Source organism: Terasakiella sp., from assembly GCF_048267425.1.
Classification (GTDB): Bacteria; Pseudomonadota; Alphaproteobacteria; order Rhodospirillales; family Terasakiellaceae; genus Terasakiella.
On record NZ_JBLWXN010000001.1, the window covers coordinates 52,403 to 283,088 of the forward strand.

At 48.7% G+C, this 230,686-nt stretch carries 212 protein-coding genes, 2 tRNA genes and 1 other RNA gene; 102 read left to right on the forward strand and 113 right to left on the reverse strand.

The annotated features are described in order from the left end of the window. The 4 genes from ACN0VA_RS00245 to ACN0VA_RS00260 form a co-directional block, all read left to right on the forward strand. The coding region (locus tag ACN0VA_RS00245) for a hypothetical protein (protein ID WP_417819195.1) at nt 1–596 on the forward strand (596 nt) is incomplete at its 5' end. Then, nucleotides 593–1,702 (forward strand): bifunctional folylpolyglutamate synthase/dihydrofolate synthase, encoded by a 1,110-nt coding sequence (locus tag ACN0VA_RS00250; RefSeq protein WP_417819196.1) that lies wholly within the window; start codon nt 593–595, stop codon nt 1,700–1,702. The genes ACN0VA_RS00245 and ACN0VA_RS00250, both read left to right, overlap by 4 nt. Nucleotides 1,703–1,753: 51 nt before the next feature. Continuing rightward, nucleotides 1,754–2,440, forward strand: coding sequence for a DUF1223 domain-containing protein (locus ACN0VA_RS00255; RefSeq protein ID WP_417819197.1), 687 nt, complete (start codon nt 1,754–1,756; stop codon nt 2,438–2,440). 80 nt (nt 2,441–2,520) lie between these two features. Continuing rightward, on the forward strand, nt 2,521–2,733 hold the full coding sequence (locus tag ACN0VA_RS00260) for a hypothetical protein (RefSeq protein ID WP_188663518.1): 213 nt from the start codon (nt 2,521–2,523) through the stop codon (nt 2,731–2,733). 103 nt (nt 2,734–2,836) lie between these two features. Here the strand turns inward: ACN0VA_RS00260 and htpG are convergent, their stop codons facing one another. After that, on the reverse strand, nt 2,837–4,699 hold the full coding sequence (htpG, locus tag ACN0VA_RS00265) for a molecular chaperone HtpG (RefSeq protein ID WP_417819198.1): 1,863 nt from the start codon (nt 4,697–4,699) through the stop codon (nt 2,837–2,839). Between the two features lie 223 nt (nt 4,700–4,922). Here htpG and ACN0VA_RS00270 point away from each other — a divergent pair, with 223 nt between their 5' ends. Continuing rightward, entirely contained in the window at nt 4,923–5,288 is a 366-nt protein-coding gene (locus tag ACN0VA_RS00270; RefSeq protein WP_417819199.1) for an HPF/RaiA family ribosome-associated protein, read from the forward strand. Nucleotides 5,289–5,346: 58 nt separating this feature from the next. Here ACN0VA_RS00270 and ACN0VA_RS00275 read toward each other — a convergent pair whose 3' ends face one another. Both ACN0VA_RS00275 and ACN0VA_RS00280 read right to left on the reverse strand, forming a co-directional pair. After that, the gene (locus ACN0VA_RS00275) at nt 5,347–5,778 is read right to left on the reverse strand and encodes a hypothetical protein (RefSeq protein ID WP_417819200.1); all 432 of its coding nucleotides are present in this window, start codon (nt 5,776–5,778) and stop codon (nt 5,347–5,349) included. A 27-nt stretch (nt 5,779–5,805) separates the two neighbouring features. Beyond that, nucleotides 5,806–6,228, reverse strand: a complete 423-nt coding sequence (locus tag ACN0VA_RS00280; RefSeq protein WP_417819201.1) for a hypothetical protein — start codon at nt 6,226–6,228, stop codon at nt 5,806–5,808. Nucleotides 6,229–6,642: 414 nt separating this feature from the next. On the opposite strand from ACN0VA_RS00280, the gene ACN0VA_RS00285 reads away from it, so the two are divergent. From ACN0VA_RS00285 to ACN0VA_RS00315, 7 genes are all read left to right on the forward strand, one after another. Further along, nucleotides 6,643–7,416 (forward strand): ferredoxin--NADP reductase, encoded by a 774-nt coding sequence (locus tag ACN0VA_RS00285; protein WP_417819202.1) that lies wholly within the window; start codon nt 6,643–6,645, stop codon nt 7,414–7,416. A gap of 158 nt (nt 7,417–7,574) precedes the next feature. Then, complete coding sequence (locus ACN0VA_RS00290; RefSeq protein WP_417819203.1) at nt 7,575–7,979, forward strand: hypothetical protein; 405 nt, start codon at nt 7,575–7,577, stop codon at nt 7,977–7,979. Nucleotides 7,980–8,024: 45 nt separating this feature from the next. Next, complete coding sequence (locus ACN0VA_RS00295; RefSeq protein WP_417819204.1) at nt 8,025–10,082, forward strand: TonB-dependent receptor domain-containing protein; 2,058 nt, start codon at nt 8,025–8,027, stop codon at nt 10,080–10,082. After that, complete coding sequence (locus tag ACN0VA_RS00300) at nt 10,069–10,866, forward strand: energy transducer TonB (RefSeq protein WP_417819205.1); 798 nt, start codon at nt 10,069–10,071, stop codon at nt 10,864–10,866. The genes ACN0VA_RS00295 and ACN0VA_RS00300 overlap by 14 nt, the downstream gene beginning before the upstream one ends. A gap of 112 nt (nt 10,867–10,978) precedes the next feature. Continuing rightward, on the forward strand, nt 10,979–11,377 hold the full coding sequence (locus ACN0VA_RS00305) for a DUF2946 domain-containing protein (RefSeq protein WP_417819206.1): 399 nt from the start codon (nt 10,979–10,981) through the stop codon (nt 11,375–11,377). A gap of 150 nt (nt 11,378–11,527) precedes the next feature. Then, the gene (locus ACN0VA_RS00310; protein ID WP_417819207.1) at nt 11,528–14,032 is read left to right on the forward strand and encodes a helicase-related protein; all 2,505 of its coding nucleotides are present in this window, start codon (nt 11,528–11,530) and stop codon (nt 14,030–14,032) included. After that, complete coding sequence (locus tag ACN0VA_RS00315) at nt 14,029–14,409, forward strand: RNA-binding S4 domain-containing protein (RefSeq protein ID WP_417819208.1); 381 nt, start codon at nt 14,029–14,031, stop codon at nt 14,407–14,409. The genes ACN0VA_RS00310 and ACN0VA_RS00315 overlap by 4 nt, the downstream gene beginning before the upstream one ends. A 21-nt stretch (nt 14,410–14,430) precedes the next feature. Here ACN0VA_RS00315 and ACN0VA_RS00320 read toward each other — a convergent pair whose 3' ends face one another. Beyond that, a complete protein-coding gene (locus tag ACN0VA_RS00320; protein ID WP_417819209.1) occupies nt 14,431–14,637 on the reverse strand; it encodes a hypothetical protein in 207 nt (68 codons plus the stop codon). A 15-nt stretch (nt 14,638–14,652) separates the two neighbouring features. After that, on the reverse strand, nt 14,653–15,255 hold the full coding sequence (locus ACN0VA_RS00325; RefSeq protein ID WP_417819210.1) for a DUF938 domain-containing protein: 603 nt from the start codon (nt 15,253–15,255) through the stop codon (nt 14,653–14,655). A gap of 273 nt (nt 15,256–15,528) precedes the next feature. Between ACN0VA_RS00325 and fdxA the strand changes: the two genes are divergently transcribed. The 3 genes from fdxA to ACN0VA_RS00340 all read left to right on the forward strand — a co-directional run bounded on the left by fdxA (nt 15,529) and on the right by ACN0VA_RS00340 (nt 17,599). Next, entirely contained in the window at nt 15,529–15,864 is a 336-nt protein-coding gene (gene fdxA, locus ACN0VA_RS00330) for a ferredoxin FdxA (protein ID WP_417819211.1), read from the forward strand. Between the two features lie 345 nt (nt 15,865–16,209). Next, nucleotides 16,210–16,716, forward strand: a complete 507-nt coding sequence (locus ACN0VA_RS00335; protein ID WP_188663543.1) for a CarD family transcriptional regulator — start codon at nt 16,210–16,212, stop codon at nt 16,714–16,716. Nucleotides 16,717–16,798: 82 nt separating this feature from the next. Next, nucleotides 16,799–17,599 (forward strand): hypothetical protein, encoded by an 801-nt coding sequence (locus ACN0VA_RS00340; RefSeq protein WP_417819212.1) that lies wholly within the window; start codon nt 16,799–16,801, stop codon nt 17,597–17,599. Here ACN0VA_RS00340 and ACN0VA_RS00345 read toward each other — a convergent pair. After that, nucleotides 17,596–19,395: an ATP-binding cassette domain-containing protein gene (locus tag ACN0VA_RS00345; RefSeq protein WP_417819213.1), complete on the reverse strand. Its 1,800-nt coding sequence runs from the start codon at nt 19,393–19,395 to the stop codon at nt 17,596–17,598. The two genes, ACN0VA_RS00340 and ACN0VA_RS00345, sit on opposite strands and share 4 nt — an antisense overlap. A 90-nt stretch (nt 19,396–19,485) precedes the next feature. Continuing rightward, on the reverse strand, nt 19,486–20,229 hold the full coding sequence (locus tag ACN0VA_RS00350; RefSeq protein WP_188663555.1) for an MBL fold metallo-hydrolase: 744 nt from the start codon (nt 20,227–20,229) through the stop codon (nt 19,486–19,488). 100 nt (nt 20,230–20,329) lie between these two features. On the opposite strand from ACN0VA_RS00350, the gene ACN0VA_RS00355 reads away from it, so the two are divergent. Continuing rightward, entirely contained in the window at nt 20,330–21,769 is a 1,440-nt protein-coding gene (locus ACN0VA_RS00355; protein ID WP_417819214.1) for an FAD-binding oxidoreductase, read from the forward strand. Here the strand turns inward: ACN0VA_RS00355 and ACN0VA_RS00360 are convergent. From ACN0VA_RS00360 to ACN0VA_RS00370, 3 genes are all read right to left on the reverse strand, one after another. Continuing rightward, on the reverse strand, nt 21,738–22,640 hold the full coding sequence (locus ACN0VA_RS00360; RefSeq protein WP_417819215.1) for a type IV pili methyl-accepting chemotaxis transducer N-terminal domain-containing protein: 903 nt from the start codon (nt 22,638–22,640) through the stop codon (nt 21,738–21,740). The two genes, ACN0VA_RS00355 and ACN0VA_RS00360, sit on opposite strands and share 32 nt — an antisense overlap. Nucleotides 22,641–22,739: 99 nt before the next feature. Then, nucleotides 22,740–23,639, reverse strand: a complete 900-nt coding sequence (locus tag ACN0VA_RS00365) for a type IV pili methyl-accepting chemotaxis transducer N-terminal domain-containing protein (RefSeq protein ID WP_417819216.1) — start codon at nt 23,637–23,639, stop codon at nt 22,740–22,742. Between the two features lie 178 nt (nt 23,640–23,817). Beyond that, nucleotides 23,818–25,140 carry an acetyl-CoA hydrolase/transferase family protein gene (locus tag ACN0VA_RS00370; protein ID WP_417819217.1) on the reverse strand — a complete coding sequence of 441 codons (1,323 nt, stop codon included), beginning with the start codon at nt 25,138–25,140 and terminating at the stop codon, nt 23,818–23,820. A gap of 228 nt (nt 25,141–25,368) precedes the next feature. Here ACN0VA_RS00370 and ACN0VA_RS00375 point away from each other — a divergent pair, with 228 nt between their 5' ends. Then, nucleotides 25,369–28,392 (forward strand): EAL domain-containing protein, encoded by a 3,024-nt coding sequence (locus ACN0VA_RS00375; RefSeq protein WP_417819218.1) that lies wholly within the window; start codon nt 25,369–25,371, stop codon nt 28,390–28,392. After that, nucleotides 28,385–29,014, forward strand: a complete 630-nt coding sequence (locus tag ACN0VA_RS00380; protein WP_417819219.1) for a class I SAM-dependent methyltransferase — start codon at nt 28,385–28,387, stop codon at nt 29,012–29,014. The genes ACN0VA_RS00375 and ACN0VA_RS00380 overlap by 8 nt, the downstream gene beginning before the upstream one ends. Nucleotides 29,015–29,036: 22 nt before the next feature. Here ACN0VA_RS00380 and ACN0VA_RS00385 read toward each other — a convergent pair whose 3' ends face one another. Next, nucleotides 29,037–29,321, reverse strand: a complete 285-nt coding sequence (locus ACN0VA_RS00385; protein ID WP_417819220.1) for a DUF1330 domain-containing protein — start codon at nt 29,319–29,321, stop codon at nt 29,037–29,039. A gap of 88 nt (nt 29,322–29,409) precedes the next feature. Here ACN0VA_RS00385 and ACN0VA_RS00390 point away from each other — a divergent pair, with 88 nt between their 5' ends. After that, the gene (locus ACN0VA_RS00390; protein ID WP_417819221.1) at nt 29,410–30,306 is read left to right on the forward strand and encodes a LysR family transcriptional regulator; all 897 of its coding nucleotides are present in this window, start codon (nt 29,410–29,412) and stop codon (nt 30,304–30,306) included. A gap of 53 nt (nt 30,307–30,359) precedes the next feature. Here the strand turns inward: ACN0VA_RS00390 and ACN0VA_RS00395 are convergent, their stop codons facing one another. Together ACN0VA_RS00395 and ACN0VA_RS00400 are read right to left on the reverse strand one after the other, a co-directional pair. Next, nucleotides 30,360–31,196 (reverse strand): mechanosensitive ion channel family protein, encoded by an 837-nt coding sequence (locus tag ACN0VA_RS00395; RefSeq protein ID WP_417819222.1) that lies wholly within the window; start codon nt 31,194–31,196, stop codon nt 30,360–30,362. A 124-nt stretch (nt 31,197–31,320) separates the two neighbouring features. Continuing rightward, a complete protein-coding gene (locus tag ACN0VA_RS00400) occupies nt 31,321–32,088 on the reverse strand; it encodes an FKBP-type peptidyl-prolyl cis-trans isomerase (protein ID WP_417819223.1) in 768 nt (255 codons plus the stop codon). A 203-nt stretch (nt 32,089–32,291) separates the two neighbouring features. Between ACN0VA_RS00400 and ACN0VA_RS00405 the strand changes: the two genes are divergently transcribed. Beyond that, nucleotides 32,292–33,290: a hypothetical protein gene (locus tag ACN0VA_RS00405; protein ID WP_417819224.1), complete on the forward strand. Its 999-nt coding sequence runs from the start codon at nt 32,292–32,294 to the stop codon at nt 33,288–33,290. 322 nt (nt 33,291–33,612) lie between these two features. Here the strand turns inward: ACN0VA_RS00405 and ACN0VA_RS00410 are convergent, their stop codons facing one another. Continuing rightward, entirely contained in the window at nt 33,613–34,104 is a 492-nt protein-coding gene (locus ACN0VA_RS00410; protein ID WP_417819225.1) for a hypothetical protein, read from the reverse strand. A gap of 135 nt (nt 34,105–34,239) precedes the next feature. On the opposite strand from ACN0VA_RS00410, the gene ACN0VA_RS00415 reads away from it, so the two are divergent. After that, entirely contained in the window at nt 34,240–34,968 is a 729-nt protein-coding gene (locus tag ACN0VA_RS00415) for an SDR family oxidoreductase (protein WP_417819226.1), read from the forward strand. Nucleotides 34,969–35,031: 63 nt separating this feature from the next. On the opposite strand, the gene ACN0VA_RS00420 is transcribed toward ACN0VA_RS00415, so the two are convergent. The 6 genes from ACN0VA_RS00420 to ACN0VA_RS00445 all read right to left on the reverse strand — a co-directional run bounded on the left by ACN0VA_RS00420 (nt 35,032) and on the right by ACN0VA_RS00445 (nt 42,545). Further along, nucleotides 35,032–36,060 (reverse strand): substrate-binding domain-containing protein, encoded by a 1,029-nt coding sequence (locus ACN0VA_RS00420; RefSeq protein ID WP_417819227.1) that lies wholly within the window; start codon nt 36,058–36,060, stop codon nt 35,032–35,034. Between the two features lie 52 nt (nt 36,061–36,112). Beyond that, nucleotides 36,113–37,186: an HD domain-containing phosphohydrolase gene (locus tag ACN0VA_RS00425; RefSeq protein WP_417819228.1), complete on the reverse strand. Its 1,074-nt coding sequence runs from the start codon at nt 37,184–37,186 to the stop codon at nt 36,113–36,115. Then, nucleotides 37,179–39,074, reverse strand: coding sequence for a PAS domain S-box protein (locus ACN0VA_RS00430; RefSeq protein ID WP_417819229.1), 1,896 nt, complete (start codon nt 39,072–39,074; stop codon nt 37,179–37,181). Before ACN0VA_RS00430 ends, ACN0VA_RS00425 begins: the two co-directional genes overlap by 8 nt. A 100-nt stretch (nt 39,075–39,174) precedes the next feature. Then, entirely contained in the window at nt 39,175–39,711 is a 537-nt protein-coding gene (gene moaB / locus ACN0VA_RS00435) for a molybdenum cofactor biosynthesis protein B (protein ID WP_417819230.1), read from the reverse strand. 17 nt (nt 39,712–39,728) lie between these two features. Then, nucleotides 39,729–41,528, reverse strand: coding sequence for a lytic transglycosylase domain-containing protein (locus tag ACN0VA_RS00440; protein ID WP_417819231.1), 1,800 nt, complete (start codon nt 41,526–41,528; stop codon nt 39,729–39,731). Between the two features lie 150 nt (nt 41,529–41,678). After that, nucleotides 41,679–42,545, reverse strand: a complete 867-nt coding sequence (locus tag ACN0VA_RS00445; protein ID WP_417819232.1) for a uracil-DNA glycosylase — start codon at nt 42,543–42,545, stop codon at nt 41,679–41,681. A 147-nt stretch (nt 42,546–42,692) separates the two neighbouring features. Here ACN0VA_RS00445 and ACN0VA_RS00450 point away from each other — a divergent pair, with 147 nt between their 5' ends. After that, complete coding sequence (locus ACN0VA_RS00450) at nt 42,693–44,342, forward strand: electron transfer flavoprotein-ubiquinone oxidoreductase (RefSeq protein WP_417819233.1); 1,650 nt, start codon at nt 42,693–42,695, stop codon at nt 44,340–44,342. Between the two features lie 64 nt (nt 44,343–44,406). Here the strand turns inward: ACN0VA_RS00450 and ACN0VA_RS00455 are convergent, their stop codons facing one another. The 5 genes from ACN0VA_RS00455 to ACN0VA_RS00475 all read right to left on the reverse strand — a co-directional run bounded on the left by ACN0VA_RS00455 (nt 44,407) and on the right by ACN0VA_RS00475 (nt 48,676). Beyond that, entirely contained in the window at nt 44,407–45,537 is a 1,131-nt protein-coding gene (locus ACN0VA_RS00455) for an ABC transporter permease (RefSeq protein ID WP_417819234.1), read from the reverse strand. Next, nucleotides 45,537–46,484: an ABC transporter ATP-binding protein gene (locus ACN0VA_RS00460; protein ID WP_417819235.1), complete on the reverse strand. Its 948-nt coding sequence runs from the start codon at nt 46,482–46,484 to the stop codon at nt 45,537–45,539. Before ACN0VA_RS00460 ends, ACN0VA_RS00455 begins: the two co-directional genes overlap by 1 nt. After that, on the reverse strand, nt 46,481–47,431 hold the full coding sequence (locus ACN0VA_RS00465) for an HlyD family secretion protein (protein ID WP_417819236.1): 951 nt from the start codon (nt 47,429–47,431) through the stop codon (nt 46,481–46,483). The genes ACN0VA_RS00460 and ACN0VA_RS00465 overlap by 4 nt, the downstream gene beginning before the upstream one ends. Beyond that, entirely contained in the window at nt 47,428–48,093 is a 666-nt protein-coding gene (locus ACN0VA_RS00470; protein WP_417819237.1) for a CerR family C-terminal domain-containing protein, read from the reverse strand. The genes ACN0VA_RS00465 and ACN0VA_RS00470 overlap by 4 nt, the downstream gene beginning before the upstream one ends. A 118-nt stretch (nt 48,094–48,211) precedes the next feature. Continuing rightward, on the reverse strand, nt 48,212–48,676 hold the full coding sequence (locus ACN0VA_RS00475; RefSeq protein ID WP_417819238.1) for an Lrp/AsnC family transcriptional regulator: 465 nt from the start codon (nt 48,674–48,676) through the stop codon (nt 48,212–48,214). Between the two features lie 129 nt (nt 48,677–48,805). Between ACN0VA_RS00475 and ACN0VA_RS00480 the strand changes: the two genes are divergently transcribed. Both ACN0VA_RS00480 and ACN0VA_RS00485 read left to right on the forward strand, forming a co-directional pair. Beyond that, on the forward strand, nt 48,806–49,993 hold the full coding sequence (locus tag ACN0VA_RS00480; protein ID WP_417819239.1) for a methionine gamma-lyase: 1,188 nt from the start codon (nt 48,806–48,808) through the stop codon (nt 49,991–49,993). Between the two features lie 26 nt (nt 49,994–50,019). Beyond that, nucleotides 50,020–52,374: a transketolase gene (locus tag ACN0VA_RS00485; RefSeq protein ID WP_417819240.1), complete on the forward strand. Its 2,355-nt coding sequence runs from the start codon at nt 50,020–50,022 to the stop codon at nt 52,372–52,374. An 86-nt stretch (nt 52,375–52,460) separates the two neighbouring features. Here ACN0VA_RS00485 and ACN0VA_RS00490 read toward each other — a convergent pair whose 3' ends face one another. After that, nucleotides 52,461–53,276 carry a universal stress protein gene (locus ACN0VA_RS00490; protein WP_417819241.1) on the reverse strand — a complete coding sequence of 272 codons (816 nt, stop codon included), beginning with the start codon at nt 53,274–53,276 and terminating at the stop codon, nt 52,461–52,463. Nucleotides 53,277–53,485: 209 nt separating this feature from the next. Between ACN0VA_RS00490 and ACN0VA_RS00495 the strand changes: the two genes are divergently transcribed. From ACN0VA_RS00495 to acnB, 8 genes are all read left to right on the forward strand, one after another. After that, complete coding sequence (locus ACN0VA_RS00495; protein WP_417819242.1) at nt 53,486–53,920, forward strand: NUDIX domain-containing protein; 435 nt, start codon at nt 53,486–53,488, stop codon at nt 53,918–53,920. Nucleotides 53,921–53,951: 31 nt separating this feature from the next. Then, on the forward strand, nt 53,952–54,464 hold the full coding sequence (locus tag ACN0VA_RS00500; RefSeq protein ID WP_417819243.1) for a CYTH domain-containing protein: 513 nt from the start codon (nt 53,952–53,954) through the stop codon (nt 54,462–54,464). A gap of 108 nt (nt 54,465–54,572) precedes the next feature. After that, nucleotides 54,573–56,930 (forward strand): DNA translocase FtsK, encoded by a 2,358-nt coding sequence (locus ACN0VA_RS00505; RefSeq protein WP_417819244.1) that lies wholly within the window; start codon nt 54,573–54,575, stop codon nt 56,928–56,930. A 140-nt stretch (nt 56,931–57,070) separates the two neighbouring features. Continuing rightward, entirely contained in the window at nt 57,071–57,691 is a 621-nt protein-coding gene (locus ACN0VA_RS00510) for a 50S ribosomal protein L25/general stress protein Ctc (RefSeq protein WP_417819245.1), read from the forward strand. An 11-nt stretch (nt 57,692–57,702) separates the two neighbouring features. Beyond that, a complete protein-coding gene (gene pth / locus ACN0VA_RS00515; protein WP_417819246.1) occupies nt 57,703–58,392 on the forward strand; it encodes an aminoacyl-tRNA hydrolase in 690 nt (229 codons plus the stop codon). Nucleotides 58,393–58,508: 116 nt separating this feature from the next. Further along, nucleotides 58,509–59,612, forward strand: coding sequence for a redox-regulated ATPase YchF (gene ychF, locus ACN0VA_RS00520; RefSeq protein ID WP_417819247.1), 1,104 nt, complete (start codon nt 58,509–58,511; stop codon nt 59,610–59,612). Nucleotides 59,613–59,685: 73 nt separating this feature from the next. Further along, nucleotides 59,686–60,261, forward strand: a complete 576-nt coding sequence (locus ACN0VA_RS00525) for a hypothetical protein (RefSeq protein ID WP_417819248.1) — start codon at nt 59,686–59,688, stop codon at nt 60,259–60,261. Nucleotides 60,262–60,647: 386 nt separating this feature from the next. After that, a complete protein-coding gene (gene acnB, locus ACN0VA_RS00530) occupies nt 60,648–63,233 on the forward strand; it encodes a bifunctional aconitate hydratase 2/2-methylisocitrate dehydratase (protein ID WP_417819249.1) in 2,586 nt (861 codons plus the stop codon). Nucleotides 63,234–63,298: 65 nt separating this feature from the next. Here the strand turns inward: acnB and ACN0VA_RS00535 are convergent, their stop codons facing one another. Continuing rightward, on the reverse strand, nt 63,299–63,910 hold the full coding sequence (locus ACN0VA_RS00535) for a tetratricopeptide repeat protein (protein WP_417819250.1): 612 nt from the start codon (nt 63,908–63,910) through the stop codon (nt 63,299–63,301). A gap of 83 nt (nt 63,911–63,993) precedes the next feature. On the opposite strand from ACN0VA_RS00535, the gene ACN0VA_RS00540 reads away from it, so the two are divergent. Both ACN0VA_RS00540 and ACN0VA_RS00545 read left to right on the forward strand, forming a co-directional pair. Further along, complete coding sequence (locus ACN0VA_RS00540) at nt 63,994–65,829, forward strand: extracellular solute-binding protein (RefSeq protein WP_417819251.1); 1,836 nt, start codon at nt 63,994–63,996, stop codon at nt 65,827–65,829. Nucleotides 65,830–65,919: 90 nt separating this feature from the next. Beyond that, nucleotides 65,920–67,536 (forward strand): CHAD domain-containing protein, encoded by a 1,617-nt coding sequence (locus ACN0VA_RS00545; RefSeq protein WP_417819252.1) that lies wholly within the window; start codon nt 65,920–65,922, stop codon nt 67,534–67,536. Here the strand turns inward: ACN0VA_RS00545 and ACN0VA_RS00550 are convergent. Together ACN0VA_RS00550 and ACN0VA_RS00555 are read right to left on the reverse strand one after the other, a co-directional pair. After that, the gene (locus tag ACN0VA_RS00550) at nt 67,533–69,065 is read right to left on the reverse strand and encodes a glycosyltransferase family 9 protein (RefSeq protein WP_417819253.1); all 1,533 of its coding nucleotides are present in this window, start codon (nt 69,063–69,065) and stop codon (nt 67,533–67,535) included. The genes ACN0VA_RS00545 and ACN0VA_RS00550 overlap by 4 nt on opposite strands. A gap of 83 nt (nt 69,066–69,148) precedes the next feature. After that, the gene (locus tag ACN0VA_RS00555; protein ID WP_188663623.1) at nt 69,149–70,030 is read right to left on the reverse strand and encodes an HpcH/HpaI aldolase/citrate lyase family protein; all 882 of its coding nucleotides are present in this window, start codon (nt 70,028–70,030) and stop codon (nt 69,149–69,151) included. 132 nt (nt 70,031–70,162) lie between these two features. On the opposite strand from ACN0VA_RS00555, the gene pdxY reads away from it, so the two are divergent. The 4 genes from pdxY (at nt 70,163) to ACN0VA_RS00575 (ending at nt 73,489) form a co-directional block, all read left to right on the forward strand. Further along, a complete protein-coding gene (gene pdxY, locus ACN0VA_RS00560; protein WP_417819254.1) occupies nt 70,163–71,014 on the forward strand; it encodes a pyridoxal kinase PdxY in 852 nt (283 codons plus the stop codon). Next, nucleotides 71,015–71,509 carry a bifunctional adenosylcobinamide kinase/adenosylcobinamide-phosphate guanylyltransferase gene (cobU, locus tag ACN0VA_RS00565; RefSeq protein WP_417819255.1) on the forward strand — a complete coding sequence of 165 codons (495 nt, stop codon included), beginning with the start codon at nt 71,015–71,017 and terminating at the stop codon, nt 71,507–71,509. A 3-nt stretch (nt 71,510–71,512) separates the two neighbouring features. Further along, nucleotides 71,513–72,580, forward strand: a complete 1,068-nt coding sequence (gene cobW / locus ACN0VA_RS00570) for a cobalamin biosynthesis protein CobW (RefSeq protein WP_417819256.1) — start codon at nt 71,513–71,515, stop codon at nt 72,578–72,580. Between the two features lie 141 nt (nt 72,581–72,721). Beyond that, complete coding sequence (locus ACN0VA_RS00575; RefSeq protein ID WP_417819257.1) at nt 72,722–73,489, forward strand: substrate-binding periplasmic protein; 768 nt, start codon at nt 72,722–72,724, stop codon at nt 73,487–73,489. Here the strand turns inward: ACN0VA_RS00575 and ACN0VA_RS00580 are convergent. Next, the gene (locus ACN0VA_RS00580) at nt 73,447–74,463 is read right to left on the reverse strand and encodes an NAD(P)/FAD-dependent oxidoreductase (RefSeq protein ID WP_417819258.1); all 1,017 of its coding nucleotides are present in this window, start codon (nt 74,461–74,463) and stop codon (nt 73,447–73,449) included. The genes ACN0VA_RS00575 and ACN0VA_RS00580 overlap by 43 nt on opposite strands. 83 nt (nt 74,464–74,546) lie before the next feature. On the opposite strand from ACN0VA_RS00580, the gene tsaE reads away from it, so the two are divergent. From tsaE to ACN0VA_RS00665, 17 genes are all read left to right on the forward strand, one after another. After that, on the forward strand, nt 74,547–75,008 hold the full coding sequence (tsaE, locus tag ACN0VA_RS00585; RefSeq protein WP_417819259.1) for a tRNA (adenosine(37)-N6)-threonylcarbamoyltransferase complex ATPase subunit type 1 TsaE: 462 nt from the start codon (nt 74,547–74,549) through the stop codon (nt 75,006–75,008). Then, nucleotides 75,001–76,008, forward strand: a complete 1,008-nt coding sequence (locus ACN0VA_RS00590; protein WP_417819260.1) for an aminoglycoside phosphotransferase family protein — start codon at nt 75,001–75,003, stop codon at nt 76,006–76,008. Before tsaE ends, ACN0VA_RS00590 begins: the two co-directional genes overlap by 8 nt. Continuing rightward, the gene (locus ACN0VA_RS00595; RefSeq protein ID WP_417819261.1) at nt 75,993–76,709 is read left to right on the forward strand and encodes a nucleotidyltransferase family protein; all 717 of its coding nucleotides are present in this window, start codon (nt 75,993–75,995) and stop codon (nt 76,707–76,709) included. The genes ACN0VA_RS00590 and ACN0VA_RS00595 overlap by 16 nt, the downstream gene beginning before the upstream one ends. Continuing rightward, a complete protein-coding gene (lnt, locus tag ACN0VA_RS00600) occupies nt 76,651–78,252 on the forward strand; it encodes an apolipoprotein N-acyltransferase (protein WP_417819262.1) in 1,602 nt (533 codons plus the stop codon). Before ACN0VA_RS00595 ends, lnt begins: the two co-directional genes overlap by 59 nt. Before the next feature lie 136 nt (nt 78,253–78,388). Continuing rightward, nucleotides 78,389–78,862, forward strand: a complete 474-nt coding sequence (locus ACN0VA_RS00605) for a helix-turn-helix domain-containing protein (RefSeq protein ID WP_417819263.1) — start codon at nt 78,389–78,391, stop codon at nt 78,860–78,862. A 173-nt stretch (nt 78,863–79,035) separates the two neighbouring features. After that, nucleotides 79,036–80,208, forward strand: a complete 1,173-nt coding sequence (gene metK, locus ACN0VA_RS00610; RefSeq protein WP_417819264.1) for a methionine adenosyltransferase — start codon at nt 79,036–79,038, stop codon at nt 80,206–80,208. Between the two features lie 89 nt (nt 80,209–80,297). Further along, nucleotides 80,298–81,005 carry a tRNA (guanine(46)-N(7))-methyltransferase TrmB gene (gene trmB, locus ACN0VA_RS00615; protein ID WP_417819265.1) on the forward strand — a complete coding sequence of 236 codons (708 nt, stop codon included), beginning with the start codon at nt 80,298–80,300 and terminating at the stop codon, nt 81,003–81,005. Between the two features lie 86 nt (nt 81,006–81,091). Beyond that, nucleotides 81,092–81,877: a hypothetical protein gene (locus ACN0VA_RS00620; RefSeq protein WP_417819266.1), complete on the forward strand. Its 786-nt coding sequence runs from the start codon at nt 81,092–81,094 to the stop codon at nt 81,875–81,877. 175 nt (nt 81,878–82,052) lie between these two features. Further along, on the forward strand, nt 82,053–82,547 hold the full coding sequence (gene rimP / locus ACN0VA_RS00625) for a ribosome maturation factor RimP (protein WP_188663653.1): 495 nt from the start codon (nt 82,053–82,055) through the stop codon (nt 82,545–82,547). Between the two features lie 6 nt (nt 82,548–82,553). Then, nucleotides 82,554–84,065, forward strand: coding sequence for a transcription termination factor NusA (gene nusA, locus ACN0VA_RS00630; RefSeq protein WP_417819267.1), 1,512 nt, complete (start codon nt 82,554–82,556; stop codon nt 84,063–84,065). Next, nucleotides 84,055–84,630 carry an RNA-binding protein gene (locus tag ACN0VA_RS00635; protein WP_417819268.1) on the forward strand — a complete coding sequence of 192 codons (576 nt, stop codon included), beginning with the start codon at nt 84,055–84,057 and terminating at the stop codon, nt 84,628–84,630. Before nusA ends, ACN0VA_RS00635 begins: the two co-directional genes overlap by 11 nt. Nucleotides 84,631–84,711: 81 nt before the next feature. Beyond that, nucleotides 84,712–87,255, forward strand: coding sequence for a translation initiation factor IF-2 (gene infB, locus ACN0VA_RS00640; protein WP_417819269.1), 2,544 nt, complete (start codon nt 84,712–84,714; stop codon nt 87,253–87,255). 90 nt (nt 87,256–87,345) lie between these two features. Beyond that, complete coding sequence (gene rbfA, locus ACN0VA_RS00645; RefSeq protein WP_417819270.1) at nt 87,346–87,762, forward strand: 30S ribosome-binding factor RbfA; 417 nt, start codon at nt 87,346–87,348, stop codon at nt 87,760–87,762. A 25-nt stretch (nt 87,763–87,787) separates the two neighbouring features. Continuing rightward, nucleotides 87,788–88,684, forward strand: coding sequence for a tRNA pseudouridine(55) synthase TruB (gene truB, locus ACN0VA_RS00650; RefSeq protein ID WP_417819271.1), 897 nt, complete (start codon nt 87,788–87,790; stop codon nt 88,682–88,684). Between the two features lie 21 nt (nt 88,685–88,705). Further along, nucleotides 88,706–88,975 carry a 30S ribosomal protein S15 gene (gene rpsO / locus ACN0VA_RS00655; protein ID WP_188663665.1) on the forward strand — a complete coding sequence of 90 codons (270 nt, stop codon included), beginning with the start codon at nt 88,706–88,708 and terminating at the stop codon, nt 88,973–88,975. A 248-nt stretch (nt 88,976–89,223) separates the two neighbouring features. Further along, a complete protein-coding gene (pnp, locus tag ACN0VA_RS00660; RefSeq protein ID WP_417819272.1) occupies nt 89,224–91,437 on the forward strand; it encodes a polyribonucleotide nucleotidyltransferase in 2,214 nt (737 codons plus the stop codon). A gap of 163 nt (nt 91,438–91,600) precedes the next feature. Then, complete coding sequence (locus tag ACN0VA_RS00665; protein WP_417819273.1) at nt 91,601–93,136, forward strand: YifB family Mg chelatase-like AAA ATPase; 1,536 nt, start codon at nt 91,601–91,603, stop codon at nt 93,134–93,136. A 57-nt stretch (nt 93,137–93,193) separates the two neighbouring features. Here ACN0VA_RS00665 and ACN0VA_RS00670 read toward each other — a convergent pair whose 3' ends face one another. The 7 genes from ACN0VA_RS00670 to ftsE form a co-directional block, all read right to left on the reverse strand. Next, a complete protein-coding gene (locus ACN0VA_RS00670) occupies nt 93,194–94,639 on the reverse strand; it encodes a DEAD/DEAH box helicase (protein ID WP_417819274.1) in 1,446 nt (481 codons plus the stop codon). A 296-nt stretch (nt 94,640–94,935) separates the two neighbouring features. Then, complete coding sequence (locus ACN0VA_RS00675; RefSeq protein WP_417819275.1) at nt 94,936–95,439, reverse strand: phasin family protein; 504 nt, start codon at nt 95,437–95,439, stop codon at nt 94,936–94,938. 217 nt (nt 95,440–95,656) lie between these two features. After that, entirely contained in the window at nt 95,657–96,463 is an 807-nt protein-coding gene (gene proC / locus ACN0VA_RS00680; protein WP_417819276.1) for a pyrroline-5-carboxylate reductase, read from the reverse strand. A 1-nt stretch (nt 96,464) separates the two neighbouring features. Beyond that, nucleotides 96,465–97,193, reverse strand: a complete 729-nt coding sequence (locus ACN0VA_RS00685) for a lysophospholipid acyltransferase family protein (protein ID WP_417819277.1) — start codon at nt 97,191–97,193, stop codon at nt 96,465–96,467. Beyond that, the gene (locus tag ACN0VA_RS00690; RefSeq protein WP_417819278.1) at nt 97,190–97,822 is read right to left on the reverse strand and encodes a YdcF family protein; all 633 of its coding nucleotides are present in this window, start codon (nt 97,820–97,822) and stop codon (nt 97,190–97,192) included. The genes ACN0VA_RS00685 and ACN0VA_RS00690 overlap by 4 nt, the downstream gene beginning before the upstream one ends. 2 nt (nt 97,823–97,824) lie before the next feature. Then, nucleotides 97,825–98,718, reverse strand: a complete 894-nt coding sequence (locus ACN0VA_RS00695) for a cell division protein FtsX (protein ID WP_417819279.1) — start codon at nt 98,716–98,718, stop codon at nt 97,825–97,827. Beyond that, nucleotides 98,715–99,428, reverse strand: a complete 714-nt coding sequence (ftsE, locus tag ACN0VA_RS00700; RefSeq protein ID WP_417819737.1) for a cell division ATP-binding protein FtsE — start codon at nt 99,426–99,428, stop codon at nt 98,715–98,717. The genes ACN0VA_RS00695 and ftsE overlap by 4 nt, the downstream gene beginning before the upstream one ends. A 193-nt stretch (nt 99,429–99,621) precedes the next feature. On the opposite strand from ftsE, the gene ACN0VA_RS00705 reads away from it, so the two are divergent. The 3 genes from ACN0VA_RS00705 (at nt 99,622) to ACN0VA_RS00715 (ending at nt 102,175) form a co-directional block, all read left to right on the forward strand. Next, nucleotides 99,622–100,599 (forward strand): DUF3426 domain-containing protein, encoded by a 978-nt coding sequence (locus ACN0VA_RS00705; protein ID WP_417819280.1) that lies wholly within the window; start codon nt 99,622–99,624, stop codon nt 100,597–100,599. A 124-nt stretch (nt 100,600–100,723) separates the two neighbouring features. After that, nucleotides 100,724–101,317 carry a TetR/AcrR family transcriptional regulator gene (locus tag ACN0VA_RS00710; RefSeq protein ID WP_417819281.1) on the forward strand — a complete coding sequence of 198 codons (594 nt, stop codon included), beginning with the start codon at nt 100,724–100,726 and terminating at the stop codon, nt 101,315–101,317. Nucleotides 101,318–101,326: 9 nt separating this feature from the next. Then, the gene (locus tag ACN0VA_RS00715; protein WP_417819282.1) at nt 101,327–102,175 is read left to right on the forward strand and encodes a DUF6920 family protein; all 849 of its coding nucleotides are present in this window, start codon (nt 101,327–101,329) and stop codon (nt 102,173–102,175) included. A 70-nt stretch (nt 102,176–102,245) separates the two neighbouring features. On the opposite strand, the gene ACN0VA_RS00720 is transcribed toward ACN0VA_RS00715, so the two are convergent. The 4 genes from ACN0VA_RS00720 to ACN0VA_RS00735 all read right to left on the reverse strand — a co-directional run bounded on the left by ACN0VA_RS00720 (nt 102,246) and on the right by ACN0VA_RS00735 (nt 105,824). After that, a complete protein-coding gene (locus tag ACN0VA_RS00720; protein WP_417819283.1) occupies nt 102,246–103,271 on the reverse strand; it encodes an aspartate-semialdehyde dehydrogenase in 1,026 nt (341 codons plus the stop codon). A 363-nt stretch (nt 103,272–103,634) separates the two neighbouring features. Beyond that, nucleotides 103,635–104,267: a cation diffusion facilitator family transporter gene (locus tag ACN0VA_RS00725; protein WP_417819284.1), complete on the reverse strand. Its 633-nt coding sequence runs from the start codon at nt 104,265–104,267 to the stop codon at nt 103,635–103,637. After that, on the reverse strand, nt 104,264–104,563 hold the full coding sequence (locus ACN0VA_RS00730; protein WP_417819285.1) for an ArsR/SmtB family transcription factor: 300 nt from the start codon (nt 104,561–104,563) through the stop codon (nt 104,264–104,266). The genes ACN0VA_RS00725 and ACN0VA_RS00730 overlap by 4 nt, the downstream gene beginning before the upstream one ends. A 91-nt stretch (nt 104,564–104,654) precedes the next feature. Then, complete coding sequence (locus ACN0VA_RS00735; RefSeq protein WP_417819286.1) at nt 104,655–105,824, reverse strand: DNA recombination protein RmuC; 1,170 nt, start codon at nt 105,822–105,824, stop codon at nt 104,655–104,657. A 128-nt stretch (nt 105,825–105,952) separates the two neighbouring features. Here ACN0VA_RS00735 and ACN0VA_RS00740 point away from each other — a divergent pair, with 128 nt between their 5' ends. Beyond that, nucleotides 105,953–107,362, forward strand: coding sequence for a DUF4139 domain-containing protein (locus ACN0VA_RS00740; RefSeq protein WP_417819287.1), 1,410 nt, complete (start codon nt 105,953–105,955; stop codon nt 107,360–107,362). Here ACN0VA_RS00740 and ACN0VA_RS00745 read toward each other — a convergent pair. Then, nucleotides 107,359–108,669 (reverse strand): DUF2336 domain-containing protein, encoded by a 1,311-nt coding sequence (locus ACN0VA_RS00745; RefSeq protein ID WP_417819288.1) that lies wholly within the window; start codon nt 108,667–108,669, stop codon nt 107,359–107,361. The genes ACN0VA_RS00740 and ACN0VA_RS00745 overlap by 4 nt on opposite strands. A gap of 31 nt (nt 108,670–108,700) precedes the next feature. Next, complete coding sequence (locus ACN0VA_RS00750) at nt 108,701–110,347, reverse strand: diguanylate cyclase domain-containing protein (protein ID WP_417819289.1); 1,647 nt, start codon at nt 110,345–110,347, stop codon at nt 108,701–108,703. 349 nt (nt 110,348–110,696) lie between these two features. Here ACN0VA_RS00750 and ACN0VA_RS00755 point away from each other — a divergent pair, with 349 nt between their 5' ends. Beyond that, nucleotides 110,697–111,710: a glucosaminidase domain-containing protein gene (locus ACN0VA_RS00755; protein WP_417819290.1), complete on the forward strand. Its 1,014-nt coding sequence runs from the start codon at nt 110,697–110,699 to the stop codon at nt 111,708–111,710. A 37-nt stretch (nt 111,711–111,747) separates the two neighbouring features. Here the strand turns inward: ACN0VA_RS00755 and mutS are convergent, their stop codons facing one another. Beyond that, nucleotides 111,748–114,357: a DNA mismatch repair protein MutS gene (mutS, locus tag ACN0VA_RS00760; RefSeq protein ID WP_417819738.1), complete on the reverse strand. Its 2,610-nt coding sequence runs from the start codon at nt 114,355–114,357 to the stop codon at nt 111,748–111,750. Between the two features lie 364 nt (nt 114,358–114,721). On the opposite strand from mutS, the gene ACN0VA_RS00765 reads away from it, so the two are divergent. Both ACN0VA_RS00765 and ACN0VA_RS00770 read left to right on the forward strand, forming a co-directional pair. Further along, nucleotides 114,722–115,213, forward strand: a complete 492-nt coding sequence (locus ACN0VA_RS00765) for a hypothetical protein (RefSeq protein WP_188660480.1) — start codon at nt 114,722–114,724, stop codon at nt 115,211–115,213. 51 nt (nt 115,214–115,264) lie between these two features. After that, nucleotides 115,265–117,541: an NADP-dependent malic enzyme gene (locus ACN0VA_RS00770; RefSeq protein ID WP_417819291.1), complete on the forward strand. Its 2,277-nt coding sequence runs from the start codon at nt 115,265–115,267 to the stop codon at nt 117,539–117,541. A 63-nt stretch (nt 117,542–117,604) separates the two neighbouring features. Here the strand turns inward: ACN0VA_RS00770 and ACN0VA_RS00775 are convergent, their stop codons facing one another. Beyond that, a complete protein-coding gene (locus ACN0VA_RS00775) occupies nt 117,605–119,170 on the reverse strand; it encodes a methyl-accepting chemotaxis protein (RefSeq protein WP_417819292.1) in 1,566 nt (521 codons plus the stop codon). A gap of 344 nt (nt 119,171–119,514) precedes the next feature. On the opposite strand from ACN0VA_RS00775, the gene ACN0VA_RS00780 reads away from it, so the two are divergent. Then, nucleotides 119,515–120,135: a hypothetical protein gene (locus ACN0VA_RS00780; RefSeq protein WP_417819293.1), complete on the forward strand. Its 621-nt coding sequence runs from the start codon at nt 119,515–119,517 to the stop codon at nt 120,133–120,135. 25 nt (nt 120,136–120,160) lie between these two features. Next, the gene (locus ACN0VA_RS00785) at nt 120,161–121,066 is read left to right on the forward strand and encodes an OmpA family protein (RefSeq protein WP_417819294.1); all 906 of its coding nucleotides are present in this window, start codon (nt 120,161–120,163) and stop codon (nt 121,064–121,066) included. 90 nt (nt 121,067–121,156) lie between these two features. Here ACN0VA_RS00785 and ACN0VA_RS00790 read toward each other — a convergent pair whose 3' ends face one another. Next, nucleotides 121,157–121,585, reverse strand: coding sequence for a MarR family winged helix-turn-helix transcriptional regulator (locus ACN0VA_RS00790; RefSeq protein WP_417819295.1), 429 nt, complete (start codon nt 121,583–121,585; stop codon nt 121,157–121,159). Between the two features lie 288 nt (nt 121,586–121,873). On the opposite strand from ACN0VA_RS00790, the gene ACN0VA_RS00795 reads away from it, so the two are divergent. Together ACN0VA_RS00795 and ACN0VA_RS00800 are read left to right on the forward strand one after the other, a co-directional pair. Then, on the forward strand, nt 121,874–123,583 hold the full coding sequence (locus ACN0VA_RS00795; RefSeq protein WP_417819296.1) for a SulP family inorganic anion transporter: 1,710 nt from the start codon (nt 121,874–121,876) through the stop codon (nt 123,581–123,583). Nucleotides 123,584–123,600: 17 nt separating this feature from the next. Then, nucleotides 123,601–123,888, forward strand: a complete 288-nt coding sequence (locus ACN0VA_RS00800) for a hypothetical protein (RefSeq protein WP_417819297.1) — start codon at nt 123,601–123,603, stop codon at nt 123,886–123,888. Nucleotides 123,889–123,916: 28 nt separating this feature from the next. Here the strand turns inward: ACN0VA_RS00800 and ccmI are convergent, their stop codons facing one another. The 9 genes from ccmI to ACN0VA_RS00845 form a co-directional block, all read right to left on the reverse strand. Further along, nucleotides 123,917–125,098: a c-type cytochrome biogenesis protein CcmI gene (gene ccmI, locus ACN0VA_RS00805; protein WP_417819298.1), complete on the reverse strand. Its 1,182-nt coding sequence runs from the start codon at nt 125,096–125,098 to the stop codon at nt 123,917–123,919. Then, the gene (locus tag ACN0VA_RS00810) at nt 125,095–125,580 is read right to left on the reverse strand and encodes a cytochrome c-type biogenesis protein CcmH (protein WP_417819299.1); all 486 of its coding nucleotides are present in this window, start codon (nt 125,578–125,580) and stop codon (nt 125,095–125,097) included. The genes ccmI and ACN0VA_RS00810 overlap by 4 nt, the downstream gene beginning before the upstream one ends. Continuing rightward, nucleotides 125,577–126,119, reverse strand: a complete 543-nt coding sequence (locus ACN0VA_RS00815; RefSeq protein WP_417819300.1) for a DsbE family thiol:disulfide interchange protein — start codon at nt 126,117–126,119, stop codon at nt 125,577–125,579. The genes ACN0VA_RS00810 and ACN0VA_RS00815 overlap by 4 nt, the downstream gene beginning before the upstream one ends. Next, nucleotides 126,116–128,104 (reverse strand): heme lyase CcmF/NrfE family subunit, encoded by a 1,989-nt coding sequence (locus ACN0VA_RS00820; protein ID WP_417819301.1) that lies wholly within the window; start codon nt 128,102–128,104, stop codon nt 126,116–126,118. The genes ACN0VA_RS00815 and ACN0VA_RS00820 overlap by 4 nt, the downstream gene beginning before the upstream one ends. Before the next feature lies 1 nt (nt 128,105). Then, a complete protein-coding gene (gene ccmE / locus ACN0VA_RS00825; protein ID WP_417819302.1) occupies nt 128,106–128,600 on the reverse strand; it encodes a cytochrome c maturation protein CcmE in 495 nt (164 codons plus the stop codon). After that, a complete protein-coding gene (gene ccmD, locus ACN0VA_RS00830; protein WP_417819303.1) occupies nt 128,597–128,767 on the reverse strand; it encodes a heme exporter protein CcmD in 171 nt (56 codons plus the stop codon). The genes ccmE and ccmD overlap by 4 nt, the downstream gene beginning before the upstream one ends. A gap of 18 nt (nt 128,768–128,785) precedes the next feature. Further along, complete coding sequence (locus ACN0VA_RS00835) at nt 128,786–129,517, reverse strand: heme ABC transporter permease (RefSeq protein WP_417819304.1); 732 nt, start codon at nt 129,515–129,517, stop codon at nt 128,786–128,788. A 189-nt stretch (nt 129,518–129,706) separates the two neighbouring features. Further along, nucleotides 129,707–130,501, reverse strand: a complete 795-nt coding sequence (locus ACN0VA_RS00840; RefSeq protein WP_417819739.1) for an enoyl-CoA hydratase-related protein — start codon at nt 130,499–130,501, stop codon at nt 129,707–129,709. Between the two features lie 177 nt (nt 130,502–130,678). Continuing rightward, on the reverse strand, nt 130,679–131,419 hold the full coding sequence (locus ACN0VA_RS00845) for an SDR family oxidoreductase (protein ID WP_417819305.1): 741 nt from the start codon (nt 131,417–131,419) through the stop codon (nt 130,679–130,681). Nucleotides 131,420–131,546: 127 nt separating this feature from the next. Between ACN0VA_RS00845 and ACN0VA_RS00850 the strand changes: the two genes are divergently transcribed. Next, nucleotides 131,547–132,149, forward strand: a complete 603-nt coding sequence (locus ACN0VA_RS00850; protein ID WP_417819306.1) for a TetR/AcrR family transcriptional regulator — start codon at nt 131,547–131,549, stop codon at nt 132,147–132,149. Nucleotides 132,150–132,218: 69 nt separating this feature from the next. After that, the gene (locus ACN0VA_RS00855; RefSeq protein ID WP_417819307.1) at nt 132,219–132,803 is read left to right on the forward strand and encodes a hypothetical protein; all 585 of its coding nucleotides are present in this window, start codon (nt 132,219–132,221) and stop codon (nt 132,801–132,803) included. On the opposite strand, the gene ACN0VA_RS00860 is transcribed toward ACN0VA_RS00855, so the two are convergent. From ACN0VA_RS00860 to ACN0VA_RS00870, 3 genes are all read right to left on the reverse strand, one after another. Beyond that, nucleotides 132,800–133,468 carry a glutathione S-transferase family protein gene (locus tag ACN0VA_RS00860; protein WP_417819308.1) on the reverse strand — a complete coding sequence of 223 codons (669 nt, stop codon included), beginning with the start codon at nt 133,466–133,468 and terminating at the stop codon, nt 132,800–132,802. The genes ACN0VA_RS00855 and ACN0VA_RS00860 overlap by 4 nt on opposite strands. 377 nt (nt 133,469–133,845) lie before the next feature. Then, nucleotides 133,846–138,363, reverse strand: a complete 4,518-nt coding sequence (gene gltB / locus ACN0VA_RS00865; protein ID WP_417819309.1) for a glutamate synthase large subunit — start codon at nt 138,361–138,363, stop codon at nt 133,846–133,848. 21 nt (nt 138,364–138,384) lie between these two features. Next, entirely contained in the window at nt 138,385–139,821 is a 1,437-nt protein-coding gene (locus ACN0VA_RS00870; RefSeq protein ID WP_417819310.1) for an NAD(P)-dependent oxidoreductase, read from the reverse strand. 336 nt (nt 139,822–140,157) lie between these two features. On the opposite strand from ACN0VA_RS00870, the gene ACN0VA_RS00875 reads away from it, so the two are divergent. After that, nucleotides 140,158–140,958 carry an undecaprenyl-diphosphate phosphatase gene (locus tag ACN0VA_RS00875; RefSeq protein WP_417819311.1) on the forward strand — a complete coding sequence of 267 codons (801 nt, stop codon included), beginning with the start codon at nt 140,158–140,160 and terminating at the stop codon, nt 140,956–140,958. Nucleotides 140,959–141,000: 42 nt separating this feature from the next. On the opposite strand, the gene ffs is transcribed toward ACN0VA_RS00875, so the two are convergent. Further along, nucleotides 141,001–141,100: signal recognition particle sRNA small type (ffs, locus tag ACN0VA_RS00880), an RNA gene on the reverse strand. Between the two features lie 88 nt (nt 141,101–141,188). On the opposite strand from ffs, the gene ACN0VA_RS00885 reads away from it, so the two are divergent. Together ACN0VA_RS00885 and nudC are read left to right on the forward strand one after the other, a co-directional pair. Continuing rightward, nucleotides 141,189–141,524 carry a hypothetical protein gene (locus ACN0VA_RS00885; RefSeq protein ID WP_417819312.1) on the forward strand — a complete coding sequence of 112 codons (336 nt, stop codon included), beginning with the start codon at nt 141,189–141,191 and terminating at the stop codon, nt 141,522–141,524. A gap of 25 nt (nt 141,525–141,549) precedes the next feature. Beyond that, nucleotides 141,550–142,473, forward strand: coding sequence for an NAD(+) diphosphatase (gene nudC / locus ACN0VA_RS00890; RefSeq protein ID WP_417819313.1), 924 nt, complete (start codon nt 141,550–141,552; stop codon nt 142,471–142,473). A 2-nt stretch (nt 142,474–142,475) separates the two neighbouring features. Here nudC and ACN0VA_RS00895 read toward each other — a convergent pair whose 3' ends face one another. Continuing rightward, entirely contained in the window at nt 142,476–143,390 is a 915-nt protein-coding gene (locus ACN0VA_RS00895; RefSeq protein WP_417819314.1) for a LysR family transcriptional regulator, read from the reverse strand. Between the two features lie 123 nt (nt 143,391–143,513). On the opposite strand from ACN0VA_RS00895, the gene ACN0VA_RS00900 reads away from it, so the two are divergent. Beyond that, the gene (locus ACN0VA_RS00900; protein WP_417819315.1) at nt 143,514–144,449 is read left to right on the forward strand and encodes a DMT family transporter; all 936 of its coding nucleotides are present in this window, start codon (nt 143,514–143,516) and stop codon (nt 144,447–144,449) included. 75 nt (nt 144,450–144,524) lie between these two features. On the opposite strand, the gene ACN0VA_RS00905 is transcribed toward ACN0VA_RS00900, so the two are convergent. The 7 genes from ACN0VA_RS00905 to ACN0VA_RS00935 all read right to left on the reverse strand — a co-directional run bounded on the left by ACN0VA_RS00905 (nt 144,525) and on the right by ACN0VA_RS00935 (nt 151,149). Further along, entirely contained in the window at nt 144,525–144,878 is a 354-nt protein-coding gene (locus ACN0VA_RS00905; protein ID WP_417819316.1) for a YdbL family protein, read from the reverse strand. Next, entirely contained in the window at nt 144,878–145,099 is a 222-nt protein-coding gene (locus tag ACN0VA_RS00910; protein ID WP_229734204.1) for a YnbE family lipoprotein, read from the reverse strand. Before ACN0VA_RS00910 ends, ACN0VA_RS00905 begins: the two co-directional genes overlap by 1 nt. After that, nucleotides 145,096–147,255 carry an intermembrane phospholipid transport protein YdbH family protein gene (locus ACN0VA_RS00915; protein WP_417819317.1) on the reverse strand — a complete coding sequence of 720 codons (2,160 nt, stop codon included), beginning with the start codon at nt 147,253–147,255 and terminating at the stop codon, nt 145,096–145,098. The genes ACN0VA_RS00910 and ACN0VA_RS00915 overlap by 4 nt, the downstream gene beginning before the upstream one ends. Continuing rightward, nucleotides 147,255–147,926 carry a nucleotidyltransferase family protein gene (locus ACN0VA_RS00920; protein WP_417819318.1) on the reverse strand — a complete coding sequence of 224 codons (672 nt, stop codon included), beginning with the start codon at nt 147,924–147,926 and terminating at the stop codon, nt 147,255–147,257. Before ACN0VA_RS00920 ends, ACN0VA_RS00915 begins: the two co-directional genes overlap by 1 nt. 51 nt (nt 147,927–147,977) lie before the next feature. After that, a complete protein-coding gene (locus ACN0VA_RS00925; protein WP_417819319.1) occupies nt 147,978–148,865 on the reverse strand; it encodes a DMT family transporter in 888 nt (295 codons plus the stop codon). A gap of 70 nt (nt 148,866–148,935) precedes the next feature. Beyond that, nucleotides 148,936–150,300, reverse strand: a complete 1,365-nt coding sequence (locus ACN0VA_RS00930) for a TrpB-like pyridoxal phosphate-dependent enzyme (RefSeq protein ID WP_417819320.1) — start codon at nt 150,298–150,300, stop codon at nt 148,936–148,938. A 93-nt stretch (nt 150,301–150,393) separates the two neighbouring features. Then, complete coding sequence (locus tag ACN0VA_RS00935) at nt 150,394–151,149, reverse strand: substrate-binding periplasmic protein (protein WP_417819321.1); 756 nt, start codon at nt 151,147–151,149, stop codon at nt 150,394–150,396. Nucleotides 151,150–151,414: 265 nt separating this feature from the next. Between ACN0VA_RS00935 and ACN0VA_RS00940 the strand changes: the two genes are divergently transcribed. Together ACN0VA_RS00940 and ACN0VA_RS00945 are read left to right on the forward strand one after the other, a co-directional pair. Further along, entirely contained in the window at nt 151,415–152,140 is a 726-nt protein-coding gene (locus ACN0VA_RS00940) for a Crp/Fnr family transcriptional regulator (protein ID WP_417819322.1), read from the forward strand. A gap of 29 nt (nt 152,141–152,169) precedes the next feature. After that, on the forward strand, nt 152,170–153,567 hold the full coding sequence (locus tag ACN0VA_RS00945) for an ankyrin repeat domain-containing protein (protein WP_417819323.1): 1,398 nt from the start codon (nt 152,170–152,172) through the stop codon (nt 153,565–153,567). Here the strand turns inward: ACN0VA_RS00945 and ACN0VA_RS00950 are convergent. The 6 genes from ACN0VA_RS00950 to hflK form a co-directional block, all read right to left on the reverse strand. Next, nucleotides 153,551–155,356 (reverse strand): ATP-binding protein, encoded by a 1,806-nt coding sequence (locus tag ACN0VA_RS00950; protein WP_417819324.1) that lies wholly within the window; start codon nt 155,354–155,356, stop codon nt 153,551–153,553. The two genes, ACN0VA_RS00945 and ACN0VA_RS00950, sit on opposite strands and share 17 nt — an antisense overlap. A 129-nt stretch (nt 155,357–155,485) precedes the next feature. Next, nucleotides 155,486–157,285, reverse strand: coding sequence for a response regulator (locus ACN0VA_RS00955; RefSeq protein WP_417819325.1), 1,800 nt, complete (start codon nt 157,283–157,285; stop codon nt 155,486–155,488). Nucleotides 157,286–157,429: 144 nt separating this feature from the next. Next, the gene (locus ACN0VA_RS00960; protein ID WP_417819326.1) at nt 157,430–158,908 is read right to left on the reverse strand and encodes a DegQ family serine endoprotease; all 1,479 of its coding nucleotides are present in this window, start codon (nt 158,906–158,908) and stop codon (nt 157,430–157,432) included. A gap of 157 nt (nt 158,909–159,065) precedes the next feature. Beyond that, on the reverse strand, nt 159,066–159,251 hold the full coding sequence (locus ACN0VA_RS00965) for a DUF2065 domain-containing protein (RefSeq protein ID WP_417819327.1): 186 nt from the start codon (nt 159,249–159,251) through the stop codon (nt 159,066–159,068). 103 nt (nt 159,252–159,354) lie between these two features. After that, the gene (gene hflC, locus ACN0VA_RS00970; RefSeq protein ID WP_417819328.1) at nt 159,355–160,212 is read right to left on the reverse strand and encodes a protease modulator HflC; all 858 of its coding nucleotides are present in this window, start codon (nt 160,210–160,212) and stop codon (nt 159,355–159,357) included. After that, complete coding sequence (hflK, locus tag ACN0VA_RS00975) at nt 160,212–161,315, reverse strand: FtsH protease activity modulator HflK (protein ID WP_417819329.1); 1,104 nt, start codon at nt 161,313–161,315, stop codon at nt 160,212–160,214. Before hflK ends, hflC begins: the two co-directional genes overlap by 1 nt. 175 nt (nt 161,316–161,490) lie before the next feature. Between hflK and apbC the strand changes: the two genes are divergently transcribed. Then, nucleotides 161,491–162,597, forward strand: a complete 1,107-nt coding sequence (apbC, locus tag ACN0VA_RS00980) for an iron-sulfur cluster carrier protein ApbC (protein ID WP_417819330.1) — start codon at nt 161,491–161,493, stop codon at nt 162,595–162,597. A gap of 11 nt (nt 162,598–162,608) precedes the next feature. Here the strand turns inward: apbC and ACN0VA_RS00985 are convergent, their stop codons facing one another. Next, the gene (locus ACN0VA_RS00985; protein WP_417819331.1) at nt 162,609–163,295 is read right to left on the reverse strand and encodes a substrate-binding periplasmic protein; all 687 of its coding nucleotides are present in this window, start codon (nt 163,293–163,295) and stop codon (nt 162,609–162,611) included. A gap of 111 nt (nt 163,296–163,406) precedes the next feature. Here ACN0VA_RS00985 and ACN0VA_RS00990 point away from each other — a divergent pair, with 111 nt between their 5' ends. From ACN0VA_RS00990 to ACN0VA_RS01005, 4 genes are all read left to right on the forward strand, one after another. Further along, entirely contained in the window at nt 163,407–164,666 is a 1,260-nt protein-coding gene (locus ACN0VA_RS00990) for an MFS transporter (RefSeq protein ID WP_417819332.1), read from the forward strand. Nucleotides 164,667–164,686: 20 nt separating this feature from the next. Next, nucleotides 164,687–165,886 carry an aminotransferase class I/II-fold pyridoxal phosphate-dependent enzyme gene (locus ACN0VA_RS00995; protein WP_417819333.1) on the forward strand — a complete coding sequence of 400 codons (1,200 nt, stop codon included), beginning with the start codon at nt 164,687–164,689 and terminating at the stop codon, nt 165,884–165,886. A 96-nt stretch (nt 165,887–165,982) separates the two neighbouring features. Further along, nucleotides 165,983–166,870 (forward strand): DMT family transporter, encoded by an 888-nt coding sequence (locus tag ACN0VA_RS01000; RefSeq protein ID WP_417819334.1) that lies wholly within the window; start codon nt 165,983–165,985, stop codon nt 166,868–166,870. A gap of 65 nt (nt 166,871–166,935) precedes the next feature. Next, nucleotides 166,936–167,061 carry a hypothetical protein gene (locus tag ACN0VA_RS01005; RefSeq protein ID WP_268233794.1) on the forward strand — a complete coding sequence of 42 codons (126 nt, stop codon included), beginning with the start codon at nt 166,936–166,938 and terminating at the stop codon, nt 167,059–167,061. 65 nt (nt 167,062–167,126) lie between these two features. Here the strand turns inward: ACN0VA_RS01005 and trpS are convergent, their stop codons facing one another. From trpS to murJ, 3 genes are all read right to left on the reverse strand, one after another. Then, a complete protein-coding gene (gene trpS / locus ACN0VA_RS01010) occupies nt 167,127–168,125 on the reverse strand; it encodes a tryptophan--tRNA ligase (protein ID WP_417819335.1) in 999 nt (332 codons plus the stop codon). 110 nt (nt 168,126–168,235) lie between these two features. Continuing rightward, entirely contained in the window at nt 168,236–170,635 is a 2,400-nt protein-coding gene (locus tag ACN0VA_RS01015; protein ID WP_417819336.1) for a methyl-accepting chemotaxis protein, read from the reverse strand. A gap of 177 nt (nt 170,636–170,812) precedes the next feature. Then, complete coding sequence (gene murJ, locus ACN0VA_RS01020) at nt 170,813–172,360, reverse strand: murein biosynthesis integral membrane protein MurJ (protein ID WP_417819337.1); 1,548 nt, start codon at nt 172,358–172,360, stop codon at nt 170,813–170,815. 160 nt (nt 172,361–172,520) lie between these two features. On the opposite strand from murJ, the gene ACN0VA_RS01025 reads away from it, so the two are divergent. From ACN0VA_RS01025 to ACN0VA_RS01040, 4 genes are all read left to right on the forward strand, one after another. Continuing rightward, nucleotides 172,521–173,060 (forward strand): aspartate 1-decarboxylase, encoded by a 540-nt coding sequence (locus ACN0VA_RS01025; protein WP_417819338.1) that lies wholly within the window; start codon nt 172,521–172,523, stop codon nt 173,058–173,060. Between the two features lie 145 nt (nt 173,061–173,205). Beyond that, nucleotides 173,206–173,796, forward strand: a complete 591-nt coding sequence (locus tag ACN0VA_RS01030) for a hypothetical protein (protein ID WP_417819339.1) — start codon at nt 173,206–173,208, stop codon at nt 173,794–173,796. A 104-nt stretch (nt 173,797–173,900) separates the two neighbouring features. Beyond that, nucleotides 173,901–175,148 (forward strand): response regulator, encoded by a 1,248-nt coding sequence (locus tag ACN0VA_RS01035; protein ID WP_417819340.1) that lies wholly within the window; start codon nt 173,901–173,903, stop codon nt 175,146–175,148. A gap of 17 nt (nt 175,149–175,165) precedes the next feature. Further along, on the forward strand, nt 175,166–176,431 hold the full coding sequence (locus ACN0VA_RS01040) for a diguanylate cyclase (RefSeq protein ID WP_417819341.1): 1,266 nt from the start codon (nt 175,166–175,168) through the stop codon (nt 176,429–176,431). A 4-nt stretch (nt 176,432–176,435) separates the two neighbouring features. On the opposite strand, the gene ACN0VA_RS01045 is transcribed toward ACN0VA_RS01040, so the two are convergent. Continuing rightward, complete coding sequence (locus ACN0VA_RS01045; protein ID WP_417819342.1) at nt 176,436–177,134, reverse strand: helix-turn-helix transcriptional regulator; 699 nt, start codon at nt 177,132–177,134, stop codon at nt 176,436–176,438. A gap of 92 nt (nt 177,135–177,226) precedes the next feature. On the opposite strand from ACN0VA_RS01045, the gene ACN0VA_RS01050 reads away from it, so the two are divergent. Beyond that, the gene (locus ACN0VA_RS01050; RefSeq protein ID WP_417819343.1) at nt 177,227–177,619 is read left to right on the forward strand and encodes a hypothetical protein; all 393 of its coding nucleotides are present in this window, start codon (nt 177,227–177,229) and stop codon (nt 177,617–177,619) included. Between the two features lie 63 nt (nt 177,620–177,682). Here ACN0VA_RS01050 and lpdA read toward each other — a convergent pair whose 3' ends face one another. The 8 genes from lpdA to ACN0VA_RS01090 form a co-directional block, all read right to left on the reverse strand. Then, complete coding sequence (gene lpdA / locus ACN0VA_RS01055) at nt 177,683–179,086, reverse strand: dihydrolipoyl dehydrogenase (RefSeq protein ID WP_417819344.1); 1,404 nt, start codon at nt 179,084–179,086, stop codon at nt 177,683–177,685. Nucleotides 179,087–179,168: 82 nt separating this feature from the next. Further along, complete coding sequence (odhB, locus tag ACN0VA_RS01060; protein ID WP_417819345.1) at nt 179,169–180,782, reverse strand: 2-oxoglutarate dehydrogenase complex dihydrolipoyllysine-residue succinyltransferase; 1,614 nt, start codon at nt 180,780–180,782, stop codon at nt 179,169–179,171. A 17-nt stretch (nt 180,783–180,799) separates the two neighbouring features. Then, entirely contained in the window at nt 180,800–183,739 is a 2,940-nt protein-coding gene (locus ACN0VA_RS01065) for a 2-oxoglutarate dehydrogenase E1 component (protein ID WP_417819346.1), read from the reverse strand. A gap of 104 nt (nt 183,740–183,843) precedes the next feature. Then, nucleotides 183,844–184,719, reverse strand: coding sequence for a succinate--CoA ligase subunit alpha (gene sucD, locus ACN0VA_RS01070; protein WP_188660624.1), 876 nt, complete (start codon nt 184,717–184,719; stop codon nt 183,844–183,846). Nucleotide 184,720: 1 nt separating this feature from the next. Next, entirely contained in the window at nt 184,721–185,920 is a 1,200-nt protein-coding gene (sucC, locus tag ACN0VA_RS01075) for an ADP-forming succinate--CoA ligase subunit beta (RefSeq protein ID WP_417819347.1), read from the reverse strand. A 110-nt stretch (nt 185,921–186,030) separates the two neighbouring features. Then, a complete protein-coding gene (gene mdh / locus ACN0VA_RS01080; protein ID WP_417819348.1) occupies nt 186,031–186,996 on the reverse strand; it encodes a malate dehydrogenase in 966 nt (321 codons plus the stop codon). 421 nt (nt 186,997–187,417) lie between these two features. Next, entirely contained in the window at nt 187,418–188,539 is a 1,122-nt protein-coding gene (gene zapE, locus ACN0VA_RS01085) for a cell division protein ZapE (protein WP_417819349.1), read from the reverse strand. A gap of 263 nt (nt 188,540–188,802) precedes the next feature. Continuing rightward, nucleotides 188,803–190,242 carry a methyl-accepting chemotaxis protein gene (locus ACN0VA_RS01090; RefSeq protein WP_417819350.1) on the reverse strand — a complete coding sequence of 480 codons (1,440 nt, stop codon included), beginning with the start codon at nt 190,240–190,242 and terminating at the stop codon, nt 188,803–188,805. A gap of 282 nt (nt 190,243–190,524) precedes the next feature. Here ACN0VA_RS01090 and lepA point away from each other — a divergent pair, with 282 nt between their 5' ends. Next, entirely contained in the window at nt 190,525–192,327 is a 1,803-nt protein-coding gene (lepA, locus tag ACN0VA_RS01095; protein WP_417819351.1) for a translation elongation factor 4, read from the forward strand. A 76-nt stretch (nt 192,328–192,403) separates the two neighbouring features. Here lepA and ACN0VA_RS01100 read toward each other — a convergent pair whose 3' ends face one another. The 4 genes from ACN0VA_RS01100 to ACN0VA_RS01115 all read right to left on the reverse strand — a co-directional run bounded on the left by ACN0VA_RS01100 (nt 192,404) and on the right by ACN0VA_RS01115 (nt 194,757). Beyond that, entirely contained in the window at nt 192,404–192,655 is a 252-nt protein-coding gene (locus ACN0VA_RS01100) for a hypothetical protein (RefSeq protein WP_417819352.1), read from the reverse strand. Between the two features lie 189 nt (nt 192,656–192,844). Continuing rightward, nucleotides 192,845–193,087 (reverse strand): hypothetical protein, encoded by a 243-nt coding sequence (locus ACN0VA_RS01105; RefSeq protein ID WP_417819353.1) that lies wholly within the window; start codon nt 193,085–193,087, stop codon nt 192,845–192,847. A 131-nt stretch (nt 193,088–193,218) separates the two neighbouring features. After that, entirely contained in the window at nt 193,219–194,232 is a 1,014-nt protein-coding gene (locus ACN0VA_RS01110) for a class 1 fructose-bisphosphatase (protein WP_417819354.1), read from the reverse strand. Nucleotides 194,233–194,319: 87 nt separating this feature from the next. Continuing rightward, nucleotides 194,320–194,757, reverse strand: a complete 438-nt coding sequence (locus tag ACN0VA_RS01115; protein ID WP_417819355.1) for a nucleoside deaminase — start codon at nt 194,755–194,757, stop codon at nt 194,320–194,322. 44 nt (nt 194,758–194,801) lie between these two features. On the opposite strand from ACN0VA_RS01115, the gene ACN0VA_RS01120 reads away from it, so the two are divergent. Genes ACN0VA_RS01120 through rsmD form a run of 3 tightly spaced genes read left to right on the forward strand, consistent with a single transcriptional unit; the run spans nt 194,802 to nt 196,973 of the window. Continuing rightward, nucleotides 194,802–195,521, forward strand: a complete 720-nt coding sequence (locus ACN0VA_RS01120) for a gamma-glutamyl-gamma-aminobutyrate hydrolase family protein (RefSeq protein WP_417819356.1) — start codon at nt 194,802–194,804, stop codon at nt 195,519–195,521. Continuing rightward, complete coding sequence (locus tag ACN0VA_RS01125) at nt 195,518–196,432, forward strand: pseudouridine synthase (RefSeq protein WP_417819357.1); 915 nt, start codon at nt 195,518–195,520, stop codon at nt 196,430–196,432. Before ACN0VA_RS01120 ends, ACN0VA_RS01125 begins: the two co-directional genes overlap by 4 nt. Beyond that, a complete protein-coding gene (gene rsmD / locus ACN0VA_RS01130) occupies nt 196,413–196,973 on the forward strand; it encodes a 16S rRNA (guanine(966)-N(2))-methyltransferase RsmD (protein ID WP_417819358.1) in 561 nt (186 codons plus the stop codon). The genes ACN0VA_RS01125 and rsmD overlap by 20 nt, the downstream gene beginning before the upstream one ends. On the opposite strand, the gene ACN0VA_RS01135 is transcribed toward rsmD, so the two are convergent. Beyond that, nucleotides 196,958–197,608 (reverse strand): pyrimidine 5'-nucleotidase, encoded by a 651-nt coding sequence (locus tag ACN0VA_RS01135; protein ID WP_417819359.1) that lies wholly within the window; start codon nt 197,606–197,608, stop codon nt 196,958–196,960. The two genes, rsmD and ACN0VA_RS01135, sit on opposite strands and share 16 nt — an antisense overlap. 100 nt (nt 197,609–197,708) lie before the next feature. On the opposite strand from ACN0VA_RS01135, the gene ACN0VA_RS01140 reads away from it, so the two are divergent. Then, nucleotides 197,709–199,415: an EAL domain-containing protein gene (locus tag ACN0VA_RS01140; RefSeq protein ID WP_417819360.1), complete on the forward strand. Its 1,707-nt coding sequence runs from the start codon at nt 197,709–197,711 to the stop codon at nt 199,413–199,415. Between the two features lie 61 nt (nt 199,416–199,476). Here the strand turns inward: ACN0VA_RS01140 and ACN0VA_RS01145 are convergent, their stop codons facing one another. The 3 genes from ACN0VA_RS01145 to ACN0VA_RS01155 form a co-directional block, all read right to left on the reverse strand. After that, nucleotides 199,477–200,025: a NifU family protein gene (locus tag ACN0VA_RS01145; RefSeq protein WP_417819361.1), complete on the reverse strand. Its 549-nt coding sequence runs from the start codon at nt 200,023–200,025 to the stop codon at nt 199,477–199,479. 110 nt (nt 200,026–200,135) lie between these two features. Continuing rightward, a complete protein-coding gene (locus ACN0VA_RS01150; RefSeq protein WP_417819362.1) occupies nt 200,136–200,618 on the reverse strand; it encodes a universal stress protein in 483 nt (160 codons plus the stop codon). Between the two features lie 26 nt (nt 200,619–200,644). Beyond that, the gene (locus ACN0VA_RS01155; RefSeq protein ID WP_417819363.1) at nt 200,645–201,550 is read right to left on the reverse strand and encodes a DUF2333 family protein; all 906 of its coding nucleotides are present in this window, start codon (nt 201,548–201,550) and stop codon (nt 200,645–200,647) included. A gap of 226 nt (nt 201,551–201,776) precedes the next feature. Here ACN0VA_RS01155 and ACN0VA_RS01160 point away from each other — a divergent pair, with 226 nt between their 5' ends. Beyond that, nucleotides 201,777–204,308 (forward strand): ATP-binding protein, encoded by a 2,532-nt coding sequence (locus ACN0VA_RS01160; protein ID WP_417819364.1) that lies wholly within the window; start codon nt 201,777–201,779, stop codon nt 204,306–204,308. 63 nt (nt 204,309–204,371) lie between these two features. Here ACN0VA_RS01160 and ACN0VA_RS01165 read toward each other — a convergent pair whose 3' ends face one another. From ACN0VA_RS01165 to ACN0VA_RS01185, 5 genes are all read right to left on the reverse strand, one after another. Continuing rightward, nucleotides 204,372–204,746 carry a gamma-butyrobetaine hydroxylase-like domain-containing protein gene (locus ACN0VA_RS01165; RefSeq protein WP_417819365.1) on the reverse strand — a complete coding sequence of 125 codons (375 nt, stop codon included), beginning with the start codon at nt 204,744–204,746 and terminating at the stop codon, nt 204,372–204,374. Then, entirely contained in the window at nt 204,746–204,934 is a 189-nt protein-coding gene (locus ACN0VA_RS01170) for a Trm112 family protein (protein ID WP_188660677.1), read from the reverse strand. The genes ACN0VA_RS01165 and ACN0VA_RS01170 overlap by 1 nt, the downstream gene beginning before the upstream one ends. A gap of 20 nt (nt 204,935–204,954) precedes the next feature. After that, nucleotides 204,955–205,617, reverse strand: coding sequence for an LON peptidase substrate-binding domain-containing protein (locus ACN0VA_RS01175; protein WP_417819366.1), 663 nt, complete (start codon nt 205,615–205,617; stop codon nt 204,955–204,957). After that, nucleotides 205,617–206,507: a tetratricopeptide repeat protein gene (locus tag ACN0VA_RS01180; RefSeq protein ID WP_417819367.1), complete on the reverse strand. Its 891-nt coding sequence runs from the start codon at nt 206,505–206,507 to the stop codon at nt 205,617–205,619. The genes ACN0VA_RS01175 and ACN0VA_RS01180 overlap by 1 nt, the downstream gene beginning before the upstream one ends. 93 nt (nt 206,508–206,600) lie before the next feature. Beyond that, a complete protein-coding gene (locus ACN0VA_RS01185) occupies nt 206,601–207,089 on the reverse strand; it encodes a prolyl-tRNA synthetase associated domain-containing protein (RefSeq protein WP_417819368.1) in 489 nt (162 codons plus the stop codon). 197 nt (nt 207,090–207,286) lie between these two features. Between ACN0VA_RS01185 and ACN0VA_RS01190 the strand changes: the two genes are divergently transcribed. After that, nucleotides 207,287–207,361, forward strand: a tRNA-Gly gene (locus ACN0VA_RS01190). Between the two features lie 31 nt (nt 207,362–207,392). After that, nucleotides 207,393–207,467 (forward strand) — tRNA-Gly (locus ACN0VA_RS01195). Nucleotides 207,468–207,516: 49 nt separating this feature from the next. Here the strand turns inward: ACN0VA_RS01195 and ACN0VA_RS01200 are convergent. Beyond that, on the reverse strand, nt 207,517–208,677 hold the full coding sequence (locus ACN0VA_RS01200) for a benzoate/H(+) symporter BenE family transporter (RefSeq protein WP_417819369.1): 1,161 nt from the start codon (nt 208,675–208,677) through the stop codon (nt 207,517–207,519). A gap of 102 nt (nt 208,678–208,779) precedes the next feature. Between ACN0VA_RS01200 and ACN0VA_RS01205 the strand changes: the two genes are divergently transcribed. Next, complete coding sequence (locus tag ACN0VA_RS01205; protein WP_417819370.1) at nt 208,780–209,346, forward strand: helix-turn-helix domain-containing protein; 567 nt, start codon at nt 208,780–208,782, stop codon at nt 209,344–209,346. Here the strand turns inward: ACN0VA_RS01205 and ACN0VA_RS01210 are convergent, their stop codons facing one another. The 3 genes from ACN0VA_RS01210 to ACN0VA_RS01220 all read right to left on the reverse strand — a co-directional run bounded on the left by ACN0VA_RS01210 (nt 209,347) and on the right by ACN0VA_RS01220 (nt 211,178). Continuing rightward, complete coding sequence (locus ACN0VA_RS01210) at nt 209,347–210,147, reverse strand: EAL domain-containing protein (RefSeq protein ID WP_417819371.1); 801 nt, start codon at nt 210,145–210,147, stop codon at nt 209,347–209,349. A 10-nt stretch (nt 210,148–210,157) separates the two neighbouring features. Beyond that, nucleotides 210,158–210,577, reverse strand: coding sequence for a hemerythrin domain-containing protein (locus ACN0VA_RS01215; RefSeq protein ID WP_417819372.1), 420 nt, complete (start codon nt 210,575–210,577; stop codon nt 210,158–210,160). 172 nt (nt 210,578–210,749) lie between these two features. Next, nucleotides 210,750–211,178: an FKBP-type peptidyl-prolyl cis-trans isomerase gene (locus ACN0VA_RS01220; RefSeq protein ID WP_417819373.1), complete on the reverse strand. Its 429-nt coding sequence runs from the start codon at nt 211,176–211,178 to the stop codon at nt 210,750–210,752. A gap of 220 nt (nt 211,179–211,398) precedes the next feature. Here ACN0VA_RS01220 and dapD point away from each other — a divergent pair, with 220 nt between their 5' ends. The 3 genes from dapD to ACN0VA_RS01235 all read left to right on the forward strand — a co-directional run bounded on the left by dapD (nt 211,399) and on the right by ACN0VA_RS01235 (nt 214,092). After that, a complete protein-coding gene (dapD, locus tag ACN0VA_RS01225; protein ID WP_417819374.1) occupies nt 211,399–212,244 on the forward strand; it encodes a 2,3,4,5-tetrahydropyridine-2,6-dicarboxylate N-succinyltransferase in 846 nt (281 codons plus the stop codon). A gap of 109 nt (nt 212,245–212,353) precedes the next feature. Continuing rightward, a complete protein-coding gene (gene dapE / locus ACN0VA_RS01230) occupies nt 212,354–213,505 on the forward strand; it encodes a succinyl-diaminopimelate desuccinylase (RefSeq protein ID WP_417819375.1) in 1,152 nt (383 codons plus the stop codon). Then, a complete protein-coding gene (locus ACN0VA_RS01235) occupies nt 213,502–214,092 on the forward strand; it encodes a hypothetical protein (protein ID WP_417819376.1) in 591 nt (196 codons plus the stop codon). The genes dapE and ACN0VA_RS01235 overlap by 4 nt, the downstream gene beginning before the upstream one ends. A 23-nt stretch (nt 214,093–214,115) precedes the next feature. Here the strand turns inward: ACN0VA_RS01235 and ACN0VA_RS01240 are convergent, their stop codons facing one another. Both ACN0VA_RS01240 and ACN0VA_RS01245 read right to left on the reverse strand, forming a co-directional pair. Beyond that, nucleotides 214,116–214,556: a YcgN family cysteine cluster protein gene (locus ACN0VA_RS01240; protein WP_188660714.1), complete on the reverse strand. Its 441-nt coding sequence runs from the start codon at nt 214,554–214,556 to the stop codon at nt 214,116–214,118. A gap of 85 nt (nt 214,557–214,641) precedes the next feature. After that, complete coding sequence (locus ACN0VA_RS01245) at nt 214,642–215,874, reverse strand: polyhydroxyalkanoate depolymerase (RefSeq protein WP_417819377.1); 1,233 nt, start codon at nt 215,872–215,874, stop codon at nt 214,642–214,644. 427 nt (nt 215,875–216,301) lie between these two features. On the opposite strand from ACN0VA_RS01245, the gene rpmH reads away from it, so the two are divergent. From rpmH to argB, 6 genes are all read left to right on the forward strand, one after another. After that, on the forward strand, nt 216,302–216,436 hold the full coding sequence (gene rpmH / locus ACN0VA_RS01250) for a 50S ribosomal protein L34 (protein WP_188660720.1): 135 nt from the start codon (nt 216,302–216,304) through the stop codon (nt 216,434–216,436). Nucleotides 216,437–216,474: 38 nt separating this feature from the next. After that, the gene (gene rnpA, locus ACN0VA_RS01255; protein WP_188660723.1) at nt 216,475–216,906 is read left to right on the forward strand and encodes a ribonuclease P protein component; all 432 of its coding nucleotides are present in this window, start codon (nt 216,475–216,477) and stop codon (nt 216,904–216,906) included. Further along, on the forward strand, nt 216,903–217,166 hold the full coding sequence (gene yidD / locus ACN0VA_RS01260; protein ID WP_417819378.1) for a membrane protein insertion efficiency factor YidD: 264 nt from the start codon (nt 216,903–216,905) through the stop codon (nt 217,164–217,166). Before rnpA ends, yidD begins: the two co-directional genes overlap by 4 nt. 92 nt (nt 217,167–217,258) lie before the next feature. Beyond that, on the forward strand, nt 217,259–218,998 hold the full coding sequence (yidC, locus tag ACN0VA_RS01265) for a membrane protein insertase YidC (protein ID WP_417819379.1): 1,740 nt from the start codon (nt 217,259–217,261) through the stop codon (nt 218,996–218,998). Nucleotides 218,999–219,073: 75 nt separating this feature from the next. Next, nucleotides 219,074–219,736, forward strand: coding sequence for a ribosome biogenesis GTP-binding protein YihA/YsxC (gene yihA / locus ACN0VA_RS01270; protein WP_417819380.1), 663 nt, complete (start codon nt 219,074–219,076; stop codon nt 219,734–219,736). A gap of 29 nt (nt 219,737–219,765) precedes the next feature. Then, nucleotides 219,766–220,698, forward strand: coding sequence for an acetylglutamate kinase (gene argB, locus ACN0VA_RS01275; protein ID WP_417819381.1), 933 nt, complete (start codon nt 219,766–219,768; stop codon nt 220,696–220,698). 9 nt (nt 220,699–220,707) lie between these two features. Here argB and ACN0VA_RS01280 read toward each other — a convergent pair whose 3' ends face one another. The 8 genes from ACN0VA_RS01280 to ACN0VA_RS01315 all read right to left on the reverse strand — a co-directional run bounded on the left by ACN0VA_RS01280 (nt 220,708) and on the right by ACN0VA_RS01315 (nt 230,432). Beyond that, nucleotides 220,708–222,483 carry an aminopeptidase P family protein gene (locus ACN0VA_RS01280; protein WP_417819382.1) on the reverse strand — a complete coding sequence of 592 codons (1,776 nt, stop codon included), beginning with the start codon at nt 222,481–222,483 and terminating at the stop codon, nt 220,708–220,710. Nucleotides 222,484–222,502: 19 nt separating this feature from the next. Next, a complete protein-coding gene (locus ACN0VA_RS01285; protein WP_417819383.1) occupies nt 222,503–224,923 on the reverse strand; it encodes a DUF4175 domain-containing protein in 2,421 nt (806 codons plus the stop codon). Nucleotides 224,924–225,001: 78 nt separating this feature from the next. Then, nucleotides 225,002–225,874 carry a DMT family transporter gene (locus tag ACN0VA_RS01290; protein ID WP_417819384.1) on the reverse strand — a complete coding sequence of 291 codons (873 nt, stop codon included), beginning with the start codon at nt 225,872–225,874 and terminating at the stop codon, nt 225,002–225,004. A 67-nt stretch (nt 225,875–225,941) separates the two neighbouring features. Beyond that, nucleotides 225,942–226,691, reverse strand: a complete 750-nt coding sequence (locus ACN0VA_RS01295) for a helix-turn-helix domain-containing protein (protein WP_417819385.1) — start codon at nt 226,689–226,691, stop codon at nt 225,942–225,944. Between the two features lie 45 nt (nt 226,692–226,736). Then, nucleotides 226,737–227,999 (reverse strand): diaminopimelate decarboxylase, encoded by a 1,263-nt coding sequence (gene lysA, locus ACN0VA_RS01300; protein WP_417819386.1) that lies wholly within the window; start codon nt 227,997–227,999, stop codon nt 226,737–226,739. A gap of 13 nt (nt 228,000–228,012) precedes the next feature. After that, complete coding sequence (locus tag ACN0VA_RS01305; protein WP_417819387.1) at nt 228,013–228,174, reverse strand: hypothetical protein; 162 nt, start codon at nt 228,172–228,174, stop codon at nt 228,013–228,015. 14 nt (nt 228,175–228,188) lie between these two features. Then, the gene (gene argH / locus ACN0VA_RS01310) at nt 228,189–229,583 is read right to left on the reverse strand and encodes an argininosuccinate lyase (RefSeq protein WP_417819388.1); all 1,395 of its coding nucleotides are present in this window, start codon (nt 229,581–229,583) and stop codon (nt 228,189–228,191) included. A gap of 132 nt (nt 229,584–229,715) precedes the next feature. After that, nucleotides 229,716–230,432, reverse strand: a complete 717-nt coding sequence (locus ACN0VA_RS01315) for a hypothetical protein (protein WP_417819389.1) — start codon at nt 230,430–230,432, stop codon at nt 229,716–229,718. Nucleotides 230,433–230,686: the final 254 nt, after the last annotated feature.

The window sequence follows — 230,686 nt, forward strand, 5'->3', positions numbered from 1 at the left end:
ATTATCTGGGACCAACACTGGATGATATACGCGCCGATAAACTTTCCATTTCAGAAACTTGTGACCATCTGGTCATAGGTGCACGTGACACAAAGACACCCAACCTTGCCTATCCACATTGGTATGATCTCGCCCGCCAAAGTGCCACCGAAGCGTTACGCGCCTTTCGTGGGCGCGCCATTGATATTATCGATGTCCCTTGTGCCTCTTTCGCCACACGACAGGATGCCAACCGGACCTTGATGTACGAAGGTATGATCGCGCGTGATAGTGCAGACGAAACCTTTCTGCGTCAACTTATGCAAGATCATAACGGACAGGTGCATTTTTATCTGTCGCTGCCCGATGATAAAGATTTCGATGGTATTATGGATCTGTTGCAAAAGACGGGTGCAACAATCTCCCAAATCATCCTGACCGGGGAACGTGGCTTTCTGTCATATGAAAAGGCAAAACAACATCAGATCGCCTATCAAGGGGATTTCAACGATGTTTGTGCCCTAAAATCCGGTCTTGATTTACCCCAAACGGGATTGATCTATTTTATCGGTACGCAAACCTATCTGCGCTTGATTAAACGGGCTTATTTCACATGACGGCTATAGATCGCCTGCTTCAACATCCCCGTTTCGGTCCACCCGGTGTCAATGAACGCATGGCCCAACTTTGCCAAGGGCTGAACATGATCCCCAGCATCAAAATTGTCGGATCAAACGGCAAAGGCACCACCGCACACCTGATGGCCCGAATGGCACAGGGATTGGGAAAGTCTGTCGGGCTTTATACCTCCCCCCATTTATTGCATGTCAACGAACGCATCCAGATCAATGGGCGTATGATCACAGATGAAGACCTCGATGCTTGCCTGACACAGGCCTTAATGCGGGCCGCCCCTCTTCCACAAAGTGGGCGATTTGAAATCCTGACCCTTGCCGCCCTAATTTTTTTTGCCGAACAAAACGTCGATCTCGCCATTATGGAAATCGGATTGGGCGGTCGATTCGACCCGGTTCGTATTGCACCGGGCACAATTTCGGTTTTGACTTCAATCGATCTGGAACATACCGCCATTCTGGGAAAAACCCTTCACGCCATTGCAAGCGAAAAAGCAGCTGTTTGTAAAGCAGGTGACACACTCCTCAGCGCCGTTGGTGGTCTTGAAGACTGCATACCCGATGGTGTGACCTATATTGATCTCTCCTGCCCGCCCCTTGATCCCTTGCAAAGCAATGCCCGGCTTGCCGCCCATGCCTTAAAACAGCATTTTGCGCTGGATACCTTACCCGAAACATATGGTGTTCAGGTGCCGGGACGGTTGCAAAAACTGTCCACCCATCCACCGATCTATGTAGATGTGGCCCATAACGCCCAAAGCGTTGCAACGGCTGTTTCAGCTTTTCCTGAGCGTCCCATCAGTCTGATTTGTGCCTTTAAAAACGATAAAGACCTCACCGCAATAAAAGGGACATTTCATCATGTGGTCGCCCTTCAATTTGATGTCGACATGCATACCCCGGATCATATCCTCACCCACTTGAACGCCACATATAAAGACACCGCACACGATATCGATAGTGCCATTACGTTCGCAAAAGACAAACGACCTGAGGATGGCGTTATTCTCTGCCTCGGCGGCTTTGGTATGGCAGGACGGGTCTTGGCTTATATGCAGGGTGCTCACTATGATGTGATTGGCTTGTGAAGGGCACAATACCTATTCTTGAGGGGTGATCCATAATGAAAGCCCCTACAGATGAAAAAAGCAACGTTTCTGACCCTCAGCCTTCTTCTCGGTTTCAGCTTTCCGGTGAATGCCAGCCAGCCGGTGGCCCTTGTTGAACTTTTTACCTCACAAGGGTGTTCAAGCTGTCCACCTGCCGACGCATTTTTAGGGAAGCTTGCCATGCGCCCGGATGTGCTTGCCTTGGCCTATCATGTGGATTATTGGGATTATATTGGCTGGAAAGATGTCCATGCCAAAGCAGCCTTTACCCAGCGCCAGCGCGATTATGCGCACAGCTTTAACTTACGTTATGTCTACACACCTCAAATGGTGGTCTCCGGTCGATATCAAGAAAGCGGCAATCAACAAGATCGTATCTTAAAAGCAATCACACGTGAGCTTGCCAACCAAACGGATATTACCCTTGAATACAAATCAGACGGTTTATCCCTCAGCGGACCGAAGCAAGAAAGTCCACTCAATGCATATCTGATCAATTACCTGAAAGAAAACACAACCGAAGTCCGCCGTGGGGAAAATCGCGGGCGTAGCCTGACCAATTATCATATTGTCCAATCCTTGCAAAAGGTTGGTTCCTGGTCGGGTGGACAAAGCCACTTTGACCTATCCGATCAAAAGACCAAAAATATCGGACAAGGATTTTTCTTACAACATCCTGAAACTCTTGAGATCGTAGCTGCCTTTAAACTGGATTAGCCTCTTTCAACCAAAGCATTCCTTGAAATCAACCTCCTGCAAACTATATCGGTTCTAGTCACATCGTGAAGGAGGAAGCTATGCTATTAGGCCTGAATATCCTGAAATCCCCGAAGGAAAAGGTCGAGCTTCCCGTTATCGGACCCTACGGTAGCGGTGGGCAAGAACCCAAATTAAAAGAACTTCTGGACGACCCGATTATCCATTTAATCGCAAAATCCGACAAAATTGCACCTCACGAACTCGCCGGTTGCGTCGAACAAATGCGCAAAAAAATCGGTTCCAAACATTAAGGCACACAGACTTCTAGGCGCTTAGAAGATATCGATAAATAAACAAAAAACGGGCCGCGAAAGAAATCCCCTTTCGCGACCCGTTTTCACTTTTATCCCGGTATTAAACCAAGCCTTTTTCCATTGCCGATGTCATGCGACGGGCAAAAGCCGTCATATCGGGAATGGTTTCGCCTTCGATAATACGGGCCTGATCCAGCAAAAGATGGGCTGCATCATCAATCGTCGGCGTGGTGCCGTCTGCAGACAGGTCAACCAGCTTTTTAATCAGGCTGTGTGTTGGGTTCAACTCCAGAATTGGGGCATCGTCCGGTACGGCCTGACCATGTTGTTTCAACATGCGTTGCAAGTTGCGATCCATCGCCCCTTCGCCAGCAACCAGACAAACGGCGCTATCGGTCAAACGGTCCGTGGAACGAACTTCTTGAACAGTGTCGCCCAAGACGACTTTGAAGGCAGCACATAAACGGTCCACACCGTCTTTATCTGCACTCTCTTCTTTGGCGTCCTCGTCGCTTTCCCCGTCCTTTTTAATCTTGGACAGGTCAGCCCCGCCTTTGGTGATCGACTGGAATTGCTTTTCTTCAAAAGCACCGACACCGGGGATCCAGAATTCATCGATCGGGTCGGTCATAAACAGAACCTCAACCCCTTTGGCCTTAAAGCCTTCCAATTGCGGAGATTTCTTCAAGGCATCGATATCATCACCGGAAATATAGAAAATCTGGTCCTGACCTTCCTTCATGCGTTCGACATATTGCGCCAAGGAAACCCAATCATCATCCTGTGTTGATTTGAAACGAGCCAAGGCCAGACAGTCTTGTTTATGGGCAAAATCTTCGTAGATGCCTTCTTTCATCACCGCGCCAAAGTTTTCCCAAAATGTGACATAGCCTTCGGTGTCTTTTTCAGCCTTTTTCTTCAGCTCGCCCAAAATTTTCTTGGTGAGACCGGCTTTGATTTTCGCCAGAACCGGATTGTGTTGCAGCATTTCGCGTGACACATTCAACGGCAAATCCCCACTATCGACAACACCGCGTACAAAACGCAGGTATTGCGGGATAACTTCATCACAATCATCGGTGATAAACACACGATTGACGTATAGCTTCAGGTGGTTTTTACGTTCCGGTGTGAACAAATCCATCGGGCGTGAACCGGGAATGAACAGCAAGTTGGTATATTCAATCACCCCTTCAACCCGGTTATGTAAAGTCAGCCACGGTTCATCAAAGGCATGGGCCACATGGTGATAGAACTCTTTATACTGTTCTTCACTGACATCGCTTTGCGAACGTGTCCAGATGGCAGAGGCAGAATTCAGCGTTTCGTCTTCTTCGCCTTTGAGCTCAATCGGAATACTGATGTGGTCGGAATAGGTTTTGACGATATGGCGCAGGCGATGATCTTCTAAAAATTCGCTTTGATCTTCGCGCATCTTCAATTGAATGGTTGTGCCGTGGCCGTCGCGTGTCGCATCCCCGATCACATAATCGCCTTCACCATTGCTGGTCCAGGACCAGGCCTTGTCTTCGCCCGCCTTACGGGTGGTCACCACCACTTCTTCGGCCACCATGAAGGAGGAATAGAACCCGACCCCAAATTGGCCGATCAAGTTCACATCCGACTTACCGGATTCTTCTGCCGCCTTTAAAAAGGCTTCGGTGCCGGATTTGGCAATCGTACCCAGATTATTAATCAGGTCGTCATGGTTCATACCGATACCGTTATCGGCAATCGTTAAGATTTTGGCCTCTTTATCAAGCGACAACGAGATTTTAAAATCTGAATCACCATCAAGAAGAGACGAATCGGTTTGCGCTTCATAACGCAATTTATCGCACGCATCCGATGCGTTAGAGATCAGTTCCCTGAGGAAAATCTCTTTATTGCTGTACAACGAGTGGGTGACAATATGCAGAAGTTTGCTGACTTCTGCCTGAAACGATAGTTTTTCTTCGGTCATGGCTAAAATTAAATATCCCTATATTGAAAATGGATGTGGTGGATATGTCTAAAAAAACACCCGTATGCAACCCTTCTTGTATAAAGAATCTGCAAAACTTGCATCTCTTATGTTGCGTAATTAAAAATAAGCAGGTAAGAGAGTGAGAAATTCACTGATCATTGCGCCGTTTTCCGGCACGCAAGGTCGCAATCTGTAAAGTTTTTTTTAGGGCACGAGATAAATGCAGTCTCCTTTGCAAATCGTTTTTCGCGATGTTGACCACTCCGACGCTGTCGAAGCGCGTATCCGCGAAAAAGTAGAAATGTTGGAAAAACATTCTGACAAAATCGTTAGCTGCCGCGTCACCGTAAGCACGCCGCACAAAAGCCAGACTAAAGGCAAACTGTATGACATCCGTCTCGACATCAGCATGCCGGGCGAAGAAATCGTTGTGAACAAAAACCACAAAGATGACCACGCACACGAAGACGTCTATGTCACAATCCGTGATGCCTTTGATGCTGCACGTCGCCAAATCAAAGAATGGGTTCAACGTAACCGTGGCGAAGTAAAACAGCACGAAGACGAAGAAGCTGTTGCTGGCTAAACGCTGACACAATCAATAAAAAAAGCCCGCTGATCCTGAACAGGACAGCGGGCTTTTTTTATACCGCCTCGTTTGTTTGTAACGCGTCCCTTTTTGGGGGATAGATACAGAACAACAAGACAATCCCCAATGCCGCCACAAACCCAACCAAGGGAGAAAGGGCGCCAAAGACCACCACGACACCTGCGCACAAAACCAGGTTAATCAGATAATATCGTCCAACCGGGCGCAAGGCCGTTGAACGGATACGACCGATCATTGACACATACATAAATGTGGAACTGGCAAAGGTCAGAAGATAATTCACAACAATAATTTCCATACCTGCCAAGGCTTCTTCCATAATCATACTGGCAATAATGTTAAATGCCATGACCGCCACAAAACGAACAACGAATTCCCCTCGTGAAATCACGGTTTGAAATTTTACGTCATATAAAAAGGCTAAAATAGGGGGCGCGATGATTGAAAAGATTAAAACGGCTTGCATAAATAATCCTGTTAATTGGGACGAGCACTAAACTCCAGATGCCTCAGATACTATATCATTATTATCTTGCAATATTTGATCTTGGTTTTGACCGGGTTTAAACAGAAGAAACAAGCTGAAAATAATATTGGCAATCGGAATAAGTGCGATCCACACCATGTTTTTCGACCAACCGATATTTCGAATACGTTGTAAAGCCCAACGATACCCAAAAATTGACAAAGGAAAGCTAATCACGGCGAGAAGAATATCGGACATTATTACATCCATGCCAGAAAGGCCTAAAATAAAGCCAACCAATAAAGAGACCGCAAAAATTCCAAGACTACGCCCAAAAAACGGCAATATCAAAAGTTCCACATCACTTTCACGTTCCAAATACATCGCAATTAAAATTGGCACTACCGTCAAAAAAACCGCAGCGACAAGGAGCCCTACCACAAAATCCACAATTACCTCACAAGACTTAATAGATACAAATATCTTAAGAAATGTAATTTAAGTCATTTACAACCTCTGGCAAGCTTTAAACAACTCCTGTCCAGCCAAAGACAAATATTTTACTCCAGCACTCCCCCTTCCAATTAGTCAGAACCGTTCTTATATTCACTTTACTTAACCCAACTAAAATAGTAGGAATAGGCCAAATTCGCCGTTCACACGTTGATGTGGGTGCGAATTTTATACATTTTCTATTTAACTAAAATTATTTGTAATTGACAAATAATTAACACTGCGTATTGTGCATTTAATTTCAGGACACAACATTCGACCGTTCCTGTAATATTGAGATTAGACCCCCTATGTATGGACAGGCGTGATTTGCCCACGACCCCGACCATCGCGAACACGAAGAGAGTAAAAATGGCTTTTTACCAAGAGGACGTATTAGAAGTAAAACACTGGAACGACAGCCTGTTCAGCTTTAAAACCTCGCGTCCAGACGCATTGAGATTCCATAATGGCCACTTTGTTATGATCGGTCTGGAAGTTAACGGTAAACCGCTAACGCGTGCCTACAGCATCGCCAGCGCCAACTACGAAGAACATCTGGAATTTTTGAGCATTAAAGTTCAGGACGGGCCTTTGACCTCACGCCTGCAACACTTGAAAAAAGATGACAAAATCCTGATCAGCAAAAAACCGGTAGGTACATTGGTTGTTGATGATCTGACACCCGCGAAAAACCTGTTCCTGTTTGCCACCGGAACCGGCCTCGCCCCATTTATGAGCATCATTCGTGATTTTGAAACCTATGACCGTTTTGACAAAGTCATTCTGGTTCATGGTGTGCGCCATGTCAGCGAATTGGCCTATCAGGATTACATCCACGAAGAACTGCCCAATCACGAGTACCTCGGCGAAATGATCGCAGAAAAACTGGTTTATTATCCAACCGTGACACGCGAACCTTTCCGTAATCAGGGCCGTCTGACCGATTTGATCCTCAACGGTAAACTGTGTCAGGACCTTGGCTTGCCGCAATTAAATCCGGAAACGGACCGCGCCATGATCTGCGGCAGCCCGAGCATGCTGGAAGATACCTGCAAAATTTTGGATGATCTCGGTTTCCGTGCCTCTGCCCACACAGGCGATGCAGCCGATTACGTGATTGAACGCGCGTTCGTCGAACGTTAAATCTGGATTGAAGGATCCCGAACTTTTGCCCCCCACCCTTGTTCGGGTTACTTTTAAAACGCCCTGTCTTGACCAAAGACAGGGCGTTTTTATTTGTAATTTAGGAAAATTGATATATAAGAAAAGCCTTAAGATTACATTTACTAGAATGTTTCTAAATGATTGATTTATTAAAACGTTTTCAAAAAGCAGGAAGGGCTGATATTTCGGCCTTGCTTCTGATCGCGTTTCTTTTTCAATTGTTTACGCCCATTTATCTTTTTGCGGCAGAACATAGCGAACAGGGCGAATACGAAGCCGCCCTTCGCAATAGCATTTGTCAGGTCATGCTGGCAGAACAGCAAGACGATTCCCTCCCGACCGAACAAACAGACGGTTTTGTTTGTGACTGGTGTTTGCGCGGCACATTTTTACCTGTTGTACAACTCAAAGACCCTGCCCTTAGCGTTATCCTTACAAACCCACGCATAACAAAGATTACCTACAAGGATACGCCTCTCGTCCTGGATGCCCAAGTTTGGGGCAATATTGCATCCTCACGGGCCCCTCCCTTTTCTTCTTAAAGATCCGTTTCACACATCCATTTATCTTTAAGAAGAGACTTAATTATGAAACAGCAATTATTGCTGGGCGCCGCTTTATGTGCGTTCCTGCCTTTGTCCGCCCACGCCGGTGATCCTGTTAAGCTTCCGGAAGTTCTGGCCGAAGACCAAATCGAAACACCACAGCGTATTATCCTGAATTTTGAAGAAGACAGCACCTTCCCAGCGGCTGACGGCGGTGATTATTTACAATCTGTCCCCGGTGTTTCTGGTAGCCGTATGGGCAGCCACGGTATCGACCCCTTTATCCGTGGTCAAAAACAAACCCAGTTAAATATCGTGGATGATGGCGTGTTTGTTCAAGGCGGCTGTCCCAACCGTATGGATCCGCCTGCCTCCTTCCTATCCATTGATGGCAACGACGAATTGATCGTGGAAAAAGGTTATACTTCGGTCCAACATGGCAGCGGTGGTTCCGGCGGGACGGTCAAAACCAAACGCAACGCCCCGACCTTTACAGAAGGCAAATCGGCAAACATCAATATTTCAGGTGGCATCGACAGCAACGGCAACACCCGTGACGTTGCAATCAAAGGATCCTTTGATCTTGGCGATGGTCACTATGTACGTGCCAATATCGAAAAATCTGCTGCCAACAGCTACGAAGATGGTAATGGTAAAAAAGTCCGTTCCGGCTTTGACCAACATGGCGGGCGACTGGATGTCGGTGTTCAAGCCACTGCAGATACAAAAATCACTTTTGGTGCACAATTAGATGATACCAGCGATGCCCTTTATGCTGGTGCCGGTATGGATGCGCCAGAAGCCAAAATGATGGCTTTGCGCAGCTCCCTGACCCATAAAGGCGACTTTGGCCTGTTCAATCAAATGAACGCCTCGGCCTATATCAGTCAGGTTGATCACATTATGGATAACTTCAGCCTGCGCAGCCGTGCCGGTATGGGGATGTTGACCGAATCGGATACTCAAATTTATGGCGGGACGCTCTCGTTGGAAAATAACGATCTCGTCGTTGGGGCCGATTTAAAAGTTTCCTATCAGGATGCGTTACGTTACATGGGCGCACAAACCAACATTTATGCCAGCGGGAATGAACAAGCCTATATGTGGCCGGGCATGAGCACCGATCAAATCGGTCTGTTTGGCGAAAAAACTTATCAAGTTTCCTCAGCCGGCAAAGTTAAAGTTGGCCTGCGTTATGACTACGTCGGTGTGGATGCGAACAAAGTAAACACCGTTTCTGCACGTACCGGGCGGACAGCCAATCAGCTGTACCAGATGTATTACGGCAAACAGTGGGACGACCAAAGCGAACATAACATCGGTGGTCTGTTACGTTATGATCACGAACTGGATCAAAACATCGCCTTCTACGGCAGCTTGTCACGCGTTGTGCGCACCGCAGATGCCACAGAACGCGGTATGGCCGGTGATCATGCAACAGCCGGTTTGCGTTGGATCGGCAATCCGGATATCGACCCGGAACAACATCATCAAGTTGAACTGGGCGCCAGTGCCGCCTATGACGGTTGGAACGTAGGCGGTTCTGTGTATTACAACAAAGTCAGCGATTATATCCTGCGCGATAACGCCACAGGTCAGGATGGTATTCTGCTGGCTGACAACGCCGATATTTATCGCAACATTGATGCAACCTTGATGGGCTTTGAACTGTCTGGTGGAATCGATTTAATGGAAGGTTTGAACCTTGCCTTGAACGTGGCGTACACCTACGGTGAAAACGACGAAGATAACCGTCCTCTGGCTCAAATTGCACCGCTGGAAGTCGGCGCAGCACTTGAATACAGCACCGCCGACTGGATGAGCGGTTTGCGTATGCGCGCAGCCGCCAAACAAAACCGCGCCGACATCGGGGCTGTAACCAGTGGTCAGGACATCGAAAAAACCGGCGGTTACGCTGTCTTTGATGTTTATGGAAAAATCTGGGCATTTAAACCGTTTGATCTGGCCCTCGGCGTGACTAACGTGTTGGACAAAACCTATTCCAACCATTTGAACCGCGGCAGTTCTTTTGACAACACGGTTGCAAAGGTGAATGAACCGGGACGTTCATTCTTCCTGCGGGTCAATGCTGATTTCTAATCAATATAGGCTGGACGAAAGCACCGGGCGGGTTGTCGTTGACACCCCGCTCGGGGCACGCCTGTTGCCCATCGGGGCCGCGGGTTTTTTGCATGTCCTGCTGTTTACCGGCTTGTTCCTGATCGGACATGCCAGCGGGGAGCTAAATATCCCCAAAGACGATGCCCCCCAAGAAGTCGCTTTTATGGTGGAAACTTTCGTCGAACCTGTTATCGAACCCGAAGAGGTCATCGAAGAAACACCTCTTGAAGAAATCATTGAAGAAGAACCGGTGATCGAAGAAGAAGAAATCGCCGAAATCATCGAAGAAGCGATTGAACCACCCAAAGAAGAAGAAAAGATAGAAAAACCCAAACCGCGAATCGTCCCCAAACAGGTTGAGGTAAAACCGCCTGTCAAACCCGTATCGCCACCAAAAAAAGTACAGCCTCGACCAAAAGTTCAGACTGTCGCCCAAGCTTTTACAACCGCGCCCGTTAAAAAGACTCGCCCCAAAACGGGTTTTATTAAACCGGTTTATCCGGCCTATTTGCGCAATCCCGCCCCGCCTTATCCCAAATCGGCCAAACGTCGCCGTCTGGAAGGGGTTGTGGAATTAAAAGTTTTGGTAAGTGCTGAAGGCAAAGTCCTTGATCTCAGTATCTTTAAATCCTGTGGTCATAGCGCATTGGATCGATCTGCCTTACAGACCGTGAGAAACTGGCGTTTTCTACCCGCTAAACGCAACGGGACAGCCGTCAACAGTGATGTCATCGTTCCCATACGTTTTCAACTGCGGACCTGATTTTTTACTCTTTGCCCTATTTCAGCCGTAATGGTTTGAATAATACGAATTGTATTCGTCCTATTTTTTTGATAGGTATATTAAAGTTTATAGTAGCTGGAATGTTTAGTCTATGAGTCGCAAGCTGACAAAACTGATGAACGCGTTGCGTGTCGATATCTCGGCACTGCTGCTGATTGCGTTCGTCTTTCAGTTTGTCACGCCTGTTGTTGTTCTTGCCAGTGAATCGCCTGCAATGGCAGAATTCGAATCGGCAATGCGAACCAGTATTTGCCGTGTTAACCTGAACAACGACCCGGACTCGCCCAGCCATACAGACAGTTTTGTCTGTGATTATTGCGTCCTATGCCACCAGGATGCCACCCGGGATTTTGACCTCATTCTTCCCGAAGTCGTACACTTCGACTTCCATATAGGTCCCCCCCAACTCAGCGAAGCAGTCGCATTCGGGCACCAAGCACTTTCGCATTACGCCCGCACGAAATCGCCACGCGCCCCTCCGCAAATATAAGGTTTTTCGCCCTCCCATAGGTGGGAGGCCCTTATTTTTGCCACCTCAAAGGTACTTTCACCTATGTGATTTGTAAGAGAGAGGGGTCTGATACCAACATTCCCCTCTTTTCTTGCCTCTTTTTGCAAACTGGTCCATTGTGCGCCCGTTATGCAAATTGATACTTCTTCAAACGCCCGTATTTCTGCGGTGCTCGGCCCTACAAATACCGGAAAAACCTATCTCGCCCTGGAACGTATGATGGCCCACGGCACCGGTATGATCGGCTTCCCCTTACGCCTTCTGGCGCGTGAAAACTATGATCGGGTCGTCAAAATAAAAGGGCCTGATCAAGTCGCCCTGATTACCGGCGAAGAAAAAATACTTCCTCCACATGCCCGTTATTTTTTATGCACCGTCGAATCCATGCCTGTGGACCATACGGTTGATTTCCTCGCCATTGATGAAATTCAATTATGTGCAGACCCGGAACGCGGTCACATTTTCACTGATCGCCTGATTAATGCCCATGGCCAAGCCGAAACCATGTTTATGGGCTCACAATCCATCGCCCCCTTGATCCGTCGTTTAATCCCGGATGTACAGTTTGACCAACGCCCCCGTTTTTCAAAACTGACCTATACCGGGTCAAAGAAAATTACCCGCCTGCCCAATCGTTCTGCCATTGTGGCGTTTTCGGCCTCCGAAGTGTACGCCATTGCCGAATTGATCAAACGTCAAAAAGGCGGGGCGGCTGTTGTCCTTGGCGCCCTCAGTCCCCGCACCCGTAACGCACAAGTCGGATTGTATCAGGCTGGCGAGGTTGATTATATAATCGCCACAGACGCCATCGGTATGGGGTTGAACATGGATGTGGATCATGTCGCCTTTGCAGCCCTGTCCAAATTTGACGGACACCAGATGCGTAGACTGCAGGCCCCCGAACTGGCCCAAATCGCAGGACGGGCCGGACGTTACATGACAGACGGTACCTTCGGGGTGACGGCAGACTGCCCGCCCCTTGATCCCGAAATCATTGATCGACTCGAATCCCATGAATTTGACAATATCGAACAGATTTACTGGCGAAATTCCCGCCTGCGTTTTACCTCGGTTGACACCTTGCAGATGGATTTGCGCCGCGCCCCACAAACACACGGATTAATCCGTCCGCGTATTCCCGAAGATGAAATCACATTAGATTTTCTGTCCAAAAACCCGGATGTCATCAAATACGCCAACCATCCCAAGGCCGTTAAACTTCTTTGGGATGTCTGCCAGATCCCGGATTTTGCCAAGACGATGTCCGATAGCCATCCCCGCCTGTTGGGACAGATTTATCAACATCTTTCCACCCACAAGAATATGTTGCCAACCGATTGGGTTGCCGGACATGTCCAACGTCTGGACCGTACAGACGGTGACATCGATACATTGACGCAACGCCTCGCCGGGATTCGAACCTGGACATATATTTCTCAGCGCAGCAAATGGCTGGTGGATCCACTTCATTGGCAAGATATCACCCGCCAAATTGAAGATAAAATCTCGGATGCGCTGCATGAACAGCTGACCAAACGGTTTGTTGATCGTCGGACCTCGGCCTTAATGAAGAAACTGAAAGACAAAGACGACTTGTTAGCAGCGGTGACCAAATCCGGCGACGTACTGGTCGAAGGTCATTTCGTGGGTCGCCTTGAAGGGTTTCATTTCGCCGCCGATGAAACAGACAACCCACATGCCAAACGCGCTGTTAATGCCGCCGCCCTCAAAGCCTTACGTCAGGAAATGGACCGCCGGGTTGCAGCATTTGAAGATGAAAAGGACGAGGCCTTCAATCTGCGCGATGACGCTTATATTCTGTGGCGGGGCACACCTTGTGCCCGTCTTTATAAAGGCAACGATGCCTTAAGCCCGCGTTTGGAAACCTTGGCATTCGATCTGATCGAAGACGGTTTGCGCGATCGTGTAAAGGCCCGCCTGAGCAAATGGCTGGATCACTATATCCGGCACACCTTGAAACCGCTATTCGATTTGGAAACAGCCAAGCTGAACGGACCAGCACGCGGTGTTATCTTTCAACTGCGCGAAGGTCTGGGCACCTTGGCACGTAAACAGGCCCTTGACCTGATCCGTGACATCGAAAGCAAAGACCGGAAAACCCTGCGCAAATACGGTGTTATTATCGCCCGGCACAGTATCTATTGCCCAAAACTGTTAAAGGCCGCTGCTGTGCGATTACGCGCAGATTTATGGACACTCTATCACCAACCCGACATTGCCCCGGTTTATCCCGCCAGCGGCCTGATGTCCTTTGTGGCTCAACCCGATACCCCGCGCCTGTTTTATGAACAGATCGGTTATCAAATGTATGGCAATCGGTGCCTGCGCGTCGATATGGCCGAACGTATTGCCGAACTGGCATGGGAGAAAACAAAAAAACGACCCGCGGATATCAATGCTGATTTCACAAGTTTGGCCGGCTGTTCCGTCACTGTTATGGCCGATATTTTACGGCGTATGGGATATCATATTGAAAAATCCGCTGACACCCTTAAAGTCCAGCGAAAGAAAGCCCATATAAAGAAAAAGAAAAAGGCAAACCCCACACGTCAAAGACCCGTTCGGATTGACCCGGATTCGCCTTTTGCTCAACTCAAAGACTGGAAGAAATGACCGAAACGCTACGTGTTGATAAATGGCTTTGGCAGGCGCGTTTTTTCAAAAGCCGCACCTTGGCCGCGAAATTTGTGTCCGGCAATAAATTGCGCGTCAACGGCACCGCAATTTCCAAAGCTCACTATATGTTAAAACCCGATGATGTGCTTACGTTCCCGCTGGGCCCTTATATTCGGTTGATTAAAGTCGTCAAAATGGGGGAACGACGTGGCCCGGCACCCGAGGCCCGCACCCTTTACGAAGACCTGGACCCGCCCCAACCCAAACCAAAAATCGACAAACCCGCCAAGGTTGGTGAACGCGAGGCTGGCGCCGGTCGTCCAACCAAACGCGAACGTCGCCAGATGGATAAGTGGTTAACCGAAGCGGAATAGTCCTATAACGCGAGGCTGGCGCTATTTCCTGTCTTCTTCTTCATTCTTTGTTTTAATGCGAAAATAAATCGCCCCGACAATCACAAGCACCCACAGGCTTATGCCGAACAGGCCAAGGCGCGCGTCGGGGTCTTTTTCCAATACAAACATGGAAAAAACCACACCTAACAAAAAGATGATCAGCGCAAAAACCGCCAAATCTGCTTTAAAATTCGGATTTCGTCTCATGGGTCCGGTATAACTTTACTGACGCTGAAAAACCAATGAAAAATTATTTGCAGGCATCTCAACGACCTCTTGCAACGCAAGACCGTTTTTACGGGCCTCGGCGTCAACCTCGCTAATATCGCGCACTGCGAAACGGGGGTCTTTTTCTTTCAACCAATATTCAAATTCAATATTGCTCGGTGCCGTATGTTCCCCATTTTGCCGATAAGGGCCATACAGATACAGAAAGCCGTCTTGTCCGATTAACTGCCCGGCTTTTTTCATTAAACCGGTTGTCGCCTCCCACGGACTGATATGCACCATATTGATACATATCAGTGCATCCAATTCATTTTGGGACCAATTGTCCTCTATTGTGGTATCCAACGACAAAGGGGGAAGAATATTTTCAAGTGCGTGATGATCCACCCAGCCCTGAATGCTTTTCAGACAAGCCGGATCAAGATCACTGGGTTGCCAAACCAACCCCGGATAATGTTGTGCAAAATGAACAACATGTTCGCCACTGCCGCTTGCAATCTCCAAAACACGTCCCTTGTCGGGTAAAAACCGTTTTAGGACGGCTAAGATCGGATCACGATTACGTGCAGTTGCGGGATAATTCAAACGGTGTGGCATTGGGGGAAGCTCCTTCTTTTTCAATAAGGTAGGGTCTTTTACTTGGAGATGCAATGTTGTGATTGATTTTCACTCACACTCCCGATGTAAAAAAACGGGTATCCACAATATTCATATGGTTGCTGTCTCCAAAGGATTGTGCTACCTCAATTCAACTATTTTGGGGTATGAGCCGATCATGTCCTTTGGGGAAGAAGATATTAACGATTCGCTTTGTCCGCACAATTCGACGAACGGTTAAACCGGCCAAGCGATCAAAAAACGGAGATTCAAATGACCTACGTTGTCGTGGAAAACTGTATTAAATGTAAATACACCGACTGTGTCGAGGTCTGCCCGGTTGACTGTTTCTACGAAGGTGAAAACACCTTGGTAATCAACCCGGACGAATGTATTGATTGCGGCGTATGCGAACCGGAATGTCCGGCAGAAGCTATCCTGCCCGATACCGAAGACGGCATTGAAGAATGGCTGGAAATTAACCAGAAATTCTCTGAAACCTGGCCGAACATCACAGCCAAAAAAGATCCGATGGAAAATGCGGATGCCGAAAACGGTCGCGCCGGTAAGAAAGCTGAGCTTAGCGAAAAACCGGGTGCAGGCGACTGAGCCAAGCCTCTGTAATATTTTACAGTTTCAGATTTCAAAGACCTGCTTCTTCAAACAAGAAGCGGGTTTTTGTCATGTTTTTGTAACTTAGGTCTGTTTTTTTGGCCAATCTTGTGGTATAACCATTGCTAACAGCCGGTTCCGTGCGGAGCCGGTTTTTGACCGTCCAGAGTCTTATATCCCTGTCAAACTTTATGATGCTCAGGGCGGCCAGCCAACCAAATATAGACAACCCGTTGTCATGTCGGCCCCTTCTGCTTAACCAAGCGGACGGTTTTTTTTGTCGCCGAATTTGGGCTCCCCCACCTGACGGGCTGTCTGTGTAAAGAGTAAGAGAGATAAGAAATGGCTCAAAACCTACCGTTCGATTCTGGCGATTTTGTCGTATATCCGACTCATGGCGTTGGCCGCGTTGTGGGCGTTGAAACTCAGGAAATCGGTGGTCACGAACTCCAGTTATTTGTGATTACATTTGAACATGAACGCATGACATTACGCGTCCCTGTAGGCAAAATCAAAGCAGCGGGCTTACGTAAACTCAGCTCCGGCAAAATCATGGAAACGGCAATGACTACGCTGAAAGGCAAAGCCAAAGTCAAACGCACCATGTGGAGCCGCCGTGCACAGGAATATGAAGCAAAAATCAACTCTGGCGATCCGGTTTTGATTGCAGAAGTGGTTCGCGATCTGTATCGCAACGTCGGTCAACCTGACCAGTCTTTCTCCGAGCGCCAAATTTATGAAGCTGCGTTGGAGCGATTGGCCCACGAAGTTGCAGCCGTTGAAAACATCGACAAAGATGCGGCAACCGAAAAATTGGAAGACGTTCTTCAAAAAGAAAAAGCCGCTTAAGCTTTACTTGCATATGACTTTATGAAAAGGCAGGATAGATTTTAAATCTTCCTGCCTTTTCCTATAGATAAAAGGGACGTGTATGTCGCAAGACGGTAAATTTGCGAAGCTGACAGGTAAAAAACGGATTTGGGCTGTTGGCGCCATTCATGGCGAAGCCGACAAACTGAAAGCGCTTCATGGTCAATTGGCCAACCATTTCCTGCCCGGCGATGCCCTGATTTATTGTGGTAACATCTTGGGCCGCGGTCCCGATGTTGCCGGAACACTGAATGAAGTTTTAAATTTCCGCCGTCTTGTTATTTTACAAGAAGGTGCTGAAACCGATGACGTTATTTTCCTGCGCGGTTGTCAGGAAGAAATGCTTTATAAAATGCGCCAGCTTCCCTTTGCACGGGAGCCGGAAGAAGTCTTGCAGTGGATGTACAATCAGGGTGTGGAAAGCACACTTCAGGCCTATCACACCTCCTGTGCAGAAGGAATGAAGGCCGCACAGGGCGGCATGAGCGCCTTATCGGCCTGGACCAATGCCTTAAAAGAAACCATGCGCACGATGGATGGGCATGAACAATATATGGATGCCTTGAAACGAGCCGCCTATAGCGATGATAAAAAGCTGTTGTTCGTCAGCGCCAATGTTGTCCCCGATATGCCATTGGACGCACAAACCGATGCGTTTTGGTGGGGCACGCAGGAATTTCGCGAACTTGACCACCCCTACAACGGGTTTGAACGCACAATCCGTGGCTATGACCACCGTCAAGGCGGTTTTCATATGGCCAAACACCAGCTTTGCATTGATAGCGGTTGCGGGTTTGGTGGCAAGCTGAGCTGCGTTTGTTTTGAAGAAAACGGCGCCCTCGTTGAACGTATTGACGTTTAGCCGGCCGATAATTCTTCCTGCAACATTTCCAGTTCCAGCCAGCGTTCTTCACACGCATCCAGTTCGGCTTGAACCGCGCTTAGATCATCACTGGTTTTTTGGAATTTATCCGGGCTTTTGGCAAATAAATCCGGGTCCGCCATTGCGCGTTCCAGCTTTTCTTTCTCAGCGGTCAGTTTTTCCATCTTCTGCGGCAACATATCCAGTTCGCGCTGATCTTTATAACTGAGTTTAGCTTTCGTCTTTTTCGGCTGCTCTTTTGGTTTTTCTGCTGATTTCGCCTTTGCCTCTGTCACCGCTTTGTCATCGGGGCGTTGGCGCAAATAATCTTCATACCCACCGGGGTATTCCTGCACATTTCCATTGCCTTCCACTGCAATGGTCGATGTCACAACCCGATCCAGAAAATCCCGGTCGTGACTGACCAGCAACAAAGTGCCGTCATATTCAGATAGTACCTCCTGCAACAGATCCAGCGTTTCCATATCCAGATCGTTGGTCGGTTCATCCAAGACAAGAAAATTGGTCGGACTTGCCAAAAGCTTCGCCAGCATCAGGCGGTTTTTCTCCCCACCGGATAAGGCATGGATGGGTTGGCGGGCTTGACGTTCTTCAAACAGAAAATCACGCATATAAGTCACGACATGCTTGGGTTGGTCATGCACAATGATCTGATCCCCGCCCATGTCCGCCAAATAATCCCACGGTGTCACATCTTTGGGCAAATTATCGCGTTTTTGGTCAAAATAAGCCGCTGTCAAATTGGTCCCGATACGAATATCACCACTGTCGGGCTGCAATTGTCCCGTCAGCATTTTCAACAAGGTGGTTTTACCCGCCCCGTTCGGGCCAATTAAACCGATCTTGTCACCGCGCATCACACGAATGGAAAAATCTTTTGCAATGACCTTGTTATCAAAGGCCTTGGAAATTCCCTTGGCTTCAATCACCAACTTACCGGAACTTTCCCCACTATCGACTTTTAAATTCACCGTCCCTTGCACTTGAACCCGGGTGGCTTTTTGTTCACGCAGATCAGCCAGTTTGCGCACGCGTCGCATATTACGTTTGCGTCGCGCTGTAACGCCTTTCAACATATAACGTTCTTCTTCGGCAATCTGGATATTGATGCGGGTCAGTTCTTTTTCCTCGTCCGCCAGAACTTGTTCAACCCATTCATCAAAAAATTCATATCCCTGATCGGTCCGGCGTATTTTTGAACGATCCAGCCACAATAATTGACGGGACAGCTTACGTAAAAACGTCCGGTCGTGACTGATCATCATCATCGCGCCCCGGAAAGACTGCAATTCTTCTTCCAGCCATTCAATCGTTGGCAAATCAAGGTGGTTTGTCGGCTCGTCCAGCAACAAAATGTCCGGTTCGGACACCAGCGCGCGTGCAATGGCGGCGCGGCGCCCCTCTCCACCCGATAATGTGGAGGTATCCCGCGCCCCATCCAGTTTCATGGCTTCCAGACAAATATCCACCCGGTGATATTCATCTTCATGGCGCAAACCCGCATGGACATAATCATGGACACTGAGGCCTTCGGGCATGACAGGGTCTTGCGGCAGATAGGAAACTGTCACACCGGGTTGGACAAACCGTTCGCCGTCATCGATTTCAATCAAGCCAGCGATGACTTTCATCAAAGTTGATTTCCCCGAACCATTGCGCCCGACCAGACAGATACGATCCCCCGGTTGAACAGCACATTCCACCCCTTCAAAGACGGGACGACCGCCAAAGGTTACATGTACATCGCGAAGTGTGAGAAGCGGAGGGAGCGCCATCGGGAATCCTTAAAATGCAAGCAAGAATGCGGATATTCGAAAGCGTCGTTTTACAGTATTCATCCAAATTACGAAATGGAGAATTGCATGTTATATGGAAATTATAAGGCCATCAAAGGCGGTCTGGTCTTCCATTTGCTTTTTTTGCGCCAGCGCATCGGGGCCAAGATGCGTTAAAACCAGATTGCGGGTGTTGAAACGATGTTTATTTTCCTGCAACGTCATATAGTCCATATGGAATTCACATTGCTGATCATATAGATAACATTCACATATAAACAGGTCGGAAAATTGCGCCGCGGTGACCAGATGATCCGTCCATCCCGTATCACCACTATAGACGATGGTTTTGCCTTCTACCTCGAAACGGAGAATGAAATCATTTTCGTCCAGAAGGTGTCTCGCCTGAAACGCCTGCACCTTGATCCCGTTCAATCCTTGCGGCTGTCCTAATTTCAGTTCAACAAAAAAGACATCAAAATCAATCCCTTTGTCCCAACAACCGGGATAAAGGGCGTTCATGGCCTCAATCACGCGTTTCTTAACCCCGCGCGGGCCTGCAATAATCAAAGGGCGGGTTCGTTTGGAGACATAACGCGCATCCATCAGAAAAAACACCACACCGGCAAAGTGGTCACCATGAAGATGCGTTAGAAAAATAGCTTCAATGGAATCGGGATCCACGTTGAATTTTCGCATCGCAATCAAAGACGACGCACCGCAATCAATCAGGAAAGAGTTTTTCTGACCCAGCACATGAAAACATGTGTTGAACCGTCCCCCTGTACCAAAAGCGTCACCGCTTCCGAGAAACTGTACATCAACCAAGCTCATATAAGCGACTTCCTATACCCATGATTTTTAAATCCAACACGACCCAACTTTTAAGTCAAGTCTCATACGCACTTTTGCCCTATTGTTCTTTGACTTCAAGATGCTTAGTATCGTTTCAACTGAAATTGACAACGAATGGTTAGCCATGACCTCTTCATACGGAACGATCGATCAGACCTTTTTAAACCAACTTTGCACCCTAACAGACAAGGACCGGGTTTCCACGTCGAAAGCCTTGTGTGAACAACATGGAACAGATGAGTCATACCATAAGGCGCAAGCCCCGGATGTGGTCGTCTTCACACTTTCCACAAAAGAAGTCTCAGATGTTGTCAAACTTTGTGCGACACACAAGGTCCCGGTCATTCCTTATGGAACGGGCACATCGCTGGAAGGCCATATTGCCGCCCTGCATGGCGGTGTGTGCATCGACCTTTCCCAAATGGACAAAGTTATTGAAGCCCGCCCGGAAGATATGGACGTCACCGTTGAAGCCGGTGTCACACGCAAAGCCTTAAACGAATATCTACGCGATACGGGTCTCTTCTTTCCCATCGACCCCGGTGCGGATGCCTCACTCGGCGGTATGGCCTCTACACGGGCATCAGGCACCAATGCGGTGCGTTACGGCACTATGCGTGAAAACGTACTGGCCCTGACCGTGGTCACCCCCAATGGCGATATCGTTAAAACCGCATCCCGTGCCAAAAAATCTGCCGCCGGATATGACCTGACCCACCTTTATGTCGGGGCGGAAGGCACGCTCGGTATTGTCACCGAAGTCACCTTGCGTTTGTATGGTATCCCGGAAACGATCAGTGCCGCTGTCTGTCCTTTCCCCAGTCTGGAAGAAGCCGTCAATACGGTCATTTCCATCATTCAATGCGGTATTCCCGTTGCACGGATGGAATTGCTGGATGACCGCCAAATGTATGCGGTCAACCAATATTCCAAACTGGATTACGAAGTTGCCCCGACCCTGTTTTTTGAATTTCACGGCTCCCCATCATCTGTAGAAGAACAAATTGAAATGGTCAAAAGCCTTGCTGAAGATTTTGGCGGAAAAAACTTCCAATGGGCCAGCAAACTGGAAGACCGCGACCGCCTGTGGAATGCACGTCACAATGCCTATTATGCCGCGCTGGCCTTACGACCGGGATGTAAAGGCGTTTCGTCCGATGCCTGTGTCCCGATCTCACGTCTCGCCGAGGCGATCATGGCAACCAAACAGGATATTGAAGACTCATTTCTGGATGGCACCATTGTCGGTCATGTTGGCGACGGAAATTTCCATACCCTGTTTGCCTTTATGCCCGATGATGAAAAAGAACTGGCAGAGGCCAAACGCCTGAATGCCCGTATTGTGGAGCGCGCCATTGCAATGGATGGGACCTGCACGGGTGAACATGGCATCGGGCATGGTAAAATGAAATATCTGGAAAGCGAATTCGGTGAAGCCGGTCTGGAAATCATGCGCAGTTTGAAAAAAGCGCTGGATCCCGATAACATTATGAACCCTGGGAAAATTGTCGCTCTATAGCCTTTTCCGCCAGGACTTCCTTGTAATGATTCAGATATAAGTCAGCAATTTTTCGGCTCAGATTCATAATTGCTTCATTGGTCCGCGAAATCACAATGAAATCAGACGTCTTTGCGCGCATGCTGTTGGCAATCGCCATCATCACGCGCTTAGGCGCACTCCATTCCCGTTTTAAATCGTTTAACGCTTGAACAAACGCAGCTTCTGGCGGGGCAATAATATTGAAGGCCTCATTGCCAACTGTCAAATCCTCCAAAATTTGATCAAATTCCTGAATGGAACGGGCCAGCGCATTGCGGTTGATATTTGCCGATATCCCGTAGGAGGTCATGCAAAATTCCTTTGCCGCCCTTTGCGACAAAGTTGCGAGTTTGCCCGTTAAGCGAACCATTTCCACCGCTTCCGCTTCATCGGTTATTTGGCTGCGATAATAGTCACCCAATTCCTCCGTCAGCTTCAAAGTCGGTAAATTAAAATCTTCGATCATATTCACATCCAACCCCGGATGTTGCGGTGTCTCCGCCAACAGGTCTGAGGCAAACTTCAACCGACCCCAGATCGGTTCCAAACGTTGCAACTGATCCAAAACGACGGCGTCGTTTGCCGGGAAAATGCCGTATGCGCCATGCCCCTCTTTTAAAATTAACAGATTGGCCTCAAACATTTCACGGCTTTGAACAAGGACATCACGGTATTGTTCGGTTTCTGTAAATGTCCCGATAAAACAGGCTGCCTTTGCCAAGCGTTGCGTCAACATATTTTGAATCGCGACCAGATTTGTCTTGCGCAGCAATTCACCGGCATCCGCCAGTCCAGGGCGCGCAAAAGCGCAACACAGCAATATCATGCCTATGGCAGAAATTTTTTTCACCCGGTCCTCACCCTGTCGTCTGACGCGTTTTGCCCATCGTCTCTCACAAATTACCGAAGAGGGAAATAGGAAAAGAAAATATTATTTTTAGTATGTATATCATTCCTGTGGCGTGGCGGCATCTTTATAATATTCAACCAGCATCTGAACGACCTGATTGGCCTCGCGAAGTAAGTTTTCATTTGATTTTGCAATCTTTTCAAAATCAGATGTCCGCGCTTGAAAACCGCTGGCAACGGCTAATAAAACACCGCGTGGTGACTGCCAGTCCACTTTGATCTGTGATAACTCATTGCGAATTTCCAATGTCGGCACCGCCGAAATACCTTGGCGCGGATTTCCACTACGTAAATCTTCAATCGCCACATCAAAGGTATGCACCGTCTTGGCAAGGCTGGCTCTGTTTTGATCCACATCCACACCATATGTGATCAAACAAAATTCCTTGGCCGCTTTTTGGATCAACATACGTTGGCGCCCCGCAATATTTAAAACGCGGGCCTGCCCGTTTGTGACTTGCTGGTCGGAGGCATACTCCATTTCCATAATCTTTACGACCCGTTCAAACTGAGCCAAGGCCTTAAGATTATACTGCGCGATTAAATCAACGCCCAGTCCCGGCAATGCTGCACTCTCCCCTAATAAACGGGCACCGAAATCCAGCATTTCAAGCACACTATCCAGTTTATCCAATTCTTCGCGAATCGCGTTATTATTTTCAGGGAGAAAGCCCTCTTGCGAACTGCCGTTTTTTAACGCGTCATGACTGACCTTTAACAAATCCGCTGTTTGCAGCAGGATTTGACGATGTTCTTCCACATCACTGAAAGTCGCAATAAAACAAGCGGCTTTGGCAAGGCGCTGGCTCAACATCCGTTGGCGTCCGGCCAGATCAATTTTCTGGGCTTGCATGCGCTCTGTTGTCTCTGCAAAGACCGGTACATAGGCAAAGGTCGATAACAAAGAAAAAAGACTTCCGATCAGGATAAATCTACGCATTAAATGGCCCCCGCCTTCTATAGGTTTAAAGGTAAAAATATCCTATTTAAAAACCATAAGCTACTTCTGTGGTCCCATTTCTGCGTACAGGAACGAGAAAAAGCCTGCACAAAGTACAGGCTTCTCGTAAGTGGATACATTCAGACAGACTATTACGCTTTTTAAACGTACAGGTCGATTACATCATCCCCATACTATGCGCTTCTCTTGACAAATCTTCGCGGAAATCAGGATGCGCAATATCGATTAAGGCCTTGGCGCGTTGTTGCAACGAACGCCCCTTCATATCGGCCACGCCATACTCCGTCACCACAAATTGAACATCCATACGCGGGTCCGTCACTGCCCCACCAGTCAAATGCGGGACAATCCGTGAAATAGTGCCTTTCTTGGCTGTGGAATGCAGTGCGATAAAGGATTTCCCCCCCGGTGACGCGTAAGCGCCACGGACAAAGTCCAACTGCCCCCCCGTGCCGGAGAATTGATGCCCACCAATACTTTCAGAATTCACCTGACCGGTAAAATCAACCTCAATGGCTGCATTTACCGAAATCATATTTTCATTCTTTCGAATGACGGACGGGTTGTTCACATATGACACCGGATAGCCGACAATCGAGGGATTATCATCCATAAAATCAAACATATCGCGATCACCAAGCGCCAATGTAAAGACATGCTTATAAGGCAATAATGTCTTGCGACGACCGTTTAAAACACCGCGCTTGATCAAGTCCACCATCGGCGGTGAAAACAGCTCGGAATGCAGACCCAAATCCTTATGACTGACCAATTGGCTCATAACCGAGTTTGGCACCGCACCGATTCCCATTTGCAGAGTCGCCCCGTCAGGGATGCGTTCCGCAATAAAATGACCGATTTTTTCATCTTCAACGCTGCCGCCCCCGATAATGGTTTCCATCAAAGGCGGGCTATTTTCAACGATCATATCCACATCGGAAATATGCAACAGACATTCACCAAACGATCGCGGCATGTTTTCATTGACTTCAACGATGATCCGTTTGGCTTTGCGTACAACCGTTGCGCCGTAATCCGGGTTTGTTCCTAAACTGAAATGCCCGGACTTATCCATCGGGGATACTGTCACGACAAAACAATCCGGGGAAATCGACTCCGTCAACAAGCGACCTGCCTGATGGAACAGACATGGGACGAAATGCACCCATTCTTCCCCGACATCATAACCTTGTTTTGCCAAGTGACGGTCATGGCTACTCATGAACAAAGGATGGGGTTTAATGACAGGCATTAATTCCGGCACCAGCAACGATTCGGTCGCAGCCGCACTGGCATGCATATAATAGACATTCAAGTTGGTAAACCAGCCCTGCTTTGCGCGGCTGGCGACGGCCTCCATCAGGGCAGGCGGCATCGCAGCCCCCATCCCCAAAATCAGATTAGAACGGTCTGCAATACTGGCGACCGCATCATGCGCCGTTGTTTTCTTGGCCTCATACATTTCCTGATAAAACGACACGAATATACCCCCTCATGGCATAAGAATAACGATAGTTGGCTTGGATCATACACCAGCTTTTCGCAAGTGCAAAAAGAAAGTCTTTTTACATTCCATGATCTTATAGATACGGATACATAGATTCCCTAGAAACAAGATGTTATATTTATCAACGAAACAGACAGGTTTTCTTTTTCTTTCAACCTGATGTTTCTGTAAGGTAGCCGAAGGGGGGCATAAGGCAAGACTGTGACAACATTTCCATCCACACAAAATACAGGCGGAGTTCCTCAAAAAACCAAGAGCACACATATCCTTCTTGGCGGTCTCTTGCTGTGTTTATCGCTCTGGATCATCGGAAGTGTGTTCACGTGGCACAGCTATCAATCCGTTCTGACGCGTGCTGAAAAAGATATTGCCAGTCTGGGAACGCGATTGGCACACCATACATCCACATCCATTAAAACCGTTGACCTCGCCATCATGCGCACCGTCGGTCATTTTTCAAAAAATTGGGACAAGCTCAAAAAAGCCCCGCCACAGGCACATGAGTTTCTCACAACCGCGTTTAGCGGCATGCCCCAATTGCGTGACATTATTATTCTTTCTGCTGATGGGAAGACCCTTTTTAATCATCGATACGATTACACATATACCGGTTCTAACCCCAGCGATACCTTCCGCATTCAAATGCTGCGCAACCCGGATCGCCGCTTACTCATTGATCGTTTGAACAGTAAAAAAACCATCGGACTGAGCCGTCCTGTTTATGACTCTGTCGGGACATTGCAGGGATACGTCGTTGCCAAAATTCGCACCAGCTACCTAAAAGAAATTTATCAAGTCGGCATGGATAACAACGAACATGATATCGCACTCTATAACAAAAGTTCCCGGCTCTTATCCATCCCCGAGGTCATGGCTTTTCATCATGATATCAGTGATTTGTTTTCCAGCACCAAAAAACAATTCCTTCAAACCGAACGCAATCTGATAACCGGGCAAAAAAATATAAATACGCGTACGAAAGTACCCAATTACGACTTAATTTTGACCGTCGATATCGATGTACAAAATATTATAAAGGAATGGAAACAACAAACCATCACCTACACTATTATCGGCGTGATTTTTTCCACTCTGATCCTGATCTATGCCTTTTTGGTTCAGCGCACTTTCAGTACGGTTCAGCTTGAAAACCTTAGGCGGCAAAAAACAGAAAACAGCCTGAAAAAGTTGTCTCGAGCCATTGAGCAAAGCCCGACCAGCGTTGTCATTACTGATGCAAAAGCCCGCATTGAATATGTCAATCCAAAATTCACCGAGGTTTCCGGCTACGCCCTTTCCGAAGTTGTCGGCAAAAATCCAAAAATCCTCTCCGCAACCACGGACACAAAAACCGATTACGCGGCAATGTGGGAGACATTGAACAGGGGAAAGGATTGGCGAGGCGAATTTTGCAACCAGCGCAAAGATGGCAGAATTTATTGGGAAAGTGCCGCCATCAGTTCCATTAAAAATGAACAAGGGGACATTACGCATTTTCTCGCCGTCAAAGAAGATATTACAGAGCGCAAAAAAGCCGAGGACCAATTACAATTGGCGGCCGCTGTTTTCGAAGCCGCATCGGAAGCCATTATGGTCTGTGATGCCAATAATGTGATCGAACTCGTCAATAGCGCCTTTAGCGAAATCACCGGATATTCTGTCGAAGAAGCCACAGGACAAACACCTTCCATCCTGAAATCAGGACGCCATCAAGCCGAATTTTATCGCAGCATGATTGAAAAGCTCAATAAAATTGGCCGTTGGGAAGGGGAGATCTGGAACCGACGCAAAAACGGCGAGGTTTATCCCCAATGGCTTTCCATCAAGACCATTCGCGATGAAACCGGAAAAATTCAGCGCTTTATTAGTCTCTTTAGCGATATTACACTACGCAAGCGCAATGAAGAACGCATCCTTTATCAGGCCAATTACGATGCGCTGACCGGCCTGCCCAACCGCAGCCTGTTTCTGGATCGCCTGCAACGTGCCATCATTCAGGCCGAACGCAGTGACACACAAATTGCCCTGTTATTTATCGATCTGGATCGATTTAAAAACGTCAACGACACATTGGGCCACGCTTGCGGGGATCTGTTGCTACAAGAAGCCGCCGCCCGCCTCAACGCCTTGGTGCGCCGTTCCGATACCGTGGCGCGACTGGGCGGGGATGAATTCACCGTTATTCTCAGTGATCTCAGTGATTTTACTCAAATTGAACGTTTGGTCGAAAAACTCCTGAAAAGCTTATCTGCCCCTTACGATCTGGAACAACATGTTGCCTTTGTTTCCGCCAGTATCGGGATTACAATTTTCCCCAATGATGGCGGGAACGTTGAAGACCTGCTTAAAAATGCAGATACAGCCATGTATCAGGCAAAAGAAAACGGGCGCAATCTCAGCCAGTTCTTCACCACACAAATGAACGACGAGGCCAACGAACGCCGCGCCTTGGAAACCGCGTTGCATCAAGCCTTGGAACGCGAAGAATTTGTCCTTCACTACCAACCGATTGTCGATGCCCGCACCAGCGAATTGGTCAGTTGCGAGACCTTGTTGAGATGGCATCAACCGGAACATGGCAACGTCTACCCCGACAAATTCATCCCCTTGGCAGAAGACACCGGCCTGATCCTTCCGATCGGGGCATGGGTTCTGGAAAAAGCCTGTTTTGAAGCCGTCAATTGGGCAAAAAAAATCAAAAATCCACCCAATATTTCCGTCAATATGTCCTCGCGTCAATTCCAGCGCACCGATGTGGTTGCTCTGGTCCGCGACACACTGCAAAAAACAGGTTTGGACCCTCAACGCCTAACGTTGGAAATTACCGAAAGCCTTTTGATTGTCGATGACAAAAAAATCGTGCAACAGCTCCATGACGTGCGCAAGCTTGGGGTCGGCCTTTCCATTGATGATTTTGGCACAGGGTATTCCTCCCTCAGTTATTTACGCAGATTCCCGATCACCACCTTAAAAATTGATCGCGCCTTTATTCTTGATCTGACCACCGATGATGAAGCGGCGGCCGTCGTCTCAGCCATTCTTTCTATGGCAAATAGCCTGCATATGAAAGTTGTGGCCGAAGGGGTTGAAGAACTTGAACAACTGAATGTCTTACGCGAAGGCGGGTGTGATTATATTCAGGGCTATTACTACAGCCCCCCCGTCCCCATTGAGGCATTCCGCCTGATGGTGCAAAAAGAAGGACCATTGGAACCCGATGAATAATGTCATCCAGAAATGGAACGAAAAATACGCAGGCGACGATCTGGTTTTCGGCACCACGCCCAATGCTTTCCTTGTGGAAAACAGCCATCTTTTTCCAAAGGGCGGACATATTCTCGCCGTAGGGGATGGTGAGGGACGAAACGGTTTATGGCTGGCTGAGCAAGGATTTAATGTCACCTCGATCGATGGTGCACCCAATGCGGTACGCAAAGCCCGACAGCAGGCCGATCAACGTCACCTAAGCCCGAATTTTCAGGCTTTATGCACCGATTTGGAAAAATGGAACTGGCCGATTGGTAAATTTGACGCGGTTGCCTGCCTTCATCTTTATTTCATGCCGGATCAACGCCCCAAAATGCATCAAGCCATGATGAATACCTTGATCGAAGACGGTATTCTCGTTTTAGAAGTTTTCCACCCCGGCCATGTCGGACGCGGCCTTGGCGGACCGTCCTTGCGCGAACTGTGTTATACTGCCGTCGATCTCGCCAGCGATTTCAACCGATATAAGATTTTACATTTAGAAGAGTGTGAACGTGAAATTGCCCCATCCACCTTTCATAAAGGCGGACAGGGCAAAGTCAGTCGGATCATTGTCCAAAAAACAAAAGTGTCATCTTAATTACAAGCCGCCAAAACCTGTATTATCCCAACATTTGAATAGACCAAGTACCGGAACGTGCACGCATGTCGTGAACGGGGGCTAACTCGGCATCTTGACGCCAATTTAAAGCCGACTGCGCATCGGGAAACGTCACCAAAGCAATGCTTTCATACCCTGTTGGCTCCCCCTCAACCTGAATAATATTAGCACTGGAAGTAACCAATGCACCGTCATATTTAGCTAAGGCATCTTTGGCATGAGCCCGATATTCTTCCAACGCATCCGGATTAATATTTTTGGCCTGGGCAATACAATAAACAGTCATCATCATATCCTTTCGAGTTTCAATTGACCTGTACACGAAAGGTAATCGCAAACCACCTGTGCGAAAATTCTATAAATAGTCACAATAGATGTGTAATAATGCACAGATGGAAAATTGGGATGATCTCAAATATGCCTTGGCGATTTATCGGCATGGCACCCTAAGCGGTGCCGCGCGCACCCTTGGCGTTAATCACGCAACCGTTTCCAGACGCCTCAGCACATTGGAAACACAAATGGGTGCCCGCCTTTTTGACCGTATGTCTGACGGTCTGCATCCAACTGAACATGGTGAAAAAGCCATTGAAAGTGCGATAGAGATCGAACGCCATATTTTGAGCCTTGAAGTGTCCATTGCCGCCAAAGACACCGTTTTGGCTGGCCCTTTAAAAATTTCCGCGCCACAATTGATCGTACAATTAAAATTTGCAGACATTCTTGCCGAGTTTAAAGCCCTTTATCCACAAATCGATCTCCAGATTATTGCGACCTTAGATGCCGTCAACCTGCATCGACGCGAGGCCGATGTGTCCATCCGTGTTGTGAATGAACCGGAAAACACTTTGTGGGGACAACGTGTCTTGCAGCAAAACTGTATGTATTACGCCAGCCGTTCATATCTGGAACAACGCCAAGTACAAGATCCTTTGAATTGCCTGAATTTCATGTGGCGCGGGGATCAACCCGCCCCTGAAGTTCTAAAAGCCTATCCGAACGCTCGTGTCATTGCCAGATTTGACGATATGGTTGCTGTTTATGGCGCGGTTAATGCCGGTATGGGCATCGCCCGCATGCCTTGTTTCATTGGTGATAGCAATCCAACCTTTCAACGTGTGCCTCATATCGACAGCGCGCCTTACCATGATTTATGGATTTTAACGCACCCAGATTTAAGAAAAGTACCCCGTATCCAAACCTTTATCCGTTTTGCGGCAACGCGCCTGCGTAAACTCCAACCTTTCTTTTTGGGTGAGTTATCGACCTAAAAAAAGCCCTCAATAATGAAATTGAGGGCTTTTCGGATAGGGTTCAAACCTTATTATTCAGCGTCTGTGGGCGCATTTACGTGATGCACAACTTGCTGCGGAAAAGGAATGGAAATACCGTTTTTGTCAAACGCTTCCTTGATGCTTTTGGTCAAGCCCCAACGGACCCCCCAATAGTCGGAAGAATTAACCCAAACGCGCACAATGATATTGACAGAACTGTCCGCCAATTCCCCGACCGCCAACACGGGTGCCGGGTCTTTCTTGATACGATCATCCGCTTTGGCCATTTCTTCAATCACGGCCATTGCCTTGTTGATATCATCTTCATAAGCGATCCCCATCAACAGGTCGACTCGGCGGGTGGAATGCGCGCTGTAATTTAAAATAGCGCTGCCCCAAACTTGCGAGTTCGGCAGCAGGATTTGTACATTATCCCCGGTTGCCAATTCCGTTGTGAATAAAGAGACGCCTTTCACGGTTCCGCTCACCCCGCCGATATCGACAAACTGACCAACCTTAAAGGGGCGTAAAAACAGGATCATAACACCTGCCGCAACATTGCTGAGTGTCCCCTGCAGGGCCAAACCAATGGCAAGACCTGCCGCGCCCAACACAGCGATTAAGCTGGTTGTTTCAATGCCAAATTTGTTCAAAACCGCCAAAACGGTAACGGCAACAACAATATATTTAACGATCGTTGCCAGAAAACCCGCCAACATTTCATCCACGTTCGGGCTTTTCATCAACAAGTCATGGCATTTCCGTTTGGAAAAAGCCGCAAACCAGAAACCGACAATCAAAATGACGATTGCAGCAATAACCTGCAATCCATACATTGCGATAAAATCAATAACGGTTTGGACGGTTTGCTCTACAGATTCGGACATCTTTTTATGCTCCAGATATGATCCATTTAGGCAAATATGCACAAATCTTGAGAAAATAGAAAGGCTAAAAAAAGCCCTTTTCGTAAGATCATCACGTAAACGGCTTTTTTATTAAAACAGAGTGTTACTGATGTTTCTTAACGTCATTCTCATCAGGTTGAACTGTGGAATTCCCTTCACTTAACCAAACATTTATGCCTTTACGCACGTTGTAAACTTTGGAATAGCCAAATCGTTGGGTCAATAATTGCGCCGCCGCACTGGAACGGTTTCCTGATCGACAAATCAAAATCACATCTTCATTGGGTTGTGCCAGTTTTTTCAATTCAGTCGGGAAATTCCGGTTAATTTTACCGTTTGCCATTCTAAAAGGCAGGAGGCGGCTTCCCTCAACCACACCCGTTTGTTTCCATTCCGCCGGTGTACGAATATCAATTAACGTCACCCCTTTTTTCAACAGTGCTTTTAGCTCCGCATTATCAATATTTTTTAGCGGGGCTTCTTTGACACCTAGAAGCTCAATTTCAAAACGCAATGTGGAATCAGGTGGAATGACATCTCCAACTCCACGCGATCCATAAGCCATTTCTGATGGAATAATCAGTTCACGTTTTCCGCCAACCTTCATTCCCAGAACGCCTTCTTCCCATCCCGGGATAACCTGTCGGGCACCAACCGTAAAAGTAAAGGGGCGGTTGCGGTCATGGCTGGAGTCGAATTTTTTGCCGTTCAAAAGCCATCCCGTATAATGAACAACCACTTGTTTTTCATTTTCAACCAGCTCACCCGTCCCTACTGTCAGGTCTTTTATTTTCAACTCCGAAGCGTAAGCCGTTGCACTGGCAATAAGTGTGACTATCAAAAAGCTGACACATTTTATAACACTGCGCATATTTTTCATCCTATCCTATGTAAACCCTTGGGCAATTAATACATTATTACCCTCTGATATAAAAGGCATCTTTATCATTTTCATTCTTAATGCTTTTTTCCTCGCCTTCTTTTCTATATAAAAAAAGAAAGAGGGAAAGCGATGATCGCTTTAAAAATCAATCTATAGTTTCAAACGAAACCGATCATAAGGAAAGCCCCATCATGGCGACGGGCACAGATATCTTCCATGCGATTAGATCGCATGTAAAACAAACATTAAAAATGGCAGATGCTCAGAGCAAAATTGCGGATGAGACCAGAGACCTGTTATCCCAGCTTCTTTTAACCAGACGAGGCGATGGTGAAATCGTTCTGGATATGAGCGCCTGGCAACGTTTAAAAGCCACAGACAATCAGTGGATGGATAAAGAACGCCACCAACAAGACCGCTTCGTCAATCCGACACGCCTGCCTCAATTGGTTCCCGGCCTTCAAGGCTTATCCCCCACACAGTATCTCAGTTTTGTCCAACGCCCCCTGGAACGCAATGGCGACAATGGCGTACACCTATGTGCGCAAACGCTGCGCTATTTTGAAAAATACAGTGATCGTGAAATGGCAAGCGAGCGTAATAAACTGTTTGGGCGTTCCCAACGCTATATTGCCAAACTGTTACTCAACGAATTGCTTGCCAAGGAACATGGGGTTACAGAGGAAAAAGAACTGGACACTTTACGAAATGCAACCCCACCACAGGCTCAATTCGAATTGGCCGCTAAAGTATTGGGCATTTCGACCGCACAAGTTATGAATCGGCTATTCAAATATGCCGTTGCCTTGACCTTTGTTGAGGCCATTCAAAACAAAGCAAACCAAATTCAACGAGCAAAAACAAAGTTCGAAGGACTGTTGCGCAAATTGGCGGCCAGCGAACCCGGCCCAACCGCCAAAACGCGTATAAAAGAGATATATCTCGGCTTTCAAAAAGATCTAAAGCTGATGTCACAGGAAATTGACGAGATAAATCAATTCCTTCACTCTTTAACCGTGAAAATGAAGAAAGACGATTTTGACGAACATTTTGTCAGCTTTCATCGTATAGGCGCCCGCCTTGATGCCATCGCTTCACGTTGGGTCATTATTATGAATGAAGCCAATAACAACGATGCCCGCACGCCGGTGGAAAAAATCAAAGGAATGCACACGGTCTACACACATTGATGCCGTTTCAAACCTGCTCATATCGACAAAATGCAGCCGAACACCAGAACCAGATAGTTGCAAAACTTATACGTGTAGACACTATCGCAGTGATCCCTAAGGGATGATACGTATCTTTTTTTTGTAGAAAAATCATATAGTTCGGTTAATATAATAGTCATCTATTCCGCCGATCTCATCGGTCTGAAAATTGAAATCTCCGATTGATATTTTTAAGATCGATACCTTTTCGGGTTTATCCCGATCAGAGCGCCTAGAAGCTAGGGATAGCTTCTAACAAACTAAAAAGCCGGTCTTCGTGACCGGCTTCTTTTTTTGCGTTCTACACTTTTCGTCCCAACCCGCGGATGGTTTCCTCAATATTCTGCCACGCCTCACGAATAGCTTCATCCGCTTCATTCGAATAACCATCCTCAAAATAAGCTTTCAAGGCTTCGGACAATTCCAGCAGCTTGTCTTTTTGATCGGCATTTTCCGGCTCGCCATCAATGGCACGGTACATAAAATGACAAAGTTCCTCTCGAATATCTTCGGAAGACTTTTCACGGCTGGCGATTTCAAACACATGGCAAAGCGTCGCAAAACGGGTTGCCGCACGGCGTTGCAAAGAATAGGCATCATGCAACCCGACGCGCCCTTGTAAATGAAGCTTTTCTTCATAAAGACGCGCATGATCTATTTCATCAGCTTTTTGTATCGCTTGGCTGAATTCTTTTTCCAGACGTAAGACTTCAGATTCCGTCCGTTTGACTTCTTCTGCGGCCCAATCCAATTCTCTTTTAATTTCTGCAATCAAATGCTGATCTGTTGACATTCTGGCCATCCGTTCGTTATTTGCCCTCGTTTTTGCCATTCTACCAAACTTCCGATAGAAAATCATTACGATTGCCCTGTTCTGCCCAATCAATTAATCTGCAAAAATAAATATCAAATGAAACAAAGGGTTCCCATGTCACGACTAGCAGGAAAAACAATCATTATTACAGGTGCCAGCAGCGGTTTAGGCGAAGCAATGGCCCGTAAATTCGCACCTTTGGGCGCAAACCTCGTTTTGGGCGCACGTAGAGAAGATAAGCTCGACACTCTCTGTCGTGAATTGGGTGAAAACGCCCGTTTTATGAAGTGTGATGTCACCTCTTTTGACGATGTTCAGGCGCTTGCCCAATTGGCTTTGGATGAATTTTCCACTATCGATATTTTAATCAATAACGCAGGGCTGATGCCGCTGTCCTTCTTCAGCGAGAAAAAACTCGATGAATGGAACCAGATGATTGATGTAAATATCAAAGGTGTTTTACATGGTATCGCCGCAGTAATCGATACCATGCAGGCACAAAAGTCCGGTCATATCATCAATGTTGCCTCTGTTGCCGGTCATGTTGTCACACCTTCATCCGGTGTTTATGCCGCAACCAAATTCGCCGTGCGCGCCATTTCAGAAGGATTGCGTCAGGAATCTCGCGGTTTCTTGCGCACCACCATCTTATCCCCCGGTGCCGTTGAATCTGAGCTGACGCAAACTATCAGTAATGATAAAATTGCACAAGGTATTGATAAGCTCTATGAAGACGCCATTCGCGCAGAAGATATCGCCAATGCCTGCCTGTACGCGATCGAACAACCAGACGAAGTCGATGTCAACGAAATCATTATTCGTCCGACCAAGCAAAAATTATAAATCCTGTCCATAATAAAAAAGCCGCCTGTTCAACAACAGGCGGCTTTTTTTGCGTTACGTTCATTACTGAGTTGAAAGTTTCAGGACCTGCGCTTTCATGCTACGGCCCAGATCATCCTGCAACGGGATCAAACCATTATCGGTTAAATAGCCCTCTTCCCCGATCGCTGCATCACTCATAAATTCTTTCAAATACTCACCGATTTGAGGCAAAACCTTCATATGCTCCGTTTTCACATATAAAAACAAAGGTCGGGCCAACGGATACATCCCATCGCGGATGGTTTCAAAGGTCGGCACCACACCATCAATATTTAATGCTGAAATTAAACCACTACGCCTTTCCAATGCGTTATACCCCAAAATGCCCAAGGCCTTCGGATTGTTTGAAAGTCTGCGCACGATCAAATCATCATCTTCGCCCGCCTCGATATAAACGCCGTCTTCGCGCATTTCGCCACATACCGTTTTCCGGCTTGGCGCATTCAGTTTTTCAATATAGTCCGATCCACGGCAGCCATTGTTCATAACTTCTTCTACAAACACATCACGCGTCCCCGATGTCGGCGGAGGACCAAAGAATTGAATGGGAATATCCGGCAAGGCAGGGTCGATATGCGACCATAATTTATGCGGATTATCAACGAGTTGACCGTCAACCGGCAACCGTTTTGCCAGCGCTTTCCATAAATGACGCCGTGTCAAATTAAAATCTGCGCTGTCTCGTGATTTTGCGATAACGATCCCATCCCAACCGATCATAATTTCAGAAATATGATCAACCTTGTTATGAGCGCAATCTCGAATTTCGCTGATCTTCATACGCCGCGACGCATTAACAATGTCCGGTGTCTCGACGCCAATACCAGAGCAAAACATTTTAATCCCGCCGCCGGATCCGGTCGATTCAACAACTGGTGATTCTGCGCCCATTTTTCGATAGTATTTTTCAGCAACAAACGCCGCAAAAGGAAAAACCGTTGAGGACCCCACAATACGGACCGTATTGCGAAACTCACTATTGGCGTTCCCTTGCCCGGCACTCAAAAGAAGAACAAAGCCGACCAGCAATGCAGAAACACGTTTCATCATATCCAACTGCCTTATCATAATGATATTTGCAAAAGTAAATCTGGAGTGGATCTTACTCTTCTTCATCCGGGTATTCTACCCGCAATGATGTGATATCTGGAATTATTTCGATAAACTGTTCCACCAATGCAGGATCAAAGTGGCTGCCGGCATTATCTTTTAAAAAGGAAACCGCTTTCTCCAGCGGCCAAGCCTCCTTATAGGGGCGTGTAGATGTCAATGCATCAAAGACATCGCAGATGGCTGCAATGCGTCCCTCAATCGGTATATCGGTACCGGAAACCCCATTCGGATAACCAGAGCCATCCCATTTTTCATGGTGAGTCGCCGCAATAGATCGAGCCATTATAAGCATGCCGGAATCAAAGTTCCCGATAATATCCATCCCGATTTCCACATGGCTTTCCATGATAATACGTTCTTCTGGGGTCAATCGTCCGGGTTTTAGCAAAATACGATCCGGGATACCGATTTTGCCCACATCATGCATGGTGCTCGCTTGTAAAATCAAATCTGCAAATTGCTCCCCCAAACCTGCCTTCAGGGCCAACAAGTGACAACTTTTACTCATACGCACAACATGCGCACCCGTTTCATTATCGCGGTATTCCCCCGCGCGCCCCAGACGGCGCACCACTTCCAACTGTGTACGATGGATCTCTTTCGTTCTGTTCTGAACCTCAATTTCCAAATCATCGGCACGCAAACGCTGGTTATAATAGAAAAAACGGGTTTCCAAGAGGTTATGAATACGTTGAAACACCTCCCACGGCTGAAATGGTTTTGTCAAAAAATCACGAGCCCCCGCAGCCAGTGCAGCTTGGCGGGTTTCCATATCCGTTTGCGCTGTCAGAACCAGAATTGGAAGATAGTCATCATTGCCAACATTTTTTTTCAAAGCCTGCATGACTTCAATGCCGTTCATAAATGGCATTCGTATATCCAGCAAGATCATGTCAACCGTTTGGTTCTGATAAATTTCCACAACTTTGCGGGAATCTGTTGTCGAAAGAACGTTGTCATAACCTTCTTCTTCCAACAATTGTTCCAACAACAGAACATTGGCCGGGTTATCATCCACAACCAAAATGCAACTGTCTTTAATTTTATCTGTCATATCATTCATGGTTTTTTCCCTGCCTTGCAATTGGCAACTGCACCCAGAACGTTGTTCCTTCACCGACAACACTGTCAAAACCAATGGTGCCCCCCATTGCTTCAACAAGTTGCTTGGTCAAGGTTAAACCGATCCCCGTCCCTTCAACCCCGGTGGTTTCCGCGCCCAAACGCTCAAACGGTTTAAAAAGGTGTCTTTGTTTTTCAATGGGAATGCCATTTCCATGATCACTGATGCGAAATTCCGCCATTTCACCATCGATTTCGAAAACCCTGACATCAACAAAACTGCCCGGACGGTTATACTTAATGGCATTTGAAAACAGATTTAATAAAACTTGCTTACAACGCGTACGGTCAACATTCACCGTTAAATCAACCGGGCAGTCGACATGAAACGATACATCGTATTCTTCTGCCGTATTCTCACTTAGTTCCAGACAATCATCCAACACACCCTGCACATCGACCGCTTCGATGGTCAAATGCAGGCGCCCGGCTTCGATACGGGCGAGATCCAATATTTCGTTAATCAAATCCATCAAATGATGACCGGCGCTGACAATTTGGTTGACTTGGCGTTTCTGACGGTCCCCCAAAGGATGCTTGGTGCTCATACCCAAAAGCTGCGCAAAACCGAGAATAGCATTCAAAGGTGTGCGCAATTCATGGCTCATCCGTGATAAAAATTCAGATTTTGCCGTATTCGCGGCATCGGCTGCAATTCGCGCTGCTTTCAACTCTTCAGCATAATGTTTTTCCGCACTGATATCCTGTGTAACCCCCAGCATTCGCGTTGCATGCCCGGTGTTATCACGGACCACATTTCCCTGCTCGCGCACCCAACGTATCTCACCGGAGGGCATGCGAACACGGTATTCACATTTTAGATCTTCCCCTTCACGTAAACATTTTCGCAATGCATCTTCAAACAAGGGAATATCTTCTTCAAATGTCCAATCTTGACAGCGTTCTTTACGTTCTTCGCGTCCATCATTTTCCAACCCGTAGAGACCAAACATTTGTTCCGACCAAAACAACCGGTCATCATCAATATGCCAATCCCAGGTTCCCATTTTGGCGAACTGCTGGCTCATTTTCAGACGTTCTTTGCTAAGCCGCAGGGCACGTTCTGCCCGGATACGCTGCGACACGTCACGCACCGCACCGACAAAAAACGTTCCTTCCGGTAATTTTAACAAGGAAACAGACAAATTCATTTCAAACGTCTGACCGTCGGCCCGTTTACCCATGACCGTACGGCCCACCCCCATGATATGGGCTTCTCCGGTTTCCAGATAGCGGGCGAGATATCCATCATGGTGGGAGGCATAAGGTTCCGGCATCAACATGGAAACATTCTGGCCAACAACCATTTCCTTGCTATATCCGAACATTTTCTCTGATGCAGGATTCATATCTTTGACGATCCCGCCAGAATCGATCGTAATAATCCCTTCCAGGACCGTTTCGAAAATGGCACGGTGACGCAATTCGCTTTTGCGCAAAGATTGTTCAGCAACCTTTAATTCGGTTACATCGGTTAAATACCCAACAAGTCCGTCATAGTCACCGGCTTCGGTGCTCAGGGCACGCATATCATCCAAAACCCAAAGGTAGGTCCCGTCTTTCTTGCGCATCCGGTATTCGTGCTTTTGTTGCCCCGTCTCAAATAACTCCGGGATTTTGGGCAAAACACGCTGGAGATCATCTGGGTGGATAATCTCCAGTCGAAACATCGGGTTGTCGCTAAATTCCGCAACCTCCCATCCCAGCAATTGCGTAATATTCGGCGTAATATAATCCACCCCGTAATCCCAATATTGGGCGCAGTGATACATTACAGCGGGACCACGTTCCATTACGGAACGAATATTACGATCATTTTGCTTTTCCATACCGGGTTGAGTTCACGACTTTTCTATTTCTTACCTTTTTCAACCCTGATTATAGAACCATACATTAGAAACTTTCAATCAAACAATCGTAAATCATGTACTATTTGAGATGTTCATTCAGACGCGGCATCAACTCAACAAAGTTACACGGATGGGTGCGTGCATCCAATTGATGAACCAAAATATCGTCCCAGGCGTCTTTCACCGCGCCACTTGACCCCGGCAAGGCAAACATATAAGTGGCATTCAACAAGCCCGCCATTGCACGAGATTGGATGGTTGATGTTTTGATCTTCTGGTAGGAAATCCAGCGGAAGACTTCCCCAAAACCCGGAATTTCTTTTTCAATTACCATACGAAAGGCTTCTGGTGTCACATCGCGCCCCGTCACACCGGTTCCGCCTGTTGTAATCACCACATCAACGTCAGGATTATCCGCCCAGACTTTAAGCTGAGCCGCAATATCTTCTGCCTCATCCTTCAAAATCAGACGTTCATAGACTTTATGCCCTGCGCTTTCAATACGTGCCGCCAGCGTATCACCTGACTTATCATTTTCAAACGTACGCGTATCAGACACGGTGATAATGGCAATATTCAAGGGCAGGAACGCGCGGTCCCCATCGATTTTTGACATGGTGGGATTTCCCTTCGTTAATTACGCGCCACCTCAATTGATGACGGATCCTGACCTTTATAAATCGGCCATGTCCCGGATGCAATGGCATCCAGCGTATTGGATTGCTGTCCCATTCGGTCACGATAGACCCACAAGTTGGTCAAAACACGTTCAATGAAGATGCGTGTTTCACGAGATGGAATGCTTTCAATGAAAAGAAGCGGGTCATCATTATGTTTTACACCGCGTTTCCATTTATTCAGATTACCCGGCCCACCATTCCATGCAGCTGTCATATGAAAAAGATCACCGCTGACAACATCTTCTTCCAGCAACATTTTTATATATTTCTGTCCCAAGTGAATGTTGGTTTCCGGTTCAAATATCTTTTTGCTCCAACGCATGCGCCGATCACCGGCGACAAAGCTGGCCGTTCCCGGCATCAATTGCATCAGACCTTTGGCCCCGGCATAGGATTTTGCCTTGGGATTGAACCCCGATTCCTGACGCATAAGGGCAAAGATCAAAGCACGATCAACTTCATAGCCATTTTTGGGTTGCCATTTGGGCATGGGATACAAGGCCGCATCCGGTATTTTCACCCCATTGCGCACCAATTGCGCGCCCAAACGCATCGAAAAGGATGGCATATTGCTATAAAGGGCAACGCTCAACATCGCTTGGCGTGCCTGTGTATCGGCTTTTGAATAAGCTTTGCGAAATTCTTTTTCCGCCATTTCATCTTGCCCAACCTGCAACAAAGCCAAGGCCCGACGACTTGGCCCCTGCATTTTTAAGGACGATAGAACATCATCGTTTAAAACGGGTAAGGTCCAATCAAAAACAGCTTCATACCCCAAGGCCCGATTGGCTAACAGCCCATAAAATGTGCGGGGATATCCAGCAGCTTTATCCAGCCAGACGTTGACCTTTTCCGGCTTACGCTGCAACAAATAAGACCGCGCAGCCCAATAGGCCCCGGCAGAAACCATCCAGTCTGATGAATAGCCCGATGCACTGACCTTTTCAAAATGTGCAGCGGCCTGTTCCAGCTTACCCATCCGCCATGAGGCTAAACCTGCAATCCAATGGGCACGCGGGATATATTTACCCGATCGTTTTACCGCCTTGGTGGCCCAGCTATAGGCCCAGTCATCCAGACCGTCGGCATAATAGCCCGCCGCCAACCATGTGCGCGCCTGATCCACTTGCCCCGGATGCAACAATTCATGCACTTCGCGGGTCTTCAACAGATTTTTGACCGATTTGGTCCAGCCTTTACGCGTATAGTAACGCATCTTGCGGGTATAGCCTGCCGCCTTGGCCGCCTTTGCCCGCGACAACCGTTTCCGCGGTGCATAAACCTTCTCCGCCACACCGGTTGAATCATAGCCGGATCCACTGAGATACTGACCCGTCGGGCGTTTCGGATTCAGCGCATTTTTCGGGCGTCGTTTCACGGCTAATTCATAGATACGCTTGGCTTGCGGGTGATCGCTGTATTTTATAAGCCAGCGGCGTAATTCTTTATATCGCGAACGGTATTTCGTTGGATGGAGATAACGTTGCGCTTCCACATGCCCCATCAAGGTCCGGTCGGTCACCTGGGCAATCAATGTGTCAGCTTTTTTCCAATGACCATCTTCTTGTACCTGGAAAATCTCTTGATACAACTTCAGATTTTTATCATCCAAAAGACGGATGTGGTCCCGAATATGATCGCCGTCCTCAACTAAAGAGGCAAGTTGCACGTCCTCGGCCCGTGCCGTTTGTACACATACCGCCCCTAAAAACAATGCAACCGCAAACAGACCACCTGCAAGCTTAGATACCATATCTACCAATCATCAAGAAAAAAGCCACTACATACAGTTGAAATTGCACACTTCACATAACCATCTGATCTCTATGAAAAATCTGGACAAAAGCAACCACAGCGCAATAACCTAATACATTTCACAGAAAACCGCAAGAAACGGCTGGTTTTATAATCCTGACAGCTTTTCCATTATCGTCAGCAAATCTCCCCACGCCCTGCGTTTCTGCGCAGGTGAACGCAATAAATAGGCCGGATGAAATAAGGCCGTTGCCTGAATGGGGTGGGATAACCCCGGTGTTGAATGGGTAAACCAACGCCCGCGCAAGCGCGAAATTCCTTCGTGGTGTCCTAAAACAGCCTTGGCCGCCGCCCCGCCCAAAAGAACAATCATTTTCGGATCAACCAATTCGATATGGCGTTCGACAAACGGCAGACACACCGCAATCTCGCTGAGCGTTGGATTGCGGTTGCCCGGGGGGCGCCAGAACAAAACGTTGCTGATATAAATTTTAGACCGATCCCCGATCTCATCCTGCAAGCCACACGAATGCAGCATATGATCCAGCAATTTCCCACTTGCCCCGACAAACGGGGTGCCTTGTCGATCCTCGTCCGCGCCCGGCGCTTCTCCAATAAACATGATGTCCGCCTTTGGGTTCCCATCGGCAAAGACCGTATTCATGGCTGTTTTTTTCAAGGCGCACCCGTCAAACGCCAATACGGCCTCACGCAATTCATCAACGGTTTGTGCCTTACGCGCCATTTCCACCGCGGTATGCACCATTTCATCCGTTGCCTGTACGGTTTGCGGCGCAGGCGGCACAGGAGGACGGCCCCCTTGAGCAGGACGTGGTGCAGGAGATGCGGCTTGCATCTGTGTATTTTTACGGCGCTCGATCAAATCGGCACTGAGGGCATAACGGTCGATGGATTCGTCGCCGATACATTCATCAACCCCCATTTCCATATACCATTTCAGCAAGGCTGCCGGGTCAAAAGGGTCCATATTTGTGCTGTCAGACTGTTGGTTCATACTGGATTACTATCAAAGTTAGGATTATTTGAACAGAAAGGTTCACAAGTTCGTGCATTTTTTCTATGTTGCAATGCATAAAAGTGATAAGAATGTTCGCCAGAAGAACAGTTCACACAGGAAACATCTTAGGAAGGAAGCCGGACTATGGAACGTGAATCCATGGAATTTGACGTTGTAATCGTTGGCGGTGGCCCTGCGGGTCTGTCAGCGGCGATTAAACTCAGCCAACTTGCACAGGAACAGGAAAAAGAACTTACGGTCTGTGTTGTGGAAAAAGGGTCCGAGATCGGGGCTCATATTCTGTCCGGCGCCGTGATTGAGACCGGTCCGCTGGAAACGCTTTTCCCCGATTGGAAAGAAAAAGGCGCGCCCCTGACGGTTGAAGCCAAAGAAGATGCCTTCCTGCATCTGTCGGAAAAAGGCGCAACTAAATTGCCGACCCCACCGCAAATGCACAACCACGGTAACTATATTGTCTCCTTGGGCAATGTGGCACGTTGGATGGGTGAACAGGCCGAAGAAATGGGCGTGGAAGTCTACCCCGGTTTTGCAGCCTGCGAAGTGCTTTATAACGACGATGGTTCCGTTAAAGGGATTGCCACCGGCGACATGGGCCGTGAAAAAGACGGTTCCGAAGGGCCGAACTTCGAACCCGGTGTCGAACTGCACGCCCGCTACACTATTTTTGCAGAAGGCGTGCGCGGTTCCCTCGCCAAAGAAATCATGGCGAAATACGACTTGCGCAAAGACTGCGACCCGCAAACCTTTGGTATCGGTATCAAAGAACTGTGGGAAATTAAACCGGAAAATCATTCCGAAGGTCGCATCGTTCATACAACAGGCTGGCCGTTGGATAGCAAAACCTACGGCGGGTCTTTCCTTTATCATATCGAAGACAATCAGGTTGCCGTCGGCTTCGTTGTTGGTCTGGATTATGCCAACCCGCACCTGTCCCCGTTTGACGAATTCCAACGTTTTAAAACGCACCCGGAAATCCGCAAAACATTCGAAGGTGGTCGCCGTATTTCTTATGGTGCACGCGCCTTGAACGAAGGTGGCTTCCAATCCATCCCGAAACTGACCTTCCCGGGCGGCTGTCTGGTCGGCTGTTCCGCAGGCTTCCTGAACGTGCCGAAGATCAAAGGCACCCACAACGCCATGCAATCCGGGATCGAAGCTGCCAAAGTGATTTTCGATCTCTGTACCAGCGAAGACGAAACGGTCAGCAACGAACCGGTTCAATATACCGCCAACATGAAAGCGTCTTACGTTTGGGACGAGTTGTACAAAGTGCGTAACATCCGCCCAAGCTTTGCCAAATGGGGCTTCTTCGGTGGTCTGGTCTATTCCGGTTTCACGACTTATCTGACCGGTGGGCGCGAGCCTTGGACCCTGCGTCATCCGCACAGCGACCATGACACCCTGAAACCCGCCGCTAGCATGCCGCGCATTGATTATCCGAAACCCGATGGTGTCATCAGCTTTGACAAGCTTTCTTCAGTCTTTATTTCCAACACGGCCCATGAAGAAAATCAGCCGTGTCACTTGAAACTGAAAGACGAAAACATCCCGGTTTCTGTGAACTGGGCAAAATACGAAGGCCCGGAAGCACGCTTCTGTCCGGCCGGGGTTTATGAATATCTGGATGACGAAGAAAACGCAGGCCAGAAACGCCTGCAAATCAACTTCGCCAACTGCCTGCATTGCAAAACCTGCGATATCAAAGACCCGACCCAAAACATCAATTGGACCACCCCGGAAGGCACCGGCGGCCCCAATTACCCCAACATGTAAGTCTCGCACTTACGAAATCACAAAAATCCTCCAAGTTTTATGGCTTGGAGGATTTTTTTGTGCCCTAATCCAGTGTCCGGCGATAACGCAGAATCGCGATAATGGTTATGGCTACCATAAAAACAAGCAAGGGCCAGAGGTGAGGCCAGATATCGCTGAACGCGCTGCCTTTCAGTAAGATCCCGCGCGATATGGCAATAAAATGCGTTGCCGGAATGATATTGCCGAGATATTGCGCCCATGTCGGCATTCCTAAAAAGGGAAACATAAAACCCGACAATAAAATCGATGGTAACAAGATCATAATGGAAAGCTGCAAGGCTTGTGTTTGATTTTTTGCCGCGGCCGAGATCGTAAAGCCCAGCGCCATATTGCAGGTGATAAAAACCGTCAACGCCGCGAACAGCAACCATAACGACCCAACAATGGGCACACCGAACATCAGTTTTGCTGCGATAATAATCAAGGCCGATTGGAAAAAACCGATCAAGACATAAGGCGTGATCTTGCCCATCATCACTTCCAACGGAGAAACGGGCATGGCGAGCAGATTTTCCATCGTGCCGCGTTCACGTTCACGCGTCATCGCCAAGGCTGTCATCATAATTCCGGTCATGGTTAAAATAATGGCGATCAAACCGGGCACGATATTGTAACGGGTAAAACCTTCCGGGTTATAAAGACGATGCGACTTCACATTAAAAGCGGGCGGGGACTGTTTTAATTTTGCCAACGGCCCGCTAAGTTCCTCATTTAAAAGACGCTGCATCATCCCGTTCGCCGCATTCAAAGCCCCCACGGCGGCGACGGGATCGCTGGCGTCTGCCTCGATCAAAATATCAGGATGGGCGCCGCGCACAATATCACGTTCAAAATTTGCCGGAATACTCAGGACAAACAAAACATCCCCGCGTTGCAGAAGGGCACGGCCTTCTTTGTCCGAATGAACTTCATAATCTATGGAAAAATATTGCGTATTTTTCAATCCCGCAACCACCGCTCGCGCCATCGCGCCATTGTCATAAGATATCACCGCTGTCGGCAGATGTTTCGGGTCTGTATTCAGCGCATAGCCAAACAGTAAAAGCTGCACAATCGGTATCATAATGATCATGCGCAACGTCACTGTATCGCGCCTGAGCTGGATAAATTCCTTCACAAGGACAGCACCTGTGCGACGAAATGAAAAAAACATCAACCGCCCTCCCCCTTATGTTGAAAGTTATCTTCCGCATCCGCCATATAGCGAATAAAGACATCCTCAAAAGATGGATTTTCTTGATGCCATTTATAGCCGGGATGTTCAAAATAAGGCGATAAAGCTGCTTTTAAACTGTCAGGGTCCGTGCCGCTGACGTGCAGACTATCCCCAAACGGGGCAACGGTTTTCACCGCTGCAATCTTTTGCAGAACGGCGGCTAAATCCATTAGGCGCTCGCCTTGGACCACCCATGTATAAAGCCCGGCCCCCTTGATTACATCCTGCACCGATCCTTGTGTCACCAGTTTCCCATAAGACATATAAATAATCGCATGGCAACGTTCGGCCTCGTCCATATAATGTGTACTGACCAGAACTGTCAGACCATTTGCCGCCAGTTTATGAATTTCATCCCAAAATTCCCGCCGGGCTTTCGGGTCCACACCTGCCGTGGGTTCATCCAGCAACAAAAGTTTCGGTTCATGCAGAATACAGGCCGCCAGTGCAAGGCGTTGCTTCCATCCCCCCGACAAGGCCCCGGCCAATTGATTTTGGCGCGTTTCAAGGTTTAGCTTAATTAAGGCTTCATCCACGCGTTTCTTTTTATGATCAAGCCCATAGATCGTTGCGACAAATTCCAGATTTTCCCGAATGCTGAGGTCTTCCCAGAAACTGAACTTTTGCGTCATATAACCAATGCGTTTTTTGATCTCCAAGGCTTGCGTACGAATATTATAGCCCAAGGCTTCGCCTTCCCCTTCATCCGGGGTTAGCAATCCACAAATCATGCGCAATGTTGTCGTCTTGCCCGAACCGTTTGGCCCCAAAAAACCATAGATTTTCCCCTTGGGGACCTTCACATCAAAATGATCCACAACCAATTTATCGCCAAACCTCTTGGTGAGGTTCCTGACATCAATGGCATATGACGGTGCGCTCACGACCCCGGCCCCACTTCAACGGTAACTGGCAATCCAACACGCAAAGCCTCATGGAATTCTGTCGGGTGAGCTTCCACCATGAAAACAAGTTTATCGCGTGATTCAACACTGAAAATCACCGGCGGCGTATATTCGCTTTCTTCAGCGATATGAGTGATACGCGCCGCATAAGATTGATCACATCCATCACAAGAAACAGATACATTCTGCCCCATTTTCAAGGTGGCGACTTTTTCCTGCGAAACAAAAAATTTAATTTTGATATTGGCGGGTGGTAAAAGCTTCACAACAGATTGGCCCGCCCCGACATATTCACCGGGGCGAAAGAAAACATCCATTACCGTTGCTTCAACACCTGCCACGGGGGCGGCCTCTTGAAGCCGTTTTTCGATTTGCTTGCTTTTCTGTTTCTCAATTTCCACACCAGCACGCGCCGCTTCGATCCGGTCAATCCGCGCCCCAAGATTAGCAGCTGTGATTTGTGCGTTGACTTCTTCAACACGTGCTTTGGCGGTATCCAATGCGGCGATAACATCATCACGCCGAGATAAGCTGACCGCACCTGTTTTGCTGAGCGGTATCGTGCGATTATAGTCTTTTTGCGCATTTTCCAGATTTGCGCGCGCTTGTGCCGATTGTTTAAAAAGAACCTCCAATTCCTCTGGACGTTCTCCTTTCAACAGGTCATTCAGTTCGGCCTGTGCACGATGTTTGGCCGCGACTGCACCGTCGTATTGTGCTTGTAAATCAACCAAATCCAGCGAAAACAAAATGTCCCCAGACTTTACCGTTTGCCCTTCCACGACCCGCACCTTTTCCAGCACTCCGCTGCTGGTTGGGGCAATGGCAACAAAATCCCCTTCCACATAACCGGGAATGGTTTCTTTTTCAGGCGTACAGCCCACCAAAGCAAGGAAACACAGGAAAATCAAAAACGGAGGTTTCATGGTTCGTTTTTCCTATTCGCATCAAGGATGGCGTCCACATTGCGCAACACCATCGTTTTAATCGCGTCCATTTCACGCAACCCATATTGTTGCCATCCGGCGCGGCGCAACATTAATTCCTGATGGGTTTTGAATATGACAAATTGTCCCAAGATCGTATGGGTACACAAAATCGCCTCCTCACATTCCGGTTTCCGACCAATCAAAAAGGCGGTCAGGTGCGTGAGAATTTCATGGGTCGGTTTCAGCATCTCGTCATAAAACCGATCAAAAACAGAAGACGGATGAATTTGCTCACGGATCATAATCTCAACCATGCTGGGGGAGGTCCGTTGACTGAGCAGAATATCAATAAAGCTGGTGACAAAATCATGCAAAAGGGCGCGGGCCTGCCCTTTCGTCAAATCAGTTTTATTCAACGCCTGAAAAATCTCTTTTGATTTTTCTTCCTGACGGGCCAGCACCGTAGTGATGATATGTTCGATCACCGCTTCATAAAGGCCTTCCTTACTCCCAAAATAATACGGGATTGCGGATATATTGACCCCGGCCTCGTTGACCAGCATCCGGGTTGAGGCGCCATCAAAGCCATATTTGGCAAAGACCTCAATCGCAGCTTCCAATAAACGGCTCGCGGTTGCTTTTGTTTTCTTATCTGACATCACATTCTCATTTCTTTCTGTCCCATAAGAATGCCACCAACATCACAATTAAGTCAATCGATTGATTTATTTTTATATTAAACTCAATTTTGTTCTATTTTTTCTTTAAAGACATCTATTAACTTTCTGAAATTTCAGGGAAAACGTGCCCTTGTTTCACAACGCTATAGGCGAAGCTTGTATCGATTGAGGCGATCCCCGGTACATTATGTAAGGTTTCGCGTACAAAAAATTCATACGCATCCAGATCCTGACAGACGACCCGCAACAGATAATCCGACCCACCCGTCGTGATATAACAATCCATAATTTCCGGGATCATTTTCACACGTTGCTCAAAGGTACGCACGGCTTCTGTATTGTGGCGTTCCAATCGGACTTGAATAAAAACAGTCAAGGGCAAGCCATAGGCCTTTTGATCGATAAGTGCCGTATAGCCCTTAATCACACCTTGCTTTTCCAACAAACGCAGACGACGCAGGCAAGGCGAAGGAGACAGATTGACCTTTTCCGAAAGCTCCTGATTACTCAGTCGTCCATTTTCCTGAAGTTCCCTGATGATTTGAACGTCTTTGGCATCCATTCGTCATTTCCTTTGGCAGAAACTGCTAATTTCAAGATTCATATTAGATGTATTTGGCAGATAAAACCACCATATAAAGAATATTATATCATCCAATACGTTACATAAAATGAGTTGGAGGAAATCACCATGACCAAACAGGATGCAGGCTTCGCCACACGGGCCATTCACAATTTTTACGACCCTCTTCAAAATGAAGGGGCTTTAACGCCGCCGATCCATTTGACCTCCACCTTTGCCTTTGAAACCGCAGAAAGCGGCGGGCGACGATTTGCAGGCGAAGAAGCCGGTCATATCTATTCGCGCATTTCCAATCCGACATTGGATATTCTGGAAAAACGCATGGCCGATCTGGAAGGTGGGGAAGCCGCTATCGCCACCGCCTCCGGCATGGGGGCGATTACCTCTGTTCTCTGGTCTTTTTTACAGCCCGGTGATGAACTGATCGTCGATAAAACATTATATGGCTGCACTTTTGCCTTCATGCGTCACGGTCTATCGCGCTTCGGTATTAACGTTTCCTATGTTGATCTGACAGACCCCGCCAATCTGATTGAGGCCATTTCCGAAAAAACAAAAATTGTCTATTTCGAAACGCCTGCGAACCCGAACATGCGCTTAATCGACATTGCAAAAATTGTTGATATTGCCAAGCCGTTTGAAACCCGCGTGGTTGTTGACAACACATACGCAACACCATATCTGACCCGCCCGATCGAACTGGGTGCTGATATTGTTGTACATTCCGCGACAAAATATCTCGGCGGGCATGGTGATGTGGTTGCCGGTCTTGCGATTGGATCAAAAGACGATATGGAAGTCACACGTCTGGTCGGTATGAAAGATATGACCGGGGCGGTCATGGCCCCCTTTAATGCGATGCTGGTCATGCGGGGGTTAAAAACGCTTTCCCTGCGCATGGATCGCCATTGTGAAAACGCCTATCACATTGCGCAAATGCTGGTGCAATCTTGCGCCGTTAAGTCGGTTTATTATCCGGGATTGGAAACCGACCCGCATCACGAACTCGCCAAAAAACAAATGGCAAACTTTGGCGGAATGATCGCCTTTGAACTGGTCGGTGGCTATGAAGCCGGGATCATTTTGATGAACAAACTTAAGATGATCCATCGTGCTGTTTCGCTTGGCGATGCAGAAACCTTGATCCAGCATCCGGCCTCCATGACCCATTCGACCTATACGCCTGAAGAACGCGAAGCGCATGGCATTTCAGAAGGTCTGGTTCGTCTTTCTGTCGGCCTTGAAGATATTGAAGATATCCGCGCTGATCTTGAACAAGCCATGAGTGGTTTATAAATAACGCAAAAGAACAGGAGGGCCTCATGCCGACAGACATTCAACATCTCAAAACCATCGAACAACGTCTTTTATGGTTATCACATTGGATGATCCATAATGCCAACAACCTGCGTCTCAAGGAAGATGGCCTGAAAGTCGGTGGGCATCAGGCATCCTCGGCTTCTTGTGTATCCATCCTGACCGCCCTTTATTTCGCCACCTTAAAACCCGAAGACCGTGTGGCTGTAAAACCCCATGCCTCCCCCATTTTTCATGCCATGCAATATCTGATGGGCAATCAGGATTTGGAACGCATGAAAAACTTTCGCGGTTTTGGTGGTGTGCAATCTTACCCGTCCCGGATCAAAGATATCGATGATGTCGATTTTTCCACAGGTTCCGTTGGCTTAGGGGTTGCCATCACCACCTTTGCCTCCCTTGTTCAAGATTATATTCAGGCTAAAAAATGGGGCAAAGACCTGCCTTTAGGTCGCATGATTTCGTTGGTGGGTGATGCGGAAATGGACGAAGGCAACATTTACGAAGCCCTGCAAGAAGGTTGGAAACACGATCTGCGCAATTGCTGGTGGATTGTGGATTATAACCGTCAATCACTGGACGGCGTGGTTTCCGAAGGATTATGGGAACGCATCATCGGTGTGTTTACTTCTTTTGGCTGGGATGTGGTTAAAATCAAATATGGCATCTTGCAGGAAGCTGCCTTCCAAAACCCGGGCGGGGAGCAACTCAAAGACTGGATTGATGCCTGTCCCAATCAGCTTTATTGCGCGCTGACCTATCAAGGCGGTGCGGTTTGGCGCAAACGCCTGCTCGACGATTTGGGTGATCAAGGCGATGTATCCGCCCTGATTGACAGTTACAGCGACAAAGAACTTGCCGAACTGATGGAAAATCTCGGTGGAAATTGCGTTGAAACCATGACAAACGTCTTTGCGGCCATCGACCATGACCGCCCGGTGTGTTTTCTGGCCTATACGGTTAAGGGATGGGGAACGCCGCTGGCCGGACATAAGGATAATCACGGCGGCTTTATGAACAAGACGCAAATGGCGGCTTGGCAAAAAGACATGGGCGTACCTGAAGGCCAAGAATGGGATAAGTTTGCCACGGTTGAAAACAGCACGGATTTACAAGCCTTTCTCGATCAGGTTCCTTTCTTTGCCAAAGGTCTGCGCCGTTACAGCGATAAAATAATCGATGCCCCCATGATCACGGTTTCAACAGATCGTGAAATCTCCACCCAAATGGCTTTTGGTAAAATTCTAGATGAAATTTCAAAAAGCGATACGGAACTGGCAGAGCGTATTTTGACCACCTCCCCCGATGTCACAGGGACGACAAACTTGGGGCCGTGGGTCAATCGCCGCGGATTGTTTCATCGTCATGCCTTGGAAGATACTTTCCAGACGGAAAAAATCCCCTCTACCCAGAAATGGGCGTTCAACAAAGAAGGGCAACATATTGAACTCGGCATTGCAGAAATGAACCTGTTTCTGCTGTTGGGCGCTGCGGGGCTGTCCCATTCCTTGTTCGGCAAACGCCTGCTACCGATCGGGACAGTCTATGACCCGTTTGTTTGCCGGGGACTGGATGCGTTAAATTACGCTTGTTACCAAGATGCCCGTTTTATGATTGTCGGCACCCCATCCGGGATCACACTGGCCCCGGAAGGCGGGGCACATCAATCCATCGGCACACCCTTAATCGGCATGAGCCAAGATGGCTTGGCAGCATTTGAGCCAGCCTATATGGATGAACTGTCCATCATTATGAACTGGGCCTTTACCTATATGCAAAAAGACGGCGAAGGCGACCCGGATGAACGGACATGGTTGCGCGACGAAACGGGAGGCTCTGTCTATCTGCGCCTAACCACCCGCTCAATAGAACAACCGGCCAAGCGTCTGGATGATGATTTCAAACAAGGCACCATTGACGGGGCCTATTGGTGGCGCAAACCTGGTCCCAATTGTGAATTGGTCATCGCCTATCAGGGGGCAGTTGCCCCCGAAGCCCTAGAGGCCGCGGGTTTCCTTGCCGCCCAACGCCGCGATATCGGAGTATTAGCCGTCACTTCTGCCGACCGCCTCAATGCAGGTTGGACAGCGGCACAAAGAGATCGCGCGCGTGGCAATCAAAACGCCACCTGCCATGTGGAACGTTTGCTGGGCGATTTACCCAAACATTGTGCGATCTTAACCGTTATCGACGGACATCCCGCAACCCTGTCATGGTTGGGCGCTGTTGCCGGTCATCGCACCATCCCGTTAGGTGTCGAACATTTCGGACAAACCGGAACCTTGCAAGATCTGTACAAACATTATGGCATTGATCGGGAAGGCATTATTCAACAAGCCCTCGGTGCCTTGCCACGTTAACGCAAAAAACGGGCTTCTGCATTGAAACAGAAGCCCGTTTTTTTTGGACGTTTCCTTAAATAAGAAAAAAGGAAACTTATTATTTTTTAGTGAGACATCAAAACCGGAACGGTCATATGTTTGAGGATTTCACGCGTATTGCCGCCTTTTAACATATGTGACACACCGTAATGACCATGTGCCCCCATGACGATCAGGTTCGATCCTTCATCTGCGGCATGAGAAAGAAGCAAATCAGTTACACTGGCCCCTTCCTGTTTGTCACGAACGGCCACCGCATTGATGTTGTATTTTTCCAAATGTGTTACCAGATCATCCGCATCCGGACGTTTCACGCCTTCCTTCTGAATGGCATAAATTTCGACAACTTCAGACCCCACCATCATCGGAATTGCATCATTTAACGCACGCGCAGACTCGCGCCCGCCATTCCAAGCCACCAGACAACGCGACCCAACTTTGGGGAATTCCCCGGCAAACGGAATAACCAGCGCCGGACGACCACTGTGAATGATCACATTTTCAGCCAGATCGGACGGAATGCCCTTATAATTTTTCGACCAGTCATATTGACCGAGAATGGCAAGATCACTGGTGCGCGCCGCCCATGTAATCGCCTGAATAACTTGTGCATGGGACGTACAAAGCACATTCTTTGTTGTGCAAGACACATTGGCGGCGTCTGCTTCTGCCAAAAAGGCTTTTTCAGCATCATCAGCCAAAGCGCGCAATTTATCCCCCACGGGGTGACGCCCGACAATCGCGGACATTTCCGGGTCGGTTTGACAGAATAAGGCTGTCACATGTGCTTTTCCATCTTTCGCCAAATCCAAAGCGATCTTGACACGTTTTGCGCATTGCTCCGTTGCATCGAGGTGCAATAAAATATGCTTGAATGGCATGAGTTCTAAACCTTCCCTGAATTGCCTTATAAATTTCGTTCATTCTGCCTACCATAGCTCTGTATGAGAGTGGCGGATTTTTTCATTTTTTCCAAGCTTTTACTAAAATTTAACAAGACCTTCACATTTCTTTGCAATTGCATATCGACAATAACTCTTTGAATGTGGCAATACTGGATATCAACACTTAAACACACGGGGTAAATGATGTGACGGCTTTTGTAAATGACGCAGCCCTTTTTACGGTGAGCCAAAAAGCGATTCTGAAAGATAAAAAAGGTCGCATTTTGATGATGGAGAAAACCGGCAAAGGCCATTGGGACCTGCCTGGCGGAAAACTGGACGAAGGCGAAGATATGGTCGCCGGTCTGGAGCGTGAAATCATTGAAGAAACCCACCTGCACAAAGTCCACGTCGGTCAAATCATTTACGCCGGACGTCGCAGTTTTGAAGAAGTCGGCAAACCGGAACGGGTTATGTTGTTCTATCTCTGTGAATGCGATCAAAAATTTGAAAAAATCAAGCTGTCCGACGAACATAATGAATGGCGTTTATTAAGTGCTGATGACATCAAGGATCAAAAGAAATACGAAATCAATCCGGTTGTTCGAGCTGCGCTGAAAGTCGCTTTTGCTCTTAAATAAAAGTCCTAACTCACTTCGGGGGAAGGTTGCTATGTCCAATATGATGGAAATCGAACGCAAGTTTCTGGTTACCGGGAACGGTTGGAAAAATGAAGCTCGTGCCAAAAAAATCTCGCAAGGCTATATCAGCAAAGACAATCAGTGTGTGGTGCGTGTGCGCAGCAAAGGCAATAAATCTTTCCTGACCATCAAGGCAGACCGCGGTGATATCCAGCGCCTTGAATTTGAATATGAAATTCCACACGAAGACTGTGCCATGATGCTGGACCAGTTGTGCGGCGATGCCATTTCCAAAACCCGCTACACCTTCGATTATGCAGGCAACACGTGGGAGATAGACGAGTTCCACGGGGTAAATGACGGTCTGATCATGGCCGAGATTGAACTGGATACACCGGATCAAGTGTTTGAAAAACCCGACTGGGTGGGACCGGAAGTCAGTGCCGATGAACGATTTTTCAATTCCTATATTGCCGAACATCCCTTTTCCACATGGGGGGTGAGCTTTGGCGACCTTGTAAGCGAATTTCAAGCCAAGGAATAACACCCGCCATATTGTCATCGTAAACCATCCCTTAACTCTCTTGATCTAGACTCCATCACAACTCCGACTCTATCTATGGACCAAGAGAGACACGAGATGGCCCGAACCATGACAAAATCGCAACGCACACCCTTATTGCCCGCAGGTGCCAAAGAATTTTTGGTAAAACGCATTATCGAATTATGCGGCCTCCTTTTAGGGGCTTGTGCGATTATGCTTGCGCTAATTCTTGCCAGCTACACACCGGGTGATCCGTCGTGGAACAGCGCCTCTCCCCATGAAGTACAAAACATAATGGGACCGATTGGCGCCTATATGGCTGACATTATGGTGCAATCTTTTGGGCTGGCCTGTGTGGTCCCCGTTCTGGTTCTATTTTCATGGGCGTGGCGCATCACGTCCAAACAGATGGTTTCAAACCTGTGGATGCGTTTAATCATACTTTGTAGTGCCGCCTTTTTACTGGCCATTTCCCTAAACGCCGTTCCAACACCTGATACATGGCCGCTACGCAGCGGTCTGGGCGGTGTCGCCGGCATGATCTTAACTCATCGTCTTATCTCGTTTCTGACATGGATCGGCGTGCCTGACCTTGCTCTCATTCAATTGGGGATCGCTGCATTTTGCGGAATTTCCGGTATTCTGTCACTGCTGTATGGCCTCGCCTTATCGCGCTCTGAATGGACACAAGTCGGTCAAGGTGTCGGCAATGTCGCCAAGGGGACACTGCAAGGATCCGTTGTTGCCGTTCGCAAAGGCGTCGGTGTCCTGCAACGCACCAAACTGGAAGACATGATTGAAGAGGAAAGCGGGATTGAAGACGAGGAACCCGTTTTAAAACGCAAACGCAGTGCCAAAAAAATCAAAGCACCGGAAGAAGAAGTCTCCCTGCCCAAAAAATCACAAAAAGCCAAACAACAAACGCTTGTCCTGTCCCCGGACAGTTACAATTTTCCACCTCTGGATCTTCTAACCGAAGCTACTCCGGCCCAAAAGGCTGCAGGCAAAATCGACCGCGCCGCCCTTGAACATAATGCCGAACTGCTGGAACAGGTTTTAGAAGACTTTGGCGTAAAAGGGGAGATTGTCGAGGTCCGCCCCGGTCCTGTGGTTACCCTTTACGAACTGGAACCAGCCGCCGGAACCAAAACATCCCGCGTTATTTCACTGGCAGACGATATCGCCCGGTCCATGAGTGCGATTTCCGTTCGCATCGCGGTTGTCCCAGGGCGCAGCGTCATCGGTATTGAACTGCCCAACGCAAAACGCGAAACCGTTTATCTACGCACCCTTTTGGAATCTCCCAGCTTCGACAACCCGAAAGCCTCCCTCAACATGGCGTTGGGTGTGGATATCGGCGGATCACCCGTCATGGCGGATCTAGCACGCATGCCGCACCTTTTGGTCGCCGGGACAACCGGTTCCGGTAAGTCCGTTGGGGTCAATACCATGATCCTGTCCATGCTTTATCGCATGACACCGGAACAATGTAAGTTCATTATGATTGATCCGAAAATGCTGGAATTGTCCGTTTATGATGGTATCCCGCATCTGTTGTCCCCGGTTGTCACCGAACCGGGCAAAGCCGTCATGGCGTTGAAATGGTGTGTGCAAGAAATGAACGAACGTTACCGCCTGATGTCAAACCTTGGGGTGCGTAACATTTCCGGCTATAATGCAAAGCTGGAAGAAAGCCGCAAAAAAGGTGAAGTCCTCACCCGGCGTGTTCAAACCGGATTTGACCCGGAAACCGGCAAGCCAATTTTTGAAGAACAGCCGCTGGATATGGACGCCCTGCCGTTCCTTGTCATTATCGTCGATGAATTCGCAGACTTGATGTTGATGGTCGGCAAAGAAATTGATGCCTGCATTCAATCCCTTGCCCAAAAAGCTCGTGCCGCCGGTATTCATTTGATCATGGCAACCCAGCGTCCGTCTGTTGACGTGATGACCGGCACGATCAAAGCTAACTTCCCGTCGCGGATCAGTTTCACCGTCACCACCAAAATCGACAGCCGCACCATTCTGGAAAGTCAAGGTGCGGAACAGCTGCTTGGGATGGGGGATATGTTGTTTAAACCGGGTGGCGGACAAATTTCGCGGGTTCACGGCCCCTTTGCCTCGGATGAAGAGGTAGAAGAAGTCGTCAATCACCTGAAAAGACAAGGCGAACCCAAATATCTCGATGCGGTCACCGAAGAAAGTGACGAACCCATTGACGGCCTTGTCATGCCCGCCGGCAGTGTCGGTGGCAATACCTCCAGCGGGGATGCGTTGTATGATCAGGCGGTTCAAATCTGTATTCAGGACGGCAAAGCCTCGACCAGCCACATTCAACGCCGTCTCAGCATCGGTTATAACCGGGCGGCCCGCATCGTTGATCAAATGGAAGAAGACGGCATCGTCTCCGCCCCCGACCGGGTTGGACGCCGTAAAATCCTCGCCGGGAAAGATGGTGTCGAATAAAAAGGCGGGTTCTTGCCGATCTTATGATGTTTCAAGATTGACTCAACGGGTCGTTTCCTGTACTACCCGCCCACTTACGTCGCTGGCACCCCTGGAGGCCAGATGACACTCAATGTAACAAAATTTTAAGGAATAAGTTTATGAGCTATGTTCTGAACGCACAAAAGCGCGAGACAGCCGGCAAGGGGGCAGCCCGCGCAATCCGTCGTGAAGGCCTCGTACCGGCCGTTATCTACGGTGACAAAAAAGACCCTGTCAGCATTTCCCTGAGCCCGAAAGAACTGTGGCTGCAACTGCACACAGGTCAAACTTTCTTCGCTTCCACTGGTGAAATCCAGATCGGTAAAACCAAAGAAACTGTCATCTGCCGTGATGTTCAGTTCCACCCGGTCACAGATGCACCGATGCACGCCGACTTCCTGCGTTTGGCAAAAGACGCGTCTATCGTTGTTGCGATCCCGGTTACCTTCGTAAACGAAGAAAAATCCGACGGCATCAAACGTGGCGGCGTTCTCAACGTTGTACGTCACGAGATCGAATGTGAAGTTCCGGCAAATGCTATTCCGGAAAGCATCGAAGTTGACTTGACGGGTACTTCTGTTGGGGACTCTATCCACATTTCCGCAGTTTCCCTGCCCAAAGGTGTTGAGCCGACCATTACAGACCGTGACTTCACTATCTGCTCTATCGCAGCACCGTCTTCCGGTGAGAAAGCGGCAGTAGAAAGCGAAGAAGAGTCTGAAGAAGAAGCTGAAGCATAAGGCAACTTCCTATGATTTTGTTGGTCGGACTAGGCAACCCAGGTGGGAAATACGCCAAAAATCGACACAACATCGGATTTATGGCGCTGGACGAAATCGTTCGGCGCCATTCCTTTGGGCCGTGGCGTTCGAAATTCCAAGGCCAAATGTGCGAAGGTACTATTGAGGGCACCAAAGTCCTCGCCCTCATGCCTGAAACATTTATGAATGAGTCGGGCCGTTCTGTCAGCGCAGCCGCACGCTTTTACAAAATTGCTCCCGAACAAATCGTTGTGATGCACGACGAACTTGATCTCGCCTTCACAAAAATCAAAGTTAAAATTGGTGGTGGTCACGGCGGCCATAACGGCCTGCGTTCCATTGATGCCCATATGGGCATCAATTATAAACGCGTGCGCTTAGGGATCGGTCATCCCGGTTCCAAAGAAAAAGTCCACGGATATGTTCTCGGTGATTTTGCGAAGGCAGAAGAAGACGCCCGTGATAAAATGCTGGATGGGGTTGCCCATCATATCGGTCATGTCATCAACGATGCAGATACGGAATTTATGAACCGTTATGCCCTTGATATGCGTCCACAGCGCCCCAACAAACCAAAAACGCCCGCACAAGACGGTGCACAACCGTCTTCGGTCAAAAATGTAAATAAAGACGACGACAACGCCTCCCCTTTTGCTGTTTTAAAGAAGCTGATAGACTAATTTAGATTCTTTTTGACCAGCTTTCCCTGCAAAATAGACGTTTGGCTTGACCTTTCTTGCGTGGCGCGCTATCCGCATTGCCAACGGTTTTCTATTTTTTCTTAGGATGAACTCCAATGGGTTTTAACTGCGGTATCGTCGGCCTGCCTAACGTCGGCAAATCAACCTTGTTTAACGCGCTGACATCAACAGCAGCAGCCGAAGCGGCCAACTTTCCGTTTTGTACAATCGAACCAAACTCCGGGCGGGTCGGTGTGCCTGATGAACGCCTCGACAAACTAGCCGCGATTGCCGGGTCCGGTAAAATCATCCCGACACAACTGGAATTCGTCGATATCGCTGGCTTGGTGCGCGGGGCCTCCAAAGGCGAAGGACTGGGCAACCAGTTCCTTGGCAATATCCGCGAAGTTGATGCCATCATCCACGTCCTGCGCTGTTTCGAAGATGAAAACATCACCCATGTCGACAATACAATCGATCCTTTGCGCGATGCGGAAACCGTTGAAACTGAATTGATGCTGTCGGACTTGGAAAGTCTGGAAAAACGCGAACAAGCTCTGATCAAAAAAGCCCGTGGTCAGGACAAAGACGCCAAAGCAACACTGGAATTGGTCGGACGCTGCCTTGAAGTCTTGCGCGAAGGTCAGCCGGCCCGCATTGTGGAGCGCCGCGATGACGAAGAGGAAAAACTCTTCCAGATGCTGCAATTGCTGACCTCCAAACCCGTCCTTTACGTCTGCAACGTCGAAGAAGACAGCGCGGCAGAAGGCAATTCCATCTCGGCCAAAGTTTTTGAAAAAGCCGCCGCCGAAGGCGCACGCGCCGTTGTGATTTCTGCCCAAATCGAAGAAGAAGTTTCTAAACTGGACAGCGACGAAGAAAAAGCGGAATTTCTGGAAAGTCTCGGCCTTGAAGAAACCGGCCTCGCCCGCGTCATTCGTGAAGGCTACAAACTTCTGGAACTGCTGACCTTCTTCACCGTTGGCCCGAAAGAAGCCCGCGCCTGGACCGTACAGACAGGGGCCAAAGCCCCGCAAGCAGCAGGCGTCATCCATACGGATTTCGAGCGCGGCTTCATTAAAGCTGAAACCATCGCCTATGATGACTATATCGCCTGTAACGGTGAAACCGGGGCCAAAGAAAACGGTAAGATGCGTCAAGAAGGTAAAGAATATGTGGTGAAAGACGGCGACGTCTTCCACTTCCGCTTCAACGTGTAATAAATAATTATTGATCAACTAAAAAAGATAAAGCACAATTCCCCCCAGTCATCCTGCACTTTCGGAGGGAATTGTGCGCGTTCTAATTATTGCAGTTATTTGTATGCTGTCTCTTGGGGCATGCCAAAGTCAACACATGCAAGCTATAGATAAATCCAATTTAAATTTAACCGTGGATGATCATAGTGCTTTAATAGAGTTTATGCGCCCTGAAAGTTATGGGTCTCGCTTTCAATCATCCATTTTTAATATTACAAATGGCACGCCTGAACTTGTTGGTATTTTATCTGCTCAAAATAGATTTATTATAAAGCTACCAGCTGGCTCCTATCGATTTGCCGTTATAGGAGAGAACGCTGATTTTCTTGATGCAGAACTAGACGATGGGAAGCTATATGCAGCAAGTATTACGACCCATATTGGCTTCATGCGTATGCAATACAAACTACATGCAGTGAAAAACAGCAGCTTAGAAGCTTTTAATCAACAATGCCCCTCTTGTATTTGGACAAAACCGCTCCCCTCAGCAAAGGAGTGGGCGGATGCAAACATGCCAAGCATTCGTTCCAAAATCTCTAAATACCTCCCCAAATGGATAAATAACCCTTCTCGCGCAATAATTAATCCATCCGACAATTTGGCTCCCTAATCTTCTTGTCCCTATTGTTTGCTCAAAGCGGATTCTATTTATGTCTTGAATTGAAAACGTTCTATTTATGGGCATCATCCCATTAAATATCACGCGAAATTCACCTTTTTTCGTATTACACTTTACCTTCTGAGGTAATACGGGAGTTGTTAACCAATACAGGCTAAGCACCTGAGGGGACAGACTCTTTATTTAACAGCTCTAAAAAGACAACTTAAAAGTCGCCCTTGGTAATACCAGAGACAAGGTTTTCTGCGCGTTTTCAAGGGTTTAGAGACTGGACAAACGATCGCGTTTGTGGTGTAAATAGGCCACGTTTTTTATGAGGAACTCCGCTTTATGCGGGCTTTCTCCTTATTCACTCTTGCATAAGCGGAGGTAGTTTAGTGCTAGAAGAATATCGCAAACATGTCGAGGAGCGTGCGGCTCTTGGCATTCCACCCCTGCCGTTGTCGGTTGAACAAACTGAAGCGCTCGTTGAATTGTTGAAAAACCCGCCGGCAGGTGAAGAAGACACACTGGTTGATCTTCTGACACACCGCGTCCCGGCTGGCGTTGACGATGCAGCGCGCATCAAAGCCGGTTTTCTGGCACAAGTCGCCAAAGGCGAAATTTCCTGTTCTTTGGTTTCCAACGTCAAGGCGACAGAATTGCTGGGTACCATGCTCGGCGGGTTCAACATTGAACCGATGATCGCCCTTCTGGACGATGCCGAAGTCGGTGAAACCGCTGCAGAAGGTCTGAAAAAGACCCTGCTGGTTTTCGATTACTTCTTCGACGTTAAAGAAAAAGCGGATGCGGGTTCTGCAAATGCAAAAGCCGTTCTTCAGTCCTGGGCCGATGCGGAATGGTTTACATCCAAGCCGGAAGTCGCTGAAAGCATGAAACTGACTGTGTTTAAAGTCACAGGCGAAACAAACACGGACGATCTGTCCCCGGCACCGGATGCGTGGTCACGCCCCGATATTCCGTTGCACGCCCTTGCCATGTTGAAAAACCCGCGCGACGGGATTGAACCGGAAGAAGCAGGCGTTCGTGGTCCCATCCAATTCATCGAAGACCTGAAAGCTAAAGGCAATCTGGTTGCTTACGTTGGTGACGTTGTCGGGACTGGTTCTTCGCGTAAATCTGCGACAAACTCCGTTCTGTGGTGGACAGGTGAAGACATTCCGTTCGTGCCAAACAAACGTTTCGGCGGTGTGTGTCTGGGCAGCAAAATTGCACCGATCTTCTACAACACAATGGAAGATGCCGGCGCATTGCCGATTGAACTTGACGTCAACGAAATGAACATGGGCGACGAGATTGAATTGCGCCCGCTTGAAGGTAAAGCTTTGAAAGACGGTAAAGTAATTGCCGAATTTAAAGTAAAATCCGAAGTGATCTTCGACGAAGTTCGCGCCGGTGGTCGTATTCCGTTGATCATTGGTCGCGGCCTGACCGCACGGGCACGCGAAGCCTTGGGTCTGGAACCGTCTACCCTGTTCCGTACACCGGTTGAACCGGAAGACACAGGCAAAGGTTACACACTGGCTCAAAAAATGGTCGGTAAGGCTTGTGGCTTGGAAGAAGGCAAAGGCATTCGTCCGGGTACCTATTGCGAACCGAAAATGACCACTGTGGGTTCACAGGATACAACAGGTCCGATGACCCGTGATGAATTGAAAGACCTGGCTTGCCTCGGCTTCTCTGCCGATCTGGTTATGCAGTCTTTCTGTCACACATCTGCTTATCCGAAGCTGGTTGACGTGAACACACACCAAACGCTGCCCGATTTTATCGAGACACGCGGTGGTGTGGCACTTCGCCCACAAGATGGGGTTATTCACAGCTGGCTGAACCGCCTTCTGTTGCCTGATACAGTTGGGACAGGTGGCGACAGCCACACCCGTTTCCCGTTGGGTATTTCTTTCCCGGCGGGTTCCGGTCTGGTTGCTTTTGCGGCTGCGACAGGCGTTATGCCGTTGGATATGCCGGAATCTGTACTGGTTAAGTTCACAGGTAAACTGCAAGAAGGCATTACACTGCGCGATATGGTTAACGCCATTCCGTTCTATGCCATCAAAGAAGGCCTGCTGACGGTTGAGAAAAAAGGCAAGAAGAACATCTTCTCTGGCCGTATTCTCGAAATCGAAGGCTTGCCGGACCTGAAAGTCGAACAAGCATTCGAACTGTCTGATGCCTCTGCTGAACGTAGTGCTGCGGGTTGTACCGTTCACCTGAACGAAGAGCCGATCATCGAATATATGCGTTCCAACATCACCCTGATGAAATGGATGATCGCGGAAGGCTACCATGATGAGCGCACTCTGAAGCGTCGTATCGAAGCAATGGAAGCTTTCATTGCCGATCCGAAGCTGATGAAGCGTGACGAAGATGCAGAATATGCAGCCGTTATCGAAATCAACATGGACGACATTAAAGAACCAATCGTGGCTTGCCCGAACGACCCGGATGATGTGAAAACATTGTCTGACGTTGCCGGTCAGAACATCGATGAAGTCTTTATCGGGTCCTGTATGACCAACATCGGTCACTTCCGCGCTGCCGGTAAGGTTCTGGACGGTTTGTCTGATCTGCCGACCCGCCTGTGGATTGCACCGCCGACCAAGATGGACGCCGCAATTCTGACCGAAGAAGGCTACTATTCCATCCTTGGTAAAACAGGCGCGCGTATGGAAACACCGGGTTGCTCCCTCTGTATGGGTAACCAGGCACAAATCCGCAAAGGGTCTACGGCGATGTCTACATCCACCCGTAACTTCCCGAACCGTCTGGGCATTGATACCAACGTTTATCTGGGTTCTGCCGAATTGGCCGCTGTTTGCGCACAAATCGGTAAAATCCCGTCAAACGAAGAATATCAAGCTAAGGTGAAGGCTGTGAACGAAAAAGCGGATGACGTTTATCGTTACATGAACTTCGACCAGATCCCGGCTTTTGTTGAAAAAGCGGCAACGGTTGATGCCTAAGCTTTTACTTTAAGCATGAAAAAATCCCCGTCAGAGCAATCCGACGGGGATTTTTTTTATATGTGTTATTGTGTTAACTCTTTTAAGACCTCAAGAGACGGGGCAAACCCCGCTTCAGCCGCCTTTTCCAGCCAGTAAAACCCTTGTTGCTTATCCACAGCAATCCCGATCCCGCGCAAGTAGGCCAGCCCCAGAATATGCATGGCCTTTGGGTATCCGGTTTTTGCCGCCTGTTTAACATAACGAATACCGATGTTCGGATTGGCTTTGATCCCGATACCGGAAATATAAATCTCGCCCATTCGCAACATGGCGTAATGGTCCCCGGCTTTGGCCGCTTTATCAAACCAGCCGCGCGCAAGGTTCAGGTTGGTTTTACCGTTCAGGCCATCCGCATGAATACGCCCCAGCACCACCATCGCCGGGGCATGGTCTTGTCGAGCAGACTTGTGAAACCAGCGCATCGCCGTTTCAATATCTTTTGGCACACCACGGCCCTGCATATGCATGGTGCCGATCCAGTAATCCGCCACCGGATTTCCCGCCCGCGCATATTGATGAAATTCACGCAAGGCATCCTCGTTGCGTCCTTCCTGCACCGCACGGATCGCATCTTCCATGCTAGCGTCGGCGGGAAACGAGAAAACGATTAAAATCAGTAAAAAAACAAAGCGCATTTTGGATCAACCCCTTGCGCAAAGCTTACATCCCCGCCAATATCAAGTAAATGTCGCATTCACAGAAAAAACAGGGTTCTCAAATGGGTTTGAAAACAGCCGCTTTCGCAGGAATAATTGGACTGGCCGTCACGTTTAACGCATGGGCGGCAGAACCAAAACATGCCGTTGCCATGCACGGTGATATTAAATACGGTCCCGATTTCACCCATTTCGATTATGCCAACCCTGATGCACCCAAAGGGGGCAATTTGCGTCTTGCCGCACTGGGATCAACATTTGATACCTTCAACCCCTTTACCTTAAAAGGCAACAGTGCTGCCGGGATCGGTATGGTCTATGACTCGTTAACCCAGCGCTCCCTTGATGAACCGTTCAGCGAATATGGCCTTTTGGCGGAAACAATTGACATCCCCGAAGACCGATCTTCCGTCACGTTCCATCTGCGAGCTGAAGCCCAATGGCACGATGGTAAACCTGTCACAGCTGACGATGTCGTGTTCAGTTTCAACACCCTGTTTGAAAAAGGACACCCGCAATATCGATTTTATTACGGCGATGTGGCCAAAGTTGAAGCCTTATCTGAGCGCACCGTCAAATTCACCTTTAAATCGACAAAAAATCGCGAACTGGCCATGATTGTCGGGCAACTTCCTGTTATACCGAAACATTACTGGCAGGGTAAGGACTTCGAAAAAACCACATTGGAACCGCCCTTAAGCAGTGGTCCCTACCGTGTCAAATCGTTTGAAGCTGGTCGCAACGTTGTCTATGAACGCGTCAAAGATTACTGGGGCAAAGATCTCGCCGTCAATGCCGGGCAAAACAACTTTGACGAAATTCGTTATGATTATTACCGCGATGCAACCGTTGCGGTTGAAGCCTTTAAAGGCGGCGCGTTTGATTACAGATACGAAAACATCGCAAAGAACTGGGCAACCGCCTATGATATCCCCGAAGTCAAAAATGGTCAGATTGAAAAATTGCGGTTCAAACATAGCGTCGGCGCAGGCATGCAAGCCTTTGTGTTCAATATTCGCCGTGATAAATTCAAAGATCCCTTAGTCCGTGAAGCCTTGGCCTATGCCTTTGATTTTGATTGGACCAATAAAAACCTATTTCATGGTGAATACAGCCGGACCAAAAGCTATTTTGCAAACTCCGAACTGGCCTCCAGTGGATTACCGACAGGGCGCGAGTTGGAAATTTTGGAAAAATACCGCGGGCGCGTACCCGATGAAGTGTTCACAAAAACGTACGAACCACCCAAAACCGATGGCTCTGGCAATATTCGAGGAAACCTGAAACAAGCCGTCACTTTGTTGAAAAAAGCTGGTTACGTCATTGAAAATCGCAAACTGATCAATGCTAAAACGGGCAAACAACTTAGTTTTGAATTCCTGTTACAGGCGGGGCCCACATGGGAACGCGTCGTCCTGCCGTTTAAGAAAAATCTCGAACGCCTCGGCATTGGCGTCACTTTGCGTATGGTCGATACGGCCCAATACAAACAACGCATGGATACCTTCGATTACGACATCGTAGTCGACGTCTTTGGACAAAGCCAGTCACCGGGCAACGAACAATATAGTTTCTGGTCCAGCAAGACCGCAAATCAACCCGGCGCGCGTAATTCTATTGGAATCAGCAATGATATTGTAGACGAATTGGTTGAATTGGTCGTCAACGCCCCCAACCGCGAAGAATTGGTCATGCGCACACGTGCCTTGGACCGAGTTCTTTTATGGGGGCATTATGTCATTCCCAACTGGCATCTAAAAAGTGCGCGCATCCTTGTATGGAACAAGTTTAGCCGCCCGGATATCTACCCGAAATACAGCCCCGGCTATGACGCTTGGTCCTTCTGGTGGCTGGATAAAGAGAAAGAAAAAGCCCTTGCAAGTAAGCGCAAACAATAGGGATTATTCCCTAAAAATGTAACATGACTTTGCTACCATACCCGCTAAGATGTTACACTCTTGTGACACGCAGAGGGGAAAGGCGGGATAATGATCGTAGAAACCAGATACTACGCACTTGGAAATGAACATAGCGCGCAGGAATGGGGTAGCATCGTCGCAACCTTGGCCCAAGGCCAAAAATCAGGGGAACAGGTGGTTGAACAAACCTATCTGGATACCTTTGACTGGGCCTTGTGCCGTAACGATATTTCATTCATCTACGAACAAACCGATGCAAACCATTTACGGATCATGACTGATCAGCGAGGGGTAAAGATGCCAGCCCCTCAAACCGTCGAAAACCTTCCTGTCTTTCCCAAAGACATTCCCGACGGAAAAATGCAAAAGATGGTCGCCAAGCTCGTCGGTTTACGCGCCCTTCTTGTGTTAGCGCAGATCAAATCCGAACAGATCATTATCCATGTCGAAGACAAAAAGGGACGTGTGCGCGTCCGTCTCGTTGTTGAAGTCAACTTCCAACGCACAGCACCCCGGCGTAAAATGCTGGAATTGGGATGTCGTCTGCGCATTGAATGCCTGAAAGGTTATGAAAAAGATTTCGCCAAAACTTTACCCCGTTTTGCAGGACTTACACCGTCCAGTCAGAAAGTCTTTTTTGGACAAATCATGGAAAATATCGGAAAAACCCCGATGGATTATTCCAGTAAATTAAAGATCAAGCTGGACCGTGATATGCGCGCGGATGAAGCCTTGAAGGCCATTCTAAAAGACCAGCTTACACAAATTGAAACCAATATCGACGGCACCATTGCCAACACCGATACGGAATTTTTACATGATTTGCGCGTTGCCGTTCGCCGTTCACGCAGTGCTCTCAGCCGTTTGAAAGGGGTTCTACCCCCTAGCATTCAAGACCGTTTTTCACAGGAACTGGCATGGATCGGTTCCATCACGACCCCGGTACGTGATCTGGATGTTTATCTTCTGGATTATCCGAAATACCGGGATCAACTTTCAATCCAACAACAAGAAAACCTGCAGCCTTTATATTACTTCCTATTAAAGCAACATGAAATGGCCCGTCAGGAATTGGTCCATAACCTCAACAGTCGGCGCTTTCGCGATTTTCTGGTCAAATGGCGCGCCTTTTTAGACAAACCTGTTCCCCAACGCCCCAGCGCCCCGTTCGCGGTACAGGAAATCGGTACCATTGCCGACAAGCGCATCTGGAAAACCTATACCCGCGTCATTGCAGAAGGCAGTGCCATTGACACAGACACCCCGGCGGAAGCCTTACATGACCTACGCAAAACCTGCAAAAAACTGCGTTACCTCTTGGAGTTTTTTGCCAGCCTTTACCCTACAAACCAGGTCAGTGAACTGGTCAAAACATTAAAAGGCTTGCAGGAAAACCTCGGTGATTTTCAGGATTTGGATGTGCAGGCGGAAAAATTACATAATTTCTCGGCTCAAATGATGCAGGACGGCGAAGACCGACCACAAGTCTTCATGTCAATGGGGGTCTTGGTCGAAGGTTTTATGAGCAAAAAAGAAATTGTGCGAACTGAATTTGCCGAACGCTTTGCCTCTTTTTCCTCAAAAGCCGTTGAAAAAGACTTCCGCCAATTGGTGAATAAAGACAAAGCAGGCAAAAAGAAAGTCGCCCTGAAGGCCCATATCGAAAATGACGAGACGGTTTCTTAAGAATACTCCTCTCTCAAGGTCGTTTGAACCGTCTTTAAAACCTGTTTCCAATTGCCAAATTCCTGCTGACGGAACAAGCGGATACTGTCATACCAATAACTGTGCGTTGTCTCTTCCTGCCAGCGCCAATCCGCACATTGGTCCAACAATAACCACACCGGCTTGCCCATTGCCGCCGCCAAATGGGCAATGGCTGTATCCACACTAATGACCAAATCCAACTGGGCAATTAACGCTGCCGTATCCCCAAAATCCTGAAGACGATTCGTCACATCAATCAAATGGTCAACCTTGGGCAAAGGCGCATTTGCATCCACCTGTAAAGAAACCCAATCCAGATGTGCCAATGTAAACAGATCGGCAAACTGGCCCAGATCAATGGATCGCAAATGATCTCGCAAATGCGCCGCCCCTCCGTGCCATGCAAAACCGATCTTGGGTTTCTTGTTTTTGGGCAGATCCTGAAATCCGTCATAAGATGCGCGTAAATACCCTTCACGGTGTGGCATCCGTTGCACGCTGATATCCATAAAGATTGCCAAATCCATCAGATAAGACTGGTAATCAAATGCATCCGGATTTTCTACCGTTTCGCAGACCGTAATTTGCGGGATAGCATGTGCAATCAACCGGCATAAACTTTTACGGCACAAAAAAGTGACCTTCGCCCCGCGTGCCGCCAGTTCAATAAGAAAACGCGAAAACTGAATAACATCGCCTGCGCCCTGCTCGCAATAAACAAGAATATCTTTGTCTGTAATTTCTTCACCATTCCATATAGGAACTCGGCATTCAGGACGTGAATTTGAAATTTTCACACCGTCATAACGCACGCGATATTTTTGAAAGCCTTCTTTCAAACGGCCTTGTTTCAACAAAACATGCGCATCGCGCAAGGCAAGCTGCTGATTTTTAATCCCATAGGATTTGGCTAAATTCAGGAAATGAGCTGCCTTGTCAAATTCGCCAATCTCTTCAAAGAAAACATGTAAATGCAGGTAACTTTCCCCATGCATGGGATCAAGTGACAAGGCACGAAAATAAGATGAAATGGCCGCCCGCGGATTGCCGCTATCACGTTGTGCAGCCCCTTGAACCCGCCAGATTTCAACCCGGTCCGGATCGCCCTTTAAAGAACGTTGCGCACATTGAAGGGCCGCCACATAGTTTTTTCCCATGTAAAAGACAACGGCCAAATCCCCCCAGTACTGTGGGCTTGAAGACGTTTTTTCTTCCAGCCGCGCCAAGATCGGACGCACCTTTGCCGTCTCGCCCGTTTTTGCCAACAGATAACACACAAACGCCATTGCTTCACAAGGTGCTTCCTTTGTCGACAAAAGTTGGTTTGTCATCTCAAATGCACGTTGATTATCCCCTTCGACATAAGTCAATCGGGCTTGCGCCAACAAAACATGTACATTGTCTTGTGGTAACTTCATCAATAAATTACGTGCATCCTGTACTTGTCCGCGACTCAGACAGCACAAGACATAGGCAACCGCTTGGGTCAATGTCAGTTCTTTTTTCATAAGGGCCAGCTTAGCCGATTTCAATCAAAAGAAAAGGCCCCTGCAGCAACAGGAGCCTTTTTAAATCAGATATATAAAGCGATTTAAGCGCCAGCTTCCATCTTCACAATTGCTTCAGCCTGTGCCACCACTTGTTTTGCGGTAACCACATGCAGGTTTTCAATCAGTTTGCCGTCAACGACAACAACGCCTTTGCCTTCTTTTTCCGCATCTGCATGGGCGGCAATAATTTTTTTGGACCATTCAACTTCCGCATCGGACGGGCCAAAGATTTCATTGGCTTTTGCAACTGTTTTCGGATGGATCAACGTCTTCCCGTCAAAGCCAAGTTCCTGTCCCTGCTTGCAATGTTCCACAAAACCTTCATCGTCGGACAAATCCAGATAAACACCGTCCAAAATTGCAATACCGGCTGCGCGGGCGGCCAAAATACAAACGTTTAACGACATCATAAAGGGCAGACGCATTGGCGTATGGGCACAGCGTAATTCTTTCGCCAAATCCGAGGTTCCCATGACGAAACCGCCCATACGATCAGTCGAATCGGCAATTTCTTCAGCATGTAACATACCGCGTGGGGTTTCCATCATACACCAGATTTTCATCTCGGCAGGCGCACCGGCGCCATCCATGATCGCTTCAACCTGACGAACCGTGTCTGCGCTTTCCACCTTTGGCAATAAAATCGCATCGGCACCGGATGTAGAAGCCGCAACGATATCGTCATAGCCCCACGGCGTGTTTAAACCGTTTGTCCGGATAAGAATTTCACGCATGCCGTAACCGCCTTCTTTGACGGCATCAACAATTTGTTGGCGCGCGACTTCTTTGGCATCCGGGGCGACGGCATCTTCAAGATCGAGGATCAAACCATCCGCGGGAAGGGTACGCCCCTTTTCCAGTGCGCGGGCGTTGGACCCCGGCATATAGAGGACACTACGACGAGGACGTGCTGTTGCAGCCATTGGACTATTTCCTTTGCAATTAAGTTTTCTGTTATTTCGCAATTGCGGAAAAATATAAACAAAAGTTTCTCATTGGCAAGCCCGCATGATGGGGTATAACTGCAAGAAAACAGCCTAAAAGAATGTAAGCGTATGAGCATCTTATCAATTCAATCCTCTGTCGCCGTTGGTCATGTCGGAAATTCGGCTGCCGTCTTTCCCTTGCAACGCCTTGGTTTTGAAGTCTGGGCCGTGCCGACTGTTCTGTTCTCAAACCATCCGGGTTACGATTCTCATGCCGGTGCTGCGGTTCCCATTGAAACCATGCGGGCGATGGTCGACGGGATCGATAATCTGGATCATTTCGCCCATTGCGAGGCAATCTTATCGGGCTATCTTGGCAACGTAAAAGCCGGGCGATTCGTCCTTGAAACGGTTGAGCGCATCAAAGGCATTCACAAAGACACCCTTTATTTTTGTGATCCTGTCGTTGGCGATATGACACGCCGCCTCTATGTCAAAGATGAAGTCGCCGCCTTTGTTCGCGATGAATTAGTCCAGCATGCGGATATTCTCGCCCCTAATGCTTTTGAACTGAAATACCTCAGCGGGCGTTCGCAAGAGACGTTAAGCGATGCCATGTTTGCGGCAGATGCCCTGCGCGCACGCGGGCCAAAAACCATTTTAATCACCTCTTTGCGCGGGCGAAAAGGCAACACCCCGACCCTGTCCAACGTCATCGTCAGTGACCAGGGTGCTTGGCGTGTCACCGTTCCACAACGGGCCTTGCGGGCAAAAGGCACCGGCGACACCTTCGCCGCCCTGTTTCTCGCCCACCACTTGCGCGGGGAAACGGCACAACAGGCATTGGAACTGGCGACCTCGACCCTATATGGTATTATAGATGACACACTGCGCCATGACAGTGACGAACTCCGCCTGATTGACGCCCAAGCCGAATATCTTCATCCAAGTTTTTATATAGATGCCGTTAGGATTGGATAAATGATTACCCTCGTTCTAGGTGGCGCACGATCCGGGAAATCGGCTTATGCAGAAAAAATAATCGAGGATTTAGGCGGTGGGATCTATCTTGCCACCTCGCGCGTTTGGGATGCGGAAATGGCGGAACGGGTACAAATTCATCAGGCCCGGCGCAACGATCTATGGCGAACCATTGAAGAACCGGTCGCAATTCACGATATCATTGCTAACACAGACAAACCCATGCTCGTCGATTGTCTGACCTTATGGCTGTCCAATCTGATGGAGATGGAAGCCGATATCGATCAGGAAACCGAACAGCTTTGTCGTGCCCTGAAAATGGCAAAACAAGACGTTGTACTGGTGTCTAACGAAGTTGGACTGGGCATTGTGCCCGATAATGCCTTGGCCCGAAAATTTCGTGATTTGGCAGGCAAAATTAATCAAACGGTAGCGCAAACCGCCGATCGTGTGATATTTGTCGCAGCCGGACTTCCCCTCACAATGAAAGAATAATCCATGAAGATACCTGCAACTGTCATTACCGGTTTTTTAGGCGCCGGTAAAACCACTTTGATCCGCCATCTATTGGAAAATGCCAATGGTAAAAAAATTGCGTTGGTGATTAACGAATTCGGTGATTTGGGCGTTGATCGCGAAATGGTTAAAGGGTGTGGCATTGCGGGCTGTGAAGACGAAGATGGCAACGACAATGTAATTGAACTGGCAAATGGGTGTATCTGCTGCACTGTCGCGGATGAATTTCTACCAACGATGGAAGCCCTTTTGGAACGCGACAATCTGCCCGACCATATTGTCATTGAAACCTCTGGCCTTGCCCTGCCCAAACCATTGGTCAAAGCCTTTAATTGGCCAGAGATTAAAACACGTGTAACCGTGGATGGTGTGGTCACGGTTATCGATACCCATGCCGTTGACATGGGGCGTTTTGCCGATGATGAAGCCACGATACAAAAGGTTCGTGAAAGCGATGAAAGTCTGGATCACGACAACCCGCTGGAAGAACTGTTCGAAGACCAGTTGCAATGCGCCGATATGGTCTTGCTGAACAAAACCGATCTTGTCGAAGCTACACGCCTGACAGAAATTAAATCCGATTTGCAGGCCCGCGTACGTGATCATGTCAAATTCATTGAAACAGATCACGGTCAGGTTGACCCGACCATCCTGTTGGGGTTGGACGCAGCGGCTGAAGACGATTTGCATCATCGCCATTCCCATCACGAACACGACGACCACGATGATGATGACGACCATGACCATCATCACGACCACAGCCATGATGAATTTGAAAGTTTCTCTGTCTCGCTTGGTCCGATTGCAGACCCGGTCGATCTGGAAAACAAATTGCTGGCGCTTGTCGATGCCCATGATATTTTACGGATTAAAGGCTTCCTTGATGTCCCCGGTAAACCCATGCGCCATGTCGTACAGGGTGTGGGGCCGCGTTTCCAACGCTATTTCGACCGTCCGTGGGCAAATGATGAACCACGCACCAGTCAACTTGTGATTATCGGAAAGCATGGGCTGGACAAAGCAGCTATTGAAAAAGCCCTTGCATCGTAAGCAAAAATAGCCACCTTATCCTATTAGATAAATTACAAGAAATGTAACAAATGGTAGAAATATCTATCATATAAAACCCATCTAAACAGGTTATAGGTCATATATTTGCGCTTAAAAGGTATCTTCGTTTCTGCAATTTTTTTGTTTTTTTCCGCTGGAACATATGCAAATGAAATCACATCCATTCATTTGCCGGAAGGCGTTCTGGCGGAAAAAACGGCGGTTGGCTATGTCGGTGCCTTCCCGGATCTCTTAAATGAAGCCGCGCACAGGCTGAAACGTCCGATCGCCCTTTATGCCGGACCGTGGGTGCGTTCACAAAAAAATGCACAACGCATCCCCGGGGCCGCGATTGCCCCGCTGACCCGTATCCCGGAACGCGAAGATCAATATGTCTGGGTGGAAGAAATTCTTCCGCTGAACCTCACCTTCCTGATTATGAGCGGCACAAACGCCCAATATCAAAACATGGATGAGCTGAAAGGAAAACGTATAGGTGTTCTGCTCGGATCTGTTGCCGATGCCATGACGCGCACCTTGCCGGATCTGCGCAAATATGTTGTGTTATCTTCAACCGGTGAATCGTTGAGCAAACTCTTACAACATGGTCGAATCGACGGTTGGTTAATTTGGGATATCGTTGGTCTGGAAAATATGCGTAAGTTTAACCTTATGCCTTTTGTTAAAACAACTTTTTCCTATACCATCGGCCCCCTTTATCTGGCAACAAACCCAAGCGTCAGCATAAAGGAAGTCCAACTCTGGCAACATGCCCTTCGCGAGATGAAACAGGATGGTACAATTGCCACAATTATCCGCCAGCATTACGGCAACAAAATTGTTGCCGCCCTCAAAACAACACCGCCTTATTCGCCGGGAACCCCGACAGAAGTCGAATATTCAAAATGAAGTTCTTCATCGGGGTGCGCATAAGCATGGGCAGAGCGCGCTGCCATTGCCGCTTCGGAAAAACCGCATAAAATTAATTTAAGCTTATTTTCATAAGTCACAATATCGCCCACGGCATACACTCCGGCCAAACTGGTCGCCATAGAGGTTGGGTGTACACTGAGATGTTTTTTATCCAGTTCCAGTTCCCATTCTGCAATCGGGCCCAGATTTTGCGACAAACCGAAGAACGCCAGCATGACATCAGCTTCGAGGTCGCGTGTATTGCCATCAAAATCTTTAACAACAACCGCCCTTAACTGATCCCCATCCCCTTTCAGTCCGTCCAACTGATAAGGAACAACCAATTCGATTTTGCCGTCTGCGGCCAATTGTTGCATCTGGGAAACACTTTCCGGCGCCGCGCGGAATTTCGGGCGGCGATGAACCACCTGCACAGACTTCGCAACATCAGCCAAAGACAGTGCCCAATCAACCGCACTGTCACCACCACCAGCAATCACGATGCGTTTATCGCGGAACTCTTCACGTTTGCGTACCATATAAAAGACGGATTTGCCTTCATATTGCGCCAACCCGTCCAGCGGCGGACGGTTCGGGCCAAACGCCCCGACACCGGCGGCGACGATAACCGCCTTGGCGTTGATTTGTGTCCCTTTGTCGGTTTCCAGATTAAAACTGCCATCTTCCTGTTTTTCAAGTTTCGTGACTTGTTGAGAAAGATGATAAACCGGATTGAAAGGAGCCGCCTGTTCTTCCAGCTTGTTAATCAGATCACCGCCTGTAATGGACGGATGGGCGGGAATATCGTAAATTGGTTTTTCTGGATACATGGCCGTACATTGCCCACCGATCATGTCCAGCGCATCAATAACATGGCAGTTCATTTTCAGCATACCACATTCAAACACGGCAAACAGTCCGGTCGGGCCTGCGCCGATGATGGCAACGTCAGTTTTCTGCATCTCAGTCATTGATTTTAACCTTTTAAGAATTTACGAACCAATTGGCCCTAAAATGCGATGAAAAAGAGGCCGAAGTCTAGTATTAAGTTGCCATGAAAATAGAAATCAAAAACCAAAACGAAACCGAAGAAATTGCCCAGCGCCTTGCCACCATCGCCGAACCCGGTGATGTCATCGCGCTGCATGGGGATTTAGGGGTTGGGAAATCCGTCTTTTCGCGCGCCTTTATCCGCGCCATGACCTCCCCGGACGAAGAAGTCCCCAGCCCGACATTTACCCTCGTTCAAATCTATGAGACCGAGGCCTGTGAGCTTTATCATTTCGATATGTATCGCCTTGATGCCCCCGAAGACGGTTTAGAACTGGGGATCGAGGAAGCCTTTAACGATGGGATCTCGTTGATCGAATGGCCCTCCAAACTGGGCGCGTATCTGCCGTGGGATTGCCTGAACATCAAAATTTCCCATAACCCGGCAGACCAAAACGCCCGGCATTTTGAATTTTCGTCACAAGGTCGCTGGCTCGACCGCCTCAAGGAGATTGCCCTTGTCTGATCGCCAAAAATTACGCCAACGTTTTTTAGAAGAAAACGGATGGGGCGGAGTGGATTGTCCCTTGCTGGCCGGGGATGCCTCTTTTCGCAAATATTACCGTTTAAACCGCAATGACCAACAAGTCGTTTTAATGGATGCGCCTCCGCCACAAGAAAATGTGCGCCCCTTTGTTAAGATCGCCAAATTTTTGGTCAAACACGGTTTCAGTGCACCGCACATTTTGGCCCAAGATGCCAAAAACGGCTTTTTGTTGATCGAGGATCTCGGCGACGATACCTATACTCGGCTCTTGCAAAACGGCGCGGATGAACGACAACTTTATAAACTGGCCACCGACGTTCTGGTCGAACTGCACAAAGATGTCGCAGAACTGCCAGACGATACGCCCAAATATGATCACGAATTGCTGACGACTGAAGCTCTGCTTTTACCTGACTGGTGGATGAAAGCCGCCTTTGGCGACACTTACGTCAACGATGATATGCGCGAAAGTTATATTAAGGCTTGGCAACCCTGTTTTGATTATCTTCAAGATCAAAAACAGGTTCTTGTGCTGCGCGATTATCATGTCGACAATCTGTTGCTGCTGCCGGGTCGCCATGAATGGGCGGCTTGCGGATTACTGGATTTTCAGGATGCCGTTTTAGGGTCCGGTATTTATGACCTGATGAGCCTGCTCGAAGATGCCCGGCGCGACATAAAACCGTCACTCATTGAAGAAATGAAAATGCGCTATACTCGGGCCTTCCCGGAACTGGAACCGGAAGAATTCGATACCGTCTTCGCAATTTTGGGGGCGCAGCGCCATGCCAAAGTTATCGGTATTTTCGCCCGCCTGTGCATGCGTGACGGCAAACCGATTTATCTGCAACATATGCCGCGCGTCTGGCGTTTGTTGGAAAGGTCGCTCAGGCACCCGATGCTGAAAGATGTCAAAACGTGGATCGACCAACATATCACCAAAGAAGCCCGAGGGATTCCCGCATGTCTGAACATATAACCTCCGGCATGGTTCTGGCGGCGGGACTGGGCACCCGAATGCATCCCTTAACCCTGCATACGCCCAAACCCCTTATCAAGGTCGCCGGGCGGACAATGGCAGATCGGGCCTTGGATCGATTGAAAGAAGCCGGTGTGAGCGATGTTGTCCTGAACATCAGCTATCTGGGCGAACAAATCGCCAGCCATTTCAAAAATCGCACAGACATGAATATCCAGCTTTCAAACGAAGACGAACCGTTGGAAACAGGCGGCGGTGTGCAAAAAGCCCTGCCCTTGTTAAAAGGAAAGGCCTTTTTTGTCCTGAATGGGGATGCCGTTCTCTTAAACGGACCAACGCCGACCCTGCGCCGAATGAAAGATTTCTGGAACGCAGCGGATATGGATGTGTTGTTGCTCTTGCTCCCCAGTGCCAAGGCCATCGGGTACAATGGTCCCGGTGACTTTACGCTGGACAACCGTTCCATCCCGGCCTTTCGCGAAGAACGCAACACCGCTCCTTACGTCTTTAGCGGGGTACAGATTTTGGCACATAACACGTTTGAAAACCGCCCAAGAGGCAAATGGTCCTTGCGCGAAATTTATCAGGATGCGATTACCAAAGGCCGCGCACGTGCACTTGTTCATGATGGCGATTGGTTACATGTCGGAACACCGGAAGGGCTGGAAGTTGCCGAAGATTACTTTGCAAAGCTTGCTTGACGTTCAAAACCGCTGGAAAAAAGCGGGACTATTGATCACGCTTGGCCTCTGTGTTGTTGCAGCCCTGCCACCGATTTATATTTTGCCGTTGGCTTTTATCGGCTTTTCCGGACTGTTTCTTTTGCTGGATCGCTGCACAACGGCGAAACAAGCCTTTTTCACCGGTTGGTTCTTTGGTGTCGGTTTTTTTGGCGGTGGTCTTTACTGGCTCACCAATGCCTTTCTCGTCAATGCGGGCAAACATGGCTGGCTTATTCCCATTGCTGTTCCCGCCCTTGCCTTTGCGATGGGGCTGTTTATCGGCCTGACAACCCTGAGCGCCCATTTCATGTGGCGCAATCAAAAACATCCGTCTCAAGCCTTCGCCCGGATTATCCTTTTTGCGGTTGCATGGACCCTATGGGAATGGGTACGAAGCTGGATTTTTACCGGTTTTCCGTGGAACCTCGCCGGAACAGTTTGGGCCTTCAGCGATGTTATGATGCAACCGGCAGCCTATGTCGGTGCTTTCGGTTTCAGCCTGTTGAGCGTCTTGGCCCTCAGCCTACCTGCATGCTTTTACTATTTGGAAGGGAACAAAAGGGTTCTTCCCCTTCTCGCCTGCCTTCTCATTCCCATCCTATTTGGGGTTACGGGCAGTCTGCGTTTACAAAATGCCAATGTCACCTTTTATGATGAGATAACGCTCCGCCTTGTGCAGCCTAATATCGATCAGGCCCATAAATGGGACAGAAATCTGAAAATCGCCAATTTTAATCAGCATCTTGAATTAAGCCTTGCAAAAAGCACAAACGGCAAAAGGCCCAGCCACATTATCTGGCCCGAAACGGCCGTGACCTATGCTTTAAACCGCGAACCCAATGTGCTGCGGGCTGTGGCCTCTGTTGTGCCACCCGGCGGTGCTGTTCTCACCGGCACACCACGTATGACACCCCGGGGGCAAGAACCTTTTCAGGTATGGAACAGTCTGCTTGTCGTGAATGAAAAGGCGGAAATCACTGCCGTCTATGACAAATCCCATCTCGTCCCCTTTGGTGAATACATCCCCTTTCGCCGCTTTAACCCTATTCCCAAATTAACAGCGGGTATGGTCGACTTTAGCGCGGGTGATGGAATACAAACCCTACAGATAAAAGGGCTACCTTCCTTCAGTCCTCTGATCTGTTACGAGGTTATCTTCCCAGGCTCGGTTGTAAATGAAGTAAACCGCCCTCATTGGTTGTTAAACTTAACAAACGATGGATGGTATGCTGACAGCCCCGGCCCTTATCAACACTTAATAAGTGCACGTATGCGCAGTATTGAAGAAGGCCTCCCCTTAATCCGCGTTGCCAATACAGGGATCACCGTAGCGACCGATGCCTATGGTCGTGTGCTGTCTCACCTGAATTATGGACAGCGCGGTTTCATTGACGTTCCGCTGGCAAAGCGATTGGAACACCCTCCTTTCGCAAGCAGCGCCGCAAATACTATCTTAATGGGTCTAATCGGCTTTTTATTTCTTATCGCTCAGGTCAGTTTTGCTATATATCGTAAAAGATAATATTCAATCTTTGGTTATTTTTGGACAAAACCCTTCTACTCTGGTTGAATTCCCGTCCAGATGTTTGCTATAGTCCGCCCAACTGCAGAGTCGGGATAATCCTGAACTGGTGTGCGAATTGGGGAAATTAAGGAACATGGACGAACTTGCGAAACCTGCAGGCTTGCCGAAAAAAAAGCCCGGAGAGACGAGTCCCATCGACATTCATGTTGGTGCACGCTTAAGGCAACGACGAACTTTATTGGGGATGAGCCAAGGTAAGCTGGGCGATACCGTCGGACTGACCTTTCAACAAATTCAAAAGTACGAACGTGGTGCCAACAGAATCGGCGCAAGTCGACTTTATGATCTCAGCCGCGTTCTGGATGTCTCTATTGCCTATTTTTTCGAAGAGATGCCCGACGAAATTAGCGAACAACGCTATAAATCCGTCAACAAACACCTGAGTAATGATGTCAGCGCGTTTGAAACCGATGATATCACCCGGCGTGAAACACTCGAACTGGTCAGAAATTATTACAAAGTTTCAAACCCCTTGGTGCGCAAGCGTCTTTTTGAACTCGCCAAAGTACTTGCGACGCAGAATATTTCAACAAACGAAAACACTTGACCTGATAACCATTTCTGATACAAATCCTTCCAATATTTCTGTGGAAAAACCCGCAGAAACATGGGGGGATTTGGATCGCTTGCGCACCCATGTCAAAAAATGTCGCTAAGTGGGCTTACAGATAATCGTGCCCTTGATCCATTGGTTTAACTTTTGATCGAAAGGCGCTTATCATGGCTCTCGACAAATATCTTTTTACGTCTGAATCTGTTTCTGAAGGTCACCCGGACAAAGTCTGTGACCGTATCTCCGATTCCATTATTGATGCATTTTTGGCTCTCGACCCGCATTCTCGCGTTGCTGTTGAAACCATGTGTACGACAAACTTTGTCGCACTCGCTGGTGAAGTTCGCGGCCCGGACGAGATGAACCACGAAAAATTCAAAGAAATCACACGCCAAGCTATTAAAGACATCGGTTACGAGCAACGCGGCTTCCATTGGAAAGATTGCGAAATCACATCGCAAATCCATTCTCAATCTGCTGATATCGCCCAAGGTGTCGACGAAGGCACAGGCACCGATACAGAAGAAGGTGCCGGTGACCAGGGGATTATGTTTGGTTACGCTTGTAACGAAACACCGGAACTGATGCCCGCCCCGATTATGTATTCCCACCAAATCCTGCGCCGCATGGCTGAAGATCGCCATTCCGGCAAAGTCGTCGGTTTTGGCCCGGATAGCAAATCACAGGTCACATTGGCTTATGAAAACGGCAAGCCGGTTCGTGCGACGTCTTTGGTTGTATCGACACAACATGACGAAAGCCTGTCTTTGGGCGATGTTCGTGAACTGGTTCTACCTTATTTCGAAGAAGTTCTGCCCGAAGGCTGGTTGCCGGCAGACAGCGAAATTTACGTTAACCCGACAGGTCGTTTCGTAATCGGTGGTCCCGATGGCGATGCGGGTCTGACAGGTCGTAAAATCATTGTTGATACTTACGGTGGGGCGGCCCCGCATGGCGGCGGTGCGTTCTCCGGTAAAGATCCGACCAAGGTTGACCGTTCTGCAGCTTATGCCGCACGTTATCTCGCGAAAAACATTGTGGCAGCCGGTCTGGCTGACAAATGTACCATTCAGCTTTCTTACGCAATCGGTATTTCCAAACCGTTGTCCGTATATTGTGACACAGCCGGTACAGCACAGGTTGACGAACAGAAACTGGCAAAAATCGCAGCCGAAATCATGAACCTGTCGCCGCGCGGCATTCGTGAACACCTGCAACTGAACCGTCCGATTTATAAAGAAACATCAGCTTACGGTCACTTCGGTCGCACACCGACAGCGGAAGGTCACTTCTCTTGGGAGAAAACCGATCTGGTTGACGAACTGAAACGCCAGTTCTAATTCTGGCTTAAAACAGTTGAGATTACCTGCAAACGCGGGTATGCATGGCCCCTGTCTCGTACAGGGGCCATTTGCTATGTGGAAAGAAAATGTCAGATAACCCGGAACTTTATACCACACGTCTGCGCACGTTTGGTCGCCGCCAAGGCTACAAACTGAAACCCCGTCAACAAGAACTGGTCGATACACTTCTACCGTCCTTACGCTTGAGTGCCCCGCAAGACGGTCACCAAATCGATCCAAACACTGTGTTTCAAAAACCCGTCAAGCAAGTCTGGTTTGAAATTGGCTTCGGCGGCGGGGAACATGCCGCCGCACAAATTGCCAATAATCCCGACGTCGGCATGATTGCCTGTGAACCCTTTATGAACGGTGTGGCCAGCCTTCTGGTCCATATTGACAATCAAAACTTACAGGAACGGGTTCGCATTCTGGATGATGATGCGCGTTCTTTACTTGATAGCCTGCCAGATTCCAGTCTGGATCGAATGTTTCTGCTATTTCCTGATCCCTGGCGCAAAAAACGCCATGCCAAGCGACGTTTTATTGGTCACGAAAATTTGGAACTGGTTGCCCGTGTCCTCAAATCCGGTGGCGAATTCCGTGTTGCCAGCGATCATATGCCCTACATCGACTGGACACTGGAACATCTGTCAAATCACAGTGATTTCGAATGGATCTGCGACGGCCCGCGAGATTGGCGCATCCGCCCCAATGATTGGCCCCCAACCCGTTATGAACAAAAAGCGTTGAAACAGGGTAAGCCCTGTATATACCTGAGGTTTAGACGTAAGTAGACAGATACTCAACTCTATGTTATTTTTCTTACCAACACTACGGCTAGGTACTTGCAATAAATAACATATAAGAGTATGACGCTGCCATGAAGCACTTACGCACACATTCAGGCCTTTTATCGCTCTTTGCGTTATTCATGCTCATGGCAGGCATGGCGCAAGCCCAAACAAAAGTTCGTGTTCTTGCGTACCCTTTCCCGCCTTTCTTTAATGAAGATAACCGAACAGGCTTAACAACCGATCTGATTGCCCTGCTCAACAATCTTCAAACAGATTATCACTTTGAATTAAAGGTGACATCCCCGACCCGACGCTATCAACAGTTTGCCACAGCCCGTGCCGATATCATTTTCTTTGAAATGCCCACATGGGGCTGGCAGAAAACGGCACTGACCTTTGAGCAGACGCGAGAGATAATGAAAGGCGGTGAGAAATATGTGACCGCAAATCAGAAGGGCCGGGATCAAAGCTTTTTTGATGATTTAACATCAAAAAGCATCAGCGCTTATATTGGCTATCATTACGGGTTTGCCAACTTTAATGCCAACCAAGATTGGCTGAGACAAAACTTTCACATTGTTTTACATAACTCACATGAGCGCATATTGGATCTCACTCTCAAAAATAAAGTCGACATCGGTGTTGTAACGCTGTCTTACTTAAAAAAATATTTCTACGCAAACCCGCAAAACCGTTCCAAACTCTTGATTTCAGACCATTTTGATCAACATTACAGCTTGCGCACACTGGTCCGCACAGGCGCACCCATCAATGTCTTGCAACTTGAACAGCTTTTGGATCAGCTTAAACAAAACAAACAACTGCGCGGATTGTTCATCGCCAATGGGTTGGAAGATCAATTAACCTACTAACGTCCCTCTCCTACGCGCGTATTATTTTTCCTTGCATTTCAACAAAAGAAGCGTATAAAGAGGGCGAACTCAATACATAGCCACTTTAGTGGATTTGATTGAAGTGGGCCCAACGGTCCGCTTTTTTTGTTATCGGGACATAATTTTCAATCTGAAAGAAAGGGGTTTCTTGCATATGTCTTTAGCGCTTAAACGCATTGAAGAAATTATTGCGCCCACCCTGACGGATCTGGGATATGCGATTGTCCGCCTGCAAATGCAGGGTGAACGCCATCCGACATTACAGATCATGGCAGAACGTCTGGACCGCAAGATTATGGACGTAGAAGATTGTGCCGCAATCAGCCGCGCGATTTCGCCGTTGCTGGATGTCGATGACCCGATTGAAGACGCCTATTCTCTGGAAGTGAGTTCACCTGGAGTAGATCGTCCGCTGGTGCGGGCAGAAGATTTTGAACGGTTTGCCGGTTTTGAAGCCAAGGTCGAAGTGGCCTATCTGATCGATGGCCGCAAACGTTTCACGGGCCGCCTTGTCGGCCTCGTGGATGGAAATGTACAAATTCTCGTGGACGGCGAAGCCCAAGATCTTCCCTTCGAAGATATTGTCAAAGCCAAGCTTGTCCTCACCGACGACCTGCTGGCCGCAGCGTCTAAAGAACAAGGATTGTAAGGAAAGATGGAACAATCTAGCGGAATGCCTCGCCCCGAATTGCTTCAAGTCGCAGACGTTGTAGCACGTGATAAAGGGATCGAACGCGACCAAGTTTTCGAAGCAATGGAACAGGCTATTCAAAAAGCCGGTCGTTCCAAGTACGGGCAAGAACATGATATTCGCGCCCACATCGACCGTAAAACAGGTGAGATCAAACTCGCCCGTTATATCGAAGTCGTTGCAGAAGTCGAAGACGAACACATGCAAATGACCGTCGATCAAGCCCGCACGCGCAAAGCAGATGCGGAACTGGGTGAGTTTCTGGTTGATCCGCTCCCTCCGATCGATTTTGGTCGTATCGCCGCACAAACTGCCAAACAGGTAATTGTGCAAAAAGTACGTGATGCAGAACGTGATCGTCAATTCGAAGAATACCGCGACCGCATCGGCGAAGTTGTCAATGGTCTGGTTAAACGCGTTGAATTCGGTAACGTCATTGTCGATCTTGGCCGCACAGAAGCCCTGCTGCGCCGCGACGAATGTATCCCGCGTGAACATGTAAAGAACGGCGACCGTATTCGGGCTTACATCTTTGATGTGCGCCGCGAAAACCGCGGTCCGCAGATCTTCCTGTCACGCTCCCACCCGCAATTCATGGCAAAACTGTTCACACAGGAAGTGCCGGAAATCTACGATGGGATCATCGATATCAAAGCCGTGGCCCGCGATGCCGGTTCACGTGCAAAAATTGCTGTGCAATCCAGCGACCATTCTATCGACCCGGTCGGTGCCTGCGTCGGGATGCGTGGTTCACGTGTTCAAGCCGTTGTGTCTGAATTACAAGGCGAGAAAATCGACATCATCCAATGGTCTGCCGACCCGGCGACCTTTATCGTAAACGCCCTTGCCCCGGCTGAAGTCGCCAAAGTCGTTTTGGATGAAGAAACCAACCGCATCGAAGTCGTCGTTCCCGATGATCAGCTGTCACTGGCAATCGGTCGTCGTGGTCAGAACGTCCGTTTGGCGTCGCAATTGACGTCATGGGATATCGACATTCTGACAGAGGCTGATGAGTCTGAACGCCGTCAGGAAGAATTTAAGGCCCGCTCCGCTAACTTTATTGAAGCTCTTGACGTTGATGATGTCATTGCACATCTGTTGGTCACAGAAGGTTTCTCTTCTATCGAGGAAGTGGCCTATGTCCCGCGTGCGGAACTGGCAGAAATCGAAGGCTTCGACATGGATGTTGCCGAAGAACTGCGCTCTCGTGCCCTGACTTATCTGGAAGAACAGGATAAAGTTCTGGATGCGCGCCGCAAAGAATTGGGTGTGTCTGACGATCTCGTTAATATTGAAGGCCTCTCTGCTGCAATGGTGGTTGCCCTTGGTGAAAATGACGTCAAGACCCTCGACGATCTCGCCGATCTCGCTGGTGATGAGCTGCGCGAATATGTCGGCGAAAAGAACCTGAGTGAATCGGCTGCCAATGAAATCATCATGGCGGCACGGGCACACTGGTTCGAAGATGAAGAATAAGGGGGACACCCCTGAACGTCGCTGCATCGTCAGCGGAGAAGTTCGACCTAAGGAAGAACTCATCCGCTGCGTTGTTTCCCCGGATGGCATTGTCGTGCCGGATGTGGATGCAAAATTGCCGGGACGCGGTTTATGGTTGAGTGCTGCGCGAGATGTGGTAAATACTGCATGTGCGAAAAACGCATTTTCACGTGCAGCACGCCAAAACGTCAAGCCAATGGATGGTTTGGCGGACAGAATTGAAGCCTTGCTGGTGCAACGTTGCCTCTCACTCATTGGGATGATGCGACGCAACGGCACGGTAATATACGGGTTTGAAAAAACCCGGAACTGGTTGAAAGACGGTAGAATCGCCGTCCTGTTGGCGGCCAAAAACGGCGCTGACGATGGCCGGGCAAAATTAAAAGCCCTTGCAGGCGACCGACCTTTGATCGACGTGTTCGATTCTGAAGAGTTGGGTCAGGCTGTTGGGCGGGACCATTTGGTCCATATGGGATTCGCTCCCGGTCCTTTGACCGAACGTTTCCAAGTGGAGGCTTTGCGCTTGCAAGGTTTTCGCGAGTAACGCATGAAACTGAAAGAGGCATCTTGTTTTTGATTGGCAAGAATACGATGCGAACGTACGAAAGACAGGCACAGCTCGGATATGACAGATAAAAAAGGCGACGACAGCAACAAGCTCAGCCTCAATCGACCCGGCAAACTTGAACTGAAGAAGACTGTAGACGCAGGATTGGTCAAACAGAGCTTCTCTCACGGACGCAGTAAGTCTGTGGCTGTCGAGGTTCGCAAGAAAAGAACGTTTGTTCAAGGCTCCAGCGGACGTATGTCCGAACTGCGCAAGGATCAGGCACAAGCACAAGAACAAGCGGAAAATGCATTCCATGCAGAACCCGACTTTGATACGGCTGACAAGCATTTGACACAAGGCGAAATGGCCAAACGGGCCGAAGTGCTTCAAAATGCGAAGAAAGCGGAAGAAGAAGCCGCCCTCGCCGCATTGCAGGATGCTCAAGCCCGTGCCAAGCGCGAACAGGCTGACGCAGAACGCCGCGAACAGGAAAAAGCCGAAAAAGAAGCACGGGCCAAAAAGGACCGTGAAGAAAAAGAACGTGCGGAAGAAGCTGCAAAGAAAAAAGCAGAAGAAGACGCACGCCGTCTGGCCGAAGAAGCCGCTATCGCGGCACAACGCGCGGAAAAATCACCGACTGCTGTTGCGAAGCCGGAAAATAAAGCGGCTGTAAAACCGAAGAAAAAAGAGGTTAAGAAACCAGAAGTCGCCAAACGCGAAGGCGACCGCCGTCGCGGCAAAGGCAAACTGTCTGTGGACAGCTTCGGTGATGAACAACGTCAACGGTCTTTGGCTTCCGTCAAGCGCGCACGCCAAAAACAAAAGGCGAAAGCAAGCGGTCAAGACGCCGATAAATCCAAACAAGCACGCGAAGTCGTCTTGCCGGATCACATTACCGTTCAGGAATTGGCCAACCGTATGGCAGAACGCGCCGCGGTTGTTGTCAAAACGTTGATGACAATGGGCACGATGGTCACCATCAACCAAACGATTGATGCCGATACGGCGCAAGTTGTCGTGGAAGAACTGGGCCATACCGTGAAACGTGTTTCCGATGCCGATGTTGAAACAGATCTGACCGGGCCGGAAGATCAAGCTGACGATCTGCAACCCCGTGCACCGATTGTGACCGTAATGGGTCACGTTGACCACGGTAAAACATCCTTGCTGGATGCATTGCGTGAAACAGATGTCGTTGATAAAGAAGCCGGTGGCATTACACAGCATATCGGTGCTTATCAGGTGACAATGGCGAGTGGGGCGAAAATCTCCTTCGTCGATACCCCCGGTCACGAGGCCTTTACCGCCATGCGTGCACGTGGGGCGGAATTGACAGATATCGTCGTTCTTGTTGTCGCTGCCGATGACGGTGTTATGCCGCAAACTATCGAAGCGATCCGTCACGCCAAAGCGGCGAATGTGCCGATTATCGTGGCAATTAACAAAATTGACAAACCGGGTGCTGACCCCAGCCGCGTTCGCCAGGAATTGCTGAACCACGAAATTCAAGTAGAGAGTTTCGGCGGGGATGTCATGGACGTGGAAGTTTCTGCCAAAAAACGCATCAACCTGGAAGGCCTGGAAGAAACCATTCTGCTGCAAGCGGAAATTCTGGAACTGAAAGCCAACCCGGACCGCGCCGCAGAAGGTGTTGTTGTCGAAGCCAAACAGGAACGTGGTCGGGGTAACATCGCAACCGTCATGGTTCAACGCGGGACGATCAATATCGGTGACATCTTTGTCGTCGGTAGCGAATGGGGCCGTGTCCGTGCCTTGGTTGATGATCACGGTCATCACGTGAAATCCGCAGGCCCGGCAACCCCGGTTGAGGTTCTCGGCCTGCAAGGCACACCGTCTGCCGGTGACCAAATGGTCGTGGTGGAAAGCGAAGCCAAAGCCCGCGAAGTGTCTGAATATCGGACCAACAAATCCAAGGCTGCCAAAGCAGCGGCTTCTGGGCGCGGAACACTGGAAGAATTGTTCAGCCAAATCGCTGCTGGCGAAGTCAAGGAACTGCCCGTCGTTATCAAAGCTGACGTTCAAGGTTCCATCGAGGCTCTGCAAGGTACATTTGACAAGCTGACACGTGACGATGTGAAAGTTAAGGTCCTGCACGGTGCCGTCGGTGCGATCAACGAGTCAGATATCACACTGGCACGTGCATCCAACGCCCTGATCATCGGCTTTAACGTTCGTGCCAACCCGCAAGCCCGCGAACTGGCAAAACGCGACGGTGTGGATATTCGTTATTATTCCATCATCTACGATGCAGCTGACGATGTGAAACGCATGATGACCGGTCTGCTTGACCCGGTTTATCAAGAGAAATTCATCGGTTACGCGGAAATTCGCGAAACCTTCAATATCTCTCGCGTCGGTACGATTGCCGGCTGTATGGTCACCGAAGGCGTTGTCAAACGCGGTGCCAAGGTTCGCCTGCTGCGTGACAACGTTGTCGTCCACAACGGGGCGTTGGGCCAGCTCAAACGCTTTAAGGATGATGTAAAAGAGGTTAAATCCGGTTTCGAATGCGGTATGTCATTTGAAAATTACAACGACCTCAAAGTCGGCGATGTGATCGAATGCTTCGAAATGGAGCAAATCGAGCAAGAAATCTAAGAAACAAGCGCCCCTGCCTCTGCAGGGGCCTTTTTCCACCGATCCCCCGTATTGTTTTGCGGGTCACACAGTGTGGAGGACTATTCCATTATGACAAGACGTTCCGGTAAAGCACCGACGCAACGCCAATTGCGCGTTGGCGAAGAAATCCGCCATGCATTGGCTGAAATTATCGCCCGTGCCGATTTTCGCGACCCTGATTTGATCGACGCCTCCATTTCCGTTTCCGAAGTGCGCGTCAGCCCCGATCTGCGCAATGCCACTGTTTTTGTCTCTGATCTAGGCGGCGACAATACGGATGCGGTTGTCGATGGCTTAAATCGGGCCAGCGGTCATGTGCGCCACGAATATTCGCGCGTTTCAACCACCAAATATATCCCGAAATTTAATTTCAAGCGGGATGAATCCTTGGATGAAGCCTTGAAAATCAATCGCTTATTGCAGGATCCTAAAGTTCAAGCTGACCTTGCACATGACGATGATGAAGACGAAGAAGACCTATCATAAGCCACTTGCGGCTTAAGGGGATTTCATGGGCAGAAAGAAAAAAGGTATTCCCATTCACGGTTGGTTGATTATCGACAAACCACTGGAAATATCATCCAACAACGTTGTCGGCAAGGCGCGTTGGTTGACCAAAGCACAGAAAGTCGGCCACGGCGGCACGCTTGACCCCCTCGCCAGTGGTGTGTTGCCGCTGGCCTTTGGAGAAGCAACCAAGACCGTCTCCTTTGTGATGGATGGCACTAAAACCTATCGTTTTGAAGTCACATGGGGCGAAACCCGCACCACCGATGACGCAGAAGGTGAAATCAGCGCAACTTGTGAAAAACGTCCAAGCAAAGCTGCGATTGAAGCCATCCTGCCAACCTTTTTAGGGGCCATAGAGCAAATTCCCCCCAAATTCAGTGCTATCAAGATTAATGGTCAACGGGCTTATAAGCTTGCACGCGCCGATGAAGACATCGAAATGACCGCCCGCACCGTTCAAATTGATCGTCTGGAACTGATTGATATGCCGGATGCGAATCGGGCTGTTTTTGAAGTTGATTGCGGTAAAGGGACCTATGTACGTAGTCTGGGGCGCGATATCGCCGCAAAATTAGACACCCTTGGATATATATCTGTCTTGCGTCGCACAAAAGTCGGCCCATTCGACGAAAAAAGCGCGATTTCTCTGGATTTTTTAGAGGAGATTGTGCATAGTGACGCGCTTTCTGAAAGCCTCCTTGCGATCGAAACCGTGCTGGACGACATCTCGGCATTGGCTTTGAGTGAGGAAGAAGCTCGGAAGATCCGTCAAGGCATGCCCCTTCATCGGGACTTGGATAATACAGCAATCCTGCGGTTGATGTATGAAGACAAGCTTTTGGCCTTGGCAAAAATCGAGGATGGTTTTGTCCGTCCGTTCCGTGTCTTCAATTATTAACATTTACATATGGAGTATACGATGTCGATTACTGCTGAAGAAAAAGCACAGGTTATCAAAGAATATGCAACTAAAGAAGGTGACACTGGTTCACCGGAAGTACAGGTTGCTATCCTTTCTAAGCGTATTGCAAACCTGACAGAGCACCTGAAGACTCATAAAAAAGACTTCCACTCTCGTCGCGGTCTGTTGCAAATGGTTGGTCAGCGTCGTCGTCTCTTGGACTATACCAAGAAAAAAGACGTTGCACGTTACCAAAGCATCATCGAACGCTTGGGTCTGCGTCGCTAAGACAAAGATTTGCAAAGAAAGGCGTAGCCAATGGGTTGCGCCTTTTTTGCTTTCGACCAATATGTTCTTCTGACACCTCAGAAGTCTTTTCAATTGAAAAGATCGTTGTTTTCACAGCGAAACACATGTGGCAATGTCACACATTCGTCAAACCGCAATCGGTCGATGTGGTGTAGATTGGCGAAAAGGCTGAAGTTTGAGGGAGGGTCCCTTAACCAGCCCAAAATGTACGTATGTAAGGAAGATATATGTTTAAAGAATTCCGTAAAGAAATCGAATGGGGCGGTCGCCCGCTGGTATTCGAGACAGGTAAAATCGCACGTCAAGCTGACGGTGCTGTTTTGGTCACGTATGGCGAAACAAAAGTTTTGTGTACAGCCGTCGGCCAGAAACAGGCACGTACCGACATTGATTTCTTTCCGTTAACGGTCAACTATCAGGAAAAAGCTTTTGCTGCCGGTAAAATTCCGGGTGGCTTTTTCAAACGCGAAGGTCGCCCTTCTGAAAAAGAAACACTGACATCTCGCCTGATTGACCGTCCGATCCGCCCGCTGTTCGCACCGGGTTATAAAAACGAAACACAAGTTATCTGTACGGTTCTTGCTCACGATCTGGAAAATGATCCTGATATCGTTGCCATGATCGGTGCCTCTGCGGCCCTGACCATTTCCGGTATGCCTTTCATGGGCCCCATCGGTGCGGCCCGCATTGGTTACATCGAAGGCGAATATGTGCTGAACCCAACTTTGGACGAGATGGAAGACTCCATCCTTGACCTCGCCCTTGCCGGTACAACTGACGGCGTGCTGATGGTTGAATCCGAAGCACAGGAACTGTCTGAAGAAATTATGCTGGGTGCCGTTGATTTCGGTCACGCCGCTTTCCAAGATGTGATCAATGCCATCATTGATCTGGCCGAAGTTTGCGCGAAAGAGCCTTGGGCACTGCCGGAAGCCCCGGCGTATTTGGAAGATGTAAAAGCAAAAGCAGCAGAATTGGCTGAAGCCGACCTGCGTGCCGCTTACAAAATCCAAAACAAACAAGAACGCGTTGCTGCTGTTTCTGCAGCAAAAGAAAAAGTCACCTCATTCTACGCCGATGCAGTTGAAGCAGGCGAGATTTCAAGTGTCGTTCTTGGCGGTGCGATGAAAAATCTTGAAAAAGACATCGTTCGCCGTGACATCATCGCAACCCAGTCCCGTATTGACGGACGCGACACGAAAACCGTTCGTTCCATCGTGGCTGAAGTTGGTTTGTTGCCACGTGCACACGGTTCTGCCCTGTTCACCCGTGGTGAAACGCAGGCAATGGCCGTTTGTACATTGGGAACGGGTCAGGATGAACAGATCGTCGACCAACTGGCTGGCGAATATCGTGAAAACTTCATGCTGCACTATAACTTCCCGCCGTACTCTGTCGGTGAAGCTTCCTTCCTGAAATCACCGGGTCGTCGTGAAATCGGTCACGGGAAACTAGCATGGCGCGCTATTCGCCCGCTGATGCCGTCCAAGGAAGAATTCCCTTACACGGTTCGTGTGGTATCTGAAGTGACAGAATCAAACGGTTCGTCTTCTATGGCGACGGTTTGTGGCACATCCTTGTCCCTGATGGATGCCGGTGTTCCGCTGGCACGTCCGGTTGCGGGTATCGCAATGGGCCTGATCAAAGAAGACGACGGCTTTGCCGTTCTGTCCGATATTCTGGGTGATGAAGATCACCTCGGCGACATGGACTTTAAAGTTGCCGGTACAGAAGAAGGCATCACGTCTTTGCAGATGGATATCAAAATCACATCCATCACCAAAGAGATCATGGAAATCGCATTGGGTCAGGCCAAAGACGGTCGCGTTCACATTCTGAATGAAATGGCACAAGCTATTACATCTGGTCGTGACGAAATCTCGTCCAATGCGCCGAAGATTACCCAGTTCCAGATCAACAAAGACAAGATCCGTGAAGTTATCGGTACAGGCGGTAAAGTGATCCGCGAAATTACCGAAGTCACCGGTGCAAAAATCGATATCGAAGACGACGGTACGATCCGCGTCGCCGCTGTTGACGGTGAGTCCGGTCAAAAAGCAATTGACTGGATCCAAGGCATTGTGGCGGAACCGGAACTTAACAAAATTTACCGTGGTAAAGTTGTTAAGGTCATGGATTTCGGCGCATTCGTCAACTACATGGGCACACGCGACGGTCTGGTTCATATCTCTGAACTGAAAAACGAACGTGTTGCACAAGTTTCCGACGTTCTCAGCGAAGGTGATGAAGTTTGGGCCAAGCTGATCGGGATTGATGACCGTGGCAAAGTCAAACTGTCCATGCGTGTTGTGAATCAGGAAACAGGCGAAGACATCTCCGACGAAGTGGGCGCAAAACGCCCGCGTGCAGAAGGCGATGGCGAACAGTCTGACAAGTCCGACAAACCGCGCGGTCGTCGTCCGCGTAGAAAAGCGGACTAAGTCCTCACTGTTAAGTGACTGACACAAAAGCCCCTTGGTAACGTTCGTTCCAAGGGGCTTTTTTTTAGAAAAAGGTCGTAGCTGTTTAATCCCTTATCTGGTTTCCACATAAAATCCTCCCAACCCTTTCATAAACCTCTCACACACCATAGAGAGGTTTACAATGACCGCACGTATTACAACAGTCACATTCCAAGGCATCGACGTTATTGAAGTCGAGGTTCAGGTTTCCATAACCACGGGGCTTCCCGCCCTCAATATCGTTGGGCTTGCCGATAAAGCCGTATCAGAAGCACGCGAGCGAGTGCGCGCGGCCCTGAGTGCTTTGGGGTTATCACTGCCGCCCAAACGCATCACGGTTAATTTGTCACCTGCCGATCTTGCCAAGGAAGGTTCCCATTTTGATCTGCCTATCGCGCTTGGTTTACTGGCAGCAATGGATGTCCTCAGTGAAGAAGATCTCAGCCCTTTTATTGTCTTGGGGGAACTCGCATTGGATGGGCGGCTGTCCCCTGTCACCGGTGTTTTACCCGCGGCCATTCATGCCCAAGTAAATGATCGCAATATCCTGTGTCCCAAACCACAAGGGGGCGAAGCCGTTTGGGCGGGGGATCTTGATGTGGTGGCACCCAACAATCTCTTGGAATTGGTCAACCATTTTAAAGGACGACAGTTACTGAGCCGTCCCAAACCTGTGCGTGTTGAAAAACAAGAAGGCCCAGCCCATCTGGATTTGCGCGATATTCGTGGACAGGAAAGTGCAAAGCGTGCCTTGGAAGTTGCCGCAGCCGGAAATCACAACTTGCTGTTTTGCGGTCCCCCCGGTGCCGGAAAATCCATGCTGGCCCGCCGCCTGCCCGGTATTCTCCCCCCGTTGGACGCACAAGAAGCCTTGGAAGTTTCCATGATCCATTCCATCGCCGGAACACTGCCCGAAGGGGGATTGATGATCCAACGCCCCTTTCGCGACCCACATCATTCGGCTTCCATGCCGGCATTGATCGGCGGTGGCCACCGTGTGCGCCCTGGTGAAGTCTCTCTTGCGCATTTGGGGGTTCTGTTTCTGGATGAATTACCGGAATATAACCGCACCGCCCTTGAGGCCTTGCGACAGCCGTTGGAAAGCGGGCGTGCTGAAATTGCCCGCGCAAACGCCCATATATCTTATCCTGCGCAGGTCCAATTAATTGCCGCCATGAACCCCTGTCGGTGTGGTCATCTCGATGATGCGGCATTGGCTTGTTCCCGTGCACCAAAATGTGCGGAAAGTTATCGTGATAAAATATCCGGCCCCCTGCTGGATCGTATCGACATTCATTTGGATGTACCGGCGGTCAACCCGACCGATTTACATTTGCCACCCCCCCAAGAAGGAACCCTGGATGTGCGCCAACGTGTATTGCAGGCCCGCACCATACAGAAACATCGTTATAAAAATCACGGCATTCGCACCAATGCCGAAGCCGATGGCGAATTCTTGCTGAAGATTGCCACACCGGACAAAGCCGGACAAAATCTGTTATTGGAAGCCACAAAAAAGCTGCGTCTTTCAGCCCGCGGGTATCATCGCGTTTTGCGGGTTGCCCGAACTTTGGCCGATTTATCCGGCAGTGAACAGGTTCAGGTCGAACATATCGGGGAAAGTCTGTCTTATCGGCCCAACATGACCCGCAAAAAAGCAGCCGCCCTTTTGCCATAAAAAAAGGGCCACATAAAAGCGACCCTTTTTTCAAATATATTGTTCGCTTTAAAAAGCTTAAGCCGCGCGACGACCTGCAAGGTTCGGTGTCTTGCGTTGGACTTTTTTCGGTCCACGCTTTTTAAATCCACCTTCGGTCTTTTTCTTGAAACCGCCATCGGATTTCTTTTTAAAACCACCTTCAGTCTTTTTCTTAAAGCCGCCATCAGATTTCTTTTTGAAACCGTCTTCTTGGCTTTTCGGTCCCTTGGTAAAGGTGCGTTTTTTGCCTGTACCGCCTCCACCAAAACGGCGACGTTTTTGATCGCCATTTGCCTTAAACGGCAGTGGGTCCTGATGATAAGGATGTTCGGATTCAACATCAACACGTTGCTGAATGGTCCGTTCAATGGCTTGCAACAGGTCACCTTCCCCATCAGTACAGAAAGACAGGGCAACACCGCTTTGACCGGCACGGCCTGTCCGACCGATACGGTGGACATACGCATCGCCTTCCAACGGCATGTCATAGTTAATGACGTGGGAAATATCAGCAACATCAATACCGCGTGCAGCAACATCGGTCGCCACCAACAATTCGATATCACCATTGCGGAAAGCGCGCAGAACACGTTGACGTGCAGCCTGTTGACGATCCCCATGAATGGTATCGGTTTTATGACCGCGTTCTTTTAAATTATCGCACAAACGATCCGCCATCGCTTTTGTACGCGTGAAGATCAGCACCTTTTTCAAAGTCGGATCGTCCAACAGATGATCAAGCAATTTCGGCTTATCTTTCTGCTTCATATGCATGACGCGGTGGTCAATTGTGTTGGCAACAGAATTTTCACGCGCGGCTTCAACCATTTTTGGTGAAACCAGAACACCGCTTGCCAACCCCCGAACCTGTTTAGACATGGTCGCTGAAAACATAACGGTTTGTTTTTCTGCCGGCATGGAGGCCGCGACTTTTCTGACATCATGGATAAAGCCCATATCAAGCATGCGATCGGCTTCGTCCAAAATGAAGGTATGAACATCATCACATTTAATGGAACCGCGTTCCATATGGTCCATCAATCGGCCCGGTGTCGCCACAACGATGTGAACCCCGCGTTGCAATTGCTGCAATTGCTGACGATAAGGAGATCCGCCATAAATAACCGTATGGAAAACTTTCTGGCCTTTGGTGAAGGAGCGGATTGCCACCCCGATCTGTTGAGCCAGTTCCCGCGTTGGCGCCAAAATAATACAGCGCGGTTTTCCTGCGACTGTTTTTTCGTTTTCTTCCAGCAGGCGATGAACCAAAGGCAGCACAAAGGCAGCTGTTTTACCACCACCTGTTTGGGCAACGCCCATCAGGTCATGGCCGTTCATTAAATGCGGAATAGCTTTGTCTTGAATATGCGTCGGCGTATCGAAGCCTTGTTTGGAAATGGCGTCGAGCAAAGGTTGGGCAAGACCCAACATATCAAATGTGGTCACAGTTTTACGTTCCTGTATCATCTGCGGTTTCGTCACCCTAAAATGCGTCCTGGCGACATGTAAAAATTCCGCACATGATGCCCAAATCGGGGCAAGGGAACGCGACCGGCACCGCTAAAAAGCGATACTCCTGCTGCACACAGGACTGACAGGTTTCTGCCACGGGCACGTGCATTAACTTTGCACGCACGGAAATAACGTGAGGCGGCTTATCCGCCTTTTTCCCTAAAATGTCAAGAAAAGCTTGCACTTTTCATCAGACAAAAAAAGGGGCTGCCTCTCGATAAACGATGCGACAGCCCCAATTCTAACCTTACAGGGGGGAAGGTTAATTATTTTTTCAGCTTAAGAACTTGCTCTTTAACTTCGTCAAGAGACTCAGTGAAACGAGCGTGGATTGTTTCAAAAGCTTCTGAGTTGGATTTACCAGCCATTTCGGCCAGTTCACGCATGTTGGACAAAGCTTTTTCAATCGCTTCTTTCACCAGATCCGTTTGTTGGGCCACTTTATCTTGCGGCTCACCTGCAACGGACAGGTCTTTGAAAGTGGCTTGCATTTCTTCCATCGCTTGACCAAGGATTTCAGCTTGGCGTTTGAAAACAGCCTGCATGCCTTCCAAGGCAACTTTGTTGGCTTGTGCAAGCGCTTCTACGTTTTTGCGCTGGCTTTCCAGAATGACGTTACCGTCAACACCGGGGATTTTGTATTCAGAGAACGCTTTGGAAAAATCGCCCATGAATTTTTGCGGGTCGAATTCGCTCATCAGTTTTGTCGGGTCGAAATCACCGAACATTTTAGAAGCGTCGAAGGCAAATGGATTAGCTTGTTTGGTCATTGGGTTTGCTCCAATAAAGAATGATAAGGTTGCTGCACTGCAATATTTCTAAGCTCAATATGGTATAATGCTACCTAAGAGTCAACATCTTTTTGTGCACTGCACAAAAAATATTTACACCCCCTCAAAGTGTCGCTTTCACTCACCTTATAAGGCTTTGATTTATTGAGTTTTACAGAAACATGACCCTTCCATGACATTCATGAAAAAGGGGTGATCATCCCGCCAGTTCTTTGGAACGTTGCGTCGCAGCATCAACGGCACGCGCCATCGGTTGTGCGATTCCCTCTTCCCCCATCAAAACTTCAAGGGCCGCTTGTGTCGTTCCGCCCGGTGAGGTCACGTTTTTGCGCAATTGTGCCGCATCGATCCCGCTTTGACGCATCAACTCGCCGGCCCCGGCAACCGTTGCCCGTGCCAACTGTGTGGCAAGGTCTTGGGATAATCCCGCCTGAATGCCAGCTTGGGTTAAACATTCCGTCATATAAAACACATAAGCCGGACCAGAACCGGATACGGCGGTTACCGGGTCCATAAGGGCTTCGTCATCAACCCATGCCACTTCGCCAATAGCTTCCAGAAGTGTGCTGCATTCGGTCTTTGCTGCATCGCTTACATGGGGATTGGCGCATGCGACACTGATCCCGCGACGCACCGCCGCCGGCGTGTTCGGCATCACACGGACAATGGCGGCTTCCTGTCCCAGAATATTTTCAAAATAAGATAGGGTTTTACCTGCGGCAATAGACAGAAACGTCGTGCTTGCCCCAAATCGTTTGCAGGCTTGGGCCGCTGCATCCATGCCTTGGGGTTTCACCGCCAACAACACAATATCGGCCGAAAAATCTTCTTCAATTTTGGCAATGTCATCATAGACAACCACACCATGACGTTCCCGCAGGGCTTGGGCATTTTCAGCAGAATGTTCCACGATACGGATATCGTCAGCCGCAATCCCTTGATCGAGCCAACCTTCCAGCATCGCACCGCCCATCTTACCGCAACCGACCAAAACGATACCCATTTTATTGTTCTCCTGCTTTCAGTCCTTCGGCTTCCAGTTCCGAAGTTTTTGTTTCGATGCGTTCCTGCAAGGTTGCCATAAATTCACGGCGTTTCAAGCCCGGTTCAATCGGTGGCATAATTTCCATGATAATTTTACCCGGCTTTTTCAGGAAACTACGCCGTCCCCAATACAGGCCGGAGTTCAATCCCACCGGAATAACAGGCATGCCCGTTTGGGTATAAATGGCGGCAACACCGGGATGATACGTCCCCGGTTCCCCCGGCGCAGAGCGCGTCCCTTCCGGGAAAATCACAACATTGCGATCTTCTTCCAACGCCTTCTTTACATCGGCGACCATGTTTTTCAGGGCACTTGCCCCCGCAGAACGGTTCACGGCAATATGTCCGCTGCGTTTTACATACCAGCCATAAAAGGGAATTTTCAGCAATTCTTCTTTTAAAATATATGCTGTTCGAAGACGCAACAGAACGAAAATTGCCGTATCCCAGGCAGATTGATGCTTACAGGCAATAATCCCGCCCGCTTTAGGTAAGTTTTCAAGTCCCCGAATTTCATAATCAATCCCGGTGATATGACGCATCCCCCACATGACATAACGCGTCCAAAACTGGGAACCCTTGCGCATTTCCTGTGAAGAAAAAGGTAACAACACAAGCAAAATTAAAGCAATGACCCCTGTGCCGCCAAAAAGATAAATGTTAAATAATACAGATCGAATAAATGTCATTTCAATATCTCAAGATCAGTTTGTCGCGCCAGTTCCTGACGCAGCCAGACCAGTAAAAATTTGTTATATTCGCCAACCATCAGGGCTGCCGTTCCCGGCCAACGCCACCATTGATCCACTTTCACATGTTCAGGAAAAACCGGATGTGCAATCAGCCGGACCTGAGGCATGTAAAAAGAAAACTCCAACAGACTTCGCGGCATATGATAGTTCGCCGTCACCAATCGTAAAGACTTAAATCTGGTTTTTTCGATCCAGCGCGCTGTTTCTTTCGCATTGCCTCGCGTGCTGTCGGCTTCGTGACCGATATCAATACAACACTCGAGTTCTTGCGGGGCACTTTTGGACAAGGCAAGCAATTCTTCTAGCTCTACCCCCCGATAAACACCAGAGATCAGAAGCTTTTGGGCTTTCTTTTGCATCAAAAGGGTCATGCCTGTGTTCAAACGTTCCGTCCCGCCGGTCAGTACAACAATGCCATCCGTTGTGGTATAGTCATCTTCAACCAGTCGCGGCACATGATCCATAAAAACAATAAAACCGCCAGACCAGACGAAACAGGCCAAAATACAAAAAATTGCCAACGGACCGAAAAGACGGCGTTTTTTCTGGGGTAACATCCGTACCATAATTAAACCATTTTATGAAGTGTACGCAAGACGGCAACGCGGGCCGTCAGGTATCCCATAGCTGCGGCAACAATGGGCAATCCCATAACCGCCACCCATTGCCAAAGCCCAATATCAATATCAGGCAATAAAGCACTGTCGATTTGACGATATAAATAGCCAAAACCGGCAAACGTCGGACCGGCAGCCGCCAACCCCAACAACCCGCCACGCAAGCCCAAATTCAACGCATGTTCGGCAAATTGACGCGCGATATAAGTATCCTGTGCCCCAATAAGATGAAGAACCTCAATCACATCCTGATGAATGGCAAGGCCGGTCTTGGTCACAAAAAAGACCGTCCCGATAGAGGCGAACCCAATAAGCGATAAAACAATATAAGCCCCCCATTCCAAGGTTTGGCTCATGCGGATCAGACGGTCCAGCCAAACACGGTGATCGTCCATTGTCGCACCAGGTGCCACTTTATTCATGGCATCAACCAACTGTTGCCCATCCACATCCATCCCACTGCGCAGCGAGACATCAATCAAATGCGGAAGCGGCATATTATCCAACGCCCGACTATTGCCCAACCACGGTTCCAACAACGAAACCACATGGGACCGCGCAATCGGTTCAGCCAGCACCACAGCCGGATGGGCTCGCAAAATTTTCAAAACCCCAGCAATCTGGGCTTGATCCTGTTTCACGCTGTCCCCCGGTGGCACCTGAACCGTCAAAGTATCGGAAACACCACGTTCCCAACGTGCACTCACGGACTGCATAATTGCTGTCGCCACCACAGACAAGGCCGCCAAATACACCATAAAGGCAATCAGCCACGGCAGAAACCGCGTGCCCGGATCTTTATCCAACGGCACATCTTTATGGTGATTGAAGGACAGAATACTCATGTGACCTTCCCCTCCATGCGCACATTGGAGCGACGCGCTGCCGGGCGCAACGGCCCCATTTGTTCAACACGACCATCTTCAATACAAATACGCGGGTGACCGAACTGACGTACCAGTCCTTCGTTGTGCGTCGCCATCACAATCGTCGTGCCCAGTTTATTCAATTCTTCCAAAAGATGAAGCAAACGCACAGCCAGTTTATCATCCACATTGCCTGTCGGTTCGTCGGCCAGCAACAAGCGGGGGCGGGTAATGACGGCACGCGCCAAGGCAACACGTTGCTGTTGGCCACCGGATAATGTACTGGGGCGCGCACTCATATGATCTTTCAATCCAACCCAGGTTAAAAGTTCCGTCACATGCTTGCGAATATCTTTTTCATGTACATTGGCAACGCGCATCGGTAAGGCGACATTATCAAATGTCGACATATGATCCAGCAGACGAAATTCCTGAAAAACAACCCCAACTTGGCGGCGCAGGGCAGGTAACGTGTCGCGTTCGGTGGTCGCAATATCACTGCCGAACAGGGAAATAAGACCACGGGTTGGGCGATGCGCCAGATACATCAATTTTAGCAAGGATGATTTCCCCGCCCCACTCGGCCCTGTCAGAAAATGAAAGGCTCCTTCTTCCAATGTCAGGGAGACATCGCGCAAAACCTCCGGCCCTACACCGTAGCGTAAACCTACATTTTCCAGCTTTACAATTACCAAAATCAACCGCCTCTTACTTTTAATGCGATACCCTTTGTACGCATTCTTATCGCGTTCGTTAAGACCTTATTCACACATAATATATTAAAGTCAAAACTAACGCGATTTTTTAAGCAACGGGCAGTCTTGCCTAGACGCAAAGAAACGCCTATAAAGAATAAGGACTTAGGTAAAAGCTGGTGGCTCCATGATTATTAGTTGTCCAAATTGCTCGGCACATTATTCCGTTCCTATCGCTGCACTCGGCGAAGAGGGGCGCACACTGCGTTGTGCGAAATGCGCACATACATGGGAGCAACCGCCCTATGAAGATAGCATCCTAGAGTTGGATGAACACGAGGTAACGACGGCCCCGCCGCCGCCGCCGCCAGCACCGGAACCTATGCCGGAACCGGAACCCATGTTCGAACCGGAGCCAGAGCCGGAACCGGAGCCAATGTTTGAACCGGAGCCGGAACCAGAACCGGAACCGAAGGCCGCGAGTGATCGTTTTGATACAGACGACATGCCCAGCGACGAGGAATTAAACGATATCTTTGGCGATGATGATATCGAACCCGTTCAATCTATGGCCGAGTCGATGTATAGCAAGGACGATATCCTTGACGATATGGACGATCTCGATGACCCGGAACCAATCCCGGAAGTCTTTACCGCCCCCGTGCGCCAAAAAGAGAAGAAGAAAAAGAAAGGCGGTTTCTTTAAATTCCTTTTCTGGCTGATCATCATTATTGCGCTGCTGGGCAGTGCGGTCCATTTTGGTCGGGGCATGATTATGCAATTCGTTCCGCAAGCCGCCCCGGTTTACAAAATTTACGATGACTATTTCGGGATGGTTCAGGGCATGCTTGGCATGAAACCTGAATTACGTGATTTGATGGAAATCCGCGACGTTCATTCATCGCGGCGTACAGAAGGCAACGACAATATTTTGATCGTTGCCGGCGATGTCGGCAATATTTCTGAAACCACACAAAGTGTCCCACAAATCCGGGTATCCCTGTTTGATGCAACCGATGCGGAAGTCCAGTTCCTGATTGTCGATACCAAAGACAAAGAAGTTGCAGCGGGCGGGACAACACCGTTTGAAGCCCAGATCAAAAACCCGGCGGCCAGTGCACGCCGTCTGGAAGTCACATTTGTTGACCCGGAAACAAAACAATAAAAAAGATTTAAATCAAATCTGAAGAAGCCCTGCCCTGAACGGCGGGGCTTTTTTTATATCAACTCTTGACAATTAATTTAACGTTGTTAATTTAATGATGTTAAATTAAATTGAGAGACCCATCATGGCCCGTCCCAAAAAATCAGACGCGATCGATATACAAGACCATGCTGTTACAGAAGTCATAGCCCTGTTGCGAGACGGCACACACACATTTTCCTTAAACACCATTGCCAAGAAAATCGGCTGTAGCGCCCCTGCCCTGTACGCCTATTTTTCTAGTAAGGATGATTTGCTGGACCATGTCCGCCAACGGGCCTTTCAAGACTTATTGGCCCAAAAACAAAGTAGATACGAGACAGAAGCCCCCTCAGAGCCTATTCAAAGTTTGCGAAACGGCGGACATTATTTCATTTCCTTTGCCCAAGAAAATCCAAATCTCTATCGATTGATTTTCACACCGGATCATAACAGCAAGGCAGCCGATATAAATGTCGCAGAAACGTTGTTACAGCCCCTGATAAACGGTGTTCGTAATGCCCAACCGCATGCTTTAAAACAAGGCATAGAAGCCGAGTCGCTCGCTTATCTTATGTGGAATGCCGTGCACGGTGCCATTCTCATGGCGATGGAAAACAACGGGACCTTTTCGTGGGGGCAGGCTTATGAAGTGGTCGATACCGTTATGACGCTTCTGTTCCCTACTGCACCAAAATAGGATGAGAATATGAAAATTTCACGCCCCCTCACAATTGGCCTGCTCAGCCTATCTATCGCAATCAGCTTATTTATTGGTTATAGCGACCATTCGATGAAGCAAACCATTCAAGGTTTTGAACAGCGTATCATCTCGTCGGCAAAAAGCTTTTCACTCCCTGATGCAGCAGAAATTCAGGCTTTGCCCCAACCTGTTCAACGTTATTTTGCTTTCACCTTCCCAAATGGTTTTCCCGAGCAAAAGCAATATGTCGTGGTCAAAATGCAAGGCATGTTTCGCCGCCCTTTAACACAAAGTTTTGAACCCACAACCGCCCGTCAAGTTGCCAGTTTTACCCGGCCCGATATGGTGTTCAGCGCCAGTACGCCTATCTTCGGGCCGATCTGGGCAGACGTTTATGATCGATTTATTGAAGGCGAGATGCAAATGGAGGCCAAGCTTTTATCCGCATTTTCCGTCGTGCATGAAGACAAGAATCCCAGCCTTAATCAAATCTCACTTCGGCGTTGGTTATTGGAAAGTCCGACCTATCCTATGGCGCTTTTGCCCGGTGGTATTGTGACATGGCATGCGATTGATGATACCCACGCTTTAGCGGTTGCTTCTGCCTATGGGATCAAGGCCGAACTCATAGCCACGTTTGGCCCAAATGGTGAATTGCTTTCCTTTGACGCAACAAAACCCGGTGACTTAACCACCCCGTATCACGGATCGGGCGAACGCGTCAGCCGATCAGATTTCCAACTGGTCAACAATATACGCCTGCCCATGTCGTTTGAAATATCACGTGTCGGCAAAGACGCAATCGCCCATCCTTTCTGGCGCGCAAAAATTACAGATATTCACTTTGCCCCTTAAACATAAAAAACGCCCCGACAACATCTCGCTGCCGGGGCGTTTTTTAAGAATACGCTTTTAAGATAAAAGCTTATTTCTTCAAGTGGTCACGAACCAGAACTTCTGCGATTTGGACGGTGTTCAACGCAGCACCTTTGCGCAGGTTGTCGGACACACACCAGAAAGACAGACCGTTTTCAACAGTATCGTCTTTGCGGATACGAGAGACATAAGTCGCATCTTCACCCGCACATTCGACCTGAGTCACATAACCTTCGTCTTCGTGATGATCGACAACCACCAAGCCATCTTGGGCCTGCATCACTTCACGTGCACGGGCAACATCAATCGGCTTTTTGGTTTCGATGTTGATATATTCAGCATGACCAATGAACGCAGGAACACGACAGCAGTTGGCGTGGACCTTGATATTCGGGTCGAGAATTTTTGCAGTCTCTACCTTCATTTTCCATTCTTCTTTGGTCGCGCCGTCATCCATAAAGACATCGATATGCGGAATGCAGTTAAACGCGATTTGCTTGGTGAATTTCTTTTTGGTTTCAGACGCAGGCTTATTCATAAAGATGCCTTTTGTCTGTTCAAACAGTTCATCCATCGCATCTTTACCACCGCCGGAAACAGACTGGTAAGTGGAAACAATCACGCGCTCGATACCAAATTCTTCATGCAACGGCTTCAACGCAACCATCATCTGAATGGTCGAGCAGTTCGGGTTCGCGATAATGCCTTTTTTCTTGTAATCCGCAATTGCTTCCGGGTTTACTTCAGGAACGATCAACGGAACATCCGGGTCCATACGGAAATGGGATGTATTATCCACAACAACTGCACCGGCTTCGGCTGCGCGCGGGGAATATTTCGCAGAAATTGCACCACCCGGTGAAGACAGAACAATGTCGGTCCCGGTGAAGTCAAACGTATCCAGATCCTGAACTTTCAGGATTTGGTCTTCCCCGTAAGAAATTTCACGACCGACCGAACGACGAGACGCCAGCGCGACAACTTCGTCTGCCGGAAAATTACGTTCTGCCATAATCTGGAGCATTTCACGGCCTACATTGCCGGTGGCGCCCATAACTGCAACTTTATAACCCATCTTGCTTTCCTTTGTATTGTGGCCCAGTGGTGTCTTCCGCCTGTTCCATTTCCCGATTGATGTTGCACATACGAAAAAAGGCCCGAAGCGGTAATCCCCGCGAGGGCCTTTTTTCGAATATACGATCCGTTTTCAGTCCCCGCAGGCTACGCTTTAGTCGTCGTAGTCGTCTTGGTTTTCGTGAAGCCGGTGAAGAGCGTGCATGCAACATCACCCGCAAAACCTTTTGCGGTGGTCTTTTTAACAGACATGATGTTTTGTGCGTTCAACATTTAAAGACACTCTTCAAAAAAATCGTGGCCCTTTCATACTGAAATTTACACCATTTGTCTAGAGTCTGTTTTCGCAAATGCACAAAAGGGCCTAAACGTTTTGATCGTTTGTTCGCATTTCAGCAAGCGCGCGCGTCACAATTTGTGCAGCCCCCCACAAGCCGAGACCTGCAATTCCCAAACCAACAACGATATCCGGCCAACCTGTTTGAGAGGCCCAAACACCAGCACCGGCCAGCATAACCGCAATATTGCCAATGGCATCGTTGCGTGAACAAATCCAGATAGACTGGCGGTTGGCATCACCGCTGCGATGTCGAAACAAAAGCAAGGCCACAACAACATTGGTGATTAACGCCATAAAGCCGATAATGCCCATTACTTCAGCCCGCGGGACAGTGCCGTTTATGATATGGGAAACCGATACAAACAAAACATAAGCCCCGACCATGCCCATGCAAACACCTTTAAACAATGCGGCTTTGGACCTGGCTTGCAAGCTCATGCCCAACACAATCAAGGTAATGGCATAATTCGCCCCGTCAGAGAAAAAGTCCACCGCATCCGCTGTCAACGCCAGAGAATTTCCCATTGCCCCGGCGATGATTTCAATAAAGAACATCCCCAAATTAACCACCAGCGAAAACCATAGAATCCGGCGATATGTTTTATCAACAACGGGCGCGTCCTGAGAAGAACAACAACTGGAACATCCGGCACTCATAACTCTTCTTCCTCATGGACGTGATCAATCATATCTTTCAAGGTGCAACTGATATGGGCATCATGGGCCTTGTAAAAGACTTGCCGACCCGCACGACGCGGGCGCACCAAACGCGCGCCACGCAACAGGCGCAAATGGTGAGACACCAGAGATTGCGACGCTTGGGTAATTGCCACAATATCACCAACCGACTTTTCTTCTTCCATACAGGAAATCAAAATTGCCAAACGGGTTGGATCACCCAGCAGTTTAAAAACTTCGGACAGTTCAATAAGCTGGTCTTGTTCAATTTTCATATCAATAACTCCAATTAATGAATATGTATTCATATGTTTGAGCTATGTCAAGACTGACCTGCAAACTGGATTGGAAAACAGGTTCGTTTCCTTAAGAAGATTCGATTCTGTCTGTCGGCGGAGCAAGGTCTTCAGCCGGACTTTCATCGCCGATCTGAATTTCCTCAATCTTCTCGCCTCGTCTGGTGATTTTGCCGGTCGTGATTTGGATATCGCGGATATCTTTTGCCGTTTGGCCGAAATGGCGATCCAGATTCTCGACCCGTTTGTCCAGACGTTCCACATCTTCCAACAAGGTCATGACTTCTTTTTGGATGCGCCCGGCTTCTTCGCGCATGCGCGCATCTTTCAAGACAGCCCGCACCGTATTCAAGGTCGCCATTAAGGTTGTCGGGGACACAATCCAGACTTTTGCTTTATAGGATTTTTCAACCACATCCACGAAATTAGAATGCAATTCCCCATAAATACTTTCACTGGGTAAAAACATCAGCGCGCTTTCTGCCGTTTCCCCGGGGATAATATATTTTTCGGAAATATCTTTAATGTGCTTCAATAAATCCGTCTTAAACGTGCGCGTCGCCAAAAGTTTATCCTGATCGTTTTCCGCATTTTGTAAGGCCTGATAACTTTCCAACGGAAATTTGGAGTCAATACAGATAGATCCCGGTGGATTGGGCAAATGCAGAACACAATCGGCCCGTTTGGTATTGGACAAGGTCACCTGAAAAGCATAAGCCGAAGGCGGCAAAGCATTGGTCACCAACATTTCCAACTGCACTTCCCCAAACGCCCCACGAGTTTGTTTATTGGACAGAATATCCTGCAACCCGACCATTTGTTGGGACAAATCCATGATATTTTTCTGAGCAGTGTCAATAACCGCCAAGCGTTCCGTTAAATTTGACATATGCTTGGCTGTTGATTTTGTTTGTTCCAACAAGCCTTCCCCCATCCGGTGCGTCAAATTTGCCAAACGCTCATCCAAAGTCTTGGTTATGGCCCGTTCCTGTGCCTGCAAACGTTCGTTCACCGCCTGCTGGGCACGGTCTTGGGTTTCATGCAACTGAGCAAGACGGCCTGTCAATTCGCTGTTGGCCCGGCTCAGTTCCATCATATGTCGGCTCAGCACATCGGCTTGTGACTCGCCCTCTTCCTTTGCCGGTTTGCGTAAAATCGCCCAACCCGCAAGAATAAGGCAAAAGGCCGAAAATCCGGCAAGTACCGCAATCAACAAATCGTTATTTTGCAAAAAATCCAAGTGAATATTCCTTATCGACTATCAATGTCAGACATCCATAGCATGTTTTTTTCGATGCGCAAGCTTGCCCCTTTTCCCGAGAAGAGGCAACATGCAGAAAAAGAGATTTCATACCGGAGTTGTCAGACATGTCCTTTTCACGCCCCTTTTTGTTAAGTGCCGCTGTTCTTGCCCTTGGTGCCGGCGCCCTGCATGCCGAAACCGTCCTTGATCAACGACAACGCAATGACCTTTCCTTGACCCTTTATCAAAACGGTCTGGGCTTTGTGCGCGATGTCCGCAAGGCCAACTTGACAGGCGCTGAACAGACTTTTGTGTTTGAAGATATCAGCACCCAGCTTACACCGGACAGCCTGCTCATTTCCGGGAAGGGCTTTCGTGTGTTGGAGCGCCGTTTCGATTTTGATTTGCTGACCCCCAACGCCCTTTTGGAAAAATCTGTCGGTCAAACCGTTCATTTTCGCCGATTTAACAGCGTCAGCGGGAAAGATGATCTTATTGAAGCCAAAATCCTATCTGCACAAGGCCAAACGATTATCGAACGCGATGGTCGCATCGAAGTGGGGCAACCCGGACAATTGGTTATTGAAAGCCTGCCCGAAGGATTACGCGCCAAACCCGCTCTAACCGCCAAGGTTGATGCAGCAAAAAAAGGCGAAACCACAATGGCTTTGGCCTATCTGTCATCCGGTCTGAAATGGCATACTTCCTATAGTGCTGAGTTGGCAGGCGATGGCAAAAGCCTCGTTCTGCAAAGTTGGGCCAACCTGACCAATACAAGTGGGGTCAGTTACCGTGCCGCCAATCTCAGTTTGGCTGCAGGCCAGGTCAATCGTCAAACCGTTGCGCGTAATTTTAACCGTATGGTACGCGCCGAAGCGGCCCCGATGATGGACATGGGCGCTGCCGTCGCAAAAACGGCCCAGCCCCCTCAGGCCTTGGGTGCCATCCATTTATACAATCTGCCGGATAAAGTCGATCTCAACGACAATGAAACAAAACAAGTCGCCTTAATGCATCCGCTCAACTTTAAAAGCGAACGTGAACTCGTTCAGCGCTTTGGTCCCACCTACGGCGAAATGAATTTCGACAGCCCGCCTGCACACCCGCAGGTCGAGTTGACCTTTAACAACACCTCGAAAAACCCGCTCCCGGACGGCATTTTGCGTCTTTATAGACGGGACGCGCAAGGTCAGCTTCAATTTGTTGGTGAAGACAACCTGACCCGCACCCCGAAAGACGGCGAAGCCACCTTGCACCCCGGTGAAAGTTTTGATGTGACGATTGAACGCAATCAGACGTCTTTTGAACGCAAAGGCAAAGACAGTTTCAATGCGGCTTACAAAATCGTCATCAAAAATGCCAAAGACAGTGCTGAAACGGTACGTATTGAAGAAGCCTTCCCCGGTCAATGGTCCTTAAGTGACACAAGCACAAAACCGGACAGCCAGAAAAACAACACTGCTATCTGGAAAATTAAAGTCCCGGCTGGAAAGGAAAAAATCCTGACTTATCAAGTCAGTGTTCGATTACGTTAAACTGCCATATTATTAAAGAAATCGATCTGCCACTGCATTTCATCATCTGACAGAGCGTAATTTCCATCGTTGGCGCGCAAAATATCATCCGCTGCAATATGGGCAACCTTCGCCTGAATAAATGCGGCGGTTTGCGCATCCATACCCGCTTTCCAACACAGCGCAACAACCCCGCGCGCGCTGCGCATGGCAATCATACGCAAAGCAACAGAAAGATGGATATGTGCACATTCCGATAAACCGGCAACGACAAAATCATTATCGCCTTCCATCAGGGCATTAATGATCACCTGTGGGGTCAACCTGTGCATCCGTTTCAGGTTTTTTGCAATGACGTGGGGTGGCTGTTGGAACAGCCATGCATATTCGCGTCTTAAATCCGCGTTGCCACCTTCATCGGGTTTCGGCTGTGCCGGTTTGTTATTATTGGCATTATGGGTTTGTTTGATCCGGCGATTGACTTCTTCACGAACGATCGACAAGGTCTTGGCGCTTAAATCTTTACGATGTTTAAGGCTATCCAAAAGATTACCCGCAACAAATTCCGCCAATCGTTGCGCGGCATATTCGCTCAGGACCGGGCGATGAACCAGCGGGCCTTGCCAATCTTCGACATTGCGCGATTGTTCAACCAATTGATCCAGCATTTCTTCGCGGATTTGGGCACTTTCATTACACAGCAGTGTCGTAATGGCCGCGACATCGTGGGTATCCACAATCGCATCAGACACCTTGACACTAACGGTTTTCCGGTTGGAAATCGCGCCAAGCGCCCCTGAAGAAATTCCATTGGAAATAATATCAAGAAGATCTTCATCCCTTAAAACCGGTGAATGTTCCAACACCGGGCAGGCAACCGATAATTCAGAATCGCGCGCCAATCGCTTGATCAACTCTTCCGGAGCCTGTGCAACGTCTTTTAGCGTTTCGGCCAAAATGGTTCGCACGTTGGACAACTGATCGGAGGCAAGAATTTCCAAGGCTTGAAAGGCATAACTTTGCACCCGATCCACTTCATAAGCGGTTAATTTAGGGGCAAGGCGCGCAATTTTCTCTGCAAGGTCTGAGCGGATTTCATCACTGCTGTCTTTGGCAAGCTCAATATAAGCCCGTGCCGGTGTCGCCTTGTTATGGGCAATGGCTTTGCGGACTTCCGGTGCGGGATCACCGGCAAGGTAAAACAGAATTTCCGGGCGAATATCCTCACGCTCAGCCAAAGATTTGCGCACAGACACATCTTGATGGCGCGCAAGCTCTTTTGCCTCCTCGTATGTTAAAGGAGCGTCATGCACCGGGTCTCTTGTCATCTGTTCAGGGCACCTTGTTTATTTATTCTCATTACTCGGCATCCGTGGGTGTATAATCTTCGGCGACGCAAAACTTACCCCTACCGGAACGCTTGGCCTCATACATAGCCGCATCTGCGCGCCCGATCAACATTTCAACAGATTCATTTGTATCCGGACGGTAGATTGCCAACCCTAAAGAAACGCCCAATGGTTTATTCGGTGCCCCTGAATATTCCTTTAAAAACTGGCTTGCTTCCAACAGTCGCTCACAACGACGAGAAGCTGCATCCGTATCAATATCATTCAACCAAATGGCAAATTCATCGCCACCCAATCGGGCAACCACATCACCTGGTCGCACCTGATTGAGCAAAAAGTCGCGAATCAGCAACAGGACATCATCGCCTTTTTGGTGACCAAAAACATCGTTTACCTGCTTGAAATGGTCCAAATCGACATAAATCAGGGCCGCGGGGCTGTTGTTAAAGTGCAAGCGATCAATATGGCGGGGCAGTTCATCTTCAAAAAAGGCCCGGCGATTTAACAACCCGGTTAACGCATCGGTGCGCGACAGCTCAACAATCCGTTCATGCCCGGAAATTTGCTCATTCGCGATCCCCAGTTGGTTGGCAACGTCGATGGCAAGAATTTTGTCATCGTCATTCCAGGATCCACGCACATTTTCGCGCCACAGGCATATGGCTCCATTCACCGTGCGCCGATACCGGGTTGCAGAATAAATCGCCAGCCAGTCCTTAATTTCAAAGACACCGACTTCATTTTCACCCAATTGTTCCAGCCGCCCAAACAAGTCGGGAATTTCATCGGGAATTTCGCCAAAGGCCGCACTAACGATCATGCCGCTTTCCGGCTTGCTTCTGAAAATCTGACATCCATTTGCACTGAGTGCACGTGCCGTGGCATTGGCTGCCGCACTCAACATATTGCTGGGTTCGACCTCGTCGCGAATGGTTTTCACAATATAGGCCAGCAACTGATCGCGGTGATAAGCCCGCGCCAACGCCGCATCGCGTTCACGTTCTTCGGTAATATCACGGCAGACCCCGCGTGCCCCCACCCAGTTATTTTTTTCATCAAACAACGGGACACACGACACCATCAGGCAGGCGGGTTCCCCATTGGGGCGCAAAACCCACGTTTCTTCACGTTCCAATTTGGTTTTGGATAAAAAAGGATTCTGTGAATGTTTTTTATCGCGCTTTAAAACAATGTCGTCACAGTGCTTGCGGATCAATTCGTCCGGCTCGTATCCAACCGCGCCCCGTTGAGAAACGAAAATAAAATAGCCGTCCGCCCCGACTTCCCAGGCAAAATCACTGGAAATTTCCACCAAATCCTTAAATCGTTGGCGAGAATCCATTAAAGCCGCGCGCAAATTATGTTCAAGGCTGACATCTTTTGCGAAAAGTAAAAAGCCGTTTTGACAAGGACTCAGTGTCAAATCATAAAACACCACACCTTTGTCCGTTTCCACACCCGCTGTTTGTATATGGGGGGCATTCTTGGCATTTACTTTATCAAACAGGTCCGAAATATTCGGAAGGTTAATATTTTTAACCAAAACTTCAGCGGCGGCACTATGAGCGGCAACACTGCGATCCTCATGCAACAATACCGCAGGAAAAGGCGCATTGCTCACCCAGTCCGCAGATATTATAGCCGACGTATCAGACATGATTTTTCTTTTCGTTTTTAATGTTACACAACAAAACGTCTATCCCCCAGAGTGACGTACCCTTTATCCTATTAGGGTTTTGGATGGAAATCAAATAGAGACTTTCGCCTGAAAGTTAAATAGGACAATAATCTTATATCATGCCTTCCCCCCCCTTAAACTGCTGATGAATCCTGTGGTTTTCCTAAGAATATTATCAACTGGATTAAAAACGCCAAATCTGTAGAATCCGGCTCACAGCATGTCGATCCATAGGCTGTGAAAACATGATCGACACTGCGCGTGAAAATAGCCGTAAAAGCTGAGACAGGCTTGGGCCGCGCTTTTGTTAACAGATTTTGATTTTAGTATGGCTGATATGAAGGAAAGCAAGGGCTTCCAATGGACTGTCCTCACGCTTATGGGCTTTTGTCTGGCATTACTGATTGCCTTACATATTAGTGCCCCGACCAATACAACCAGCAAAGCACCGAAAGCTGTTTTGAAGCTGCCGAACGAAGTTGCAAAACTCCCGGCAAGTAAAGAAAACCTGAAGCCTGCGCAGATGGACAAAAATCCAAAATTGTTAAGTGTCAACGATTTGACAACGGCTTTTAACAAAATTGGCTATCATCTGAAGGATGTCCGCGAGGGCGAAAGCAGTGTTCCGCGCCTTTTCCTTGCGAGCTTGCCGCACGATTTGGCAACCCTCACACAAACGGAAGAACGCAAGGCGCTTTTTTTCAAAGCCCTGCTTCCTTTGATCCTTAAAACCAACGAAGAAATCCTTGCAGAACGCGCTCGTATTCTTCGCCTGCGTCACCGTTTGAATTTAGGCCTTGATATCATTGCCCAAGATCAAATCTGGCTGAAGGCAACATTTGAGCGTTATAAAGTGCGCGGACAAAAATTCGACCAACTGCTGCAAAAGGTTGATATCGTACCGCCCTCACTGGCCTTGGCACAGGCGGCAGAAGAAAGCGGATGGGGGACATCACGCTTTGTGCGCGAAGGCAACGCCCTTTTTGGTCAATGGACATTCAATCAAAATGACGATGGCATTGTACCCGCCCAACGTGGTGACGACCAAACCCATCGCATCAAAGCATTTGACAGCATCAAGGACAGCTTACGGGCCTATGTTCATAATCTGAACACCCATGCGGCTTATAAGGCATTACGTGCCAAACGCGCCTTTATGCGTACAACGCGCCAGCCAATCCAAGGAAGTCTCCTTGCAATGGCCTTGGATAAATATTCCGAACGGGGCGAACAATATATCATATCGCTGAAAGCCATTATGGATAAGAACAACTTGCCGCTTTATGACACGGTCACATTATCTGACAAGATGATGCTCGCCAGTGCGGAACCTTCCATTTAAGCTTAAGCAAGCAACCACACCTCAAAGCGCTGAAAGGTCAACCTCTCAGCGCTTTTAATTTATAAAGGGCTTCCAACGCTTCGCGCGGGCTCAGATCATCGGGTTGAATATCATCCAATGCCAGTTCCACATCGCACGGCCCGCTTGGTTCTGAAACAGGATCGGGATTGCTGGCAAGGGCGGCAAACAAGGGTAAATCATCTGCCAGTTTGGTGACGGCACTGCTCTGTTCCCCTTTTTCCAAAGTTTCCAGAACTTGTTCTGCCCGTTTGATGACGGCCTTGGGCAATCCTGCCAGACGGGCGACATGGATCCCATATGATCGATCCGCCGCCCCGGCGCCGACTTCATGCAGAAAAATCACCTCGCCTTTCCATTCCTTTACCCGCATGGAATGGCAAGACAAACAACCGAGTTTTGACGTCAATGCCGTCAATTCATGGTAATGTGTCGCAAATAATGCACGGCATTTGTTTAGCTCGTGCAAATGTTCCACTACCGCCCAGGCAATAGACAAGCCGTCAAATGTTGCTGTCCCGCGCCCAATTTCATCCAAAATCACCAGTGATCGATCACTGGATTGATTGAGGATCGCTGCGGCTTCAACCATTTCCACCATAAATGTTGACCGCCCACGCGCCAGATCATCCGCCGCCCCCACGCGGGAAAACAAACGATCCACCACCCCGATATGGGCAGAAGCCGCCGGAACAAAGCCGCCCATCTGCGCCAAAATAGTAATCAGGGCATTTTGGCGCAGAAACGTCGATTTACCGGCCATGTTTGGACCGGTGATTAACCACAACCGTTGATCTTGCGTGAGATCACAATCATTGGCGACAAAGGCCGCTTCATTGGCGGCTTCAAGGGCGGCTTCCACCACCGGGTGACGTCCACCTTTGATATCAAATTCATAACCATCACTTAAAACCGGGCGATTGTAATGACGTTCCACCGCAACTTGTGCCAAGGCACTCAAGACATCTAGGCGTGCAAGGCTGTTGGCCGCCAAGGCAATGACATCCGCATCCTGTTTGACATCTTCGATCAATTCATCAAACAGGCGGGTTTCCAATGCAAGCGCCCGGTCTGCTGCGGAACTGATCTTGCCTTCCAGTTCTGACAATTCCACCGTTGAATAACGGATAACGTTTTTCATGGTTTGACGGTGAATAAAATCCCCGTCTGCCGGCATCCGTTCGGCCTGTTTTGCCGTCACTTCAACAAAATAGCCTAAGACATTATTATGCTTGATCTTCAAAGTTTGAATGTCGGTAATATCTGCATATTTGGCTTGCAGGTTCAGGATCAGACGTTTACTTTCCGAACGCAGGCTACGCAACTCATCCAGTTCCGGGGCATATCCGGCAGCAATAAAATCACCATCACGCGCCATTAAGGGCAAATCTTCGCCTAAGGCCCGGCGCAGTTTATCCACCAGTTGTCCATGATTGCCCAGATCACGGATACAGGTTTCCAAAATCGGTGGCGGTGTTAAGGAAATCAAATGTTCGCGCAAATCGAAGCTGGCGGCCAATCCATCGCGAATAGCCGCCAAATCACGCGGCCCACCCCGGCCCAATGTGATACGCGAAAGGGCACGTTCCATATCTGGGCATTTTTTTAAAGCCTGTCGGATATCTTCACGTGCGCCCAAATCTTCGCTAAAGAACTGCACCCCATCCAAACGGCGATTAATATCGTCAACATTGGTTAAAGGGGAAGAAAGCCAAACGGACAAAAGACGCGCACCAGCACCGCTGACGGCTCGGTCAATCACATCCAGTAAACTGCCCTTGCGTTGACCGTTTAAGGTGACGGTTAGTTCCAGATTACGCCGCGTTGCCGCGTCAACTTCAAGGGTCGCCCCCTGTGCCAGTTGTTTCGGAATTTCAAGACGCGGTAATTTGCCTTTCTGCGTCAATTCCACATAATCAACCAACGCGCCTGCCGCCGATGTTTCTGCGCGTGAAAAATTGGCAAAGGCATCCAGCGTTTTCACCGCAAACAATTTTTCCAACCGTTTGGCCGCATTGGCACTGTCAAACCGGCTGTTGGGTTGCGGTGTCAGGATGGATTTAAAGTCGCTGAACGTGTCAAAATGTTCCGGTGCTTGTAATAACTTATCACCAACCAGCAATTCCCCTGGATTTAAACGGGCCAAGACAGCCGGTAACATCACCGATGGACAGGCTTGTGTATAAAACGCACCGGTGGAAATATCCAGCCAGGCCACTCCGGTTTCACTACGGTTTTGCGCCACAGCCGCCAAAAAATTGTTTCGCCGCGAATCCAGTAACGTGTCTTCGGTAATGGTTCCGGCGGTAAACAGGCGTACGACTTCGCGCTTAACAACAGACTTTGCCCCCCGTTTTTTCGCTTCTGCCGGATCTTCCATTTGTTCGCATAAGGCCACGCGAAAGCCCTTGTCCACCAGCTTGGGTAAATAGCTTTCATAGGCCTTAACCGGCACACCGCACATGGGAATGTCATCCCCATTATGATGCCCCCGCTTGGTCAGCGTAATTTGCAAGGCTTCGGACGCCGCCACCGCATCGTCAAAAAACAATTCGTAAAAATCACCCATGCGATAAAACAGAAGATAGTCGGGGTGACGTTCCTTGATCGCCATAAACTGCGCCATCATCGGGGTCGCCCCGTCGCGCATACGGGTTTCGATCTCTTCCTGTGTGACGTCTGCGGGCAGATGTTCTGTGGCGGTGACGAGGGTGGTCATGGGTAAAGTTCGATTGCTGATGTAATTTTAAGAGAAGGGCAATACTGATAACACATCCCCTAGGTCTGAATGAAGCCCCTCAAGTGACTCTTTCTCCTGATTTCTATAATTTCCGGAAATTGCCTTAGATTTGACACGGTAGCCTTGCTATACATGCATGGCACCGATGCACAGATTAGTCTGTTCTTTTTCCATAATTGAGGCTAGTAATCTGTCCCCTTTTGGTGCATATTGCGCAATATAAATACTCAACTCACCATACTGGTTAAAATAAATGAACTCAAATACCGTAAATACAGAAGTCGTCGGCCTGCTGAACAGCCGTGAAACTTTCGAAAAAACAATCGAAGCCCTTTTGAAAGAAGGATTTGAGCGTACGGATTTGAGTGTCCTGAGCTCGCATGAATCCATTGACGCCGCCGGAAAGCCTGCAAAACCGTTGAAAGACGTGTTAAGCGCACTGGTCGGTGAAATTAAATTCGAAGGGCCAATGGTTGCCAGTGGCGCCATTTTTCTGGCGGGCGGACCGATTGGGGAGTTGATCGGTGCTGTTGTGGGAGCAACAGTCGGCGGTGTTGCCGTGAAAGAAGTCCTCGATGAAGTGACCGCAACACCCCATACTGAGGATTTTGCCCGTGCGGTTGACGCCGGCAGTATTATCCTGTGGGTTCGTGCCGATGGTATAGAGAGAGAAGCCAAAGCCAAAGAAGTTTTGCAAAACCAAGGTGCAGAAAACGTCCATATCCATAAAAACACGTCAGAATAAATCTGGCTTCGCCATAAATGTATATAAGACCAAGCAAGAGACATAGATAGCATGGACGATCAATCTATTCGGGTTACCGAGCGCGAAGCGCTTTTGATGCACGCCTCGGGACGACCGGGCAAACTGGAAATTCATCCGACAAAACCGCTGACAACACAGCGCGACCTGTCGCTGGCCTATTCACCGGGTGTGGCTGCACCCTGTGAACAAATCGCACGCGACCCTAATCTGGCCTACGACTATACAGCCAAAGGCAACATGGTTGCCGTCATTTCAAACGGGACAGCCGTTCTTGGCCTCGGCAACCTCGGGGCATTGGCGTCCAAGCCTGTCATGGAAGGGAAAGCCGTTCTTTTCAAACGGTTTGCCGATGTGGACGGCATTGACCTTGAAGTCGATACCGAAGACGAAGAAGAATTCATCAACTGCGTACGTTTTCTTGGAAAAACCTTCGGCGGGATCAATCTGGAAGATATCAAGGCACCGGAATGTTTCACCATTGAAACACGCCTGCGCGAAATGATGGATATTCCGGTTTTCCACGATGATCAACACGGCACCGCGATTATTTCTGCGGCCGGTCTGATCAACGCCTGTGATTTAACCGGACGTGACTTGAAAGACGTCAAACTTGTCGTCAACGGTGCCGGTGCGGCGGCCATCGCCTGCTGCGAACTTGCCAAAGCACTGGGTGTCAAACACGACAACGTTATCATGTGCGATTCCAAAGGCGTCATCTATAAAGGACGTAAAGAAGGCATGAACCAGTGGAAATCCGCCCATGCCTCCGATACAGATGCCCGCACATTGGCCGAAGCACTGGACGGGGCTGATGCATTCTTTGGGCTGAGCGTCAAAGGCGCCGTCACACAGGAAATGGTCGAGAAAATGGCACCCAAGCCGATTATTTTCGCAATGGCCAACCCGGACCCGGAAATTACACCGGAAGATGTTAAAGCTGTACGTTCCGATGCCATTACCGCAACAGGACGTTCAGATTATTCCAACCAGATTAACAACGTTTTGGGCTTCCCTTATATCTTTCGCGGGGCGTTGGACGTTCGCGCCAGCACGATCAACGAAGACATGAAAGTCGCCTGCGCCCATGCTTTGGCAGAACTCGCCCGTGAAGACGTGCCGGATGAAGTGGCGGCTGCTTATTCCGGTCGCCGTCTGCGCTATGGTCCTGACTATATTATTCCGGCCCCGTTTGACCCGCGTTTAATCTCATCCATTCCACCGGCAGTGGCTGAAGCCGCAATGGCATCCGGTGTTGCGCGTCGCCCCATTATTGATATGGACGAATACCGCAACGAACTGTCTGCCCGTCTGGACCCGACGGCCTCCAGCCTGCAGGTCATTTGCGATAAAGTCCGTGGTAATCCGCGCCGCATCGTCTTTGCTGAAGGCGAAGAAGAAAAAACCATCCGCGCGGCCTATGCCTTCTTGAATGCTGGGTACGGCACACCGATTTTGGTCGGGCGTGAAGAAAAAATTCAGGCCAGTATGAAACATCTCGGCCTGACCGATGCCAAAGGGATTGAGATTAACAATTCCAGTATCGGTCCACGCACACGCGAATATAGTGAATATCTCTATCGTCGCCTGCAACGCAAAGGCGCTTTGATGCGTGACTGCAACCGTTGGGTCAACCAGAACCGCAATATCTTTGCCGCGGCTATGGTTGCATGTGGGGATGCCGACGGCATGGTCTCCGGCCTGACCCGCAGTTTCTATTCGACCTATGATGACGTTGCTCGCGTTCTGGACCCGGCAAAAGAACAATTGCCGATGGGGGTTTCCATCGTGGTTTCCGGGGGCGGACATCAAACCGTTTTCCTCGCCGATACCCGAATTCACGAAACACCGGACGCCTTGGAAATGGCAGATATTGCCGTTGCCGCCGCCGCCAAAGCACGCAAACTGGGCCACGAACCCCGCGTTGCCTTCCTCTCTTATTCATCCTTCAGCGGACGCGAAGGCGGACGTTGTGAAGAAGTTCGCAAGGCCGTTGAGATTTTGGCCGAACGCAATGTGGATTTCGAATTTGACGGCGAAGTCACGGTCAATACCGCACTGGATAAAGAAATGATGAAGGATTATCCCTTTACCCGTTTGTCCGGCCCGGCCAACGTCTTGGTTATGCCCGGCCTGCACACGGCGGACATTTCTTCGAAACTCCTGCAAAAACTCGGTGGTGGCACAGTCATCGGCCCCATCCTGATGGGATTGGAAAAGCCGGTTCAAATTGTTCCGCGCGACACCACAGTTTCTGAAATGGTCAATATGGCTATTCTTGCCGCACACGACGCCATCGTCGGTCGCTAAGAAACAGATACAAACCCGAAAAAGGCGGATCGTTCAACACGGTCCGCCTTTTTTATGTCTATCTTATAAAGACCGCACCCGGCTGAGGAATTGATCAACCTCGCACTGAATTTCCTGTGTTTCTTTTGCCAAACTATCTGCCGCCTTGATCATGGCATCCACCGCATCGGATGTTTCTTCGGCAGAGGCATCGACTTCCCCCAAACGCCCGGACAAATGTGTGCTGTCGTCGGCAACCGTTTCAATGCGTGTCGCCACATCACGGATGGTATGGCCCTGTTTTTCAACAGCCCCCACAACATCATGCGAGATATTGCTTAAATCACCGATGGTCTGGGCAATTTCATTCATCGCCTGAACGGCTTCAGCCGTTGCCGTACGAATAGTCTGCACCTGCGAAGAAATTTCACGGGTGGCTTCACTTGTTTGATTGGCGAGCGTTTTAACCTCGCCTGCCACAACGGCAAAGCCTTTGCCCGCTTCACCCGCACGCGCGGCCTCAATCGTTGCATTCAAGGCCAGCATGTTTGTTTGATCGGCAATGCTATCAATCAGACCGACAATTTCACCGACTTTATTAGACGCATTGACCAACGAGTTTACGGTCTCATTTGCGCGTTCCACATTCTCATTGGATGATCGCGCAATCGCGGCACTTTCCGACACCCGTGCATTCACATCGGACAGGGACGATGATAATCCGCGCGCCACTTCGGCAACATCTTGCATGCGATTTCGCATACCACCGGCCCCTTGCGTTACTTCCCGCGTACCATCCACGGATGATTGAACCGCACCGTTGGCATGGTCGGCTTGAAACCGCATGGCTTGCGCCACTTGATCCGCACGCGACAAAATCGCGGAAATGGTATTTTCAAATTCTTTTGTCAAACCTTGAAGAACTTCCGTTCGTTCGACTTGGGCATGCTTATCGGCTTCAATTTCTTGCGTGGTACGTTCCATATTCTGAAGCAAGGCATCATTTTGAAAACGCAAGGTTAAAGCTTCTTCCATCTGGTTGCGGCTGGCTTTTGCCAACCTCATTTGCACACCAAGGACCAACAAAAACCCAAACCCAAAAATAATTCCGCTTAACGTCAGACTGGAGGCAAAAAAGCCCCCTAACGTCAACAGGATCGGCGGGACAAACAACATAAAGGCCTTGCGATCAACCGACAGGGAAACCGTCCCCGCCGATGTCAGAATCAGTAAAAGCATGCCGTGTAAAGTCTGGGTTGCAATATCGGCGTGGATAAAGAACAACGGCAAAGTCGCAATCCAACCGAGACTGGCCGCTCCGGTTAAGGCCTGCGTGATAAAACCTGCCTTTTTCTGTATCCCCAACCCCTTGGCCGCCTTTAATCCGCGTTTCACCACAACCAGGCGCGCCACACCGATGATAACCGTCACAACACCCCATGAAAATAACAGGGTGTGATTGGCCACGTCCCAATAAAAAACGGTAAATAAAATAGCCGCGATAACAGTCGGCAGGGTTGTCGTACTGACATTGGATAAAAAGATATTGTTAACGGCGTGACGGACCTCACGCGTAAAGTCTTGTTCTATTCGCACCTCTTGCGTTTCCACGCTCAACGGTTGCGACACAGCAAGGCTGGTAGCAGACATGGTCTTGGATCTCCCTGGGTGAGATTCGTTGATCTCGCTTGTACGTTTTTTACGTATAGGTGTTTTTACTGACGTAAAGGTAATCAAAAATAAAAAGACGTCAAGCAAAGATTCTTCACGCCGGGAACGATTGAAAATTCAGAGACTTGGGAATAATGCCCCTCTAAGATCCCATTCCAAATTTCCCCACCAGAAAAAGGAATCTGATTTCAACAAGCCTCGTTTCCCTTATCCTTTCCACATCTCACCTAAAAAATGGTTGTCCCCAAACACAAGAGAAAACCTAGAAAAAGGCAAAGAAACATGCTAGGTTACAGCGATATCTGAACAGAGGTTTTCACTGAATGCAAAAACGCTTATCTTTCATTGCGTTACTCATCGTCTTGGCTGTACCTGTTTTAGGTGAAGCGGCGTCGAAATCAAAATCACTGCCAGCTTTACCGTTTGAACAATATTTTGCAGGCAAGCGCGGCGACCATGACGTTTTAAAATTCAATGATTTTTCCGGCAAGATTAAAGCGCATCGCATTAAAAAGCTGTTGCGATCCGGCCCCATTCTAGGGGATCGTGTTTTGCTGCAAAACAACACCGCTATCTATTTTCCGGAAGGCTATATCGTTTCTGCAACCGCACAGTTTGAAAAATGGCGTCCCAAACGTGGCATCAAAGTTGACCATGTGGCCTCATCCCAAGATATTGAGATTAATCCAGATTACGGTTTAGTTGAGTCGATCGACAATCAATTGGGACAGGTTTGTGCAGAAATCCCGTCGCAAACCCCCGAAATGATCCTTCAGTTGCGAAAAAGAACCGACGGACTTATCTCATTAGTGAAAAAAACCCAAGGGCGCTTTGACCATATTATCGGGCAGCCCAGTGAAACAATCGAGGTGACTAGCGCATTAAGCCCGTCTTACCTGTCAAGCGATCATAAGATTCAAGCCATCGCTTCTCGCTGTATTTAAAAAAAACAAGCATTGGATTTCCCCCATGAAAAAAAATCTGACAAGAACCGTTTCGCTTTTTCTATCCGCTGCTGTTCTGGCAGGCTGTAGCAACTTCCCAAAAGCGTTTGATCATTCCGGCAACCCGATTACCCAACCGTTTAATTACGAAGAAGCCCAAGCCCTGCAAACCGATACGACGACGTTTAAAGGCGCACTGGTGAAAGAATATCAAGCCCTTGCCACCAAAGAAGGTGTCGAATGGGCCGACTGGTTTGATTCTGACTTTTTTGCAAGAAAAGCCATAAAAGTCGCTGCCTCTGAAAACGGTCTACCGCCGGAAGACCCCGCCCTGTGGCGTTTCTCAAAAGAGGAACAAACACAATTTGCAGACGGCTATAATGCCTTGAACACCGCCTTGCAAACAAGTCGTTCCAGCTTGCCTGTTCTGTCGGCAAAGGCGCAAGCCAGCTTTGATTGCTGGGTAGAAGAACAAGAAGAAGGTTGGCAAAACGATGAAATTGCCAAATGTAAAGATCAATTTGCCGAAGCCCTGAATCGTCTGACCGGGGCACAGAAAAAGCTCGCCCAAAAGCCGGCACCAAAAATGGAACTGGATCTGGCAAAACTTTATACGGTCTTCTTTGACTTTGATTCCGCCGTCATCACACCGGTCGGGCGTCAAGTTTTGCAAGCACTGGTTCAAGACTGGGGTGCTCAGACTGTGAATTACGCCCTTATTGGTCACACTGACCGTGCTGGGAGCCAAGCCTACAACAAGTCTTTATCCGAGCGTCGAGCACAATCAGTGAAGACATTTATTTCGGAACTCGGCCTACCCGGTGATAAAATGTCGACAACCGCGATGGGGGAAAGTGCTCCGGCCGTTGCGACCCAAGACGGTGTCCGCGAAGCGAAAAACCGCCGCGTTGTTATCGAAATTCAACAGTAAGCCTATACCCGTCACGCATAAAAAGGCGGAGCATTTTGAAAAGTGCCCCGCTTTTTTTATATTTAAAGCAAACGTAAAAAAGAAAATCGTCTATTTGTCTAAATTGTTTTTCACAACCAATAACAGATTAAGCAAATCATCCTGTTCTTTCACACTTAATCCAGTCAAAGCCTGACTGCGTATTTCATCAGAGACTTTTTTCAGTTCCTGCAACAAGGGGCGGGCAGCATCTTTGATAAAGACACGAAGGACTCTGCGATCATTTTCATCACACACCCGATGGATCAAATCACGCTGTTCCATCCGCGTCATAAGTCGGGCAATTGATGAATTATCAACATCCAGTTTGGACGCCAGCTCGGATTGGGAAATCCCGTTATCGCGTTCAAGGATGGCAAGGGTCAGCCATTTCATTCTTGTCAGGTTATAAGGTTGGACTTTTGCGTCAATGCGAACGCGCAAGCGGTTTGCAACTTCGTGCAAAACAATCGGAATCGTATTTTTATCTTCATCTATCATAGTAATATCAAGGTAAACGGCTATAAGGAATTTTGGTACAAATATCTTCTCTGCAAAAGAGACTATTCTCAAAATAAAAGTTATAGATTGATGTGACAAGGAACACTGCCATCAGGATTTGCAGGCCATTTCCAATAATCTTTGATATTTGATCCATTTGATATCTCCATTCCCTGCAAAGGGGTTTACACAAAAATTAGTTGATATGTCAATGATTGATATGTCATATATCTATCTTCCCCAAAAATTAGCCCTTTCGCCAACATATAAAAATAGGAGTTACAGCAAATGCCACAAAAGCCGAACTGGCACTTCTATATTCCGAAGGCCTATACCACCTTTAAAAACGGTTATACTCTTTCTATGTTGCGAGATGACTGTCTTGCGGGATTAACCGTCGCCATTGTCGCCCTCCCCCTGTCGATGGCCTTAGCCATTGCGTCCGGCGTCAGTCCAGACAAGGGACTTGTTACCGCTATCATTGCCGGTTTTTTAATCTCGTTACTTGGAGGGAGTCGCTTTCAAATCGGCGGTCCAACGGGTGCCTTTGTGGTCGTTGTTTTTAACGTTATTCAGCAATTTGGATATGAGGGCCTTGTTCTGGCAACCCTTATGGCAGGGGGCATTCTCGTTCTAGCCGGACTGCTGCGTCTGGGCACCTATATCAAATATATCCCCCACCCCGTTGTAACCGGTTTTACCTCCGGCATTGCTACTCTCATTTTCATCAGTCAGGTCAAAGATTTCCTGGGTCTGGATATCGACAACATCCCAGCAGATTTCCTTGATAAAGTAACACTCCTGTTTTTAAACCTGCAGACTTATGATCCATATGTTCTGGGGACAGCTTTGCTGAGCATTGCAATCATCCTGATAAGTCAAAAGACCTTACCGAAATATCCATCCTTTCTTATTGCGATTGCCGGTATCAGCCTTTTGACATGGGTATTTGCCTTGCCGATTGAAACAATTGGAACAAAATTCGGTGGCATTCCGTCAACCCTTTCACTGCCACACCTGCCTGTTTTTTCATGGGATCAAGCTGCAAAACTCCTCCCCAGTGCTTTTACCATCGCCTTTCTAGCCGGAATTGAATCTTTACTGTCTGCTGTGGTCGCGGACGGTATGACGGGGGCAAAACATCGTTCCAATTGTGAACTGGTTGCACAAGGGGTCGCCAATATCGGATCCTCCCTTTTTGCAGGTATTCCGGCAACCGGGGCCATTGCCAGAACGGCAACCAATATTCGTTCCGGTGCGCATTCCCCCGTCGCCGGGATGATCCATTCACTTGCTCTCTTGGCCTTTGTTCTGTTCTTTGCCCCCCTTGCCTCATTTATCCCCCTGTCTTGCTTAAGCGCCGTTCTGATGATCGTTGCATGGAATATGAGTGAGTTCGACAAATTCATTCATTTATTCAAGGCCCCGATTGGTGACAGAATTGTCCTGATTGCCACATTTTTGCTGACCGTTCTTGTCGATTTAAACCTCGCGATTGAAGTCGGCTTTGTCTTATCTGCCGTTCTCTTTATGCACCGCATGGCCAATGCCGTTGAGGTAGAAACACATATCAATATCATTCAGGACGATGAAGACGACGATAGCGAAAATCTGTCACCTGACAACGCAATACGCTTACCCGATGGCGTGCTGAGTTACCAGTTTAACGGTCCCTTTTTCTTTGGTGCCGCAGAAAGATTGATTGATACATTGGGCCGCACCGGAAAAACCCCCGATATCATCATTTTACAAATGCACGATGTCCCCTTTATCGACGCAACGGGATGCAGCGCCCTTGCAACCTTTATTCAGAAATCCATGCATTCCGGTGTATGGCTGATTTTCAGTGGCAGCAATTCTAATGTCCTCAATACATTAGAAAAAATGAACTCCCTGACCCGTAAACCCAATATCAAAATATCTGACACATTCACCGAGGCCCGCATATTGGCAGCAGAGATTATGCGCAATCGCACACCGCAATTTTACGACATCTAAAACAGGACTTTATAAATATGAATTCATCACAAATTGCAGACGATATGGAGAGATGGACCGAGCTTTTTTTCATCATGTGCGAAGGGGAAGCGCCTCATAACAAAGCACACTGGAACTTGCGTCTGGCTTTATCCACCTTTGCAACAGATGTGGGCGGTTTTACTCGTCAACAAAACGAGGATGCGCGCGTTCTAATCACCAAATTTGAAAAATTTATCGCTAAAAAAGATTATGAGTCCGCCAAGAAAATGCAAGGCGATCTCTTTTACTTCATTCTTGCTATTGCAGAGGAAAAAGCACACTGAGACAATGCGCTTTTTCCATCCTGCATTATCAGCTACCGCTCAGTTCTTTCACTTTATTGCGGGCTTCAAGGGCTTTGTCTTTTTCACCCAGAACCATATAAACCTTGGCCAGACGTTTCCAGCCTTCAATATCGTTTGGGTTTTCCTTTAAACGATCAGCAAGTTTTTCCACCATCCCACGGATCATTTCGTCACGTTCTTCCGGTGTCATTTCCGATGCAGCTTCCATATCTGCCTGACTCGGCCCGGATGTTTGTGCCGCTTGTTCTTGGCGTTGCTTCTTTTCTTCTTCCCATTGTAATTCAAATTGCTTGGAAAGAGCCAAGGCTTGCTCACTTGGCTTAAAATCATCACGATTTAGATTACCGGCCTTTGCCGCCATATCAATCTGTTCATTGACTTGCGACAACCAACCAATTTCTTTCGGGGCCATTGCCGCAAGATCGGTCCATTCTTGAATGGCGCCTGCATAATCCTGTGTTTTCATCTTGGCAAAACCAAGATAGAAACGCGCCTTCATTTGGCTTGGGTCATTGTCCACCGCCTCTTTTAATGCGGCAAATGTTTCCTTATCGACCTGACCTTCGCTGGCATAAATCTTACTTTCTGCGAAATCGGCCAAGACACTGGGATGACGTTCCGACGCTTTCACCGCACTGCGATAAGCATCAACCGCCTCACCCGGACGACCGACCAAACGCATGGTACGACCCAACAGCATCCAGCCTTCCACATCCCCCGGTTCATCTTCCAGATGTTTTTTCAATTGTGCAATTTCTGCCGCCATACCTTCAGAAGTCGCCATTTGACGCTCTTTTTCCAAATCACGTGAGGCAAAGGGCACATCTTCATACCCCGGCATACCGATTTTTAAATAAAGCGCCAATGAACCTGCAACAATGCCAAGGCCGACAACCGTGCTAATGATCAACGCCCCGGTACCGACGTTTTGCCCCCGAACGGTGCTTTGCCCCCGTTTTTCATCGGCAGACAGCAAACGGCGCTGAATTTCCACGCGCGCGGTTTCAGCTTCTGCCTGATTGATCAAGCCACGTTCCAAATCCCGATCCAGTTCTTTCAACTGATCTTTAAAAACGTTCAGTTCATAATCGGCACGTTCACCTTCTTCCTTGGATTTTCGCCATAAAGGGGCCGCCAAAAGAAAAAGGGTGATTGCACTCAAAACGGCAACCGCAATCCAAAAACTCATTTATCGCTTCCTTCTTCTTTCATCAAGGCATCCAGTCGCGCCTGTTCCTGCGCAGTCAAAGGCACCGCAATCCCTTTGCCTTGCGCGGCTTGTGCGCTGCGACGACGGTAATAAAATACAATCCCGACCAACCCGATAACAATCATCAAGGCCGGACCAAACCACAGCACCATTGTTTTGGCGTTCATCGGTGGTTTCAACAAAACAAAATCGCCGTAGCGTGAAACCAGATAATCTTTCACTTCCTGATTGCTGTCGCCATGAGCGATCCGATCACGCACCAAGATCCGCATCTTCTTAGCAATCCCGGAATTGGAATCATCAATCGATTGGTTCTGACAAACCACACAACGTAAATCCTGTGAAACTTCGCGCGCACGCGCTTCAAGCGCCGGGTCTTGCATAATCTCGTCCGGTTCAACCGCGGACACCTGCACCGTCCAGACAAACAGGGCAGCCCATAAAATCAGCCAAAATTTCATTGTTTGCGCAGCTCCTCAATCAAAGGCAACAAGGTACCATTCCACGCTTGCGGCGAAATCGGGCCGATGAATTTGTAGCGAATCACCCCTTGTTTATCGACAACGAAGGTTTCCGGTGCCCCGGTAATGCCCCAGTCAATGATGGTTTCGCCCGTGTCATCTACACCGATTTTTGTGTAAGGATCACCATGACGCGCCAACCAGCGCACCACATCATTGGGGTTTTTCTCGTCCCAATCCACACCATAGACCGGGATCGCATTTTCGCGTTTTAATTTCAGGAGGAAAGGATGTTCCTGCAAACAGGCCACACACCATGATCCAAAGAAATTAACCAACGAAACTTTGCCTTTCACATCTTCGGCACTTAAACCTTCTTCGCGACCTTTAACGGGAACCAGTTTAAATTCCCCCATCGGTTGATTAAGCAAAACATCCGTATCCAGCTTGGACGGGTCTTTCGTCAAACCAATGGCAAAATAAATGACAAGGACAACAAACCCAATTAACGGGATTAAAAAGAAGATACGCGAATTCATGCTTTTGCTCCCTCGGCTAAGCCTTTATCAGGCATCGCTGATCTTTTGGGTGCACCGACGCGGTGACGACGGTCCGACAGACTGATCAAACCACCCAGTGTCAACAATCCACAACCACCCCATAGCCAAGCAATCAGTGGGTTCCAGTACAGGCGCGTTACGTAACCATCACCAGACTTATCCCCGACCACGGCATAAAGATCCCCCAGAAACATCGGATAAATTGCAGCTTCTGTGGTCGGCATGCCGCCGGTATCATATTCGCGTTTTTCCGCCAGCAAAGTCGTAACGAGTTTACCATCCTTATGGACCGTAAACGTCCCTTCCAAGGCATCATAGTTCGGGCCACGGATATCACGCACACCTTCGAAAGTGTATGTAAAACCTGCAACTTCTATCTGGTCGCCAAAATTCATCACTTGAATTTTCTCGACTTTCCAGTTACCCGCGCCCGTCATCCCGGCAATGGTAATCGCCAGACCGAGGTGGGCAATCGTCATGCCCCACGTTGCGCGAGGTTGACGCGCCAGTCGTTTCAAGCTTTGTCCAAAGGATGTTTTCCCCAGCTTGATCCGTTCAGCCACATCCCAAAGGGTGCCAACCGCCAGCCAAGTGGCAAGACCCATACCGAAATAGCCACCCCAGCCTTCTTCCCCTTTGAGAATAAAGGTCAGGATAACAGCAGCCAATGTCGCCCCGTAAACAAGATACATACGACTGAGAATACCTTTGGCATCCCCACGTTTCCATGACATCAACGGACCCAACGCCATCAGAATAACCAACGGGGTCATAATCGGAATAAAGACACGGTTATAAAACGGTGCACCGACCGATACCTTACCCGCATCAATCACATCGATAAACAACGGATAAAGCGTTCCCAGCAAAACCACGCCGGTCGCCGTTGTCAAAATCCAGTTATTGAACAGCAAGGCGCCTTCGCGCGACACGGGTTTAAATAACCCGCCGCCCACAAGGCTCGGCCCTCGCACAGCATAAAGGGCAAACGATCCACCGATTGCAATGATCAGCAAAATCAAAATGAAGACCCCACGTTCCGGGTCCGTTGCAAAGGCATGAACAGACGTTAAAACACCGGACCGCACAAGGAATGTCCCCAACAAAGACAGACCGAAGGCAATGATCGCCAGGAAAATGGTCCAGCTTTTTAAGGCGTCGCGTTTTTCTACTACGATGGCCGAATGTAACAAGGCCGTTCCAGCCAACCACGGCATAAAGGATGCATTTTCAACCGGATCCCAGAACCACCAGCCGCCCCAGCCAAGCTCGTAATAGGCCCACCAGGATCCCAGTGCGATCCCCACGGTCAGGAAAATCCACGCCGCCAACGTCCACGGACGGACCCAACGCGCCCAGCTTGCATCCACGCACCCTTCAATCAGGGCTGCAATGGCAAAGCTATAGGCAATGGAGAAACCCACATAGCCCAAATACAAAAACGGCGGGTGGAAAGCCAACCCCGGGTCCTGCAACAACGGGTTCAGGCTTTGACCGTTTGCAGGCACATCAAGCAAACGTTCAAACGGGTTGGAGGTAAACAGAATAAACATCAGAAAACCGACGGTGACCAAAGATTGCACCGCCAATGTGCGGTTCTTCAACCCACTGGGCAGGTTGCGCCCAAAAACCTGAACCGCACAACCAAATGTTGCCAAAATCAGTACCCATAACAGCATGGATCCTTCGTGGTTCCCCCAAACACCGGAAACCTTATAAAGCAAAGGCTTGTCGGTATGAGAGTTCTTCGCCACGTTCAGAACCGAGAAATCCGAGGTTACAAACGCATGCGTCAGGGCTGCAAAGGCCGCCGCAATCAAAATAAACTGTGCAATTGAGGCCGGGCCTGCAATATTCATCCAGCGCCGATTGCCCATCGGACCCGCTGCCAATGGAACGACACCTTGTACCACCGCCACAAACAGCGCGAGGATCAACGCAAAATGTCCTATTTCTGCATACATGTTATTTGTCTTTCAGTTCGTCGGGAACATGACCTTGTTTCAAGGCCTCTGTAATCGGCTGGCCTTCTTCCCATTTGCCGGATTTTTTCAACGCATCGGCAACTTCGGGCGGCATATAGTTTTCATCGTGTTTGGCCAGCACCTCATCGGCAACCAAGACATCGTTTCGGAAATATCCTTCCGCCACAACACCTTGCCCTTCACGGAACAAGTCAGGAAGTAACCCCTTGTAATGAACCGGGATTGTATTCGCCATGTCGGTCACAACGAAAATGTTGGTGACACCATCGGCTGCTTTTTCAACAGAGCCAGCTTCGACCAGTCCGCCGATTCGAATACGGCGATCTAAGTCAACCTTCCCCTGTTCAATGACTTCGGTTGGGCTAAAGAAAAAGACGATATCATCTTCCAAAGCGGCCAGAACAAGGGCGGCAATGGCCCCCAATGCACACAGGCCCACCAGCGCGATATAAAGGCGACGCGTTTTCTTTTTCATGCGCTTTTCCCTTCGCTTGTCATTTGTTCCATGATGGAGAGGTCTTTCTTACTTTTGGCCAATGCCTTAACACTGGTTATCAACAGGCCAATCAACAAAACAGCAGCCAATCCGTAACAAGGCCAGATGTATATGCCGTGACCGCCCATTTCAAAAAATTCGTTCATTGTGTCCCCTCCCCTCTATCAACCGTGAACGTGGCGCAAACGCAAGGCGCGCACTTTGGATGAGATAATTTCGCTGCGCATACGGATAAACAGAACCAGCGTGAAATATCCGGTAAAGCACAAAAACATCAGCCCCAGCGGGATCAACATATCCGGGTGAATCGCCGGCCCACCGGCCTTAACCAAAGACGCCGGTTGATGCAACGTATTCCACCAGTCCACAGAAAACTTGATAATCGGGATATTAATCACGCCGACCAAACACAGAATTCCGGCTGATTTCGTACCACGTGCCGGATCATCAAAGGCGTTTAACAGGGCCATATGCCCCATATAAAGAAACAACAGCAACAGTTCAGAGGTCAGACGCGCATCCCACACCCACCATGTTCCCCACATGGGTTTTCCCCAGAAAGACCCGGTGAACAACGCCAAAAAGGTGAAAGCTGCCCCGATCGGTGACATGCATTTTGCCGCCAAGTCAGACAACGGGTGTTTCCAGATCAATCCCATTGCGGACGCCACCGCCATAGAAATGTAAATAATCATCGACATACTGGCTGCTGGCACATGGATATACATGATACGCACAGTTTCGCCCTGTTGATAATCCGTCGGCGAATCGAACAGGGCAAAATATAGCCCCGCTGCCGTCGTGATAATCGTCAAACCGATCACCCAAGGCAATAAAAGGCCGGAAAGCCACATAAAGCGTTTCGGGTTTGCAAAAGCGTTGATGTTGAAAGCCATCGTTTTCGGGTCCTGATCCCTACGTGTTTTATTCGCATTGCACGCTTTATGGCCTTTAAGTTAGGCACCATTAAGGCAAAGTTGACCACATAGAGCCATATTTCGCGCGTGTTTCGAACCATTCGCAACTTCCATAAAAAAAGCCCCTCATTCAGGCTCGAATGAGGGGCCCTATTAATAAGTGAGGATTTATCTTTTCATCATTGCGATCATTTTTTCAACCGCTTCCATATGTTCCTCGGAATTATGGCACATCCCCTGAAAACAGGCACAAAGATCGAGAAAGTCCTGTAATTCCATACGTTGTCCCATTTTCATCAAACGCTTGGTGAACCGTAGGGCTTGCGGCGGTTTTTTCGCCATTTGGTTGGCTAAATCCTGTGCAGCCTCCATTAATTTATCCGGCTCAACCACCTGAAGTACAATCCCGAGGTCCAAGGCTTCTTGCGCGTCAATTACTCGTCCGGTGAAGGTCAGTTCTGCCGCTTTTTGATAACCGATTAGACGTTGCAGAAAATAAGCCCCGCCGTCCCCGGGAATAATGCCCAAATTTACAAAGGTCTCCCCAAACTTGGCTTTACTTGAAGCCACACGTAAGTCTGCCATATTGGCAAGATCAAATCCGGCCCCCACCGCCGGACCGTTGACGGCTGCGATAATCGGAACTTCACATTTATTCATCGCCACCGGAATACGTTGGATACCTTGGCGATAACGGGTTTGGACCTCTTCCACATCCCCGGCAAAATCACCGCCACGTTCCTGCATATCCTTGATATTGCCCCCTGCACTGAATGCAGCACCATCACCCGTTATAATCAAAACACTGACGTGATCAGTCGCCTTATTCATCCAGTCCAGTGTCGTAATAATATCTTCAATCAAGGCGGTCCCTGTCAGGGCATTACGCACATCATTGCGCATGAAAGTCAGGGTGGCGACACGGTTTTCAACACGTAAATCGGCATCTTGCAGTTTGGGCATATCAGACACGGATCAATTCCTCTTTTTAAACAAAAAAAATGCGGCACACCTCGGTCTGGGGACGTTAGGGGCCGCATATAGTTTTCCTCACACCTCTAGGGAGTGCAAGAGTCTTTTCAGAAGTCATCTTATACAGAATGTTCGCTTTCCAAACATTTAAAGAATTGTAAAAGATTGTCAGCTCGGCAACATACCACCTACTTCTTTTTCAACTGCTTTTGGATCAGCACGAAAGTTGGCGTGAAACTCAACCGCCATTGGATCGGGATAAACGTCTTCGTCGCCGTTTTCCACAGCTTCCAAAACCCGCGCAATAACATCTTGCGGTGACGTTTTATCCATTTCCACATTCGCCGCCATATCCGTATCTACAGGACCGGGATAAACACCTGTTACCTGCGTACCCTGTGCCGCCAGTTCAGCGCGGACCCCTTGTGTCATCAAGTTAACAGCCGCTTTTGATGCACTGTAAGACCCCAACACAGGGAAACAGGCAAAAGACGCTACTGAACTGGTATTTACAATCGCCCCACCGCCATTGGCTTTTAAAATCGGTGCAAAAGCTTGGATAAGATTGAGGGTCCCAAAATAATTTATTTCCATTTCCTGACGTGCAACCTCAGTATCATCAACGGAAAAGAACCCCTCAAACAAAGCCACACCTGCATTGTTAATAAGAAGGCTGACATCCTTGCAATTTTGCGCGGTTGCATTGACATGATCCATATTCGTCACATCCAGATGCAGGGCAACCACTTTACCATTGGAAGCTTCCACTAAATCGGCAACATCCGTCGGGTTTCGCACCCCGGCATATACTTTTTTGGCACCTGCTTTTAACAAAGCATCTACATAGACACGGCCCATTCCACGACTGGCCCCTGTGACCAGCACAACCTGATTTTTAATCTTACTCATAACAAAATCCTTTAGAGGGAAAGAAAAATAGCATTAAAATACCGAACGGTATTAAAATAGACACTTGTTTCTTCCTGTCAAGGTGATAAAATACCAACCGGTATTTAATTATATGAGAGTCATCATCGTGGCACGTGGACGCCCCAGAAAAACAACACCGGAAAAAGTGCTGGAACAAGCAATGAAAATTTTCTGGGAACGCGGTTTTGACACAACCTCAATGAATGATATTGCGCAAGAAACGGGTATGGCGAAACCCGGGCTTTATGCCGCTTTTGGCGATAAGGAAAAACTATATCAAAAAGCTATTTCTCATTACTTCGAAACATTTGGAAAATCATCTTTGGATTATCTTATCCATAGTCCCGCCTCCCTTAAAACAACCTTGCGAACTCATCTTAAAGAAATTGCCGCTTTCCTCTGTGATGAAAGCAATCCCGGTGGCTGTTTTGTTGTCAACGGCGTAATCGATTGCGCCCACAAGACAGGTCCACTCGAAGAATATACACGGTTTTTAAATCAAAAACGCAGAGAAGCCTTTTACATGCGTTTGAAACGTGCAAAAGCGGAAGGGGAATTGCCCGATGACGCCGATATTGATGCCCTGGCTGATTTTTTCGGAGCACAACCCATCAGCCTTGCCGTTATGGCACGTGCAAAAACTCCCTTCAGCGCCCTTGAGAACCTGATTGAGACCAGCTTGAAAGTGCTACCAGAGAACGATTTATAAAAAAGCGTTGACAAACCCATCCAATTAACGCAATTAATAATCATTCGCATAAATAAACGGGTGCCAATCATGTCTTTCTTGCACAACCTCCATCAGCGTCTGGAAATTCTGGAAATGAATGACATTTCCGATCTGTGCGTTCTCGGTTTTTTGTTTGACGATGCGCGCAATCTCAATGGCTTGCTGGCTGCTATTCGCATGCTCGATATACCCACATGGCAACCAACAATCGAAGTTATTGAAACCACGCTGGAACGATTGCTGGACAGCGCCTGCGTCGTCAAACTGGAAGCCGGAAACGAGGTTTATTTTTCCATTACCGGCGTTGGCATCCGTACTTTTTTCAGCCTAATGAAACGCCCCATGCCCAACAATCAACGCATGCGTGATACCACGTTATCTTTAAAATCCACCTTCGTTGAAAATTTACCACAAACGATTTGTGCCAAAGTTGTCGAGGAACTCATCGGTTTTTATAACTGCCAACTCAACTGCCTTGAAAACCAATGCACCAACTGCCCCCTAAAATCCCAAAGGGCCCAAATCAAAACCGACAGGCAGCTTTTTCATATACAACAGGAACTGGAATGGCTCGGCCGCATGACACAAAACCTCAGCCTACCTCAAGCCTATCATTTTCACAGTGTGTCTTAAAAATCCAGATCGGCGTAATGGCGGGCGGCGGGGATGCCGCTGACGTTGTCTTTGAGAATATCACGCATGGAAGGTCGGGATTTAAAACGGGCATACCAGGCTTGCGCGCCGGGATGGTCGGCCCAAGGGATATCGCCTAGATAATCCACCGCCGAAATATGTGCTGCCGCGCAGATATCCGCCAAAGACAGGTTTTCGCCCGCCAGCCAATTGCGTTGATCGCTGAGATAGCCGATATAGTCCAAGTGATAATGGACGTTTTGTTTACCTGCCCGGATAGCCCCTGAGTTTGGCGTTGCCCCGGCAATAAAACGCTTTGTAATCTTTTCCCCAACCAGATTGCGGGTCACTTCTTGTGCAAATTTTTTATCAAACCACGCAACAAGACGGCGAACCTCAGCCCGTTGATCCGGTGTCGTCCCCAGCATATTATGTTCGGGATAGACTTCTTCGAGATATTCGCAAATGGCATGGTCATCCCAGATGGGTTTACCTTCCGGCTCAACCAGAACCGGAACTTCGCCAGCCGGGTTTAAGGCCAAGAAAGTTTCCCGACGTTCCCAAACAGGTTCATGCACACAGGTAAACGCAAGCTTCTTTTCCGCAAGTAAAATACGGACCTTGCGCGACAAGGCATCAAAGGGAAGGTGATAAAGGCGTCTCATGCTCGTCTAGGGGGTTTATTGCACAATAGAGAACTTGGGATAGCGAATTTCGCACCGCATTAAAAGAGTAAATACAGCATATAGATCAAAAAAGGTCATTTTTCACAAGTAACTCAACCATAAATTACAGCATTTCCCCTGAAAGTAAAAAAAAGGCGAAGCTTCCTAAAAAAGCTCCGCCAAGTTTTGGTTAGGGATGAATGTCTGAAATCAGACATTCGGTCGGATGAAACGAATTCCACCCTAGCAATCAAGTCACGAGAGAGATGTAACTTGAGCCTCTGCTCGCACATATGTGCGAATTCTAGAGCAAATCCCGAGCAGGTTGACACAACCTGCAACGACGTATTTGCGTTAAATAAAATGCTCTATATGGATCAGGCCGTCTTTTTAATGGCTGCCTCCTTGGTAACTGCAATGTCGAGCTTGTCGATCATTTCCTTAGGCACCACTTGCCAGATCTTGCCTTTCTCCATTTCCCAATCCTGCAGAATTTGTTCTGCATACTGAGAATGTGTTTCTTTCACGTACTCACGGATCAAACCTTTCAAAAGGTTTTCATAGTGATCGACTTCAATACGTTGCCAAATCACGTTATCCGGGTTCACACGATGTTCAAATGTACCGTCTTCGTCGTAAACAAAGGCCATGCCGCCTGTGAAACCAGCGCCAAAGTTGGCCCCGACTTCCCCCAGAACAACCACGGTGCCGCCGGTCATATATTCACAACCGTTTGACCCGATACCTTCAACCACCGCCGTCGCACCAGAGTTGCGAACCGCAAAGCGTTCCCCACCCTGACCGGATGCAAACAGTTTACCGGCTGTCGCCCCATACAGGCAGGTGTTACCGACAATGGTGTTTTCATTCGATTTCAACGGGCTGGACACCATCGGGCGCACAACAATCGTCCCGCCGGACAGACCTTTACCCACGTAATCGTTGGCATCACCAAAGATTTCCAGCTTCAGGCCCTGTACTGTGAAAGCCCCCAGCGAGTTACCGGCAGAACCACGCATACGAACGGTCAGGTGATCCGGCTCCAACCCGGTCATGCCGTATTTACGGGTAATGATCGAGCTGGTACGTGTTCCCACAGAACGGTGCGTGTTTTTGACCGTGTAGAAAAGTTGCATCTTCTCGCCGCCTTCCAAGGCGTTCTTGGCATCCTTGATGATTTGCGCATCCAGCGTATCCGGTACAGGGTTGCGTTCTGTCAATGTGCAGAAACGCGGTGTATCGCCTGTATCGGCCTGTGCCAGAAGCGGGTTCAAATCCAGATCGTCAAGGTTTTCACGACCACGACCAACCTGTGTTAGCAGATCAGATCGACCGATAACGTCTTCCAGTTTTTCATAACCAAGTGAAGCCAGAATTTCAGTGACTTCTTCAGCAATGAATGTAAACAGGTTGACCACCTTGGCCGCAGAACCAGTAAATTTCTTACGCAGTTCAGGGTCTTGTGTACAAACGCCGACCGGGCAGGTGTTGGAGTGACACTGACGAACCATAATACAGCCCATCGCAATCAACGATGTCGTACCGATACCGAATTCCTCAGCCCCCAACATGGCTGCAATCACCACGTCGCGACCTGTACGGAAACCACCGTCTGTACGCAGCTTCACACGGTGGCGCAGCTTGTTCAAGGTCAGAACCTGATTGACCTCGGACAGACCCATTTCCCACGGCAAACCGGCATATTTAATAGAAGACTGCGGCGATGCACCCGTCCCGCCATCATAACCGGAAATGTGGATCGTATCAGCACCCGCCTTGGCAACACCGGCAGCAATCGTCCCGACACCGGACCGCGCAACCAGTTTCACACAGACACGTGCAATCGGGTTGATTTGTTTCAAGTCGTAAATCAACTGCGCCAAATCTTCGATGGAATAAATATCGTGATGCGGCGGTGGTGAAATCAGGGTCACACCCGGTGTGGAATGGCGCAGCTTGGCAATTTCAAGCGTTACCTTGAAGCCCGGCAGCTGTCCGCCTTCACCCGGTTTTGCCCCTTGGGCCACCTTGATTTCCAACTCCTGACAGTTGTTCAGATATTCCGCTGTTACACCGAAACGACCAGATGCCACCTGCTTCACCGCAGAGTTCGCATTGTCACCGTTTTTGCGCGGCGTGAAACGTTCGCGATCTTCCCCACCTTCACCGGAGTTGGATTTCGCACCGATCCGGTTCATGGCAATCGCCAATGTTTCGTGGGCTTCACGAGACAAAGCACCGATTGAAATCGCCGGCGCACACAAACGACGACGGATTTCCGTGATGGATTCCACTTTGTCCGTAGAAATGCTGTCCCGATCAGATTGGAAATCCAGCAAATCGCGCAACATCATCGGCTTGCGACCATTCACGCCATTGGCATATTCGCGATAGGTCGAATAGCTTTCGGTCGCAACGGCTTCCTGCAATTTATGGATCAACAACGGATCATGGGCGTGACGTTCACCGTCAGCGCGGTAACGGTAGAAACCGCCTTGCGGTAAAGGTGTAACTTCGGAATATGCTTTTTCATGCATTTCCAGAATTTTATCTTCCAGACCTTTGATCCCGATACCGGAAATCCGTGATGTCATACCCGGGAAGAAATCCGCCACAACAGAACGCGACAATCCAACCGATTCAAACGCATAACCACCGCGATAAGAACTGATAACACCGATGCCCATTTTAGACATGGTTTTCAGCAAGCCCTTATTGATGGCTTTCTTATAATTTTCCACTGCTTTTTCAAACGGCAGGTCACCATAAATACCTTTGGCATGTTGAACAGCAATCGCTTCTTCGGTCATGTAAGCGTTAACGGTGGTTGCACCGACGCCGATTAAAACCGCAAAATACTGTACATCCAACGCTTCGGCAGAACGAACGTTCACGGAGGTAAAGGTCCGCAATTGCTGACGCACTAGATAACTATGTACGCCACCGGCCGCCAAAATCATCGGGATCGGCGCTTTGTCTTTACCGGTATGTTCGTCCGTCAGGATGATATGTTTTTTCCCGCCACGAACCGACATTTCCGCCTCATGGCGGATGCGTTCGATGGCTTCGCGCAGGGTTTCCTTACCCGGCTTGAAGGTACAATCGATTTCAATCGCATCTTCACCCAAATAGTTTTTCAGGGCATGAAATTCTGTAGAGGTCAGGAACGGTGATTCCAACTGAACAACCTGACACTGATCCGGGCTTTCATCCAACACGTTGCCGAGGTTGGACAAACGCGTGCGCAAAGACATCACGCGGGTTTCGCGCAAACTGTCGATCGGCGGGTTGGTCACCTGAGAGAAAGCCTGACGGAAGAAGTGATGCAAACCACGGTATTTATCAGACAAAACAGCCTGTGGCGTATCATCCCCCATAGAACCTGTGGCTTCCTGACCGGTTTCAACCATCGGGCGCAGGATCAATTCGAAATCTTCCTGCGTGAAGCCGTATAGTTGCTGATGCTGCATCAGGATATCTTCCGGCCACGGGCAAGGTTTGGGCGAGTCTGCCTTGATGATTTGATCAACCTTGACAATGTTATCTACCCATTTGCCATAAGGCTGGCGGCTCGCGGTCCAGTCTTTAAGCTCGCGGTCGTGGAAGAATTTACCTTCATGTAAATCTACACCGATCATACCACCGGGGCGCACATGGCCTTTTTCAACGACTTTGGACTCATCAATTTCAGACATGCCGGTTTCAGAACCAACCAGCAAAATACCATCACCTGTGATGGAATAACGCAGCGGACGCAGGCCGTTACGGTCTAGGCCCGCGACAATCCAGCGACCATCCGTTCCACAAATCGCAGCCGGGCCGTCCCACGGTTCCATAACCGAGTTACAATAGGCAAACAGGTCTTCATGTTCTTTCGGCATCAAGGCGTTTTGACCGATGGACTCAGGAACCATCAGGGCTTTTACCGCCGGCGCCGGACGTCCTGCACGAACCAGAATTTCCCAAACCGCATCAAGGGCCGCAGAGTCAGAAGACCCATTGGCAACCAGCGGCTTCACATCTTCGATATGCGCGCCAAACACAGGCGACGCCATGCAGGTTTCGTGTGCTTTCGTCCAGTTTTGGTTCCCGGTAATTGTGTTGATCTCACCGTTATGCGCAATCATACGGAATGGTTGCGCCAACCGCCATTGCGGGAACGTGTTGGTCGAATAACGCTGGTGATAAATCGCAAAGTTGGAAACGAAAAGTTCGTCATTCAAATCCGGGTAGAATTCGGTAATCTCACCCGCCATGAACATGCCTTTATAAATGACACTGCGACAAGACAGGGAACAGAAATAAAATTCTGTCAGATTTTCCGACAAACATTTGTTTTCAATCCGGCGACGAATAACATACAGATCGTTTTCAAAATCATCGTTGGATTTACCAAGGGTATTGGCAATCATAATCTGTTCGATTTCCGGGCGCGTTGCGTTGGCTTTTTCACCAATCACTTCGATATTCACCGGAACCTGACGCCAGCCATAAATGCGATAGCCATATTTCAAAACTTCGGCTTCAACGACACAACGACACCGTTCCTGCGCCCCAAAATCGGTTTTCGGCAAGAAAACCTGACCGACCGCCAAGGCACCTTCTTCCGGCTCGTGACCGGTGCGGCGAATGTGGCGTTTGAAAAATTCCTGCGGGATTTGCACATGGATACCAGCACCATCACCTGTTTTGCCATCGGCATCAACAGCCCCACGGTGGTCCAGTGCGCGCGTGGCCTGAAAGGCATGACGCAGAACCTCACGGTTGGGTTTCCCGTCAATTGAAGCCACCAGACCGACACCGCAGTTTGCAGTTTCGAAAGACGGATCATACATGCCATTTTCAGCGAGGAAACGGGCGTTGCGTTGATATTCTGATACGTAATTATTGGTCATTTTCTCTCTCACGCCTCCTGCTTATTCAGCTGCGCTTACGCGCGCTTGTGTACGGAGGTATTTATGAATGGCATCGGATGCGTCACGGGCGTCTTTAATACAGCTTACGACCAAAGAAGCGCCGCGTTCGATATCACCGGCGGCAAAAACGCCGTCCAGATTGGACATCCATGTTTCTTTATTCACATCCACTGTGCCCCAACGGCTGACAGCTAAGTCAGGCTCACCAAACAAAGTGGGGATATTTTCCGGCTCGAAACCCAGTGCCTCAATCACAATATCGGCATCCAGTTCAAACTCAGACCCGGCAACTTCTTTCACGCTTTGACGACCGGATGCATCGGCAAATCCCAAATGCATGGAAACGGCTTCCACTTTTTGAACTTTACCCAAACCTTTGAAAGATTTCGGTGCAGACAACCATTGGAAGTTCACGCCTTCTTTCTCAGCGTTTTCCACTTCGCGCTGCGACCCCGGCATATTGGCCCGGTCACGACGATAAAGACAGGTCACAGACTTGGCACCTTGACGAACAGATGTCCGTACACAGTCCATCGCCGTATCACCGCCACCGATGACGACAACATTTTTGCCTTCCGCGTTCAACGTTCCTTTATCAAAGGCCTCAACCTCGTCGCCAAAGCCTTTCTTGTTGCTGGCGGTCAGGAAGTACATCGCCGGGAAAATATTTTCCAGATCTGCACCCGGTGCCTCCAGTTTACGACCGGCATAAACACCCACGGCAATCAAAACCGCATTATGTTTGGCGCGTAACTCTTTCAAAGAAGCATCGCGGCCCACTTCAAAATTCATATGGAAGGTCACACCGCCGTCTTCCAACAGCTTGGCACGACGTTCCACCACATCTTTTTCCAGTTTGAAACCCGGAATACCATAAACCATCAAACCACCAACACGGTCGTGGCGATCATAGACATGAACCTCATATCCCTTGCGGCGCAAACGATCAGCTGCGGCCATACCTGCGGGACCAGCCCCGATAATACCAACGCTTTGACCCAGTTCTTTCAACGGTTGCGGCGGCTTGACCCAACCTTGTTCCCATGCATTGTCAGTAATGAATTTTTCAATCGCACCGATGGTAACCGCATTATGGTCAGACTGTTCCAACACACAGAGGCCTTCACACAGACGGTCCTGCGGACAGATCCGTCCACAAATTTCTGGCAGGGTATTGGTTTCCTGTGACGTATGATACGCATCTTCCAAACGGCCTGCAGCCACAAGGCGCAACCAGTCAGGAATATTATTGTTCACAGGGCAAGCCACAGAACAATAGGGAATACCACATTGTTCACAGCGTGACGCTTGTTCCTGAGCTTTTTCGATGGTGAAGCGCGCATAAATCTCGTTGAAATCTTTTTTGCGTTCTTCAGCAGTGCGTTTGTCCGGGTAATTTTGCCCGATCGTGACGAACTGCATCATTTTTTCAGCCATCAGTCTCTCCAATCCCTCGTTTTCGGGTTAGTCTTTTTCCTTAGCCGGCACAGGCTTCACCTGAGTATTCCGACGCCAAACCACCCACATTGAGCAGTTCGGATGCATGGTATGCGATAAAATAACGCAGATTTCAAGGAAAAAAATTAATATAGGTCAGTTTTGCTGTCCTATATGGCAAAAAAACAACGAGGACAACCCCTTCCACCCCCAAAGCCCGAACCCCGTTTTTTATCATTTTGTACCAAAATGGTACTATTTTTTAGTTTTGGGCCTCGAATCCAGACGTGTTATACAAAATCGAACAACAAGCAAAAGCCTGTCTTGGGGGAAAACGTGACTGAACTTCATATACTCGTTCTCGCACTTGTGCAGGGAATCACAGAATTTTTGCCGATCAGCTCTTCCGGTCATCTGGTTTTGGTCCCTGTCTTTGGTGACTGGCCCGACCAGGGGTTGCTCATGGATGTTGCCGTCCATGTCGGCACATTAGGGGCTGTGATGATTTATTTCTGGCGAGACATCTGGCATATGCTGCGCGGCTTGATCCGTTTTACCAAAGGTCGACGCGACCCTGGCGCAAAACTTGCCGCCATGATCATACTTTCAACCTTACCTGTTTTGGCTGCGGGTTATTTCCTCAACGAATACATCGGGAATGAATATCGCACACTTAAAGTTATCGGCTGGGCAACCCTTGGATTCGGGTTCCTCCTTTATCTCGCAGATAAAACGGGCCTAACCATCCGTCGTGTCGAACATACGACTGCCTTCGACGCGATTTTAATTGGTTTGGCCCAATGCATTGCCTTGATACCGGGAACATCACGTTCAGGCATCACAATCACTGCTGCACGTTTTTTAGGATACGAACGCGTTGATGCAGCACGTTTTTCCATGCTGATGTCCATTCCCGCCATTTTAGGGGCCGGCACATTAAAAGGGTTGGAACTTTATCAAAGCGGCAACACCCAACTGACAAACGACGCCCTGACGGCCGCTGGATTATCCTGTATCGCAGCCCTTATTGCCATTGCCATTATGATGGCGTGGTTGCGCAAGGCATCCTTTACACCGTTTTTCATCTATCGCATGATTTTGGGGTCTGGTTTGCTTTACTACGCCTACTACATGTAAGAGGCGATATTTCCAGTAGACTATATTGGGAAATCAAGCAAGAGGTGAGAGGTTGAATACGACCCGAGCCGAAAACTCGTTACGGCTGCTTCCTTCCGGACCTGACCGGGTTGGCGAGGAGCTCGTCCGCACCAACCTCTCAAGCGCGGTTTCTATACCCTGTTGGCATTGACTTCAAGCGAAATCTGAACCTACCATAACCAATACATCAAAAAACTAGGCCAAATAAAATGATAGACGCCGTCGAAATCTATATTTGCAAACCGGGCCAGAAGATCGAAGACGGTCAAATGGTCATGTCCAACGATATCGATTGCAAAGAAGCCGCACAGGAAGATGCGGAGAAACGCTGTAAAATCATTCCATCCATTGAACGCATTGTTTACTACGATATCAGCGGTGGCGGGTTTAAAGTGCTCCATTCCTATACAAACCCCAATGTCGTAAAATCCGGCGCAAAACGTCATCCACGCCCTTTAGGCGGTCAAGTGCCCGTAAAAAAGAAGAAAAAACCAGCTCCACCACAAGGGCTCTGGGCCAAAATGAAAAAATCTCTCGGGCTGTAAACGATTTTCCAAGACAGGACACTTTATGAAACTGACCTCTGACGATCTTTTTTACACCACAGGTGAACTTGACCGCCAAGCCCACCTGCGTACCGATACGGGCTGGCTTGAGGAAACTCTTCATAAACCCGACACACGTTTTTTGATCCTGCATCAAGATCGCAATCTCTTTACACACATTAACGACGTATACCGCCCCGCCCTTCTGACAGGGGAAGCCATTGCAAACTGGTGGCAAAAGAATCCCCCTTGGGCCTACCTCGGGCATGCAAAGGGAAAAGATTATTTTGTTCTGGACCTTTCTTTGTTTCCCGAAAGTCAAATTCTGACGCCGCTGGGCACCCAATTTGTTTTTGAAGACCTCCGCCGGGCCGGCCCCATTGCAGAACGTGAACAAGCCGCGCGATGCGCCTATGCACGTGGTTTGATGTTTTGGCATAAACGTCATCAATTTTGCGGACATTGCGGATATCCCAGTCATATGGAACAAGCCGGACATGTCCGGCGTTGCAGCAACACAGACTGCGCCCTTGAACATTTCCCCCGCACGGATCCGGCTGTGATCATGTTGGTACATGATAAGGAAAAATGCTTGTTGGCCACCCATCAACGGATCAAAACGGGGATGTATTCCACCCTTGCGGGATTTGTCGAACCTGGCGAAACGCTGGAACAAGCCGTCAAACGTGAAGTCATGGAAGAAACCGGCATTCAAGTTGGTGCTGTTGAATATGCAGGCTCTCAACCTTGGCCGTTTCCAACGTCCCTTATGTTGGGGTTCTATGCCACGGCAGAAAGTTATGACATTCACATTGATCTGAACGAGTTAAGCGATGCCCAATGGTTCACCCGCGAAGACTTACGTGCCTTCCCTCAATCCGGTAAATTGTTACCAAGTCGGGACAGTATCGCACGCAATATGATCGAAGCCTGGTTAAAAAGTGCTTAGGTCTAAGTCTCTTTCGGGGTGGATGAAAACATCACACCGGCAATCTCGGTAATAACATCTGCCATTTCATGCGTTGCCCGTGTCAGGGAATAATCGCGTGACCAGACCAAACTGCACACCCGTTCTATATCAGGGTTGATGATGGGAATCGCAATTAAGCGACCCGCATCAATGTGATTTTTACAAGCTTCAAAGGACAAAATCGTACAACCTAATCCACGGCAGACCAATTCCATTTGCACAGCCAGCGATTCTGCTTCCACCACCACATTCAGGCGTTTATCAATTTTCCTTGCCGCTTGTTCCAGCACATCACGCAGACCATGTTTAGGACCCGGTAAAATAAAGGGATGCGACAGACAGTCGGCATAATCAATCATTTCCACCCCCTGCCATCGTTCATGCGGCGTGGTAATAAAAAACAGTCTTTCCGACCATAAAGGCCGGCTGCGCAGGGCGGGGCTCACGTTCCCCTCAAACAAAATCCCAATATCCAGACGGCCATTCAACAAACTTTCCTGCAACGCTCCGCTTAACAATTGTGTCACGCGTAATTTCACATTGGGATAGTCGCGATGGAAACGTTCAACCACCGGCCCCGCCAACACACTGCCCACACTCGGGGGTAAGCCGAGGCGAACCCGCCCATGCAATTCACCGGCAAACGCCGTCATATCCATGCGCAGACGTTCCATTTCCTCGATCAACAAACGCGCGCGCGGTAACATTTTTTCACCCGCTTCGCTTAATCGGACCCCGCGCCCTGTACGAATGAACAAGGGACTGCCGCTGTCTTCTTCCAACAAACGGATTTGCCGGCTCAGGGCCGGTTGAGTCACATTCAATCGTTTCGCCGCATCGGAAAATGACCCGGTTTCCGCCACATTCAAAAAGATGCGTAATTGCTTAATATCCATCACAACCCAGATATAACAAAATTTAATATCTTTTAGTATATTATTGAAATTGGATTATGTCACGACAAGGCGTATCTAAACTATATTACAGTTGCAAGCCCCCCAGTACAGGACAGTACGCTCATGCCAAACCAACAGACCGAACCCGTTGCCATCTTTTTCGTCTTTATGGCGACCATTGCACTTTCATTCAAAGGTGTTTTTGCCAAGTTCGCCTATATGGCGGGGATCTCAGTCGATTCGCTTCTGTTGCTACGATTTGCCATTGCGACACCTTTATTCTGGCTTGGTGTTTATATGCTGGCCCGCAGGTCCGCACCATTAAGCTGGGCACAATGGAAAGCCTGTAGTTTTGCCGGATTAATGTTCTTTTTTGCCACCTATTGCGATTTTACAGCCATTGAAAAAATCGGTGTCAGCGTTTCCCGGCTGATTTTGTTCACATTCCCCATGCTGGTGATGTTAATCAATGCTTTCTTAAATAAAAAAGCCCCGAGTCCACACCAATGGTTTGTTTTTGCAACGACATATTCCGGTATTGCCCTTGTTATGGCCCCAAATGGATTGGCAGGGTTTGATAATTTTGATTGGGTTGGCGCCGGATGGGCAATGGGATCCGCCTTCACATACGCCCTTTATCTGATTGCCAGCCAGCAAATTATGAAAACATTGGGTTCCGTTCGCTTCACCGCTGCATCCGGCACCATTACCTTGGGGATCATGCTGGTGGTCATTCCCCTGAGTACCGATCTCGACAATCTGACCTTCCCGCTTGAAGGTGTGTTGTGGGGATCCGTCATTGCGACCTTATGTACAGTTTTGCCCTTCTTCATGTTGTTCGAGGGCATCAAACGCTGTGGTGCAACCCAAGCCAGCCTGATTACCCTGACCGGCCCGATCTTAACCGTTATTGCCGCTTGGTTGATCTTGGGGGAGACTTTGAACGGGGTGCAAATTATCGGGGCGGCTATCACAATCGCCGGAGTTGCCAGTTTAAAAGGGTCCTGGGCCATTGAATATGTGCGCAAACTTTTCATCCGCCCAAAAGCCGTCTTATAGGAAGATCAATAAGAACCGAAAAGGCCCCGTTGGTTTCTACAACGGGGCCTTTTCAAATCACGATTATTCGCTACCTTATTTTTGGCGCCATGTCCCGTCTTGTGACAGCAGCCACGTTCCTGCCGGAGCTTTCTCGATAATTTTTGCCGCATAGACCTGACCGACTTGAGCAGCAGAAATCCCTTGTTGCTTGGCCCGGTCCTGATAAATAGTGCGGCGTTTGGCGTTAATATCATCCACAATCGCTTTCACAGATTGCGCACGGGCACGCGCATAGCCATCAAAAGCTTCGCCCATTTGACCACTGGCACGCAACTCATCCAGAGACTGCGCTTGTGCCGGCCCCATGCCGACAAGCAAAAAACCACCCAACAGGATGACAAGAACGGACAGCTTCCAGAAAGGATTCGCTTTTACGATTGCAGACATTAGAAGACCTCCGGATTTTCTTTGATATCGTTGGTAGCGGTTTTTTCCAGTTTCAAACGAACATCAGCATCCAGCTTGATATTCAGATTGATGGTAATCGGTTCCGACGGTGCAGCGACTTGTACCGTCGGGGTACAGGCATTGAGCCCCAGTAGTGCAGCAAGGCAAAGCCCGCCCAAAGAATGACGATGGATCATCGCGTCGGCCTCTCGTTTAATCATTGTTCATCCCCAACGGTAGCGCGAATTGCCCGATCTGACAAGCGATAGCCTTCCAGCACTGTTCCCAGAATACGATCCAGATTGGCTTCCAGATTAATATTGAGGTTAAAGGGCCGCGCGTTCATCACCTCAGGGTTTTTTCCTTCAATTTTTAAATTGAGGATCGCATTTTGCCCGGCGCGTTGGTTGATCCGCAGAGAAAGACGTTCATAGTGAAAATTGGTCAAGACATTCAGCAACAATTCCACCTGTTCGCCCGCACCTGCCAACGCTTGGCGGGCTTTTTGTGATTCAAAATGTAACGTCCCGCCACCACTACTTTCCAGCAAACCATCCTGCACATTGATCTCTTGGCCTTTCAACCGGATCGGCAGTTGCCCGCTCAACTGCCCTGTGCCGCTTAAACCGTCCAAGGCGATCAGGCGGAAAAGCTGGCCCAGTTCAATTTTCTTCAAACCCAGAACAACATCATGGCTGTCCGTATCTGTTTCAAATACCGTGTGTCCAATATGCGCAGTACCGCCCATGATCCCGGTTTGAAAATCATCAATATGAAATTTTTGACCCTCCAACGTAAACACCAGACGGGGGTGCGCCAACTTTACCGCACTGTCAACTTCCCCAACCGTAACAACTTGTTTGGGCTTGGTTCGCAGGGGCCAGACATTATCAATCACCAAATCCGTCGTCAGATCGCGCACCTGAACCGTATCGGTTTCAAACGACATCTTCGCAACCGATATATCCGCCCAACCCGATAATTGTTCCCCGACCACATCCAAACGAGAAAAAGCAGAAAATTTACCGCTGACACGACTTAACAAAGCAAAAAGCGGGCTGATATCACTTGGCTTTAACCCGGCAGGCGAAAAATCAAGAACGGGAACACTGACATCCATTTGCCCCCGGCGGACCGGAACATCATAATCCCCTTTCCCCGTAAGAATCCGTACAGGGGTCGATTTATCCAGCATGACCGCGCCCTCAAAAGAAAGTTGCCCATCCTCGTGTAAACGGGCCTTGCTTTGGATATACAGGGGATGAAACAGCGCCGGTGTCGCTTGATGATGCAGCGATAGTTTTGTGACATCAAGCGTCCCGCTTTGCGTTAAGGGAAACAAGGTAAAACCGATCCCGCCTGCGATTTCCACCGTGCGTTCTTTTTGCGGTGGGATGACAAAACGGGCTTGTTTAATCGTCAGATCCCCCGTTAGCTTTGCCTCCTCATCCTGCCAATTTAACTGCGCGGATAGTCCAAGCGTTGCATCCAGTTTTTGCGGCAAATTTGCCAAAGGACTAAGAGCATCCGGTTGTAAGCCTGTGGGGGAAAATGTGACATCAGCGACTTTGACATTTGCCTGAACAAGACGATTAACCAGATCGGCCTGCCCCTCCATATCCACCACAACAGCCTGATCCTTGTCTGATATATTCAAGGAAAATACGGCCTTTTGTTCAGCCACCTGAAAACGCCCATCCCCTGTGACCATAAAGGGGCGCAGCAACATGTCTTTTTGACGATCCAGAAAACGGGCTTTTTCGACCCTGAACAAAACCGCCTCGGCATCCTTCATCAAAGAAATATCAAGGGAGATATCCTGGACCTCAAAAGCTTGATAGCCGCCTTTTCCTTTTACCAGAAGTTCACCGGATAAATCAGGAGACACCTTTCCAGAAACTTGAATATCAAGGGATATATTCTCGTGCCGCCCGGTAATTACCATATCATTAATGATAATTTCAGGCGGTGATATTTGTGTTTTTGATCCCGCCGTATTTCCCTGAAACAATGTTTGCAGCTGCCCCAGAAAACCGGTGTCCGGTGCACTTACATCTACGGCAACACCGGACAAAATCACCTTGTCGATACGGCTGTTCAACAGGTTGGCAAAGGAATAATCGACCTTCACCTGTTTTAAAGACACATCAGGTCCAAGGTGAACATCGTGTAATTCAAAACCAGTAAAATCCAAGCGGTCGATCTTGAGACGATGCCCTTTCAAGCCAAGTTCTTTTGCCGCTTTTTCAACCGCCCAGTAGGCCAGTTCAATGCGCTGTACATAGCCCAATACGCCAGCGCCAACCAGTGCAAGACACAAGACAACGACAAACCACAAGCCCCATCGTTTTGCGGGCGCTTTCTTCTGTTCCCCCATTATTGCCACGCATGCACGGTAAGATTTGGCCAGATATCTTTCCAGCGTTTGGTTTTTGCCTCGTAAATATCGGGGAATTCCAGCGCATGATTAGGGCGCACAATCATACGCAACAGATTTTCAAACCCAAAAGGCGCGTCATAGGAAATGCGCGACCCGCCACGCCCCTGCAACGCAATTGCCTGCACCTTGGATGGATAATAATGTAACGATTCGCAAGCATGAGTCAGTTCCGGGTACGGCTGCCCGAATTTCGGTTCATACCATAAATGCACGCGGGACTGATTTTTTACCTGAATTTTAATATCCAGATCGCTGTAAAGCGCCTGTACACGTAAGGCCACAACCTCTTCGGCCTCCCGGCTTTGATCCGGGTCGAAATAAATCAAGTCATAATCCAGAATATCCGCGCATGGATTGCGCCCTTCCACCACGTTCCACACCGTCTGGAACAAACAACCCGATACCAGCCAGCAATCAGATGCATTCAACATATGCATCCGTTCAAGAATGATCTTGTTATAGGGGTTCATCTGCACAAGCTTGATCAGGGTATCTGCATTGCGTGCCACATCATATCGCGGCAGATTATCGGCAAAAAGCGGGGCATCTTTCCCTTGATTGGAAAGCTTACGGCGATAACGATTGACGATATGGCCCTTGCGACGCATCCACCTGTCCTTATGATGATGAACAAAGGATATCAAATTCATCCGATAAAATCAGCCGCTTTTACGTTTCAGGTTGCTGACAAAGATTCCGACGAAGATAATGCCAAGCGCACTCAGCATTTCCGGCGGGACAGTCTCCCCCAAAGTCAATGCTGCAATCGCGATACCAAAGACCGGCACCAGATAATTATTCAACGCAAGAAAACTGACTCCGCTGCTGTTAATCACCTGCAACAACAAGATATTGGCCAGTGCCGTTGGAAACAGACCAAGATAGATAATCGCTGCAACCTGCATCATCTGCGGTTCCACTTGCCACGGCTGTTCCACCATTAATGCGGTTGGTGCCATCATCAAGGTCGCAATCGACATTGACCCGGCCGCCACCACCATAAACGGCATATGTGATAAACGCCGCGCCACCAATGACGCCCCGCCATAACACAGGGCAGCCAATACAATCGCACCTTGGCTGATGACATCCTCGCCCAATCCATAAAGGACACTGGGTCCAACCAGAACCAACAGGCCGCTGAACCCAATCAGAACACCCACCACCATATAAGGGGTGAGTTTCTCATCATCCGTGAAGAAATGCGCCATAATCGGCACACTAAGCGGAATAGTAGACATCAAGACCGCCGTCATACCGCTATCCACATTATGTTCGCCCCAGCTAATCAGGAAAAATGGGGCTGCATTACCCAAAATCGCCAGCCAGAACAAATGGATCCAAACCGTGCGTTCGCGCGGGAATTGTTCACGTCGCCACAGGGCAAGACTGCATAAAATAACTGCCGCCAATGTGATCCGCCCGGCCGCAATCGTCAGCGGACCAAATGCCCCCAGCGCAATTTTGATAAAAGTAAAACTGGAACCCCACATCATCGCCAAAACGACAAGCATGAGAAAGGCCGTCACCGATAACGACTTTGCCATAAAGCAAACTTCCCAAATGTAAATAGCCCCTGCCTTAGACAGGGGCTATTTCTTCTTAGCTTAAAATACCTTAACCGACATCCGGCAATTTTGACAAAGCGGTCTGTAAGGCTGCTTCGTCATATTGCTTGTCTTCCAGTTTTCCGTCGAAGAAATCTGTATAGGCTTGCATATCGAAATGACCGTGACCGGACAGGCAGAACAGGATGGTGCGTTCTTCGCCTTTTTCCTTGGCATCCAATGCTTCGGCGATTGCCGCCTTAACCGCATGGCTGGATTCAGGGGCTGGAACAATACCTTCAGCTTGAGCAAACTGAACAGCCGCGCTGAAACATTCCACCTGATTATAAGAAATCGCATCCATCAGGCCGAGTTCCTTACAATGGCTGACCAGCGGTGACATACCGTGATAGCGCAAACCACCAGCATGGAACCCCGGCGGCATGAAAGAGGCACCCAATGTATGCATCTTGGTCAACGGGGTCAGTTGTGCCGTATCCCCAAAATCATAAGCAAAGGTCCCGCGTGTCAGGGTCGGGCAGGCCGCAGGTTCCACCGCCAGAATACGGGTGTTTTTACCTTCGCGCAGGTTCCGCCCGATATAGGGGAACGCAATCCCGCCAAAGTTGGACCCGCCACCGGCGCAACCGATGACCACATCCGGGTCAGCATCCGCCATTTCCATTTGTTCCATTGCCTCAATCCCGATAACGGTTTGATGCAATAAAACGTGGTTCAAAACAGACCCAAGTGCATATTTGGTATCATCACGCTGCGCCGCCAGCTCGACCGCTTCGGAAATCGCAATCCCGAGGGAGCCACGGCTTTCCGGGTCTTCTGCCAGAATTTTACGACCGGCTTCGGTTTCGATAGACGGAGACGGAACGCAACGCGCACCATAAGTTTCCATCAGGGCACGGCGGTATGGTTTCTGACCATAAGACACCTTCACCATATAGACATCTACATCAAGCCCGAACAAGGAAGCCGCAAATGCCAAGGAACAGCCCCATTGACCCGCCCCTGTTTCTGTCGTCAGTTTCGTAATGCCCGCTTCTTTGTTATAAAAAGCCTGCGGTACAGATGTGTTGGGCTTGTGTGAACCAGACGGGCTGACGCCTTCGTATTTATAAAAAATCTTGGCTGTCGTGCCCAATGCCTTTTCCAGACGGCGTGCGCGATAAAGCGGGGCTGGACGCCATTGTTTATAAACTTCGCGGACCGGCTCGGGGATTTCGATATCACGCTCGGTCGCCACTTCCTGTTCGATAATCGACATGGGGAAGAGAGGTTCCAGATCACTCGGCCCCACCGGTTGTTTTGTCCCCGGATGCAAAACCGGCGCCGGCATTTCCGGTAAATCGGCCACAATATTGTACCACGATTTCGGAATGCGGTTTTCCGGTAGAAGATATTTTACTGTATCGTCACTCATTTTATATTCCTCTTCCCAAACAGTGCGACGAACTTAGCAACTGTTTGGGGGCTGAGCAATATTCTATATCAGAAAGACCTCACAAAATGCCTATTAGCTTCCAATGTATTGACGAATAATACTCTTAATCAGACCCTCTTTTTTCATTACGATCAAAGTTTGCTCAAATTTTTGTTTAATTGCGTCCGAAACCCCGTTTTTTGCAAAGGCTAAATATGTCGGGACACTTGCAATCTCAGGTGACAGTTCTTTAATTTCGTCTAACAATCCAGCTTGATGGATTAAGTCCAGCATTGTAAATCGGGGTCCGATCAATATATCAACGCGCCCAGAGACCAGTTTTTGCAGGTTTTGTTTATACTGCGTAACCTCTTCAACATTTTTGATTACACCCATCTTTCTTGCTTTGTGCCATGTTGCACCATATGTGGCCCCCCGTAAAATACCAAACCGATAAAGAGACAGTTTTGACAAGTCACCATCAAAGGCGATCTTCGAACTTTTACGGACAAAAAGAACGGCTGTTTGATGTAACAAAACCTCCGTCCCATAATCCATAAACAGTTGGCGTTCCGGTGTTTTGACAATGGCAAACACTCCGTGCGCTTCTTCAAATTCAACCATGCTCAAAGAGCGCGCAAAAGGAAAAACCTTGATTTCAATCGGTTGTCCCATGCGATTAAAAACCGCCCTGACAATGTCAGCTGTTATGCCCTTCACGACCCCTTTTTCCAGATAAACAAGAGGTGGTTGTTCTAATGATACAAGCGTTAGGGTGTTTGCAAAACTCGGTGCCGACCAAAATAAAAATACACAAACCTGCATTAAGATCAATTTGGCTTTATTCATTTCAGCCCCCTTTGAGAGGAAAGAAGCACCCTCAAATATCTCGTTCCTCAGCACGATACATTCGCATCCCAACATTCTAGAATGAGATTATATAACATTTACACATCTCAACCAAGGCGCAATAATCATCCTCTAAAACTAAAGAAAAAATATAATTTTGTTCTTTTTATCAACAGTTCCAAATCAATTTTTCACAAATTGACAAGAGTAAATGATTTACGATCTCGGTTATGTTATTTAGGTGCACAGAAAGGTTAGGTGATTTATGGACGCACTGCATTCCAATATTCATTGCCACCAATGTGGCTTTTCCGGCACCGATCAATTGCGCGATGCCTCCAGACCGGAGACATGCACCACAACGGCGCGCAAGAAAATCCATTATGTGCATGCGGGCGAACCCATTTTCCGCCAAGGGGACGACGCATCCGGGATCTATAACCTGATCTCCGGGATCGTGATGATTACGATGGTCGATTCGCGCGGTGCCATGTTTGCGCCCCGTCTGGTCGTCCCGGGCGAAGCTTTTGGCTATCGATCTTCTTTGGAAGGCGGACGTCATACCTGCACGGCACTGGCCTTGCGCGATTGCTGTTTTTGCCAAATCACTCAGGACGATGCCGCCCGCCTGATTGAACGCGATGAAAAAGTCCGTCAAGCAATGGTCAACAGCTGCACACGCGATATTTTCAACGCCCGCGAGGAAATGATCGCCTCTGCCAGTATGAACCTGTCCGAACGCCTGTTGAAATTTATGACCGTCAAACTCCTGCCTTTGTTTGGCAAAGAACGCGCCAATGGCAGTGCGGAACTGCATCTTCCCTTGAAACGGGCTGAACTTGCATTGGCTTTGGGTGTACAAGGCGAGACCCTGTCACGTGCAATCAAGCGCATTGAAAAAGCGGACCTTGCCCGTTTTGATAAACGCTGTGTCACCTTCCCCTGTCTGCGTGATGTAGAACACCATCTGGAACAAAATCTGACGTGTTAATCGTCTTGATATAAGGAAAGGTGCCCTGAATGTGTTTGTCTTTTCAATGCAGAATGGGGGCACTTTTGTTTTTATGCCTGCTTCTTCCTTTCACCACAACAGGTATGGCCGCACAGCGCCCACAAGCAGAAAAATTTCAGGAACAACTGCAACGCGCCCTTAATCTGGGGAGCCAATCCCCACCAACACCACAAACCATTTCTGAAATTCAGCTTATTTTTTCGGATTTAGAACGTCAGGTTCGCGACAAAGGCCGCAATCAGGGTTTTTTTGAATTTTTTAAGGAAGTCGTTGAGCAACCAACACCCTACGACGGCACCATCGACAACCTTGTCAAATGGTTGCGTTTTCTATCCGTTGCCGGGGATGGTCGCATCGATTTGATGACAGAAGAACTGGTCATTCCTTGCGAACGCGTTCTTAAACATCCTGATTTAAAAAATGTGTCTGAACCCGTTTTCGGCAGTAGTATGGATTTATACTTTCCTCGTACGGACTGCGCAAAATTTCGAAAACGCCTCCCTCAAAGCTTGATGCGATACGCCCAATTCATTGACCAATTCAGCGGGGATTATGGGCACGACGGTACCATCCGGTTTGCCCATGCCCGATCAAATGCCCTGACATGGGATCGCATTGCCCTCTTTCCCAATGAATTAAGCCCGGCACCACAAGCAAAAGACTGTCGTTACCCCTTGGAAAAATGGGCGTTAATGAGCCCTTGGAACTGGCAAAAATTTCAAAAATCAAAAACGCTTTTCCAGCAAGCCGAACGTGACATGACCCGCTATTACCAAGTCCATCACCATATGATGCAAGGCAAAGCAGAACAGGCCGCACGTAAGGCGCTTTGGGCACAAGCCTTCGAAGGACAATGGGACGAAATTACATGCCTGAACAACAGTTTGCGTCATGCTCTTTTGGCAGGCCAGCCCGCCGCGCAAATTATACAGAAGATTACAGACGGCAGCTATCAACTGGATGAATGGGAAAAGGGCCTACCGACTTTTAACCCGCAACACCCAAACACATCCATCTGGTTTTATAGCGAAAAACAGGATCCTTTACTTCATTTCGCTGTCTTCCATACTGATATGCTCGCCTATTTTCTGGAACAGAACATCTTCAGCCAACAAGCAAATCAAATCGGCAAAACGGCATTAATGACAGCCGCCCAATTCGACAAGAAAGAGGCGCTCCGTCTTCTTCTTGAAAAAGGGGCAAACCCCAATGTAACCACTCGGAAAACCACCGAATATTTACGCTTTAACGCGCGAACTGCATTGATGTATGCGGCGGAAAATGCATCACAGGAAACGATTGATCTTCTTGTGCAATATGGGGCGAACCTCAAGGCAAAAGACAGCGAGGGACGTACTGTTCAAGATTATGCCAAACATAATGCCTCCCCTAATCTTTGTCCTTAACCGCCTCAAACAAAGTATTTCGTAGCAAATCAAACGAAAAAGGTTTGGGGACGGTCCCATTCATCCCGGCCTCGACACATTTTTCACGGGTCTCAGAAAATGCATCGGCTGTTAGTGCCAAAATAGGCAACGTTTTCCCATTTTCCTTTTGCCGGATTTCCCGTGTCGCCTGAATACCATCCTTAATCGGCATATTCACATCCATCAAAATAATATCCGGTTGTTGGCGTTCAAACATTTTCACCGCTTCTGCCCCATCATGGGCAACACGAACGTTGATGCCCAGATTTTCAAGAAACCCTCTGGCCACCACCGCATTCACCATATTGTCTTCGGCCACAAGAACGTCCAGACCTTGAAAAATCTTCGTCATTTCTTGTTGGTGTGGCTCCTGTAAATGCTGAATTTCATCACGCGAAGATAACAACATGGGAAGCGTAATTTTAAAGCTTGTGCCTTCACCGTAAACGGAATCGACCTCAATCGTACCATTCATCAATTCACACAGATCCTTAACGATGGCCATTCCAAGCCCCGTACCACCATACTTGCGGCTTATACTGCTATCTGCCTGTGTAAATTTTTCAAAAAGATGGTTTAAACCATCTGTATCCATACCAATTCCGGTATCCGTCAGGCGAATTCGCAGTAAACAAACCTTGTCTGCCTCAGGCTCATTTATAATTTCACATTCTGTTGATATGTTGATACTGCCCACTTCAGTGAACTTTACAGAATTTGCCAGAATATTGGACAACACCTGACGGATTTTTGTCGGATCACCATTCAAATATAAACCTTCCGGCAAATCACTCTGATAATTGACAATTAACCCTTTCTCGCTGGCGATATTTTTATAAAAATCAGCTGTGGTCAGCAGTAGATTTTCCACATCAAAAGAAATTATGTCCAGATGCAGCTCATGGGCTTCAATTTTACTCATATCAAGAATATCATTGAGAATATCCAAAAGCATTTCACCAGAAGACTGGATCAGATCCAAATGGTGTTGTTCTTCTTTCCCAAATTTCTTGTGATTCAAAAGCTGTACCAAGCCCAGCATCCCGTTTAAAGGGGTGCGGATCTCGTGACTCATAGTCGAAAGGAAACGCCCTTTTGCCTCGTTCGCAGAAGAAGCCTGTATCGTTTTGGCTTCAAGCCTTTTGATCAAAACCAAAAGAAGCACCGCAACAAGCGCGATAAAGACTACTAAAAAAAATCCAAGTCGGACAAAACGGTGGGCATCTTCCTGTTTGATGATCACATCATTCAGTGTCTGTTCACTGAGCATTTGCACCATATTATATAAATAGGCAATCGCTGCGACTGCTTTTGTATCGTCGACTTTTAGACGTCTATCATCCTCAACAATGGATGTAATCTTTTTCTCCATTTTATCAATATTTGCTACGTACTCCCCTAATGTACGCTTGATATCATCCAAGATCGCAACGTCTTCACGGTCTTGAACATGGTTTTCAAGCTTATCCAGAAGTGCCAAAATGTTTTTATAATTTTCTTGGGCGCGCAAATAATAAAGATCATCCCGCCGCAAAACATAATTTTTAAAATTATGAATAAAACCGCCATAACCGATTTCCAGGGAAAGTTGGCTCAGTAAACTTACTGTTTGGGTAGAAGCAGATAAACGACTGGACAGAACATCCGATACCATTTCAAAACGACGTTCCGCTTCATAAACATAGCCAAACACCGATAAAATAGACAATGCAGCCAATAAAATAACAGAGCGACGGATAGCCCGACTGTTTTTAACAATGAAATCCATCAGTCACCCATTTTACGCCATGTCATCAATTATTACAGGTTACGGTCTTGTCCCTACCCTAACACTTTTTTCTATTTTAGCGCAAAAAATATTAGTCAATAAGCAACTAAGACTTCTTGAATACGGTCTTTAGGCACGACTGCTTAACGCACCATAAATACTGTTTCGCAACAGTTCGAAAGAGAAAGGTTTGGTGAGTGTTTCTGTCATGCCTGCATCTTTACATTTTTCACGGGTCTGTTCGAACGCATCGCCAGTTAACGCAATAATCGGAACCTTTTTACCGTTGGGCCTTTGGCGAATTTCGATAGAAGTCTGAATCCCGTCCTTAACCGGCATATTGATATCCATCACAATAATATCCGGCTCCATATGATCAAACAGACGTATCACTTCCGCACCGTCATGGGCCACCCGCACCCGCGATCCCAAATGTTCAAGAAAGCCTTTTGTCACAACCGCATTCACCATATTTTCTTCTGCAACCAGAACATTTACATCCCTAAAGGCGTCCATATAAGCTTGATCTTCAGACTCTTCAGATTGTTTTTGTTCAATAGAATGAACCATCATGGGTATAAGGATTTTAATATTTGTTCCTTCACCATAAAGCGATTCCACTTCAATCGTCGCATCCATCAAATCGCATAGCTCTTTTATAAGGGTCTGTCTCGGTTTCTGTTTATGCGAGCCTTTTTCTTGTAAACCTGAAGCTTGTTCAAGAAACTCATTCTGTTCTTCGGATTTTAATCCAAGCCCAGTATCAATAATTTTCAATTTCAGAAGACATATCTCGCCTTCTGCAAAATTATTTTCACATTCCCCATCCACAGAAATTTTTATGCTGCCTGCATCCGTATTCTTAACAACATATGCCAATAGACTGGACAGAATTTGACGTAACTTTGTCGAGTCCCCATTTAAATATAAATCGGGAGGCAATGAACTTTGATAGTTCAGAATCAGGCTTTTTTCAGCCGCCACTTTTTTATAAAAATTCGTTGTCGAACCTAGAACAAGGTTTGCATCAAACGGTAAAATATCCAAATGAAGCTCGCTTGTTGCCACCTTATTCATGTCCAGAATGTCATTCAACAAATTGATTAAGACCTGACCGGATGATTGAATGAGGTTTAAATGACGTCGTTCTTCTTTAGACAATTTTTTTGTATTGAAAAGTTGAATAAGACCTAAAATACCATTCAGTGGCGTTCGTATCTCGTGGCTCATTGTCAGTAAGTAGCGCCCTTTGGCGTCATTCGCCCGGTTTGCCTGTATCGTTTTAATTTCCAGTTTTTTAATTAATGAAACAAGGAACAAGGCAACCAACGCAATCAAGATAACCAAACCAAATCCATACTTAATAAATATATGGGCATTTTTCTGCTTAAGGTTAGCCTCTGCGATGGTTTGCTGGCTCAATTCATCAACCATGTTATATAATTGGTTAATTGCATTAATCGCAGCCGTATCATCCACCTTGACCATTTTGTCATCTGCTGCGATCTGAGGCTGGCTGAAATCTACAGTCAACTCATCTAGATGACCGTTATATTCTTCAACCGTTCTTCTGATTTCACGTAAGAAAACATGATTTTTCTTGTCTTCAATAATTTGTTCCAGCTGGCGGATAAGCATTAAAATCTGCTTATAATTTTCTTCGGCCTTGTATTTATAATTTACATCACGGCGCAGCACATAATTTTTAAAATTATGTATAAATCCACCATAACCAATTTCCGCAGAAAGGCGGCTTAAAAGCTCAACCGTTTGTGTCGAGGTAATCAAACGTTGCGATAATACATCTGAAACCGATTCAAAACGACGCTCAGCTTCGTAAACATAAGCAAGCACAGATAGGATCGAAATGAGCGCCACAATGACAACGGACAACCGAATTGCTCGACTATTGTTGACAATAAAACTCACATCGCACCTATTATTTAATTTAGAGTTACTCTTTGTTGCAAATATACAGCTTTAAGATGTGTTTTACAAGGCTGTTTACCATAAAAAAGGGCTGAGTACGATTATGTACCCAGCCCTTTTTTTATTCATCACCCTTATAGGTGATTATTTCTCCAGTTTTACAGCGACAAATCGCAGACCTTCTTCACCATCAATCAACAACAACAAAGATTTTTGGTCATCCTTCATCGCCTTTTTAACAGCCTGTTTAATATCGTCCGGGCTAGCCACTTCTTTTTGACTGGCTTCAACGATTAACTCGCCTGTGCGTAAGCCTTTTTCAGCCGCCGGACCATCACTATCCACATCCAGAATAATGACACCATTGGCCTCTTCCGGTAGGTTAAAACGAGCGCGCATTTCGTCATTCAAGCTGCCTAATGACAAACCAAGCTCTTCAACCGTTGCCGATGTTTTGGCAAATTTCGGTTTTTCAACATCACCGTTCTTTTCAGCCACTTCCAGTTCACCGACTTTGGCCTTCAATTTAACGATTTTGCCTTTGCGCCAGACTTCCACCGGGACAGATTTTCCGACTTCGGTTTCTGCCACAATACGCGGCAGTTTGCGCATTTCCGAGACATCCTTGTTGTTAAACTTCAGGATGACATCGCCTTTTTCCATACCAGCCTTTTGTGCAGGCCCATCCTCGGCAACACTGGTAATCAAGGCACCCGTGGCTTCTGTCAGGCCGAGACTTTCTGCAATTTCCGCAGATACGTTTTGAATACGTACGCCCAGCCAACCTCGACGGGTGTGTCCATATTCTGCCAGATCGGCAATCACATTTTTCGCAATATTGGATGGAACGGAAAAACCAATCCCGACAGATCCGCCACTGGGCGAGTAAATCGCTGTGTTAATCCCGATCACATCCCCATCCAGATCAAACAACGGACCACCGGAGTTCCCCTTGTTAATGGCGGCATCGGTCTGAATGAAATCATCATAAGGGCCTGCCTGAATATTACGACCGCGCGCCGATACAATACCTGCTGTCACAGAACCGCCCAGACCAAACGGGTTACCGATTGCAACCACCCAGTCGCCGACACGGATCTTATCGGAATCACCCAATTTGACAGCCGATAGTTTAACGCCTTTTTTCAGATCAACCTGAACCAATGCCACATCGGTTTTGGGATCACTTCCCAACAGCTTCGCGTTTAGCTCGGTATTGTCCTGCAAGATCACTTTGATTTCTTCGGCATCTTTGATCACATGGTTATTGGTCACCACGTAGCCTTTTTCCGCATCAATCACAAAACCGGAACCTAACGAGGTTGCGCGGCGTGGGTTGGGTTGAGGCATTTGCCCGCCCCGACGTTCAAAGAAATCACGGAAGAAATCCGGCACCCCTTCCGGCATTTGCCCGTGAGCACTCACCGTTTGTGTCGTCGAAATATTCACCACGGCGGGGAGCAGCTTTTCAGCCAGATCTGCAAAACTTTCCGGCGCCGAACGCGCTTGGGATTGCGCCATCATGGCAATCAACAGCCCCAGTGCTGTCAATGTGGCCATAATCCACAAGGTTGGATTGATCGCCTTGGCTTGAGCATGAGGTCTTCTCTTTACTTGGTTCATTCTTTTAACCACCTCTGTCCTGATATAGGTTTTTTCCTAAATGTATCCTTTCGATGGAAATGTGCAAGCCACTTCCATCGTTTTGCCCAATATGACAAAGGAATGTGGACCCCTTAGGGCAATTTTGTAACGCTGTGTTTCAACCTGTTACAAATCACTACCCGCGTATCAACCAAACCAACGTGACACCGATCAACGCCGCCGTGATACCAGCGCTGCGTATATTTTGTGACGGCAGGGTCAATATCTGCATCATCATGCGTTTCATGCCATCCGGGAACACAGCATATAAGATACCTTCCAGTGCAATCGCCAAACCGACCGCCGTAAAGAAATCGGACATAGAGCAAACCCCCTTTTTATTCAGGAATAATCATAAAAACAAATCACCCCGCACGGGTGCCCATGCGGGGTGATTTTCAGATTGGTATAATCGAAGACCTACCTTACTTACGGCTACCGAAGTAAGTGAAGAACTCGCTATCAGGGGATAGAACCATCGAGGTTCCCTCGCCCAACGCTTCACGATAGGCTTCCATAGAACGATAGAAACGGAAGAATTCCGGATCCTGACCATAGGCGCTACCCAAAATGCGGTTACGCTGGGCATCACCTTCACCACGCAGAACGTTGGATTCACGACGTGCCTCGGCCAAAATAACTGTTTTCTGACGCTCAGCTTCCGCTGTGATGCGTTGCTTGATCTCTTCACCTTCCGCACGCAGACGGTTGGCAACCTGCACACGATCTGTGCGCATCCGGTCAAACACGTTTTGGGAAATCTGTGCCGGCAAGTCTGTGCGACCAATACGAACATCAACCAAAGTCACCCCGTATTGCGGGGCCGCTTGGCGGACTTTTTCAACGATTTCGTTCATCACATCGATGCGTTTGTCAGAGAGCAGATCGATCATTTCAACCTTCGCGACCGAGTCACGAACAGCCGCGTTCAGAACACTACCGAATCGTTGAACAAACGCGCGTTCAAAGCGAACCGACTGGAAAAATTTCAGCGGATCGACAATGCGATAACGGGCATAGGTATCGACCAAAATACGTTTCTGATCCGCCAACAGAATTTCTTCGGGTTGCGGATCAAGGTTGAGAATACGTTTGTCGAAATATTCGACTTCCTGAATGAATGGAATTTTCCACGCCAAACCCGGCTCGGTAATCACACGACGCGGATCACCAAACTGGAACACAATCGCCTGAACAGGTTCCGCCACTTTAAACAAGGTTCCGCTCAGCAAACCGCCGAAGCCAACCAGCAAGACTAATGTTGCGATAAGTTTCTTAGACATTACTGGCCTCCCTTACGCTTTTGGATTTCAGGCAAAGGTAAGTAGGGCACAACACCGGAACTGCCTTTTTCATTATCAATAAGCACCTTATCGGACTTGCTTAAGACATCTTGCATGGTTTCAAGATACAGACGTTCGCGCGTCACATCCTTGTTAACCACATAAGAATCATAAACCGATTTAAATCGATCAGCTTCACCTTCCGCATCCTTGATCACACGTTCTTTATAGGCTTCAGCTTCCTGAATAAGCTTCTGCGCCTCACCACGTGCGGTCGGAACAATACGGTTACGATAGGCTTCGGCCTCGTTTTGTTTACGTTCTTTATCCTGACGAGCCGCCTGTACATCGTTAAAGGCTTCAATGACGGCCTGAGGCGGATCAATCTTCGCCATGTTAACCTGCTGGATAGAAATACCCGCGTCATATTCGTTTAGAATGGCCTGAATAAGATCACGCGTTTCTGTCGCAACCCGATCCCGGTCTTTTGTATTTACATCCGCAAGGCTGCGTTGACCGATCACTTCACGCATCGCACTTTGTGCAGCTGCGCGAACCGTGGTTTCCGGGTCACGAATGTTAAACAGGAATTTTGCGGCGTCGTTAATCACCCACAGAACTTTATATTCCACATCGACGATATTTTGATCACCGGTCAAAATCATACCTTCACTGGTGCCGCCTTTCAGGCTGGACACACCGGTTCCGATGGCGACTTCACGCACGGTCGTTACTTCGGGGATAAAGACATCACCGATCGGTGCCGGGAAATTCCAATGCAACCCCGGAGGGGACGTTTTGACAAATTTGCCGAAAACAAGCTGCACCCCTTGGGATTTTGAATCTACCTTGTAGAATCCGGTTGCCATCCAAATCGCAAATAAAGCGATTAAGCCGAAAACAATAAGTTTTCCGCCACCTGCACCGCCGGGCATAAATTTCTTCATGCTTTCTTGGCCTTTGCGCAGCATTTCTTCCAGATCGGGCGGGGTCGGGCCACCGCCACCGTTGCCACCATTGGGTCGTTTTGGTCCCTGACCCCAAGGGCCTTGGTCTTTTCCACCACCGCCCCACGGGCCGCCGCCCTGATTGTTCCATGACATATTGGGTTTTTCCCTTTAATACTCTGTTCGTCAAAGGTCGATTTGATCAATGCACTTGGCAATTGACCGTTGCACTTGGCAAAACATACCTAACAGTCTTATATGACAGCTACGGCTTTTGCAATGTGCGAACTGCTAAAGATTACATTTATCCGATGTGAAGGAGATTTCAAGGATGTCCGCCCAATTAGAACAAAAAGTTCTCGAGACCCTTAAGACAATCAAAGACCCGGCCAATGGCACTGATATCGTATCTGCTGGAATGGTTGTCGGCCTGCAAAGTAAAGATGGACATATCGCCTTCACAATCGATATCGGTGATCCAAAGCGTGCCAAGGATTTTGAACCGGTTCGTAAAGCCGCCGAACAAGCTGTTCATGCCCTGGACGGTGTTCTCAGTGTGACAGCGGTTTTAACGGCGGAACGCCCGGCCCAACCGCAACAACAGGCCCCGCGCAACAACCCACAAGCTGGCCTGCCCCTCATGCCCGGCGTGAAGTCTATTGTTGCCGTTTCTTCTGCCAAAGGCGGTGTAGGGAAATCCACCACATCAGTTAATATCGCCTTGGCCCTAGCAGGCAAGGGATTAAAAGTCGGCCTGCTGGACGCCGATATCTACGGCCCCAGTATCCCGCGTATGTTAGGGATCACAGGTCAACCGGTCAGCCACGATGGCAAACGACTGGAACCGATGGAAAATCATGGGATCAAATGTATGTCCATTGGCTTTTTGGTCGAAGAAGACACCGCCATGATCTGGCGTGGCCCAATGGTCATGGGGGCGCTTGAACAATTGATGCGTGATGTAAACTGGGGTGAATTGGACATTTTGGTTGTCGATATGCCGCCGGGCACAGGCGACATTCAATTGACAATGGCGCAAAAGGTTCCGTTGACAGGCTCCGTCATTGTATCCACCCCGCAGGATGTCGCCTTGCTTGATACCCGCAAAGGGCTGAGCATGTTCCGCAAAGTCGAAATTCCGGTCTTCGGCATCGTTGAAAATATGAGCTATTTTGCCTGTCCGCATTGCGGGGAGCGCACAGATGTCTTCAGCCACGGCGGGGCACGTAAAACAGCCGAAGCCCAAGGCGCAGACTTCCTGGGCGAAATTCCGCTGGATATCAAAATCCGCGTAACCTCGGATGAAGGTCACCCGATTGTGACACAGGAACCGGACAGCGAACATGCCAAGGCCTATCGTGATATTGCCGACAAAGTCTGGTTCAAGGTCATGGCACAAATGAACGGCAACAAAGGCCCGAACATTGTCTTTGACTGACCTCTAAAGACTTAGCGATACCGGCTCAGGATGTTGGACAATGTCCCGTCCTGAGCCAACTTATTGAGAACACGGCGTAATTCCCAAGATAAGTCTTCGGGGAAATTTTTAGATGCCGCCACATAAAAAAACGACTGTTCAATCACCGGACCAAACTGCAATTTGGTTTCACCCGTCTGTTTAATGAGATATTGCGCAAATCCCTTGGCGGTAAACCACGCATCCACCCGACCGCGCGCCAATAGCTTGATATTGGTTGTCGCCGCTTTGGGAAAAGCGATCATATTCGTAAAACCCTGCTGCGCCAGATAGGCTTCCGCCGGTGTACTTTTTTGAACGGAAATGCTGCCCAGCTTTCGCGCTTCGATCAGGTTAATGGGTTTATCCTGCGCGCTGACAAAAACAAGCTCCATTGGCGCAACAGGCATGAGCCACTGATACAGCTCTTCACGCGGGGCTGTGCGTGTCAGCGGAAAAAGAATGACATTATCCTGCTGTTCAGCAATCTTTTGGGCGCGTGTCCAAGGGTAAAATTCCACTTTTACCTCATGTCCCAAACGGCGCATGGCTTCTTGTACAAGTTCTACAAAAATGCCCGGTAGGGTTCCTTTTTCAATACTGTAAGGAGTCAAATCAGATGTGACCAGCCGGATCGCCGGTTGCTCAGAAAAAGCCTGTCCAAATGTGCCAAAAAACAATATTGTGGCACATAAGAAACGATGTAAAAAAAGGGGAAAGCCTTTTTTATATCTTGGCAAAAATGACATCATGATCGTGACATCATTCCATTTTTTTGAAAGTAAATCCAGATGGCTGTAACAAATTTCCAAAGATTTTCATGGGCTTTGTTCGATTTTGCCAATTCTGCCTTTCCTACGGTTGTCACCACCTTTGTCTTTGCCGCTTATTTTACCAAGGGAATTGCCGTCGATGAAATCAGCGGCACCGCATTGTGGGGGTATGCCACCGGGGCGGCCGCCTTTCTCATCGCCGTATGCGCACCGATATTTGGTGCCATTGCCGATCATAGTGGGCGACGCAAACCGTGGATTTTTCTTTTCTCCATGCTTTGTATTCTCCCCTCAGCCACGCTTTGGTATGCCACACCGAACGAAAGCGTCATTTTATGGGTTTTAATCTGTGTCGGGCTTGCCACTTTCGGGTTTGAAATGGCAATGGTGTTTTACAATGCCATGATGCACGGACTGGCCCGACCGGGCGCAGAGGGTCGTCTTTCCGGTTATGCATGGGGGTTGGGATATCTTGGGGGACTTCTCGGCTTGGCCTTGGTGCTTGTCCTGTTTGTTCAAGCCAACCCGCCCTTGTTTGGACTGGATAAAGAACAGGCCGAACATCTGCGCATTTCCGGGCCTTTTGTTGCCTTGTGGTATTTTATTTTTGCCTTGCCGCTTTTTCTATTCGTTCCCGATAAGCCCGCGCAAGCCAGTTTGGGGCAAGCGACCAGAACCGGTTTGCGCACATTATGGGCCACCTTGCGACAATGGCGCGATTACAAAGACATTTTCCGTTTTCTCATCGCGCGTATGATTTACACGGATGGGCTGAACACCTTATTTGCCTTTGGCGGCATTTACGCAGCCGGAACCTTTCATATGTCGTTTAATGAACTGATTATTTTCGGCATTGGCATCAATGTAACGGCCGGGATCGGCGCCGCCCTTTTTGGTCAATTGGACGATAAATGGGGACCGAAACAGGTTATCTTAATCAGCGTGAGCGCCCTTGTCTTTCTTGGCTTTGCAACTTTAATCGTGGTCGACAAAAATCATTTCCTGATTTTGGGCCTAAGCCTCGGCCTGTTTGTCGGCCCCGCCCAAGCCGCCAGCCGGACCTATTTAAGCCAAGCGGCCCCACCGCATATTCGCACCGAACTCTTCGGCCTTTACGCCTTGTCGGGAAAGGCAACAGCCTTCATGGGACCATTGATGGTCGGATTACTCAGCGATGTTTTCAACTCCCAACGCGCAGGCATGGCAATTATCGTCGTGTTTTTACTAATCGGACTTGCCCTGTCACGAAACTTGCCCGATATAAGAGGGCAAAATTGATTGCATAAAAGGTTATCGACATGGTGAATTCTTCTTTATCCCTGCTGAGCGACTATCCATTCCAGCGCTTGCGCGATCTGTTGGATCATCACGACACACCGGCCGATCTTGCCCCCCTCACCATGTCGATCGGGGAACCGCAACACCAACCGCCGGCCTTGTTGCAAGAGGCTGTGAACGCACACGCGCATCTCTGGAATAAATATCCCCCTATTGCGGGGACACCGGAACTCAATCAAGCCATCGTCGCTTTTTTAAACCGTCGCTATAACCTGAAAGATAGCTTTCTTGGCCTTGAAAACGTATTGCCCGTCTGCGGCACACGCGAAGCCTTGTTCATGATTGGCAATCTGATGATTGAACGCGCCGCCAAGGGGGAAGAAAAGCCCCTCGTACTGGTCCCGAACCCGTTCTATCAGGTCTATGTCGGGGCCGCTGTGATGAACGAAGCCACTCCCGTCTATCTTCCTGCCGGACCGGAAAATGGGTTTATGCCTGATCTGGATGCAGTTTCGGATGAAACATGGACCAAAACCACTTTGCTATTCCTCTGTTCACCGGGTAACCCGCAAGGCATGGTCGCTGATATCGATTATCTGCGTCACGCCCTGAGCTTGGCGCGCAAACATGATTTCACGCTGTTGATGGATGAATGTTACGCCGAACTTTATGATGGAGAAAAACCGCGCGGGGCCTTGGAAGTGGCACAGGAAACTGGATCCCTTAAGAACTTGCTGGTTTTTCATTCCCTTTCCAAACGATCCAGCGCAGCCGGTCTAAGATCAGGTTTTGTTGCAGGCGATCCGTCCCTAATTAAGGCCTTCATTAGCTTGCGTAATTATGGCGGTGCCTCACTACCCCTGCCCTTACAAGCCGCCAGCACCGCCTTGTGGAACGATGATGACCATGTGATTGAAAACCGCCGTCTTTATAAAATGAAAATCGATGCTGCCGAACGCCATCTTGGCAATCGTCTGGGTTTTTATCGTCCTGCCGGCGGATTTTTCTTATGGCTGGATGTCCGCGAACGTTGGGCCAATGGCGAAGAAGCCGCGCTTGAAATTTGGCAAAAATGCGCGGTTCGTATTCTGCCCGGTGAATATCTCGCCAAAACAGATGACAGCGGTGAAAATCCCGGTACGGCCTATATCCGCGTGGCTCTTGTACATGAACAAGACATTGTGGACGAAGCTTTCAAACGCATTGCCGCTATTCTCTAATCTAAGCAATAACCACAGTTGCTTTTTATCCGCTCAGCTCATAGCGTAAGGGGCCTGAGTACAGTCTTTTTTCTATTTATAATCCGTAGGCCCATCGTGTTAAAAACCCTTACCCATCCCTACGTTTTACTGAGCCTCGCTGTCCTGTTCTGGGCGGGTAACTCGGTTGTCGGGCGGGCTTATGCAACCGATCTGCCACCCGTTGCGATGGTCTTTTGGCGCTGGGTCATTGCGGCCCTTGTTCTTATGCCGATCTGCCTGAAACATTTTTTGCGCGATTTTCATATTATTCGGGCCAATCTACCCTATATCGCCGTTCAGGGACTTCTGAGTATTTCGGCTTTCAACACGTTGCTATACTGGGGTTTACATTACACCACGGTGGTCAATACCTCGCTTATTCAGGCCGGGATGCCGGTTGCAACCCTGTTCTTTTCCATCCTGATTTTGAAAAAAGGCATCAGCAAGCTTGCCGGTATCGGTATTGCCCTGTCTATGATCGGGGTAAGCTGGGTCATTACACAAGGTGACCTTGCCACCTTGGCCCAATTGGAATTGAACCCCGGTGATTTGTTAATTCTCATCGCGGTTTTTGTCTGGTCAATCTATTCGGTTTTATTGGCCAAGGCGCCAACCGGACTTTCCCGCCTTGCCTTTACATTGGCGATGGTCTTGTGCGGTGTCATCGTCCTTTTGCCAGTCTATGGCTGGGAACTATCCACAGGGGCCACGTTTGAGCTAAACCAACATACCCTCATCGCCTTTGCCTACATTGGCCTTTTCCCCTCTGTTCTATCTTTCTTATGCTGGAACCGGGGCGTTGAACTGGTCGGGGCCAACACGGCCGGTGTTTTCCTTTATCTCATGCCCATATTCGGGGCAATATTGGGTATGATCATTCTGGGGGAAGGGTTACAAAACTTCCATTTCGTCGGAATCGCCCTGATTGTCTGCGGGATCTGGCTGTCCACACGGCAAAAATAACTCGACTTATCCACGATTTGCTAATATAAGAAATCTTTACAGACTGGCAAAATTTGGAGGGGCGTATGATCTGGAATCCACGCGATATCTTTGCCAAGCTTTTAAGCGATGGCAATTTGCCTTTTTATGTCTTTGGCATGATTTTCCTGATTTTATTCATGGTTTTCGGACGCAGTCTTATTTTTGGCTGAGTTTTCAAACAAAAAAGGCGGGAAGATATGTTTTCCCGCCTTTTTGTTAAATGAATTTTCATCAATTACGGCTGTAGGAAACCGACAACCTCTTTGACTTCTTTCAACACAGGTTCCGCCAAGGCACGTGCGCGTTCTGAACCATCACGCAAAATGGCATCAACCTCTGCCGGATCATCCATATAACGCTGCATTTCCTGACTGATCGGGGACAGTTTATCCACCGCAACCTCGGTCAATGCCTTTTTGAAATCAGCAAAAGACTGACCACCGTATTGGGCACAAACATCTTTGAGTTCCAGATCACTCAGGGCCGCATAGATGTTCATCAGGTTTTTCGCTTCTGCGCGATCTTCGCACGCCTCAACCGTTTCCGGCACCGGCTGCGGATCGGTTTTGGCTTTGCGGATTTTCAACGCGATTGTATCGGCATCGTCCGTCATGCCAATGCGTGAATATTCCGACGGATCGGATTTCGACATTTTCTTGGTGCCGTCACGCAAAGACATTACCCGTGTCGCTGTCCCGAAAATCATCGGATCAGGTTGCGGGAAGACCTCTTTGCCAAAATCGTTATTGAATTTTTGCGCAATATCACGGGCCAGTTCAAGGTGTTGTTTTTGATCATCGCCCACCGGTACATGCGTTGCTTTATAAAGCAAGATATCAGCCGCCATCAGGTTTGGATAAACATACAAACCGCAGGATGCATTTTCTTTATGCTTGCCTGCTTTTTCCTTAAACTGCGTCATACGGTTTAGCCATCCAAGGCGCGCAACGCAATTGAAGATCCATCCCAGTTCCGCATGTCCAGAAACAGACGACTGGTTGAAAATAATATTGCTTTTCGGGTCGACACCGGATGCAAGCATCCCGGCGGCAACTTCGCGCGTCGCACGGCGCAGGCTTTCCGGGTCTTGCCAGACAGTGATGGCATGCATATCGACAACACAGAAAATGCATTCGTAATCGTTTTGCAATTTCACCCAGTTGCGAATGGCCCCAAGATAGTTGCCAAGTGTCAGGTTACCGGAAGGCTGAACGCCTGAAAAAATGCGATCCATTGGATGTGTCCCGCTTTCAAAAAAAATTTACAATGGGACGCTGTGGAGACGCCCCTGCTCAAAGAAGCAATTGTTATGCAATGCACGATGAACAGGGTCAAGATAAAGCGTTATTCAGCCGCATTTTGATAATCGGAAAAGGCAATAATATCGGAGCCACCCAGAATTTCGCTACGCAAATGATCCGCCCACATATTCATGACATAGCTCACGACATCTGCGCGTTCTTCCATATCCCCGACAAAACGGATACGGGTTTTCGGTGACTGTGCCCCACGTTTGCTGAGGATTTCGACAGTATATGTCCCTTCAATGCCCTCAATATTGGCTTCATATTCTTCTGCAATGCGAACATCCAACGCAGGAACCAAGGCAAAGCCATTGTTGGAAATATCATGCAATGTGGAACGCAAGACCCCACGCGGCCCTTTTAAGGTAACGTTGACATCTTTTCTCATCACAAAGGCCTTGTCACTATCGTTCAAGGCATTTGAAGCGGTACGGATTGCCGTATTCAAGGACATTTGCAGACTTTCGACCATAGAAGACACATTTCTAGAAACCGAACCAAGGTTATCGCTTAATGCACGCACGTCCTGCATTTCAGAAGAAGCATTGTTTACTTGATGATTCAGACGTTCCGAAACTTTAAATGATGCCTGTATGCTGGTGGTGATTTGACGGGTCGCCGCACTTTGACCGTCCACACTGTTAGAAACCTCGCTAGAAATATTGGCCATATCATTGATAATGCCATTGATCTCCTCAATCGATTTCACGCAGTCACGGGTCACATTGCGCACACCGTTAATTTGCGTGGCGATTTGTGCCGTTGCCTTGGATGTTTGCGTCGCCAATTGCTTCACTTCAGACGCTACAACAGCAAACCCTTTCCCGGCAATACCTGCACGCTCCGCCTCGATCGTAGCATTTAAGGCCAGCATATTGGTTTGCGCGGCAATATCACTGATAATGGCAACCACATTGCCGATATCATCTGTTGCCTTGCTCAAAACCTGTACAAAACGGGTGGAATTTTGCGCCTGTGTCATCGCAGTATCGGCAATATCGCGCTGTCGGCCCACTTTGGCGGAAATATCTTCAATGGTCAGGGCTAGATTATCCGCCGCCTGCGCCACCTGTTCTGCCAGACTGTGTGATTCCTGGGCTTCACGGGCCATGTCCCCGGCTTGAGCTGAAACCCGTTCGGCTGAACCCGACATCGTTCCCACCGCACGCGACAATTCTTTGGTATGATTGGCGACTTTTTCCAACACCACACCGGTTTCTGACTCAATCGTATCGGCCATTGCGAACAGGGACGCACTGCGTTTTTCTTCTTCCTGTTTTTGATCTTCCAGACGTTGCTGGGTCAGGCGTTCCACATCCAGTGCATTTTGTCGGAAAATGACAACGGCTTTTGCCATTGTGCCCACCTCATCACGACGTTGACGGTCCACCACTTCAATCTCTGTGTTACCTTCACCCAAAAGACGCATATCCTGCGTTACCCGGCGCAACGGTCCCAAAATACTGCGTGACGTCACCGCCCCTAACAAGACAGCAATAACCGCAACAATAATCATTGTGACCACATAGCTGGTAATTGTACTGGCTGAAGCTGCGCTCACCGCAGAAGTCGTCTGGTTCTGTTCTTCAATGGCTGTGCGACGGATACTGTCAGCCATTGCCATTGTTTTTTCAATTTCACTGCGATAAGCGCTAAATGAGTTGATCAAACCTAAGTTAGATCCCTGAAATTGCACATAGCCCTGTTTCAGCAGATCATTATCACGACCTAGAAATTTCAAAGGTTTTAGATCGCGACGCGACAGGCCCTTCATTTCAATCTTAGTTTCGCCCAAGGCGTTATCCAAAGCAGCCGTTGCATTGCGCGCATTTTGCAAGGTCTTATCCGACGGTTTAATGGCATAGGTCATGGTTTCCACCAAAGCTTTTGCCGATGTCGTCATAATTTTATGCGCCATTAAAGAAAGCCCTGCATATTCCGGCTTTTCCAGTGCAATCGTATCCAGTTTTTCCGACAGTTCCGGTGCCGATAACGTCAGCTTATTCGCCCCCATCAAAATCATATCTGCCGAAGCCCCGATATTTTCGATGCGTAACAATAAGGGACCAAGCGTTTCTTTGTAAGCTTTGGAATATTGTGCCACCTTGTCAGAGTCCGCCTGCTGACCCTTTTCCGCCAAATGGCGAATAAAACGTTCTTCCGTTGTTTTGGTTGTTTCTAAGCGACGGTCCACAGTTGCACGATCCTGTGGTTTCTGTGACTGGGCATACAACAGAATGGCGTCGGAAAGCTCCTGAAGGCGCAATGCATATTCATTAGCTTCTCCGACAAGGGTGATCTTTTCGCCAATTGTCTCTGTCGATCCGGCCATTTCGTCAAACTGGAAGGTTGCAAACGCCCCCAGTCCCAGAAGCGCGATAATTAAAAAACCGAACCCGACATAGATACGATGGGCAATTGAAATACGATCAGAACTCATTCTATTCACCTTCAGCAGAAACACGTCTTGTTACGACGATTGCCCTACCTGATGGTCTCAGAGGATTCTTTTGTCAATTCAATAAGATAACTGAAAAAATAAGTTCACAAATATGCAAAATAATTGCAATAAATACAATGATATGCAACTTGCAGCTATGGGGCTTGAACTGTTGATCTATTGCCTGCGCATCATGGATTTTACCTCCGCCCATCGCGCTGCGCCGAATAAAAAGACACTGGCGAAATAAGACAGCAAACCAACCCCGACCAATGCACATAAAGACAGGATTCGCATGAGTTGCGATCCCACCAATTCAGCCTGTAACAACTGGGTCAATCCATACAAAGCCGCCGCCATCACACCACAAGCCAAAACAATACGCCCTGCCCGGCTCTTCAATCGGCTATCCAAGGTCAAATAACCGTTTTTGCGTAAAACAATGGCCAATAATAACGTATTAACCCATGCCGAAATCACCGTCGCCATTGCCAGACCCACATGCAAAAACGGTCCCATCAAAAGCAGGTTAAAGACAATATTCACCACCATACACACAGCCGCAATTTTTACCGGGGTTTTCGTATTCCCCCTGGCAAAAAAGCCCGGTGTCAGTGCCTTGTTCAGCACATAGGCAGGCAAACCCAAGGCATAAACAAACAGGGCCGCCGCCGTGGCTTGCGTATCACTGGCAACAAATTCTTTGCGTTCAAACAGGATGGAAACAATCGGGTCTGCAATCACCATATAGGCCACAGCCGCCGGCAAGGTCAGCAGCAGAGAAAATTCCAAAGCCCGGTTCAGGCTGTTCATCGCGCCGGTTTCGTCACCGCCGCGTAACTGACGCGACATCATCGGTAAAAGGGCTGTCCCCACCGCGACCCCGACCACCCCCAACGGCAATTGATTGATCCGGTCTGCGTAAAACAAAAACGAAATAGATCCCGTCGGCAATAAGGTTGCAATGATCATATCGACCAGCATATTGATCTGATAAATCCCCGCACCGACAGCCCCCGGAATAATGCGCGCAACCATTGTTTTCACATCCGCATTCCAGCGTGGCCAGCCCAGTTTCAGGCCCATTTTATTTTTCACACCGTTCCAGAACATCCAGATAAATTGAACAATCCCGGCCCCAAACACCCCCCAGGCCAAGGCATGACCCGGTGTTGCCATATAAGGGGTCAGCCCCAGAACCGCCCCGATCAGGCAGATATTTAACAAAACAGGCGTGGCAGCCGCAGCCGCAAATTTATTGAGAGAATTCAACACACCGGCCATTAAAGAAACCAATGAGATGAACAATAAATAAGGAAAAGTGATTCTGGTCAGATGAACAGCCAGATCAAATTTTTCCGGATCATTCATGAAACCGGGGGCAAATAACCGCATGGCCCACGGCATAGACAGTTCCATCACAATCAATAAGGCCAGCAAGACCCAAAAGAGAAAGGCGAACGCCTGTTCCCCAAACGCCTTGGCAACCTTCGCACCATTTTCCTCTTCTAGTTTTCCGGCAAATAACGGCACAAAAGCCGCATTGAACGCCCCTTCCGCAAACAGGCGGCGAAAAACATTGGGAAATTTAAACGCGATAAAAAACGCATCGGCAACCGGTCCCGCCCCCAAGATGGCCGCAACCAGAATATCACGGACAAAGCCGAGAATACGGCTCAACATCGTAAAGCCGCCGACCGTCGCTATTGATCGCATCAATGCCATAAAATATCCCGCTCTATAAATTTATCCGCTTATATGGGTAACGTCTGGAGAGTTAAAGAATATATAACTTCTGCTGCCAATATGTTAAAAAATGCTGGCTCACAGGCTTAAAATCGTTATAAAGCCTGTACCTTTTTTTAAATGTTTAAGGCTGACGACTATGATGAAAGTTGTACGCGCCAAGTTACATGGCATTCGCGTCACCGGGGCTGACCTGAACTACCACGGTTCCATTACGCTGGACCCGGAACAGTGCGAACTGGCTGGCATTTACCCGATGGAATTCGTCGATATCTGGAACAAACAGAGCGGCGCACGCATTTCCACCTATGTCATCTATGGGGAACCGGGATCTAAATGCTGTATCCTCAATGGCGCGGCTGCCCGCACCTGTCAAAAAGGCGATGAAGTCATCATCTGTTCGGCCGATTACTGCAAACCGACTGACCTGTACGACCTGCAACCGACAATCCTGACATACCTGCCCGATAACTCGGTTGACCAGATTTTGAAATATGATGTCTATCGCAGCCAAAAAATGGCCTACGATTTCCGCATTATTGATGCCAAAACCAACCAGATCGAAGATTGCCACACCTATCCCAACGTGGATATTAATTCCATTCGCAAAGACCTGAAAAAACGCGGCATGACCCCCGATGATATCGACGCTTTCATCGAAAAATATCTCATGCGTTAATATCGAGTGACAGCACAAGACAAGACCTTTGAAAACCGTCATCGCGCATACTGCGGGCCTTCAATAAATCTTTCAAACATTCTTACCGATTATGGTATGAAAGACGATAAAAGATTTTTCTCGACGGTTTTTAAAGGACAAAGGCGTGCCCCGTCATTCACAGCAAATCAGCTTGGCAGCAAAATTCGGTTTTTTACTGGGTTGGGGCTTTTTTGCCTTGGCTTTTCTTTTAGCCGCCGCCGAAGCCACGTTGGCCCGTCATAGCCTGTTTACCTCTGCCAACGATCTTTTGCTCACCCTTGCCCCCGGCAAATGGATTGCCTTTAAACATCATTATGATTCTGCCCTCTTAAAGTTTCTCATTGCAACGCTCCTGCAACTACCGGGCTGGTTGCTCGCAGGTTTGCCCGCTGCCCTGCTGATCTGGACCTGTCGCCCCCATCGTGAAGACATGGACCCGGATTTATATCATTCCCTCACGACATTTGATCGTCTGGCCAAAATGGCAGAAGAAGACGGCGCACAGGATGATGATCCGACGTTTCAAGAATATGATCCCCACGATTACGACGACGACCTGCAAAAAGACGACGTCGCCAACGCCCGTTCCTATATGAAAGACTGGCATCCGGAAGAAGTCGATGAACAAGATATTCCCCCCCGGCCCAAAGGCCCCCACGAACGTATGGATAGCGCACGCGACAACTTAACCATCCCCTTTGACAAACTATCCTGACCCGCTCTTCTTTCCACAGCTCAACACAGAGTTATCAATTGCGAAGCAAGTAAAGTTTCGCTACTTTAAAAGAAGACCAAATAATAATTGAGTAGACATAAAAAATGGCCGAGATCCTATTGGTAGAAGATGCGAAATTTTTTCGCAATATCATAAAATCACAGATAGAAAGCAAGTTCGGCTACAACGTGACAGCCGTTGAAACTTATGGGGAAGCTGTCGAACAACTGACCAACAGCAACAAACATTTTGATTTGGGTCTTTTGGACCTCAATCTACCGGATGCCCCGGATGGTGAAATTGTCGATATCGTAACCGGCATGGGGGTGCCGTCTCTTATTTTTTCCGGTCATTTCAGCGAAGCGGTACGCGATCTGCTGGAACACCCCAGCGTGATCGACTATGTCGTCAAAGACAGTCCTGCCAGCCTGAACTACGTCCTCAACATGGTGGATCGCTATTTCAAAAACAGCGCCAATTGCGCCTTGGTTGTTGATGACTCGCGTGTTGCGCTCAAGCATATGGAAACCTTGCTGAAACGCTTTAATTTTAAAGTTCTAAGTGCAAGTACAGGTCACGATGCCCTGAACGTTTTCAACGAAAACCCGGACATTCGTCTCATCATTTGCGACTATAACATGCCGGACATGCAAGGAACCGAACTCTGTAAACTGATCCGGGCGCAAAAAAGCCGCGATCAAGTTTGTATTATCGGGGTATCAGCCTATGGCAATCAGACCCTGTCGGCACAATTTTTAAAAGCCGGTGCAAGCGACTTTCTCGTTAAACCCTTTCTCACCGAAGAGTTTTTCTGCCGCATCACATTGAATATGGATGCTTTGGAAAAAGTGCACAAACTGGATGAGCTTGTTCACACTGATTTGGTCAGCCAATTGAAAAATCGCCGTTTTCTGGAAGAGGAATATGAGAGAACCTGCCAAAATGCCGAAACAAACGACCTGTCTCTCGCCTGCGCCTTCTTTGAACTTGATGATTTTAAAACCTTTAACGAAGCCCACGGCAATGATGCTGGTGATGCTGTCCTGTTTATGATGGCGCGGGAATTTGAACGTCATTTCAACCGAACATCCCCGCTTGTCGTGCGCTACAGCGGCAGTCAGTTCTGCTTTTTATGCGCAACCGACCAACCCAATAATTTTGTGGAAGAAATGCAAACACTGCATCGCCATATCATCAACCGTGACTTCCGGTTTGGAAAACAGCTGTTGAACGTCGACGTCAGCGCTATGCTCTGTATTGCCTCACCCGGCAAATATGCAGAGCTTCTTGATGATACAAAACGCACTCTCGAAAGCCAAACTGCCCGCAAGGGCTGCTTTGTCACAGCATAGACGCAGGCCATAACTTTATGACAGATTTCCACCAAACAATTGATATTCTCCTCGTCGAAGATGCGAAATTTTATCGCAGCGTTCTTAAAAGTCAGTTGGAAAAAGAACTCGACTGCAATGTCATTTGCGCTGAAACATTCAAACAGGCCGCGACCATTTTAAAAGAACGCGGGAATACCTTTTTTCTGGCCCTGCTTGATTTGAACTTACCAGATGCTCCCAATGGTGAAATCGTCGAATACGTCATCTCGCAGCCCATCCCGTCTATTGTTTTTTCGGGTCATTTCAATGAAGAGATTCGCGATGACCTGATGCAAAAAAATATCATTGATTATGTCGTCAAAGACAGCCCTGCCAGTATTGAATATGTCATTTCAACAGTGAAACGCATATACCTAAACCAATTTATTAAAGTTTTGCTGGTTGATGATTCCAAAACAGCGCGATATCAGATGCGAGGGCTGCTTCATCGTTATAAATTTCAGGTTTTAGAGGCTTGCGACGGGCTGGAAGCCTTGAAAGTTCTGGATGAAAACCCCGACATTATGATGGTCATTACAGATTATAACATGCCAAATCTTGATGGGTTCGAGCTGACCAAAAAAATCCGTACACATTATTCAAAGCGCGAATTGTCAATCGTTGGCGTTTCAACTTACGGCAACCACGCTCTTTCAGCAAAATTCATTAAGATCGGTGCCAATGATTTCATAACCAAACCTTTCTTAAACGAAGAGTTTTTCTGTCGCATTTCCCAGAACATTGAAATGCTGGAATATATCAATGCCCTCAAAGACTCGCTCATCACCGATTATTTAACGGGCGTTCGCAACCGACGTTATTTGTATGACCGTGGTCAGGAAATGTTCAAAGAAGCCCGAAAAGGCGACGGCTATTTAATTGCTGCCATGATCGATGTGGATCATTTCAAACAAATCAATGACAGTTTCGGCCATGATGCCGGAGATTTTATCTTAACGGCTGTTGCCAAGAAAATTGATCACTTCTTCAAGAACAAAGGGGTCGTCGCCCGCTTCGGTGGCGAAGAATTCTGTGTCTTGATGTATCGTGAGGATACCGAAGATGTTATCGAAACCTTCGAAACCCTGCGTGATGTCATTGCAGAAACAACCTTCACTTATGACAACCACGAATTAAGTGTGCAAATCAGTGTCGGCATTACGTGGCAATCCACGGAAGGTCTGGATGATTTAATCAATCTTTCTGATCGCTTCCTATACGACGCGAAGAAAAGCGGGCGCAATTGCATTCATGCGGGATAGTTTTCTATTTGCCTAATTCATCACAATGATCACGGTTGCGATAATCATTTAACGCTTTCCCCGGTTCATCGCGAAAACGCTCCGCCAAAGTCTGTAAGTTCTGAATGCGATCTATACGAAAATTACGAAAATCGCTACGGAGTTCACACCAACCGCATAAAAGCCAAATTGGGCCGAGGAAAATCATCGCCAAAGGACGAACGGTGCGCACCGACGTCTGTTTGCGTTCATCCACATAGTCAATTTCAATTTTATATTTCTCCCGGATCGCCAACCGCAATGCAGAGAAATCAACCGTCCACGGGACATGAATGGCGCTTTGAAAGGCAAACAGAGCGGTGCCATGCAACCTTTCAAGAGAGGCTGCAGGTAAGGCATTTTTAATCTTATCCAATGCACTGCGCGCCGAGCGCCCCATTCGATCATCTGTCCAGTTGCACACCATCGCCATCCCCAGAACCAGACTTTCGATCTCCTCAATATCAAAGCTCAGTGGTGGCAAATGGTATCCTGCATCCAAAATATAGCCGACACCAGCTTCACCTGAAATTGGTACACCGCTGTTCATCAATTCCTGAATATCGCGATAAATCGTGCGCACACTGACTTCGCATTCCTGCGCAATATAGTCAGCCGTCACCGCCCCACGGCGTCCTTGTAATAAGGTGGTGATTTTTATCAGACGTTCTGTTCGTTTCATCATTTTTCCATTTTGACACAAGTCTCCTGACAGCTAGATGTCAGGAGTATGGCAGTAAGGTAAGGACAGTTCAACTCGTACAGAAGGAGTTCAAAATGTACGTCAACTCTAAGTCCCTCACGGTGAATGTCAGTGCGGAAAAACTGTTTAACTTTGTTTCAACACCGGAAAATCTACCCAAATGGGCAATCAATTATTGCCACTCCATTCAAAAAGATGGCGATATTTATCGCATTCAGGGGCCGATGGGGGAAAGCTATTTTGATATCAAAGCCGATGCGCAAAGCGGAGTCATCGATATGTATGGCGGATCAAACAAGGATATGCTGCATCCCTTTCCATCCCGTGTGGTCTCGCTGCCTGATGGCTCCGCTCACTTGACCATGACCTGTGTGATGATGGAAGACCTGAGCGAAGAAGACATAAAAAAACTGGAACAGTCTTTCGCTGAAGAATTTGACATGCTGCGCCAACAGGTCATGTCATAAAAACAAAAACGGCGTACCGTCCAAAAGAGGGTACGCCGTTTCTTGTATTGCTAAGCTGGTGACTTAGGCATGCAAAGCGCGTTTATCACACGCCAAAGCTGCTTCTTTCACCGCTTCGGGTAAGCCCGGATGACCGTGGCATGTACGTGCAATATCTTCGCTGGACCCGCCAAATTCCATTGCCTGTACAACTTCTTGAATCAGATCACCACCGGACGGACCAATGATATGGGCGCCCAGAACACGATCCGTTTTCTTGTCTGCCAGAATTTTGACAAAGCCTTCACTGTCGCCATTGGCTAACGCACGACCATTGGCCTGGAAGGGAAACTTGCCAACTTTATATTCGATCCCGTCTGCTTTCAGACCTTCTTCCGTACGGCCCACGCTTGCGATTTCGGGGTGCGTGTAAACAATACCCGGAATCACATCGTAGTTTACATGACCGGATTGACCTGCCAGCATTTCAGCAACCGCAACGCCTTCTTCTTCGGCTTTGTGCGCCAGCATCAAACCGCCGATCACGTCACCAACCGCAAAGATCCCGGCAACATTGGTTTGCAAGTCGTGATCTACTTTGACAAAGCCGCGCTCGTCCATTTCAACACCGACTTCCGCCAAACCGAGGTTATCGGTATAAGGGCGACGACCGATGGAAACAAGGCAGGCATCGACCTTAAGTTCTTCTGCATCTCCGCCTTTGGCCGGTTCCATTGTCAAGGTAACAGATGTTTTGGTTTTCTTCGCAGCTGTGACCTTGGTTGCCAGTTTGAAATTCAAACCTTGTTTTTTCAAGATACGTTGGGCTTGCTTGCGCACTTCACCATCCATACCGGGCAGGATTTGATCCATAAATTCAATAACCGTGACCTCTGCGCCCAGACGGTTCCAGACGGAACCCAGTTCGAGACCGATCACCCCACCGCCGATAACAGCAAGCTTTTTCGGGACTTTGCGCAATTCCATTGCCCCGGTTGATGACATCATAACTTTTTCGTCAATTTCCAAAAACGGCAAGGATGCCACATCAGACCCGGTTGCAATCACGATGTTTTCTGTCTTTAGAACTTCTTCACCGCCGGCATTCAAAGAAACCGTTACTTCATCAGCTGCCGTAACCTTTCCTTCGCCCACAAGGTATTTGACCTTGTTCTTTTTCATCAAGAACTCAACGCCTTGCGTCAATTGCTTCACGACCGCTTCTTTACGGTCGATCATTTTGTCCAGATCAAGTTTCGGCGTGACGTTAATGCCGTGTTCCGCCATTTCATGGGCGGCCATTTCATAAAGATGGGTGGATTGCAGCAAGGCCTTGGCCGGAATACAGCCCACATTCAAACAAGTTCCGCCCAGACTGCCGCGTTTTTCCACAACAGCTGTTTTCAAACCCAGTTGTGCAGCACGAATGGCGCAGACATATCCACCGGGGCCACCGCCGATGACAACAACGTCAAAATTATCGCTCATATCGATCTCATTCCTTTGTCTTGTAATACAGTAAAAAACGGGAGCCGACACACTGCCGACCCCCGCTTTATTTCTTTAACGCTTAGGCGTCCAGCAGGATGCGCTGCGGATCTTCCAGACATTCCTTGACACGTACAAGGAAGCTGACTGCCTCGCGACCATCAATGATACGGTGGTCATAAGACAAGGCCAGATACATCATCGGGCGTGCCTGAATGGAACCATCCGGCATCACCATCGGGCGCATTTGCGTTTTGTGCATACCCAAAATCGCAGATTGCGGACGGTTCAGGATCGGTGCAGACAACAAGGAACCAAACACACCACCGTTAGAAATGGTAAAGGTTCCCCCCATCATTTCGTCCATTGTCAATGAACCGGCGCGGGCGCGTTTGCCGTAGTCCACGATATCGCCTTCGATTTGTGCCAGTGATTTTTCATCACAATCACGCACAACCGGCACCACCAGACCCGTCGGAGAGCCAACGGCGATCCCGACATCGTAATGGTTTTTATAAACGATTTCGTCACCGTCGATTTCCGCATTCACGGCAGGCCATTCACGCAGAGCTGTCACACAGGCTTTTGTGAAAATACCCATGAAGCCAAGCTTCACACCGTGTTTTTTCTCAAAACCGTCTTTATATTGCTTGCGCATTTCCAAGACACCGGTCATGTCCACTTCGTTCCAAGTGGTCAAGATCGCCGCTGTGTTCTGTGCTTCTTTCAAGCGAGATGCAATCACCTTGCGAAGACGGGTCATTTTGACACGTTCTTCACGCGGACCTTGCGGACGCGGCGGGATCATCGCCCCGTTTGGTGTCGAAGACGCAGCCGGTGCAGCCGCCGGGGCCGGAGCCGCCGCAGGTGCTGCAGCAGGAGCCGGTTTCGCCGCCGCCGCTTTGTCTTTTGCAGCCTGACCGCTTTCGATATAGGCGAGAACATCGCCCTTCACCAAGCGACCGTCTTTCCCTGTTGCAGGAATTTTCGCAGCATCAAGGCCGTTTTCTTCAACCAGCTTGCGAACCGCAGGAGCCAGAGGCAGGGACGTATTTGCCGCAGCTGCCGGAGCCGAAGCCGCAGGCGCGCTTTTCGCCGGGGCTGCACTGGATGCCGGTGCCGCCGCACCAGCCGTTGCACCAACAGCAATACGACCAACAACCGTACCGACTTCAACGTCTGTCTCTTCGCCCGCGATAATCTCAACCAGCACACCGGCTGCCGGTGACGGCAGTTCAGCAGTTACTTTATCGGTTTCGACTTCACACAGGGCTTCATCAACAGCAACTTCTTCACCGACTTTTTTCAGCCAGCTGGAAATTGTGCCTTCGGTAACCGATTCACCCATTGCCGGGATAACGATATCCACCGTTTCACCCGTACCGGCAGAAGCCTCTTGTGCAGGAGCCTCGCTGGCAGCAGGAGCAGCAGCGGCCGGAGCAGCCGCAACGGTTTCACCCGCTTCACCCACCATACACAGGACCGCACCCACTTCCACGTCGGAGTCTTCTGCGGCAACGATTTCAACCAAAGTACCCGCAACAGGCGACGGTACTTCGACAGTGACTTTGTCTGTTTCCAGCTCAACAAGCGGTTCGTCAACAGCGACTGTGTCGCCGATATTTTTGAGCCACTTTGAAACCGTACCTTCCGATACGGATTCACCCAAAGCAGGAACAGTAATTTCTGTGGCCATTTGTTTCCTCACAACTCTTATAGTTTAGATGCAGCCATTTTGGTTTCACGCGCAAATGGTGTCGGCAGGCTTTCCAGCTTGCCAGCCAATGCTTCGTCAACCAGGAACTGTTGTTCGGCAACGTGAACCTTGTTCAGGCCCGTTGCAGGCGATGCAGATGCACGGCGACCGGAATAACCCGGGAAGCCACCCTTCATACCCAATTCTTGACAGATATAAAGCAAACGCGGGAAGACAAACGTCCAATAGCCCATGTTTGCGGGTTCTTCCTGACACCAGACCATGTCGGCATTGGGATATTTCGCCAACTCTTCCTTAATGGACTCTTTCGGCCAAGGATAAAGCTGTTCGACACGAACGATGACAACATCGTCGATCCCTTTGTCACGGCGCGTTTGCAACAGGTCATAGTAAACCTTACCTGTACACAGAACGACCCGCTTGATCTTGTCATTCGCCACCAGCTTGTCGGTTTCACCAATAACACGCTGGAAGGCAGAACCTGTCATAAATTCAGACAGTGTGCTTTGACACAGTTTGTGACGCAACAAAGACTTCGGCGTAAAGATCACCAAAGGTTTGCGGAAGTTGCGGCACAACTGACGACGCAGGGCGTGGAAATAGTTCGCCGGTGTGGACACGTTCAGAACTTGCCAGTTGTCTTCGGCACACAGTTGCAGATAACGTTCCGGGCGCGCGGATGAGTGTTCCGGACCTTGACCTTCGTAGCCATGCGGCAACAACATGGTCAAACCGGACAGACGCAACCATTTGGATTCACCACTTGAGATGAACTGGTCGATAATCATCTGGGCACCGTTGGCAAAATCGCCAAACTGGGCTTCCCACATGACCAAAGCATTGGGTTCTGCCAATGAATAACCGTATTCAAAACCAAGAACAGACAACTCGATCAGCGGACTGTCGATAACTTCATAATCGCCTTGTTCTTCACGAATACTGTTCAGCGGACGGTAGCGTTCTTCGCTTTCCTGATCCACGATCACGCTATGACGTTGGGAGAATGTCCCGCGACCGCAATCCTGACCAGACAGGCGAACCTTGTGCCCTTCCACCAAAAGAGAACCAAAGGCCAAGGCTTCAGCAGTTGCCCAATCGATCCCTTCGCCGGTCTCGATCATTTTGGACTTGGCTTTCAGCTGGCGTTCAACCTTCTTATTCACATTAAAGTTATCGGGCGCCGTAGAAATGGCTTTACCGACTTCTTTCAACAATTCTTCGGAAACAGAGGTATCTTCATTACGGAATTCCTCTTCGCCCTTGGCATTGGCAAACCCTTGCCATTTACCTTCGAACCAATCGGCCTTGTTCGGCTTATAGGCCGTACCCGCCTGAAATTCCTCTTCCAGACGACCTTTGAAATCGTCGTAGATATCTTGAACCTGTTGTTCACTCAGAACTTTTTCAGCAACCAGACGCTCTGCATAAAGTTCGCGCGTGGTTTTCTGCGCCTTGATCACTTTATACATATGCGGGTTGGTGAACATCGGTTCATCCGACTCGTTATGACCGTGACGGCGATAACAGAACATATCGATGACCACGTCTTTACCAAATTCCTGACGGTATTCGGTTGCAATACGGGCCACGTGAACCACAGCTTCCGGATCATCCCCGTTTACGTGGAAAATCGGTGCCTGTACCATCTTGGCAACATCAGACGGATATTGGCTGGAACGCGAATAATGCGGGGCCGTTGTAAAACCGATCTGGTTGTTGACGATGATATGAATGGTCCCGCCAACTTTATAACCGCGCAGACCCGACATGGCATGGCCTTCCGGCACAATCCCCTGACCGGAATAAGCCGCATCACCGTGTAACAACAACGGCATAACCTGACGGCGGTCTGTATCACCGAGTTGTTCCTGTTTAGCACGTACCTTCCCGTGGACAACCGGGTTGACCAGTTCAAGGTGAGACGGGTTTGCAGTCAAAGACAAGTGAACGGTGTTGCCATCAAATTCACGGTCCGCAGATGTCCCGAGGTGATATTTCACATCCCCTGAACCTTCGACATCATCCGGGTTGGATGAATTACCCTGAAATTCCGAGAACAGCGCGCGAAACGGCTTGTGCATCACATTGGTCAAAACGTTCAAACGACCGCGGTGTGGCATCCCCAGAACAACTTCTTTCAAACCCAGCTGCGCCCCGCGTTTCAGGATCTGTTCCATCGCAGGAATAAGGGCTTCGCCGCCTTCCAGACCGAAACGTTTTGTCCCTGTGTATTTTTTATCAAGGAATTGTTCAAAGCCTTCGGCTTCGGTCAAACGTTCCAAAATTGCCTGTTTGCCTTTTACGGTAAAGGCAGACTGGTTTTCAGTGGATTCGATGCGACGCTGGATCCAGGCTTTCTCTTCCGGTTCCTGAATGTGCATAAATTCCACACCGATATGACGGCAGTATGTGGATTGAACTTTTTCCACGATCTCGCGCAATGAAGCCGTTTCCAGCCCCAGCACAAAATCGATAAAGATCGGACGGTCCATATCTGCATCGGTGAAACCGTATGATTTCGGATCCAGTTCCGGGTGATAGTCGTTACCCTCGATCCCCAGTGGGTCAAATCGAGCGATAAGGTGACCGCGTACGCGGTAAGAACGGATCAGCATCAACGCGCGGATGGAGTCCATCGTTGCGGCGCGGATCGCGTCTTCATCAGCCTGTGCATAAACCGCACCCGCCTGTGGCTGTGCAGATGCAACCGGTGCCGTGACGGATGTTGCACCCGTATTGACGACGCCGTGGCTCGGTTTGTTCCAACTCGGACCGCTCAGGTCTTGCAGTGCTTCCAGACCTTCAGCGCGCAATCCGGAGAAAAAGGACACCCAACTCTGATCAACAGAGGACGGGTCCCTCATATAACGGGCGTAAAGTTCTGCCAGATAGACAGTATTTTGGCCATTCAGGATTGTTTCGGGGGTATCAACCATATTTTTTCTTCCCTAGAGGGGTGCGGTTCACTTCTTAACGGTGATCCCGCACCCTAACTCCCAAGACTAGGATTTGGAGCGGCAAGAGCCGCTCCCAACAACGATTAACCGTTTAACAGTTTAACCATTGTGCTACCGATAGAAGCCGGTGAGTCAGCAACGGCAACGCCGGCAGACTTCATTGCTTCCATTTTGGCATCAGCCGTACCTTGACCGCCGGAAATGATGGCACCAGCATGGCCCATACGTTTACCCGGAGGTGCAGTCACGCCTGCGATAAAGCCAACAACCGGTTTCTTAATTTTGGACTGCTTGAGGAATTCACAAGCTTCTTCCTCAGCCGTGCCGCCAATTTCACCGATCATAACGATGGATTCTGTTTCATCATCACCCAGGAACATTTCCAGACAATCAATGAAGTTTGTGCCGTTAACCGGATCACCACCGATACCGATACAAGTAGATTGACCCATGCCCGCTGCCGTTGTTTGTGCAACAGCTTCGTAAGTCAATGTACCGGAACGTGAAACGATACCAACAGAACCGCGTTTGTGAATGTGACCCGGCATAATACCGATTTTACATTCACCCGGTGTGATGACACCCGGGCAGTTCGGGCCGACAAGACGTGTTTTGGAATTTGCCAACGCACGTTTTACCTTCACCATATCCATCACCGGAATACCTTCGGTGATACAAACAGCCAGTTCGATTTCAGCATCAATCGCTTCCAAAATCGCATCGGCTGCGAACGGCGGCGGAACGTAAATCACAGATGCGTTTGCACCTGTTTTTTCACGTGCATCAGCAACCGTGTCGAAAACCGGCAGATCAAGGTGAGTGGAACCGCCTTTGCCCGGTGTAACACCACCGACCATTTGTGTCCCGTAAGCAATCGCTTGTTCAGAGTGGAAAGTACCTTGTGCGCCAGTAAAACCCTGACAGATGACTTTGGTATCTTTATTAATCAGAACGGCCATGTTATGCAGCCTCCTTCACAGCTTTCACGACTTTTTCTGCCGCGTCAGCAAGGTTATCAGCAGTGATGATCGGCAGACCGGATTCAGAAAGAATTTTCTTACCTTGGTCTACGTTTGTCCCTTCAAGACGTACAACGAGCGGCACGTTCAAAGAAACTTCGCGTGCAGCAGCAACAACGCCGTCTGCAATCACGTCACAACGCATGATACCACCGAAGATGTTGACAAGAATGCCTTCAACGTTCGGGTCGGACAGGATCAATTTAAAGGCTTCTGTCACGCGCTCTTTCGTCGCCCCGCCACCAACGTCGAGGAAGTTTGCCGGCTCACCGCCGTACAGTTTAATGATGTCCATTGTACCCATCGCAAGACCAGCACCGTTCACCATACAACCGATTGTTCCATCAAGTTTGATGTAGTTGAGGTCATGCTTGGAAGCTTCCAGTTCCATCGCATCTTCTTCGTCTTCGTCGCGCATTTCTTCAACCGCTTTTTGACGGTAGAGAGCGTTTGAATCGAAGTTCATTTTCGCATCCAGTGCAACCAGATCGTCTGCACCGGTCACAACCAGCGGGTTGATCTCAACCATAGACGCATCCAGCTCGATGAACGCTTTATACATACCAGCAAGGAACTTAGCACAAGACTTGATTTGTGCGCCTTTCAGGCCCAGACCAAAAGCAACCTGACGAGTGTGGAACGGCATAATGCCTGTTGCCGGGTCGATCGCAACGGTCAGAATTTTTTCGGGTGTGGAAGCTGCAACTTCTTCAATATCCATACCGCCTTCTGTGGAGGCCATGATGGTCACACGAGAGGTTGCACGGTCGATCAAGAACGCGAGATAAAGTTCGGAAGCGATGTCACAACCGTCTTCGATGTAAACGCGCTTAACTTCTTTACCTTCTGCACCAGACTGGTGTGTCACCAGTGTGTTGCCAAGCATTTGTTTTGCGTTTGCTTCGACTTCGTCAACAGATTTGACAACGCGAACACCACCGGCTTCGCCAGCGTCTGCTTCTTTAAATTTACCTTTACCACGGCCACCGGCGTGGATTTGGGATTTTACGACAAAAACCGGACCACCCAGTTTTTCCGCTTCTGCGCGCGCTTCTTCAGCTGTGTAAGCCACACCGCCATTCAGTACAGTCACACCATACTGTTTCAGAAGCTGCTTAGCTTGATATTCATGAATATTCATCTTTGCTTTGCCTCAATTTTGAGAAAACTCTCTTTTTTTATGGGAGTTCTTAAACTTTTTCCCCACAAAGGAACGGGGCGACTGTAAGGGTCGCCCCGAATGCATGCTGATTAGTCAGCTTTTGCCATTTGCTCTTTTGTCGCTTCAATCAGGCCTTTCACGGCGTTGATTGAATTGTCAAACATAGCTTGTTCATCGTCGTTCAGTTTGATCTCGACAACTTCTTCGATACCGTTGGCACCGATGATTGTCGGAACACCGACGTAGATACCGTCTTGACCGTACTTGCCACCGTCAACCCAAGCCGCACACGGCAGCAGGCGACGTTGATCTTTCAGGTAAGCTTCAGCCATTTGGATGGCAGAAGAAGCCGGAGCGTAGAACGCAGAACCGGTTTTCAGCAGGCCAACGATTTCGGCACCGCCATCACGTGTGCGCTGAACGATTTCGTCCATTTTCTCACGTGTGGTCCAACCCATTTCGATCAGATCAGGAACCGGGATACCGGCAACGGCAGAGTAACGCTCCAGCGGTACCATTGTATCGCCGTGACCACCCAGAACGAACGCTGTCACATCTTCAACAGAGACGTTGAATTCTTCAGCCAAGAAGTAGCGGAAGCGTGCAGAGTCCAGAACACCAGCCATACCGACAACTTTGTTGTGCGGCAAACCGGAAACTTCGCGCAGCGCCCAAACCATCGCGTCGAGCGGGTTGGTGATGCAGATAACGAAAGCATTCGGTGCATATTGTTTGATACCTTCACCAACAGACTTCATTACAGAAGCGTTGATGCCGATCAGGTCGTCGCGGCTCATGCCCGGCTTGCGCGGAACGCCCGCCGTTACGATGACAACGTCTGCACCTTCAATGTCTTTGTAGTCAGTTGTGCCTGAGAATGATGCGTTGAAACAATCAACAGGTGATGATTCAGCAATGTCCAGTGCTTTACCTTGGGGGATGCCGTCTGCAATGTCAAAAAGGACAACGTCGCCCAATTCTTTCAGACCTGCCAGGTGAGCCAGTGTACCGCCGATATTACCAGCGCCGATTAACGCAATCTTGTTCCGTGCCATGGAGAATTTTCCCTCGATCCGGTTAAATAAATAAAGCTGAACTTTACCCCGATGGAATTCGAGATCAAAGTCCAAAAACCCGTCCGAGGTTAGTACCGTGTTTCTTGACTTAGAGCAAGGATTGTTTCCAAAAAGATCGTTGCTTAACCCCGCAGAAACCCTAGACTTTATGCCTGAGTGGTCTTACCAAGAGCACAAGGCAATGGTAAGACCATGTCTGAAATTTTCGAAAAGCGAGAGAACCTCTAGGGTTTAATAATATTTCGTGCGTTTATGCTGTGGTGCAACATAAACCGATGGTGGTGATACCATGCATGGCACGCATGCACTGCCCCCTATTTGCGCATGCGCGAATCCTGTTGTTATGCCTTTCACGCAGCCAACATTGAAACAACCGATTCTATTGGGCTTCTACTGACCTTTAAGTCAAATGTTCGGCGCTTAAATAATCTTCGGACTGCATCTCCATCAGGCGCGAAACCGTGCGCTGAAATTCAAAGGCGCCATCGCCTTCGGGATAAAGTTTATCCGGCAACGCTGCTGCAGAGCACACAAGTTTGACTTTATGTTCGTAAAGCGCATCAATTAAATGGACAAAACGTTCAGCTTCATTGCGGTTTTTAGGGCTGAGAACGGGAATGCCCTCAACAAAAATCACATCAAACAAGCTGGCAAGCTCCAGATAAACATTTGCGCCATAAGGTTTGACGCACAGATCATTGAAGGTAAAAAATGCAATCCGTTCATATCGTTTCGGCACATCAACCTGACGTGATTTCACAATCACATAATCATTTTTGGATTGCCCTTGCGTCATGTCCTCAAATTGAGCATGCAATTGGTCGCGCGCATCCATATCCAAGGGGTAGAAGTAGGTATGCTCGCCGCTTTCACGCCCCAACCGATAATCCGTCGGGCTTGCCAGTTCCATGACATCAAGCTTTTGTTTCAACATATCGATGGAAGGTAAAAAGCGGTCGCGTTGCAAGCCGTTTTTATACAAATCGTCCGGCACACGGTTTGAAGTTGCCACAACCACCACGCCTTTTTCAAAAAGGGTTCGGAACAAACGCCCCAAAATCATCGCATCCGCAATATTGGTGACTTGCAATTCATCAAAACACAATAACCACGCTTCATCGGTCAACTGTCCGGCGAGAACGACAATTGCATCCTCTTTTTTGTCCAGCTTGTCTTCGCGGATCTGTTTCAACCGGTCATGGACTTCGCGCATAAATTCATGGAAATGCACACGACGTTTCAGTTTTACGGGGGCCGTATCGTAGAATAAATCCATCAACATGGATTTACCCCGGCCCACTTCACCATACATATACAAGCCTTGCGGCGGTGTAGCGGCTTCTTTGCGACGCCCTAGACCAAATCGGGCGCGCCAACCACTTTCCCCGCTATTTGGTTCATAGGATTTCAAAGCATGGTGAAGAAGCTGCAGCTTTTCCACGGCCAGTTCCTGTGCCGTATCGGGATGAATATCGCCTTTCTGAATATGTTCGCGATATGTGTGCATCGGTCCATCAACCATCTGCATTCCCTCAGTTATTGCATCTTTGTTTCATTCTTAAAGGGATCACATAAAAAAAACAAGGAGGGTCTTGCTCCCTCCTTGTCAGACTGCTGACAAAATATTTTGGATAAATCGTCAATCAAAAGCTGCCATCCCGCACCTGATGCGGGATCCATTTGAAATCAATGAATTATATATTTCTCATGCGATAAATATGGATCCCCGATCAGGGTCGGGAATGACAGTTTAGGGGCTTTGCCAGTCCCTAAACGTTCTATCATTTATAATTTATAGCCTGTACGCATACCGCCCCAATGTTTACCTTTCACAAAAATCGGTGCGCTTACATCTTTCATCATCACATAATTGCCCCCGCCCATATCACGGCGATAGGCTTGCACAAGAAACGGTTTTTCGTTTTCGCCTGCCGCCAACCCAACACGATCATTAAAGATCATCCGATTGCGGCAATTGGCTGTATTCCAGTCGATATCACCGGGGCGTTGAGCTTGCGAGAAATTCAAATTATGAACAGGCAGATAACCATTTACGTCCACACAGGCCGAGAACACAATTTTGTTATCCGAAGCTTGAATGGGTTCTTGGATATCCGGCAAATGCTTATCCAGAAAGTCCAGACTTTGAATGCTATATTGTGGTGGGTTGGTGCCTTCAATCTGGCGATATTCCCGATCAAACAGGCTCTCCATGCGCAACTCGCCACGTTCCACCGCATCCTCAAGCAACTGCGAAACTTTTTGCGCGCCACTCACCACCTGATTGATGTAGAAGGTATCAACGGTTTCCACCCCAAGCTGGTTGGTCAACTGGATCAAGTCCGCCCCAAAATCGCGCAACTTACTGATCCGTTCGTTACACCCACTTAAGTCCGTGCGGTTTTCCTCGGCCCGCAAGCTCATTTCTTCAAGCTGCGTCACGACCCCATCCACATGCGCATCAATGGCAGAGGCAGCTTGATTGATATTGGCCAGTTCCCCATCGACTTTCGCAATCGCATTGCCGACTAAATTAATCGCGTCTCCGATATCTTTTGTTCCGGCTTGTGCCTGTGCGGCACTTTCCACACCGTGGGCGCTTTCCCCCATTAAAAGCTCGACTTGTGATCCAAGCTCTTCCAATGTCTGGTCAATCTGTTCCGTTGCCTTGGCGGTTTGTTCCGCCAGATTTTTAACTTCGCCCGCAACAACCGCAAACCCTTTACCCGCATCACCGGCCCGTGCGGCTTCGATCGTTGCATTTAAAGCCAACAAGTTGGTCTGTGATGCGATTTTCTGAATGACACCGGAAACGTCACGCACTTCTTCCAAGGCGCCGTTCAGTCCAATGAGACGTTCTTCAACCTGACGCACAAAATCAACCAATGTCTGAATATTCCCAAGGGAAACTTCGACGTTTTGTCGCGATTGGGAAACATCGGCATTGGCTTGTTCTGCCACTTCCAGCGATGTTTGTGTCGCCATTGCGATATCATTTTTCACTTGCGCCATCGCCGCAGAGGCGTCGCGAACAAGATTAAAACTATCGGTCTGTTTATTAATTCGTGCGGTGATGTCTTCGATATTACCTGCAACATCTGCAATCTCGATCACAATATCGCCCGCATCAATGGCAATCTTTTGAATGACATCTTCGACCTGAATGCCGGATGTCTTATTTTCGCGCATGGTCGTTTGCGACTCTACCGCTGTTTCGTCGTTCACCTTCCATCTCCCTAGACTATATTTGCTTTATTTAGCTTTTTTTGTGTCACGAAAGATGCGGCATTTGCAATATAATTGCAACACTAGAAAGCTGTACAAGGATGACCATCTCCCAAATACATTATGGTAAACCTGTTTCTTATGCTGATAAAACATAACCAGTTTATTGATTTCAAAGCCGATTTAGACAATTACGGTTTAAGCGCGTGATTTTGTTGCGTCAAAGCCAACAAAGCCTTATACCAAGCTCGAGTTTTTATCATTTTTTGAAGCGATACATCCATGACCGACCTGTCTCATATTCGCAACTTTTCCATCATTGCCCATATCGATCACGGCAAATCCACGCTGGCGGATCGTCTCATCCATTTATGCGGTGGCCTGAGCGATCGGGAAATGCAGGAACAGGTGCTCGATAGCATGGATATTGAACGCGAACGCGGCATTACCATCAAATCGCAAACGGTTCGTCTTGATTATACCGCGAACGATGGCAAAACCTATCAGCTCAATCTGATGGACACCCCCGGTCACGTGGATTTTGCTTATGAAGTCAGCCGTTCATTAGCCGCCTGTGAAGGATCCCTTCTGGTCGTTGACTCCACCCAAGGGGTTGAAGCGCAAACCTTGGCTAACGTCTATCAGGCGATTGAGAACAATCACGAAATTATCCCCGTTCTCAACAAAGCAGACCTGCCGGCGTCTGAACCGGAACGCATCCAGCAACAGATCGAAGACGTGATCGGCATTGATGCCAGCGGTGCGGTGCTGGTTTCTGCCAAAACCGGGTTAAACTGTGACGAGGTTCTGGAATCTATCGTCACCACCCTTCCGGCCCCGACAGGTGACCGGGATGCACCTTTAAAAGCACTTATTGTTGATAGCTGGTATGATCCCTATCTCGGCGTTATGATCCTTGTGCGTATTGTGGATGGCACCATGAAACGGGGCATGAAGGTCACCTTCATGAATACCCAAACCGAACACCAGATTGATCAGGTCGGTTGTTTCCGCCCGAAAATGGAAAAACTGGCGGAACTTGCCCCCGGTGAAGTCGGTTATTTCACCGCAGCGATTAAATCCGTAGCCGATGCCGCCGTCGGGGATACCGTGACAGAAACCAAAAAACCGGCAGCCACAGCCCTCGCAGGCTTCAAACCCTCCACCCCTGTGGTTTGGTGTGGTTTGTTCCCGGTTGATGCAGCCGATTTTGAAGATTTACGCGATGCCCTTGGCAAGCTTCACCTCAACGATGCCTCTTTCCATTTCGAACCGGAAAGTTCTGCTGCGCTTGGTTTTGGTTTCCGCTGTGGCTTCCTTGGTCTTCTGCACCTTGAAATTATTCAGGAACGTCTCGAACGTGAATATAACCTTGACCTGATTACAACGTCGCCGTCCGTGGTTTATAAACTGCATATGAACAGCGGAGAATTGCAAGAACTGCATAATCCTGCCGATATGCCGGACGTAACCAAAATCGACTTCATTGAGGAACCGTGGATCAAAGCCACAATCATGGTCCCGGACGAATATCTCGGCCCCGTTTTGCAGCTTTGTACCGAACGGCGCGGTGAACAAATCGAACTGACCTACGTTGGGGCGCGCGCAATGGCGGTTTATCGCTTGCCGTTGAACGAAATCGTCTTTGATTTTTATGACCGATTGAAGTCCTGCTCGCGTGGGTACGCCAGCTTTGATTACGAAGTGGATGAATACCGCGAAAGCGATCTGGTTAAAGTCTCCATTCTCGTCAATGCTGAACCCGTTGACGCCTTGGCCTTTATCGCCCACCGCGGTCAATCAGAATCACGCGCCCGTCAGGTTTGTTCCCGTTTGAAAGACCTGATCCCGCGCCAATTGTTCAAAATTCCGATTCAAGGCGCCATCGGTGGCAAAGTCATCGCACGTGAAACCATTTCCGCGATGCGCAAAGACGTAACAGCCAAATGTTACGGCGGGGACATCACGCGTAAGAAAAAACTGCTGGAAAAACAAAAAGCCGGTAAGAAGAAAATGCGTCAATTCGGTAAAGTGGAAATCCCGCAAAGCGCCTTCATCGCCGCCCTTAAAATGGGCGACGATTAATCCTTCGTTTCCGTTCTTTTTTCAAAACAAACACCCGCTTTTCCTAAATAATGAAAAGCGGGTGTTTTTTGATATTTCACTGATGAGAACGCGCTGGTTTATTCGCCATAACCGGCTTTTGCTTGCGTGGTGGCAAAGCCGCACAAGGGTGCTGTCCCTGCCTGTCATCCTCACGAAGTTCTTCCAAAATATCGACAACATTTTTCCAGAACAATTCATCCTGCCCGCACCCAAGGTTGGTTGAGACTTGCTGCAAGGCATAATCGTATCCATATTGTGCAAAAAAATGCGCCGCGACAACACGCGGGGAACGAGACTGATATTCCATAATCCGGCCCTCCCTATAGATTAAGAATACATATCGTTATTTATTTTTACGTGTATAACTATACGACAAAATGACGGTTTATTTGAGCCCTTTTATACGTTGCGCAACGCAACATCATCTAGCCTTATGAAAGCACATCACAAGTCACAGATTTTTTTTGCCCATCATGCACTGCACTATCAGGGAAATTTAGTATTTCAATAAACTCGGCTGTCCGTTTGCTGCACGCTTATGAAGAGAATACGCCGATTCCAATGAATAAGCGTCGCTGCACATGTCCAATTGTTCCAGAACATCCAGCCAAAATTCCATATCCACTTTCTGTGGATTTGATTTCAGACGCATTGAAATAACAGATATTGCGTCATGGTATCCGTATTCCCTCAAAAGATCTTTTGCAACTCCACCCGGCACCCTATCGCTTTGGGTCATTTTTTTGCCTCAGAAAAGTCGATCTTTAATCGTTAAATTATAATTGAAATGATTATAAAATCAATATTTTAAGCAAAAAAAGACCCGGTACACGCCGAGTCTTTCTTACCCTTATGTATAATAAGGGTTTTTTATGTTGCATCTGCTTCCTGATGGTAGCCAACAATGCGTTCAACTTCTTTTTTCGACCCTAAAATAACCGGAACACGTTGATGCAATTCAGACGGTTGAACCTCCAAAATGCGTTGGCGACCCGTTGAAGATGCCCCACCGGCTTGTTCAATAATAAACGACATGGGGTTGGCTTCATACATCAGGCGCAGTTTGCCGCCTTTATCACGAATTTTTTCATCAATCGGGTACATAAAGACACCACCGCGACTGATAATGCGGTGCACGTCCGCCACCATAGAAGCCACCCAGCGCATATTGAAATCTTTTTCACGTGGGCCTGTGGAACCCGCCAGACATTCTTCAATATAGCGGCGCACAGGTTCTTCCCAATGACGCATGTTCGACATATTAATGGCAAATTCCTTGGTTTCTTCCGGCACTTTCATATCCGGGTGCGTCAGGAAAAATTCACCCACATTACGATCCATCGTGAACCCGTGTACGCCATTGCCTGTGGTCAAAACCAGCATGGTCGAGGGGCCGTAGACCGTATAACCGGCACAAACCTGCTCTGTCCCCGGTTGCAGGAAATCTTCCGCTGTCGGCTGATCAATGCCGTCCGGGCAACGCAGGATCGAGAAAATAGACCCGACAGAAACATTGACATCAATATTGGAGGACCCATCCAACGGATCAAATAACAACAGGTAGCGACCGCGATATTCCGCTGGAACCGTGACAATATCATCTTCTTCTTCCGAAGCCATGCCCGCCAGATGTCCACCGATTGTATTACAAAATTTAAAAAGCTCGTTGGACTGTACATCCAGTTTCTTCTGCACTTCGCCCTGTACGTTTTCCGTCCCCAATGAGCCCAGCGCGCCAGCCAGTTCCCCATGATCCACCAAATCAGAGATGGTTTTACAGGCCGTCATAACGTCTGCCAGCAAAAGGGTCAGCACCCCTTCGCCCTGTCGGCGTCGCTGTTCTTCAATAAGAAAATGAGTCAAAGTAGTGCGATAGCCCGACATAACGTCCTCCCGATAAAAAATGTCTGCGGGCGAAATAACAAATTGCCGGGAATTAGGCAACTGTTCAATCAACCCAACAGGCATGCATTATGCACGTTTCTCCTGAAAAAACGACCTGAGAAGCAAAGCACACTCATTTTCACGCAAACCGCCGTAAACATCAGGGCGATGATGACAGGTCGGTTGGTTGTAAAATTGCGCCCCATGATCCACGCCGCCGCCTTTGGGATCGTAGGCCCCAAAATAAAGCCGACGGATGCGCGCAAAAGAAATGGCTGTTGCACACATCGTACAAGGTTCAAGCGTGACATAGAGATCACAATAGGGTAAACGGGGCGAACCTAAATGGTGGGCGGCAAGACGCAAGGCCACAATTTCAGCATGGGCCGTCGGATCGTTCTCTTCTTCGGTCTGATTGCCTGCACGTGCCAATATTTCGCCGTTTCGGCTATCAACCACAACGGCACCGATCGGGACTTCCCCCCGTAAGGCGGCCTTTTCGGCCTCGATTATCGCTAAATCCATATAGTCCATAGACAGGACTATAATACCATGTTTATACAGAAGCTATGAAAACACCACTAATCGGCATTACTATGGACAGCGAAGCGGGTGGCGAAAGCGCCTATTCCAAGTTCGACTGGTATGCATTGCGTGAAAATTACTGTGGCGCGGTGGCCCAAAGCGGCGGCCTGCCTATTCCCCTGCCCCACGAACCGGAATTGGCACAACACTATCTTGACCTGATTGACGGTTTATTGATTACCGGCGGTGCCTTTGATGTCGACCCGTCCATGTATGGGGCATCTGATATTCACGACACCGTGGTGACAAAAGGCAAACGCACGCAATTTGAATGGGCCATGACCGAAGGCGCCTTAAAGCGCGACATGCCGATTTTGGGTATTTGCGGAGGCCAACAATTGCTGCATGTGGTCATGGGCGGTAAGTTGATCCAGCATATCCCGGATAGCTATAGCGATTGCCTTGCCCACGAACAACCCAATCCACGCAACGAAGCCGGTCACGCTGTACGTATTAAAGCCGGGACCTTATTGCATGAGATCGTTGGTGTAGACGAAATGCATGTCAACAGCGCCCATCATCAGGCCGTTGCCGACAAACCCGAAGGCGTTATTATCAACGCCCTTGCACCCGATAGCGTTCTGGAAGGGATTGAAGCCCCTGAAAAACGGTTCTGTCTGGGCGTGCAATGGCATCCTGAATTTCATATCGACGAAGGTGACAAAAAAATCTTCGACGCATTTATCGAGGCAGCACGCATATGAGCGACGACAAACTCACGTTAAAAGGCGAGCGCATCGCCAAAGTTATGGCCCGCGCTGGCGTTTGTTCGCGCCGCGAAGCCGAACGCATGATCGCTGATGGACGTGTCAGTGTGGATGGTCAAGTAATCGACAGTCCGGCCTTAAACGTTGTTACCACAAATATTATTACAGTGGACGGCAAAGCCTTGCCCGACAAACAACCGCCGCGCCTGTGGCGCTACCATAAAGCGCGCGGCATTATTACCTCACACAACGATCCGGAAGGCCGCCCGACCGTTTTTGAACAGCTCCCCAAAGGAACACCGCGCGTGATTTCTATTGGTCGGCTGGACTTCAATACCGAAGGCTTGCTGTTATTGACCAACGATGGGGAACTCGCGCGTTATCTGGAGAAACCCGATAACGCAATGGTCCGACGCTATCGCGTGCGCGTTCATGGTCGGGTCAAGGAAGACGAACTCGCCGCCTTAAAAGAAGGCCCGGTCATTGATGGTGTTCAATATGGCCCTGTCGAGGCTATGCTGGATATTCAAAAAGGGGCAAATGCCTGGATCAATATTTCCATTCGCGAAGGTAAAAATCGCGAAGTCCGTAAAATTATGGAATCGTTGGGGCTTGATGTCTCCCGCCTGATCCGTACCGATTATGGGCCCGTCCAGTTGGGTAAGCTGCCACGCGGCGAAATGGAAGAAATCCCGCGCAAAGCACTCAGCGAATGGTTTGCAGGCAAAGTACCGGGCATTGGCAAATCAGGCGGTGAAAAGAAAGAAGGTTTTGCACAAGCCAAACCGAAGCCTGCCTTTAAAGGCCCACGTAAGGATCCGCAAAAAGATCAGAACAACAAAAAGACAAAAGGCCACAGCAAAGGCCCCAACAAAGGAAAGAAACCAAATGCGGATCGTCGGCGGTAAATTTAAGGGCCGCAAACTCAGTGCCCCAGAAGGATTGGACACCCGCCCGACATCTGATCGGGCGCGCGAGTCTATCTTTAACATTTTAGAACATCAAACATGGGGCCGTCGGGCTTTGCGCGGCGGACGCGTCCTTGATGTTTTTTGCGGCACAGGCGCCTTGGGGCTGGAAGCTTTTTCACGCGGGGCCGCCCATGTCACCTTCATGGATCACGCCGAAACCGCCATGAAATGCTTGCGCACCAATGCCAAGGATATGGGCAGCCGTCACGAAATCAACGCCATGCGTGTTGACGCGACAAGCCCACAGGCCGCACCTGAGCCTTGCACCTTGGTTTTTATGGATGCGCCCTATAAATCAAGTCTTAGCGAAATCGCCCTGAATGCGTTGGTTGCCAAAGGATGGATCACAACCGGCACGTTATGCGTGGTCGAAACATCCAAAAAAGAAAACTGGCAACCGCCTGCCGGGTTTGAACAAAACGATGTGCGCAAATACGGTGCAGCCCAAGTCTTTTTCCTGACTTATACGGCCCTCTGAAGCCAACTCACCAAATCATCCGTTTCGTAATGGACGTAGGGTTCACCCACTCCGTCTTTGCCCCATTTGGTATCAGTCTTGATCCATAGACATTGCATACCAAGGGCCGCGGCTGGTTCCAGATTACGCGCAATATCTTCCACCATAATGGATGTATGTGGATCAATCTGAAACTTCTCCACAAACAGATCATAGATTTCCGGGTTTGGTTTGGGTTGATAGCCAGCATCCACAATATCAAAGATACCGTCAAAATGCTGCGCAATCCCCAACCGAGCCAAAATCCGTTCGGCATGTCCGGTGGAGGCGTTGGTGAAGATATATTTCTTCCCGGATAACTCGCCCAAAACATCCGACAAAGCCGGTGAGGGCGGAACCATGTCCACATCAATATTATGAACGTAGTCCAAAAACGGTGCCGGATCCATATTGTGATGGGTCATCATGCCGCGCATGGTTGTCCCATATTCGCGGAAATAACTCTTTTGAATGCGGTGAGCTTCGTCTTGATCAATTTTGAGAAATTGCGCCACATATTCACGCATTTTCACATCCACCTGCGCAAAAACATTGGCTGAAGCCGGATACAGGGTATTGTCCAAATCAAAGACCCAAGCTGAAATTTTATCGTTCATAATCATATATTAATTTCTGGTTATTTTTCTTCTGACAAATGGTTTCCTTTCATATACCATGCCGAAAAAGATAAGTGCAAAGAATAAAGGTCTACCCCAAATGAGTAATGAGATATCATTAAAACAAGAACGTGACCGTTTTGTCGCTTTCACCTTTTGTTGGAGTGATATCGTTCTGGAATTAGACCACGATTTTAACATCGTATTTACAGGCGGCGCCATTTCCGCAATTACAGGGAAAAGCGAAGAAGAGCTCATCGGTAAGCCAATTACCGATATCATTGCACCGGATGATCATATTCTCTTTCTTCAAGTCGCATCAGCCACCGATGAAGCCAACCGGATTGAATCCATCAGCATTCGCCTGCAGGGGCGTAGTCGAGCGACCCCGCCGATCCAGATGATGGGATACCGGATCAAAGATTTGAAAAACCACCTGTTCATCGGCTTACGTCTGGGCGATAAGTTCGGCAAAACAAGCGATCTGAAAAAAGACGATGCCAGCGGGCTTTATGATGAAAAGTCGTTCCTGAAGGCTGCACAGGCCACTATTCAGAAAAATACAGCAAAAGGCGAACATGTCGAATTGACCATGCTGGATATGGATCAATTACAAGCCCTTGCCAATAGCTTGGGCAACGAGGACGCCAACCACCTGATGAATTCCGTCGGCAGTTACTTGCGATCCAATTCACTGGGCAGTGACAGTGCAGGCCGCATCGGTGACAACCAATTCGGTCTGGTCCATTCCGGTGATTTAAAAGTTGATGAGTTACAAAATAAACTATCTGAAATGGCAGCAAATGCCAGTGGTAGTGACGTTAAACTGGATATCAAGGCCGCCACACTTGAAGTGGATGGACAGAATATTTCCGAGGAAGACCTCGCCAACGGCTTAGCCTACACCATCAATCGTTTCAAAAACGCCCGCGGTAAAGATTTTTCTATGGAAACCCTGACCCGCAATATGAGCGACTTGGTCAATGAGGCCCATGAAAAAATTGCGACGTTTAAGCATGTGGTTGCCGAACGTGAATTTTTTATCGCTTTCCAACCTATTATCGGAACACGTAGCGGTAAAATCCACCATTACGAATGTCTGGCGCGTTTTCGCGGGGATCAAGCGGGCAAATCGCCTTACGAATATATTATTTTTGCTGAGGAAACCGGCCTGATCCCTGAATTTGATTATGTGATGGCCCAAGCCGCCCTGCAATGGCTTGGACAACAACCCAAGGGGAAAGAATATTGTCTCGCCGTCAATGTATCCGGTTATTCGGTCGGGGATCGTGGCTACATCAAAAACTTGATGACCTTGCTGAAAAATAATACATGGGCACGCGGTAATCTGATGTTCGAGATCACAGAAAGTTCCCGTCTCGACAACCTGCAGGAAGCCAACCTCTTTATCCAAAATTTACGTAAAATGGGCTATAAAGTCTGTCTTGACGATTTTGGCGCTGGGGCCGCAAGTTTCCAATATCTGTCCACACTGGATGTCGATATCGTCAAACTGGACGGATCCGCCATTCGTAACGCACGCCAAGCCCCGAAAGGACGTTCTTTCCTCATTGCGCTTGGCAATCTATGTCGCGACCTGAAGGTGGAAACCATTGCCGAAATGATTGACGATGCCGAAGGTCTCACGTTTGTGCGCGAGTGCGGCATCTCTCATGTTCAGGGTTACTTGTTTGGCAAACCGTCGCCCAATATCAAAGACTTTGATCCGCTGCCACAGCTGGAACTGTTTAGTAAAAAGGCTATGTCCAACAATGCCGCCACCCTGTCGGTAATGACCCGGATCTGATTACACACAAAAAAAGGTGCCTGCAAACATCACAGGCACCTTTTTTAAATCTATATTTTTCTTATACGGCTTCGCGGACTTCTAACACTTCCGGGACATAATAACGCAGCATGTTTTCAATGCCGTGTTTCAATGTCGCACTGGAACTGGGACAGCCGGAACAAGCCCCCATCATGGTCAAATAAACAACGCCGTCTTCAAATTTGTGGAAAATGATATCACCACCATCTTGGGCCACAGCCGGGCGCACACGGGTTTCCAGCAATTCTTTAATTTGTGTGACAATTTCATTATCATCACCAGATTGTTCTGCCGTATTTTCACCGTCTTGTACAATCGCTTCGCCGGAACTGAAATGGTTCATCAGGGCTTCGAGAATCATCGGCTTTAAAACTTGCCAATCTTTGGCTTCCTGCTTGGTCACCGTAATGAAATCAGACCCCAAAAAGATACTGTCCACACCTTCAACACCGAAAAGACGCTGCGCCAACGGCGAACGGGCTGCGGCATCCTTGTCATTAAAGTTTGCTGTACCTTGCGCCATAACAGTTTGTTCGGGAATGAATTTTAACGTTGATGGGTTCGGCGTGGCTTCGGTTTGAATGAACATGGTGAAAATACCTTTCCAGTAGATACATTTTTCTTGTCCCTTAAATGGTCCGATTTTGCCAAAAGGTCAAGAGTAAAAAACCTAGTAATTTTGTCGGATATTATATCTGATCAGGTAATCCGGTCAATATCTTCATCAGAAAGTGTCCCCGGAACCACCGTAATCGGAACAGGCAGACCACCGACCATATCGCCTGTCAGCGACGAAACCAGCGGTCCAGGTCCATCCGCAGAATCCGCCGCCGCCAAAACCAGCAATGAAATACTGGGTTCTTCTTTTAACAGTTTCATCAATTCGGTCTGGCGTTCACCTTCGCGGATGTAAACTACCGGCATTTCACCGGTTAATTCCTGAACGATCTTTGAAAAACCGCCTACCGCGCCCTCAGCCGCCTCGCGGGCTTCTTCGGCCATCAAGGTACCGACAAACATCCAGTGTTGAAATTCTGTCGGTTCAATCACATAAAGCAACGCGACCCGTCCGCCGGAATGTTCCGCCCGTTTTGCTGCGAATCTCAGGGCAACGTGAACTTCTTCGCTGTTATCCACAACGACCAAAAAGACCCGTTCGCGTATTTCTCTACTTTCTACCATGATCGTATGGTGCCCTGCTTTTACGCTTACTTCAACAAGATATTCGCAACCTCTTTTAATTGAGTACGTGCACGCAGCAAGTAAAACCCCTGTGATGTCAGGTGGCTGGGGCGCCAAAAACTATCCGGGTCGCCATTGATAACGACAAGAGGCTGGGCACTGGCTGCAATTTTCAAAGACTGCAACATCTGATCCCATGCCTTTGTCACATCCTTTTCGCCAATGACATCTTTGAAGTCTGTGCGCATAGCGTCGAGCAACAGGTAATAGGCATACAACCGTCCCTTATTGCGATAATAAATATCGTCTGCGTGAAAATCGATGATAGAGCCGGAATTCTCCAGAATATATGTATCAATCACGGCGGACCCGGACCCCAAATCGGCCGCGATCCGTTCCAGCGTAGTTTGCAAATTATCCGCCCGCGTATCAAACGTGGCTTCCCCCCGCGCCAATCGATCATTATAAGAAATCAGGCTGCGTCGTGCCGCCCGATATTGTGAATCCGATGGCGCCGTCGGGGCCAACGAGACACTGAAATCCCAGACCCAGACATCCCCGGCATATTTCAACAGGCCCGCCGCCTTATCCAAATCGCTGTCCACCTCGGATGATCCACGTGTTCGTCCGATCTGGTCACTCATTTCAATCGCAAAACGTGACAAGGCATAAACAATCCCTTGTTGGAAGTTTGGCATGTTATCCAGCGCGGCCCCCGGCAAGAACCACGGATCGTTCGCCACCCACGGGTGAACGTCCGTTTCACGCTGGATCAAACGGGCAGCGATCGCCACACTGTGGCTTTGTCCCGGTTGGACATCCACATCCAACGGAATTTGATCATCCACTTTATGAACGATCATCATGCCCACTGGGTAATAGAGCAAGGCAAACACAAACAGAACCGCCAACAGGCGGAACACAAACTTCATCTTACTCGTGCCTCCATCGCCTTGTGAAAAGGAAAAAATGGCAAACTTCTGGCGTAACCAGAGTGGTAAACGATCGATCATATGTCTCTTCCAATATTGGCGGGTCTCTAATTACATAGTCTTACAGGTTAATTATGTGCAAGGGGGAAGATTTTCTGTATAGTGACAACAAAACTAAAAATAGAGTAAAAACAAACGCCCTATCCTTTTATGGTCGAGAATACAGATGTCGTTGGGAATTCGTGGAAAACTCATTTCCATCTTTTTAGTTATTAAAATCATCCCCTTGGTTCTTTTAGGTGGTGTGGCATGGGAAGCCATTCAGTCGTTTGGGAAATCTGCGATTGAGCAAAGCCAGTCAATCAGCACGGAAATGCGCAAAACGGTGGAAGGTGCCGGTGAACTTGCCGTAGCCGATACCGTACGCGCACTTGACACAAAGGCCCGCGAAGCGATCGAACGCTTGACCACGGATACGGCCCTCAGTGTAGCACGATTTCTATATGACCGGGACAGCGAAGTTCTTTTTGCCGCCAATCTCAGCCCGGATGAAAACACCTATCGTGAATTTCTCAATAACCGCACACGATATCAGACCACTCACGAGCCTTGGGTTTTGGATCCTGAAACAGATCAATGGCGTCCGGCAAATCAAAGCGATAACGAAAAAGCGATTCGCACAGCTAAAGTTGAAAAAAATGCAAAGGATTTCCACTCCCGCCCATCTAATGGCCCCAATTGGACACAGCGCACTCCCCTTTACCTTGAAATGACCTTCATTGGTTTAGATGGTCAGGAAATCGTCAAAGTTACGAACGGTGATTTGCTGAATACAAACAAAACAAATGTGTCCAACCGCCAAAACACATTTTTGAAAGCGGAAACATACTTTAACAAGCTGGCTGAACTGAAACCCGGTGAAATTTATGTTTCCGACGTAATCGGTGCCTATGTACCATCCAAAGTCATCGGCCCCTATACCAAAGCCAGTACGCAAAAAGCCGGGATTCCATTTGAGCCGGAAAACTCGGCTTACGCTGGTAAGGAAAATCCGCAAGGCAAACGGTTTCGCGCAATTGTACGCTGGGTAACCCCTGTTATGCGCGAAGGCCGCAAGGTCGGATATGTCAGCCTTGCCCTTGATCACGCACATATTATGGAATTTACCGACCATATCGTGCCAACGGAAGAACGCTATAGCGATATCTCCGATGCATCCAGTGGCAATTATGCCTTTATGTGGGATCACAAAGGGCGCAACATTTCCCACCCCCGCGATTATTTTATTGCAGGATATGATCCTGAAACCGGCGAACAGGCTGTCCCTTGGCTGTCACAGGATTTGTATGACGACTGGCAAGCCAGCGGCAAATCCTTTGCAGACTTTAAAAAAACAGCCCCTCAGTTCCACAAACCCGGCGAAAGTCGCCCATCCCTTGACCTTATCAAACAAGGACATTTAAGTCTGGATTGCCGTTATCTTAACTTCGCCCCGCAATGCGCCGGTTGGTGGAATTTAACGGAAGAAGGCGGGTCCGGGTCTTTTGTTATTTTCTGGAGCAAACTTTGGAAACTGACCACCGCCGCCGCCATCCCGTACTACACGGGACAATACGGCGAAACAAAACGTGGTTTTGGGTTTGTCACAATCGGGGCAAACGTGGATGAGTTCCATCGCGCTGCAAACGAAACCAAAGCTTCCCTTGATAAACTGATTGATGCACAGGATGCCAAAACACGGGCACAGGAAAAACGTCTGCTGGATCATTTACGCGACTCGATTGCAAAAACCGCAACAGAACTGACTGTATATACCGCAATTATGGTCATTATTGTCGTCATTATCGCCATTTGGATGGCGAGTGTTTTAAGTGCACGTATTACAAAACTGATCGGCTCATTGCGCAAAATTCAAGACGGTGACCTCAGTGTGCGTGCAACCGTTGACAGCCGCGATGAGATGGGAGAACTCGCAAACTCCGTCAATAACATGACGGAAAGCCTGCAAGAATTACTGGAAGAAAACAAACTGGCATTGGAACGTGCAGAAACATCAAACAAAGCCAAATCCGATTTTCTGACGAGCATGAGCCACGAATTGCGAACCCCTTTGAATGCGATTATCGGTTTTTCCGATGTCATGAAAAATGAAATGTATGGTCCCATTCAACCGGCGACTTACGCCCATTATGCTGATGATATCCATAATTCCGGTCAACATCTTCTCACCTTGATTAACGATGTGCTGGATGTCGCCCGGATTGGGTCCGGTGAATTTGATATCAACGAAGTCGACTTTAACCTGACGCAAGCCCTTGAAGACTCGCTTCGTATGCTTCATCCGATAATCGAGCAGAAAGCCATAAAAACGACGTATGATGCAACGCGCCTGCCCGTTATTTACGGCGACGAGCGTCGGATCAAACAAGCCTTTTTAAACATCTTAAGCAATGCGACCAAATTTACGCATGACAAGGGCCATATTTCCATTTCAAGTGCAATAAACGAAGCTGGAGATGTTGAAATTCGCGTCAAAGACAGCGGTATTGGCATGACCCACGAAGAAATCGAGATTGCTTTAACACCTTTTGCTCAAGTTCAATCTTCCCTCGCCCGTCAATACGAAGGAACAGGTCTCGGCCTGCCATTGGCGCACAACCTGATCGAAATACATAACGGCACTTTGAATATTGAAAGTGAACCGGGTATCGGAACAGAGGTTATTATCACCTTGCCCAAAAATCGTATCCGTACATAAAAAAATAAGCCACGTGCCTCAAACAGAGTCACGTGGCTTTCTTTCTTCGAAACAAAAGCGGACTTACGGATCCCGGCTGAGACCTGCGGCCTCAAGGTTCGTGACATAATTGTCCCACACCTCGTTCATATTCTCGCCCAACTCGTATAGATAGCTCCATGTATAAATGCCGCTATCATGTAAATCATCAAAAGTCAGTTTCACGGCGTAATTACCGATAGGTTCCGCACCGATAATGCCGACATGACGACGACCGGGAATAATCTTTTTTTCTGCCGGGCTATGGCCTTGAACTTCGGCAGACGGGCTTTCCACGCGCAGCAACTCGGCAGGTAATTCAAAAGACTCCCCATTCGCAAATGATACGACCAAGAGCTTTTCTTCCTTGCGAATGCGCAGTTCCGTCACCGCAGGGGTTTCGTTACCTTCGCTATACATCAAGATGCCTCGTCAAGCTGACGGGCTTCTTCAGCCAACATAATGGGAATCCCTTCACGGATCGGAAACGCCAACTGGGCTTGTTCACTGATCAGTTCCTGTGCATCCGCATCATAGCGCAACGGACCTTTGGTAATCGGACAAACCAGAACTTCCAACAATTTAGGATCAACAGCAGGATTCGACATTTTCTTTTACCTTTTATGAGTTAGGCATGACCAGACGACCCGTCCTCATTGGACAAAGCCGCCATTGACATCATTGTAATGAGGGTTTCGGCACGTTCCGTCAAGCTTACAGCTTCCAACAAGGCCTGTTTTTCACGTGCTTCAAACGGGCCAAGCATGGACAGGGCATTGACCAGATCTTCATCCGGTGCCTGTTCCAGCGCATCCCAGTTGACGTCCAGCATTTCCGTACCACCGGCCCCGTCGCTAATATCCAGAAAATGGCGCAAGCCCATCAGTAACGCATCCCGGTCTACCGGCGCCTGATTTTCCGAAAGATCGATTCCATAAGGGGCATAATCCGCTTTTGCCCGACGATAACCGCGTTCGATATCTAATTCTTCTAGCACACGGAAACGACTAATCCCCGCAAGGGTCACCAGAAAACGGCTATCTTCCAATTCCCGAAATTCAACAATGCGCCCCATACACCCGACTGTATAAAGATCAGTTGCATCCGGCACTGGATCGGGCACGTCATAACAGGGTTGGATCATGCCAATGGCCCGTCCCAGTCCCAATGCATCTTCCACCATTGTCAGATACCGCGGTTCAAATATATTAAGCGGCAATTGTCCGCGCGGCAGTAACAAGGCCCCGTTGAGGGGGAAAAGGGGCAGGATTTCCGGTAAAATAGGACCCATTAGAACAACACTGTGGTTAGTTTTTTACGTATTTTAATAACCGTCGGATCGCTCAAGCCTACAGCCTCAAATATTTTTAACATCTGTAAACGTGCGCCATCCTCATTCCACGTGCGATCTTTTCTGACGATTTCAAGAAGCTGCAACAAACCTTCTTCCGTCTGACCCGCCCCATAAAGCGCCATCCCCAGATCGAAACGCGCCTGATGATCATTAGGGTCTGCCGCCAATTTGGCTTCCAGTTCGCTGGTATCCACGTCCGCGGCACCGGCTAAATCAATCATCGCGATTGCCGAGGCGATATGTTCATTCTTTTTCAATTCATCGGGCAGGTTGTCCGCAATCTGGCGCGCGCTATCTACATTGCCCAGTGCCACATGGGTCCGCATCACACCGGCGCAGGCTTCCGGGTTGGAACGGTCATGTTCCAGAATCTGTACATAAACCTCTTGCGCATTTGCAGCTTCGCCCGCATCCAGCAATTCCTTGGCGTGGGCCAGGGCTTGTGCAATCGGTGAACCACCACCGCCGATTTGTTTTTCAATGAATTTACGTAATTCACTTTCCGGCAAGGCCCCTTGGAATGCATCCACCGGACGTCCGCCTTTAAAACAAAAAACGGTCGGAACGGACTGCACGCGCATTTGCATGGCAATGTCTTGGGCTTCCTGTGCGTTGACCTTTACCAGCTTGATCGCCCCGTTCATGGAACGCACGAGGCTTTCCAGCACCGGCTTCAGGGTTTCACACGGCTGACAGTCCGGTCCCCAGAAATCAACCAGTACCGGCACGTCCTGCGACGCATCGACCACATCGGCCATAAAAGTTTCGGTCGTGGTATCTTTAATCAAATCGTTCGCACCGATCGGTGCATTTGCATCAACAATCATGTTTATCACTCTGTTCGTTCGCTATCCAGCATAAGCCATGCCCGCACGGAATACTATATCTGATAGGTTTTTAGCCTTTCAACGACATATAAGTCAAAGATCGACTTCCTGAAAGGGGTGACCGCAATGTTCAATAAAGCGTCGTAAGCCGTCTGGATGCAAGGCGGTTGTCATCTCGTTTGTCAAAGGGTGATAATTGACCAGATTCCCCGCCATCATTTGAGAATCCAAAACCACATTGACGCAACATTTTTCATCATTCACCAGTGCAAAGGGGGTGACGGACCCCGGTTCAACGCCCAAAACCTCTTTCAAAAGATCCGGCTTACCAAAGGACAGATGGGCCGAACCGATCTTCTGTTTCAGCTCCTTCAGGTTAATCGGCGTGTCTTCTTGCGCAACCACCAGCCACAGTTGTTTTTTCTTGTCTTTTAAAAACAGGTTTTTGCAATGCTGACCGGGCAAATCACCGCGCTGTGCCTTGCTTTCTTCCACTGTAAAAAGTGGTGGGTGTGTATGTGTCGTTGCCTCAATTTCCAATCTTTCAAGAAGAGTGAGCAGGTCCTGAGATGTTTTAGTCATGATGTTTTCAAACTCTTTTTACTTGTGCGCTCATTATCCACAGCATGTCGATTTCTTCACAAGAATCAACATTCGCAAAAATATTTCACTTTCTTGAATTTTTTAGCTTGCAATGTCCTCAGCTTTTAATATTATGCGCCCCGCTTCCGGCGGTACTGTTCGCAGTGCCAAACCCTCCGGAAATTTTAGAAGATTAAGCGGGCGTAGCTCAGGGGTAGAGCGAAACCTTGCCAAGGTTTAGGTCGAGAGTTCGAATCTCTTCGCCCGCTCCATCTTCTAAAAATTAGTTGCATAAGGTGTTATGCGGGCGTAGCTCAGGGGTAGAGCGAAACCTTGCCAAGGTTTAGGTCGAGAGTTCGAATCTCTTCGCCCGCTCCATCTTATCACTTTAAAAAAGCTGCCGATCTCTTTGATCAGGCGGCTTTTTTTATGCCCGCTTCTTTTCAATCCCGTGATACGCCAATAAGCCAACCACAAGCCCCCAAAACGGCGCACCGATCGTCAAAAATTGGGCCCCGGATGCTGTTATCACGAAACACAAAATGGCCGAATCCCGCGTTGAAGCCTCACTTAAAGACGTGGACAAGCTGTTGGCAATGGTACCCAGCAAAGCCAGTCCCGCAATGGTCGCAATCATCGGTGCGGGAAAGGCAGCAAACAATCCGGCGACACTGACGCCGACAACACCAGCCAGCATATAAAAAATACCGGCCCAAACTGTCGCCCAATAACGCCGCGCCGGATCTTTATCGACATCATCGCCCATACACAGGGCCGCCGTAATTGCCGCCAGGTTAAAGGCATAGCCGCCAAAGGGGGCAAAGATTACCCCCATCACGCCAGACCAACCAATTAAGGGGGAAGCGGCAATATGATAATTATGTGCGCGCAACACCGCCAATCCCGGCAAATTTTGTGACGCCATCGTCACGATAAACAACGGTAATCCCACACCGATCCATGTACTGAGATCAAATGACGGCATAGTAAAAACCGGTATCGTCCATTGCACATCCAAATCAGATAAAATCACATCCTGCTGAAGAACGGCAACAATCACCCCGACGGCAAAGGTAAGGGGTATCGTATATCGGCTTGCCCGCCATTTCCCCAACAGATAAGTCGCCACCATCGCCCCGACCAATATGTGTGAGTCGGCAAAGGCCGGGAAAATGGACAAACCAAAACGCAACAAAACACCCGCCAGCATAGCCGTAGCCAAACTGGTCGGGATTAACGCCATTAAACGATCCACCCATCCGGTGATGCCACAAAGCGTAATCAGGGCCGATGAAAACAAGAAAGCGCCAACAGCATGAGACGGGTCCACACCGGGCAAACTGGTAATCAACAAGGCCGCACCGGGCGTCGACCAGGCAATCATCACTGGTGTTTTATAATAGATCGACAGGCCAATCCCGCTGATCCCCATCCCCAGCCCCAACGCCCACATCCATGATCCGGCTTCAAGGGGACCAGCCCCACCCGCACGCGCGGCTTCAAACACAAGGGCGGCCGCACTGGTATAACCGATTAAAACCGCAACAAAACCAGCCGTGATATGAGAGAACGAGAAAGGAAAGCGCATGATAAGGACTTTACGAAAATCAAGAATGTGCGTTATAACGTACCAGACTATATCATTTGTATGTTATAACGCACAAGCCCCAATTCAACGAGGCCCTTTTCCATGCTCGATCCCAAAGACCATCTTGCCGCAACGCTGAAATTGACGCGACAAACTCAAGGCTTGAGTCTGGATAAAACAGCTGAAAAAACAGGCGTCAGCAAAGCTATGCTTGGCCAGATCGAACGGGGCGAATCCAGCCCGACAGTCGCAACCTTATGGAAAATTGCAACCGGGCTTGGTATCTCCCTCAGTACTTTCATTGAACCGGTTCCTGAAACAGAAACTCAAACCATCGTGCGCACCGCCGATCACATTCGACAGCATCCCGGCGAAGACGGGTTGATGATCGCGCCGCTTTTTCCTTTTGAACAGGCGTTTGGTTTTGAATTTCTCGAACTGACGTTTTTACCCGGTTATGAACGCATCTCGGAGGCACACGAACCCGGTGTTATGGAAATTGTCAGTGTGATAACGGGACAATTGGATATTTTAAGTGATGGACACTGGCATAACCTTAAACAGGGACAATCCATTCGTTTTGCCGGGGACCGCACGCACGGGTACCGCAACCCGGCAAAAACAAAGGCCATTGTTCATACCCTGATCCATTATCCGCATCGGTCCTGATCAGGCAGCTTTGCAGGCCATTTTCTTACAAAAGTCCGTATGACACAGTTCATGCGCAATTTCTGATGCAGGCAAAGGGCGGGCAATGACATAGCCCTGAATTTCGTCAGCACCGAACAATTCCGCCAGTTCAAGCTGATCGCGGTCTTCAACCCCTTCACAGACGACTTTCAGGCCAAGACTATGTCCCAAGGTAATAATGGCACGTAGCAAAATGCAGGCATCCAAATCCCCCGGCACATCATCAAAAAAGCTTTTATCAATTTTGATGGTGCGTGCCTTAAATTTACGTAAAGCAAATAAGGCAGAATGCCCTGTACCAAAATCATCCACCGCAATATGAAATCCGGCTTCCACCAGATTTTCCAAAACCTGCACACAATCCGCAGACAGGAACAATCCTTCGGTCACTTCCAGTTCAATATCGGACGTCTGCAAACCATGTCGCAGTAACAGACCTTGTAATTCATTCAATAAAACAGGCCGACATTGAACCGGTGATAAATTAACCGATATGCAGATAGGTCGTCCCTGCGCTTTCCAGCTTGCGGCTTGGCGGCAACTTTCTTCCAGAACCCAACGGCCCAAATTAACAATTGCACCGCTTTCTTCCAACGCAGGAATAAACAGATCCGGCCCCACCACCCCATATTGCGGGTGATGCCAGCGAACCAAAGCTTCCACGGACGAAATGCACTGTCGGTATAGATCAAAGCGCGGCTGATAAAGGAGAAAGAACTCCCCTTTATCAATCGCCACCTGAACGCCGGGTACATCAAAACGAAGCGATGCATGAGGCATATTCGTCCCCTTACGCGTAACGGTCATAGAGGGCGTAAAGTTCACCTTCTTCACGCTCTAGACGTTTTTCCAACAAGGAAATGATTGTGCTGGTTTCTGTGATGAAATCAGCCGGACTTTTGGAAATAGCAAGCGGGCCCGGCCATTTTTGACGATAAGCGTGAAAAAGATCACCCAACCCGCCCATTTCTTCCTGAAACTTACGCGCGGTTGAGCTGAGGGCTGCGTTGTCATTTGCAATCGCACGCGGATAAAAGGCACGGTCTTCCAATGCAAGATGTGTGCTGAACTTGCCAAATAACTGACGGATATGCACGGTGATATTCTCTGGCTGCTGTGTGACTGCATCCAAATCGAGCCCGCGCTTAATATCCGATAAAATTACTCGGATTTGTTCATGATGTGATCTGTAGTTTTCCGTTTTTTTCATTATACGTAACCTTTTAATCTTTTAGAGCGTTGATGATATCCCCTCTTTATACCTGAGTAAAATAATCAGGTATTTATTTTTGTCAAGCGTCTCAAATGAAATTCAGGCAAAAAAAACGACCATCTTCTTAAAAAGAAAGACAGCCGTTTTCTATTGTATGTCAGATAAGCGCTCAGCCAAGGCCGACGAGCGTCACCGTCATATCAAGATTTTCACCCGCCAAGGGATGGTTGGCATCGACACGGACGGTTGTCTCGCTCACTTCGTGGATCATGGCCACACTGATATTGCCATTGGGATCTTGCATCTGCATGGACATACCCGGTTCCAGCGTATCTTCGCTTTCGATCTGATTGCGTGGAATTTCCATCATCAAATTCGGATCGGGCAGGCCAAAGGCTTCTTCCGCACTTAAGTGTTTTTTGTACGGTGTCTCTGCATCCAGTTCGACCAACGCATCATCAATCGGTTTAAATCCTGTTTGCTGACCGATCACCATTTCAAGCGGCTCACCCGGGGGTGATGCGGGAACAACCGTTCCGTCCTGCATGGTGAATGTGACTTCGACTTTGACCTTCTGGCCTTGCTCTAATTGTGCCATGAGGGGCTCCTGCTTTTTTTCGTATAAAGACATTGGCGTCTTTAGATGAAGCCCGGAAGTCTGATCCACGCCACAAAAATTAACCAACACCCCCACCTTAGCGAAATGAGATGGCAACACAACCCCTGCACTTAAATAGTTTCTAAAACTTGACAGGAACGCTCAATTTTTCCATTGTCTCGCCAAATCTCTCTCTCGTTCTCATAAAAAGGCTAAACAGATGGTGAAAGCACAATTGGAATCCGTAATTGAAAACGCGTTTGAAAACCGCGACAACGTCAATTACGACACAAAAGGCGAAATTCGCGACGCCGTTGAAACAACACTCAACATGCTGGACTGCGGTGAATTGCGCGTTGCTGAAAAACAGGGTTCCGATTGGGTTGTCAACCAGTGGGCCAAAAAGGCTGTTTTGCTGTCTTTCCGCCTGAATGATATGGAAACCATCGCAGGCGCACCGGGTGTCAACGCTAACTGGTGGGACAAAGTGCCCAGCAAGTTTGAAGGTTGGGGCGAAGAAGATTTTCGCAAAGCCGCCTTTCGCGCTGTTCCGGGTTGTGTGGTTCGCCGTTCCGCCTACGTCGCACCGAATGCGGTTTTGATGCCGTCCTTCCTGAACTTGGGCGCATATGTGGATGAAGGCGCCATGATCGATACATGGGCAACGGTTGGCTCTTGTGCGCAAATCGGTAAAAACGTTCACATCTCTGGCGGTGCGGGTATCGGCGGCGTGTTGGAACCCCTACAAGCCGGCCCGGTTATTATCGAAGACAATTGCTTCATCGGGGCGCGTTCCGAAGTTGCCGAAGGCGTCATCGTCGAAGAAGGTTCCGTTATTTCTATGGGTGTCTTCCTTGGTCAATCGACAAAGATCGTTGATCGTGAAACAGGCGACGTTTCATATGGTCGCGTTCCGGCTTATTCCGTGGTGGTACCGGGCACATTGCCGGGCAAGGCATTGCCCAATGGTGAACCGGGCCCGAACCTTGCTTGTGCGGTTATTGTGAAACGTGTTGACGAAAAAACACGTTCCAAAACATCCGTAAACGAACTGCTACGCGACTAAGCACACGCATCCTGTTCGACGAGACAGTTTTTATCGGCTCCACCTTGTTTTAAGCGTGGGGCCGATATACGTTTATAAAACATCTATTTTTCAAGAATTGAGCCTTCCCATGATCGAGACCGTTTCCTTCGCCCAAGACCTGATCCGCTGCCCCAGCGTTACCCCAAAGGACGAAGGCGTCTTCGAGCTCTTACAAACAACGCTAGAAAGCATGGGTTTCACCTGCCACCGCCTGCCCTTTCAAGAAGACGGGACCGAGCGGGTAGAAAACCTTTATGCCCGTTTCGGCACACAGGCCCCCAATTTCTGTTTTGCCGGTCATTTGGACGTCGTTCCGGTTGGCGATGAAAAAGGCTGGACCTTTGACCCCTTTGGTGCAGAAATCCACGAGGGCCGCCTTTATGGACGCGGGGCCGCCGATATGAAAGGCGCGGTTGCCGCCTTTGTCGAAGCCGCCCAGAATTTCATTGAAGAACAAGGTGATCATTTTAAAGGATCGATTTCTTTCCTGATTACTGGCGATGAAGAAGGACCGGCCATTAACGGGACGAAAAAAGTCCTTGAATGGATGGAAGAACAAGGCGAAGTCATGGATCATTGCCTTGTTGGTGAACCCACCAACCCGCAATGCATGGGGGAAATGATGAAAGTGGGGCGTCGCGGCTCCATCAATTCCGTTTTAACGGTGCATGGCACACAAGGCCATGTCGCTTACCCGCACCGCGCCGACAACCCCCTGCCCCGTCTGGTCAAGATGCTGGAGGCGCTGATTGCGGACCCGTTGGATAACGGCAATGAATTTTTCGATCCATCCAGCCTGTCACTGACGACCATCGATTGCGGCAACGAAGTTGAAAACGTCATTCCCGGCGAAGTGACCGCCAAATTCAATATCCGCTACAACAATATCCATACCGGTGCGTCACTGGAAAAATGGATTCGCGCAACGCTGGACAAAGTCGATACCAACTACAGCTTAAAGACTCGCATTTCCGGGGAAAGTTTTATGAGTGATCAGGACATTCTCACGGACTTGATCGAAAAAGCGACCCAGAAAGTCACCGGGGTTCAACCTGAACGCTCCACCAGCGGTGGCACGTCCGATGCGCGCTTTATCACCCATTCCTGCACCGTGGCTGAATTTGGTCTGGTCGGTCAAACCATGCACAAAGTTGACGAAAATGTTCTGGTCGAAGATTTGCAAAACCTGACCAAAATCTACCAAACCATTCTCACTGATTATTTTAACGAGACAACATGATCGATCTGCGCGCCCTTTTTTATGGATTAGCCGGGGCCGGACGCCTCGTCCGTCTGGATATCAGCGGCGCGCATATGATGGTTGGCGGTGTAAGGGGGTTTTGGTCTTCGCTTTATTGGGGGGCCGCCCTTGTCGCCCCACTGTATCTGTTATTGATCGCCATCCGTTTTGATCCGCAAAAATTCGACGGCGTACGCTACCTTGTTGCCCATACAGAAATGTATATTCTGGCTTGGCTGGCCTTTCCCATTTTGATGGAACGCATTTGCACTTTTATTGATCGTCCGGGAAACTTTTTGCCTTTTATTATCGCCTATAACTGGCTGAGCTGCCTGTACAATATGATGTACCTGTTAATCGGTCTGGCCCAAGCCAGCGGCATGATCGGATGGGAAGCGGCCTCGTCCCTATCCGTTGGATTTCTTTTTGCCAGCTTAATCTGGATCGGACATTTGGCGAAAAAAATCCTTCACATCCCACTGAGTGCCGCGGTTGGTATCGTTGTACTGGAACTTTTTCTCGGGATCATCATCAGCATGATGACATCCTTAATCATTATTTCCGGCGGCTTGCAGAACGCGGGATAAGACCAACATCCACCAACACGGATTTATTCCGGCCAGTGGACGATATAGTCTTCCAGATCCCCATCGACTTTATCTTCGGATATAAATTTACCGACCACAGATTTACCCGCCTTAACCGCACTTTGCGGATCACCTGTGTTTAAAGGATGCCAGTCCGGCAAGTCTTTGCCATCACGCAACAAGCGGTACGCACAAGTGGATGGGAGCCAGTGCAGATTATCCAGATTTTGCGGCAAAAGCTCGACACAATCAGGAACCAGAAAGGTTCGCATTTGATACTGACTGCATCGACAGGTATCAATATCCATCAATCGGCACGCCACATTGGTATAGCAAACTTCGCCCGTATCCTCGTCTTCCAGCTTGTGTAAACAGCATTTGCCACAGCTATCACACAGGGATTCCCACTCATCCAAAGACATTTCGGAGAGTTTTTTTGTTTTCCAGAAGGGTTGTTCGCTCATTTGCCGTCTCAAATTTATAAGTAAAGGGGCGTTCGCATAAACGCGACGCCCCCGTCCTTTATCACAGTCTATATATGAAGAAAATTTACTTCTTCAATTCTTTATCATGCTGACGGATAAATTCCGCCACCATCGGTTTAATCTCGGTGCGCCAGCGACGCCCGTTGAAAATACCGTAATGCCCCACATTGGGATGCAACGTGTGTTTTTTCATGTCTTGCGGGATATGGGTGCAGATGGTCTGTGCGGCTTCCGTCTGTCCATTTCCGGTAATATCGTCCTTTTCCCCTTCCAGAGTGAAAAGGGCGGTTTTCTTAATCGCAGACGGATGAACCTTACGATCGCGCCAGTTCATATCATCCAGCGGCAAAGCATGATCCATAAAGACCGTTTTCAGGGTCTGCAAATAAAATTCCGCAGGCAAATCCATCACTGACAGATATTCGTCATAAAACAGATGGTGTTGATCCGCCGAATCGCCATCGCCTTCGATCAAATGATTATACAGGTCCAAATGCGCCCCGACATGGCGGTCCAAATTCATGGACATAAAGCCGGTTAACTGCATAAAGCCCGGATAAACATTGCGCATAAAGCCCGGATAGTTGACCGGAACCTGTGCAATGACGCTTTTTTCAAACCATTCGATATCTTTTTCTTCCGCCAGTTTATTAACTTCTGTCGGATTAACACGCGTATCAATCGGACCGCCCATCAATGTCATGGAAGACGGCACACAATAATCGTCATCTTCCGACATCAGCGAAACTGCCGCCAAAACCGGAACAGACGGCTGGCAGACCGCAATCACATGGGTATTGGGACCCAAATGATGCAGGAAGTACATAATATATTCGATATAATCATCCAGATTGAAACTGCCGTGCGATGTACAGACATCACGCGCATTGATCCAGTCGGTGATATAAACATCATGATCGGGCAACAGGGCCTCGACCGTGCCGCGCAACAAAGTTGCATAATGGCCTGACATCGGCGCCACAAGCAGCACACGGGGATCGTTTCGTTTTGCATCTCGTTTAAAATGAAGCAATTCGCAAAATGGTTTATGGAGAACAACCTCTTCCTCAACCGCGACTTCTTTGTCATCGATTGTGGTTTTGTGTAAGCCAAACTCCGGTTTGATATAACGTCGTGTTACACGCTCAAACAAATGGCAGCTTGCGGCAATCGCACGCCCCATCGGCGTATAGGACACGGGCATAAAAGGAGAACGAAAGACTTCTTCCATCTTTTCTGCTGCATGGCGAAACGGCGACCAGACAGAATGTTGGAATTCATAGAACTGATATAGCATTCGACCTCAACACCCCTCAATACGGGACTACTCAATAAACAAAGCTGGAACAGGTTAGTCTATTTTTTTTAAATATTCCAACTTATCTGAATAGAGAAGATATTATTAAAATATTTCAACCGTCAACCAATTTACGCACAAAAAATACAAAACAAACTAAACTTTTACTTTATATGTTCGGACGCAACCCGATTTCAGATTAAAATTGTGACACTTTCATTGCAGCGCGTCATTTATTGCTGCAATGCAACATAGCATTATTTTGTATAGGAAATCCACTCTTTTATTATTCTTCCAAGTACCTCAATAACGTCCGATTACATTTTTCTTGCCCTTCAACGCAATGAGTCCGTTGACTAATGCGACACATGGCCTTATACAGCGGGCTCGTTCACTTTCTTTTTAAACTGATTTTCGGAGTTGAACCGTGAAACGCACGTATCAGCCCAGCAAGCTTGTTCGCAAACGCCGTCATGGATTCCGTAGCCGTATGGCTACTGTTGCCGGCCGTCGCATTCTTGCCGCTCGCCGCGCCAAAGGCCGCAAGCGTCTGTCTGCATAAGACTTATGTTAGGCATGTCCTGTTAAGGTTGGTTGGGTATGACCCTTATTCCACGTCTCAAAAAACGACGTGAATTTCTTTCAGTCGCTGCGACTCGGAAGAAATGGGTAACGCCCGGCCTGATCTTGCAAATCCGCAAACGCAATCAGCCTTTGTCTTCTATAAGCAAACGCTATGCGGAACGTGGAATTCCGGACGGGCAACCGGATATTCGGATCGGATTTACGGTCAGCAAAAAAGTCGGAAACGCCCCACAGCGCAATCGCGCAAGAAGGCGTCTTCGGGCTATTGCTGACCTTGTCTTGTTTAAAAAGGCCCGATCCGGCTACGATCTTGTCTTGATCGGTCGCAAGGAAACCATCACGCGGCCCTTTGCCGATCTGGAAAAAGATCTTAAGACCGCGCTTTGGCGGACAGGTGTTCATATCGACGCCCCCACCACCGCGCAAAAGGCGAAAGGGAAGCAATGACCTTTTTGGCTTACATCGTAAAAATTCCGGTCTGGATCTATAAATATGGCATTTCACCCATATTGCCCGGCACCTGCCGCTATAGCCCCACCTGTTCGGATTATACCTTGCAAGCCATTCAACGTTTCGGACCTTTTAAAGGAATGAAACTGGGGTTGCTGCGGATTTTGCGCTGTCATCCGTGGGGCGGGTCTGGCTATGACCCGATTCCGCACAAGTCCGAATCGCGTTCTTGCGGGTGCGATTCGCACCATTCATAAGAGTTCAAAATCGACTTTTTCGTGTAACACTTATCTTGTACAAAAAGGTCGGTTTCAATTAGCAGGGGTCCCTTGGTGGGTAAAGCCATAAGATGAATGACCAGAAAAATATGATTTTAGCGATTGCGTTGTCAGTCGCGATCCTTTTCGGCTTCCAGTTCTTGTTCCCGACAGCAGAACAACCGGTTCAACAAGAGGCACAATCCACCGAGCAAACAGCAAACGCCCCGTCTGTCGGCGATGCACAATCCTCGGACAACTCATTTGCCCCGCAAATTCCGGGTGGTGCGGTTGAAGCAGCGAAAAAAGCAGCCAACACGCGCGTTGAAAAACTCGATGCCTCCGCCCGTATCAAAATTGATGCTCCGCATCTTAAGGGGTCGATCTCTGTTCAAGGGGGTCGTATCGACGATTTGACCCTGACCGAGTATCGCGAAGAACTTGCCGAGGACAGCCCCTATATTACGCTGTTAAACCCCAAAGGTCTTGATAGCGCTTACTATGCCGAATTCGGTTGGTCTGCCCCCAATGTCAACGTCCCGACAGCCGATACAGTTTGGGCGACTGACAGCCAAAGCCTAAAAGCAGGCGGCAGTGTCAATCTGACATGGGATAATGGCGAAGGCTTGCTGTTCACCCGCAAAATTTCATTGGATCACGATTATCTGTTTTCCGTTGAAGATTCTGTCGCCAATACGGGTACGGCAAACGTTGACCTTTATCCCTACGGTTTGATTTCACGTTCCGGTACACCGAAAACCAGCGGTTTTTACATTCTGCATGAAGGGCTCCTTGGTGTATTTGACGGCGTTCTTGAAGAAGTCGATTATTCCGACCTGCAAGAAAGCGGTAGCAAAAAAATCGACCCCGTCAAAGGCGGTTGGATCGGCATTACCGATAAATACTGGCTGGCGGCCCTGATCCCCGACCAAACGGCAAACATCAACAACCGTTTCAGCCATTATCGCACCGATAATATCGATAAATATCAGGCCGATTATCTCGGCCCGAAACTGAGTGCCCAGCCCGGTCAAACCGTTACGTTCAAAAGCAACCTGTTCGCCGGTGCTAAAGAACTGAACCTGCTGACCCAGTATGAAGAACAACTCAATGTTCCAGAATTTGACCTTGCCATTGATTTCGGCTGGTTCTTCTTTATCACCAAACCGTTCTTCCTGGCAATTTCATGGCTGTACAGTCATTTGGGCAACTTCGGACTGGCGATTCTGGCTCTGACCATTGTTATTAAAGCAGCATTCTACCCGTTGGCCAGCACCTCTTATCGTTCTATGGCGAAAATGAAGACACTGTCGCCGAAGATTAAAGAACTGCAAAAGAAATTTGGTGACGACAAACAGCGCCTCAATCAAGAAATGATGGCCCTTTACAAGCGTGAAAAAGCCAATCCGGCGTCCGGTTGTTTACCCATCTTGATCCAGATTCCTGTTTTCTTCTCACTTTATAAAGTGTTGTTCGTTTCTATTGAAATGCGCCATGCACCATTTTATGGCTGGATTCAGGATTTATCCGCACCGGACCCCACCTCTATCTTCAACATGTTTGGCCTGATCCCGTGGGATCCGCCGCAATTGTTGATGATCGGTATTTGGCCGCTGTTGATGGGGATTTCCATGTTCCTGCAACAAAAACTGAACCCGCAACCGGCAGATCCGATGCAAGCCAAGATGATGATGTTCCTACCGGTTATCTTCACCTTCATGCTGGCAAGTTTCCCCGCCGGGCTGGTGATCTACTGGGTCTGGAACAACGTTTTGTCCATCACCCAGCAATGGCTGATTACCAGAAGCATGGAAAAACAGAAAAAATCATAACAAACCGGTACCCCTGCCTCGTGCAGGGGTCCAGTTTTTTACCCCCCGGTGATGTCATACGCGCCCGGAAGATGGATGGAAGATATGGACACCACAGAAGAATTCACACCGGAAGAAATCGAATTTGGACGCTGGCTCTTTGCCCAGCACGCCGACTTTATGCTTGGGGTTGCCCAACTTGCCCAGCTTCCCTCCACACATGCGGTTGAAGTTTGTTTTGCCGGTCGCTCCAACGTCGGTAAATCCAGCCTGATCAACGCGCTTTGCGGGCGCCGTGACTTAGCACGTACCTCTAGCACACCTGGGCGTACACAGCAGCTTAACTTCTTCAATATCAAAGATCGTTTGGTCTTTTGCGATCAACCGGGTTATGGCTATGCAAAGGCCCCTGTCGGCGAAGTCAAAAAATGGCAGGAAGTGGTTTTTTCATATCTACGTGGTCGTCCGCAACTGCGTCGTGCCTTTATTCTGATCGATGGGCGCCACGGGATTAAAAACACTGACCGCCCCGTCATGGAGATGATGGACACTGCGGCCATGTCCTATCAAGTCATTGTCACCAAGGCGGATAAGGTCAAGAAATCCGAGCTCGACAAACATTTAAGCGATATTGAGAAAGAATTAGCTAAACATCCGGCCGCACATCCTGATATTCTGGTAACCAGTTCCGAAAAAGGAACCGGAATTGCAGAAGTCCGTGCTACGATCGGACGACTGGTTTCTCAGTTCGAAGTTTAAGTGTTTACGATCCAGGATTACAATCCATTATGACCACACTCGACACATCCAATCTGACAGAACAAGATTATTTGACACGCGCTGTTACCTTGTCCGAAGCGCTGCCTTATATGCAGCGCTATGCCGGGGAAACGGTTGTGGTCAAATATGGCGGGCACGCAATGGGCGACCCGGAACTGGCAAAACTGTTTGCCAAAGACATCGTTCTCTTAAAGCAAGTCGGTATTAACCCGGTTGTTGTGCACGGAGGCGGCCCGCAAATTGGCAAAATGCTCAGCCGACTGGCTGTTGAAAGCGAATTTGTCGACGGCTTACGTGTAACAGATCAAGCCACCGTTGATGTGGTTGAAATGGTTCTATCCGGGTCCATCAACAAAGAAATCGTCGGCAATATCAATGCCGCAGGTGGCTTTGCTGTGGGTTTATCCGGTAAAGATGGTCATTTGATCGAAGCGCGCAAACTGCATCGCACGAAAAAAGACCCCGACAGCAATATTGAAAAAGTCCTCGATCTCGGTTTCGTCGGCGAACCCGCCGTCATTACCCCGCATATTCTGGACAGCTTCCTTGAATCGGACATCATTCCGGTGATTGCACCGATCGGGGCTGGTCCCAACGGGGAAACCTACAACATCAATGCCGACACGGCTGCCGGTGCCATTGCCGCCGCCATTGATGCCAAGCGGTTATTGATGCTGACCGATATTGCCGGTGTTCTCGACAAAAATGGCAAGCTCATTCAGGAAATGAATGCGACTGAGGCCCGGGCCATGATCGAAGACGGCACCATCAGCGGCGGTATGATCCCGAAAATTGAAACCTGTCTGGAAGCCGTTGAAAGCACATTGGAAAACCCCGGTGTCAATGCTGCTGTCATTCTGGATGGTCGTGTTCCCCACGCCGTTCTGCTGGAAATTTTCACAGAACATGGCGCAGGGACGATGATTCGCAAAGTACAATAAAGCCCAGCCTTAAAGCGGCTGTGTGGTTTGTGCCAGCCATGCCGCATCTCGCGGATCCAACAAGGGTGTGAGTTCGTCTCGCACCCTTTTGTGATAGCTGTTCAACCAGTGAATTTCACCTTCGGATAAAAGCGAGACGTCAATTCCGTTTACATCAAACGGACACAAGGTCAGATTTTCAAATTCCAGCATTTCGCGTTCGCTTTCCATCTCACATCGGCGCACGCAAACCAGATTTTCCAGACGAATCCCATAGGCACCGGTTTTGTAATAGCCCGGTTCATTTGACACCACCATGCCCACATCCAACGCTGTCTTACTGGGCATTTTGGAAATCCGTTGTGGGCCTTCGTGGACATTCAGGAAACTGCCGACCCCATGCCCGGTGCCGTGATCATAGTCCAAACCGGCTTGCCAAAGCGCATGACGGGCCAATACATCCAACTGTGACCCATTCGTCCCTTTAGGGAAGCGTGTAGACCCCAGCGCGATATGGCCTTTTAACACACGGGTAAAACGGTCTTTCATTTCTGCACTGGCAACACCTCGCACGACCGTACGGGTAATATCCGTCGTTCCATCGCGGTACTGTCCCCCGCTATCGACCAGATAAAGCCCGTTTTCAGGCAGGGAAATTGAACTTTCTTCCGAAACACGATAATGCACAATTGCCCCGTTTTCCCCCGCACCGGAAATTGTCGGGAAGCTGTAATCAAAAAACAGGTCGTCTTCTGCGCGCAATCCATCCAGTTTTTGCGAAACGCTCAATTCATTAATGTCATTCCCCGCAGGCTGTTGTGACAGCCAGTGAAGGAAGCGCACCATTGCGACCCCATCGCGACGATGGGCCGCGCGCATGCCTTTGACCTCCACATCATTTTTACAGGCCTTCGGCAAGGCACATAAATCATCCCCCGGCACCACATCCGCTTTGGCATTTTTCAGGCGTTCGCTAATCCACAAAGGCGTGCTTGCCCCCTCAAGTCGAACAGTCTTTGTGCTTAAGTCATCCAGTTTTTGTGCCAGGGCTTTGGGGTCAAGAATGTGAATATCCTTCCCCAAGTGCGTACGTACCGCATCATCAATTTTGCGATGGTCCATAAACAAATCTGCCGTTGCATCACGATAAAGAATCGCAAACCCCAACGCCACCGGTGTACAGGGAATATCCCCGCCGCGAATATTGAAAAGCCATGCAATCGAATCGGGTAGGCTTAAAACCATTGCGTCCTGATTGTCCTGATCCAGTTGTGCGGCAAGCTGCACCCTTTTATCCTCATGGCTGCGTCCGGCAAATTCAATCCCATGAGGTGTTATGGGATGAAGCGGCGGTTCCGGTCGGTCCGTCCAGATTGCATCGATAAAATTATGCGGTGCCGGCGCCAGTTTTGCACCGACCTTTTCACAGGCCTGCTTTAAACGATGCAGACTTGGTCCGGTATGCAGCCACGGGTCATAGGATATAACCATCCCCTTGCTTAAATGATTTTTCAGCCAACTTGCTGCCGGTTTATCTGTCATATGGCAGCGTTCAAAACAATCGCCGTCCACTTCCTTTTCCGCCTGAAGGGTATAACGTCCATCCACAAAAATCGCAGCATGATCCTTCAAGACAAGGGCCGATCCCGCCGATCCGGTAAATCCAGTCAGCCACTCCAATCGTTCTGAACAAGGGGCGACATATTCGCCTTGATGTTCATCGCTGCGCGGGACAATAAAGCCATCCATCGAAAAGATATCCATTTCACGACGCAAGGCAGCAAGGCGGGAGGCACGGTCTTTCATAAAGGTTTCCTATAGAGTCCTAAAAACGATCCAACAATCGATCAATATATTCCAATTCTTCGCGTTCGCGACCCTTTTGTCCGGCGCGACGGTATAATTCCTGTAAAATTTCACGCGAACGATGGATGGTGCGTTCACTGGGCAGGGTGTGCCCGTTTGGGGTGACAATACGCCCGCCACGCCCGCGACCCAAAGGGTCCGTTCCCGTCAGTTGTTGTCCCATCGGCATCATCCCCATTTGACGAGCCATTCTTTGCGCGGCTTCTTTCAATCCTGAACTTAATTTATCCACCGCCCGCATCTGGGCCTGCAAGGCATCTTCATCCAAGCCGCGTTGCAAGGATTGCGCGGCACGTTCCATATTTTGCAAAGCATCTCGCAGATCTCTTGACGGCTTCATCGACATTTTTCTCATGGCCTGAATTTGTTGATGCAAGCGTTGCAACAATTTTTCCTGATCTTCGCTTTCTGCAATGGCTTGACGCGTCGCATCCAGACTCGGCCCCTCTTGATTGCGCACACGTTTAAACGTACGGTCCATCAGGTCTTGCTGATCCGCCGTCAACTGACGCAGCCCCTCCATCGTTTCCTTCGCCTGTTGCATCTGATCCGGGTCGGGCCTGGGCTGTTGGGCCAAACGCGATAAAATGGACTGAAACTGTTCCACCAAGGCGCGTGCACCGGCCAAATCCCCCTGGCGCATCAACTCACGCGCTTTATTCAACATCTCCTGCATTTGATCGCGGCCAATCATTTCAGCATCTGCTGGCGATGTCGCTTCTTTAAATTCCTGCATTTGGGCATTCGACTCGATCATTCTTTGCAGATATTGATCCAGACTTTGATTCATTTGCTCAAATAACGCCTCCATCGCCGCATTATCGGACCCTTGCGCCATCATATCCTGCATTTTCTGGCTCAGATCTTCCAAAAGGTTGCGTTGTGTTCCCGCAGCCCCTTCATCAAGACGCAAGGCCACCTCCCATAAGATGGCGCGAATGCGGCTCATTTCTTCATCCTGCGTATAATGGCGCAAACGTTGTGCAGCCACTTTCAAGGCCAGATAAACCGTCACATCCCCATCAAACAATTGCGGCGCTGTTAGAATTTTCCTCAGCTCAAACTGACCAAAAATCCGGTCTTCCGCACTCTGTCGATAAAGATCACGGCGAATAGCGATTAAACGAACAGCAACGGGATGACGAAAACGGCGTTGCGGCAACACGGTTTCCAGCGCATCCCCCAAGGCCGTTTGGCCAAAATTATCAACTGCTTTCGGCGTTATAATCACCTTTTGTCCCGCCCAAGGGTGATCGGCCAAATTTCGGCTGAACATCCCCGTTGCCTTTTTACCGGAAACCACCCGTGTTAATTCAAGTGGGATAGACGATGCCCCTTCTGCCTTGCGGATGGATAACGCGACCTCGTTTAATCCAAAATCATCTTCTGCAGCAAAGGAGACGCGCAATTGCCCCCGACCCAAACGATCTTCCTGAATTTTAGCCGAAACCTGAGGCGCCAGATCAGGCAGCAGATCAACGGATTGCCGAAACAAGACATCATTGTCGTTTTTTACAATCAGTTTTGTTCCTTGATCAAAAACGGTTTCATAACTGTAGGCCCCTTGGGATAAGTCTTGAAAAGACTCTTCAAATATCCCGGTGGAAAAGGACAGGTCCGCCCCTGTTTTATATCCCGCAAGTCGGATCATAATCTCGCTATGTTGGGCAAAACGCAGAAGGCCAGCGTCCTCATGTGTTTGTATGTCCGTGGCATTCAGACTGATATAACGGCTGCCCAATCCGGTATGGGGCGGCGGTGTGATCCATATATCAAGGGTCCAGTCCCCGGTCACACCTTGATCTTGTGTAATATGGAACGCATGCCCAAATCGATCCTGCCAGTCAAAACGTGCTTCTATGACGCCAAGAACCAGTAATAAAATTAATAAGGCACGCAAAGAATAAGGATCTTTTTTGTATAACGTTGAACGGGGCCAAGGGCGTTTAAGGCAACGAACCGACCGTATCATGCGGTTTTGATGGGTCAGCCAAATAATTTCGGCTTGCTCTGAAAGTTTTTTTCGGGCCGGTTGGTCCAACAAGGCCAACAACGGGTGATGATGTAATCCATTGTCAGTTTCAAGACGGATCAGGGCGGCCCGTTGGCTGGGCCAGAACACCGATTGAAACGCACGATACAAGAAGAACAGAAGCAATAGCCCCGCGACCACCAACATCATACCATGCATAAACGGTGGCAACATTTGAAAGAAATCAAATAAAACCGCCAACAGGAACAGGCCGGAAACGATCAATGTTCGCCAAAGACGAGGCCATATCTGTTCCCAAAACAACACACAGCGCGTCCAGATCACCATGCGTATCAAGCGCCGGATCAGGGCGGGATCATAATCCTCTGTGTGGTGTCGTTTGTCCATGTTCTGCCTTTTGGCGATTGCGACAGAGTCTAGACTAAACTGTGAATGCTATGGACGCCATACAAGTCTTTGTGAAATTTACACACGCGCCTTTTTAAACATGTCCAGTGACCCCATGACGGCCCCTGAGGTGATCAACAAACAGGCCGCCACCAACTGAATTGTGACCTCTGCCTGTCCCGCCATTGTCAGAAACAGCGTACTAAACAGCGGGGCACCGTAGGAACACACCCCAAGGAAATGAATATTGCCGTGTTTGGTGCCGTAATCCCACGCATAAAAGGATGCTCCAACCGGTCCGGCCCCCAGTGCAATAATCGCCACCCATTGCGAAAACGTCGGATCCACCCAGTTTTCAAACATCATATGCGAAAAGGCGCCCAATATGGCTGTCAATAAACAAAACCCCGCCACAGTTTCCGTTGGGACATGGCCTTGTGTGCGGTTCAGCACCGAATAAAGCGACCAGATCAACGCACACGCACAAGCCGCCATATACCCCCACGCAAATTGGGAAGAAAAGGAAAACTCCCCCTTACTGGCAACCAGCAAGGTCGCCCCGCCCAATCCCATAAAGGCACCAACCATATGAAACCAGCGCAACCGTTCACCGGGCAAAAAGGCTGAAAACACCACGATTAACAAGGGCCACAAATAAGCGATCAAGCTGGCGTCAGCAACCGGGGCATTGGATAAAGCAGTAAAATAGAAGAAATGATAGCCAAACAAACCACCCACACCTAAAACCCAAGCCCGAGGTGGTTGTTTGAGTTTCGCCCAGCCCGCTTTGCCACGATACGCAATGAAGGCAAATCCGATCAATGCCCCAACAAAAAACGTCAAAGCCAACATCTGAAATGGCTTGATCCCGGTTGTTGCAGACGTAAATAATGCCAGTAACGACCACATCGCAATGGCACTGATCCCGGAAAAGTTGGCCTTGGCATTCATATAAAAAATCTCCTGAGTGATATTTTCAAAAGAATGCCATAAACCGAGAGAAAACTCTCAACCCGTCCTATGATTTTTTGGTTTGAAACTCTTGTTTACGCCATTTTGCCGGCGACAGACCAAAGGCTTTGTTAAAGGCACGTCCAAAACTGCTCTGATCACTAAATCCCACCTGATCGGCGACATCGACAAGGCTGTGACCATGTGTGATCAAACGTTTTGCCATATCCAGCCGACATTTTGTCAGATATTGCTGCGGCGTCATCCCTGTTGTCTGACGAAACAAGTCATAAAATCGTGCCGGGGACAAAGAAACCAAATCTGCAAGTTCGCGGTTTTCAATAGCTCGGCTTAAATTGGCTTGCATATAAGCAACCGCGCGCTGAATACGAGCCGGCAGGTCTGGAAATTCCCCCGCCAAATCACAGGCCAACGTTTGCATGAACAGATTCTGCCACATCTGTAGATCCTGAGACGACGCCCCCCAATTCTTACGATAAAGGGCGTAATCGCTCAAACTGGTTAAAGCCTGGGACATCCCTAAGAAAGGCTGATCAATGGCTTGTGACCAAACGGTTTCCCAATCGCGGCCTGTTTCTTCGTCAATATCCAGCACCAAAAACCGGTTATCACCATCCGATCGAAAGGCATGGGTCTCCCCCATTGCAATCGCCCCGACGGTGCGCGTCTGCACCCATCCTTGACGACCACGCACATCCAGCTCCAACGCCCCAACCAAGGGGACGATGACTTGATGGAACGCTCCATGACGATGAGTCGTCTGCGCGCTTTCATATTTGCGAATGGAACTGGTCATAATCCAAACATTAACAAACAATCAGGGCGCAGGGATATGAAAAAATTAATCCTGCCAAGATGCGAGATCTTCAAGATCCATTTGTTCTTCAATCTCAAGGCGACGGCGAATAATGGCGTATTCTTCACCCTTCACCATAAGCTCAGGTATTAATGCGCGCGAATTATAAGTATTTGACATGGTCGCACCATAGGCCCCAGCCGTTCTAAAGGCTATCAGATCACCCGTTTTCAGCTTGTTCAGCATACGGTCCTTGGCAAAGGTGTCACCGGTTTCACAAATCGGCCCAACCACATCATAAAGCTGCTGGGCCTCTTCTGCGTCGGCTTCAATCACCGGAACAATCGCGTGATAAGCATCATACAATGAAGGGCGCATCAGATCGTTCATTGCCGCATCAATAATGGCAAAAGTCTTGCTGAGGCCTTCTTTCACATAGATAACTTCACTGACCAGAATACCGGCATTGCCAACAATCATGCGACCGGGTTCAAATTCGAACTCCACATCCAGATCACCCAGTTCTTCGACAACCAGTTTGCCATATTCAACAGGAAGCGGTGTGTCCCCTTCATCATAAGGGATCCCCAGACCACCGCCCAAATCAACCCGGCTGACATCCAGACCCAAGCCGCGCAATTCACTGACCATTTCTTTCATTCGACGAAAAGCTGCGCGAAACGGTTCAAGATCTGTGAGTTGCGAACCGATATGACAAGCCAGCCCCTTGGGTTCCACACCCGCCATATTGCTGGCGCGTTGATAAACTTCGACCGCACGTTTCCAGTCGATACCAAACTTGTTGCCGGACTTCCCGGTTGAAATTTTGGCGTGCGTTTTGGCATCCACATCCGGGTTGACGCGTAAAACGATCGGCATACGCGCGCCCATTTCCTGTGCGACCTCATTCAGGACTGCCAATTCTTCTTCCGATTCCACATTGATCTGTCGAATGCCCGTTTCAACGGCGGCCTTCAACTCACGGCGGCTTTTACCAACACCGGAATAAACAATTTTATCTGCGGGAACGCCTGCTTTTAACGCACGCTTCATTTCCCCAACAGAAACAACATCCGCACCGGCCCCCAGATCGGATAAAGCTTTGATCACGGAAATGTTGGAATTGGCCTTCACCGCAAAACAGATCGTTGCATCGATATCTTTAACCGCATCGGCAAAAACTTGGTAATGACGTTCTAAAGTTGCCTGAGAATAGACATAAAAAGGCGTGCCGACTTCCTGTGCGATTTTGCTCAGGGCGACGTTTTCGGCGTACAATTCACCGTTTTTGTACTGAAAATGATCCATTTGATTTCCAATGTTATTTTGTGCTGCTGGGAACAGATTGTGGTGCCGGATATTGACGGGGATATTTCGGATCCACATCATCGGGTGCTTGCGGTTTCCCCGCACGCCCACATGCATTGAGCGAGACAGCAAATGCCGCCAGTAACAAGACCATGAGAATCCGACGCCGCATCATTTTGCACAAACTCCTTACAGGAAACGCTGACGCGCTTCTTTAATCTGTTCACGTACGTTACTCGGTGCCGTTCCCCCATAAGAGGTCCGCGAGGCAACAGAGGCTTCAAGCGTGAGAACGTTAAAGACATCATCGGTAATTGCCGCATCAACCGTTTGCATTTCTGCCAACGACAAATCGGACAGGTCACAGCCTTTGTCTTCCGCCAGTTTCACAATCGCACCAGTGACATGGTGGGCATTACGAAACGGCATCCCCAGTTCACGCACCAGCCAGTCGGCCAGATCGGTTGCCGTGGTGAAGCCCCAGCCCGCGCTTTCACGCATTTTTTCTTTATTCACCGTCATTTCCGCAATCATTCCCGTCATAACCGCAACGCTGAGTTCGATGGTATCAGCGGCATCAAAGACAGGTTCTTTATCTTCCTGCATATCCTTGGAATAAGCCAGCGGCAATCCTTTCATGGACATCATCAGGCTGTTCAAATCACCAACCACGCGCCCGATTTTAGAACGGATCAGTTCCGCCGCATCCGGGTTCTTTTTCTGTGGCATAATGCTGGATCCGGTTGAAAAACTGTCCGACATACGCACAAAACCGAATTGTGCCGACGACCAGATCACCAATTCTTCAGACAGGCGCGATAAATGCAACGCACAAATGGAGGCCGCACTCAGATATTCCAGCGCGAAATCACGATCTGACACACCGTCCAGTGAATTACGCATCGGACCATTAAAGCCCAGTAGTTCTGCCGTATGATGACGATCAATCGGATAAGGCGTGCCTGCCAATGCCGCCGAACCGAGCGGAGATTCATTCAAACGTGCGCGGGCATCTTTCAGGCGCGAGCGGTCCCGGCCCACCATTTCCACATAAGCCAACATATGATGACCAAAAGAAACCGGCTGGGCCGCCTGTAAATGTGTAAAGCCGGGCAAGATCGTATCAACCTGTTCTTCTGCCCGCTCAATCAACGCCTGTTGCAAAACTTGCAGACCATCATCGAGACGGTCAATGGCATCACGCACCCATAAACGGAAATCCGTTGCCACCTGATCGTTGCGAGAACGTGCCGTATGCAGACGACCAGCGGCATCGCCGATCAGTTCGCGCAAACGGTTTTCCACGTTCATATGAATATCTTCCAAGGCTGGTGAGAATTTAAATTCACCAGCTTCAATTTCCGCCAGAACCTTATCCAACCCATCGGTAATGGATTGACCGTCTTCTGCCGTGAGAATGCCTTGTTTAACGAGCATAGCACAATGGGCCTTGGAGCCAGCAATATCCTGTGCATAGAAACGTTTGTCAAAATCAATCGACGCGTTGATTTTTTCCATAATTGCACTGGGTCCACCGGAAAAACGGCCACCCCACATTGTGTTCGTATCGGAAGATTTACTCATATCGGTCCATCATTTGAATAAGAGGCAAGGCTTCAGTGTTTGCCCCATTCTGACATATCCGTCAATCATCGAGGCATGAAAAAACCACCGAAACGTCTAATTTTCGGTGGTTTTTATTCATTTCTTTATGGATTAATCGAACAACGCGTCGATATCGGCCTGAGAAATACCACCGCCATGTTCAGCCGGACCATGCAATTCCTCACCTTGCGGTGCACGCCCAGCTTCCATTGCTTTGACTTCGTCAGGGTGATCAACTGTATCGAAGTTTTCTTCACCCCAAATTTCCATCATGCGTTCAACGCGTTCTTCAATGAATTTCAGGGTATTTACCACCTTGGTTGTGCGTTGCCCGCACAAATCCTGAAAGTTACAGGCTTCAAACATACCAATAGTGTTTTCCAGAATTTCATCGGTCAATTGCGTCACAAACTGATCAGGGGAATGTTGGCGTAATTGCTGCGCCAAATCATCGATTTTCTCTGCGCCTGTCAAAATGGTTTCGGTTGCCCGTTCGGTTGCCCCGACGATTTCATCCAATTCATTTGTCACAACAGAGAATTTATCTTCTTCATTCATACCCAACGCCTTGATTTCGCGTTTGGTGTCGTGAATGCTGCGCGACAAAGCCCGAACTTCGTTACGCAGAAGATTTACTTCATCCAGTTTATCTTCCAAGTCATGTTTCGCTTCTTTCAGCTCTTCTTTTTTCTCAGATTCGCTAAGCTCTTTGACTTGTGCTTTTTGCATCAATAATTCGGACTGCAACGCCTTAATCGCTGTCATCAAGTCCTGATTGGAAATTCCTGATGGATCTACAGCCCCTGCAGAAACACCTGAAGTTTCCATAATTCTTTCTTTTATTTTGCGTTCCGCACTAAAGAGACGCTTCGTAGCTCCCGACGTCATATTAGCTTTCTCCTGTCTACCCCTTTGCGGGGCATGTCATTCCCTCAATCATATCTTGAACGATACTATAGCGGAATTTTTCCATATTTGAAAAGCTATTAGCATAATACGCCAATGTCTCCCCCTTTTTTTAAGATGAAAAAATAAATTCACACAATTTTATAAGTATATATACTTATGATAAACAAGATAAA

Excerpts from the sequence above, each read along its gene's own strand:
- ACN0VA_RS00250 (WP_417819196.1), top strand. The coding sequence starts at position 593 with ATGACGGCTATAGATCGCCTGCTTCAACATCCCCGTTTCGGTCCACCC.
- ACN0VA_RS00255 (WP_417819197.1), top strand. The coding sequence starts at position 1,754 with ATGAAAAAAGCAACGTTTCTGACCCTCAGCCTTCTTCTCGGTTTCAGC.
- ACN0VA_RS00260 (WP_188663518.1), top strand. The coding sequence starts at position 2,521 with ATGCTATTAGGCCTGAATATCCTGAAATCCCCGAAGGAAAAGGTCGAG.
- htpG (WP_417819198.1), bottom strand. The coding sequence starts at position 4,699 with ATGACCGAAGAAAAACTATCGTTTCAGGCAGAAGTCAGCAAACTTCTG.
- ACN0VA_RS00270 (WP_417819199.1), top strand. The coding sequence starts at position 4,923 with ATGCAGTCTCCTTTGCAAATCGTTTTTCGCGATGTTGACCACTCCGAC.
- ACN0VA_RS00275 (WP_417819200.1), bottom strand. The coding sequence starts at position 5,778 with ATGCAAGCCGTTTTAATCTTTTCAATCATCGCGCCCCCTATTTTAGCC.
- ACN0VA_RS00285 (WP_417819202.1), top strand. The coding sequence starts at position 6,643 with ATGGCTTTTTACCAAGAGGACGTATTAGAAGTAAAACACTGGAACGAC.
- ACN0VA_RS00290 (WP_417819203.1), top strand. The coding sequence starts at position 7,575 with ATGATTGATTTATTAAAACGTTTTCAAAAAGCAGGAAGGGCTGATATT.
- ACN0VA_RS00295 (WP_417819204.1), top strand. The coding sequence starts at position 8,025 with ATGAAACAGCAATTATTGCTGGGCGCCGCTTTATGTGCGTTCCTGCCT.
- ACN0VA_RS00300 (WP_417819205.1), top strand. The coding sequence starts at position 10,069 with ATGCTGATTTCTAATCAATATAGGCTGGACGAAAGCACCGGGCGGGTT.
- ACN0VA_RS00305 (WP_417819206.1), top strand. The coding sequence starts at position 10,979 with ATGAGTCGCAAGCTGACAAAACTGATGAACGCGTTGCGTGTCGATATC.
- ACN0VA_RS00310 (WP_417819207.1), top strand. The coding sequence starts at position 11,528 with ATGCAAATTGATACTTCTTCAAACGCCCGTATTTCTGCGGTGCTCGGC.
- ACN0VA_RS00315 (WP_417819208.1), top strand. The coding sequence starts at position 14,029 with ATGACCGAAACGCTACGTGTTGATAAATGGCTTTGGCAGGCGCGTTTT.
- ACN0VA_RS00320 (WP_417819209.1), bottom strand. The coding sequence starts at position 14,637 with ATGAGACGAAATCCGAATTTTAAAGCAGATTTGGCGGTTTTTGCGCTG.
- ACN0VA_RS00325 (WP_417819210.1), bottom strand. The coding sequence starts at position 15,255 with ATGCCACACCGTTTGAATTATCCCGCAACTGCACGTAATCGTGATCCG.
- fdxA (WP_417819211.1), top strand. The coding sequence starts at position 15,529 with ATGACCTACGTTGTCGTGGAAAACTGTATTAAATGTAAATACACCGAC.
- ACN0VA_RS00335 (WP_188663543.1), top strand. The coding sequence starts at position 16,210 with ATGGCTCAAAACCTACCGTTCGATTCTGGCGATTTTGTCGTATATCCG.
- ACN0VA_RS00340 (WP_417819212.1), top strand. The coding sequence starts at position 16,799 with ATGTCGCAAGACGGTAAATTTGCGAAGCTGACAGGTAAAAAACGGATT.
- ACN0VA_RS00345 (WP_417819213.1), bottom strand. The coding sequence starts at position 19,395 with ATGGCGCTCCCTCCGCTTCTCACACTTCGCGATGTACATGTAACCTTT.
- ACN0VA_RS00350 (WP_188663555.1), bottom strand. The coding sequence starts at position 20,229 with ATGAGCTTGGTTGATGTACAGTTTCTCGGAAGCGGTGACGCTTTTGGT.
- ACN0VA_RS00355 (WP_417819214.1), top strand. The coding sequence starts at position 20,330 with ATGCTTAGTATCGTTTCAACTGAAATTGACAACGAATGGTTAGCCATG.
- ACN0VA_RS00365 (WP_417819216.1), bottom strand. The coding sequence starts at position 23,639 with ATGCGTAGATTTATCCTGATCGGAAGTCTTTTTTCTTTGTTATCGACC.
- ACN0VA_RS00380 (WP_417819219.1), top strand. The coding sequence starts at position 28,385 with ATGAATAATGTCATCCAGAAATGGAACGAAAAATACGCAGGCGACGAT.
- ACN0VA_RS00385 (WP_417819220.1), bottom strand. The coding sequence starts at position 29,321 with ATGACTGTTTATTGTATTGCCCAGGCCAAAAATATTAATCCGGATGCG.
- ACN0VA_RS00390 (WP_417819221.1), top strand. The coding sequence starts at position 29,410 with ATGTGTAATAATGCACAGATGGAAAATTGGGATGATCTCAAATATGCC.
- ACN0VA_RS00395 (WP_417819222.1), bottom strand. The coding sequence starts at position 31,196 with ATGTCCGAATCTGTAGAGCAAACCGTCCAAACCGTTATTGATTTTATC.
- ACN0VA_RS00400 (WP_417819223.1), bottom strand. The coding sequence starts at position 32,088 with ATGCGCAGTGTTATAAAATGTGTCAGCTTTTTGATAGTCACACTTATT.
- ACN0VA_RS00405 (WP_417819224.1), top strand. The coding sequence starts at position 32,292 with ATGGCGACGGGCACAGATATCTTCCATGCGATTAGATCGCATGTAAAA.
- ACN0VA_RS00410 (WP_417819225.1), bottom strand. The coding sequence starts at position 34,104 with ATGTCAACAGATCAGCATTTGATTGCAGAAATTAAAAGAGAATTGGAT.
- ACN0VA_RS00415 (WP_417819226.1), top strand. The coding sequence starts at position 34,240 with ATGTCACGACTAGCAGGAAAAACAATCATTATTACAGGTGCCAGCAGC.
- ACN0VA_RS00420 (WP_417819227.1), bottom strand. The coding sequence starts at position 36,060 with ATGATGAAACGTGTTTCTGCATTGCTGGTCGGCTTTGTTCTTCTTTTG.
- ACN0VA_RS00425 (WP_417819228.1), bottom strand. The coding sequence starts at position 37,186 with ATGAATGATATGACAGATAAAATTAAAGACAGTTGCATTTTGGTTGTG.
- ACN0VA_RS00430 (WP_417819229.1), bottom strand. The coding sequence starts at position 39,074 with ATGGAAAAGCAAAATGATCGTAATATTCGTTCCGTAATGGAACGTGGT.
- moaB (WP_417819230.1), bottom strand. The coding sequence starts at position 39,711 with ATGTCAAAAATCGATGGGGACCGCGCGTTCCTGCCCTTGAATATTGCC.
- ACN0VA_RS00440 (WP_417819231.1), bottom strand. The coding sequence starts at position 41,528 with ATGGTATCTAAGCTTGCAGGTGGTCTGTTTGCGGTTGCATTGTTTTTA.
- ACN0VA_RS00445 (WP_417819232.1), bottom strand. The coding sequence starts at position 42,545 with ATGAACCAACAGTCTGACAGCACAAATATGGACCCTTTTGACCCGGCA.
- ACN0VA_RS00450 (WP_417819233.1), top strand. The coding sequence starts at position 42,693 with ATGGAACGTGAATCCATGGAATTTGACGTTGTAATCGTTGGCGGTGGC.
- ACN0VA_RS00455 (WP_417819234.1), bottom strand. The coding sequence starts at position 45,537 with ATGTTTTTTTCATTTCGTCGCACAGGTGCTGTCCTTGTGAAGGAATTT.
- ACN0VA_RS00465 (WP_417819236.1), bottom strand. The coding sequence starts at position 47,431 with ATGAAACCTCCGTTTTTGATTTTCCTGTGTTTCCTTGCTTTGGTGGGC.
- ACN0VA_RS00470 (WP_417819237.1), bottom strand. The coding sequence starts at position 48,093 with ATGTCAGATAAGAAAACAAAAGCAACCGCGAGCCGTTTATTGGAAGCT.
- ACN0VA_RS00475 (WP_417819238.1), bottom strand. The coding sequence starts at position 48,676 with ATGGATGCCAAAGACGTTCAAATCATCAGGGAACTTCAGGAAAATGGA.
- ACN0VA_RS00480 (WP_417819239.1), top strand. The coding sequence starts at position 48,806 with ATGACCAAACAGGATGCAGGCTTCGCCACACGGGCCATTCACAATTTT.
- ACN0VA_RS00485 (WP_417819240.1), top strand. The coding sequence starts at position 50,020 with ATGCCGACAGACATTCAACATCTCAAAACCATCGAACAACGTCTTTTA.
- ACN0VA_RS00490 (WP_417819241.1), bottom strand. The coding sequence starts at position 53,276 with ATGCCATTCAAGCATATTTTATTGCACCTCGATGCAACGGAGCAATGC.
- ACN0VA_RS00500 (WP_417819243.1), top strand. The coding sequence starts at position 53,952 with ATGTCCAATATGATGGAAATCGAACGCAAGTTTCTGGTTACCGGGAAC.
- ACN0VA_RS00505 (WP_417819244.1), top strand. The coding sequence starts at position 54,573 with ATGACAAAATCGCAACGCACACCCTTATTGCCCGCAGGTGCCAAAGAA.
- ACN0VA_RS00510 (WP_417819245.1), top strand. The coding sequence starts at position 57,071 with ATGAGCTATGTTCTGAACGCACAAAAGCGCGAGACAGCCGGCAAGGGG.
- pth (WP_417819246.1), top strand. The coding sequence starts at position 57,703 with ATGATTTTGTTGGTCGGACTAGGCAACCCAGGTGGGAAATACGCCAAA.
- ychF (WP_417819247.1), top strand. The coding sequence starts at position 58,509 with ATGGGTTTTAACTGCGGTATCGTCGGCCTGCCTAACGTCGGCAAATCA.
- ACN0VA_RS00535 (WP_417819250.1), bottom strand. The coding sequence starts at position 63,910 with ATGCGCTTTGTTTTTTTACTGATTTTAATCGTTTTCTCGTTTCCCGCC.
- ACN0VA_RS00540 (WP_417819251.1), top strand. The coding sequence starts at position 63,994 with ATGGGTTTGAAAACAGCCGCTTTCGCAGGAATAATTGGACTGGCCGTC.
- ACN0VA_RS00545 (WP_417819252.1), top strand. The coding sequence starts at position 65,920 with ATGATCGTAGAAACCAGATACTACGCACTTGGAAATGAACATAGCGCG.
- ACN0VA_RS00550 (WP_417819253.1), bottom strand. The coding sequence starts at position 69,065 with ATGAAAAAAGAACTGACATTGACCCAAGCGGTTGCCTATGTCTTGTGC.
- ACN0VA_RS00555 (WP_188663623.1), bottom strand. The coding sequence starts at position 70,030 with ATGGCTGCAACAGCACGTCCTCGTCGTAGTGTCCTCTATATGCCGGGG.
- pdxY (WP_417819254.1), top strand. The coding sequence starts at position 70,163 with ATGAGCATCTTATCAATTCAATCCTCTGTCGCCGTTGGTCATGTCGGA.
- cobU (WP_417819255.1), top strand. The coding sequence starts at position 71,015 with ATGATTACCCTCGTTCTAGGTGGCGCACGATCCGGGAAATCGGCTTAT.
- cobW (WP_417819256.1), top strand. The coding sequence starts at position 71,513 with ATGAAGATACCTGCAACTGTCATTACCGGTTTTTTAGGCGCCGGTAAA.
- ACN0VA_RS00580 (WP_417819258.1), bottom strand. The coding sequence starts at position 74,463 with ATGACTGAGATGCAGAAAACTGACGTTGCCATCATCGGCGCAGGCCCG.
- tsaE (WP_417819259.1), top strand. The coding sequence starts at position 74,547 with ATGAAAATAGAAATCAAAAACCAAAACGAAACCGAAGAAATTGCCCAG.
- ACN0VA_RS00595 (WP_417819261.1), top strand. The coding sequence starts at position 75,993 with ATGTCTGAACATATAACCTCCGGCATGGTTCTGGCGGCGGGACTGGGC.
- lnt (WP_417819262.1), top strand. The coding sequence starts at position 76,651 with ATGTCGGAACACCGGAAGGGCTGGAAGTTGCCGAAGATTACTTTGCAA.
- ACN0VA_RS00605 (WP_417819263.1), top strand. The coding sequence starts at position 78,389 with ATGGACGAACTTGCGAAACCTGCAGGCTTGCCGAAAAAAAAGCCCGGA.
- metK (WP_417819264.1), top strand. The coding sequence starts at position 79,036 with ATGGCTCTCGACAAATATCTTTTTACGTCTGAATCTGTTTCTGAAGGT.
- trmB (WP_417819265.1), top strand. The coding sequence starts at position 80,298 with ATGTCAGATAACCCGGAACTTTATACCACACGTCTGCGCACGTTTGGT.
- ACN0VA_RS00620 (WP_417819266.1), top strand. The coding sequence starts at position 81,092 with ATGAAGCACTTACGCACACATTCAGGCCTTTTATCGCTCTTTGCGTTA.
- rimP (WP_188663653.1), top strand. The coding sequence starts at position 82,053 with ATGTCTTTAGCGCTTAAACGCATTGAAGAAATTATTGCGCCCACCCTG.
- nusA (WP_417819267.1), top strand. The coding sequence starts at position 82,554 with ATGGAACAATCTAGCGGAATGCCTCGCCCCGAATTGCTTCAAGTCGCA.
- ACN0VA_RS00635 (WP_417819268.1), top strand. The coding sequence starts at position 84,055 with ATGAAGAATAAGGGGGACACCCCTGAACGTCGCTGCATCGTCAGCGGA.
- infB (WP_417819269.1), top strand. The coding sequence starts at position 84,712 with ATGACAGATAAAAAAGGCGACGACAGCAACAAGCTCAGCCTCAATCGA.
- rbfA (WP_417819270.1), top strand. The coding sequence starts at position 87,346 with ATGACAAGACGTTCCGGTAAAGCACCGACGCAACGCCAATTGCGCGTT.
- truB (WP_417819271.1), top strand. The coding sequence starts at position 87,788 with ATGGGCAGAAAGAAAAAAGGTATTCCCATTCACGGTTGGTTGATTATC.
- rpsO (WP_188663665.1), top strand. The coding sequence starts at position 88,706 with ATGTCGATTACTGCTGAAGAAAAAGCACAGGTTATCAAAGAATATGCA.
- pnp (WP_417819272.1), top strand. The coding sequence starts at position 89,224 with ATGTTTAAAGAATTCCGTAAAGAAATCGAATGGGGCGGTCGCCCGCTG.
- ACN0VA_RS00665 (WP_417819273.1), top strand. The coding sequence starts at position 91,601 with ATGACCGCACGTATTACAACAGTCACATTCCAAGGCATCGACGTTATT.
- ACN0VA_RS00675 (WP_417819275.1), bottom strand. The coding sequence starts at position 95,439 with ATGACCAAACAAGCTAATCCATTTGCCTTCGACGCTTCTAAAATGTTC.
- proC (WP_417819276.1), bottom strand. The coding sequence starts at position 96,463 with ATGGGTATCGTTTTGGTCGGTTGCGGTAAGATGGGCGGTGCGATGCTG.
- ACN0VA_RS00685 (WP_417819277.1), bottom strand. The coding sequence starts at position 97,193 with ATGACATTTATTCGATCTGTATTATTTAACATTTATCTTTTTGGCGGC.
- ACN0VA_RS00690 (WP_417819278.1), bottom strand. The coding sequence starts at position 97,822 with ATGGTACGGATGTTACCCCAGAAAAAACGCCGTCTTTTCGGTCCGTTG.
- ACN0VA_RS00695 (WP_417819279.1), bottom strand. The coding sequence starts at position 98,718 with ATGAGTATTCTGTCCTTCAATCACCATAAAGATGTGCCGTTGGATAAA.
- ACN0VA_RS00705 (WP_417819280.1), top strand. The coding sequence starts at position 99,622 with ATGATTATTAGTTGTCCAAATTGCTCGGCACATTATTCCGTTCCTATC.
- ACN0VA_RS00710 (WP_417819281.1), top strand. The coding sequence starts at position 100,724 with ATGGCCCGTCCCAAAAAATCAGACGCGATCGATATACAAGACCATGCT.
- ACN0VA_RS00715 (WP_417819282.1), top strand. The coding sequence starts at position 101,327 with ATGAAAATTTCACGCCCCCTCACAATTGGCCTGCTCAGCCTATCTATC.
- ACN0VA_RS00720 (WP_417819283.1), bottom strand. The coding sequence starts at position 103,271 with ATGGGTTATAAAGTTGCAGTTATGGGCGCCACCGGCAATGTAGGCCGT.
- ACN0VA_RS00725 (WP_417819284.1), bottom strand. The coding sequence starts at position 104,267 with ATGAGTGCCGGATGTTCCAGTTGTTGTTCTTCTCAGGACGCGCCCGTT.
- ACN0VA_RS00730 (WP_417819285.1), bottom strand. The coding sequence starts at position 104,563 with ATGAAAATTGAACAAGACCAGCTTATTGAACTGTCCGAAGTTTTTAAA.
- ACN0VA_RS00740 (WP_417819287.1), top strand. The coding sequence starts at position 105,953 with ATGTCCTTTTCACGCCCCTTTTTGTTAAGTGCCGCTGTTCTTGCCCTT.
- ACN0VA_RS00745 (WP_417819288.1), bottom strand. The coding sequence starts at position 108,669 with ATGACAAGAGACCCGGTGCATGACGCTCCTTTAACATACGAGGAGGCA.
- ACN0VA_RS00750 (WP_417819289.1), bottom strand. The coding sequence starts at position 110,347 with ATGTCTGATACGTCGGCTATAATATCTGCGGACTGGGTGAGCAATGCG.
- ACN0VA_RS00755 (WP_417819290.1), top strand. The coding sequence starts at position 110,697 with ATGGCTGATATGAAGGAAAGCAAGGGCTTCCAATGGACTGTCCTCACG.
- mutS (WP_417819738.1), bottom strand. The coding sequence starts at position 114,357 with ATGATGGCGCAGTTTATGGCGATCAAGGAACGTCACCCCGACTATCTT.
- ACN0VA_RS00765 (WP_188660480.1), top strand. The coding sequence starts at position 114,722 with ATGAACTCAAATACCGTAAATACAGAAGTCGTCGGCCTGCTGAACAGC.
- ACN0VA_RS00770 (WP_417819291.1), top strand. The coding sequence starts at position 115,265 with ATGGACGATCAATCTATTCGGGTTACCGAGCGCGAAGCGCTTTTGATG.
- ACN0VA_RS00775 (WP_417819292.1), bottom strand. The coding sequence starts at position 119,170 with ATGTCTGCTACCAGCCTTGCTGTGTCGCAACCGTTGAGCGTGGAAACG.
- ACN0VA_RS00780 (WP_417819293.1), top strand. The coding sequence starts at position 119,515 with ATGCAAAAACGCTTATCTTTCATTGCGTTACTCATCGTCTTGGCTGTA.
- ACN0VA_RS00785 (WP_417819294.1), top strand. The coding sequence starts at position 120,161 with ATGAAAAAAAATCTGACAAGAACCGTTTCGCTTTTTCTATCCGCTGCT.
- ACN0VA_RS00790 (WP_417819295.1), bottom strand. The coding sequence starts at position 121,585 with ATGATAGATGAAGATAAAAATACGATTCCGATTGTTTTGCACGAAGTT.
- ACN0VA_RS00795 (WP_417819296.1), top strand. The coding sequence starts at position 121,874 with ATGCCACAAAAGCCGAACTGGCACTTCTATATTCCGAAGGCCTATACC.
- ACN0VA_RS00800 (WP_417819297.1), top strand. The coding sequence starts at position 123,601 with ATGAATTCATCACAAATTGCAGACGATATGGAGAGATGGACCGAGCTT.
- ccmI (WP_417819298.1), bottom strand. The coding sequence starts at position 125,098 with ATGAGTTTTTGGATTGCGGTTGCCGTTTTGAGTGCAATCACCCTTTTT.
- ACN0VA_RS00810 (WP_417819299.1), bottom strand. The coding sequence starts at position 125,580 with ATGAAATTTTGGCTGATTTTATGGGCTGCCCTGTTTGTCTGGACGGTG.
- ACN0VA_RS00815 (WP_417819300.1), bottom strand. The coding sequence starts at position 126,119 with ATGAATTCGCGTATCTTCTTTTTAATCCCGTTAATTGGGTTTGTTGTC.
- ACN0VA_RS00820 (WP_417819301.1), bottom strand. The coding sequence starts at position 128,104 with ATGTATGCAGAAATAGGACATTTTGCGTTGATCCTCGCGCTGTTTGTG.
- ccmE (WP_417819302.1), bottom strand. The coding sequence starts at position 128,600 with ATGAAAAAGAAAACGCGTCGCCTTTATATCGCGCTGGTGGGCCTGTGT.
- ccmD (WP_417819303.1), bottom strand. The coding sequence starts at position 128,767 with ATGAACGAATTTTTTGAAATGGGCGGTCACGGCATATACATCTGGCCT.
- ACN0VA_RS00835 (WP_417819304.1), bottom strand. The coding sequence starts at position 129,517 with ATGGCTTTCAACATCAACGCTTTTGCAAACCCGAAACGCTTTATGTGG.
- ACN0VA_RS00840 (WP_417819739.1), bottom strand. The coding sequence starts at position 130,501 with ATGCCCAAACTGCAAGATGCCGATTTACGTGTTGAAAACCGTGTCGCC.
- ACN0VA_RS00845 (WP_417819305.1), bottom strand. The coding sequence starts at position 131,419 with ATGAGTAAGATTAAAAATCAGGTTGTGCTGGTCACAGGGGCCAGTCGT.
- ACN0VA_RS00855 (WP_417819307.1), top strand. The coding sequence starts at position 132,219 with ATGTCTTTCTTGCACAACCTCCATCAGCGTCTGGAAATTCTGGAAATG.
- ACN0VA_RS00860 (WP_417819308.1), bottom strand. The coding sequence starts at position 133,468 with ATGAGACGCCTTTATCACCTTCCCTTTGATGCCTTGTCGCGCAAGGTC.
- gltB (WP_417819309.1), bottom strand. The coding sequence starts at position 138,363 with ATGACCAATAATTACGTATCAGAATATCAACGCAACGCCCGTTTCCTC.
- ACN0VA_RS00870 (WP_417819310.1), bottom strand. The coding sequence starts at position 139,821 with ATGGCTGAAAAAATGATGCAGTTCGTCACGATCGGGCAAAATTACCCG.
- ACN0VA_RS00885 (WP_417819312.1), top strand. The coding sequence starts at position 141,189 with ATGATAGACGCCGTCGAAATCTATATTTGCAAACCGGGCCAGAAGATC.
- nudC (WP_417819313.1), top strand. The coding sequence starts at position 141,550 with ATGAAACTGACCTCTGACGATCTTTTTTACACCACAGGTGAACTTGAC.
- ACN0VA_RS00895 (WP_417819314.1), bottom strand. The coding sequence starts at position 143,390 with ATGGATATTAAGCAATTACGCATCTTTTTGAATGTGGCGGAAACCGGG.
- ACN0VA_RS00900 (WP_417819315.1), top strand. The coding sequence starts at position 143,514 with ATGCCAAACCAACAGACCGAACCCGTTGCCATCTTTTTCGTCTTTATG.
- ACN0VA_RS00905 (WP_417819316.1), bottom strand. The coding sequence starts at position 144,878 with ATGTCTGCAATCGTAAAAGCGAATCCTTTCTGGAAGCTGTCCGTTCTT.
- ACN0VA_RS00910 (WP_229734204.1), bottom strand. The coding sequence starts at position 145,099 with ATGATTAAACGAGAGGCCGACGCGATGATCCATCGTCATTCTTTGGGC.
- ACN0VA_RS00915 (WP_417819317.1), bottom strand. The coding sequence starts at position 147,255 with ATGGGGGAACAGAAGAAAGCGCCCGCAAAACGATGGGGCTTGTGGTTT.
- ACN0VA_RS00920 (WP_417819318.1), bottom strand. The coding sequence starts at position 147,926 with ATGCGTCGCAAGGGCCATATCGTCAATCGTTATCGCCGTAAGCTTTCC.
- ACN0VA_RS00925 (WP_417819319.1), bottom strand. The coding sequence starts at position 148,865 with ATGGCAAAGTCGTTATCGGTGACGGCCTTTCTCATGCTTGTCGTTTTG.
- ACN0VA_RS00930 (WP_417819320.1), bottom strand. The coding sequence starts at position 150,300 with ATGAGTGACGATACAGTAAAATATCTTCTACCGGAAAACCGCATTCCG.
- ACN0VA_RS00935 (WP_417819321.1), bottom strand. The coding sequence starts at position 151,149 with ATGAATAAAGCCAAATTGATCTTAATGCAGGTTTGTGTATTTTTATTT.
- ACN0VA_RS00940 (WP_417819322.1), top strand. The coding sequence starts at position 151,415 with ATGGACGCACTGCATTCCAATATTCATTGCCACCAATGTGGCTTTTCC.
- ACN0VA_RS00945 (WP_417819323.1), top strand. The coding sequence starts at position 152,170 with ATGTGTTTGTCTTTTCAATGCAGAATGGGGGCACTTTTGTTTTTATGC.
- ACN0VA_RS00950 (WP_417819324.1), bottom strand. The coding sequence starts at position 155,356 with ATGGATTTCATTGTTAAAAACAGTCGGGCTATCCGTCGCTCTGTTATT.
- ACN0VA_RS00960 (WP_417819326.1), bottom strand. The coding sequence starts at position 158,908 with ATGAACCAAGTAAAGAGAAGACCTCATGCTCAAGCCAAGGCGATCAAT.
- ACN0VA_RS00965 (WP_417819327.1), bottom strand. The coding sequence starts at position 159,251 with ATGTCCGATTTCTTTACGGCGGTCGGTTTGGCGATTGCACTGGAAGGT.
- hflC (WP_417819328.1), bottom strand. The coding sequence starts at position 160,212 with ATGTCTAAGAAACTTATCGCAACATTAGTCTTGCTGGTTGGCTTCGGC.
- hflK (WP_417819329.1), bottom strand. The coding sequence starts at position 161,315 with ATGTCATGGAACAATCAGGGCGGCGGCCCGTGGGGCGGTGGTGGAAAA.
- apbC (WP_417819330.1), top strand. The coding sequence starts at position 161,491 with ATGTCCGCCCAATTAGAACAAAAAGTTCTCGAGACCCTTAAGACAATC.
- ACN0VA_RS00990 (WP_417819332.1), top strand. The coding sequence starts at position 163,407 with ATGGCTGTAACAAATTTCCAAAGATTTTCATGGGCTTTGTTCGATTTT.
- ACN0VA_RS00995 (WP_417819333.1), top strand. The coding sequence starts at position 164,687 with ATGGTGAATTCTTCTTTATCCCTGCTGAGCGACTATCCATTCCAGCGC.
- ACN0VA_RS01005 (WP_268233794.1), top strand. The coding sequence starts at position 166,936 with ATGATCTGGAATCCACGCGATATCTTTGCCAAGCTTTTAAGCGATGGC.
- trpS (WP_417819335.1), bottom strand. The coding sequence starts at position 168,125 with ATGGATCGCATTTTTTCAGGCGTTCAGCCTTCCGGTAACCTGACACTT.
- ACN0VA_RS01015 (WP_417819336.1), bottom strand. The coding sequence starts at position 170,635 with ATGAGTTCTGATCGTATTTCAATTGCCCATCGTATCTATGTCGGGTTC.
- murJ (WP_417819337.1), bottom strand. The coding sequence starts at position 172,360 with ATGGCATTGATGCGATCAATAGCGACGGTCGGCGGCTTTACGATGTTG.
- ACN0VA_RS01025 (WP_417819338.1), top strand. The coding sequence starts at position 172,521 with ATGATGAAAGTTGTACGCGCCAAGTTACATGGCATTCGCGTCACCGGG.
- ACN0VA_RS01035 (WP_417819340.1), top strand. The coding sequence starts at position 173,901 with ATGGCCGAGATCCTATTGGTAGAAGATGCGAAATTTTTTCGCAATATC.
- ACN0VA_RS01040 (WP_417819341.1), top strand. The coding sequence starts at position 175,166 with ATGACAGATTTCCACCAAACAATTGATATTCTCCTCGTCGAAGATGCG.
- ACN0VA_RS01045 (WP_417819342.1), bottom strand. The coding sequence starts at position 177,134 with ATGATGAAACGAACAGAACGTCTGATAAAAATCACCACCTTATTACAA.
- ACN0VA_RS01050 (WP_417819343.1), top strand. The coding sequence starts at position 177,227 with ATGTACGTCAACTCTAAGTCCCTCACGGTGAATGTCAGTGCGGAAAAA.
- lpdA (WP_417819344.1), bottom strand. The coding sequence starts at position 179,086 with ATGAGCGATAATTTTGACGTTGTTGTCATCGGCGGTGGCCCCGGTGGA.
- odhB (WP_417819345.1), bottom strand. The coding sequence starts at position 180,782 with ATGGCCACAGAAATTACTGTTCCTGCTTTGGGTGAATCCGTATCGGAA.
- ACN0VA_RS01065 (WP_417819346.1), bottom strand. The coding sequence starts at position 183,739 with ATGGTTGATACCCCCGAAACAATCCTGAATGGCCAAAATACTGTCTAT.
- sucD (WP_188660624.1), bottom strand. The coding sequence starts at position 184,719 with ATGGCCGTTCTGATTAATAAAGATACCAAAGTCATCTGTCAGGGTTTT.
- sucC (WP_417819347.1), bottom strand. The coding sequence starts at position 185,920 with ATGAATATTCATGAATATCAAGCTAAGCAGCTTCTGAAACAGTATGGT.
- mdh (WP_417819348.1), bottom strand. The coding sequence starts at position 186,996 with ATGGCACGGAACAAGATTGCGTTAATCGGCGCTGGTAATATCGGCGGT.
- zapE (WP_417819349.1), bottom strand. The coding sequence starts at position 188,539 with ATGGTTGATGGACCGATGCACACATATCGCGAACATATTCAGAAAGGC.
- lepA (WP_417819351.1), top strand. The coding sequence starts at position 190,525 with ATGACCGACCTGTCTCATATTCGCAACTTTTCCATCATTGCCCATATC.
- ACN0VA_RS01100 (WP_417819352.1), bottom strand. The coding sequence starts at position 192,655 with ATGGAATATCAGTCTCGTTCCCCGCGTGTTGTCGCGGCGCATTTTTTT.
- ACN0VA_RS01105 (WP_417819353.1), bottom strand. The coding sequence starts at position 193,087 with ATGACCCAAAGCGATAGGGTGCCGGGTGGAGTTGCAAAAGATCTTTTG.
- ACN0VA_RS01110 (WP_417819354.1), bottom strand. The coding sequence starts at position 194,232 with ATGTCGGGCTATCGCACTACTTTGACTCATTTTCTTATTGAAGAACAG.
- ACN0VA_RS01115 (WP_417819355.1), bottom strand. The coding sequence starts at position 194,757 with ATGGATTTAGCGATAATCGAGGCCGAAAAGGCCGCCTTACGGGGGGAA.
- ACN0VA_RS01120 (WP_417819356.1), top strand. The coding sequence starts at position 194,802 with ATGAAAACACCACTAATCGGCATTACTATGGACAGCGAAGCGGGTGGC.
- ACN0VA_RS01125 (WP_417819357.1), top strand. The coding sequence starts at position 195,518 with ATGAGCGACGACAAACTCACGTTAAAAGGCGAGCGCATCGCCAAAGTT.
- rsmD (WP_417819358.1), top strand. The coding sequence starts at position 196,413 with ATGCGGATCGTCGGCGGTAAATTTAAGGGCCGCAAACTCAGTGCCCCA.
- ACN0VA_RS01135 (WP_417819359.1), bottom strand. The coding sequence starts at position 197,608 with ATGAACGATAAAATTTCAGCTTGGGTCTTTGATTTGGACAATACCCTG.
- ACN0VA_RS01140 (WP_417819360.1), top strand. The coding sequence starts at position 197,709 with ATGAGTAATGAGATATCATTAAAACAAGAACGTGACCGTTTTGTCGCT.
- ACN0VA_RS01145 (WP_417819361.1), bottom strand. The coding sequence starts at position 200,025 with ATGTTCATTCAAACCGAAGCCACGCCGAACCCATCAACGTTAAAATTC.
- ACN0VA_RS01150 (WP_417819362.1), bottom strand. The coding sequence starts at position 200,618 with ATGGTAGAAAGTAGAGAAATACGCGAACGGGTCTTTTTGGTCGTTGTG.
- ACN0VA_RS01155 (WP_417819363.1), bottom strand. The coding sequence starts at position 201,550 with ATGAAGTTTGTGTTCCGCCTGTTGGCGGTTCTGTTTGTGTTTGCCTTG.
- ACN0VA_RS01160 (WP_417819364.1), top strand. The coding sequence starts at position 201,777 with ATGTCGTTGGGAATTCGTGGAAAACTCATTTCCATCTTTTTAGTTATT.
- ACN0VA_RS01165 (WP_417819365.1), bottom strand. The coding sequence starts at position 204,746 with ATGTATAGCGAAGGTAACGAAACCCCTGCGGTGACGGAACTGCGCATT.
- ACN0VA_RS01170 (WP_188660677.1), bottom strand. The coding sequence starts at position 204,934 with ATGTCGAATCCTGCTGTTGATCCTAAATTGTTGGAAGTTCTGGTTTGT.
- ACN0VA_RS01175 (WP_417819366.1), bottom strand. The coding sequence starts at position 205,617 with ATGGGTCCTATTTTACCGGAAATCCTGCCCCTTTTCCCCCTCAACGGG.
- ACN0VA_RS01180 (WP_417819367.1), bottom strand. The coding sequence starts at position 206,507 with ATGATTGTTGATGCAAATGCACCGATCGGTGCGAACGATTTGATTAAA.
- ACN0VA_RS01185 (WP_417819368.1), bottom strand. The coding sequence starts at position 207,089 with ATGACTAAAACATCTCAGGACCTGCTCACTCTTCTTGAAAGATTGGAA.
- ACN0VA_RS01200 (WP_417819369.1), bottom strand. The coding sequence starts at position 208,677 with ATGCGCTTTCCTTTCTCGTTCTCTCATATCACGGCTGGTTTTGTTGCG.
- ACN0VA_RS01205 (WP_417819370.1), top strand. The coding sequence starts at position 208,780 with ATGCTCGATCCCAAAGACCATCTTGCCGCAACGCTGAAATTGACGCGA.
- ACN0VA_RS01210 (WP_417819371.1), bottom strand. The coding sequence starts at position 210,147 with ATGCCTCATGCATCGCTTCGTTTTGATGTACCCGGCGTTCAGGTGGCG.
- ACN0VA_RS01215 (WP_417819372.1), bottom strand. The coding sequence starts at position 210,577 with ATGAAAAAAACGGAAAACTACAGATCACATCATGAACAAATCCGAGTA.
- ACN0VA_RS01220 (WP_417819373.1), bottom strand. The coding sequence starts at position 211,178 with ATGGCACAATTAGAGCAAGGCCAGAAGGTCAAAGTCGAAGTCACATTC.
- dapD (WP_417819374.1), top strand. The coding sequence starts at position 211,399 with ATGGTGAAAGCACAATTGGAATCCGTAATTGAAAACGCGTTTGAAAAC.
- dapE (WP_417819375.1), top strand. The coding sequence starts at position 212,354 with ATGATCGAGACCGTTTCCTTCGCCCAAGACCTGATCCGCTGCCCCAGC.
- ACN0VA_RS01235 (WP_417819376.1), top strand. The coding sequence starts at position 213,502 with ATGATCGATCTGCGCGCCCTTTTTTATGGATTAGCCGGGGCCGGACGC.
- ACN0VA_RS01240 (WP_188660714.1), bottom strand. The coding sequence starts at position 214,556 with ATGAGCGAACAACCCTTCTGGAAAACAAAAAAACTCTCCGAAATGTCT.
- ACN0VA_RS01245 (WP_417819377.1), bottom strand. The coding sequence starts at position 215,874 with ATGCTATATCAGTTCTATGAATTCCAACATTCTGTCTGGTCGCCGTTT.
- rnpA (WP_188660723.1), top strand. The coding sequence starts at position 216,475 with ATGACCCTTATTCCACGTCTCAAAAAACGACGTGAATTTCTTTCAGTC.
- yidD (WP_417819378.1), top strand. The coding sequence starts at position 216,903 with ATGACCTTTTTGGCTTACATCGTAAAAATTCCGGTCTGGATCTATAAA.
- yidC (WP_417819379.1), top strand. The coding sequence starts at position 217,259 with ATGAATGACCAGAAAAATATGATTTTAGCGATTGCGTTGTCAGTCGCG.
- yihA (WP_417819380.1), top strand. The coding sequence starts at position 219,074 with ATGGAAGATATGGACACCACAGAAGAATTCACACCGGAAGAAATCGAA.
- argB (WP_417819381.1), top strand. The coding sequence starts at position 219,766 with ATGACCACACTCGACACATCCAATCTGACAGAACAAGATTATTTGACA.
- ACN0VA_RS01280 (WP_417819382.1), bottom strand. The coding sequence starts at position 222,483 with ATGAAAGACCGTGCCTCCCGCCTTGCTGCCTTGCGTCGTGAAATGGAT.
- ACN0VA_RS01285 (WP_417819383.1), bottom strand. The coding sequence starts at position 224,923 with ATGGACAAACGACACCACACAGAGGATTATGATCCCGCCCTGATCCGG.
- ACN0VA_RS01290 (WP_417819384.1), bottom strand. The coding sequence starts at position 225,874 with ATGAATGCCAAGGCCAACTTTTCCGGGATCAGTGCCATTGCGATGTGG.
- ACN0VA_RS01295 (WP_417819385.1), bottom strand. The coding sequence starts at position 226,691 with ATGACCAGTTCCATTCGCAAATATGAAAGCGCGCAGACGACTCATCGT.
- lysA (WP_417819386.1), bottom strand. The coding sequence starts at position 227,999 with ATGGATCATTTTCAGTACAAAAACGGTGAATTGTACGCCGAAAACGTC.
- ACN0VA_RS01305 (WP_417819387.1), bottom strand. The coding sequence starts at position 228,174 with ATGATGCGGCGTCGGATTCTCATGGTCTTGTTACTGGCGGCATTTGCT.
- argH (WP_417819388.1), bottom strand. The coding sequence starts at position 229,583 with ATGAGTAAATCTTCCGATACGAACACAATGTGGGGTGGCCGTTTTTCC.
- ACN0VA_RS01315 (WP_417819389.1), bottom strand. The coding sequence starts at position 230,432 with ATGGAAACTTCAGGTGTTTCTGCAGGGGCTGTAGATCCATCAGGAATT.